We start from the raw sequence: 230686 nt of genomic DNA on the forward strand, positions 1-230686 counted from the left end.
TCGCTTTTATGCATTTAGCCCATTACAACCTATACAGAAACCTTTAAATCCTCATCAGTTTGATTACAATAAGTATTTAGAATTTCAGCAGGTTTACCATCAATTATATCTAGATTCTTCAAATACTTTACGACTCTCAAGTTCTAAACAAACTATTTACGGGTATGCTGATGCTTTAAGACTAAAAATAAACAACAAACTTATTACTGCCGGTTTTAAAGATGAAGCTTTAAGTATTATGAACGCACTTTTACTAGGGCAACGCAACACTATTGACAAAACAATATATTCTAATTATGTCAATTCTGGTACTATCCATATCTTGGCTGTTTCTGGTTTGCATGTTGGCATTATATTGTTAATACTTAATTTTATATTAAGTCCGCTACTCTATTTAAAATACGGACACTTTATAAGACCTTTTATTTTAATCCTAATACTCTGGAGCTTCGCTATTATTGCGGGCTTAAAACCTTCTGTTACTAGAGCTGTAATGATGTTTAGTATCATCAGTATTGCCTTGCACTTTAAGCGCCGTACTAACGTTTATAATACTTTAGTCATTTCTGCCTTTATCATTTTATTAGTTCAACCAACTTTCTTGTTTGCTGTAGGATTTCAAATGAGTTATTTAGCTGTGTTAGCGATTGTGAGTATCCAACCTATAATTTATAAATTATGGACACCAAAGCAATTTATACCTCGTAAATTATGGACCATATTTACAGTTACCTTGGCTGCTCAATTTGGTGTAGCACCAATTAGCTTATTTTATTTCCATCAATTCCCTGGTTTGTTTTTTATAGCGAATGTTGTAGTTATCCCTTTTTTAGGACTTATTTTAGGTATTGGAATGCTAATAATAGCATTAGCATTATTAAATCTACTACCAAAGTTTCTTGTTTTGATCTATAGTTACATCATCGATGCTCTAAATGATTTTATTGCTTGGGTAGCGCAGTTTGAAAACTTCTTACTGAAAGACATTCCGTTTACAATGCTTCAAGTTATTGTATGCTATTTAATCATTATAACTTTGCTGAAATTTAATAAGTATAAAAAATTTACTTGGGCAGCTGCATCCCTTGTTTTTATTATTGGGTTACAAGGAATTCAATTTTACAACAGGTATCACGATCAAAATGATGAATTTATTATTTTTAACAAGAGTAGACACTCTATAATAGGAATTAAGAATAACAAAAACCTCATTCTACATCATAATTTAGACACATTACAACGCCAAAGCAATTACGCTATAAAAAACTATAAAGTCGGAGAATCTATAATTAAGATTGCAGATGATAGCTTACAAAGCGTATATCAATATAAAGGTAAAACCATATTAGTAATAGATAGCTTATCTATTTACAAGAACCTCTCTTTTAGACCACACTACATATTATTGCGCAATTCTCCAAGACTTAATCTTAACCGACTTATTGATAGTTTAAATCCGGAACAAATAATAGCAGATGCTAGTAATTACAAATCCTATGTAAAACGCTGGACAGAAACATCGTATTCTAAAAAAATCCCTTTTCATTATACGAATGAAAAGGGAGCATTTATATTAAAATAATGATTTCTTATTCTTTAAACGACGGCTTAAAAGCCTCAAAGTATTCATTAAATTGCTCTTGAGAGGTCATATCTTTATGATCGTCACTTTTAAAAAGTTTTAAATACAGCTCTAACTGCTGCGGTTTTAAATATCCTGTAATTGGAGAAATAAATCCGCCTTCTTCATCAAAAAAGACCATAGTAGGATATGCTTGTACTTGCAAAAACCTTGAGAATTCGTGCGCACTGTTACGCTTGTTTTCTTTTGCGGGGTCATAATTAGGGTTTTTAAAAGTTTGCTCCTTATAAGTCACCGTAGAATTTCCTTCTGCATTAAACTTTACAGCATAATAATGCTCATTGATGTAAGCCGCAACATCTTCGTTATGAAATGTGTTTTTATCAAGCATAATACAAGGCCCACACCAATTGGTGTAAACGTCCATAAAGATCTTTTTAGGTTCTTTTTTTTGAAGCTCTAAAGCCTCATCTATCGTTAACCAATTAATTTCTTGTGCTACTGTTGTAAATGAAAAAGCAAAAATAGCAATTAGCCCTAAAGTTATTTTTTTTATCATATTTATTTCGTTGCAAAATTTGATCCGAACTTACAAAAAATGCTCCTAAGGCGGAGCATTTTATATATTTTTAACGGTTTATGTTAACGTACACCGTGCATTAATTTTTTTAACACAGGATTTAAAAAGAAAATTAACAATCCTGCAAGAACTGGTACAATAGTAAATATTAAAAAGAATGTTGATAAACTATATTCTTTAGTAATATTTTCAATTTGCCCTCCTAATACGGCTGCTAATTTATTACCAATAGCGATGGCCAAATACCACATACCAAACATCAGCGCTATCATTCGTCCTGGCACTAATTTACTAACATAAGACAAACCAACTGGTGATAAACAAAGTTCACCAAGAGTATGAAATAGGTAAGCTAGTATAAGCCAAATCATACTCACTTTTACACCGTCTACAATTCCTGCAGCACCAAAAGCAAGTAAACCAAACCCAAGCCCCATAATACTTAAACCAAGCGCATATTTAGTAGCTGCACTAGGGTTATATTTACTTTCCCACCACTTAGAAAAGAAAGATGCGAATACAATAATAAAAAACGAATTTAGAATACTAAACCATGATACCGTAATTTCAACCTCATTATCTCTTACTTTAGTAATCGTTGCTCCTACAATACCATTATCCCTATTTAATTCTTCAGCTTTTTGTTTTGTTGCCTCTAAACGCTCTCCATCTAAGAAACCAAATTGTGTAGCTTCATTATTTTTAGGTGCAATGTTTAATTTGTCTCCCACATTAAATGTAAGGGGTTCTGCTATAGAAGTAGTACGTTTTACAATTTTATGTGTAGCATCGGATTTTGTATTTTCTGATACAGGGATATATAAAAATTGCATTTTACCATCCTTATCTACTTTTTGTTCACCGTTATCATCTAAGTCTGGTTTTTCAAGAGCAGAATAAGTAACATCATAAGCAATAGTATTGTAATCTCTATTTAACATCCACCCTACAATTCCCCACATAAATAAGAAACAAATCACTAAAACAATATTAGAACCTGGTATCTTACTGAATGTTTTCTTCCATAAAATAAAAAGCACATATGAAATTATAATTAAAGGAATTACGGTAAGTAATGTGTTAATGATATTAAACATCGTTGCTGCTCCACCACTTAACATTCTATCTACATTATCTCTTGCAAAAATCACTAAAGAAGATGCACCTTGCTCAAAAGACATCCAGAAGAACACCGTAAAGAACGCAAAAATGATAAATGCTATCATTCTATCTCTTACCACTGAAGTGTAACGTAAAATACGACCAACAACTAAGATTAAGAATAATGCTAATGCAAAAAGAACCGCTGTATATTGACCTTCAAAATCTCCTACCTGTAAGAAAGAAAACATATCTACACCAGCTATTTTAGACATTGGATCATTAATTGCATAAGCAAGACCAATAACAGCAGATATTACAATTAATATTTTATCTAAAGTTGTAAAAGGATTAGGACGCTCTTCTAATTCAGTATCATCTTCACCAACTTCAACACTTTCTTCGTTTATATTCTGAGGTAATTCTACTTCATGCTCTTTAGATGGTTTAGCTCCTATTTTACCAAATAAAGGCCCCGATAACCAAAATTGAATTGTTCCAAGAAGCATAAAGATACCAGCTAATCCAAAACCATAAGACCAACCTACTTTCTCAGCTAAATATCCACAAAGCATCATTCCGAAAAAAGCTCCTGCATTTACACCCATGTAATATATTGTGTATGCACCATCTTTTTTCTCTGGATTTTTCTTGTACATATCCGAAATAATAGACGTCATCGTTGGTTTAAAGAAACCTGTACCAATTACTAATAAAAATAACCCAAAGTATAATGAAAACTCTGTTTCTATAGCCATCGAAGCATGACCTGCCGTCATGACTAATGAACCAATAATAACAGCTGTACGATAACCTGTGTATTTATCCGCAAGCCAACCACCAATAATCGGTGTGATATAAAGCAACATAGCATAAGTACCAAAAAGCGCCCCTGCATTTTCTACTGTCCACTCCCAACCTGGATTGTAACCAATGGCTGCCATAGTAAGAAAATTAACCAGTAATACACGCATTCCATAGAACGAAAAACGCTCCCACATTTCAGTAAAAAATAAAACAAAAAGTCCAGCAGGGTGACCTAGAACTTTGTCTTTAAACAGATTCTCTATATCAGTATTCATAAAATAATTAATTTAATAAGGGAACTAAAATCCTTATGTTAGTAATCTTACACAAGGGTAATAGCATTTAGTCGTTTAGCTCAGGGTTAGCAAGTTCATATTGCTCTTGTTCTAAAATTTCGTGTTCGTTATCTTCAGCTCCATGAGTTAATTTTTTCAATTTCTTCAAGAATAAAAGTAATAATAAACCAAATGCAACAGTAAATATCGTTAACCACATAAAGGTTGCATATTCTTGTTCACTTTGCTCTTCTTCTAAAACAAAGGAAACACCGTAATCTTTACCATCACCTTTGTTTTCTATAATTTGAGCTTTATCCTTATCTTTTTCAAATACAATTCTTGCATGATATGGATTAGATTCTGAAACGTTATTTTCTTTTAATGCTTCTAAAAGTTGGTGCGTATTTGAATCCTCTCCTTTAGATAATTCAAATAAACTATTTAAATCTTTACCTGTTTCAAAATCTTTAAATACCACCTGACCATTTTCTGGATATACGGTAGATTTAAAACTAAAGTTTTTATCTTCATTGATCGGGTAATCAAATACTTTAACGACTTTATTTTGCGAATTTTTAACTTTTATAGTGTCTTTAGATAGAAACGGTAAAACCTCTTGTTTACTCACTACCATTGTTCCACTAAACGATTCTAATTGAGAAGACTCTCCAATAGTACCAGCTAATTTGTTACCAAAACCAGTAGCTGCAAAATAAACCCCCATCATTATAGAAGCATATTTTAAAGGTGCTAATTTTGTAATGAAAGATAATGAAACTGGTGATGTACATAACTCACCAATAGTATGAAATAAATAGGCTAAGAAAATCCACATCATAGCTGCTTTACCAAAAGTTTCAGAACTTGCTTCTTGAGATGCAAACATCATAAACACATATCCTAGACCCATAATAATGGTACCGATTGCCATTTTGAAAAGTGAAGAAGATTCTCTTCCACTTTTTTTCCACCAAATCCAAAATCCACCAATAATGGTTCCGAAGATTATAATATAACCTGCATTTAAAGATTGAAATACTGCTGCAGGAATTTCTTGTAACCAGCTTAATCCTATATTTCTATCTACTTTGGCATCGGTATAAAGGTTCATCAATCCTCCAGCTTGCTCAAAAGCTCCCCAGAACACCACTACGATTAAGAAAGAGATCAATAAAACAACAACTCTATCTTTTTCAATTTTACTTAAAGGACGTTTTGAAGCTAAACGTTCTGCTTCTGTAGCTTCACTTCCACCTGTAAATTCACCAACACCTTTTAAGAATTTTTGTCCCCAAATAAATACAACCTGACCTAGTAACATGCCTATACCTGCTAAACCAAATCCATAATGCCATCCGTAATAATAAGCAACTAAACCAACAGTAATACTCGCTAAAAAGGCACCTACATTAATACCAATGTAAAAAATAGTAAATCCACTATCTCTTCTAATATCTCCTTCTTTATACAAACCACCGACCATTGTAGAAATATTTGGCTTAAGTCCACCAACTCCTAAAATGATTAAAGCTAAACCTGTAAAAAAGGCCCAACTTTGAGGAATTGCCAATACACCATGACCTATACAAAGTAGTAAACCACCAAACATTACGGTTTTCTTTTGCCCTAAAAATTTATCTGCAATCCATCCTCCTGGTATAGAAGCAACATATACTAACATTGTATACCAACCATATAGCCAAATAGCATCTTTATTAGACCAACCTAAACCTGGATCTATTGCTGTAGCCGAGGTTGCCATATACAACACTAAAATTCCACGCATTCCATAGTAAGAAAAGCGCTCCCACATTTCTGTAAAAAACAGTATAAATAAACCTATTGGGTGCCCTAATAATTCATTGTGATGCACTTCTTTAGTTGCTGTTGACATAATATTAATCTTAGTTAGTTATTTCGTTTAGTTATAAAAGAGAATTCTAATTTTTGGATACTTCCAACTTATCTCCTAAAGTCTTGTGGATAAAGTTAGTCATCTTTTTATATAAATGTAATCTTGTGTTTCCTCCGTAAATACCGTGATTTTTATCAGGGTAAATCATCCATTCAAACTGTTTGTCTGCCTGAACTAAAGCTTCTACCATACGCATTGTGTTTTGCACATGTACATTATCATCGCCAGAACCGTGAATTAATAGGAAATCGCCTTTCAATTGATCTACATGATTAATTGGTGAATTCTCATCATAACCACTTGGGTTTTCTTGAGGAGTAGTCATATAACGTTCTGTATAAATTGAATCGTAGAATCTCCAGCTTGTAACAGGTGCTACGGCAATGGCCATTTTAAAAACATCGTTACCTTTAAAAAGTGCATTACTACTCATAAAACCACCGTAACTCCAACCCCAGATTCCTATTCTAGAATTATCAATATAATCTAATTCTCCCAATTGTTTAGCTGCTGCTATTTGGTCTTCTACTTCGTATTTACCTAGTTCGTTTTGCGTCACCTTTTTAAAATCTGCACCTTTAAAACCCGTTCCTCTACCATCAATACAAACCACAATATAACCTTCTTGTGCTAACATTTGGTACCAATAATCATTAGAACCATTCCAACGGTTAGCGACTTGCTGAGAACCTGGACCAGAATATTGATACATAAATAATGGATATTCTTTATTAGCATCAAAATCCTTTGGTTTAATAGTCCACATATTTAAATCGTTCCCATTGATAGAAATGGTACTAAATTCTTTTTTAGACATTACATAACCATCTAATTGTTTTGTAAGACTTTTATTATCCTGAATATTCTTAATTAATTTACCAGATTTAGATTGGTGTAAAGTATATTCATATGGTGTTGTTGCACTTGAAAATGTATTAATAAAATAAGCGAAATCTGCACTAAATGATGCACTATTTGTTCCCGTTTTCTCGGTGAGACGTTTTTTACTTTTACCACTCAATTTTATAGAATATACATCTCTATTTATAGAACCATTCTCCGTAGATTGAAAATAAATAGTATTTGCTTTCTCATTAAAACCATAATAATCAGTTACTTCCCAATTACCTTTTGTTACTTGGTTAATTAACCTTCCGTCTTTGGCGTAATGATATATATGGTTAAAACCGTCTAATTCACTTGTCCAGATAAAACTATTATCATTTAAAAATGTTAAGTTGTCCGTTACATCAATATAAGCCTTATCTTTTTCTGCCAATACATTTTTTGAAGTCATTGTATTAGTATCAATCATCCAAAGATCTAATTCATTTTGATGACGATTCATAAACTGAACGCTTAGAACATTAGCGTCATTGGTCCATTCTAATCTTGGGATATAAAAATCTTTATAAACCTTATCAACTTTAAGTTCTTTTGCATTTTTAGAGCTTAAATCATATAAATGTAATGACACTTTAGAATTCGCTTCACCTGCTTTTGGATATTTAAAAACATGTTGCGTTTGGTATAAATCAGAACCATAAACATCCATTGAAAACTCAGGAACATCAGATTCATCAAAACGAATAAATGCAATTTGATTACTATCCGCATTCCAATCAAAAGCTCTTACAAAGGCAAATTCTTCTTCGTAAACCCAATCCGTAATACCGTTAATAATTTTATTTTTTTCACCATCTGTTGTAATCTGTTCAACATTTCCTGATTTTAGATCTTTAACAAATAAATTATTATTAAATCCATAAGCTATTTTAGCTCCATCTGGTGATAATGTAGGCTCTTGTACTAAGTCATCAGAAACTTTAGTTACTTTTTTTGAAGCGATATCATAAATATAATATTCACCTAATGTCGAATGCCTAAAAACAGGCTCTGATTTTGTTGTTAGAATTAATTTTGATTCATCCGCATTAAATTTATAATCAAAAAAACCTTGAATCTCTACTATATCAGCAGAAGAGATTAAGGTTTTTACTTTTTTTAAAGTGACGTAATCGTAAATATCTATGGTTGATGTTCCGCTATCTCTATCAAAATTTAAAACAGAATATTGGTTTCCATTCTCCATAGAATGTAAGGCTTGCATTCCTTCTGTTCTAAATTGACCTGTCCAGATATCTTGAAGTGTAATTTGTTTTTCTTGGCTAAAAACTAAAGAAGTTATTAAAAAGGCTAAAATAGCAGGAAGTTGTTTCAATTTCATCTGTTGTATAGTTGTTATTTTTTTAAGATCACATGCATTATACTAATGACAATCCTCTTCTTAGATAGGATTTTTGACATGCTAGTTTTATTAAATTTTAATTTCAATAAAGCAATGCCAAGTTTACTAAAAATAATGGAAAAAACCGCTATTATTAACAGTAAATCGGCTTTTGCAATTGATTATTAAAGCATTTTACACCAATCCTACTATCTTTGTTTTTTTTAAATACAAAACCAACATGGACAATACCATTTCTGGCTTTTCAAAGCTTTCAAAATCTGAAAAAATCGATTGGCTTTTAAATACATATTTCACAGACCAAGATAGCGCTAGAACACTTGTGCAACAGTATTGGAATTCAGACGATAAACTACAAAAGTTGCACGATGAGTTTATTGAAAATACCATTACCAATTATTATTTACCTTTAGGTGTTGCTCCAAATTTCCTTATAAACGATACACTTTATGCTATCCCCATGGCTATTGAAGAAAGTTCTGTGGTAGCTGCCGCTAGTAAAGCTGCTAAATTTTGGTTAGAGCGCGGTGGTTTTAAAGCTAAAGTAATTTCGACTGAAAAAATTGGTCAGGTACATTTTATATATAAAGGAGATATTGCAAAACTTCAAGCATTTTTTAAAGAGGTTAAATCTAAATTAATTGAAGATACTGCTTTCATCACTAAAAACATGGAACGTAGAGGTGGTGGTATTTTAGATATTGAATTACGAAATAAAACCGAAGATTTAACCAACTATTATCAACTTCATGCTACGTTTGAAACTTTAGATGCGATGGGAGCAAATTTCATCAACTCATGTTTAGAGCAATTTGCTGTAAGTTTTAAGACAGAAGCCTTACAATTTGAAGGATTTACTGAAGACGAAAAGAATATTACTATTGTAATGAGTATTCTTTCTAACTATGTGCCAGAATGTTTAGTACGTGCAGAGGTCTCTTGTGATATTGAGGATTTAAAAAGTAAAGACATACCGAATCCGCAACAATTTGCTCAAAAATTTAAACAAGCGGTTAGCATAGCAGAAATAGAACCTTACCGAGCTGTTACGCATAATAAAGGAATAATGAATGGGATTGATGCCGTTGTTTTAGCAACAGGTAATGATTTTAGAGCCGTTGAAGCAGGAGTGCATGCCTATGCTGCAAAAGACGGTAAATATTCAAGTTTAACACATTGCTCTATCGATAATGGTGTCTTTAAATTCTGGATTGAAATTCCATTAGCTTTAGGAACCGTTGGTGGTTTAACAAGTTTACATCCTTTAGTGAAATTTGCAATGGAAATGCTTCAAAAACCCAATGCGAAAGATTTAATGCAGATTGTTGCTGTTGCAGGATTAGCTCAGAATTTTGGTGCTGTAAAATCATTGACAACCACAGGAATTCAAGAAGGGCATATGAAAATGCATTTAATGAATATTCTAAATCAGTTTGAAGCTACTGAAGTAGAAAAAGTAAAATTAGTGGAGCATTTTAAAACACATACAGTAACGCATAGTGCCGTTGTAGATGCTATTGAAGCTTTGCGGAAATAGTTTTTTAAAGTAACAAAGGCTATAAGCTACATAGTTTCATAGTAAAATAAAATCATATATCTCATTCATTTTGAACTCTCACTCTCACACCTACCGAAGTAACGGAAAATTACTACTCACAGCAGAATACGCTGTATTAGATGGTGCCAAAGCTTTAGCTATACCAACAAAATATGGTCAGAGTTTAACGGTTGAAAACAACACTACAAACATCATCTATTGGAAAAGTTATAATGAGCTTAATGAGGTTTGGTTTGAAGATGAGTTTTTAATCGAAAATGATTCAGACATACTTTGCATAATAGCTAAAGTTAATAACGATGTAAGTGAGCGTTTAATTCAAATACTGAAAGCTATCAGAGATATGAATCCTGATTTTTTAGCTTCAGGAGAAGGTTATAATATTACAACACATCAAGATTTTAACAGGGCTTGGGGTTTAGGTACTTCCTCAACCTTAATTAATAATATGGCAGATTGGTCCAATGTAAATGCTTACCAATTATTACAAAAAACATTTGGCGGGAGTGGTTATGATATTGCCTGCGCACAAACTGATACGCCTATTACTTTTCAACTGAAATCTAAAGCAAACCCATTGGTTGATGTTGTAACGTTTCAACCAAAATTTATAAACCAGCTCTATTTTGTATATCTTAATCAGAAGCAAAATAGTAGAGATGGTATTTCGACTTATAAGAAACTAGGCAAAGTTAATAATGATATTCTAGAAGAGATTAATAGCATCACAGAAGCCATGATTTCTTGTACTTCACTTCATAAATTTGAACGCTTAATTGATAGTCATGAACTAATAATTTCTAAACTAATCCAACAAGAACCTATTAAATCTCGTTTATTTTCGGATTTTGAAGGCTCTATAAAGAGCTTAGGCGCTTGGGGTGGTGATTTCGTTTTAGCAGCATCAACATTTAACCCTACACGCTATTTTAATGCCCTTGGTTACGACATTGTGATTCCTTATCGAAATATGATATTATAAAACTCACTGAATCTAATTTCCCCTTTATATTTAATCTCATATTGATTTTCTCCAATCTCTTGCTCAAATCAACACTCAATACAGAGTTTTAAAACTATAAATTTAATTTATTGCCACAAAAAAAATGGCTTTACATTTATGTAAAGCCATTTTCATTATCGTATTATAATACGGTTAGTAAACCGTTTTTGCTCTATTGTCTTCAATTTCAGCAGCATCCTCTAAAGCTGTATACACTTTAGTTTGTGCTGAGTTTCTACGCTCAGAACTTAACCTGTTCATAATAGCTGTATAGTTATCTAATTTTGTTGCATCAGTTACTTTCTTCACTTCTATAACATAAACACCTTTTTGCCCATCAATAGGTTTAGATGTAGCCCCTTGAGCTAAACCAAATGCAGATCCTATAACTTTAGGCTCAGCACCAGCACCAGATAGCGTCGTGTTATTAATAGTAAGCGCTGCAGCTGTTCTTGCACTCTGACCTTGATTTTGAGCGATAGCATCTACAGATGTTCCACTTATTTTTTCACGAATTAATTTCGCTTTCTTCTCTTTTCTTATTTCTGGTAATGCTGTAATTGAAGCATCTTCAGTACTCATTAATCCAGCCTCTCTTTTCTCTACTACTTTTGCTACAATGTAACCAAAATTAGAAATTGTGAAATTTTTAAAATCTCCCACCTCTGTATCGCTATCAAAAGACCAACGTACTACTTCTCTCTGACTTCCTAAACCAGGAATTGTTTCATCTAAAGCTTTAAAAGTAATAGGTTTCACTACTAAATCACGTTCTTTGGCTAATGCGTTAAAATCACCATCCTTCGATGCAATTTCAAATTTAGACATTTTATTAAAGACATCTTGAAGTGTTTGATCTGATGGTTCAATTTTAGTAGAAACAGTTGCTAATTTAATTGCTTTATTAAAACTTTTTTGCTCTAAAATTTCAATAATATGGTATCCAAAAGAAGTTTGTACAACATCAATATCACCTTCTTTATTATCAAAAGCATACGCTTTAAACTCAGGTGCCATTCCTGCTAAATAATCAAATTCAATTTCACCATCTTTTTCATTACTTACTTTATCAGAAGATAATTCTAATAAATCCATAAATTTAGTTCCACCTTTAATAGCCGCAAAAATACTATCTGCTGTTGCTTTAGCTTGTTCTGGTGTTTTAGTTATAGATGCATCTGCTCTTTGTCCGCCAATGTGTGGAACTAAAATGTGACGTACTTTTACTGAATCTGGCAATTGCTTAGCTGCAATTAATTTAGATAATTTGTAGTATTCACCATCTTTATAAGGTCCGTAATAACCACCAACATTTAATTTCATTAAAGTGTCTTTAGCAATTGTTGGTAATTGACCTTCTCTTAAAAATGCATCATTGTATTTTGTAGCTGAGTTAGAATTTACAAACTCTTCTATATCTGTAGCAGAATCAAAACCAGGAATAGTTTCTGTGTTCTTGCTATTTTCGTTGTACTCTTCTCTATCAGATTTTAAAGCTATTAAATCTGCTTTTAATTTATCTTCATCAGCTTTAGAAGCTCCTTCTTTAAATTCTACATAAACAACTTCAGTTGTAGCATCTGACTTATAAGTATCCTCATGCTCCTTCATATAAGCAGTGATTTCACTTTTAGAAACTTCTACAGCGCTATCGTCGATAGTTGTGTAAGGTATCTGTACATATTTAATATCTACAGTTTTTGAATCTCCTAAATATTCTTCTTCAGCTTCTGAAATTGTAGCACCAACACCTGACTTTATTAAGTTATAATACGTTTGCTGTATTGCGTTAGCTGCTATTGTTTGTTCATTAGATGTCCAACTTTCATAGTTTACTAAGAAATTACCTAAAGGAGCAGTATCACCGTTTAAGTCTTTCAAGTTTGCAATAAATGCATTTAAACGATTAAAATCAAAATTTCCGTTTGCATCTTGAAATTCTGGATAAGATGAAAAACTAATTTTTAATAAATCTCTCATTTCGTCTTTTTCAACAGACAACCCTAATTCATCAAACTCTGATTGTTGAACGATTTTACGAACCTCTTGGTTGTAAATAGCATTCATAGACTGTGTAGAAGTTTGTCTTCCACCAGATCTATCTTGATAATTTTTTACTTTTTGTTGAAATTCAACTCTGTTAATATCAGTACCATTAATAGTAGCAATAACATCTTGTGAACTACCTGTTAAGGAATCCGAGTTTTTGAATAAATCTCCAATAACGAATGAAAATAACGCTAATGCAATTACTAATATTAATATCAGTGAGCGCTGTCTAATTTTATTTAAAACTGCCATAGTCTTTTTGTATAGTCTTTAATTTGGTGTAAATAAGTGTGCGAAAATAGTATATTCTAGCAAATAATAAAAGGAGAAGTTTAGTTTTTATAAGCCTTAAAAACTTTATTGATTCTTTTACTCTATTGCGCTAAAATATTGAAGCTCTTATGTATTGAAATACCGACATCTTTAAATGAATAATTATTTTAATTAAGCACGATTAAATGAACTAAAACACCTATTAGGCTAAAAAATCTAATCTACATCTAATACTTTTAAAATAACTTCATCAATTTTTGTTGAAGATACTTCTGTAACGGTAAACTTAAAGTTATCAATTAACACATCGTCTTTCTCTTCTGGAATTCCTTCTGTAGCATGTACGATTAAACCACCTAAGGTTTCATAATTTTCGCTTTTTGGAAGGTTCAGTTTATAAATTTCATTAACATAATTAACCTCTAGCCTCGCTGAAAATTTATACGTGTTTTCACTTAACTGCTCCTCTACTTTTTCTATAGTATCATGCTCATCTTCAATCTCACCAACTAATTCTTCAATAATATCTTCAACAGTCATTATGCCAGATGTACCTCCGTACTCATCAATTACTACCGCCATACTTCGACGTTTCTTAATTAAAATATTTAAAACATCTTTAACAAGAATTGTTTCTGGAACAAAACCGACAGGCATAACAATAGAACTTATTGTTTTAGGCTTTTTAAACAACTCAAATGAATGTACGTAGCCTAATATATCGTCAATATTATCTTTATATATAATAACTTTAGTTCTACCTGTTTCAATAAAAAGTTGTCTAAGATTCTCTATACTATCTGATACATCTACGCATGTAATTTCGGTACGAGGCACCATAACCTCTCTTGCTTTTACACCTGAAAATTCTAAAGCATTCTGAAATATTTGAATTTCACTATCTACGTCATCATCATCTTCAACAGATTCCATTTGCTCTGTAATATAATTACCAAGTTCTACTTTGGTCATTGCAAGCACCACATCTTCACCTTCTGCTCTAAATATATATTTTAAAACAGCTTCTGAAATCCAAATGATAAAATCTGAAACCCATGAAAATATAATATAGAAAATATAGGTAGGTAATGCTAAAACCTTCAATAAGGTATTGGCATAAATTTGAAAGAATACTTTTGGTAAGAATTCTGCTGTTACTAGAATAACTAGTGTTGAAATTACTGTTTGAGATAACAACTGCAGATCTACAAATAAATAACTTAAAATAGGACTATCTGAAGGTAGCATGGAATTGAACCAATTCACTAAGACCTCTCCCATTTTTAGCCCGTAAATAACCAATGCTATATTATTACCAATTAGCATGGTTGCAATATACTTGGAAGGTTTAGCTGTGAGCTTACCTAATATTTTTCCTAAAAAATCACCTTGCTTTTTCTCTAACTCAATATGGATTTTATTGGAAGAAATATAGGCTATTTCCATCCCTGAGAAAAAAGCAGATAATACAAGTGTAGTTACAATAATGACTAAGTCAGCAGTCATAAATTATTTATTGTTACGGTCTTCAATCTTTTTGCTAAAACGCTTTCTAAAGAAGAACATAAAGATTGCTAATGCCGCAAAAAATAATGACATATAAGCTTTGTTTCTATCGTCTGACCATTTTGTAATAGCATCATAAATAAAAAGTACTGCAAAAATGATATAAGCGTAATGAAAAATCTTTTGTATTTTCATGTGATTGTAAAATAATTTTTAGACAAAGATAGTTAATTCTCTACTTCAAAATCTCCACTAGATTCTAACACTTGTGGTTCTTTCAAATTTTTATCGGAATCAAAACCAATTCCCTTCAAATTACTTGTTAAACTCTTAAGTAAAAAAGGCTCATTAGTAAAAGCCCATTCTAACTTTTGATTGTAATAAAGTTGTTCCGTAAACAACGTATCTTTTTGGTGTGAAGCAATCTTTACATCTCCACGAAGGTCTATGATATCCGTGTCAGAATATACTATTGCATAATTAGAAGTAATTGTTGTTTTATAACCATTATCATCAAAGATAATCAACTCAACACCTTCTGGAAATTCAGAAAACGCAAAATTTCGATTAGAATAGTCCAACATTTTAGGACTTAATAAATTGGTGATTAATTTTACTGTATCTTCTTTAAACTCCGTATAATCGAGATCTAAATCTACAGCTTCACCAACAGGTCCGTTTTGTAATACACCAACCTTTTGAACTTCATCAAAGTTGTTGTTACAAGAAAAAAACAAAGTCACAACGATTGCTGTGACTATGTTTTTAATGCTATGTAATATATTTTTTTTCAATTAATTACTTGGTACAGTTACAGAACGTCCTATCCAACATCCAATACTTATAGTCTCACCAGCACAAGTACAGCTAAAAATCTCAGTCTTACTTGGCGCACTACCTCTATAGCTTGCTGCTGTTTGAGCTGCAATAGATTTTAACCTACCATCTACTCTACCAGCTTTTTCTGCCTCTAAAGCTGCCAACCAGAACACGGCTCTTTTATTAAAGTTTGTATCTCCACAACTATTTGCACTTTTCGCATACATTGCTGCAATAGATAAGTGAGGGGAACCATCTGAAGGGTTAAGTTTTAAAGCTTGCATATAATACTGTCTTGCTTTAGAATAACTACCTTTAGCTTTAGATTCTTGAGCTAATTTCTTATATAGTTTAGCTTTCTTTAACGGATCTGTTTCTAATTTTATAGTCTGATCAAAATACTTTTGCTCATCAGTAAGTAAGTATAAGTAAAATGCTGTATCAGCACTTGGCTCAATAGTATTTTTCTGTTGTACTAATTTTAAGAATAAAGGATCTGACTTACATTCTTTGGCATACATTCTATTCATGGCACGTTGTAACCACTCACCATTATTTTTGTTTGCTTCAAAATCTTTTTCATATAATGGCACTAAAACCTCACAATTAGCTCTCTGACCTAATTTAGAATCCATACTACCAATAATCTTAGTTTCAAAAACTTCGATATTAGACTCATAATTAGCCTTATATGACTCTTCTTTACGTGTTAACGCTGTCCCAGCCTCTTCTTTTTCAGCGTACTCATTTAATTTTACAGTGTAACCATCAATTAAGCCAACTATTATTTCATTAACATCATCATACTTGTCAAATAAATATTGTGCATCCTCTGGTGTTTTAGCTCCTGCATCATATAAATCAACACCAAGTGAAAAGTAAGTATAAAGACCTATTGCACTGTTAAAGTTCTTAGCATCTTTGGTATACGCTTCATCAAACATATTATAAAGCTCTTGGTCAGTTTTGTTAAGTTCTTTTCTGTACTTATAACTTAAATTAGCTTTGTCTGCTAAAATTTCACCAAGATCATATCTAGATTCAAAATTCTCTCTACTCTGATCATATAACAACATTAAATCATTAATATGTGCTATTTGTTCTTCTCCTGTCGAGTTTTCTATTTTATGCTTTAGAATTTTTTCACCATACACATAAATAGCTCTATTAAATTTAGGGCACTTTTCTCTAACTATTTTCCAAGGGCCATATGCTTCATCATATTTCTTATTTTTTGCATAATCATTAAAAATAGATAGATTATTCGTGCATTCTTCATCTTGCTGTGCAAATCCAAGATTAACACTCATAAAAAGTGCAAGAAATAGTATCGTTATTTTCGTTTTCATTTTAAGTTATATTAGTTAATTATACTTTCGTTGTTCAAACCATCTAGCGTTCAAAGATAAACTTACATTAAAGTTTACAAAATTCTCCTTGATTAAGTTTTGATTAGTTGTCCCTCTCTGTCCAAATTCTAGTCCTAGGTTAGCATTAGAAAATAAATTTCGGTTCCCAACTGGTAAACCTAAACCAAAAGATATGCCAAACTCATTAATCGACTCATCTTTTATTACCAAACCTGTATTTGCAAAGTTAAAACCAGCCCTGTAAACCACACGTTTTAAATAACTTGAAAAAGCATTATAATCAGGAATATAAAAACCACCAATAGCGTACTTTGATGAGTTTTCGAAAGATGAACTTAAGTTGGTGTAAAGAGGATTAGAGAAATCGCTTGAATTTTGATAAGTATATTCTGCACCTACAAACCAAGACTTAGGGGCACCAATACCAGCTCCTAAAGTAAAGGTTGAGGGCAATGTTAATTTTGTGTTTTCAAGACCGTTAGCGTCTAAGTCAGCTTCTATAATTTCTGCGATGCCTGTAACATCTAGTGTAGCCCCATCTACAACAACTGTTGAATAGGATCTTATATTATCAGAACTTAATTTAGTGCCTGGTGCAAACGTCGCTGTAGTAGATAATTCTAATTCTTCGTTTAGCATTGTTTTATAAGAAACACCAAAATTCATATTTAGACCACTTAAATCAGATCTCGTATACTCGTTGGTTTGATATTGAATAACACTACCATCAGTTCCATAGGCTACTTCAATAACATCATTCTGAATATTTCCAAAATTATAATTGAAATCAACTCCAATACTTAACTTATCTGAAACCTGATAACCCAAACCTGCAAAAACTTTATTTAAACCTCCTTCTCCCGAAAAACGATTTACAATATTTCCATCATCGTTGATATCATCTAATTGGTACCCAACAGAGGTATATGGAGTTAAACCGAAGCCAAAACCAAATCTCCCAACCGGAATTGAAATTGCCAAATAATCAAATATAGCGCTATTGGTTGTTGCTGAACCTGTGTTACTTTCTAAAGAAGAGTTAGACATAGAACCAGCAAATGCAAACTTAACAGGTCTACTCTCACCATTAAAAGGAAAAGACTTCACGTTACTTGTAGCATAGGATGCAGGGTTTCTTAAATTAACGTGTATACTATCTAAGTATACGCCAATACCACCCATACTACGGTTTTCTACCGTTCCCTTTGCCATAAGACTCCCAATACCGTAAAACGAATATGGTGACCCTGTACCTTGTTGTGCAAAAGCTGCAGAACTTATAATTGTAATACAAATTACAATGAATCTTTTTATCATTATTTTGAATTATATTCTAGAATGTAATTCAAACCCTCTAGAAGAAAATTTGAATTCGCAAATATGCTATTTTTTAATTGGTTTGACAAAAAATTGGTATCCCCTCCTGTTAAAATAACTGTTAAATCTGGGTATTGGTAGATATAATCTCCTATTACGCCGTCAATTTCTTTAATTGTGCCAAAAACTACACCTGAGTGAATTGATGATTTTGTAGAACCACCAATCATCTGATCTGGCATCTTAGTTTCTAATAACGGAAGATTTGCTGTTAAATTATTCAAAGCTTTATAACGTAATCTTAAACCAGGTGAAATTGCGCCACCAAGATAATCATTATCCTTGGAAATAAAGTCATAAGTAATACATGTTCCTGCATCTATTATTAAAACATTCTTATTGGGAAATTGATTTACAGAAGCACAAACTAGAGCAATACGATCTACACCTAATGTTTTTGGTGTCTCATATAAGTTTTGAAAAGGGAAATTTAAGTTTGAAGATAATTCTATAACTTTTAGATCATTTGAAAGCATCTCTATTTCTTCTTTAGACAAATACCCCACAGATGCAACTATCGCCTTTTTTAATTCTGGATAGTTTTCTTTGATCAATTTGTATTCTTTTTTTAACTCTTTTAGCTCAAAAGATGTTTTATATAAAATTTTTTTGAAATTAAAAACAGCAAACTTTACATACGTATTACCCACATCTACAATAAGATTCATACTCAAACTATATTTTTACAAAAATATAAAATCAAATTTTATTAAAATCTATTTGGAGATATAAAAAAAGCTCTTATATTTGCACCCGCTTAACAAAGCAATTGGTGCCTTAGCTCAGTTGGTAGAGCAAAGGACTGAAAATCCTTGTGTCCCTGGTTCGATTCCTGGAGGCACCACCACCAAAACCCGATTCAAATGAATCGGGTTTTTTGGTTTTATATCTTAAATTCTATTTTAGAACTCACTATAAAACTATTTAAAACAAAAAAATCAAGGCGTAAACACCTTGATTTTTTTATTCAATAAATATTCAAATAAGTTTTATTTCCAGAATCCTTCAATCTCTTCAAGAGACTTCCCTTTTGTTTCTGGTATAAATTTATAGGTTACAAATACAATGATTAAAATAAACGCTATAAAGATGTAATATGGCAATGAACCATTCCATGGTTCACTATTATTCATTTCGCTTCCCATAACGACTGGAAACGATTGAGAAACCACATAATTAGCCGCCCATTGTGCTGCAACAGCTACAGACATAGCAACACTTCTTATTTTATTAGGAAACATCTCAGCTAATAAAACCCAAACAACAGGCCCCATAGATAAAGCAAAAGATGCTATAAACATTAATACTCCAATTAATGACAATACACCGACATTTCCTTGTTGTAATGTTATACCTAGAAGCAAAAACCCAACAATCATACCTACAGACCCAATATACAATAAAGGTTTTCTACCAAATTTATCTACAGTAAACATTGCTACAAATGTGAATATTAAATTAACAAATGCTAATAGTATTTGTTGTGCAAGCACATCTTCTTTTCCAAAACCAAGTGCTTTTTCAAAAATATCAGCACCATAGTACAAAACAGCATTAATCCCTGTAAACTGTTGTAACATAGAAAGTACAGTACCAATAGCTATAATAACTAATATTCCCTTAGAAAAGTAACTTACTTTGATACCATCATTAGTTTCATTGAGAGATTTCTTAATCTGAAGCATTTCTTTTTCTGCTACATCATCTCCGTTTATTTGACGTAAAACAGCTAATGCTGCTTTTTCATCACCTTTTAAAGCCAGCCACCTTGGACTTTTAGGGACAATAAATAATAAGATTAAGAATAATAGACTCGGAATTAACTCTGACCAAAACATTCTTCTCCATCCAAATTCAATATTCTCTGCCACGGTTAAATCATTACCAATAAAATAGGTTGCTAAGAATACTACAAAGAAGCCAATAACAATAGCCAATTGATAATAAGTCACCATACGCCCTCTAATATCTGAAGGTGCAATTTCTGCGATATACATAGGTGCATTCATCGATGCCACACCAATACCTAAACCTCCAATAATTCTAAAAACCACCAACATACTTACTGTCTGAGGAAATAATTCTGGCAAACCAGATCCGTAAGCAGAAAGAGTAAAGAATATGGCGGAAATTATTAAAGACCATTTTCTTCCTATTTTTATACTCAATGGACCCGCAACAATAGCACCTACAAAACAACCTATTAGTGCACTACCTACAACCCAGCCCTTTAACGCATCACTTAAATCAAAATACTCTGTGAGATAAAATTGAGCACCATTAATAACTCCTGTATCATAACCGAAAAGCAAACCACCCAGAGCGGAAACTGCAGCTATTAATAGTAAGAAAACACCTTTTTTCATTTTAATTATATTTAATATTATTTTAGAGACTTCGTTTATTTAAAATTTACAACTGCAATTTAACTAAAATTGGTAAATCATCCATTAGATCTTTGATGTTCTATCACCGCTTAAAGCTATATTTTTAAGTACTTCAGTAGTGTTTTTTCAACATTAAAACCTATCTCTCTGACAACCGGTTTATTAAATAAAAAACCTTTTGAATACATCTTATAAGTCAAAGTTCAGTTTAGATATTTATTTTGAATCGCTTATCACTAAAAAACGAATAGCAAAATACAATAGAAATAAACACTTCATATTTTAAAATTTATTCGACATAGATAACCGCACTTTTTTCAGAAATTCCGTTTTCACTGTATGCTTCAATTGTGAAATAATAAGGCGTATCACGATCTAAACAACGCATAAAATGCTCATTTGCATCGTAAACTTGCCAAGACTGATATAATTTATCTTCTGCAATCCCCCAACGAATATTATAACCTTGAGCACCTTCTACTGCATTCCAAGAAAAAGACACATCTCTACGATCCTCCTCTCTTTTCACTTTAAATTCTGCAACATCTGCTGGTTTATCTTCGAGTCCTAATCCGAAGACTCTAAACTCTGACATCGCAAAGTTTGCTCCAGGCACTTTTACATTATTGTAACGCACATACTTTGCCTTTACGGCTTCATCTAATACAATGTATGCATTAGGCGTATCCTTTTCACTCATACTTCTATCTACAACGGTTTGCCATTTAACGCCATCTTCCGAAGTTTCAATAGTAAATTGATGTTTCAATCCTTCGGTACGTGTATAGATTCCTGATTCATGGTCATGGAAGTTTAACTGAAAAGCATTGATATTTCCTGGTTTTAGCATTTCAATCGTTAGCCATTGCTTATCATCATTAGCATCTGCAACCCAAAATGTTTTAGGATTCTCATCTGTTAATACTTTAGAGATTATTTGATCTTTATTATTTTTTTCTAAAGGTAATTCTGTGACTTCTACTGCATCGTCATCAGACGTAAATTTTTTAATTTGCATTAAAGAAGAAGAGACTGTAACACCTCCTTTATAAGACAATAACATCCAACCATTATGTTGTCCTGCTTTTGTAGGATGATTAGCTCCAAAACGCGGATAATCACCATATGATGTGTTGCTATGCATTAATCCATCATCATCAAAATAAGTAGGAAACATACACAAGCGACGTTCCCATTGCGAATTAGAAGCAAGTGCCATCGTTGCAAAGTGCCAATATTGCCCATTGGTTTGCTTCACCGTTATGCCGTGCCCTGCACCATTTGTAAATCCGCCTGGTTTAAAACTCATCGGGTTATTTTTCATGTATGTAAAAGGTCCTAATGGAGTCTCTCCAATATAAACTCCATCGGCATACACATTAAATTGCGTACCAGGTGCGGCGTATTGTAAATAATATTTTCCGTTGTGTTTGGTCATAGAAGCACCTTCCATATAACCTTCCTTTAAAGTTGGGTGAAAGTTATTTTCGCCAAAACGTTCCCAGCCATGTTCTTCTTCAACCAGATTAAACAAGGTTTTACGAACTCCTGTTTCTAAAAACCGATCGTCTTTATTCAACATTTTTACATGAAGCGGATTCACATTAGAAGAACCCCAATATAAATAGGTTTCCCCATCATCATCGATAAATAATTCTGAATCTTGAATGTCTGTAGATATAGAAGCTGTTGGGGTCCATTTTCCCCCTTTTGGATCGTCTGTGTAAAGTATACTACCGTAGCCTGCAGGATTACCCGCAAAATACACTAACGAATCCTTATAATTAAAAGCTGTAGGCGCGTTACTACCTTCAAAAAACCACTGTTCTGGTTTAATAAAATCCCAGTTGACTAAATCGGTAGAATGCCAATAGCCAAAAGAACGCGTTACAAACATGTAATACTCACCTTTAAATTCTATAACTGCCGGATCTGCACCTGAGCGGTAGGATTTATTTTGGGTTGAATTATAAACCATATAGGTATAATCTATATCTAATGGATTAATATACGTTTCAAACCCATCTTTTATCTCTGTTTTTTGCTTCTCTTTAGAAAGTGGGTTTCCATCAATATTATTTCCTTTTTTACAAGATTGAAACATCAAAAAAAATATGAATAACGTAGAAAGATATCTCATGGTTGTTTTATTTTAATTACTTTAGTTTGAATCACTTCGTTATTTAAAACTGTTTGATTTTTTTTTATCGAAATCTGCTGAAGTAATTCTAGCGATTTCATGACCTCTACCTTTAACAATATGGAAAAGAATAAAACCTCTCTAATTCTTGCAATTTAACTGCAACCAATTTAGAACCATCAAGCCTTAAATAACTAGCTTGTTTAGAACCAACCTCTTGAGAGCATGTTTCAATTTAACATAAAAAAAAGCCACACAAAACAATAAGAATAGGGATTAATACTTAAAATTTATATGTGGCATAAGGTTGCTATTAGTCAACTTTGGTAAACTTATTTTTGAAATTAATACGAAAACATAACATTATTATCTAATAATAATTACAATGCCTTATCTTAAAATCAATTCATTTTTATAGAACATTATATGTTCTCATTTTATTTAGTTAATTCAAATTCTTTCATCAGTTTAGTATCTGAATCTGTACCAACGAATACTTGAAACTGTCCAGGTTCTGCTACAAAATCTAATGCTGAATTATAGAATTTTAAATCTTCAACGGTTAACGTAAAGCTTACTGTTTTTGTTTCTCCTTTTTTAATTTCAACTTTTTGAAAACCTTTTAATTCCTTTACTGGTCTTGTAACCGAACCAACAAGATCTCTAATATAAAGTTGCACCACTTCTTTTCCGTCGTAATCACCAGAATTGGTAACATCTACAGAAATATCAATAGTTCCATTCATATTAATTGTAGCGGTATTAGTTGTGAAGTTAGAATAATCGAATTTTGTGTAACTTAAACCATAGCCAAAAGGATATAACGGTTCATTACGAACATCAATATAATTACTTTTAAATTTTTCGAATTTACCTTCTTCATTTCCTAAAGGTCGACCTGTATTTTTATGATTGTAAAAAATTGGAACCTGACCAACATTTCTTGGGAAAGTTGCTGTTAATTTCCCTGAAGGGTTAACATCACCAAATAATACATCTGAAATAGCCAAACCTGCTTCACTACCAGGAAACCAAACATTCAATATGGCAGGTACATTATCATTTTCTTCTACTAAAACTAAAGGTCTTCCTGTAAACAAGACTAAAACTACAGGCTTCCCTGTTTTTAATAAAGCATTTAACAAATCTTTTTGCACTTGTGGAATTCCTAGATCTGTTCTACTACTACTTTCTCCACTTAACTCTGCAGACTCTCCAATAGTTGCTACAATAACATCTGATTTTGCAGCTATTTGAAGTGCTTCATCTAACAATTGCTTATCTGTACGCCCATCTCTCGGAATATCTTTACCAAACATTGTAGCGCGCTTCTCGAGATCTAAATCATAATCAATATTACTTCCTTTTGCGTATAATAATGTTCCATTATCACCAACAACTTCTGTTAAACCATCGAAAACCGAATTCGATTTTTCCTGATCTGTAGCCACACTCCAGGTCCCAGCCATATTATTTGCTGCTTTTGCTAACGGCCCTATTAAAGCTATAGTACTAGACTTTTTTATAGGCAATAATTGTGCTTCGTTTTTAAGTAACACCATAGATTCTGCTGCAACTTTACGTGCAAATGCTTTATTTTCTGGTGTAAAAATTTCAGTTTTTGCTCTATCAACATCACAATATTTATATGGATCATCAAATAAACCTAACTGAAATTTAGCAGTTAACATGCGTCTTACTGCCGTATCAATATCATCCATAGACACCTTACCGTTCTCGTAAGATTCCTTTAGGGTTTTTACAAAAGCCGCAGGTATTGAAGGTGAATCTCCTGCCATGTCCATATCTACACCTGCTTTTAAAGCCTGCTCAGATACTTCGTATTTATTACCAACTCCATGTGCAGTCATTTCGTAAATTCCTGTATAATCTGTAACAACAAAACCATTAAATCCCCAATCATCACGTAGCAAATCTGTAAGCAACCATTTGTTTCCTGTAGCAGGCACTCCATCAATTTCATTAAATGATGCCATAACAGAACCAACGCCTGCATCGATAGCTGCTTTGTATGGTTCTAAGTATTCATTATACATTCTAATTCGGCTCATATCTACCGTATTATAATCTCTACCAGCTTCTGAAGCACCGTATAACGCAAAATGTTTTACACATGCCATTAAGGTATTATTTTCACTTAAGTCATCTTGCTGATATCCTTTTACCATTGCTTCTGCAATTCTGCTTCCTAAAAAAGGATCTTCACCATTTCCTTCAGAAACGCGTCCCCAACGTGGGTCTCTTGAGATATCTACCATTGGAGAAAACGTCCAATTTATCCCATCTGCACTCGCTTCTATAGCTGCAACTCTAGCCGTTTTTTCTATCATCTCCATATCCCAAGAACTTGATAAGCCTAAAGGAATTGGAAATGTAGTTTTGTAACCATGAATAACATCCATTCCAAAAATTAATGGAATACCTAATCGGCTTTGTTCTACAGCAATCTTTTGAACTTCATAAATCTTTTCTGCCGTTTTAATATTGAATAAACCACCTACTTTACCTTGTTTTATACGTTCTCCAACATCTGTACCTTTAGCGGCACCTGTAGTAATATCTCCTGAAGTCGGCAAATTAAGTTGTCCTATTTTTTCATCAATAGTCATCAATTCTAAAATTGAATCTACTTTTGATGCAAAAGGGTTTTCTGTATCTGATGTCGATTTAATCTCTGTAGTATTGTTAGAATTACAGCTTGCTAGGGTTATTGCCATAACGGCAATTGCGATAGTTTGTACGTTAATTAATCTCTTCATTATTATTATTTAGTATGTGAAAAAAGCCATTTTAAAAGTTCTGATTCTGCAAAAGCTGAATCCCAACTGTTGTGGTTAGCAAAATCGTATAAAGTAAGTTTAGGGAATCCGCCTGCCGTAATTATTGCAGATGCCATGCTTAATGATAATTTTGGATCTACAACATCATCTTTAGCACCATGAAAAATCCAAAGTGGAATGGTTTGAGCATAAGCTGTTACCGATTCTGGATCTCCACCTCCACAAATAGGAATTGCAGCTGCAAACATTTTGGGATTACGGTAGATAATTTCAAAAGTCCCCATACCTCCCATTGACAGTCCCATAGCGTAAACCTGGTCGGTTTTCACATACGGTTTAGCGACCATCTCTGTCATTAAATCTATTACTAAAGCCATCGCTTTAGTTGGTGCTTCATTGTATTTGTAGTTAAATGTAATTGGTTTTGTAGAGCGATCTGCATCTAGTTTAGACCAATAATCATTTTGAGGACATTGCGGAAATATTACTATTGCAGGAAATGAATCTCTTGTAATTTTTTTTAAAAACAATGCACTTCCATGCGTTAATTGTTTTTTATTATCGCTACCGCGCTCTCCAGCTCCATGAAGCAATAACACTAGTGGATATGTTTTAGATGTATCAAAATCTTTTGGCAAAAGCATCCTATAATTCAGCGTATCTCTATTTACAACATGATGTTCATAAGAGAACAAATCTTTAGGTGATTCGGTTTGTTGTGCGATTACATTATTTGAATTCAAAAATGTTACACTAAAAATAAAGATTAAAAATAAACTCCTCATGATTCTATTATTTAAAGTTTAATAAGAAAAACCTAGTGCATTTAAACCATTTTGAACATCTTCATTTTGCATAAAATAATTCCACAAAAGTCCAGTTCTATAGTTCTCTATCATAATAATTTCGGGTCCTTGATCTATTGCTAAATATCGCTCTGTAACCCAATCATTATATTGTGGACTAAAGGCATCATAAAATCCTGCTGGTCCTAGTAAAATATCCTTCTTACTATAAAAATAATGCAAAGCTGCAATTGATTTTTCTGGCGTATAAGGCATTGAACTAATGGCTGCCGTAGGTGAAATAACACCTAAGTCATTTTCGGGGCTGTGCGCAGAATATCCTGTAGATCCATCTAAATTTCTACTATAACTTGCTGTTAATCCCCAACAATCTTCACCATAATCTACATAATTATTTGGATTGTTAATACTGTGTTGGTAATTGATATTGGTATGATTGACGTTTAAATCCCAATAATCTGCATATTGATCTGTTAAGTTGGTTGGGTTTAATCCTAAGAATGAATAATGTGCCCAAAATAAAGGACCTGAGCCTGTACCTGCATGATCTAAAATTAACGGAATATTATATTGAGTTTCAGAAGACACAATACTTCCATTACTAGCCCAACCTTCATTATAAACCTCTGGTGTAATAGCGTATTCTGTTGATGCTGCTCCCAAAATAAAAGCAATTAATGTTTCGTTGTAACCTTTTAATTCTAGATTCATTGAAAATCCATTATTTGGACTCCAATGCCAATACAAAGCATTCTGATTTTGAGTATACCAATTCCATTCTACACCTTTCCATAACCCGTCTGCTTGAGTCGCTAAAACGGCTTCTTCCTCAGATCCATTTTTAAAATATTCTTTTACACAAATTAAACCTTGTGCAAAAAGTGCAGTTTCGACTAAATCACCACCATTATCTTGATCACCGAAAGGAATAATATTACCATTTACTCCATTAATCCAATGCGGCCAAGCTCCGTGGAAACGATCTGCATTTTCAAAGAAATTTAAAATCTGACTTAATCTATCGAAGCCTTCACTTCTTGAAATATAACCTCTTTCAATACCTACTAAAATCGCCATAAGACCAAAACCACTTCCTCCTGTAGTTACTACATTTTCACTATCTGAAGGATCGTTTGGATGGTAGCGCTCTCTGGCAGCACCTGAATTAGATTCGGCATAATCCCAAAAATATTTAAAAGTCGTTTCTTGGGTTAGGTCTAGTAATTCTTCGTCTGTTAACTCTTCAACCACCGGAGCATCATCATCATTTGGATTGTAAGGTTCTTGATATCCTGGACCACTATCTGAACCACAAGAAAAACACAATAAAATGACTACTAATAATTTTAAAATTTTTATGTTATTCATTTTTTATATTATAAATAGAAATGACTAAAATCTTCTTTTAACTAAAAAACCCATTAAAACTTAATTCGAGACATAAAAAAGTTAGCTACAGTTAATTTTTGCATTGTCTAATCACTGGAAACATTAAGTAAAAATAAGCGGCATTTTACAGATTAAAAATGCCGCTAAATAAAACAAAGGGGTAGTTTAGACTAAACTCATTGTTTAATTATTCAGGCTGCATAGCACTTATTTCTGCCTGAGATAAAGCTTTATTATATAGTTTTAATTCATCTATTAAACTTAAATCAGATAAATGGCCCCAATAGCTGAAAGTTTCCCCACCAGCACCAACTGTAATATCTGTACATCCTGTCCAATCGATACTAGAATCGAGAACAGTTGTATTTTTAAGATCACCATTTAAGTAAATTTTACTTTCTGTGGCAGAAACTGTGAAAGCTACATGAACCCAATCGCCAGCAGTAACATCAATCATCCCTCCATCATTCCAACTTTCTGCTGCTCCAACACCTATGTTTGCCTTAATTGTTTGCTCCGATTCATTACCTTCTCTAAACAATCTGAAACCTTGATTTCTGTTATCTGGAACATCATTTCCAACAACTAGAATCCCTGCGCGATCTGGTGTACTATTTACCTTATACCAAAATGTTGCACTAAAGGTATCTTCACCAAATAAACCATCAATCGGAAATGTTAAATAGGAATCTGCAGCTCCTTTATAAGTATTACCAGAATAACCACCAGAAACGATATCTGGTGTTCCAACCACTATAGGATCCGATTCACTAATTAGCTCAGTATACAACCCTTCAAAAAATGGCATATAAAACGTTTCTCCTTCAACACTAGGTAAATAAGTGTTATCTAGATTAAACGTTAAGCTATCTGATGCTGTTTTACCACTTGTATCCGTTACTTCTACAATAATTGTATGACTTCCTAATTGTAAGCTTTCATATTGAAATGAATCCATAAATATTCGATAATCTAAAAAACTATCAAAGGTTCTAATGGTATTACCATCTAAAATGACAGTTACATTATTAATTTCTATATCATCTTCTACTAAAACCTCGATATCTAAATCGACTTCTGTATCAGTAAATGGAATTAATACATTTCCATTTGGACTTATAAGCTCTGCTGTAGGATTTTCTAAATCTGGTCCTGCATCTACTTGAGTGATTGAGTCTATACCATCATCACAAGATGATATCATTATCATTGCTACCACACCCAATGCATATTTATAAATATTTTTCATGTTTTGATTGTTTTATTGGTTAAGAGGTAATAAATCTAACTGTGCTTGCGGATAAGGTAAGAGTTTGTCTTCTGCTGTAAATATTCGGCCTTCGTAACTTAATTCTTCAAATTTATTTAAACGAATCATATCAAAATAACGCACACCCCATTCCATTCCAAGCTCTGCAAATTTCTCATCCATAACGTCATCTGTTGTAACTCCAGTTAGTGAAGGCATTCCGACTCTTGCTCTAACTTCATTTACAGCCTGATCTGCTGAACCAGCAGAACCGTTAGCTCCTTGTGTTAAGGCTTCTGCATACATTAATAATATTTCAGAGTATCTAATAACTAAAAGGTTTTTCCCTGATCCATATCTTGTTCTTCCTGGAGTTAAATCTATAGACGGTAAATAATGTTTACCACTTGCAAACATGGCTCTAGAATAGTCGTTAAAAATATCACCATCTGGTGTTACATTAGAAATAAAACTAGGTAAGGTAGCATAAGCAGGATCTGATGTAATCTCATCTATGCCTCGTGGTGTAAAATTAACACTGGTAATCAACCTAGTCATTTCACCTCTGTCTAGCATAAATTTAATAAACTTTAAACTTGGCTCATAGAACCCCCAACCTTCAGATGCCCCCGTAACAACTGGAGTCCAATTTGAAGGACCAAATGGGCCATATTCATGAGAATTTTCGGCTCCCGATTCGGTACCGTAATCTGAGAATTGCAACTCAAATAGGCTTTCGTTACTAAGCTCTCCTTCTTTTTTAAACAAATCATAAAAATTTGGATAAAGATTGAATTTATTTGAATTAATTATTTCACCCGTAACATCCGCTACTGCTTGGTAATCTTCTAATTCTAATTGCGCTAAAGCTTTTATAGCCAGAGCTGTATACTTTGTAACACCACCTGAAACATCTTGTCTTTCATTAGGCCTAGCATCTGGTAAAAACGGAATAGCTTCATCCATTAAATCTGAGATGTATTGCATTACTTCAGCTTTAGTTTTTACACCATTATCTAGTTCTGCAGTAATATCTGAAGAACCAATAATAAAAATATCACCCCAAAGTCTTGACATCTGAAAATGTGTAAAACCACTTAACACTTTACACTCTGCCATATATTTATCAGCTTTATCTAAATCTGCATCGTCTATTGCAAAATCTTTATATAATTGGATAGTTTCGCGAGAACTTACAATTTTTACGATATCACCATAAAAATTCTCCCAGATTTGGTTGTACATCCAAAACCCATTATCGTAGATAAAAAGATCTGTATCTGCAAACTGAGGTTGATCTCCTAAGCCACCTGCATTAACATCATCTCCCCTAACACCAATAAGTAAAGGATCTTCCCAACCTCTAGAATATACTGCTGAATACGAACCGATAAGTGGTAAAATCATATCATCAGAATTGGTGAAATCGAGATCATCTGCAGCGAGTTGACCATCATTCTCTTCTAATTTATCTGTGCATGAGAAAACCACCGTACAGATTGCCAACATCAGTGTTAGCTGTTTTATTATTTGATTTATATTTTTCATAATAGCTTTTTTTAAATTTTAATATTTACACCAAATGTATACACTGCAGGCACTGCATAGGTTTCGCGATCAATACCATCACTAACTTCTGGGTTAAACCCATTATAACTAAATACAGTTATAGGACGCTCTGCTGTACATGTAAATCTTATCTCTGGCATATTCTCACCAAGAGATTTAGCAGGTATAGTGTATGCCAACTGAATATTTTGAACTCTAAAATACGCTCCATCTTCAACAAAAAAGCTACTCATTTTCTGGTTCCATGCTTTTCTTCTTCCTTCTGATGAAGGGTATGAATTTGAAGTCCCTTCTCCATGCCATCTATTTGTAGCAAAGTCAGCATCTATATTTGTGTCATTAGTAAAAATAACTTCACCTCTTTTACGGTTCAATATTTTATTTCCTGTTTGTCCTGAGACAGCTACTGATAAATCGAAATTCTTATATGAGACATTTAGATTTCCACCATAACTAAATGTTGGTAAATAAGACCCTAAAACCACCCTATCTTCTGCATCAATTTTACCATCATTATTTTGATCTTTATAAATTAAATCTCCAGGAATTAACTGGTTATTATTTGCGCTTGCTTCATTCTGCGCTGTTGGATCTGCAGCAACTTGATCTTCATTTTGATAAACACCTGCTACCTCCCAACCATAAAAAGCATTTACTGGCTCTCCAACAATAAGTCTCTGACGAAACTCAGCTTCACCTGTATCAAAATAACCTTGTTCACTATCAATTCTAGTTATTTCATTTTTAAGCGTTGCTATATTTCCACCAACAGAGAAACTCCAGTCATCATTAATACTTTGATTCCAGTTGGCTGCGATTTCTAAACCTTGATTTCGCATTTCGCCAATATTAGTATCCACAACTTCAGCGGTAATTGGTATATCCTTTGGAAGTACTAAATCTTTAGTATCACGGATGTAATAATCGATCTCTAAACTTAATTTATCGTTAAAAAAGCGCGAACTAATACCAAAATTTGTTTCTTCTAAAATCTCACGTTTTAAATTTTGAAAAGTATTTGTAGTCAATATACCATTCATTTGAGTATCACCTATATCTGCTGTTGTTGTAGATACGGTTCTTGTACCTGCACTTCCGCCTAAGAATCCATTAGCCAATTGTCCCCAACCTGCACGTAACTTCAAAAAATTAATTGTATTATTATCTTTCATGAAGTTCTCTTCTGAAACTACCCATCCTAAACCTACAGCTGGTGTAGTGACCCAAATTTCTCTAGGAAATCTTCCATCACCTTCACGTCTTATAGTTGCATTAAGCAAATACCTATCCTTAAAACTATACTCTAACCGACTAAAAAAGGCTATTGAATACTCGCGATCACCGGACTCTTTAACTTGCTCATTAAATGTCGTTGGATTTGCAAAATCTAAGTACCAAGAGCTTTCTAAATCGATCCCCTGTATCTCATTCCCTGTAGCTTCAAAAGAATTATCTTGATAATCTCTATATGAAGAACCAGCAAGAAGTGTTAAACTATGATCGCCAAAAGTATCATTGTAAGTTAATGTATTATCCCATATTTGCTTAGAATAGTTTAATTCTGCTCGTCTAATAGAAGATTGTGCCCTTTGTGATTGTGACGATATAAAATAAGGTAATCTTACATTTCTCTCTGAAATGGTAGAATAGTCATGGCTATAAGATGTTTTAAACTTTAATTTCTCTGGAACCAACTCATATTCTAAAAACATACTTGTTAAGACTTTTCTAATCTTAAGCTGATTGTTATTATACTCCATAGTAGGAAACGGGTTTTGTGTTCCACGGTAACCTAGTAAAGTCGCATCTGAATATGGTGTTGTTGTAGCTTCTGTATTTGTATTATCATAAATAGGCAGAATAGGTACAGCTGAATATGCTTGAAACCAAGCCCCATTTTCAGGATTGTACTGTGTTGCATTACTGAAAATGGCATTTGTTCCAATTTTGAATCGGTCAGATAATTTGATTTCAATATTAGACTGAATGTTGAAACGCTCATATTCGTTTTTCATATCTAAAATTCCTTCTTGAGAGAAATAATTAGCGTTTACACTATAAGTTGTTCTCTCTGTTCCTCCTGTAACCCCAATAGCATGACTAGAAATTGGCGCTACACGTAAAATTTCTTTATACCAATCTGTATTAACATTTGGAATATTAGGGTTTACTCTACTTCTACCAAAACGCTGAATGGCGTTATTCACAAAATCAATATCAGGCTGTGAATTAGATTCATAAGCCATGGTTACAAATTGTTCAGCATTTGCCATTTTAACCACATTTTGAGCATTTTGGTACCCAGAATAACCATTATATGTAAACACAGGCTTTTGTTCTATTCTTCCGTTTTTGGTTTCAATAATAATTACACCATTAACACCAGCTTGTCCAAATATAGAGATTGAAGATGCGTCTTTTAAAACAGAGATAGTTTCAATTTGATTACTATCTAAAAATTCAATAGTGTCATAAAACATGCCATCAACTACATACAATGGTGAATCACCACCTTTATAAGAATTGACACCTCTAATTCTAACTGATGGAGAACCTCCTGGCGTACCACTACTCACTACTTGAACACCAGCAACTTTACCTTGAATAGATTGCATAACATTACTACTTGGCGTTCTTGCTATATCCTCTGATTTTACAGTAGCTATTGACCCTGTTAAATCGGCTTTCTTCTGAGTTCCATAACCAACAACAACGACTTCGTTAAGTGAAGCCACATCATCTTTCAAGATAATATTTAATTGTTTTTCACCACCTACTGTAATCAACTGAGGCACAAAACCAACGTAGCTAAATTCAATTTGCTCACCTACTTCTGCCATAATGGTGTACTTCCCATCAAAATCAGTAGTGGCGCCCCTATTTGATCCTTTAATTATGACGCTCGCCCCTGGCAAAGGCATTCCATCACTCTCACTTGTTACAATTCCGTTAATTTCTACCTGTTGTGCAAAAGAACAGATTGAAAAAAACAACATCAACAATAGACTAATTTTTGTTTTCATATTAATTGTTTAATTTTTAATAATAGAGTTAGTTTATTCAATGCCGAAGTTATAACGTATTATTAAATGCTATTAAAATATATTTACATTTTAAATACGCCACACGTCATAAAGAAGGTTAACAACTGTTAATAAAACCCACTATGACGTACTATAAAGCCATAAAAAAAACGTTTTAGTAGCGAGAACATTCCTCAAGTGACGTAGTAATGACGTATACAATTATTAAGATAAATTGATTTATTACGTTTAATTTTTGATATTTAACAAATAATCGACTATTGAAATATCATTTTCTAAATCTAACTTCTTTTTTAATCGATATCGATGTGTTTCCACCCCTCTAACTGAGATATTCATAAGTGGAGCTATTTCTTTAGAGGAAAGATTCATTTTGATGTAGGCACAAATCTTTAAATCTTTAGGTGTAAGTATGGAGTGTTTTGATTTTAAAATCTCAAAGAACTCATCGTGAACTTGACTAAAATTATTTTCAAAAACTGCCCATTCATCTTTCAACACAATTGAATTATCAAGTTTCTTTACAATCTTTTTATAAGAATAGTAGTTATTAAATCCTTCTTTATTAACCATCAAATCTTTTTTGATCTCTTGAAGTGTTTCATTTTTCTTCACTAAAGCCATAGCATTATTAGCTAATTGTTTACTTTTTAACTTAATTTCATTTTGCAAGGATTCATTTTTAAGTTGAACAATTTGCTTTTCATTTTCTAAAGTTTGTTCTCTAAGTAGTTTCTGTTGCTCTTTTTGATACTTAATTTTAATTAGACGCTGTTCTTTAGCTATTTTTTTATTATGCAGTGTGTAAAACACAACTATAATAAGACAAACTAAAAAAGCATAAAATACATAACCTAAGGTTGCTCTATACCACGGAGGATAAACCTCTAAACGCAATGCTTGAATCGGTGATGCGTTACCAGCATTATCACTACTTCTAAATAAAATATTATAACGACCATCTATAAGATTTGACAATTCAACTTTATTACCTTCAATGGCATACCACAAACTATCAATTTCTTCTCCACTTGCGTCTGAAACATTATATTCAAAATGATGATTTAATGATTTGGCAGAAGATAATTCTATGGATAAATTTTCTTTAAAATCATAGCCAAAGTCTTCATTTTGAATATTACTTAAGGCAATAGAGTTGCCACCAATATTAATAGATTCAATAGTCGGTTTATATAATTCGATACTCGTATTTGATGTACTATTTATCATCATAAAACCATTATCTAAATTTAACGCGTATACAGAGTCATTGAGTTTAGACACATTCTCGTAGCCAACTATATACCTATTTTTAAGAAAAACATCATTTAGAAAAAACTCTTTATGTGTATTATCAAAAGATTTAAACTTTATAAAACCTCCTTTATTTTTAAGCGCAAACAAATCTGTGTTGTCATCAGAAATAATATAGCTGTTTTCATCGAGCATATCATTAAGTAGATCATAGGGGATAATTGAATCTAAAATAGGCTCATAGCGCTGCCAGCCTTCATTCGTTTTAAAACTGATATTGTTTCGTATATTATAAACACGGACATTATAATTAGAACTTATTCCTTTATTCTTATACTTCTTAACGGCAGTTACATTATCATAATTCTCATCAAAACTTATTTTTGACACCCCTTTTGTAGCATGTGCAATCCAAGCTGTGGTAGGGTTTTCAAAAACCAAGAATCTAGAAGGAATTGTAGTTTCCCCCAAATACTTTACTTCCCACTTACCTAAAACTTTTTCAAACTTCACCAAACCTGAATATGTTCCTTGTATATAAGTGTGTTCTTTTTCAGGTACTTTCTTAATCGTCCAACCACCCGTATAACTAGATATCAAGGTTAATTTATCGTTATCTACAATAAAAGTCCCATCATTATGACCACAAAATAAATCTCCTTCAACGATCTCTAAATCCCAAACTTGACCTTGAGATCCTTTTATAAAATTTAATTTTTCATCTTTATCTAACCTAAAAAGACCCGTGTTCGTGCCAACATAAATATCTCCCTTATACTTAACAACATCGTAGACTGCACCTAATTTACCTGATATATCATTAAAAAAATAATTAAGACTATTAAGTTCTATATTAGCAATACCATTGTCTAATCCCAACCAAAGATTACCGGTCTCATCTATACATTGCCCTAAAATAGTATTATTAAATAAGCCGTTTTCTTTACTAATATGATACTTAAGTATACCTTTCTTATCGGTTAAAAAAACCCCATCCTTTATAGTACCAAAAACCATATCTTGGTTTTTTAATATAGAGAATGTATTTAGTTGGTGTAGCTGAATCTGTTTATCAATATTAAAACGAGTTGGTGTTAATTTATTATTCTCTAAAAAATACCCTCCCTTTAACGAAGTCATCAACAATAATTTTCCTTCATACAAACTGATGGAGATAATTTTAGTATCTAATAATTCATCACTAAAATAATAGGGCTCTAACCCTTCATCTTTTAATAAAAAGACACCTTCATTTAAAGTACTGACATAAAGATTATCTTCAATAACATTAAATGAAATAACAACAGACTCAGTCTTCAATTGCTTAACGGTCTCAAAATCGTAGATGTAAATATTTGAAAAAGACCTAAAAATAATCTTATTGTCAAAACTTACAATTCCCCATATTTCTTCATTAGGCGAAATAACATCAAGTATAGTATCACTCAACGAATGGTATTTTAAACACCCAAATTCATCACGATTCCAATAACCAAACTCTTCATAAGATCCTGTATAGACAATATTATCTATAGATAACACGGATCGAACAATGGTTTTGTTTGGCAATTGACGAAATTTCCAAATTAACCCGTCATATTCTAATAAACCACTATTATTTGCAACATACACTTTGCCATCATCAGCTCTAGTAATATCCCAATTCTGGTTCCCAGCTTTGTACTCAGCTAAAGTATAATTATGTATACTCGGTGCAAACTGACTATAACATTGCAAGGAGAATGCAAAAAAAATAAAGAAAAAAGAAAAAAGTTTATTCATATTATCAAAATACCTAAAATTTATGACAGAGACTAAAAAAAGGTAAAATTAACAAAGCAAAATAATCTATTAACCATTACCCCAGTTACATCAAACACACAAATATAAATCATTACAGTCATTGACATTTCCTAGATTAAAATGTTTAAACTTTAAATTTAAGATAGAAAATTTTTATATCATAAAATAAATTCCGATCTTCGATAAGACATATGAAAAAACAAGTCATTAATATCATTTCTATTATTCGCATTGAGATTATTTCTCAAAGCCAAGGAATGCTATAAATGAATAAAACATAAATTTATTTTTAAGCCTTCCTTTAATTTGGAAGGCTTTTTTTGTACAAAAAAATTAAACATTTGAACATCATAATTATTCAACAATAAGAAACTGATAAACAATAAGTTAAACTAACCTTGCAATAATTGAATTTAGATGAATTATGAGAACTCTTTTACTGAAATAACACATATAAAGTAATTTAGATTCACTAAATCAATTTTGCCTTTAATAAAACTATGAGCGAATTAAATAAATACAGTAAAACCGTTACCCAAGATGCAACACAACCGGCTGCTCAAGCTATGTTGCACGCTATTGGATTAACGAAAGAAGATTTTTTTAAACCTATTGTCGGAATCGCTAGTACAGGTTACGAGGGTAACCCTTGTAATATGCACCTAAACGATTTAGCAAAACTTGTAAAAAAAGGAACTAAGAACAAAGATGTTATTGGATTAATATTTAACACCATTGGAGTTAGTGATGGTATTTCTATGGGAACACCAGGAATGCGTTACTCATTACCATCTAGAGATATTATTGCAGATTCTATGGAAACTGTAGTCCAAGCTATGAGTTACGACGGATTAGTTACAGTTGTAGGTTGTGATAAAAATATGCCAGGTGCATTAATGGCGATGATTCGTTTAGACCGACCAAGTATTTTGGTTTATGGAGGAACTATTGATTCTGGTTGCCATAATGGCAAAAAACTAGATGTCGTTTCTGCTTTTGAAGCATGGGGAAGTAAAGTTGCCGGAACCATGGACGAAACAGAATATCAAAATATTGTTGAAAAAGCTTGTCCAGGCGCTGGTGCTTGTGGTGGAATGTACACTGCAAACACAATGGCTTCTGCAATTGAAGCCTTAGGAATGACTTTGCCTTTTAACTCTTCTAACCCAGCATTAAGTGATGCTAAAAAAGAAGAATCTGTAAGAGCTGGTGAAGCCCTACGTTTATTATTAGAAAAAGATATTAAACCGTCTGATATAATTACTAGAAAATCTTTAGAAAACGCAGTAAGACTCGTTACAATATTAGGTGGTTCTACCAATGCTGTATTACACTTTTTAGCCATTGCAAGAGCTGCTCAAATTGATTTCACCTTAAAAGATTTTCAAGATATTAGTGACAATACACCATTTTTGGCCGACTTAAAACCAAGTGGAAAATATTTAATGGAAGACATACATGCCGTTGGTGGAATACCTGCAGTATTAAAATATTTACTTAAAAAAGGATTAATTCATGGTGACTGTTTAACTGTTACAGGAAAAACAATTGCAGAGAATTTATTAGATGTTCCTGACTTAAAAGAAGGTCAAGATGTTATACACCCTATTGAAAAACCTATTAAAATTTCAGGACATTTAAGAATGCTTTACGGAAATTTAGCTACAGAAGGAAGTGTTGCAAAAATCACAGGTAAAGAAGGTTTATGCTTTAGAGGAAAAGCTAAGGTTTTTGAAGGAGAATATGCAGCAAATGATGGCATTAGAGATGGAAAAGTAGAAAAAGGTGATGTTATTGTTATTAGATACGAAGGACCAAAAGGCGGACCAGGTATGCCAGAAATGTTAAAGCCTACAGCTGCTATTATGGGCGCTGGTTTAGGAAAAGATGTGGCTTTAATTACCGATGGAAGATTCTCTGGAGGAACACACGGTTTTGTTGTAGGACACATTACACCTGAAGCACAAGAAGGAGGAACTATTGCTGTTGTAAAAGATGGAGATATTATTACCATTGATGCTGAAACAAATTCTATATCACTTGAAGTCTCTGAAGTAGAACTTCAAAAAAGACGTCAAAAATGGAAAGCACCAGAATTAAAGTTTGAACGTGGTGTTTTATATAAATATGCAAAAACAGTATCATCCGCATCTAAAGGATGTGTAACGGATGAATTTTAAAAAGAAAGAGTCAAGAGAAAACGAATAAAACCATAATAGTTTTTAATCTATTCTCAATAATCCATTTTATACTATGGAAGTAAAAACAGAACAAAACAACCCAAAAAAGACATCAACTACAGAACGTATTTCTGGTAGTGAAGCTATAATAAAATGTTTATTAGCTGAAGGTGTCGACATACTTTACGGATATCCAGGTGGTGCAATTATGCCTGTTTATGATGAATTATACAAGTATCAAGATAAAATTCATCATGTTTTAACACGCCACGAACAAGGAGCAACGCATTCTGCACAAGGTTACGCTCGTATTTCGGGTAAAGTTGGTGTTTGTATTGCCACTTCAGGTCCTGGAGCTACCAATCTTGTTACAGGGATTGCAGATGCACAAATAGATTCTACACCAATGGTTTGTATTACGGGCCAGGTGGGATCTCATTTATTAGGAAGTGATGCCTTTCAGGAAACTGATATCGTAGGTATTTCTACACCAGTAACAAAATGGAATTGTCAAATCACTAAAGCTTCACAGATTCCTGAAATGTTAGCAAAAGCATTTTATATCGCAAAAAGCGGTAGACCAGGACCTGTATTAGTAGACATCACTAAAGATGCTCAATTTGAAGAATTTGATTTTGAATACAAAAAGTGTAAAGGTGTAAGAAGTTACAAACCGGTACCTGATACGGATGAAAATTCTCTTAAAGCAGCAGCAGAACTCATTAATAACGCAAAACAACCTTTAATCGTTTGGGGACAAGGTGTTATTTTAGGTAAAGCAGAAGAAGAATTTAAAGCCGTTATTGAAAAAGCAGGAATTCCTTCTGCTTGGACTATTTTAGGAGCTTCTGCAATACCAACTGCTCATCCTTTAAATGTAGGAATGGTTGGTATGCATGGTAATTACGCACCAAATGTTTTAACCAACCAATGCGATGTTTTAATTGCTATTGGTATGCGTTTTGACGATCGTGTTACAGGAAATTTAGAATCGTATGCAAAACAAGCGAAGGTGATTCATTTTGATATTGATCCTGCTGAAATTGATAAAAACGTAAAAACAGATGTTGCGGTTCTTGGAGATTCTAAAGTGAGTTTAAAAAACTTATTGCCGTTATTAAATCTAAATTCACATAAAGAGTGGCATAAAAAATTCAAAGACTTATATAAAATAGAGTACGAAAAAGTTATTAAAAATGATTTACATCCCACAAAAGAAGGGATAACAATGGCAGAAGTGTTGAAAGAAATCAACATACAAACCAAAGGTGATGCTGCTATTGTTAGTGATGTTGGCCAACATCAAATGATTGCATGTCGTTATGCTGAATTCAATAAATCAAAAAGTAATATTACCTCTGGAGGCTTAGGAACTATGGGTTTTGCATTACCTGCTGCTATTGGAGCTAAAATGGCTGCACCAGATAGAGAAGTTGTAATGATTGCAGGAGATGGAGGTTATCAAATGACGATTCAGGAATTAGGTACTATTTTTCAACAAAAAGTACCCGTAAAAATTGTGGTTTTAAATAACGAGTTCCTTGGGATGGTAAGGCAATGGCAACAACTATTTTTCGATAAACGTTATGCGTCAACAGAAATGACAAATCCCGATTTTGTAGCGATTGCAAAAGGTTATCATATTGAAGCTCAAAAAGTAACCGAAAGAAAAGATTTAAAAGCAGCTGTAAAAGAAATGATCGATTGTGAAGGTCCATATTTCTTGGAAGTTAGAGTAGAAAAGGAAGGTAATGTATTTCCTATGATACCTACAGGTGCAAGTGTTTCAGATATAAGATTAGAGTAATTATGGAAAACGAAAACAGACAATTTACCGTTTCTATTTATACGGAAAACAATATAGGATTGTTGAATAGGATTTCAGCAATATTCCAAAGAAGACATATGAATATTGAGAGTCTTAACACATCACCTTCAGAAATTGAAGGAGTTTCTAGATTCACAATTGTTGTAAATATTACAGAGGCTCAAATGAAAAAAATTCAAGGGCAGATAGAAAAACAAGTCGAAGTTATAAAAGCTTACTATCACACCGAAGATGAAATCATTTACCAAGAGTCTTGTTTATTCAAAATTAAATCTGAACTATTATTTGATGAACGTCAAATTCAAAATATCATCAGAGAAAGCAATGCCAGAATTGTAACGGTAAACAAAGAATTCTTCGTGTTAGAAAAATCAGGAAGAAAAGAAGAAATAGATTTATTATATAGAGAATTAAACATCTTTGGAATTATGCAATTTACACGTTCTGGTCGTGTTGCTGTAACCAAAGATAAAATGAAAATATCAACATTACTTGAAGCATTTCAAGATTAAAAAAATAAAGAAAAAAGGAACTATAAATTAAAATCCTGTTTCTCTTTTCTGAACTAAAAACAAAAAACAATGTCAAATTATTTCAACACATTAGCATTAAGAAATCAATTAGATCAATTAGGAAAATGTCGTTTTATGGATGCTTCAGAATTTGAAGATGGTGTAAACGCATTAAAAGGAAAGAAAATCGTTATTGTGGGATGTGGAGCGCAAGGTCTTAACCAAGGTTTAAACATGAGAGACTCTGGGTTAGACATTTCTTATACTTTACGTCAGGTTGCTATTGACCAAAAACGTGAATCTTATAAAAATGCAACTTCTAACGGATTTACTGTTGGGACTTATGATGAGTTAATTCCTACTGCTGATTTAGTGTTAAACTTAACACCGGACAAGCAACACACCAATGTTGTAAAAGCAATTATGCCTCTTATGAAGAAAGGGGCAACTTTAAGTTATTCTCATGGTTTTAATATTGTAGAAGAAGGTACTGTTGTTCGTGAAGATATTACTGTAATTATGGTGGCACCAAAATGCCCTGGTACAGAAGTAAGAGAAGAATATAAACGTGGTTTTGGTGTACCGACTTTAATTGCGGTACATCCAGAAAATGATCCAGAAGGAAAAGGTTGGGCGCAAGCCAAAGCTTATGCTGCTGCAACTGGTGGAGATAAAGCTGGTGTTTTACAATCGTCTTTTATTGCGGAAGTAAAATCTGATTTAATGGGAGAACAAACCATACTTTGTGGTTTATTACAAACAGGAGCTATTTTATCTTTTGATAAAATGGTTGAAGAAGGCATTGAACCAGGTTATGCTGCTAAATTAATTCAATATGGATGGGAAACTATCACAGAAGCTTTAAAACATGGTGGAATTACTAACATGATGGATCGTTTATCTAATCCTGCTAAAATAAAAGCTTTTCAATTATCTGAAGAATTAAAAGACATTATGCGTCCATTATTTGAAAAACATATGGATGATATTATCTCTGGTCATTTTTCTAAAACTATGATGGAAGATTGGGCAAATGATGATGTAAACTTATTAACTTGGAGAGCTGCAACTGGTGAAACTGCTTTTGAAAAAACTAAATTAACTTCAGATCATATTACAGAACAAGAATATTTTGATCATGGTGTATTATTAATTGCATTTGTGAAATCTGGTGTTGAACTCGCTTTTGAAACTATGGTAAGCGCAGGTATTATTGAAGATTCTGCTTATTATGAATCTTTACATGAATTACCATTAATAGCTAACACTATTGCTAGAAAGAAATTATTTGAAATGAACCGTGTCATTTCTGATACTGCAGAATATGGTTGTTATTTATTCGATCACGCATGTAAACCATTATTAACCGATTTCATGAAAACGGTAGATACTTCTATCATCGGAAAATCATTTTCTAATACAACAGGTGTTGATAATAAAGAATTAATTGCGGTTAACGATGCTATTAGAAATCACCCTATAGAATCTGTTGGTCAACGTTTACGTGCTGCTATGACGGCAATGAAAGTTATAAAAACTGAAGATGTAAAAGCTGAAGAATCTGTCTTAGCTTAACTATTATAATCCTGTCAGGTTTTAAAAATCTGATAGGTATTTTTTTAATTAAAGAGGTTCCTGCCTTCGCAGGAAACGAACATGGAAAAAACCACAACAAACATATACAAGCCTACACTTAAAGCTGTTGAAGCTGCTGCCGAAAGACTTAGAGGTATTGCTCACGTTACTCCACTAATAAAAAACGCACAATACTCAAAACTATTTGATGCTAATGTGTATTTTAAAAGAGAAGATTTACAAGAAGTTCGCTCTTATAAAATCCGTGGAGCTTATAATAAAATTTCATCTTTAAGCCCTATTCAAACTGAAAATGAAATTGTATGTGCAAGTGCCGGAAACCATGCACAAGGTGTTGCTATTTCATGTAAATTACTGAAGATAAAAGGCACCATTTTTATGCCTTCACCTACACCTAATCAAAAAATTGAACAGGTAAAAATGTTTGGTGAAGATTACGTCACCGTGGTTTTAGTTGGTGACACTTTTGATGACGCAAGTCATGCCGCCATGGAAGAATGCCAACGTTTAAACAAAACATTTATCCATCCTTTTAATGACGAAAAAGTTATTGAAGGTCAAGCAACGGTAGGTTTAGAAATTATAGACCAAGCCAAAGTGCACCCTATACATTATGTATTTGTACCCATTGGAGGCGGTGGATTATCTTCTGGATTATCTTCTGTTTTTAAAATTCTATCCCCACAAACAAAAATTATTGGTGTAGAACCTAAAGGAGCGCCCTCTATGCTTACTTCAATAAAAAACAACAAAAACACAGAATTAGAATCCATAGAAAATTTTGTAGATGGTGCAGCCGTAAAACGTGTTGGTGATTTAAATTTTGCTATTTGTAAAGAAAATTTATCTAATGTAATTACCGTTGATGAAGGAAAAATATGTCAAACCATCTTAGACCTTTACAATAAAGAAGCTATCGTAGTAGAGCCAGCTGGTGCCTTAAGCATTTCCGCATTAGAACAATATGCCGATGAAATTAAAGGTAAAAACGTCGTTTGTGTAATAAGTGGAAGTAATAATGATATTACACGAATGGCCGAAATAAAAGAACGTGCTTTAATCTATGCCAATCTTAAGCATTACTTTATTATAAAATTCCCACAACGTGCAGGAGCTTTACGAGATTTTGTAGTAGATATACTAGGTCCAACCGACGATATTACACATTTTGAATACACCAAAAAAGTGAATAGAGAAAATGATGTTGCTGTTGTTGGATTACAACTTAAATCACCATCAGACCTAGAACCTTTAATATCTAAAATGAAACTTCACAATTTCTTCGGAGATTACTTAAATGATAAACCCGACTTATTTCAATTCCTAGTATAGCTTAACATAGATTTAACCAAATTAGAAGTTACTTTTTCCGTACCTTTATTAGCATATTTAATAGTTAAAAATAGACGAATATGAAGTCAACATTTGAAGAAATTCCTGAACAATATAAAATCAATAATTTGGTTCACCAAAACACCTATTTGGTCGGTGGAAAATTAATACCCTGGGCTGGAGAAACTTCGGAAGTCTATTCCACAATTTCTTCAACAGAAGATTACAAGCCTACACTTTTAGGAACCATACCAACATTAGGAGAAAAAGAAGCTCTAAGTGCACTTGACGCCGCATGTTCAGCTTACAATAAAGGAAAAGGTTTATGGCCAACTATGAAAGTTGAAAACCGTATTGCTTGTATGGAGAAGTTTGTAGAGCAAATGAAAACCAAACGAGAAGAAATTGTTAAACTCTTAATGTGGGAGATTGGCAAAAGCTTACCTGATTCACAAAAGGAATTTGATAGAACTGTAGAATACATTTACGATACCATTGAAGATTACAAACAAATGGATCGTGATAGTGCTAAGTTTGAGAAAAACTCTGGTGTTAATGCACATATTAGAAGAGGTCCTTTAGGAGTTGTCCTTTGTTTAGGCCCTTATAACTATCCTTTAAACGAAACTTTTGCATTATTGATTCCTGCTATAATGATGGGAAACACAACTATTTTTAAACCTGCTAAACATGGTGTTTTATTAATCACACCTTTATTAGAAGCTTTTAGAAATAGTTTTCCAGAAGGAGTTGTAAATATTATATATGGCAGAGGAAGAACTGTCGCTGCACCAATTATGCAAGCTGGAAAAGTAGATGTACTAGCTTTAATAGGAAACAGTAAATCTGCAAACGCTTTACAAAATCAGCATCCAAAAAGTAATAGATTACGCCTAGTACTTGGCTTAGAAGCTAAAAACCCAGCAATTGTATTACCTGATGCCGATTTAGATTTGGCCATAGACGAATGTATTGCAGGCTCTACTTCTTTTAATGGACAACGTTGTACAGCACTGAAAGTATTATACGTACATGAAACAATTGTTGAAGAATTTAACAAACGCTTTTCAGCAAAAGTAGATGCTTTAAAATTTGGTAACCCTTGGGAGGATGGTTCTAAGTTAACACCATTACCTGAGCCTGAAAAACCTGCATACATTCAAGAATTAATTGATGATGCCACGATTAAAGGTGCTAAAGTAATTAATACCAAAGGAGGAGAAACCACAGAGAACTATATTTTTCCTGCCGTTTTGTTTCCTGTTTCAAAAGATATGCGTGTTTTTCAAGAAGAACAATTTGGACCCGTAATTCCAATTGTCCCATTTAGTGATATTGAAGAACCTTTAGATGACATGGCCGAATCTAATTACGGACAACAAGTAAGCCTTTTTGGTAAAGATGTAAAAACATTAGCACCATTAATTGATACACTTGTAAATTTAGTTTGTCGTGTAAACCTTAATAGCTCGTGTCAACGTGGTCCTGATGTCTATCCTTTTACAGGCCGAAAAGATTCTGCCGTTGCCACTTTAAGTGTGCATGATGCTTTACGTTCTTTTTCAATCAGAACCTTTGTTGCTTCAAAAGACAATGACTACAATAATGCGATACTGAAGGACTTAATGGATTCTAAAGCTTCAAATTTTGTAAGCACAGATTACATCCTTTAATTAAAAACTCTAATAATGAGATATTTATAATTTAAAAGTGATTTATTTAGAAATTCATAATTTTTTGATAAATCACTTTTTTATTAGTGGTTATAAGAAATATAATACCTATATTAGTCTTATGTTTACACTGACACACAAATATAGAGCACCCAGACCTACTGGTCTTGACTTAACAAAACGCCGTCGCTAATTCTCATAATTAGCAACAAATTCTATATTCATTTTTACTCTTTTTACTTGTGTACAACTCAAAATTCAACTTATATTCTCACTTTTTAACTATCGTATTAGATAGTCGTAGTGCCGTACGCCGCTTTTCTATTCGTCGCCCGTAAGGGTACGTTTCTATTTATAGAATTTAGGTGAGTCCGATTCTGCTTTCAAAAACAAAAATCAAAACATTTTATAATTTAAAATATCAATTACGATGGAAATTGTTATTGCAGATAAATCACATAGCATTTACGCAGAAATTATTTGTGAAACTATTGCCGATGCCGCTAAAGTAAGAGGTACTGGTATCGCTAAACGTGAGCCTGAATACATCATCACTAAACTAGAAAATGGTAATGCTGTTATTGCTTTAGAAGGAGATAAATTCGCTGGCTTCTGTTACATTGAACAATGGAGTCATGGCAAATTTGTAGCTAACTCAGGTTTAATTGTGCATCCAGATTTTAGAAACCTTGGATTAGCGAAACAAATTAAAAAAGTAGTTTTTGATCATTCAAGAACAAAATTTCCAGACGCTAAAATATTCAGTATTACTACTGGTCTAGCAGTTTTAAAAATGAATAGCGAACTGGGCTATAAACCCGTTACATTTTCAGAATTAACAGACGATCAATCCTTTTGGAAAGGTTGCCAAACCTGTAAAAACTTCGATGTTTTAACAAGAACGGAACAAAAAATGTGTCTGTGTACGGGTATGTTATATGACCCTAGCAAGGTAGAAGCACCAAAAACGGAAAGTCGTGATTATGATAAAAAGGTTTGGACACGATTAAAACTTATAAAACAAAACATGTTTTTAAAAAAAGACAAATAAGATGAGTAAAAAATTAGTTATAGCATATAGTGGCGGATTGGATACGTCTTACTGCGCGGTAAGTTTAAGTAAAGCAGGATATGATGTTCATGCAGTAAGTGTAAACACAGGTGGTTTTACTTCAGAAGAAATTAAAACGATTGAAAGTAACGCCTATAAAATGGGAGTTTCTACCTATAAAAATATTGATGCCATTGCATCATATTATGATAAAGTGATTAAGTTTTTAATCTTCGGAAACGTACTTAAAAACAATACATATCCTTTGTCTGTAAGTGCGGAACGTATCATTCAAGCTATTGAAATTGTTCAATATGCAAAAAGTATTGACGCAAAATATATTGCACACGGAAGTACTGGTGCTGGAAACGACCAAGTTCGTTTTGACATGATTTTTCAAACTTTAGCACCAGAAATTGAAATCATCACACCTATTAGAGATGGTAAATTAACAAGACAACAAGAAATTGATTACTTGGTTGACAACGGAATCGACATGTCTTGGAATAAAGCTAAATACTCTGTTAACAAAGGCCTTTGGGGAACAAGTGTTGGAGGAGAAGAAACGTTAACTTCAGAAAAACCTTTACCAGATTCTGCTTATCCTTCGCAATTAAAATATACCGATCCCGAAAACGTAGTATTAACATTTTCCAAAGGAGAATTAGTCGCTTTAAATGGCATTAAAAAGAATCCAGAAGCAAATATTGAGATTTTAAACAGATTAGCCTCTGGTTATGCAATAGGAAGAGATATTCATGTTGGAGATACTATTGTTGGAATTAAAGGTAGAGTTGGTTTTGAAGCCGCAGCTGCTTTAATCATCATAAAAGCACACCATTTATTAGAAAAGCACACCTTAACCAAATGGCAATTACAACATAAAGATTACTTGTCTAACTTCTACGGTATGCACTTACATGAAGGTCAATATCTAGATCCTGTAATGAGAAATATGGAAGCTTTTTTACAAAGTAGTCAAGAAAAAGTAACAGGCGATGTATTTGTAACTTTAAAACCTTATCATTTTTCACTAGATGGTATTGCTTCTAAGCACGATTTAATGAGTGCAAAGTTTGGAAGTTATGGCGAAGAAAACAAAGGCTGGACCGCTGATGAAGCTAAAGGGTTTATCAAAATTTTTGGTAATCAGAACAAAATCTACCAACAAGTAAATTCAGAATCATGATTAAAGCAGGAATCATTGGAGGTGCAGGTTATACTGCTAGCGAATTAATACGTTTATTAATTCAACACGCTCATGTAGAAATCAATTTTATTTTCAGCACCTCAAATGCTGGAAATAAAATAAGTAAAATACATCAAGATTTATTAGGAACCACAGATTTAGTGTTTACCGACACTATAAATCCAGATATTGATGTCTTATTTTTATGTTTAGGTCATGGAAATTCAAAAGCTTTTTTAGAAAAAAACACCTTTTCTGAAACGACTAAAATTATTGATTTAAGTAATGATTTTAGACTAGAAGCTGATGCTAATTTTAATGATAAAGCATTTATTTATGGATTACCTGAACTAAATAAAACAGCTATAAAAAAAGCGAATTACATTGCGAACCCCGGTTGTTTTGCTACTGCAATTCAGTTAGCATTATTACCGCTTGCTAAAGCGGGGGTTATAGCTAACGATATTCATATTAATGCCGTAACAGGTGCTACAGGTGCTGGAACTTCCTTATCAGCAACCACCCATTTTACGTGGAGAGCTAATAATTTCTCGCATTACAAAGCATTTACACATCAGCATTTAGGTGAGATCAATCAAACTGTAAACCTATTACAGTCTGATTTCAATTCAGAAATCAACTTTATGCCCAATCGCGGCGATTTTTCAAGAGGAATTTTCGCTACACTTTACACTAAGTTTAATGGAACTTTAGAAGATGCAAAAACATTGTATTCTGAATTTTATAAAGATGCTGCTTATACCTTTATTTCAGATGAAGACATTCATTTAAAACAAGTGGTTAACACTAATAAATGTATTCTTCATTTACATAAACATGAAAATAAATTATTAGTTACTAGCATTATAGACAACTTATTAAAAGGAGCTTCCGGACAAGCTGTTCAGAATATGAATCTAATGTATGGTTTTGAAGAAACTGAAGGTTTACAATTGAAAGCTAATTATTTTTAACAAACATATTAAGACCTTGCAGGTTTTATAAACCTAGTAGGTCTGAAACCAAATTGAAAATCGCCTAAACTGTCACCTTGAGCGCAGTCGAAAGGTTTAGATAAAATAAAGTTTAACTTAAAGAGATAACCGCTTTCGCGGTCATTAACATGAACCTAGCATTTTTTAATGCGAACACATTTTACGATTAAAAAACAATAGAAAATCAAAATGAAAATAGCAATCATAGGAACAGGAAATTTAGGAAAATCCATAGCCAAAGGATTAATCACTAATAATGCTATCACCACATTATATTTAACCAAACGAAACTTAGATGATATTCAAGATTTAGACGGTTATAAAAATGTGATCTTAACAACTGATAATATTGAAGCCGTAAAGCAATCTGATATTTTAATATTTGCTATACAACCCACTCATTTTGAAAAAATCTTAAATGACATAAAACCTCATTTAACAGAAAAACATGTTTTAATTTCAACTATAACAGGTTTTTTAATTCCAAAGATTGAAAGTATTGTCGGCGAAGATCAATTTATAATAAGAGCTATGCCAAATACAGCTATTGCTGTTGGAAAATCAATGACCTGTTTATGTAGTAATGAAAAAGGACAAAAGCGCATTAAAATTGCTGAAGCTATTTTTAATCGATTAGGACATTCATTAGCAATACCAGAATCTCAAATGCAAGCTGCAACAGTCGTTTGTGCAAGCGGAGTTGCTTTCTGGATGCGATTAATTAGAGCAACCACTCAAGCAGCTATTCAATTAGGTTTTGATGCCAAAGAAGCACAAGAATTAGCTATGTACACAAGCGAAGGTGCAGCGAGTTTATTAATTACTAACGGACATCATCCTGAAGAAGAAATAGACAGAGTAACAACACCAAAAGGCTGTACTATTGAAGGTTTAAACGAAATGGAGCACAAAGGTTTGAGTTCATCTTTAATACAAGGTATGATCGCTTCATACAATAAAATTAGCAACATTAAAAAAGAGCAAATATGAGTTTATTTAATGTATATCCATTATTCGACATCACACCTGTAAGCGCAAAAGACGTTTATGTTTATGATGATAAAAACGTGGAATATTTAGACCTTTACGGAGGACACGCTGTGATTTCTATTGGGCATTCACACCCAAAGTATGTATCTGCAATCACTAATCAAGTTGAAAAACTAGGTTTTTACAGTAATGCTATTCAAAATCCATTGCAAGTAGAATTAGCCGATAAACTTGAAGCCTTATCTAACTGTAAAGATTATCAGCTGTTTTTATGTAATTCTGGTGCTGAGGCCAATGAAAACGCTTTAAAACTAGCTTCTTTTCACAATGGAAAAAAGAAAATTTTAGCATTTAAAAATTCCTTTCACGGAAGAACATCTGCAGCAGTTGCAGCAACTGACAACCCCAAAATTGTTGCCCCAATAAACGCACAACAACAAGTCGATTTTGTTGAATTAGGAGATTTAGATGCCGTTGAAAATATTTTAAAACAAAATGAAACTTGTGCGGTTATTGTAGAGTTTATTCAAGGTGTTGGAGGATTAGACCAAAGCACTACTGAATTCTATCAAGGATTAGAAAAACTATGCAAACATTACAATACAACTTTAATCGCAGACGAAGTTCAATCTGGTTTTGGTAGAACTGGTGACTTTTTTGCCTTTCAGAAACATAATATCACACCAGATATTATTTCATTAGCTAAAGGGATGGGAAATGGATTTCCAATCGGAGGTATATTAATTCACCCTTCAATTAAAGCCTCTTTTGGTTTATTAGGAACCACTTTTGGTGGTAACCATTTGGCTTGTGCTGCTTCACTTTCTGTTTTAGAAGTGATAGAAGCACAGAATTTAATGCAAAATGCAAAAGAAATGGAAGCCTATTTCTTAGACAAAGCAAAAGCGCTTCCAAATTTAAAAACCATTAAAGGCCGTGGATTGATGCTTGGTTTAGAGTTCGATTTTCCAATTGCTGATTTACGAAAAAAGTTAATTTTCAATCATCACATATTTACAGGAAGTGCAAAAAACCCTAACCTAATTAGAATACTTCCACCGTTAACTATTCAGAAAAAACACATCGATGTCTTTTTTAAAGCCTTAGAAAAAGAATTAAAAGCATAACAAAACGCCTATTTTGATAGCTATCAAGATTTATTATACATGAGAAATTACACCAAAATTAAAGACATTCAAAACTTATCAGAAACAATAAAGGAAGCCATTTTATTAAAAATGAACCCTTTTGAATTTTCAGAATTAGGAAAAAATAAAACCTTGGTTATGCTATTTTTTAACTCGAGCTTAAGAACGCGATTAAGCACCGAAAAAGCAGCAAAAAACCTAGGTATGAATGTGACCATTTTAAATGTCAATGATGCTTGGAATTTAGAGTTTGAAGATGGAGTTGTCATGAATATGGACAAATCTGAACATGTTAAAGATGCTGCACAAGTCATTTCACAATATGCAGATGTTATTGCCGTAAGAGCTTTTCCGAGTTTAACAGATAAAGCAAAAGATGAATCTGAATTAATTCTGAATAGCTTCAAAAAACACGCAACGGTTCCTATTGTAAACATGGAAAGCGCTACAGCGCATCCTTTACAAGCCTTAGCAGATGCTATTACCATCACAGAATTGACAGAAAAAGCAAAACCAAAGGTCGTTATATCTTGGGCACCACACCCAAAAGCATTACCACAAGCCGTTGCAAATTCGTTTGTAGAAATGATGCAAGAAATGGAAGTTGATTTAACCATTACACATCCTGAAGGTTATGAATTAAATGACGAAATCACAAAAGACACACCTATAAATTACAATCAAGAAGAAGCATTAAAAGAGGCCGATTTTGTTTACGTAAAAAACTGGAGTAGCTATAAAGACTACGGAAAAGTACTTCATCAAGATGAAAATTGGATGATGACTAAAACTAATTTAGGTGATGCAAAATTTATGCATTGCTTACCTGTAAGACGAAATGTTGTGGTTGAAGATGCTGTTTTAGACAGCGACCAATCAGTAGTCATAAAACAAGCTAATAATAGAACCTATGCTGCGCAAGTCGTTTTGAAACAGATTTTAGAAAATTTATAAAAGTAAGCGAATGTCATTCTTAACATAGTGAAGAATCTCTTAATGTAAGATTCTTCGCTTCTATAAAAATGACAAAAACAACAAAATGGAAACACTAAAAGTTATAAAAATCGGAGGAAACATCATTGATAACGACGTTGCGTTATCGTCTTTTTTAAAAGAGTTCTCAAAATTAAAAGGCCCTAAAATCCTCGTTCATGGCGGTGGAAAATTAGCTTCAAAATTAGCTACACAAATGAATATCCCTGTAACTATGACTGAAGGCAGACGTGTTACGGATGATAAAACTTTAGATATTATCACCATGGTTTACGCCGGTAAGATCAATAAAAATATTGTAGCACAACTACAATCTCACAAGTGTAATTCAATTGGTTTTTCTGGTGCTGATGGCAATACTATTGTTTCAACAAAAAGATCCACAAAACCTATTGATTATGGCTTTGCAGGAGATGTAAAACAAGTCAATACTAAAACTCTAGAAATTCTTCTTCAAAATAACATCACACCCGTTTTTTGCGCCATAACCCACGATGAAAATGGTCAATTACTAAACACGAATGCAGATACTATTGCTTCAGAATTAGCCATAGGTTTTGCAACAAGTTATCACACAAAATTGTATTATTGTTTTGAGAAAAATGGGGTTTTAGAAAATGTAGAAAATGATGATTCTGTTATAGAAGACATTAATACTGAAACATACAAAACACTAATTGAAAACGGCATTATTTACGAAGGTATGTTACCTAAATTAAATAATTGTTTTTATGCCATTAATCATAACGTTGAAAAAGTTTGCATCGGAAAATCAGATATGCTTTTCCATACCAATACTAAACACACAACAATCACAAAATGATAGAAAGACTTACAACAGAAGCCATAGCGTTACTAAAACAACTTATAGAAACGCAATCATTTTCTTCCGAAGAAGACCAAACTGCTTTATTAATTGAAGATTGGTTTAAAACACAAAAAATTCCTTTTAACAGGAATCAAAACAATATTTGGGCGACCAATAAATATTTTGATGAGAGTAAACCAACACTATTATTAAACTCACATCACGATACCGTAAAACCAAACAACGGCTACACTAAAGATCCACTAAAAGCCATTGTAGAAGATGGTAAACTATACGGTTTAGGTAGTAATGATGCAGGTGGTTGCTTAGTATCTTTAATAGCTACTTTTACTTACTATTACAACAAGAAAAACCTCAACTATAACTTAGTTATTGTAGCTTCTGCAGAAGAAGAAAGCAGCGGTCCAAATGGACTAAATAGCATGCTATCTATTATTCCAAATATAGACGTTGCTATTGTAGGCGAACCAACATTAATGAATCTTGCTATTGCAGAAAAAGGATTAGTGGTTTTTGATGCTAAAGTAAAAGGTACTGCTGGACATGCCGCACACCCAAATGAAGACAATTCTATTTACAATACAATAGAGGTTTTAAAATGGTTTAAAGATTATGAGTTCACCAAAAAATCACCCACTTTAGGTGATGTAAAAATGACGGTAACACAAATCAATGCAGGCAAACAACACAATGCAATACCATCAGAAGTAGATTTAGTGATTGATGTTCGTGTAAATGATAAATATACCAACGAGCAAATTGCTGAAATCTTAAAAAGAAAATCACCTTGTACTAGCATCATACCAAGGAGCTTACGATTAAATTCTTCTTCAATCCCTATAAATCACGAATTAGTAGAAGCAGGAGTTGAACTAGACAGAGAAACTTATGGCTCACCTACCCTATCTGATCAAGCCGTATTAAGTTGCCCTTCTCTAAAATTAGGCCCTGGAGATAGCACACGTTCACATACCGCAGATGAATTTATTTACTTAGCTGAAATTGAAGAAGGCATTGATATTTATATTAAATTATTGGAGAAAGTATTATAAAAAAACGAAAATAGACACAAGAGACAAGAAACAAGACAAAGACGATTACGCATGTACAAGTAGTTCTTTTTCTTTATTGGTAGGAAAACAATAAAAAGAAAATAGAATAAAGATTCATGACCAAAATGCTCACATATGAGTGAGCAGTCTATTATCTAACAGCAAAGCGGTCTTGTATCTTGATTCTAAATTTTAAAAATTAAAATTTATATTATGAAACTTTGGGACAAAGGATTTTCAATCGATAAAAAAATAGAATTATTCACCGTTGGTAACGACCGAGAAATTGACATGCATATTGCAAAATATGATGTACAAGCTTCTTTAGCACATGCTATAATGTTAGAATCCATAGGAATTATAACTTCTGAAGAATTAACACAATTAAAATCAGGATTAAAAATATTAGCAACATCTATTGAAGAAGGTACATTTGTTATTGAAGATTCGTTTGAAGATGTACATTCTAAAATTGAACACGAACTTACCAAAACCTTAGGAGACGTTGGAAAAAAAATTCATACAGCACGTTCTAGAAACGATCAAGTTTTAGTAGCACTTCAACTCTATTACAAAGAGAATCTTGAAATTATTAATGATAAAACAAAAACGTTTTTCGATACACTTTTAAGCTTAGCCGACACCTACAAAACCAAGTTAATACCTGGTTACACACATTTACAAGTTGCAATGCCTTCCTCTTTTGGATTATGGTTCTCTGCTTATGCGGAATTATTAATCGATGATGTTTACGTTTTAAATGCGGTTTCAAAAATAGCAGATCAAAATCCATTAGGTTCAGCTGCCGGTTACGGAAGTTCATTTCCTATTGATAGAAATATCACCACCAAAGAACTTGGTTTTTCTACTTTAAAATATAACGTTGTTGCTGCACAATTGAGTAGAGGAAAAAGTGAACGTGCTATTGCAAGTGCTTTAGGCGGACTTTGTAACACGATGTCTCGTTTTGCTATGGATATTTGCCTGTATATGAGTCAGAATTTTGGTTTTGTAACGTTCCCTGATGAATTAACAACAGGAAGCAGTATTATGCCACACAAAAAGAATCCTGATGTATTTGAACTGATTAGAGGAAAGTGTAATAAAATTCAAGCTTTACATTCTGAAATGTTACTTATCACCAATAATTTACCAAGTGGTTATCACAGAGATTTTCAATTATTGAAAGAGAACATCATTAATGCTTTTGAAGATGTAAAAGATATTTTAGACATCTTTAATTATGCTATTCAACAAATTATTGTAAAAGACATTGATTTAAATGACGAAAAGTATCAATACTTATTTACAGTGGATAGTATTAATAATTTAGTGGTTGAAGGCATGAGTTTTAGAGAAGCTTATCAAAAAATTGGTGGACAGGTACAATCAGGAATTTATAAACCAGATTTAGGAAAAGAACATTCTCATATAGGAAGTATTCATAATTTATGTTTAGAAGACATTAAAGCTAAGTACCCAAAATAAATATAATTTGATTACAAAATAGTTTAAACAAAAAAAGCATCTGAAATCAGATGCTTTTTAGTTTCTACTCTATTAAAAGACTACCCCTAGATTTTATAGTAGCAGAAGTATTTTTAAAAGTAAACTTGATTATAAACCAATCAAATCTCCTCCTTCGTTTTTAGTTGATAAATCCGATTTTCCCATTAAGAAAATATCTACTTGACGCGCTGCTTCACGACCTTCGGAGATGGCCCAAACAATTAAAGATTGTCCACGGCGCATATCTCCAGCTGTAAATACTTTAGGAATATTGGTTTGATATTTTCCGTATTCAGCTTTATAATTAGACCTCACATCTCTGTGAATTCCTAATTGATCTGCTATTGTAGCTTCTGGACCAGTAAAACCAAGAGCAAGTAGAGCTAAATCACATTTCCAGGTTTTTTCAGTTCCAGGAACCTCAATTAATTTAGGTCTTTCTCCAGGAACCATTTCCCATTCTACATTTACGGTTTTTAATGCCGTAAGCTCGCCTTTACTATTAGTCACAAATTCTTTGGTATTAATCAACCAGTTTCTCTCCACACCTTCTTTATGAGATGTAGATGTTTTTAGCTGTAACGGCCAATATGGCCATGGTGTAGAAGGTGAACGATGTCCTGGTGGCTTTGGCATAATCTCAAAATTAACAACTGATTTAGCCCCTTGACGATTTGATGTACCAATACAATCTGAACCCGTATCACCACCTCCAATAACAATAACATTTTTTCCTGTTGCCAGTACTTGATCTTTTACTTTTTGACCAAATACAACTTTAGTTTGCTGCGTTAAGAAATCCATAGCCTGTACAACTCCATTGGCTTCAACTCCCGGTGTTGGTAAACTTCTACGTTCTGTTGATCCACCGCAAAGTACTACTGCATCAAACTTTTTCAATTCTTTTATATCGTAATTTACACCAACATTCACATTGGTTTTAAAGATAATTCCTTCTGCTTCTAAAATTGCTATACGACGATCAATAATGCCTTTTTCCATTTTAAAATTAGGAATTCCATAGCGTAATAAGCCACCAATAGCATCATCGCGCTCAAAAACAGTAACCATATGACCTGCTCTGTTTAATTGTTGAGCAGCAGCTAAGCCTGCAGGCCCAGAACCAACAACAGCAATTGTTTTTCCTGTTCTTACCTTTGGCGGTTGTGGCTTAATCCAACCTTCTTTAAAGGCGCGTTCGACAATATTTTTCTCAATATTCTCTATAGAAACCGGATCTTCAATAATACCTAAAACACATGCTTGTTCACATGGCGCAGGACATAAGCGACCTGTAAATTCAGGAAAATTATTTGTAGCATGTAATATCCAAGATGCTTTTTGCCACTCACCTTGGTGTACCATATGGTTAAAATCCGGGATTAAATTCCCTAACGGACAACCACTATGACAAAACGGAATACCGCAATCCATACAACGCGAACCTTGCTCCGTCATACCTTTATCACTTAAAGGCACTGTAAACTCATTATAATTTTTTACACGATCCTTTACTTGCTTATATGTTTCATCTTTTCTTTCGAATTCCTTAAAACCTGTTACTTTTCCCATTGTCCTATACTGTTTCTAATTCTTCAACCATTTGTTCTTCTGTCGCCAAACGCTTTAAAGCGCTCTTATATTCTGTTGGCATTACCCTAACAAAATGACGTAAACTCACTTCCCAATCTGCTAATAAATCAGCACCTCTTTGACTCTTTGTATATTTTACATGTTTCTCAATAATGGCTTTTAATTCAAGTCCATCTTTTTTGAGAATTTTTTCAAACTCTATCGTTTCAGTATTACATAAACCGTTTATAAATTTACTTTCAGGATCATAAACGTAAGCGATCCCTCCACTCATTCCGGCTGCAAAGTTCCTTCCTGTTTTACCAAGCACGATTACTTTACCACCTGTCATGTATTCACAACAATGATCTCCAACACCCTCCACAACTGCAATTGCACCTGAGTTTCTTACAGCAAAACGTTCCCCTGCAATTCCGTTAATATAAGCTTCACCTTCTACCGCTCCGAATAAACAAACATTACCTACAATAATATTGTCTGCAGCTATAAAATCTGCTTTTGCAGGCTTTTTAATAATAAGTTTTGCCCCCGACAAACCTTTACCTAAATAATCATTTGTATTTCCTTCTAAAGTAAATGTAAGTCCATGTGCACTAAATGCACCAAAACTTTGCCCTGCCGAACCTGTAAAATTGATATTTAAAGTATCTTCTGGCAATCCTAGATGACCATAAATCTTAGAAATCTCATTACTTACAATTGCTCCAACAGTTCTATTTGTATTTTTAATAGGGTACGCTAAAGCCATTTTCTCTTTTCGATATAAAGCACGATGCGAATCTTTTAGTATTTGAAAATCTAAGACATTATCTAAATTATGATCTTGTTTTTCTGTATTCTTAACCGTCATTTTACCGTAAGACTCTGGTCGATGTAAGATTGAAGATAAATCTAACCCTTTAGCTTTATAATGCTTAATTGCTTTATTTGCGTTTATTTTATGGGTCTGACCAACCATTTCAGCCATTGTTCTAAATCCTAATTCGGCCATAATTGCCCTTAACTCTTCAGCGATATAATAAAAGAAATTAATCACATGTTCTGGTGTTCCTTTAAAGTTTTTTCGCAACTCTTTATCTTGAGTCGCAATACCAACCGGACAAGTATTTAAATGACATTTACGCATCATTATACAACCTGAAGCAACTAAAGGCGCTGTGGCAAACCCAAATTCTTCAGCTCCTAACAATGCTGCAATTGCAACATCTCGTCCTGTTTTTAATTGACCATCGCACTCAACAACAATTCTACTTCTTAAATTATTAAGCACCAATGTTTGTTGCGCCTCTGCTAAACCAAGCTCCCAAGGTAACCCTGCATGTTTTAATGATGTTAAGGGAGAAGCTCCTGTACCACCGTCATAACCAGCAATAAGAACAACATCTGCTTTTGCTTTAGCAACACCTGCTGCAATAGTACCTACACCAACTTCAGAAACCAGTTTGACATTAATTCTAGCTTCCCGGTTTGCATTTTTTAAATCATAAATTAATTGTGCTAAATCTTCAATTGAATAAATATCGTGATGTGGTGGTGGCGAAATTAAACCAACAAAAGGTGTCGAATTTCTCGCTGCAGCAATCCATGGTAAAACTTTTTCACCGGGCAATTGACCACCTTCCCCAGGTTTTGCACCTTGAGCCATTTTTATTTGAATCTCTCTTGCATTCGCTAAATAATGAGATGTAACACCGAAACGACCTGATGCTACTTGCTTTATTGCAGAATTACGACTATCACCATTAACATCGGGCTGAAAACGTCTTCTATCCTCTCCTCCTTCACCAGAATTAGATTTCCCTCCAATCCTATTCATAGCAATAGCTAAATTTTCATGAGCTTCTCGAGAAATAGATCCGTAAGACATCGCTCCCGTTTTAAAACGCTTAACGATTTCTGTCCAAGGTTCTACTTCATCTAATGCAATTGGATCGATATTATTAAATTCGAATAAACCACGAATGGTCATTAAATTTTCGGACTGTTCATTAATCGTTTTTGCATAAACATCATAACTCGCCTGATCGCTTAATCTTACCGCTTGCTGTAATTTAGCAACCGTAGTTGGATTAAATAAATGCTTCTCGCCATTTCGTCTCCACCTATAGTCTCCTCCTATATTTAAACCTAAACGTGTATCTCCTAAATTATCTGGATACGCATATTTGTAACGTTGATCAATTTCTTTTTCAATTTCATATAAACCAATTCCTTCAATTCTTGATGCTGTATATGGGAAGTACTTTTCTACAAATTGAGAATTAAAACCAACAATTTCAAATATTTGAGAACCTCTGTACGAATGCAGTGTTGAGATTCCTATTTTATTCATCACTTTAAGAATTCCTTTTCCTATAGCTTGATTAAAATTATCTACAGCTTGTTGCTCATCCATCCCTGTAATAAACCCTTCTTTAACTTGTATTCTGATAATTTCATTTACCATATATGGATTTACAGCACTTGCTCCATAACCAAATAAAGTTGCAAAATGATGAGGTTCTCTTGGTTCTGCAGACTCTATAATAATATCAAAATAAGAACGCTTACGTAATCGGTTCATTTGATGATTTACATAAGAACAAGCTAATAACGATGGAATCGGTGCTAACTCTTTATTTACACCTCTATCTGATAAGATAATGATATTTGTTTTTCGCATTAGTGCTTTTTCTATCTGCACTATAATATTTTCCAAAGCATCTTCTAAACCATTCAATCCTTTATCTTTTTGATAAAGCATTTCAATCGTTTCTGCTTTAAAACCTTCAACTGTAATATTTCTTATTTTATCTAAATCATCGTTAGAAATTACAGGATTTTGAATTTTTAGTTTTCTGCATTGACGTTCTGTGATGTTAAAAATATTTCTATCCTCACCTAGAGACAAACTAATATCCGTTACAATTTCCTCTCTAATTCCATCTAAAGGCGGATTAGTTACCTGAGCAAATAATTGTTTGAAATAATTTGAAATAATTTGAGGTTTATTTGAAAGAACAGCTAATGGAGTATCAATTCCCATAGATCCTAACGCTTCTTTTCCCTTTTGAGCCATTGGAGTAATGACTTCTTGAATATCTTCGAACGTATAGTTAAATAGACGTTCTCTTGTCTTCATATCTATAGTTTCAATCGGACACGTTTGACCTGTATATGGGATATCCTTAAGATGTAATCTTGTTTTATCTAACCACTCTTGATAAGGTCGTTCTCTAACAATTTTACTTTTTATTTCTTCGTCATTTATGATACGACCTTGGTTCATATCTACAAGAAACATTTTTCCTGGCTCTAAACGACCATGACTTTCGACATCTTCTGGGGCAATATCAACCACTCCAATTTCTGAAGACATTATAAGCTTACCACTTTTAGTCACCGTATATCTTGACGGTCTTAATCCGTTTCTATCTAATAATGCACCAATATAATTTCCATCCGTAAAAGGCACAGAAGCAGGTCCATCCCAAGGTTCCATTATACAAGCATTATAATCGTAAAATGCTTTACGCTCTGGAGACATTGTTTTGTGTTTTTCCCAAGCTTCAGGGATCATCATCATCATTACTTCTGGTAAAGATCTTCCGGTATGTGTTAATAATTCGACCACCATATCCATAGAAGCAGAATCTGATTTTCCTGGTAAAATAATTGGAAATAATTTATCTATTTGTGGCCCAAAAACTTCACTTTTCATGATCTCTTCTCGCACACGCATTCTACTTACATTTCCACGAAGTGTATTGATCTCTCCATTTTGACACATAAATCGAAATGGTTGCGCCAATTCCCATGTAGGCATTGTATTTGTAGAAAAACGCTGATGCACTAACGCTAAGCGAGTTACCAAATCTGACTCTTGTAAATCTTTATAATAAGTCCCAATATCTTCGGGCATAATAATCCCTTTATAAATGAGCGTATTTACGGACAAACTAGAGACATAAAAGTAAGAGCTTTGAGACATTTTAGAACGCGAAATAGTATGTTCAGTTATCTTTCTAGCTGCGTATAATTTTGCTTTAAAAACTTCTTCAGAAACCTCATTGGATTTCCCAATAAACAGTTGTTCTATATTTGGCTCAGACGCCAAAGCAATTTGCCCTAATTGCGTAGAATCTACAGGTACTTCTCTCCATCCAATAACGGATAAACCTTGAGCGATTACTTCTTTTTCAAAAGTATCTTTACAAAATTTATATTGATTTCTATTTTTCGGTAAAAAAACCATTCCTATCGCATATTTTCCGCGAACAGGAATTTTAAACCCACAAACTCGCTTAAAGTAAGCATGAGGAATATCTATTAATAAGCCAGCTCCATCACCTGTTTTCCCATCAGAACTTACACCTCCTCTATGCTCTAATTTCACAAGTATCTCTAGAGCATCGTGTATGATTTGATTAGTCTTCTCTCCTTTGAGATTACATATAAAACCCGCACCGCAATTTTCATGTTCAAATTCCGGCAAATAAAGGCCTTGTTTCTTCAGCATATTTCAAAAAATTTTGAAGGTTTTAACACCTCATTACTCCTCTAATATATACGCAATAATTTTATTAAAAAAATAGTTGAAACACTTTTCCCAAATCGATAGTTTAGAGCACAGAAAATAAACATTTTTCAATATATATCAGTTTAGACTACTAATTAGTCAATATATAATGTTCAATAATATTCAAAAAATATTATTAAATCCACCTTTATTGGATTATAAAACTACAAATAACACACAAAATCACAGATTTTAACAAAAAATTACAATATTTCAATTATTGATATATCAAAAAAATTGCGAAAATAAATTTTAACCCTAAAATTTATACGGTATAAAATTACAAATTCATAAAAATAACTATTTAACCCCTCTTTTTTACAGGGTGTTAGCAAAGATTATATAGATTTGACAGACACTAACTATTTTAAATATATAATTATGAAAAAACTACTTTCTCTAACTTTACTACTAACATCGATAGTTTTAAGTGCACAAGACACCGAAGAAGCTACACCAGAAAAAACATTTACACTTAGCGGAAGTGTTGATGCTTACTACCAAACTAATTTAACATCAACAGATCAAGCTATTTTTGGAGATGATAATGATGCTTTCCAATCTTTTGGAACATCATTTGCTAACGAAACCGGTTTTGCACTAGGAATGGCTAACATCATAGCATCTTATGAGTCTGGAAAAGTTGGGGCAGTTGCTGATTTAGCATTTGGACCAAAAGGGGATGACGCTACAGGCGGCTACAACATTAACCAACTTTATGCCTACTGGAATGTATCTGAAGGAACAACACTTACAATGGGACGTTTTAATACCTACCTAGGCTACGAAGTAATTTCACCAACAGGAAACTTTAATTACAGTACATCTTATTTATTTTCTAGCGGACCTTTCTCACACGTAGGTATAAAGGCTGATTTTACTTTATCTGACGACTTCAGTTTAATGTTAGCAGTTATGAATCCAACGGATGTTAATAATAATCTTACCGGAGATTATGGTTTTGGCGCACAATTAGGATATGCAGGTCAGTATTTAAATTTCTATTATGACTCAGGTGTTGTTCTGGGCTATGAAATAGATTACACAGGTGGTTTTGATGTTTCTGATTCTTTTTTCTTAGGTATCAACGCTGCATACAACGATAATGATGGATCTGGATTTTATGGTGCTGCCCTATACCCACAATATGGCATTAACGAAGCATTATCAATTGGAGTTAGAGGAGAATATTACGGTTTACACTACGAAACAGGTGATGATGACACAGTATTAGGTGCTACACTTTCTGCCAATTATAAAGTAGACAACTTAACAATTATTCCTGAAGTTCGCTTGGATAGCTGGAATGAGGATACTTATTTTAATAATGATCTAGAACCTACAAAGAGCTTAGGTGTATTTACCTTAGCTGCAATCTACGCTTTTTAAAAAAACACAAAAACTAACATAAAGATTATGATAAACAATTTTTTAACATTTATTCCAAGTCTAACAATAACACAAGACGCTGCAACCCCTACAGAGATTGAGGCAGCTGTTAGCGCTATAAACGGAGACATGGGAATGCTTTGGATGCTGATTTCGGCAATTTTAGTATTTTTTATGCAAGCCGGATTTACATTGGTTGAAACCGGTATGACGCGCTCTAAGAATGCTGCCAACATTGCCATGAAAAATCTACTTGACATCTGTGTAGGATCACTAACCTACTGGTTTGTTGGTTACTCATTAATGTACGGTGACACTTCTAATGGATGGTTTTTCTGGAGTGGAATAATGCAAGGAGAAGGAGCTGACCTACTATTCCAAACAATGTTTGCTGCAACAGCTGCAACTATTGTATCAGGCGCTATTGCTGGTCGCACAAAATACTCTACTTATGCAATATTTTCAATTGTAATGACGGCATTAATCTACCCTATTGCTGGTGGATGGCAATGGCAAGGTTCTGGTTGGTTAACTGAATTAGGTTTCATTGACTTCGCTGGATCCTCAATTGTACACTCTGTTGGAGGATGGGCTGCATTAGTTGCCGCTTTTATGGTCGGACCAAGAATAGGCAAATATGTAGATGGAAAAGTAATGTCTATCCCTGGCCACAACCAAATTCTTGCAACATTAGGTGTATTTGTACTTTGGATGGGATGGTTCGGATTTAACGGAGGTTCTCAACTAGCTTGGGGAGGTGCCGACGCCATCGCCGCATCAAATGTTGTATTGGTAACAAACTTAGCAGCTGGCGCTGGTGGTTTAGGAGCTCTAATAACAACTTGGATATGGTACGGTAAACCAAACCTACCACAAACATTAAACGGTGTACTTGCAGGTCTAGTGAGTATTACTGCAGGATGTGGAAACATGTCACCCGTAGGAGCTGTAGTGGCTGGACTTATTGGAGGTATTATTGTTGTTTTCTCTATTGAATTTATTGAGAAAAAACTTAAAATTGACGATGCCATTGGTGCAGCATCTGTTCACGGTGTTGCCGGAGCATGGGGTACATTAGTAATTGGTCTTTGGGGAATTGATGGTGAGACAGGAATAGGATTATTTAATGGTGGAGGATTTTCACAGTTAGGTACTCAAGCCATTGGCGTTGTTGCTTACGCTGCTTGGTCGGTGACACTATCTTTCATAATTCTTAAAATTTTAAAATCTACTATGGGTCTTAGAGTTAGCGAAGAAGAAGAACTAGTTGGTCTAGATCTTTCTGAACACGGTGAAATTGCTTACCCAGGAAAAAGAGAAAGATAAATTTATTTCAAAAGTTTAATTGATAATTAATTTAGTTGTTAAAATAAAACCCTCGAGGATCATTCTTCGAGGGTTTATTATTTTCTATACCTATTCGCACTCAAATAACGCATTTATTAGTCACAAAAAAATCCTTAGAAGATCATTATCACTTCTAAGGATATTTAATTTTATAAGCTATTAATTTCTAAGCAGAATTACGACTAGCATTAATGTTACCAAATAAAGATCGGGTTACCATCTTTTCAAAGATTTTAATTTGCTCTTCATCTCTTACCTCAGCCTTTTCAAGCTCTTGAATTTTCTTTAAAGCATATTGCTGAATGGTTAATAAAGGCAACACAATAGACTCCCTAACAGCAATAGATACTTTACCAGAAGGCTCTTCTTGCATCAACTCTTTATAACCTGTAAGTTTTAAAATTAAACGTTTAGATGTTTCATACTCTTCATTGATAAGGTTCCAAAAATCACCGTATTCTTCATCTTCAGACATATAACGGGTTAAATCGAAAAACGATTTAGACAATGACATCATACTGTTTTCAATTAAAGTCTTAAAGAAATTCGAAGTCTTAAATAACTCTTGAACTTTTTCAAATTCACCAACGTCCTCATAATGCTTTAATGCTGTACCAACTCCATAAAAGCCCGGAACGTTCTGTTTTAATTGACTCCAAGACCCAACGAAAGGTATTGCTCGTAAATCTTCGAATATTAACCCTTCAGATTTACCACGCTTAGAAGGACGACTTCCAATATTCGTTTTAGCATAATACTTAAGTGTACTCATATGCTCTAAATAAGAAATAAACTTTGGATGCGCTTTAAAAGCAGCATATGTCTCATAACTACGCTCAGCCAAATCCGTCATTACTTTCCTGTTTTCAGGATGCATCGTTAAATCTACTTCGCTTAAGCTATTATCTATTCCTGAACTTATTAATTGTTCTAAGTTATATTGAGAAGAATCTAATGTTCCGAAATTAGAACTAATAGTTTGCCCCTGTATCGTTAACTGAACTTCTTTATCTTCAATAGTTGGTCCTAAAGACGCATAAAAATTATGAGTTTTTCCACCACCACGAGCAGGTGGTCCACCACGCCCGTCAAAAAATATTACAGTTATGCCATTCTCTCTTGAAACTCTAGTTAAATTTTCTTTTGCTTCAAAAATAGCCCAATTAGCCATTAAATAACCACCATCTTTAGTACCATCACTAAAACCAAGCATTATGGTTTGTTTATTACCTCTTGACTTTAAATGTGCCGCATACTCAGGATTTGCATACAATTCTGCCATAACCTTGGGTGCATTTTCTAAATCTGTAATAGTCTCAAACAATGGACCAACATCTACTGTTAATTCATCTTGAAATGCCACTAATTTTAGCATTGCAAACAACTGCATAACATGCAATGTACTTTGATTATTACTAATTATATAACGATTTGCTGCTTGCTCTCCATTAGTCTCTTGAATGGTCTTAATCGCCTTCATAGTTTCTAAGGCCATCAATGTTTCTTCATCCTTAATTAAAGATAAATCTATTGACCCTTCAACTTTAGATAGAATTTCAACTTGATTCGCCTCAGGCAAATCATGGTAGTTTTTAGGGAAAATAACACTACCGCTTTCGATTAATGCATTTACCATGTCATTAAAAAACTTTTCATGCTTACGACTATCCTGTCTAATATCTAAATTAGCAAAATGAAACCCGAACAAATGCGTTTTATTAATAAAGCTATTTAATTCATCTACATATAATGATTGATGCTTATCTATAATAATTTGCTTTACGGCTTTTAATTCTGAAACAAAAAAGTCTAATGTTAAATCCGATTTCTTATCTGTAACTAAATTATAAAGCTCTTGCTCTAAATATGCCATTCTATCCTCGACACCCTGAAACGTCAATTTACGCTTCAATTGTCTTAAATTTCTATAATAGCTTTTTATGATTGAATTTCTTAATCTATCTGCAACTTTTAAAGTAATTTCTGGTGTTACAAATGGATTTCCATCTCTATCTCCACCTGGCCAAAAACCAACATTGATAATATTATTATCGATATGCTCGCCATCAAAAATATTCTGCTGAATATAATCGTAAATACCTCCAAATGATTCATAAAACACATTTTGAAGATACCATATTAAACTTATTGCCTCATCGTAAGGCGTTGGTTTTTCATGCTTAAAGAAAGGTGTTTTTCCTAATTGCGCTAAAAGATCATTGATTTTAAGCAAATCATTTTCACGAATTGCCGCTGTTAAATCTGTAATAATCCCTAAAACAGAACCTGGATAAAACTGTGTAGGGTGAGCAGTTAAAACGATTCTAACTTTAAATTCTTCTAAATATTTCTTTAAAGTTTCTAATTTATTATCCGCTGTAGCTGTTTCTTTTAAACTTCTCAACGTACCGATACCATCCATATTGTTAACTACAGGAAATGCTGCATCTTCAATTGCATCGAACAAAACGACTTGTCGTTCTATATATTGAATAAATCGAAACAATAAGTTGATCTGACTTTCTGAAGAACGCCTCGCTTGATATTTATCAAAAAAAGAATCCACGATAGTTGTTGGATTCTCATGATTTTCAAAACCATTATGACATGTTTCATGAAATAAAGGTAAGAGCGCACCTGTTTTTGTAACCGTATCAAAAGGCAACGTCATAAATATACTGTTGTAAATTTGATACTTAGATAAAACGTTTTGATTAAAACGAGTTAATTTTGGCTGTGTAGACATTTTTATTTAAAAAATTAAATTATAGTGGATTGTCCTAAGTGAATGTTCTTAAAGTTGAGATTTGAATCTTTAGGATGATAAAGAAAATCCTCAATAAAGTCACCAACATTAGACGTTGTCACCGTATTTACTACCGAATTTATATCCGGAGTTGTTATGTTTAATTTTAATGATTTTTCTACAGCTAACCTAATTAATTCGGCTTCATTATGTAATTCAAAATGACTCAACAACATAGCGGCCGATAAAATTGAAGCGATAGGATTTGCAATTCCTTTATTTGCTCCTTGAGGATACGACCCATGAATAGGCTCGAACATTGCATACTTATCGCCTACTGATGCCGACGCTAACAAACCAATTGAACCACCAATAACACTAGCCTCGTCACTAATAATATCACCAAACATATTTTCAGTTAAAATAACATCAAACTGTTTTGGGTTTAAAATCATTTGCATAGCCGCATTATCTACAAATAAGAAATCAAGAGTTACGTCTGGATACTGCTCAGCAACTTCTTTAACTACCTTTCTCCAAAGCCTAGAAGACTCTAAAACATTTGCTTTATCAACTAAGGTTACTTTATGACTTCTATTTTCTGCTGCTACAAAAGCTAAATGTGCTATACGCTCAATTTCTTCACGAGAATAGCCGCACAAATCTGAAGCATAATTTCCATCTTCAGACAAATGTTTCTCACCAAAATAAATACCTCCAGTTAATTCTCTATAAATAGATATATCTGTCCCTTCAATGATATGTTTCTTTAAAGGTGATTTATCTAACAGCGTATCATATGCTTTTACTGGTCTAATATTAGCAAATAAGCCAAGTTCTTTACGTAGTTTAAGCAAGCCTTGTTCTGGACGAACTTTAGCAGTAGGGTCGTTATCATATTTTGGATCACCAATGGCACCAAATAAAATAGCATTACTATTTTTACATAATTCTAACGTTTCATCTGGCAAAGCATCATTATGCTTATCGATAGCAATAGCACCAACATCTGCCGTTGTAAACTTAAAATTATGATTAAATTCTGAAGCAATTGCTTTTAACGCCTTAATAGCCTGATTAGTTACTTCTGGACCAATACCATCTCCTGGTAAAACTGCTATATTTAATTTCATTTGTATGGACTAATATATTTTCTGAGCTTCAAAAGCTTCAATTAATTTTTTATTATTCACAAGGTAATCAATATCATCGTAACCATTGATCATACACGTCTTTTTATAGGCATCTATTTCAAATTTTTCTGATAAATCAAAATCTTTTACTGAAATGATCTGATTTTCTAAATCAACAAGTAACTCTGTCTCTGAATTAGACGCAATAATTTGAAGCAAGTCACTTAAAAACGCTTTAGAAACCTGAACTGGCAACAGTCCATTATTTAAGGCATTCCCTTTAAAAATATCTGCAAAAAAACTAGAAACGACCACTTTAAATCCAAAATCTGTAATTGCCCAAGCAGCATGTTCCCTACTTGATCCGCATCCAAAATTATCTCCAGCAACTAAAATTTTACCTGAATATTGAGCATCGTTAAGTATAAAATCTATATTAACGGAACCGTCTTTATGATATCTCCAGTCTCTAAATAAATTATCACCAAACCCTTTTCTGTCTGTTGCTTTTAAAAAACGCGCAGGTATAATTTGATCGGTATCGACATTCTCAATATTTAAAGGAATGGCTTTTGATTTTAAGGTTGTAAATTTTTCCATTAATTTAAATGCTTTGTTATATCTATAATTTTTCCTTCTACTGCTGTTGCCGCTGCAACTAATGGACTTGCTAAAATTGTTCTTGAACCTTGTCCTTGCCTACCCTCAAAATTTCTATTTGAAGTAGACACACAATATTCTCCTTGTGGAATTTTATCATCATTCATGGCTAAACATGCCGAACACCCCGGTTGACGCAATTCAAAACCAGCATCATCAAAAATAGTTTTCAAACCTTCTTCAATAATCTGATGTTCTACCTGCTTACTTCCAGGAACCAACCAAGCCGTTACATTATCTGCCTTTTTCTTTCCTTTTATATATTTAGCAGCAACCCTAAAATCTTCAATTCTAGAATTGGTACAACTTCCTATAAAAACAAAATTAATAGGTTTATTTATTAAACTTTCACCAGCTTCAAAATTCATATAAGCTAATGACTTTTTAAACGAAGGATTATCATTTACAGGAATCGTTTCTGAAATCTTAATTCCCATACCTGGATTTGTACCATAAGTAATCATTGGTTCAATATCCTCTGCATCAAAACTATATTCTTGATCAAAAACAGCATCTTCATCCGTAGGAAGGGTTTTCCAATAGGCTACTTTTTTATCAAAATCTTCACCTTTAGGTGCAAATTCTCTTCCTTTCACATAACTAAAAGTCGTTTCGTCTGGAGCAATCATTCCACCTCTTGCTCCCATCTCAATACTCATATTACAAACCGTCATACGGCCTTCCATACTCATATCTTCAAAAACATTTCCTGCATATTCACAGAAATAACCTGTACCAGAATTGGTTCCTAATTTTGAAATAATATAAAGAATAACATCTTTTGGCAATACGCCTTCTTTCAATTCCCCATTAACCGATACTCTTAAACTTTTAGGCTTAGTAAGCAACAAACATTGACTCGCAAAAACTTGCGCAACCTGACTTGTTCCTATACCAAAAGCAATGGCTCCAAACGCACCATGTGTTGAGGTATGACTATCACCGCAGACCATGGTTAAGCCTGGTTGAGTCACTCCCAACTCAGGAGCCATTACATGCACAATACCATTGTATTTATGACCTAATTGGTATAATGTGATATCATTTTTTTTACAATTTTTAGATAATTGTTCTAACTGCTTCCTAGAAAGCTCATCTTTTATCGGTTGATCTTGATTTAATGTTGGTGTATTATGATCTGCAGTAGCCACAATTTGATTGGGTCTATATACAGGAATTCCGCGTTCTTCCAATTCATTGAAAGCCTGCGGACTTGTTACCTCATGTATTAAATGTTTATCTATATAAAGTATCTGTGGTCCATTATCTATCGCATCTACCACATGCGCGTCCCAAACTTTATCGAATAGTGTTTTCCCCATGTATTTAAGCTGAAATTATTTGTTTATAGACACTACTTGTTTCTATAATTTGATGAATATCATTATCGTTGATTTCTTTTTTACGATCTGCAAAATTTAAAAAATTAGAATACACATCATCTAACTGAAGTTTCGTTAATTCATAACCTACATTTTTAGCTCTGTATGCCAAAGCAGCCCTTCCACTTCTTGCTGTTAAAACAATTGCAGACTCAGTAACACCAACATCTGCTGGATTAATAATCTCGTAAGTTTCTCTATTTTTTATCACACCATCTTGATGAATACCAGAACTGTGAGCAAAAGCATTTGCACCTACAATCGCTTTATTTGGTTGCGTATAAATCCCCATGCTATCACTAACAAGTTGACTCATTCCATATAACATTGACGTATTAATATTAGTATCTAAATTAAGATAAGGGTGCTGCTTTAATACCATAACCACTTCCTCTAATGCAGTATTACCCGCGCGCTCACCAATACCATTAATAGTACACTCTATTTGTCGCGCTCCACTAATAACACCTTCAATAGAATTTGCTGTAGCTAAACCTAGATCGTTATGACAGTGACAAGACAATATTGCCTTCTCAATTCCTTTTACATTTTCTTTAAGATATTTAATTTTTGCTCCATACTCACTTGGCAAACAGTAGCCAGTAGTATCAGGAATATTTAACACAGTAGCACCTGCTTTAATTGCAGCTTCGCAAACCCGTGCTAGATATTCGTTATCAGTTCTTCCTGCATCTTCTGCATAAAACTCAACATCCTCAACAAAAGACTTTGCATATTTAACGGCTTGAAAAGCACGCTCAATAATAGCTTCTTTGTTTGATTTAAATTTATGAATAATATGAGAATCTGACGTACCTATACCTGTATGTATTCTCGGTAATTTAGCATATTTTAAAGACTCAGCAGCAACTTTTATATCATTTTCAACAGCACGTGTTAAACCACAAACTGTTGCATTTTTTACAATTTTTGAAATTGCTTCGACAGACTTAAAGTCTCCTGGACTAGATACTGGAAACCCAGCTTCAATCACATCAACCCCTAACAGATCTAATTGCTTTGCAATGATTACTTTCTGTTCTGAGTTAAGCTTGCAACCTGGCACTTGTTCTCCATCTCGCAGTGTAGTATCGAATATTTGAATACGGTTATTAGACATTTATCAAAATATATTTTATAGTATTGTCTTACGAATATATATTTTGATTTTGCTTTAACATACCGATCTTAGTTTAACTTTACGATGTTCAGTCGTTAAAATATATTTTAAACAACTATAAAACAGACACATAAACCTATTTTTAATTGATAACTAAAGACCAAAAAGATAATTTATTCGCACTAGTTAAGTCTTTAACTAAATCTGAAAAACGTCAGTTTAAACTGTATGTAGGTCGACTTGGTGTGAATTCTGATTCTAAATTTTTGAATCTTTTTAATTTCTTAGACAAAGCTAAAGCCTATAATGAAGCTTTAATTTTAAAAAGCGGCATTGTAAAAAAACAGCAGCTTGCAAATGTAAAATCACACTTATACAAGCAAATCTTAATTAGCCTAAAACTAAACCCTTCTCACCAAAACATAAGATTACAAATTAGAGAACAACTAGATTTCGCTTCAATTTTATATCACAAAGGATTATATAAACAAAGTTTAAAAATCTTAGATAAAGCTAAGGAATTAGCGATTGTTAACGAAGAAAAAAACTCAGCTTTCGAGATTGTAGAACTCGAAAAAGTAATTGAATCACAATATATTACAAGAAGTATTAGCACACGCGCGGATGAGTTAGCTTTGCAAGCTAAAGAATTAAGCACACTTAACGTTATAGCTAGTAAACTATCTAATTTATCACTTCAACTCTATAGTAACATCCTAAAAACAGGCTATGTAAAAAATGAAGATGAAGCTAAAATGGTGATCAATTATTTCAATAAACAACTACCAAAAGTTAAAATTGAAGATTTAGGGTTTCGAGAAAAACTATGGCTATACAAAGCCAATTTATGGCAAAGTTTTTTACTTCAAGATTTCTTAAACTGCTTTAAGTATGCTTTAAAATGGGTGGATTTATTCTACCAAAACCCAAGCATGATTAGCCTTAACCCGGTATTTTTTTTAAAAGGAAATAATTATCTTCTAGAAGCTTTGGTTTTTATTGGCAATAAAGCAAAATTTGTAGAAAAATTTAACGAATTTGAAGCTACTGTTCAAAAATCTAGTTTTCCGGAAGACGAAAATGTAGCTTCTTTAGTTTTTCTATATACTAACTTTCACAAAATTAATCAACACTTTATTGATGGGAGTTTTGCAGAAGGACTAGATCTAATTCCGACAATAGAAAAAGAACTAATCCCTTTCGGAGAAAAGATCGATCCGCATCATAAAATGATTTTCTATTACAAATTTGCTAGTTTACATTTTGGAGCAGGAAACAACAAAGAATGCATTAAATATCTTGATAAAATCATCTCGAACAAGTCACTTTCTATGCGAGAAGATTTGCTTTGTTTTTCTAGAGTTTTAAATCTTGTTGCCCATTACGAAGCAGGCTTAGACTATCATTTAGAAACCTTACTAAGAAGCACTTATAAATTTCTAATTAAAATGAATGATCTTCATGAAGTGCAAAAGGAGATGATAAAATTCATTAGAGGTTTACAAGATATTTACCCACATGATCTTAAAAATGCGTTTAAAGCATTACACAAAACTTTAAAAACTTTTGAAGACCATCCGTACGAGCGTCGTGCCTTTTTATATCTTGATATTATTTCCTGGCTAGAAAGCAAAATTGAAAACAAACCTGTAGCAGAAATCATACACACTAAATATTTAGCAAAGAATAACTCATTTTAATAAGATTTTCATAAAAAAGTCACAAAACTGCCAAATTATTTGGATTTGTGCTTTTTGTATCGCAATATTTGTGCTCACAAAGTTCAAACACTTACTGAAATGTTATCAAGAAAGGTGGAGGGAATGACCCTATGAAGCCTTAGCAACCCTTAGATTCACTAAGAAGGTGCTAAATTCTACTTAATAATCCGATTCATTAATCGGAATATTGGATAGATAACTCAAGACTAATTACCCATCTGTAATTAGCATTTTCTTTATAATATTTTTCTATTAAGTATGCTTCACCCTTCAGCTCAGCTCAAGGAACAAATGAGGCTTATTTGGCTTTTGGTTTAATCTTTTATTAACTCAAAAACTTAGAAAAATGAGTACACAAAAATTCGCAACCAAAGCGTTGCACGCAGGACACGACGTTAGTCAAACTTCAGGGACAAGAGCTGTTCCTATTTACCAAACATCATCTTACGTCTTTAAAGATTCAGATGAAGCAGCAGGGAGATTTAATCTTTCGGTTCCTGGTTACATTTACACCCGTTTAAACAACCCAACCAACGACATTTTAGAACAGCGTTTAGCAGCTTTAGAAGGCGGAATTGGCGCAGTAGCAACAGCTTCTGGAACCTCAGCTATTTCTACAACATTACTAACATTATTAAGAGCTGGCGATCACATCGTAGCATCGAGTAGTTTATATGGAGGAACCTATAATTTATTAAGCGTTACACTACCTAGACATGGTATTACAACCACTTTTGTAGATCCTTCTGACCCCGAAGCATTCAAAAAAGCAACTCAAGAAAACACAAGAGCCTTTTTTGTAGAATCCTTAGGAAACCCAAAATTAGATGTTTTAGACTTAGAAGCTATTTCTAAAGAAGCAAAAGCTTTTAAGGTTCCATTAATCGTAGATAATACTGTAGCAACACCTTACTTACTTAGACCAATTGAGTACGGGGCAGACATTGTTATTCACTCTTTAACAAAATACATCACCGGAAATGGAACTTCATTAGGAGGTATTATAATTGATAGTGGCAATTTTGATTGGACTAATGGGAAATTCCCAGAATTCACAGAACCATCTGCTGGTTACCATGGTTTAGTTTATAGCGAAGCTATTGGAGCAGCTGCTTTTATTGCAAAAATTAGAGTTGAAGGCTTACGGGATTATGGTGGTGCTTTAAGTCCATTTAATGCCTTTCAAATCATTCAAGGTTTAGAAACTTTAGAATTACGTATTAAAAAGCATAGTGAAAATGCTTTAGAATTAGCAAAATGGCTACAAGAACAGCCGGAAGTCAATTGGGTAAACTACCCTGGTTTAGAAACTAGTAAATACAAAAAATTAGCAGACAAATACTTACCAAAAGGTCAGAGTGGGGTTGTTACTTTTGGCGTTGACGGAGGTTACGAAGCTGCCAAAACAATCTCTGACACTACAAAATTGTTCTCATTATTAGCAAATATTGGAGACACAAAATCTCTTATCATTCATCCTGCAAGCACAACACATCAGCAACTAAGCGATGAAGCGCAATTAACCTCTGGAGTTACCAAAGACTTAATTCGTTTATCTGTAGGAATTGAAAATATAGAAGATTTGAAAAATGATTTAAAAGAAGCTTTTGCAGTTGTAAAACAAAAAGCGCTTCAGCATTAATCAAAAAGTCACTATCACATTAAGCACAGTAAAAAACATAGCAAAATTAATTTTTCGCAGCTGTGCTTTACGTGATATTTTGATGACTTTACAATTTTAAATTAAAATATTTTCAAAATTAAAAAACAAAATGAGCGATATAAAATTTTCTGTAGCAGGAGCTAGTGCTTCACCTACAAAATTTATAGGAAAAACAAGACAATTTACTTTAGTCGTAGACGAACCTTCTGATTTAGGAGGTACAGATACGGATGCAAATCCGGTAGAATATATTTTAGCTGGTTTTGCGGGCTGTGCTAATGTTATTGGGCATATAGTAGCCAAAGAGTTAGGTTTCACTATAAAAAATTTAAAAATAGAAGTCTCTGGCGAATTAAATCCAAATCGGTTTTTAGGTAACTCCAACAAAGAACGTGCTGGATTTAAATCTATAAGTTTAAATCTTATTCCTGAAACGGACGCAAGTATTGAAACCTTATCTAAATGGCTTCAATTAGTTGAAGAACGATGCCCTGTAAAAGACAATCTTCAAAATAAAACACCTTTAAAAATATCCGTAGTAAAAGAATTTGCGGTTTAAAAAAAACTAGCGATGATAAATCTAAAACATATTACAATTGCTAACTATGCAACCGAAAGTGGTAAGACAACTTCACTAAACTTGTCTTACCAAACTTTTGGTAAACCCTTACATACAGCACCTATTATTTTAGTGAATCATGCGCTAACTGGAAACTCTAATGTTATCGGAGAAAATGGTTGGTGGAATGATATTATCGGAGAAAATAAATGTATCGACACTAATGAATACACAATTTTATCTTTTAATATTCTTGGTAATGGCTACGATAATAAAGCTGAAAACATCATAGAAAATTATAAAGATTTCACAGCAAGAGATATTGCAAAACTCTTTGCCTTAGCAATAGAAGAATTAAAAATTCAACATTTATTTGCTGTCATCGGAGGTTCTGTTGGAGGTGGAATTGCATGGGAATTAGCCGCATTAAAACCGCGTTTAATTGAACATTTAATTCCTATTGCAACTGACTGGAAATCTACAGACTGGGTTATTGCTAATTGCCATATTCAAGATGCGCTATTAAATAACTCTTCTCAACCATTGGTAGATGCCAGAATGCATGCCATGACGTTATACCGAACACCAGAATCTTTAACACAAAAATTTGATCGTACTAAGAAAGACGAATCCTTTTTTAACATTGAATCCTGGCTTAGTTATCACGGTAATGCTCTAAATGATCGTTTTCAGGTTGCTGCATACAAATTAATGAATCAGGTTCTAAGAACCATAGATATTACTAGAGATCGAAATGATTTTTTAGATGTCGCGTCTAAAATTGAAAGTGACATTCATATCATCACTATCAATTCTGATTTATTTTTTAAAGCTGATGAAAACTGGAACACCTTTGTTGAACTAAAAGGCAAGAAAGAAAATGTCAACATTCATGAAATAAAATCTATACACGGACACGATGCTTTTTTAATTGAATTTGATCAATTAGCACGTTTTTTGAAACCTATTTTTAAAGCTGAAGTGAGTACTTCTAAAAAAAAACTTGAACAGCAAGTTGCATAAAGCTTACATATAATATTTAAAAGAGCCGAACTTACAAGTTTGGCTCTTTTACTTTTAATAATCTACAGAACATTATAACTAAGCGAAATCTCTTATCTTTTCATCAATATTAAGTAATGAATTAAATTACAGAACTATATTAGTTATTAATAGTTTTAGTTAATTTTTAACTCTAGAGCGTTAATATTATTAGCAATAACGACAATTATAATACTTTTGACCGTATATATTTGACTGTTGAATAATACCGAAAATACACCACCCCAAATCCCAACAAAACGAAAATTCCGTTGGCTTCGCAGAACGCTACGTATTCTGCTAGGAATTCTTGTGTTTTTATTTTTAGTTATCCTTTTTATTAGAAGCCCTTGGGGACAGAATATTATCGTTACAAAAGCCGTTAATTATATTTCAAGTAAAACAAATACTAAAGTTGAAATAGAAAAACTATTTATCACTTTTGATGGAGACGTTCAACTCGATGGTCTTTATCTCGAAGACATCAAAGGAGACACTTTAGTCTATTCAAAATCATTAGAAGCTAACGTTCCTCTTTTTAAAATGATAAGAGGCGAAGCTATTGGTGTAGATGCTTTAGATTGGGAAGGTTTACGGGCTAATGTGATTAGAAAAGATAGTATTGAAGGTTATAATTTTCAATTTTTAATAGATGCTTTTGCTACAACCGATACAACAATAGTTGCAACCGACACCACTTCTACCCCACTCAATTTAGTACTTAGCAATTTAAAATTTAAGAATTTAGATATTGTATTTGATGATGCCGTTGCCGGAATTGACTCTAGGTTTAAAATTGGTGAGCTGAATGCTGACATGGAAACGACAAATCTAGAAGCCATGATTTTTGAAGCTTCAGATATTGAGCTGAATAACTCTAATATTAAATTTATTCAAAAACCTGTAGCGATAGACACCACAACAACCGACAGCCCTTTACCAAAGTTATCTTTCGATAAAATTGCTCTAAACAATGTTGTTGCTTATTACGAATCGCAACCTGATCGTCTCATTGCTGATGTAAATATTTCAGAATTCTCAACAGAAGATCCTATTATAAATCTAGCAGATAACGATTTTAATCTTAAAGAAATTACACTTAAAAATTCTAGAATAAGCTTAAACATAGAAGCAAAAATTGATGGCCTACCTGATTTAACAGAAGACATAAAAGTAGAAACAGAACCAACCACTTTTGAATGGCCACAAATTAAAATTAATATTGCATCTATAGATTTTGAAAACAATCAAATCGACTATAAAGTAGGTGATGCCATAGCTCAAAAAGATCTTTTTAATGCGAATGCTATTTCATTAAACAACTTTACTTTACAAGCTAAAGACATTACTTTAAAATATAGAAATGCAGGGCTTCAATTAAAAACACTACATTTTAATGAATTTTCAGGATTGAATTTAAACCAATTGGGTTTCAACCTTAAAATTTCAGACCAAAACTTAAATTTAGAAGATTTAGATTTTAGGTTAAATAACAATTCAGTTTCAGGTTATGCAGATTTAAATTACAATTCACTTTCTTCATTATTAGAAAACCCTAAAAGTACAACGGTTAATTTAGACCTGCCTTCAATCAACTTATCTTTATCTGAAATTATAAAATTTCAACCTGACTTAAAAAATAACGAATACATCAATACTTTAAGTAAAAATCAACTTAAAGGAATCTTGAAAGCTTCCGGAAGTTTAGCTTCAATTAATTTAACAACCATGAAGCTTAATTGGGGAAATTCCACCAAAATTTCTGCCAACGGAACACTTCAAAATATTACAAACCCTGAAACACTTCAATTTAACATTCCTAATTTTTCTGCGCAAACAACACGTACAGATATCGTAAAATTTGTTAATGAAGCAGATTTAGGCATTAGTTTACCTAAAGACATTAAACTTATTGGGCAAGCAAATGGTAATCCTGAAGCGATTTCTACTAAAGCAAAATTAAATACCACACAAGGAATTGCAACCGTTGATGGTAACTTTAAAAATGCAGATACTATTGCTTTTGAAGCCAAAGTAACGATTGAAGATTATAAGGTTAACGAACTATTAAACGATGCACAATTTGGGGCATTAAGCCTTAACATCGATTCTAAAGGAAGCGGAACAAACCTAAATAATCTAAACGCAAGTTTAGAGGCGACAGTTTCAAAATTTGAGCTAAATAATTACGCTATTACCGATCTTAATCTTAATGGAAATATTGTAAATGGTGAAGGAAATTTAAGTTCAAAATATAAAGACGACAACTTAAATGCAACGTTAGATGTGTTTATGATTTTAGATTCTGTAGCACCAGAAGCAAAAATAAAATTAGATGTAATTGGCGCCAACTTACAATCTTTAGGCTTAATGAGCCGAAATGTTAAAACAGCACTATCGCTCGATGCTAACTTTAAAGGCAATAGTGAATTTTACGATGCTTCTGCAACCATAGAAAACGGAGTCATTGTTTATGATAATAAAACATATCTTTTAGGGGAGTTAAACGCTTTAGCCTACGTAAATAAAGACACCACTTCGGTTTCTATATCTAATAAAATGCTAGATTTCAATCTAAAATCTAATGCCAATCCACAAACTTTTAGCAAATCGCTACAACGCCATATATTAAGCTATTTTTATAGAGATGAACAAGTATCAGATACTATTACCGATTTTGTAAAGTTAGATCTTAAAGGCAAAATTTCTCAATCCCCATTACTTAACGATGTCTTTTTGGTCAACGTACAAGATTTAGACACCATTGCTATTTCTATGAATTTCAATGAAAAAGCAAGAATTTTAAAAGCGAAAATAGATGCACCTCATATTAATTATAGTGGAAACACTTTAGATAATTTGACCTTTGCTATGAATACTGACAAAACGGACTTCAATTTTAATTTTGGCTTTGATAACATTACTGCAGGTCCTATAAATATGCCTAAAACAATAATTACAGGCCAGCAAACTAATAATGAATTAGCATTAAATTTCTCTGGTTATCATGACGATAAGAAAATTATGAATGTTAATACTAACATTACTGGTAACCGAGAAAAACTAACTTTTACCGTACAACCAGATAGCCTTTTACTTAATAGTCAACAATGGACAATACCATCAAACAATGAAGCTATTTTAAGTGATAATAAACTCGCTTTTAATGAATTTAAGATTTCTAAAAACAATCAATCTATAGCTTTAACAGATAAACTCTCAGAAATCACAAAAGAGCACATAGCCGTAATCTTTGAAAATTTTGATATCGATGAGTTTTTTAATTACCTAAATCCTGAAACTGAAATTGCTAATGGGCAACTTAATGGAGATTTTATACTCGAGGATCCGTTTACAAACGCAGGGATTATTGCTGATTTAAGTATTTCTAAATTCGAAATGCTAGAAACCGACTTAGGAACCTTTAGTTTAAAAGGAAATTCATTAGACAATAACAGTTATGCTTTTAACGCCGGACTTAAAGATGGTGATATTGATTTTGACCTTAAAGGCGATTATACCGTGTCTAATAATGACGCTAATTTAGATCTTAACTTAAATATTAATTCATTTCAAATGAAAGCGCTTAATACGCTATCATTAGGAGAAGTTAAAGATACTGAAGGAAGTTTTTCTGGTGCTTTTAAAGTTACAGGCACAACATCTAATCCGCAATATAGTGGCTCTATAACGTTTAACAACGCAGGCTTTAACGCCACTAAACTGAATACAAAGTTTACGATGGCTAACGAAACTCTAAATGTGAATAATGATGGACTTTCCATGAAAAACTTCACCATACGAGATGAAAACAATAATAATTTAGTCATTTCTGGATCTGTTGGAACGGAAAGTTTTATTAACCCAACGTTTAATTTAGATGTTAAAGCCACTAATTTTCAAGTATTAAACGCCACAAAAGAAGATAATGAAGCTTTTTACGGCAAAGTAACTTTTGATGCTAATGCTAAACTTACTGGAGATTTACAAATTCCTAAACTAAACGCTAAACTTACTTTAGGATCAGACACAGATCTTAAATATGTAATGCCTGCTTCTGTAGCAAATATTGAAGAGCGAGACGGTGTGGTAACCTTCGTTAATCGTGAAAATCCCGATGCTATTTTAACCCAAACAGAAAAACAAACGGCTACTATTAAAGGCTTTGATATTTCAACGCAAATTAAGGTTGGCAAAAAAGCTTCGGTTACCGTAATTCTCGATGAAGAAACAGGCGACAATTTTAAAGCTGCAGGTGAAGGCGATTTTATTTTCACCATGGTTCCTAATGGTCGAATAACACTTTCTGGTGCTTACGAAATTACTGATGGTCATTATGAACTTAACCTTTATAATTTAGTCAATAGAAAATTCTTAATCGCACCAGGCAGTCGTGTTACTTGGTCTGGAGATCCATTAGATGCCCAACTAGATGTTAGAGCTATTTACAATTTAGAAACCTCAGCGTCCTCACTTATGGCTTCTCAAATTTCGGGTGCAGATCCTTCCGTACAAAGCAAGTATAGACAAGTATTACCTTTTAATGTTTACCTTAATATTGAAGGCGAATTATTACAACCTCAAATCTCATTTGGTTTAGATATGCCCGAAGAAGATCAAGGCGCTATTGGAGGTCAAGTTTACACCAGAGTACAACAAGTCAATGAGCAAGAAAGCGAATTAAACAAGCAAGTGTTTTCTTTATTAGTCTTAAATCGTTTTTACCCAGAATCAGGTAGTGATGGTAGTGATGGCGGATTTGCAACTATTGCTAGAGATAACTTAAATGATGCCGTCTCTGAACAATTAAATGCATTTTCTGATAAAATAATGGGCAACACAGGTGTAGAATTAGATTTTGGACTAGACAGTTATACCGATTACCAAGGAGACTCACCAGCAGACAGAACTCAATTAGATATCGCTGCTCAAAAGAAACTTTTTAACGATCGTTTAACAGTAAGAGTTGGTAGTGAAGTTGATCTACAAGGCAGTAGTGCTTCAGGCGAAGAAACACCAATTATTGGTAACGTAAGTTTAGAATACACTCTATCTGAAGATGGTAGATATCGATTAAAAGGCTTTAGAAAAAGCGAATTTGAAAACGTTATTGACGGACAAACTATTGTTAGTGGAATTGGGTTAATTTTCACAGAAGAATTTAATCAGTTTAGTGAACTTTGGGATTCTATTTTTAAAGAAAAACAAAAAAATGACGCTAAACTAGAAGCAGAACAAAAAGCTAAAGAGGAAGAACAGAAAGCAAATGAAGAAGTAAATGATAAAGCTGTTGAAACAAAAAAGAATTAGACTTTGAATCATAAATTAAAACATATAATCGCATTTTTCTTCTTTGGAATCTTTGTCTATTCTTGTAGTATAACAAAACACATTCCGGAAGGAGACCGTTTGTACACAGGTGCTAAAATAGAAATTGAATCAGACAGTAATGTAGATAATTTAGCAGAATTAAAAACGGAATTAAACAGTGTTTTACGTCCAGAGCCTAATTCCAAATTCTTAGGAATGCATCCTGGGTTATTTTTTCATTACAAAATGCAAAAAGAAAAGCCTGGTTTTATTAACCGCTGGCTTTATAAACAAATAGGAGAAAAACCCGTTTATCAATCTAATGTTTCAACTTTTGAAGTTGAAGACATTTTAGAAAACCGCCTAGAGAACAAAGGCTTTTTTTATAGTAGCGCAAGTTCTTCATTTGAAGAAAAGAAAACAGAAGCTTCCGTAACTTATAACTTAAAAGTTACAACACCTTACACCATGGAGAATTTTCAGGTAGACTCTATGCCTTCAACCATCTATAAAGATGTAAAAAAAGTTGCTGACAAATCCCCGTTTAAAAAATCTTCACGTTTCGATTTATCTAATATGAAATTAGAAAGACAACGTATAGATGCAGCATTAAAACAGAAAGGATATTATAATCTTAATCCAGAATTTTTCGTTTTTGAAGCAGACACCAATCAATATGACAATAAAAAGTTTGATTTATTTCTTAAACTAAAGGCTGAAGTTCCAAAAAAATCAACCGTTCCTTATTATATAAAGAGTGTCAATATTTATCCTAATTACAAAATCACGGATTCAACTCAAATTCCTGTAGAACGCGTAAATGGTAAAAATTATTTTCAAGATTCTTTATTTTTCGACCCAAAACGACTCGATAAATTTATCACCATAAAAGAAGGAGAATTATACAATCCTAATACTTCTAAAAACACCTCTAGACGACTTTCAAGTATTGGTGCTTATAAATTTGTAAACATTCAATATAAAGAAATCGACAGTTCTTTAACCGATAGCTTAGCAGCGCTTGAAGCCAACATATACCTATCGCCATTAACAAAAAGAGCTGTACGTGCAGAACTGCAAGCGGTTACCAAATCTAACAATTTTACAGGTCCAAACTTAGCGTTAACTTACAGCAATAGAAATTTATTTAAAGGAGGAGAAACGCTTAATCTTAGCACTAATCTTGGTTATGAAACGCAATTTGGAAGCGGAGACAATGCAGGCTTAAATAGTATTGAATTAGGTCTTAAAGCAGAACTTATATTTCCACGTGTCATATTCCCTATTCAATTCAATGAAGATTTCTTTGAATATTCTGTTCCAAAAACTAAAACAAGCCTTGGTTTAAGTTACTTAAGTCGTAGTGAGTTATACACCTTAATATCAGGAAATGGCCTTTTTGGTTACTCATGGAATGCTAATAAATATATTACATATGAGTTTAATCCAATATCTGTAAACTATACACAACTCGCCAAAACCTCAACGGAGTTTGAGGAAATATTAGATGAAAATCCTTTTTTACAACTAAGCTTCGATCAGCAATTTATTTCAGGAATGACATTTTCATTTACCTATAATGAAATGATAGACAGCAACGACCCTCATCAATTTTATTTAAATACCACTTTAGATGTTGCGGGGAATTCCATTAGCCTTTTAGGCCAGTCTGGAGAATCTGGAGAATCAGATACTTTTTTAGGTTTACAATATGCGCAGTACGCAAAGGCTGATGTAGATTTTAGATTTCATCTTAACTTCGGAAAAAATAGGGAGCAAACCATCGCTACACGGTTTTTTGCAGGTTATGGCTTGCCCTATGGAAACTCTGAAGTTATCCCTTACGTAAAACAATATTTCTCAGGCGGACCTTACAGTGTAAGAGCTTTTAGCATTCGTTCATTAGGACCAGGAACTTATAACGGAGAATCAGACGATGACAGTAGCAGCAGTTATTTTGACCAAACCGGAAACATTAGATTAGAAGCTAACGCCGAATACCGCTTTCCTTTATTTTCTTTCTTTAAAGGAGCCATTTTTGCAGATGCCGGAAACGTATGGAACTCTAAAGAGAATCCTACTTTTGATGGTGAAGATAAATTCACTTCTAACTTTATAAATGAATTAGGAATGGGAACCGGAATTGGTCTTAGAATAGACGTACAAGGTTTTGTAATACGTTTTGATTTAGCAGCACCATTTCATGATCCTTCTGTAGAAGAAGGAAAACGATGGGACTTTAAAGTTGATGAGCCTGCTTTAAATTTTGCAATTGGTTATTCATTTTAACCCTTCTATTCATCAAATTCTTTCATTTATAAATACCTAGTATCTTTGACATCTATATTTTTTTGAAGCATTAGTTTCAATAAACAGATACAATGAGATATGACAGATAAAGAACAATTTATGAAAGAAGCTGTAAATGCAGCTTTAAAAGGAATGAATAACAATGAAGGCGGACCTTTTGGCTGCGTTGTTGTTAAGGATGGAAAAATTGTAGGACGCGGAAATAATAAAGTGACCTCTACAAATGACCCAACAGCACATGCCGAAGTTACAGCTATTAGAGATGCTTGCAAAAACTTAGATTCTTTTCAATTAGAAGGTTGCGAAATTTATACCTCTTGCGAACCTTGCCCAATGTGTTTAGGTGCTATTTATTGGGCCAGACCAGATAAAGTTTACTACGGAAGTAACCAAGTAGATGCTGCAAATATTGGTTTTGATGATGAATTTATATATAAAGAAATCCCGCTTCCTTACGAAAAAAGAAGTATTCCTTTTCAGCAATTAGCTCGCGAAATAGCCTTAGAACCATTTCAAGAATGGACTAAAAAAATAGACAAAACAGAATACTAAAATGAGTTCTCTTCATAAATTTCTGTAATTTTTACAATTTAACTTCGACATAATACAGTATATTGATTGTTCTAAATCAAAAAAATATTATGTCAAAACCATATTACGATGCTGCGGATTTACGCAAATTCGGAAAAATCACAGAATGGAATGAAGAACTAGGAACTAAATTCTTCGATTATTACGGTAAGGTATTTGAAGAAGGCGCACTAACAGCGCGCGAAAAATCATTAATTGCCTTAGCTGTAGCACACACAGAACAATGTCCATATTGCATTGATGCTTACACAAAAGACACATTACAACGTGGTATTACCAAAGAACAAATGATGGAAGCCATACATGTTGGTGCAGCAATAAAAAGTGGCGCAACTTTAGTACATGGAGTACAAATGATGAATAAAGTGAATAAATTAGACGGTTAAGCATAAAACCTTAACCTCTTTTTTTTCGTAAGAATTACAACTAAGAGCAACAATTAATGGCAACAAAGTCCCTAAAAAAACTCGGAAACGATTTATCGCAAAGCAATAAGCAATTAGAAATCCTCTCTAATGGCATTTTTAAAAATGGTGAATTACCAACCTTTAAAGATAAGATTTCAGAAACGAGTCAATTTCCTATAAAAGCAAAAAAATTAGAAATTTTACAAATCAATGTGGGCTACATGTGCAACCAAGTTTGCGACCATTGCCATGTTGATGCTGGTCCGGACCGAAAAGAGATAATGACCAGAGACACCATGAGACAATGTCTTGAAGTGATCAAAAACTCTGGCGCACACACACTAGATTTAACTGGTGGAGCACCAGAAATGAATCCGGATTTTAGATGGTTTGTAGAAGAAGCTGCTAAAGTTGGTATTACAGATTTCATTGTACGTTCTAACCTAACCATTATTAGAGCTAACAAAAAATACTACGATTTACCAGAATTCTTTAAAAAACACAATGTACATGTCGTGAGTTCTATGCCACACTGGACACGTGGAAAAACAGATAAACAACGTGGTGATGGTGTTTTTGATAAATCTATAAAAGCATTACAAGAATTAAATGCTGTTGGCTACGGAATGCCAGGTAGCGACTTAAGATTAGATTTGGTTTACAATCCTTCAGGTGCATTTTTACCAGGAGACCAAGCGGCTATGGAAAAAGATTTCAAAAAGGCATTGATGGACGATTTTGGAATTGAATTTCACAATTTATTTGCCATTACAAATTTACCAATTGCTAGATTTTTAGATTATTTAATCGCTTCCGAAAACTATGAAGATTACATGTACTCTTTAGTAGAAGCTTATAATCCTACTGCTGTTGAAAACGTAATGTGTACTAATACACTATCTATTAGTTGGGATGGGTATTTATTTGATTGTGATTTTAATCAGATGTTAGAATTACCCGTAAATAGTAAGTCTAGGCATATTTCAGAATTTAACGAAGAATTATTAGAAGGAAGAAACATCGTTATTTCTCAACATTGCTATGGTTGTACTGCTGGAGCAGGAAGTAGTTGCCAAGGTGTTGTAGCATAAACAAATTCAGATAAAAGTAGAAATATCACAATAGAAACAAAATTACATTCTTGCCTGAGCAGGAATAACCAATGAATAACAAAACCGCCATATTAATCTTTGCAAATTCTGCAGAAAAACAATTGACGTCAAAATCAGTTGCTTCTTCTGACTTCTTTAATTTGCTTGATTCTGATACTGTAAAAACAGTAAAAAAAGCGGGTTTACCTTATTTTCATATTTCTGAAAAAGCGCAAAAAGGAGATTCATTTGGCGAACGTTTTACCAATGCTATTGAAACCGTTTTTAATAAAGGGTTTCAAAATGTTATAACACTTGGTAATGACATTCCCAACCTTACTGCGAATCTTATAGTAAAAGCTAAAGATAAATTAGAGAATTCAGATTATGTTTTAGGACCTTCAACCGATGGTGGCTTCTATTTAATGGGTTTCAAAAAAGCACATTTTAGTAAAACAGACATCCAGAATTTACCTTGGCAAACTTCAAAATTAAGACGTTGTTTACATCATGAATTACAACAACAAAACGAAAGTATTTCTTACTTAGAAACGCTAACAGATATTGATGACACTTCAGATATAGAACTGATCTTAAAAAGTTTTAAGTCTTTAGATTTCAACATTAGAAAACTGCTTTTAAAAATTCTAAAAACAGTAAAAACAATTGTAATAGTAGCCTCTGTTTTTCATGGTAAAACAGTTTTCAAAAAACAATACAATAAAGGCTCACCTATTTTACTTCATATTTAAAATTGGGTTTTAATTTCATTAATTCCTAAGGATTTTTTCTTTCAAATAATCTAATATTTTAAAAAACCGCCACACTTTGTGGTCTACATATGAAGCACATTTACTTATGCTTACTGCTATGCTTTTGCTTTTTCAGTAATGCCCAAATTACAATTACCGGAACAGTTACCGAAGCTAGTTCAAAAACACCTTTGCCCTTTGTTAATATCACATCTAATTCAGGACAAGGAACGACCTCAAGCGATGATGGCACCTACACAATACTAGTTGACTCAACTACAAACAAACTTACCTTCTCATTTTTAGGCTTTAAAACACAAACTATTGAAGTAGGAAATCAAACTATTATCAATATTGAATTACAAGAAGATTCTGCTGCGTTAGACGAAGTTGTAATTACTGCTTTAGGTCTTGAGCGAGACACCCGAGAATTAGGTTATGCTGTGCAAGCCATTTCATCTAAAAAACTAACAGAAGTCAAAACGGTAAACTTTCTAGATAATTTACAAGGAAAATTAGCAGGAGTAACGGTTACACAAGGCGCAACAGGTGTTGGATCTTCATCTAAAATCACGATTAGAGGCGAAGCTTCCTTTTCTAACAACAACCCTTTATTTGTGGTTGATGGTGTGCCAATAAACAACGAAACCGTTTTTAACTTCACCAATGAAGCTGCTGCTGGATTTCAAGAAATTGATTTTGGTAACGGTGGCATGGAGGTCAATCCGGATGATATTGGATCCGTGACGGTTTTAAAAGGTCCGAGTGCTGCTGCATTATATGGCACAAGAGCTTCTAATGGTGTTATTGTTATTGAAACCAAAAACGGAAAAAACAAAAGGGGGTTAGGCGTTAGTTTTAATTCGTCTCTTTTTGTTGAATCTGCTTTTAAATTGCCCGATTTCCAAAATTCATATGGCCAAGGTAATTCTGGAGAATTTGAATATGTAGACGGTTTAGGCGGTGGTATAAATGACAACATCACTTATTCTTGGGGACCACGATTAGACACTGGTTTGTTAATTCCTCAGTTTGATAGTCCTGTACAATTGGTAAATGGTTCTTTTGTTCGTGGTGGAGACACAGCATTATATGATGGATTAGCAATAACAGCAACACCTTTTACATCAAACCCAGATAACTTAAAGGATTTTTATCAAACAGGAGTTACTACGATTAATAACATATCGATTTCTAATGGGTTTGATACCGGAAATTATAGATTATCGTTCACCGATTTAGGAAGTGAATCGATTATTCCTGGTGTTAATTTAGATAGACAAACCATTTCTACAAAACTGAATTTTAACCCGAGTGACAAAACAAAAATTAACGCTTCCATAAGTTATATTAATTCTAGTAGTGACAACAGACCGTCTAATGGTTATGGTAGCGAAAATGCAAATTATTCACTTGTTGCTTGGGGACCACGCTCTTTAAATATTCAAAATTTAAAAAATTATTGGCAACCTGGATTAGAAGGCACGCAACAATACTCGTTTAACTATACTTTTTTTGATAATCCGTATTTCACATTAAATGAAAACACCAATTCCTTTAATCGCGACCGTATTTTTGGAAATCTATCCATTAAACAAGAGCTGACTAAAAATTTAAGTGTTTCTCTTAGAACAGGAATGGATTACAGCACCGAAACTAGACAATTACGAAGAGCTTACAGTAGCAACCGTTTTAGTAATGGTGCATACGCAGAACACGATGTCATGTTTAGAGAAGTGAATACGGATTTTTTAATCAACTATAAAAATCAGTTTAATAATATTTCTGTAGATGTGTTTTTAGGTGGAAATAGATTGAATCAAATCGCAACCACTAAACAATCACAAACGGTTAGTTTGGCACAGCCAGGAATCTTTAATTTAAATAATGCAGCTTCACCTATTGAAACGTTTCAGTTTGAAAGTGAAAAGCGAATTAATTCATTTTACGGTATTACAAAACTGGGCTATAAAGACTTTTTATTCTTAGATATTACAGGACGGAATGATTGGTCTAGTGGATTAGCCACCCCTTTTTCGGTAGATGGCACTTCGTTTTTCTACCCTTCTGTCTCTTCGAGTTTTATTTTATCTAATGTTGTAGAATTACCAAATGCTGTATCGTTCGCAAAACTGAGAGCGAGTGTGGCACAAGTAGGAAACGACACACGTGCTTACCAAACTTCTGGTGCTTTTGTATCACAAACACCATACAATAGCGAACCTACGTTTAGCGACCAAGATTTTATTCCCAATGCCAATTTAAAACCAGAACGCACCACTTCTTATGAGTTTGGTACAGATTTACGATTTTTAGATAATAAATTACGTTTAGATTTCACCTATTACAACGCTAATACAGAAGACCAGATTATCTCATTACCTGTTGCTATTTCCTCGGGTTATAACCAACAAGTAGTTAATGGCGGAAATGTAAACACACAAGGTGTAGAAATTGTTTTAGGGATTACACCAATTCAAACGGATAACTTCAATTGGAATAGCACGTTTAACTTTGCCACTAATCGTTCTGTAATTAAAAATTTACCACAGTCCGACGGAAGGTTAACACTTGCTTACAGTAGAATTTATGATAGCGCCAACCAAACGGTTTGGTTTCAGGTGGAAGAAGGAGGACGTGTTGGAGATTTCTATGGAACTGGTTATCTAAAAAATGAAAATGATGAATTTTTAATTGATGATAATGGTAACTACATTGCCGATGACAACTTAAAAAAAATAGGAAATTACAATCCAGATTTCACATTAGGATGGAGTAACAATTTCAATTATAAAAATTGGAATATGAGCTTTTTATTCGATTGGCGACAAGGAGGCGAAATTGTTTCGAGAACACGTGCCTTAGGAAATGTTGGTGGCCAACTAGCCGAAACGAGTTACCGACCAGATGCCGGAATTGTTGCACAAGGTGTCAATGTAAATACTGGACAAGCAAATACCGTTGCGATTACTGCAGAAAGTTATTACCGACAATTTTACGATAGAAATCATGAAGAGAATAACGTTTATGACGCTTCTTTTTTAAAGTTACGTCAATTCGCTATTGGCTATACTTTTGATATAAAAGATGGATTTTTAGGTTTGAAAGAAGGTGCTGACATTAGTCTTTCCTTAGTTGGAAACAACTTATTTGCCATAACCGAAAATCCACATTTTGACCCGGAACAATTAGCCGTTCAAGGTAATGGATTTGTAAGCGGTGTTGAAGACATGAGTTATGCTACAACACGAAGTATTGGTTTTAAAGCCGGATTTAATTTTTAAAAAAGCAACATGAAAAATTTCACATATATACTTTCGGTTTTATTTATTGCAACAATAATGAGTTGTACCAAAGATTTTGAAGACATCAATACCAATCCAAACCAACCAAGTTCAGTCCAACCGAGTTTGTTGCTAAGACAGGTTATTTACGATTTTGGAGAAAACATGAGTTACGAAGGCTTTGTTGCTGGTGATTTATTAGCACAACATAGAACCGCTTTAGATTTCAATTTATTTGATAGACATGCTTTAAAATCACCACAATTAGGAGGTAATCCTTGGCCTATTTTTTATACCAATTTGAGAGATAATGAAATTATCCTAAATCAAGCTAGAACAACAGAAACCTTTGCTGTTTACGAAGGTCCTGCATTAATTTTAAAAGCCTATATGGCTGCTGGTTTAACTGATTTATTTGGAGACGTTCCCTATTTTGAAGCGTTCAATGGTGTTGAAGGCACCGTAACACCATCATACGATTCACAAGAAGACATCTATCTTAATGAAAACGGTATATTAGATAATTTAGATAAAGGTATTGCTGCAATTGAAGCCTATTCTGATGTGATTCCATTGGAAGGCGATATTTTATTTGATGGCAATTTAACCGCTTGGATAAAATTTGCGAATGCCTTAAAAATTAAACATTTGGTTCGTATTTCGGATAAAATAGATGTTTCTAGTGATTTACAACCCCTTTTTGATGAAGGCAATTATATCACTTCAAACAGTGAAAATGCTATTTTCAATTTTACAAACACAGACCCAAACAGTTTTAGATTGGCACAATTACGAATTGGAGATTTTAACAATTTTGTATTGTCCGAAACTATGGAAGATATTTTAATTGGCTTGAATGACACGAGACTTTCAAGTTTATTTCGTCCGTTTTCAAATTCAAGCACTAATGAATTTAATGGTTTATTAAATGGTATTGATGCATCTTCGACCTCTATTGCTTTAGCAGATTATTCTTTAGCAAGCACAGCTTTCAGAGAAGATACGTCAACTTTAGATGCTAATTTTATAACCGCTTGGGAAGTACAATTTGCCTTAGCCGAAGCGGCTGCCAAAGGTTTTATCAATGCAGATGCACAGATGTTATACAACGCTGGAGTTACTTTAGCGTTTGAGTATTGGCACACGGAATTACCTACTGATTACCTTTCTGGCCCTGCCGCTTATAATGCTTTTGGGTCAAACCCAATAGAACAAATCTTAACACAGAAATGGATTGCAAATGTGATTAATGGCTATGAAGGTTGGATAGAGTACCGAAGAACTGGTTTCCCTGAATTACAAACAATTTCGGCTAGTTTAAACGACGATTTAATTCCGATAAGAATGCCTTATCCTGCAGAAGAAGCCGCTTTAAATTTCGAAAATTACAGTGTTGCAGCCAACGCAACCGACAACAATAGTATAAACGTGCCAGTTTGGTGGAACGAATAAACATACATGGATATAATTAACTGGCAATGGCTATTGATAATTGCATCGAGTGTTATACTCTTTATATTATCACCATTAGCAAAAACTACAGACGATTTTTTTAAGGCGGTTCATAAAAAGAAAGCACCAAACGCTTTTGTGCTTACTGGCAGCCTAATTATCTCTTGGATTTTCGCCAAGAGTATTACTAATGCGGCCAATTTAGGTTTAGACTTTGGTATTGTTGGTGGTGTTGCGTATGCTGGTTATTATTTATCATTTGCTGTGGCTGGTTTACTAATTTACAAAATGCGCGTTGTTGGCGGATTTAAAAGTATCCATCAATTTTTAACTAGCAAATTCGGAAAAGGAGCTATGGCTTTGTTTTCGATTTTAATTGCGATTCGTTTATTTAATGAAGTTTGGAGTAATACCATGGTAATTGGCAGTTATTTTGGCGAAACAGGTAGTTCTAACTACTATAAAGCCATAATTGTTTTCACCATATTGACATTAGCTTATGCTATAAAAGGAGGTTTGAGTAGTTCTATTTTTACTGATGTGATTCAGATGGTATTATTCAGTATTCTACTTATAGTAATTCTGTGGAATATATTTTCTATTGAAAACTTTAGTGTTACTGATGTTGCCACTTCTGGAACATGGAGTTTTGAATTAGGTTTAAATCTTTTCTTCGCTGCCATTATTCAATCGTTTAGTTACCCGTTTCACGATCCTGTTTTAACAGATAGAGCCTTTATCAGTTCGCCTAAAGTGACACGAAAAAGTTTTTTATGGGCCAGTTTATTGGGTGCCATTTGCATTATACTATTTAGCGTCATTGGTGTTTATGCGCAAACCCAAGGTTTTAAAGGACAAGCAGCCGTAGAAGTCGGAAAAGCCTTTGGTGTCGTCATCTTATTAGTCATTAATTTTATTATGATAACCTCAGCAGCATCAACATTAGATTCTACATTCTCTTCATTTTCAAAATTATTAGCCATTGATTTAGGCATGGTAAATGATATAACTTTCGGGCGTGCATCCATGGCAGCAATTGCTATTTTAGGAACTCTACCCGTTTTTTTAAATGCTGAAGTATTATCTGCCACTACCATATCTGGAACCATGGTTATAGGATTAACACCGGTTTTTATATTCTGGAATATTAAAGTTCCCAAAATCAGTTTTTATCTAAGTGTAATTTCTGGTTTAACATTTGGGTTTTTACTCATTTTTGATCTGTTTCCGGAAGCTTTAATTTTTACAGAAGGAAAATATGCCGACTTGCTTTGGGTTAATATTTGGGGAATTTTGAGTTGTACTATTTTATATTTTATTCCGAAATACTTACCATCGAAAACAACGTATTAAAGGCAAATTCTGTTTCATAAATAACATAAGAAATAAATTTTCACTTTAACGTGAAATACTATGAATAAAAAAATAACAAACATCGGAACCTTAACGGGTAAAGCACTACTCTTTGGTGGAGTTTACAGCAACCTTCAGGCGCTTAAAGCCTTAATTGCCATAGCTGAATCTGAAGGTATTTCACCAGGAAATTGCATTTGCACAGGAGATATTATTGGTTATTGTGCCCAACCAGAAGAAACCATGCAAACCTTTATGAATTGGAATGCAAGGAGTATTGTTGGTAATGTAGAAATACAGTTACGAGATGATGAAGCCGATTGCGGCTGTGATTTTACAAAGGGTTCTCGTTGTGATGGGTTTTCACAACAATGGTATCCGTATGCTAAGAGCAAACTATCAAAATCGTCTTTAGATTATTTACATACGCTTCCAGATCATATAACATTCAACTATGGGAATCAAAAGGTTTCGGTAGTACATGGTTCTTATTTTAATGTTTCTGAATTCATATTTAAATCGACGGATTGGTCAACTAAACTTCAAAATTTTACAGCATTACAAAGTGATATTATTATTGCAGGACATTCAGGCTTACCGTTTATAGAGGAACAAAAAGACAAACTTTGGATAAATCCGGGAGTGATTGGTATGCCCGCAAATGATGGTAGTCCTGATGTTTGGTTTACAATTTTAGACGATACTACAAAACCTATACTTGCAAATTTCCGTAAGTTAGAATACAACCATATGCTCACCAACAAATTAATGTTAAACGGATTGCTACCTCAATCTTACGCAAAAACAATTGTAACTGGAATTTGGGACAATATGGAAATTTTGCCTGAAGCAGAGAAACTATTAAAAGGAAAAACAATACTATTGTAAGGTTAAACTAATTATTTATACTAAAGCAAAATGCAAAAACTCTTTATATTATCTTTTTTATTCATTTGCACTCTTGGATATAGCCAGGATACGCTGGTAAAGCTATTAAAAAAGTATAATAAAGAGGCGATTCCTTATGTTTCCACACAAGAATTAGCAGTTCAAATTACAGATGCTAAAGTATTAGATGCTAGAGAACTTAATGAATATAATGTAAGCCACATAAAAAACGCATTATATGCTGGTTATAAAAATTTCGATATAAATACAGTTAAAAAATCACTTCCAGATTCTTTACAAACCATTATTGTTTACTGCTCTATTGGTGTCCGTTCAGAAGACATTGGCGAGAAGCTCAAAGAAGCAGGCTACACCAATGTTTATAATTTATTTGGTGGTGTTTTTGAATGGAAGAACAATAATTTTCCTGTATTTAATTCCGAAGAAAAAGAAACAGAAAACGTACATGCTTATTCCATAGAATGGGGTAAATGGTTACAAAAAGGTATTAAAATCTATGAATAAATCTCTCGTAATTGTTTTTGTAAAAAACATAAAATTAGGAACTGTAAAAACAAGACTTGCTAAAACTATTGGTGACTACGGCGCTTTTGATGTTTATACCGAATTAGTTAAAATCACAGAAAAAGCAACTGAAGCATTAGATTTTGATAAACGCATTTATTTTTCTAATGCTGTTGTAGATACGCAATGGAAAAATGAAATTAAAATGGTTCAGAGCGGAGCAGATTTAGGTGAGCGTATGCTCAATGCTTTTAAGGAGGGCTTTGCAGATGGTTATGAGAAAATAGTACTTATTGGTTCTGATTTACCTGACATTAATTCCACTCACATTACAAAAGGAATAAACGCTTTAAATACAAGTGAAGTTGTTTTTGGACCTGCTGAAGATGGTGGTTATTATCTAATAGGAATGTCTAAATTAAACACTTCTATTTTCACTAATAAACCATGGAGTCAACCTAATTTATTAAAAGGTACGTTACAAGAGTTACATAAAAATAACGTTACAGTTAGTACCTTAGATATTTTAAACGATATTGATACTTATGAAGACCTAATTGCTTCAGCATTTTATAAATCAAACATCAAATTACAAGAAAAAATACAACAGCTCAATGATTAAACTAATAACAGAAACCACCGAATATTTACAAAATAAAGGTTTTGACCAACCCGAAATTGGAATCATTTTAGGTACAGGTTTAGGACAGTTAGTTAATGAGATTGAAATTCTTGCCGAGGCGAGCTACAATCACATTCCTAATTTCCCGACTGCCACCGTAGAGTTTCATAAAGGCAAACTTATTTATGGCCTTTTAGAAGGTAAAAAGGTGGTTGTTATGCAAGGTCGTTTTCATGTGTATGAAGGCTACACACTGCAAGATGTAACATTTCCTGTGAGAATTATGGAGAAGCTTGGTATTAAAACGCTATTAGTTTCTAATGCTGCTGGCGCCGTAAACTTAGATTTCAAAAAAGGGGAATTAATGCTTATTGATGATCATATCAATCTACAAGGAAGTTCACCGCTCGCTTTTAAAGGTGTATCAGAATTAGGAGAACGTTTTACAGATATGAGCGCACCTTATGACGCAGATATCAATTCTAAATTTGAAAGTATCGCAGAAGAAAATAACATTACATTACATAAAGGTGTTTATGCTAGTGTTGTTGGACCACAATTAGAAACACGTGCAGAATATAGAATGCTTAAAATTATAGGAGCAGATGCTGTTGGAATGAGTACAGTTCCTGAAATTATTGTAGCAAATCATCTTAACTTAAAAGTGGCTGCTGTTTCTGTTTTAACTGACGAGTGTGATCCAGAACATTTAAAACCCGTCGATATCTCTGAAATTATTGCCATGGCCGGTAAAGCAGAACCCAACATGATTAGATTGTTTAAAAAATTAATAAAAACTTTGTAAGCTTAAACAGATTTTAACAACAAAAGAGTAAAGAATTAAAAGCCTCTTTTTTTAGACCTGAATGGAAAAATACCTAGACATATTTACAAAATCTTATTCCGATTATTGGAATTACCTCAAATATGAGCTAATTGATATTTACCATTGGGATAACTTTTTTTATGGTCTAATTCTTATTTCTGTCTTGGTATGGATTTTAGAAATTGCTTTTCCTTGGAGAAAGGAACAAGCCCTTTTTAGAAACGATTTTTGGTTAGATACATTTTACATGTTTTTCAATTTCTTTTTGTTAAACCTTATTGTCTTAATCTCTTTAACTAATACGGTTTCAGAACTATTTAATGATGTTTTAGGACTGGCAGGATTATCCGTTTCTAGCTTTCAATTATTTGATGTAGACGAATTACCAAGGTGGCTAGGTCTCTTTATCTTTTTTATAGTTTCAGATTTTGTACAATGGAATACACATCGTTTATTACATCGTTTTGAATGGCTCTGGAATTTCCACAAAGTACATCACAGCATAAAAGAGATGGGATTTGCTGGACATTTACGTTACCACTGGATAGAACCTATAATGTACAAATCAATACTATACATCCCCATTGCTATTATTGGTGGTTTTGATGCTCAAGATGTTGCTATTGTCCATTTCTTTAGTATTGCTGTTGGCCATCTTAATCATGCCAATTTAGGTTGGGATTACGGGATTTTAAAATATGTATTTAACAATCCTAAAATGCATATTTGGCATCATGTAAAAGAATTACCAGAAGGAGAACGTTTTGGAGTTAACTTTGGTATTACACTCAGTATTTGGGATTATCTTTTTAAAACAGATTACATTCCGCATGACGGAAGAGATATAGAATTAGGATTTGAAGATGACGATATTTTCCCTAAAGACTTCATTAGACAATCCGTTTATCCTGCATTTTCAAAGAAACGAAAATCCAAAGCTTTATAATAGCTTTCTTATACCATTAAACACATTTATATATGAAATATTTTCCTGCTTTAATAGTTAGTATCCTTCTTGCTTCATCTTGCTTTGGAGCACAAAACATTAGTCAAAAAAATTCTGTCGAAATCAATTTAGACGAAAATGGAATCATAAGTAATAATGGATTTACTAAAAACACAGAAATCACTCATTATAAAACCTTTGACCATTCAACTTTTAATGATTTACTTCAGAAATTTGTTTCAGCTGACGGAAATGTCGATTACAAAGGTCTAAAGAGTAACTATAAAACACTTCAAAGTTATATTGAACTATTAAAAACCAATCAGCCTAAGGACGATTGGACTAAGAATGATAAACTAGCTTATTGGATTAATGCTTACAACGCTTTAACAATAGATTTAATCTTAAAAAATTATCCTATAAAAAGCATAAAGGACATTAAGGACCCTTGGGATCAGCGCCTTTGGAAACTCGGAACTACTTGGCAAAATCTAAATGATATAGAGCACAAAATACTTAGAAGCATGAACGAACCAAGAATTCATTTTGCTATTGTGTGTGCTTCAATATCATGTCCTAAATTACAAAATACAGCTTTTACAGCTTCAAAATTAGAAGATCAATTAACTAATGCCACCAAAGAGTTTTTAGCCGACACTACAAAAAATGAACTTTCCGAAGAACAGATAAAAATCTCTAGAATCTTTAAATGGTTTAAAAAGGATTTTGAAACTAATGGAAGTTTAATTGATTTTCTTAATCAATATTCTGATGTGAAAATTTCAAATTCAGCTAAAAAAAGTTTTAAAGATTACGATTGGAATTTAAATGAATAAAACTATTTCTATTTGTTTTACGTAAGTAGATATATGATAAGTATAATTATTCCGGTATTTAACGAGGCACAGACCATAGGCTTATTATTACAACACCTTACAACTAACTCAACAGCTACAAATATTGTTGACATAACAATTGTTGATGGAGGAAGCACAGATGGTACTGAAGATATTATTACTAAATTTATTAGTTCTAAAAGTGCGAAACCCAAGGTGATTCCGCTTGATACCGATTTCATAAAAAAAAACTTCTCTCAAACTGGGATAAATTTAATTCGTTCAGAAAAAGGAAGAGCTAAGCAAATGAATTCTGGCGCAAAACGTGCTAAAGGAGATATTTTATATTTTCTACATGCAGATTCTTATCCACCTCAAAATTTTGATCAACTTATAATTAACGAAGTTAAAAAAGGGAATGAAGCAGGTTGTTTTAGAATGCAATTCGACAGCAATCATTGGTGGCTTAGGTTAGCGAGTTGGCTAACACAGTTTAATTGGCGCGTTAGCAGAGGAGGTGACCAAAGTCAGTTTATAACCGTAGCACTATTTAATAAAATTGGAGGTTATAATGAAAGCTATATTATTTACGAAGATAACATATTGATTAATGAATTGTACGCTCGTAATCAATTTACAGTGATCAATAAAAAACTAACAACCTCAGCAAGACTTTACCGTAAACATGGTATTTGGAAAGTGCAATATCACTTTTGGACCATTTATGTAAAGAAATGGTTTGGTGCTTCTGCCGATGATCTAGTAACTTATTATAAGAAAAACATCTGCTAAGCACAATTCACTTTTTCCGATTTCGTCCTAATTCATGAGGGTACAAATCCATAACTTTATCACTTTGAAAAATCGCTTTGGTTTCAATATTGATTGCAGATAATTTCCCTTTAAAAGTTGCTCCTGTATCTACATTCCAGATATTAGCACAATTCATAGGTTTATCTTCGTCGAAATTAGTTGTTGGTGTGTGACCAATATAAATTTCTTTATAATGTTTTAAGCGATTAGGATAAAGTACTGAATCCTTATTTAGATTCTTATCTAAAGTTAATGCCATTTCCCATAATGTTCTGTCAAAATAGAAGTTTTCGGTGTGCAATTCATGCTCTACACCTTTCATTGAAGAAAAACCTGCATGAAGAAATAATCGATTTTCAGAATCTATATGATATAATTTTAATGCTTCAAAAAAATGAAGATGCATCTCTTTTTCACCATCAGAAAAATCTTGATAACTTTCAATGGTTTCTTTTCCACCATTTTTAAACCAAATATCATTCACCTCATCTGAAGCTAACCATTTTTCACACCAAACATCATGGTTTCCTTTAATAAAAACACATTTATTTGTTTTAGACAAATCAATTAAACAGGTAATTACCTGTGCCGCTTCGCTCCAGCCATCCACGTAATCTCCAAGAAAAATTAACGTATCTTCAGGTGTTATATTCGCTCTTTCTAAGAGTTGAGTTAATCCTTTCAATCCACCATGTATATCACCAACTGCTAACGTTCTCATACTCTTCTATTTTTTTTCAAAGCTAAAGTTAAATTTATACATAAAGGTTGTCTTATAATTAATTCTCTATTTATCTTTAGTCACACCAGAACGCCTCAACAAATATGATCCTGATTTTTGGAAAGGCTCCAATATTATAGAACCTAATAAAGCCATCAAAGATTTTAAAGCACTTGAAAGTGATGATTAAGATCATTTAATATAGCGTAAGCTCAATTTATATTAATTGAACTTACGCTCATAATGCGATCTTATAATAGCTTCTACAGGTTTATTTTGAGGTGTAAACTGATTGTTTTCTATACCACCTACTTCATCATGGTTAATAAACCATTTCCATAAATAGCCACCAGCAAACCAATCTTCATCCCAAACCGCATCAAATAATGCTTTCGTAGCATTATTTTGGGCATCAAGATTTACCGACGTCATAGAACGATCGTAACGCCAAGGTTCCTTCCCTGTATAATCTACACTTCTGTAACCATATTCTGTAAACAAAATTTGTCTATCGAGTTTTTTAGAAAACTCTTTTAAGCCTTCTTTATGTTTCTCCCACCCTTTAATACAGTCTTCAATACTTGGGGTTTGCATATCACTCACCGGAAAATAAGCATCAACACCAACATAATCTAATTCGGGCCAAAAAGGTGTTGTCCAAAACTCATCCCAATTAGCAGCATATGTTAGCTTACCTGTATAAATCGTTCTAATTTCTTTAATAAGCTGATGCCAGTATTCAGGTCTATTTTTTATAAATTCTTCAAGCTCTGTTCCTATACAGAACACTTCAACATTTAACTCTTCCGCTAATGCAGCATATTTTAAAATAAAATCAGAATATGAAACTTCTAGCAATTCCCAATCCGTTTCAGTATCTGCTTTTAAAAATCCGGTAAAGTCTCCATGAGAAATCCACAATTGTGGTTTCACCATCACTCGGATATTTTCTTGATGAAGCGCTTCAATATATTGTTTTGCTCCAGAACGGGTTTCTCCATACCATTGACGTTTGGTATTATGAGTAACCTCTGGATGATTTTGATCTCTTATAAACCCAAAAGGCATAACAGCGGCAGCATTAGCATTTATCTGCACTAAAGGTTTTACATGTGAAGAATCTACAACACCTCGAGAGGCTACAAAGCTAACTCCATTAATTTTAGCCGATTGAAACGGAATCGCAGCACAGCCAAAAAGTAAAAAAAGAAAAAGGCAGTAAAAAAAATATCGCATATTATTAAAAATTATGCCTAAATTTAAAGAAATCTCACTTATTGATTAAGGTTTTAACAAAACCTTCGACCTATATATTTTATCACTAACCTAAATCTTACCGAATTTTCGGACAATACCCATGGAACATATCGTTATTATTGGCAACGGCATCTCTGGAGTTACACTCGCTAGACATGTTAGAAAACTTTCAGATAAAAGAATTACAATTATTTCGGGTGAGACCGATTTTTTCTTCTCGCGTACTGCTTTAATGTACATTTATATGGGACATATGAAGTTTGAACACACACAACCTTATGAAAATTGGTTTTGGGAAAAGAACAGGATTGAACTTAAAAAAGGTTTTGTAAGCAAAGTTGAAACAGAGACAAAAACCCTACATTTTAAAGAAGGAGATACACTTCAGTACGATAAATTAATTATCGCAACAGGAAGTAAACCTAATAAATTTGGGTGGCCAGGTCAAGATTTAGAAGGCACATTAGGTATGTATCACAAACAAGATTTAGAAAAGCTTGAAAAATATGCCCCAAATAAAGATGTTTGTAAACGTGCTGTAATTGTTGGAGGAGGATTAATAGGTATTGAATTGGCTGAAATGCTAAATAGCCGAAGTATTCCTGTAACATTTTTAGTACGAGAAGATAGCTTTTGGAATGGCGTTTTACCACAAGGTGAAAGCGAAATGATTAATAGACATATTAAAAATCATCACATAGATTTACGACTTTCAACAAACCTTAGAGCCATTAATTCTGACGAAAACGGGAAGGTAAAATCAGTAATTATTGAAGAAACAGGAGAAGAACTAGAATGTAACGTCGTTGGCTTAACTGCCGGAGTTGCACCAAATATTGACTTTCTAAAAGATTCTGGTATTGAAATAGGACGTGGTGTAAAAGTGAATCGTTTTTTAGAAACAAATATCCCTGATATTTATAGTATTGGTGATTGTGCAGAACAACACGAAGCTATTGGAAACCGAAGACCTATTGAAGCCGTTTGGTACACAGGTCGTATGATGGGTGAAACTTTAGCGCAAACTATTTGTGGCAACCGAATAGCATACAAACCAGGCCATTGGTTTAACTCCGCAAAATTTTTAGATATTGAATATCAAACATACGGTTGGGTATTTGCAGAGCGTGGAAGACCGGAACATGAAGTCCATTTTCATTGGAAACATGAAGACGACACTAAATGTATCACCATTGCTTATGATAAAAACACAAATGAATTTTTAGGAATTAATAATTTTGGAATTCGAATGCGCCATGAAGTTTTTGACCGATGGCTCACCGAAAAACGTGATTTAGATTACGTAATAAATCATTTACCTGAAGCTAATTTTGATCCTGAATTTTATTCAAAATTTGAAAAAGATATTTTAAAAGCCTACAATAACCAATTACAAACTGTATAAAAATGAGCAATAAATTAAATCATAGTATGTCATTGGCTAAACCTGATGCCTTAGATATTACAACAAAACAAAAAGTAGCGCTTGCTATAGGTGTCATTGGGTTATTTATATTCACATTAGCTCTTTTTAATACTAACTTTCCTAATAAAGGGTTATTTCTAACACTTTCATTAGGATCTATAATCGGTGGTATTATTATATATTCTAGAGAAGCTTACCTTACCAAACTAGAAGGTATAAAAAATGATGGTGTTTGGTTTAAATCCATATCATCACGTGGAATTCTAGGATGGATTCTAGGAGTAATTTTAACTTCATTTTATATAGTGCTTTATTTCTTTCCAAAATATCTAGGGTTGGGGACTGATGGAGAAGCAAACACGGGTTTAATTAGTCTTTTTGATCCTTTAAGTCATTTATTAAGTGGAAGAGATGCCAGTCAATGGTTTGTCTACGGAACACTTTACACCGTTGCAATATTAGCTTTTGGTTATAAATTTATTCTAAAATATAGACATAATCGCTACCAACAATTACGTACCGTTTCAGTGATGTTTTTTCAATTGGGTTTTGCCTTTTTGATTCCTGAATTCATGTATGTTATGAATAACGATTTACCATACTACGATCTTAAAAGTATTTGGCCCCTTAATTATTACATTTTTGATGAGTGGTCTGTAAATGGCTTTCTCTCTAATGGAAACATTGGTATTGCATTATTGTTATTTGGTATTATATCGATCTTTGTAATCACACCAATCTTAACCTATAAATATGGTAAACGTTGGTATTGTTCTTGGGTTTGTGGCTGTGGAGGATTAGCTGAAACTGCTGGTGACTCCTTTAGACAATTATCTTCCAAAAAGATGTCTGCCTGGAAATTAGAACGTTGGTTAATCCATACCGTTTTAGTATTTTCTATTGTAATGACCGTAGCCATGATCTATACGTATTTAGGTTATGACAAAAATGATTTCTGGCTAACAAGAGATGTTTTTATCGTTTCAGTTATCGGATTTTTAACTTTAGTCTTTGCGACTGTAATGATCTTTAAAAGACATGAACTAGGTAAAGATGCTAAATACGGAGCTATTGGTTACTTTATCGTTATTATACTTTTACTTGTAATGCATTTTACAGGAACAACAGATCACCTTTTTTATATTAAAGCTGGTGCCTTAAGATCTGCTTATGGTATTTATATCGGATCTATTTTTTCTGGAGTTATAGGAACAGGGTTCTACCCTATTTTAGGAAACCGCTCTTGGTGTCGTTTTGGTTGTCCTATGGCTGCTATTCTTGGTTTTCAACAACGTTTGTTTTCTAAATTTAGAATAACAACTAATGGCGGACAATGTATTTCTTGCGGTAACTGTTCTAACAGTTGTGAAATGGGAATCGACGTAAGAGCTTATGCTCAAAAAGGTGAAAACATTGTACGATCTAGTTGTGTAGGTTGTGGTGTTTGTTCTGCTGTTTGCCCAAGAGGAGTTTTAAAATTAGAAAATGATTCAATGGAAGGACGTATTAATCCAACAGAAATTCTTTTAGGAAACGATGTTGATTTAATGGATTTCGTTAATCAGAAATAATTTGGTTCTAAACTCATTTCAATATTAATACATAATTAAAACGTTCAAAATAATTTTGAACGTTTTAATTTAAATATTGCATCAAGACTTACTGTATTTCATTTCACAAATTGTAACCTTAGTATATTCCACATTTAATAGTTTACAATTAGCTTAGTGTAAATTTTTAGACAAAAAAATTTTCAAAACCGTATTTTAGCGCTCATAAATAGATTAAATGCCCAATATAAAAGTTATTATTCCTGCTTATAACGAAGAAGCGTCGATTCCTCTTGTTATTAAAGATATTCCATCTATCGTTGATGAAATTATTGTAATAAGCAATAAATCAACAGATAACACTGAAATTAATGCAAAAAACGCAGGAGCCACTGTTTTAATTGAAAATCAAAAAGGTTACGGTTATGCCTGTTTAAAGGGCCTAAATTATATTTATCAACAAAAAAATAAACCAGATATTATTGTTTTTTTAGATGGAGATTACAGTGATTATCCTGAAGAATTAACTAAAATAATTCAACCAATTTTAGAAGAAAATAGCGACTTCGTTGTTGGTTCTCGTGTCAAAGAATTACGAGAAGAAGGCTCAATGACAACCCCTCAAATTTTTGGTAATTGGCTCGCAACAAGCTTAATGAAATTATTTTTCCGTTCTACCTTTACAGACCTAGGTCCCTTTAGAGCTATTAAATATGATAAGCTTTTAGGCCTAAAAATGGAAGACAAAACTTATGGCTGGACAGTAGAAATGCAACTTAAAGTTTTAAAGCAAAAACTAAGCTACAAAGAAGTCCCTGTGAATTATAGAAACAGAATAGGTGTCTCAAAAGTTTCAGGAACGATAAAAGGTGCTATCTTTGCAGGCATAAAAATCTTGACATGGATTTTTAAATACAGTTTTAAGTGATTTACCTTCAATACACCATCATCGTTATTTACACTGTTGCTATAGTGCTCATATTTATGTATGCCTTAGCACAGTTAAATTTACTCTACAATTATCTTTCTTCAAAAAAGAAAAGACAAACTTGTGACAAGTTTAACTTTTCAAATTCTGAAGAGATTCCGTTAGTTACCATTCAACTTCCTGTGTACAATGAAATGTATGTTATGGAACGTTTGTTAGATAACATTGCTCTTTTGGAATACCCAAAAGACAAACTAGAAATTCAAGTTTTAGATGATTCTACGGATGAAACTGTTGCAACTACAAAAGCACATATAGAGCAGTTGGCTAAAACTGGTTTAGACATCACACACATAACAAGAACAGATAGAAGTGGCTTTAAAGCAGGTGCCCTTAAAGAAGGTTTAGAAATAGCAAAAGGTGAATACATTGCTATTTTTGATGCTGACTTTTTACCTCAACCCAATTGGTTAAAACGTACTATTCCTTATTTTAAGAATGAAAAAATTGGTGTTGTTCAAACACGTTGGGGACATATTAATAGAAACTATTCTTTACTAACAAAGATCCAAGCTTTTGCTTTAGATGCCCATTTTACTTTAGAGCAAGTGGGACGAAATAGTAAAGGTCACTTTATAAACTTTAATGGTACTGCTGGTGTTTGGCGTAAAACGTGTATCATCGATGCCGGAAATTGGGAAGGTGATACGCTTACCGAAGATTTAGACTTAAGTTATAGAGCACAATTAAAAAATTGGGAATTCAAATATTTAGAAGATGTTGAAACTCCCGCTGAATTACCTGTAGTTATCAGTGCTGCACGTTCGCAACAATTCCGTTGGAATAAAGGTGGCGCAGAAAACTTTAGAAAAATGCGTTGGCGTGTTTTAAAGTCTGATAATATTTCTTCTAAAACCAAAGTACATGGTTTACTTCACCTCTTAAATAGTACAATGTTTTTAAGCATTTTTACGGTTGCTATTTTAAGTATTCCGATGTTGTATATTAAAAATGAATATGCTCACCTAAGAAACTACTTTTATGTAATGAGTTTCTTTGTTATGAGTACCATTATCTTTTTTGTTTGCTATTGGTTTATGTATAAGAATATTTATGGTAGTGGGTTTAAAAAATTCTTCAGCTATATTGGTATGTTCTTTACTTTTTTCTCAATAGCTATGGGCTTTTCGCTTCATAATTCTATTGCAGTAATTGAAGGTCATATTGGTAAACGAAGTGAATTTGTACGTACACCAAAATTTAACATTAGTACACTAAAAGACTCTTGGAAAGGCAATAAATACTTAATAAAAAAAGTATCTCCTCATGTTATTATTGAAGGCTTATTGATGCTTTATTTTGCATTCGGGATGTATAGTGCCTTTATTGTTGGAGATCAAGGTGGTGATTTTGGATTGTTTCCTTTTCACTTAATGCTTTTCATCGGTTTTGGTTATGTATTCTTTAAATCATTATCGTCTAAAGTTTAAATAACATCTAAGCGTAAATAGCCGTAAAGTCTTTAATTATATTATAAAGATTTTTACGGCTATTTTTTTGCTCTAACTTAGCGCTATATTACTCTAAATATTTATTTAGTAGGTAGTGCAACTTTGTTTAAGGTAAATTCCATTTCAGAAATATCTCCTGAAATTTCGTTAATCCTAGAGTTTGTAAAATACAGTTCGTTATTATATATACTAAACGTATCTGCCCATTTTACTTTATCACCTTCTACTAGAGTAGAAATACTTCCATCAGCTTGTCTATATTGTATTTTATTATGCTCTAAATCCGCATAATATAAATTACCATTAGCATCTAAAATCATACCATCTGGTGCAGATGTTTTTGCTATAAACTTAACTTGACTTTCTATTTGAGTTTCATCTTCAAGATCAAAAGCACTTGTAGCAATAGCATATAAACTATAACCCGTAAGTGCATGGTAATACAATGTATCATTGTCTGCATCTAAAGCAATACCATCAGAGTTAATTGCTCTTTCCCATTTTTTATCACCAAAAGTTAAATAAGAAGCTTCGGCACTAGTAGATTTATGATTATCTAAAACTCTTTTAGATACTTCAGAATTCATATCTAAAATTACTAATCCGGCATGACCAGAATCTGTAAAATAGATTTTCTTCTTTTTCTTATCTACACGAAGATCATTTATATAAGAATCCGGATGGTAACTCCCCTCAGAAAGCTTATAAACTTTACTTAAAGTATTATCAACTAAATTAAATACAAAGACACGTGGTGCATCTAATACATTTTGAAACAACTGACTTCTTGTATCTAAAACATACAACTTATCTTCAAAAGCGACAACAGATTGCACGCCTACAAACTTATCTTCAACGACTTCATCTCCAATTTTCCACGAATTCCATTCTGTATTAGGAAAACTTATCTCTTCTTTATTCTTATTAACTTCAACTACAGAATTTTTAACTCCTTCTCTCCATCTTGGGAAATTCACAAAAACACGACCATTATTAGCAACCGAGACTCCTGTAACCTGTTGCCCTTTAAAACTAATAACTTCATTTATTTGTAATGTTGTTGTTGTTGTTGTTGTTGTTGTAGTATCTTTTTGTGTATTCACAACTGTTTCTACTTTTGATTGACGAGCATCTTTACATGAACTCAGTACCATTAAAAAAGCAGCGAAATAAAATATTTTCTTCATAAAATATGTGATTTTTAGTTATTCAAAAGTAGTAAAGAATACTTTATTACGCTGAGATTTTCAACACGAAGAACTATCGTCTAAAAGTATATTTATAAAAACAGTCTAGTAAGTGTAAGCTCTGCATTAAAAAAGAGTCTTAAAACATCTATCTATAAATTTAGCAATTAACTAAACCCCATAAATAATATTTATATTTGATTTATGCTAAACAACACCTTATTTTCAAAGCTAAAAAAGCCCTCTATTTTATTAGTTGTTACAAGCATAATCTTCTATTTTATTTTCGCTTATTACACGACAAGAACAGAATATTACAAAATAGTCGCCCTGTATGCTGCTCTATTTTTTCTGTTTTACAAATTAGTAGATTACAATAAAACAAACCTTAAACTATTAACGTATACAGCATTTATATTACGCCTAATTTTTATTTTTTCGACCCCAAATCTATCACAAGATTTTTATCGTTTTATTTGGGATGGACGGATGATCTTTCAAGGTTTTAACCCTTATTTATACACCCCAGATTCGTTTATTAATAACGGCATATTTCCTATTAACCAAGCGCAAGAATTATATGATGGAATGGGAGAATTAAGCTCTTCTCATTACACCAATTATCCACCTATTAATCAGCTGTGCTTTACTATTGCAGCTTTATTTTCTAGCCATAGTGTTTTAGGCTCCATCATATCAATGCGGCTTATAATTATTGCGGCAGATATTGGTACTCTTTATTTTGGAAAGAAACTCTTAAAACGTTTAAAACTACCTTCAAATAGAATTTTCTGGTATGTTTTAAATCCTTTTATCATTATCGAGTTAACTGGAAATTTACATTTTGAAGGTGTCATGATTTTCTTTCTCATTTGGGCATTCTACTTATTATACTCAGATAAATGGAAACAGGCTGCTGTGATTTTTGCATGTTCAATTTCTGTGAAGTTAATTCCATTAATGTTATTACCGTTATTTTTTAAATTCTTTAAATCAACAATAACCTTAAAAATTTCTTACCGTAAATTAATAACATTTTATACCATCATTGGCTTAACTATACTCCTTCTTTTTCTTCCTTTTTTCTCCATGGAATTTGTAAATAATTACTCAAAGACTGTGGGGCTTTGGTTTGGTAATTTTGAATTTAACGCAAGTATTTATTACTTAATAAGAACTATAGGTTATAGCATAACGGGCTATAATGAAATTGCTATTATTGGTAAAATTCTACCTGTAATATCAGTACTCATCATTCTTGGGCTTTCATTATTTAAACAAAATAACAGCTTACCTAAATTAATTACTTCAATGTTATTAGCCTTTACTTGCTATTTATTTTTAAGTACAACGGTACACCCTTGGTATATTGCAACACTCGTAATTTTTTGTATATTTTCTAATTACAAATTTCCTTTAGTTTGGTCTTTTGTAATTATTTTAAGTTATTTAGCCTACTCTAATACCGCTAATTCTGAGAACTTATGGATTATTGGTTTAGAATATCTCATTGTATTTTTGGTATTTATTTGGGAAGTTTTCTTAAAAAAAAGACTGCCAGTTTCCTAGCAGTCTTTAATTCTTAATTTTTAGCAATACCTATTTAAATTACAACTTCTTAAGCTTAATAATTTTATAGCTTTCGTAGATCTCAGTATAACCATTTTCATCTATTTCTTCATACTCTGTAACTTCGTATGTAATTTCAAAACGTTTACCCATTAAATCTTTAGACTTTAGATTCGTCATTTTTAAAACAGAAGCATCAACCTCAGCGAAATAAACAGTTGCCTCGGTATCTTCATCTTTTTCGTCCTCTCTAATTAAAAAGGCATAACCATCATCCATATCATAACCGTCATAAATCCCTTGAGAAGTTACGGTTGTTATATCTTGAGATTTATCCTTTGTCATTGAAATTGCATTTACGCTTAAAACCATTACCATAAGCACAAATACTGTCATTATTTTTGTATTCATTGTACTAAATTTTATACTGAAATTATTCAGCATTAATTAATATAAGATGTGGTTTTTGGGAATTTGCCACTTCAAGCCCAAATGCTTTTAGAATACAACCTCATGGTTATAATTACTGTGGCTATTTTTCAAATATTTCTTTCTGAAGTTTCGTTGTGCTAGATTAAAAAATAAAGATCCTAAACAATTAATATATTGTTAGACCTATTAAGCTAATTTTTTAGCTTAGATAAAAGGATTAATCTGTAAACTAAAAACTCAGCATCAACTTTTTTTTGTAGATAAAAGTTAAGCTGAGTTTCTATAGTCAATTACAAAATGCTTTTGATATGATAATCTTTATTAAGAAAAATCTTCATCTTCTGCCCCAGGTTCTAATTCTGGATCAACAACTGCATCTGGATCATCATCTTCAAAATCTTCATAATCGTCTTCGTCGTAATTTTCCATCGTCTGTTCTAACTTCGTACTTACCTTAACCAAATATTTGGTATCTTCAGTAGTCACTTCAACAGCTTCGACTTTTTCATTTTTTGCATTTTTAAAAGAAATTACATTTTCATCATCATATCCATCAGGATATTTCTCTACTAAAAGTGATAAGATTTCTGGTGTTAATTTTTTAAAGTCAACTATAACTCGTTTTAAATGTGCGTCTTTTGGTTTCATTCTTTAATATTATTTCTAAAGCTAATTTTTTTTAAATATAATACTTATTTACTTACTCGAATAACATCGTAAATATCTTTTCTCCGATCTTTTAAATTTTTTACTGCCCCAAACGAATGCAATTCTCTAAGCAACCCTAAGTCTACATCTGCAACTAAAATCATCTCTGTATTTGGTGTCGTTTCTGCTTTTATACCATTACTTGGAAAAGCAAAATCACATGGTGTAAATACGGCTGACTGCGCATATTGGATGTCCATATTACTCACATTAGGCAAGTTACCGACACTACCTGCAATGGCTACATAACATTCATTTTCTATGGCACGTGCCTGTGCACAAAGCCTCACACGTGAGTATCCATTTTGGGTATCGGTTAAAAATGGTACAAATAAAATATCCATACCTTCATCTGCCAACAACCGTGATAATTCAGGAAATTCAGAATCATAACAAATTAGAATTCCAATTTTACCAGCATCTGTTTCAAACGTTTTTAGTTCACTTCCACGTTGCATACCCCAAACTTTAGCTTCATCTGGCGTGACATGAATTTTTTCATAGCGTTCTAAACTTCCATCTCTTCGACATAAATACCCCACATTATAAAGCACATCACCAACCAATTCTGGCATACTCCCTGTAATAATATTTATATTGTATGAAATTGATAATTGCTGCATTTTCTCTACAATCGTCTGCGTATAACCTGCTAACTCTCTAATAGCTTGCGGCTCGTGCATGTGATTGTATTTTGCCATTAACGGCGCATTAAAAAACTCTGGAAACACTGCAAAATCAGAACGGTAAGCAGAAACACTATCTACAAAATACTCCACTTGTTGCATTAAATCGTCTAATCCATTATAAGGACGCATTTGCCATTGAATCAACCCTAAACGCACTACTGTTTTTACGCTGCTCGCTTTTTTATTTGGTTTGGTATAATAAATATTATCCCATTCCATTAAAACCGCATATTCACTAGACGCTGTATCTCCTTCTAAATACCCTTTAATAATTCTTAATGGGTGAAAATCATTAGACGTTTGAAAGTTTAAAACCGGATCATGTATTTCCTTACTTTTAACTTTCTGAATGTATTCCTTTGGCGAATATTGATCTTTATATTTATGATAATTAGGCATTCTACCCCCAAAAACAATACCTTTTAAGTTTAGGTTTTCGCACAATTCTTTACGGTAATCATATAAACGACGTCCTAATCTTAACCCTCTAAATTCTGGTTTTATAAAAACATCTATGCCATATAAAACATCTCCATCAGGATCATGATTTTTAAATTTATCTCCCTCAATAATATCGGCATAGGTATGATTATCATCAATCTTATCGTAATCTACAATTAAAGATAACGCACAACCTGCTAACTGACCATCAATTCTAATAACCACCTGACCTTCTGAAAAAATAGAGGTCAAACGCGCAATGTGATCCTTTTTCCAATAGGAATTTAAAACACCACCATAAGCTTCTAACGTTGCTGATTTTAATTCCTCAAAATCACCAACCGTTAAAAAGCTTAATTCTATATTATTAATTTTATGATCTTCCATAATTACATATCTAAAAGATAAGCAAAGATTAAAGGTGCAACAATAGTAGCGTCACTTTCAATGATGAATTTAGGTGTATCAATATCTAATTTACCCCAAGTTATTTTCTCATTTGGAACAGCTCCAGAATACGAACCATAACTCGTTGTACTATCGCTAATTTGACAGAAATAGCTCCAGAATGGTGTTTCTGGACGTTCCATATCTTGATACAACATTGGCACTACACAAATAGGAAAATCGCCAGCAATACCTCCACCGATCTGGAAGAAACCAATACCGTTTTCAGAATTATCGGTGTACCAATCTGCTAAAAACGTCATGTATTCTATACCAGATTTCATAGTACTAGCCTTTAACTCTCCTTTAAGTACGTAGCTTGCAAAGATGTTACCCATAGTACTATCTTCCCAACCTGGACAAACAATAGGTAGGTTTTTTTCGGCTGCAGCATACATCCATGAATCCTTTAAATCTATTTCGTAATGCTCTTCTAAAACACCAGATAATAATAATTTGTACATATATTCATGTGGTAAATAACGTTCACCTTTAGCTTCTGCATCTTTCCAAATTTTAACAATATGTTCTTGAATTCTTCTAAAAGCTTCCTCTTCTGGAATACAAGTATCCGTGACACGATTTAATCCTTTTTCAAGTAAATCCCATTCGTCTTGTGGTGTTAAATCTCTATAATTTGGTACGCGTTTGTAATGCGAATGCGCCACTAAATTCATAATATCTTCTTCTAAATTCGCACCAGTACAAGACACAATTTGCACTTTATCTTTACGAATCATTTCAGCAAAAATCTTACCCAATTCTGCGGTACTCATTGCACCCGCTAAAGACACTAACATCTTTGCACCAGAATTTAATTGTGCTTCGTACCCCTTTGCAGCGTCTACTAAAGCCGCTGAGTTAAAGTGTAAATAATATTTTTCTATAAATTTCGAAATTTCCCCTTTGCTAGTATTCATCTTCTGTATTGAATTTAGATTTTTTATTTCCTTCTTTGTTTGAATCGTTAAAGTTGCTTTCAAAACCATCTTCTATATTTTGATTTTGAAATTTGTAACTCAACATTTTGTAATATAATTTGGCAGCTAAGAAGTCTGAAGATTTATCAGCTTCATTAGGACATAATTCTACAATATCGAAACCAACCACATTCTTCTCGTCAAAAACTTGTTTTAAGAACTCTAGCGTTTCGTAATACAATAATCCTCCCGGCTCAGGTGTTCCTGTGCTTGGCATAATTGAAGGATCAAATGCATCCAAGTCGAATGTAATAAATACGTTATCTGTCATCTGATCAATAGCAGCATCCATCCAACTATCATCTATAGCCATTTGGTGAGCGAAATACGTTTTTTCTTCGTCCATTACCGTTTTCTCGATAATATCCATAGAACGGATTCCAACCTGAATTAAGTTGGTTGTCTGGCTCGCTTCGTAAACAGCACAAGCGTGATTACATGTAGAACCTTCGTAGCTTTCGCGTAAATCTGCGTGTGCATCGATATGAAGTACCGTAAGATCTTCAAACATTTCGTTGAAAGCTCTAATCGTCCCTATTGACACTGAATGTTCACCACCAAAAACAGTTACAAATTTGTTCTTCTTAATATATTTTTTTGTCGCTTGGTGTACGGCTTCTACCATAGCTTCTGGTGATGCATTTTCTGCAACAGCGTCTGCTAGAAATACACCTTGTTGGTAAACTTCAGAATCGGTTTCAATATCATAAAGTTCCATATTAGCCGAAGCATCTAAAAATGCATCAGGACCTTTATCTGCACCTTTTTGCCATGTACTTGTACCATCATAAGGTACAGGAATTAATACAATTTTAGCCGTTTCTAATTTTGCTAAATCTTCTGGAATACCAGCGTAAGTTTTTGTTTTCATTTTATATCATTTTCCGCTAAAACGGAAGTATTTTATTATTCAATAATTTTATTAATACTGTTTACTTAACCTCCTCTTAAGAGTCATACCCTAAAATACCGAGTAAGTTTTCACTTTTTTGCTGTTCTGCAAAAACGCTAGTCTTTAAGTTTCCATCCGCATCTTTTTGAATTAAAACATGCTTTGGTGTTGGTATTAAACAGTGTTGCAAACCGCCAAAACCACCTATAGTTTCTTGGTAAGCACCGGTGTTAAAAAAACCAATATATAAGGGTTTATCTTTATTATATTTTGGTAAATAAATAGCATTAGTGTGTTGCTCACTGTTATAATAATCATCACTATCGCATGTTAAACCGCCTAAAAGCACACGTTCGTAACTATCGTTCCAACGGTTGATTGGCAACATTATAAAACGTTTATTAATAGCCCAAGTATCTGGTAATGTTGTTATAAAAGATGAATTAATCATGTTCCATTTTTCACGATCATTTTGTTGTTTCTGATATAATATTTTATAAAGTGCGCCTCCACTTTCTCCTACGGTAAAACTGCCGAATTCTGTAAAAATATTGGGTACCGCTACCTCTTCTTCTTCACAAACTAGGTTTATTTGATTTACAATTTCATCTACCATATAGGCATAATCAAAATCGAAAGCCAATGAGTTTTTTATAGGAAAACCACCACCAATGTTTAAACTATCTAAAGTTGGGCATATTTTTTTTAAAGCTGTGTATACCTTTAAACACTTATGTAATTCGTTCCAGTAGTAAGCATTGTCTCTTATCCCTGTGTTAATAAAAAAGTGAAGCATCTTTAACTCTACTTTTTTATTATCTTGAATTTGACTTTTATAAAAAGGTACAATGTTTTTGTAGCCAATTCCTAAACGTGAGGTGTAAAATTCAAACTTTGGTTCTTCCTCAGAAGCGATTCTAATTCCAACCTTAAATTTCCCGTTAATCTCTTCAGATAATAAATCAATTTCTTCGTAATTATCTATAATAGGGATACAGTTTTTATGACCGTCATTAATAAGACTTGCTATATTCTCAATGTATTGATCACGTTTAAAACCATTACTTAGCACATAGGTTTCGTCAGTAATTTTACCTTCTTTTTTAAGTGCTTTAACAATATCTATGTCAAAAGCCGAAGAGGTTTCAATATGGATATCATTACTAAGTGCCTCATCTAAAACATGTTTAAAATGAGAGCTTTTAGTGCAATAGCAATAATTGTATTGTCCCTTGTAGTTATACTTTTCAAAAGCATCAGCAAACCATTTTTTAGCACGCTGTATGTTATTAGAAATTTGTGGTAAATATGTAAATTTTAAAGGTGCTCCGTATGCTTCAACCAATTTCATTAGGTCTATATCGTGAAAATGCAAAGCTTTGTCTTCAAGTTTAAATTCGTCTTGAGGAAAGTGAAAGGATTGATCGATGAGATCAATATATTTATTGTTCATGTTGTGGATTAAAAATTCAAGTATAAGATAAAAAATATATGCGTAAACAATGTTAAGGATACGTTATATCATACCTGAATTTGGCTTTGTGTAGTAGGTACAAAACCGTAAATATGCTGACTAGCAGCAATCGATGATGCGGAAGTTAGCTCTAAAATTCGGTTACTTAATCTATAAGCTGCTCTTGAATATGACTTCCTAATTTTCAAGAACCCGAACATATAAACATGTTTCAATTGTTCAGCTAAAATTGGTTTTAAAACCTTGTTAGGTAGGCACCAATTTCGAAGCAAATGTATATTATTTTCTAATACGTTGTTATTTTTTTTATTTTTTTTAAATATTTTATTAGAACACTTACTACTAAAGGAATACAAACTTTATTAGCCCCTATAATTAGAAAAACAAAGACCTAATTATATCTCAATATTTGGAGAGAAAGTATATATTTATTGTTTCAGTTGTATAATAAATTAGCTAATGTTAATAGAAGAATTTATATAAGAACGATAACAAATCAATATTTTGTAATTGAGGAATTATTTATCGACTGTGGATAAATACGTCATAAAATATTACACTCCACACCATAACTAAACTGCAACATTATAAAAAATAATTATCTATTTAATAAAATAGGACGATAATAGAAACCTTCTTTTTATTTATATATTTTGTGATCTTTAAGTGTTATAAACAAAATAAACTAGAGTATTCCCCTCTATGAAAAGAATACGACCTTCTCTTAAATCATCGTATTCTATATTACCAACAAAAAACTCTAATTTATCCATTCTATATTATTTACTAACTTACATCCTGATTTAAAAAATAAAAGATTTGATATAACTTAAATAGAAATTAATCTTATAACCTCAACTATGAAACACAAAGCCAAATACCTTATTTTTTTTATTGCATTAATTGTATTCAGTTTTAAAGTTAATGCGCAAGATGACGGAGACATTGACATGCCTTTTTCAATTCCTACAGAATATAACACACTTAATATACCAACAAGGTATAATGATGCCGTTATTGAACTAAATTTAAGAAATAGCAATTTGAAGTCGTTACCAGATACAATTTCAATTTATAAAAATTTAAAATATCTATACGTTTCCAATAATTCGTTGCAAGAAATCCCTGAAAACATCGGCGATTGTAAAAAATTAAGTATAATTTCTATTGCTAATAATAACCTAAAAAAATTACCAAATTCCATAACTGAATTAGAGCATTTACTAACACTATTTTTGCCAAAAAATAATCTTATAGAACTACCAAAAAATTTAGAAAATTTAAGCCGCTTGCTTCAACTCAACCTTGAGGATAATAACTTAAAATCATTGCCCCGTAATATGGAAGGCTTAAAAGAGTTGTTTGAATTAAACTTGAATAACAACGAACTTACTTCATTACCAAAAACGATAACTAAAGTTACCAAATTAAAAAATTTACTATTAGCAAATAATAATCTCAAAGCGCTTCCTAAAGATATTGGTGATTTACAAAACTTAGAAGGATTAGACTTAAGGAATAATAATATAAAATCAGTTCCTAAAAGCATGAAAAACCTTACAAGTTTAAAGTATGTTATTTTAACAGGAAATCCGATTGCCGAAAAAAGTGAATTAGAATTGAGAGCTCTTTTTCCTCATTGCAAAATTGTAATTGAAGATCTATAAATCAGTTGACAACTAATAATAAGCTTTTATTTTTTTAAAGGATTTTATAACGACAGTCCGCATATTTGATAACATATTTAAATTAAAGATGAGGATCATTATGACTTATAAAATCTATAAGTAGGCTAAAAGACAGAATAGCAAAATGAGGAATACTAGTTTATTTTTTATTTAGAATTGTATCTTCCTAAAACCTGTAATTTCATCGCTAAAAATTTAATATAACGAAAATCCGTAATAAAATTCAAGTTTTACGACTTATAGCTTCAACATACTTTAGGTTTATAAATATGAATCAAACTTAAAGCAGCACAATCGATTTTATTAAATGAACACTTCTTACTTAAATAAAAGCATAACAAAAATCAACAATTACCTTTTTTTAGGTCTTTTATTTTTATGCTCTATTTCTACAAATGCACAAAATACATCTCAAAAATTAGATTTAATTATTGATGCTGACACTGCAAATGAAGTTGATGATTTATATGCGATTGTAAGGGCTATTTTAGAACCTAGTTTTAATTTAATAGCGATAACATCTGCTCAGTTTCATACCTCTCCACTAGCCTCAGACAATACCGTTAGCGAGAGTCAAAAAATTAATGAAGACATTATTAGCCTAATGAATGCTAAAGGTATTTCACTCCCTTTAGGAAGTAACACACCTTTAACTGAATACGGTAAACCTGTTTCTTCTGAAGCTTCTCAGTTTATTATTGAAACGGCGCATAAAATGAAAGGTCATCAAAAACTAAATATTGTTGTTTTAGGTTCATGTACCAATATCTCCTCTGCTATTTTAGAAGATCCTTCAATAATTCCTAAAATTAAAGTCCATTACCTTGGTTTTTGGCATACACCAGAGACCAATATTTATAATAAAAAAGAATTCAATTCAGGAAACGACCCTATTGCTGTAGAAGTTTTACTTAATACAAAAACACTTGATCTTGATGTAATGACCGCGACTACAAGTCAGCACTTAATATTTTCAAAACAAGAAGTCGATTTTCATTTAAAAAACAAAAGAGGTATTTCGAATTATTTAATAAATAGATGGGAAACCTACGAACGCTGGTGGACAAAAGAAGATCCTGAAAAGGAAAAATGGACGATGTGGGATGTTGCCATTATTGAAGCTTTAGCAAAACCAGAATTATCTACCGTAGAAAACCATGTAACACCTCCAGAAAACACACAACGTAATATTGGTATACATACCAAAATAGACGTTGACCAAATGACAACTGATTTTTGGAATGCTTTAAAAAAATTATAACCTACCCTTTTTATGTTTATAGACCAACAAACACCTAGAGAAGACATTAAAAATCTCTTACAAAAAATTGATTTTTTTAATAATGCCAATGAGACCATCACTCACGTTACAAAACCAGGTGAAGGCAACATGAATGTGGTATTACGTATTGAAACTAATTTGCGGTCATTTATTTTAAAACAATCACGTCCATTTGTTCAAAAATATAAGGATATACAAGCACCAATAGAACGTATTGATGTGGAATTTCAATTTTATTCTTCCATTGAAAACAATATTTTAGTTAGTAACCATTTCCCTAAAGTTTTAAAATACAACTCCGAACATCATTTATTAATTTTAGAAGATTTAGGCAAATGTGAAGATATGACCAGTTTATATGATACTCATATAATTGACTTAAGCCAATTAGAATTACTGGTTAATATTGCAGCAAACATTCACAACTCTAAAGCACCTGAAAATTATCCCGAAAACAAAGAGTTGCGACTACTAAATCACCAACATATTTTTGAACTTCCTTTTATAGAAAATAATGGTTTTTGCTTAGATGATATACAACCAGGATTAGAAGCACTTTCTATACCATATAAAAAAGACCTCTTACTAAAAGAGAAAATTAAAGACATAGGACATCAGTATTTATCTGAAGGAACAACGTTATTGCATGGTGATTATTACCCTGCAAGTTGGATGACAAATAAAGATTCACTTTATATTATTGATCCCGAGTTTAGTTTCTTAGGTTTCCCAGAGTTTGATCTTGGTGTACTTGCCGCACATTCGATTATAATAACAAAAGACGAAACATTAATTTCTAACATTGAAGACTATTACCCAAATGAAATAGATAAAAACCTTTTAGCACAAATAACGGGTATTGAAATTATGCGTCGTTTAATAGGGTTAGCACAACTACCAATTTCGACTTCTATAAAAGAAAAAGAAGCACTCTTACAATTAGCTTACAAATTAATTATGAATTAATGTTGCTTCTTAAAACCTGAAGGACTAACACCAACATATTGTTTAAAAAATCTTGAAAAACTACTCATAGAACTAAAACCTAAATCAAAAGCTAACTCTTTTGTTGAAATTTCACTTTTAATCAATCTACGCTTGGCCTCGGTTATTTGGCGTTGTTGAATAATTTGTTTGGCCGTAAGATTTAATTTTTCTTTTAAAATCTGATTCAATCGTTTGGTACTCATCCCAATTTCTTCAGCATAAAAATGAGTATTTGTTTCGTTTAAAAAATTAGCTTCCATCAATTCTAAAAATTGAAAAACTCTTTTTTGGTGAAGATCTTGCTTTAAAAAATCATCTTTCTGAGAACGTATTAAATGAAGTAACAAAACTTTAAGTAAGGTTTTCAGCATTATATAAGATGCTAATTCACTATAAAATTCATCTTTAATGAGGTTAATGATTTGTCGAAGTAAAACAACCTCTTTAGCATCTTTAATTTCTAATTCTGGATACTTATTAAAAAGAAACATCACATCTAAAGCATACTCAATATCATCCTCGTCAATAAGTTCACGTTCAAAATTTAATAATACACCGTGATTCGAATTAAAAATGGTCGTATCAAAAACCTCGTTTAAAGGTTTAAAATGAACAATAACTTTATTTTCTTCAATAAATTTGAAATAAACACCCATAGAATTAACTGAAAGTGAAGCTGTATCACTTTCAAAATCATCTACTATCTGAATTTTATTTTTCCAGTGCTCTTTACTCATTCTCTTTTTCAAGTGAACTCCAAAAATAAGAAGAAATTACCCAAATTTATTGTTTAGATAATTTCTGAAACATTACAAACATTGCAATACCAATGATTAAAGCTAGTGCTGCCGCTGTTCCAAAAATCGCTTCATAATCATTAGAAATGTAATTAATAAACGTAGATAAAAATTGACCACCAAACACTCCCATAGAAAACAAACCTAAGTTTTTCCCTTGGTCATGTACCGTACTTGCCTCAACCATCATGTGGTTAAGTAACGGAATGGTAAAACCAAAACCAACACCTATAAACAATACCGTTAACACTAAAAATGGTGCAGATGTAGCAGTTGCAAGCACCAAATACCCTAACATAAAAAACAGAAAACCAAATGAGACCGTTTTTCCATCTCCAAAAGTTTTTACCATTTTAGGCATCTGACTTGCTGTTACAATAGCAATAAGTGAAATAAAAGCCATTAGGTATCCGGTGTGCGATTCGCTAAATCCAAACGATTCTGGCAAGTATAGAGGTAAGGTTACAAAACCTATAAAAAAGAGCATCATAGCTAATAAAGATGCTGTAAAAATTAGCCTAACTTTAAATTTCTGTTTCTGATTAGATGTCGTATTATCTTGTTCTTCAATTTTTTCAACTTTAGGCTTAGGTAATGTTTTAGCGACTAAAACCAAACATAATAGAGCAATTAAGTAAATATAAAATGGGTATTGCCAATTTAATTCCCCTAAAACTCCTCCGATAGCAAGAAAAACAACACCGCCTAACTCAATAGACATCCCTTGCCAAGCCATCATTTTCATTCTTGCTTCACCTGTAAAAAAATCTGCAATATAAGACGTTACAGAAACCTGAACGGCGACTGTAGCTCCACCTAATAAAAACCGATCTAAAACTAGTAAATAATCATTAGTTATAAAAGCACCTATAACTCCCAAAACTGCATAAGGAATAAGTCCTAAACTTAATAATTTTAGCGTTCCTAACTTATTTAAAAGCCGACCAACTAAAGGTGCAAAAATTACAACACCTAAAGAAGGCAGTGTAATTAACCAACTTGGTGAAAAACTAAGATTTTTATGTTCTACAATTCCTGAAAGTGAGGGTGCTATAACCGTACCCACCATTATGGTTAAACTACTTACGAAAAGCAGTGTAAAAATTCCGAAGTTTGATATTTGTTTCATAACGCAAAATTCAAACTATTATAACGAAACTACTTTACCTGTTTTCTAAATAAGTAAACCGAAATAGACATTGCTATAATGGGAATCACAATTTTACTTTTTTAAAGCCTTTTTACTTAAAATAAGATAACAAATCAGATTTCTTAGAAGCAGAAACCATAATCTCTTTACCGCTACTCAACACAACACTTCCTCCTTTACCTTTTACGTATTTTACAATTTCATTGACGTTTACCAAATAACTTTTGTGTACTCTAGCAAAGTTGGCGTCCTTAAGACTTTCTTCAATATATTTTAAAGTTTTACTAACCAATTTCTTTTTTTTGTTATTTAGATAAATCTCGGTATAGTTATCATCTGCTTTGCAATACATAATATCTGCAGTTTCTATAACTTCAAAACCATCTTGCTGCGGTAGTGTTATTTTTCCACTCACAGCATTTGTTTTTGGTACTAAAACTTGATCTTGAAGCGCATCTTCCTTCGTTCTAATTTCAGTAACATAATCTACAGCCTTAATCAATTCATCTATAGAAATTGGCTTCATTAAATAATAAGAAGCATGTGCATTTAAAGCTTCAATTGCATAGTGATTATAGGCCGTAACAAATATGGTTTCAAAATTAACATCACCAACTTTATCTAGCAAATCAAAAGCATTTCCATAAGGCATTTCTACATCTAAAAACACGACATCTAAATCATGATTTCTAATTAACACCAAAGCTTCTTCAACATTAGCCGCCTCACCTAAAATGGAAATATTAGGGCAATATTTAGTCAAATAATTTCTTAAAATAAGTCGACTCTGCGCTTCGTCTTCAACTATAATGGCATTCAATTTCATACTTAATCCTTTTTTAAGGTTACAACCACTTTTGTTCCGGCATCTTCTAGTTCTTGAAAATCGCTAATTGTAACATCTACTTTATCTTTATACATTTCATTAAGAATAGCAACACGTTTTTTAATATTGTTCATTCCTTTTGAGTTTTGCTTTTTTTGATGCTCTGTTTTTAAAGCTTTAGATCGCAAACGACCAATACCATCATCTACAATGGTTATTGTTATTTCGTCTTTAGATTTTGGTTGAATTTCAATCTTTAAATGTCCCTTTTCTGTTTTGTAACGTAAGCCGTGCCAAACCGCATTTTCAATATAAGGCTGCAATAACATTGGTGGAATCTGAAATTCGTCTACATCAATTGCTGGATCTACCTCTATGGCGTAATCAAATTTATCTTGAAACCTAAAATGTTCTAGTTTAGTATATAAATTTAGCAATTCAATTTCTTTTTTTAGCGGAATAAAATCTTCTTCACTATTTTCTAAAACGGCACGCATTAATTGAGAAAAATCCGTTAAATATTTATTAGCTGTGCGTTCATCGTTAGTAGCAATAAACGTGTTTACAGAGTTTAAAGCATTAAAAATAAAGTGCGGATTCATTTGACTTCGCAACGATTTTAAAGCCAATAAATTATTTGCTAAACGCTGTTGTTTTATGTATTTAAACATTAAATACCCTGTGATTAAAAGTAGAACTAAGCCACCAATTAATGAATAGATAATGAGTTCTTGACGTTTGTTTCGTTCTTGAGTTAATTCATATTTACTTTTAGATAAAGCCCGATCACTTTCTAAAGTTGTTATTCTATTTTGCTGCTCTGCAATGTTTCGGCTAAAACGAGCGGCTTGAGAAATTTCTTGTATTTTTTTTGCATATAATTCGTCGACAACATTTTTATATTCGTTGTTATAAGCAATGGTTTTTTCTGTATTACCTAATCGAGCATTCACTTCAGAGAGCTTACGTGTTGCATCTAGTTTTACATCTAAATCTCCTCTTTCACCAGCCACTTCTCTACTCTTCTCTAAATACGGAATAGCGTTTGTAAAATCATTACTAAGCAAATAAGCATTACCAATTTTATAATTTTGTTTTTGAGATGTAATTGGGCTATCGTTACTAATTATCGAATCGACTTCAATATCCCTAATACCCTGAATAGCGGCTTTTCTAAGTACAATTTCACTCTCATAATCAGCATTTATACTATTAAATTCTGCAACTTTAATTTGTTCCTCAACCGCGCGTTTTTTGTTTTCGCTTTTTGCTAAACTTAACGAATTTGAAAAATAGCTTTTAGCTTTACTCGTCTGCCCTTTCTTGCTATATACCTCTGCTATTTTAGAATTTAAGTCTGTGATTTTTGGTGCAATTAAATGTTTTTGAGCCACCTTTAATCCATCTTGATAAGCAGTTATGGCTTTTTCAAAATTCTTAGCTTTTAAATTTGCATCACCAGTACCTTCAAACCAGATTGCTTTCTCGTAATTCGTTAAGATCTTTTCATCTATTTGCTGATAAGATGAAAGGCTAGTTTTAAAATCTCCATTGTTAAGGTAAGCTTTTGCTAATTTAAGTTCTACAGAAGCTATTTTTGAATTCTGAATACTCACTTTATAGGCAGATATTGCCAAATCAAATTGTTTCCAATAAACATAAACATCGCCTAGCAACTCATGCGCTTCTGCACTTTGATTGGTGTTGACGTTTACATCTAAGGCATCTCCTATAAACTTTATACTTTTTTCTGCATCTCTTTTAAGATAGATATCAGCAGAATCTATCATGTTGTTAAATCTTGTAAAATCTCCTTTACTTCTACTATTATATTTAGATTGTTTTGATTCTATAACTTCTATCGAGATGCGTTCATTAGATTTTACAGTGTAATAAATAGTTTCAAAATCGGGGTGTTTAATAATTAATTCATCACCAATCTTTGCTTTAATATCAAAAGAACCATTAAAATCAGTGGTAACATAACGCCCTCCATTAATTAATACTTCTACATTTTTATAAGGATTTCTAGTCTCTTTTTCATATACAGAACCTCTAATTGTAAATGAAGTATTATGCTCATCAGCGCTCTCTAATTCTCGATTCTGCCCAATGGCTAAAAACCCAATTAGAAAAAGCAGGACTGTTATATAATATGTTTTGGAAATTCTCACTTAATTATTTATTAGTTGGACTAAGCTACATACTTTATTTGGTTTCAAAAAATGAGCATTGGGTAATTAGATGTCTTTTACTTAAAAAATAACGGCTTCTACTAAATTTATAATGCCACTCACTCATTGAGACCACCACTTTACTCATTCTGACTTTTACACTCTCTTTTTTCGACTGAGCTTTACACTATAAATCAAAAAACAGATCCACATGAAAAAAAATAGTTCAATCCTCCTACTACTATTATTTAGCATTACTACCCTTTTAGCTCAGCATAAAGGGAATTATAATGAAATCACTCAAGATATCTCGAGACAGAATATATTAACCTCCGGGAATGCTCAAATCTACAATCCTGCAGTACAAAAACAAATACATCAAAATTTACAACCAAGTAATGTTTTAACTATAGATGTAAAAGCGCTTCAAAATGTAAGTGCAACAACATATACGGCCATTTTTAATGTTTCTCAAATTGGGCTAACGGCAGAGAAAACAAATCAGTTACTAAAAAAACGAATAGATAGTATTAAACAGCGATTAAAAACTAAAGGCATCGCTGAAAACAATATTGCAATTGATGTTATTTCATTTGTTCCTATTTATGAAGTTGAAGTAACTAAAAAACTATTTAGTAAAACCTATACAGAAGTTCCTAAAGGATTTGAATTGCAGCAAAATATTCATATTCAATTTACAAAAACCAATCAATTTGAAGCCATCTTAGAAGCTTGTGCAAAAAGTGAAATCTACAATTTGGTTAAAGTGGATTATTATATTGAAAACATACAAGAAGTCTATAAAAATTTACAAAATCAATTATTGAAACTTATTGAAGAGAAAAAAGCCTATTACAAAGTTTTAGGTTTTGATATGGCAACTTATGACGTAGCTATTGCAGACGATAAATACTGTTATTTCCCTAAAGATTTTTACCAAAGTTACCAAGCTTATAATAGTATTTCTATTGAAGCTTTAGATAAAAGTAAAGGAATTACAACAGCCAAAAAGCAAACCTCTTATTACTACCAACCCTTAACGTATGAAAATTATGATGTGGTTATCAATCCTTCAATTTTAGAACCCGTTGTTCAAATTGGTATGAATATAAAATTACACTTTACACCAAAACCTAAAGAAAAAAAAGAAGCTCCTATTGTAGAAACAAAAATAGATCATAAATACTATGTAATATCTCCAAATGGAACCATTGATGTTAAAGAATTAAATACAAAAAATTAGAACTTATGAAAACACCTTTTAGAACCTTAATATTTGCATTCAGCTTAATATCACTTACTGCTTGCAATGCAAATTCAAAAAACAAACCTCAAGATTTAGCCGTCACAGAAACGGTAATTAAAACAACATCGAAATCTGATAATCCTGAAATTAAAGTAGCATTACTTTTAGATACCAGCAACAGTATGGATGGTTTAATTGACCAAGCAAAGGCACAACTCTGGAAAATAGTTAATGAACTCTCTTATGCTAAATGTGAAGATAAAAGTCCTAATCTTAAAATTGCTCTTTACGAATATGGAAATGATAATCTCAATGCTGATGAAGGTTACTTAAGACAAGTTCTTTCCTTTAGTGATGATTTAGATGAAATTTCGAAATCGCTATTTTCATTAACAACTAATGGCGGTAATGAATACTGTGGCAAAGTTATTAAAACGGCTTTAAACCAACTAGATTGGGGAAATAACACAGAAGACTTAAAACTTATATTTATTGCAGGAAACGAGCCTTACTCACAAGGTGATGTTAGTTATAAAGAGGCTTCAAAATTAGCTCATAAAAACGATGTAACCGTAAATACTATTTTCTGTGGTGATTATAATCAAGGTATAGCAACAAAATGGAAAGACGGAGCCGATTTAACACACGGAAATTATATGGCAATTAATCATAATGAAGCTACCGTTCATATTGCTTCACCATACGATGACAAAATATTAGAACTCAATAAAAAATTAAACACAACCTATATCGCTTATGGATCTGCTGGTAGAAAGAAAATGGAAATGCAAGCTGAACAAGATGCTAATGCCATGAGTTATAATAAATCGAATGCGGTGAGTAGAACAGTAAGTAAAAGCTCAAGATTATATAAAAATAGCTCTTGGGATTTGGTTGATGCCGAACAAGAATCTGATTTTTCTTATGATGAGTTAAAAGAGAGCGAATTACCAGAAGAATTAAAAGGGAAGTCTAAAGCTGAAATTAAAACTTATGTTGAACAGAAAAGTGAAACTCGTAAAAGTCTACAAAATCAAATAGCCACCTTAAATTTAAAACGACGTGAATATATTGCCAAGCAAGACAAAGGCAATTCTAGCAGTTTAGAATCAGCAATGCTTAAAGCCTTAAAAACGCAAGCAGAAAAGAAAAACTATAAGTGGGAATAATCATGATAAAAAAAAGAGGCTCAATGAAAATTGAGCCTCTTTTTTTATATTATTTGTTCCGTCTTAGTTAATAGCAGGACAATTACACTCATACTTCTCTCTTCTACAATTGAAGTTAAATCCTAATGTTAATTGATGAAAACCACCATTATTAAAATTAACTGTATTTGCTTGGTAAGAATACGTATATGCAAAAACAAAATTATTATAATCAACCCCTACAAATGGAGTCACGTATTGTAATTTTTGACTGCTAACACCAGAGCCATCCTGAAATGAAGCTCCATCTAAACTACGTCTGTAAGACAATCCACCCCAAACTTTACCAAAGTCCATTTCTTTATAAACCTTAGCGTTAATATCTATAGAAGATTCTGCCGTAGCATCTCTATACATATACATAATTGAAGGTTCGTAGCTCCATTCACTACCAAATTGGCTAAAAGTATAACCTGTAGAAACCAAATAAGTTCTTAAGTTATCAAATTCAAAACCATCAATACCATTCCAGTTAATACCTTCATTGTTTAAAATATTCTTTGCTGTGAAGTGAGCATAGAAATCTACAAAATGATAAGAAAAACCAAAATCAATATTAAAGTTTGTTGCACTTTGTTCTATCCCAGCAACAGCTTGATCAAATTCCCCTGGAGCTAACCAAGATGATTCATCTAATTTATATTGAATAAACCCTGCACTCAAACCAAATGAAAGCATGTTTAAATCAATTTCATTACGAGAAAACATTAAATGATATGCAAAAGTAGCATAACCACCTGTTGTAGAATGGTACCCGTTAGAATCATTGAAAACAACACCACCAAGGGCAACAGGAGAATCACCTAATCTTCCATTTATACTTAAAGTTTGTAAGCTAGGTGCGTCATCTACCCCAAACCATTGTTGTCTTGCCGTTAATCTTACTTTGGTACAATTTGCAACACCTGCCATAGACGGATGAATTAGATAATAATTATCCGTTAAATAATCCGAATAAACAGGCATCCCTTCTTGTGCAAAACTAAAATTTGCAAAAAAAGCTATAAATGCAATTAAACAATACTTTTTAAATTTCATATTTTTTTATCGTTTGAGGGTAAAATGAGCTTTAAATTCTTTTCGTTCACCTGTACTTGGTTCATCGTATTCTACTGTAAACCAGTAACCATCCGTTGGCATCGCTTCTCCATTAAATTGACCGTCCCAACCATCTCCATCTGGACTTAACTGCTTTAGTAACTTGCCGTATCGGTCAAATATATAAATTTTTGCACTACTTCCAACACCTTCAATGTTCCAAGTTTCATTATTCCCAACACCATTAGGCGTGAAAAACAATGGATAATCTATAACAAATTTTGAGCTCGATCTTAATCCACATCCATTTTTGTCTCTTGCCGTAATTCTCTTGCCGTAATATTTAACGCGAAATTTAAACAAATTATATCGATTGTATAAGTATTACTGTTATAAAACATCCCCCAAAGGATGAATGTTTCATCTTCAGATTTCATACTTTTGTAAAAAAAAGATGTCAAAGACCAAAATATCCATAGTTGCAACTTCGAACGATACAATTAAGAAGTTTGAAGCTGATCGTTTTTTAACAAACCATAATAGTTTCGAATTCAACAATATAGATGATGCTAAAAACTCACCATTAGCACAACAGCTTTTCTATCTTCCCTTTGTAAAGAAGGTTTATATTGCGTCAAACTTTATAGCCATTGAGCGTTTTAATATTGTTGAATGGAAAGATGTAGAAAACGAAGTAGCACTTCAAATTGAAGAATATCTATCTAAAAATGATGTTGTAGTTAAAGAAGATGCCTCTAAACCTAAAGCTGCAGTTACTATTTATGCGGAAAGCACTCCCAATCCCGGTGTACTAAAATTTGTATGTAACAAGGTATTAGTTCCTAATTTATATGAATTTAAATCTATTGAAGAAGCAAAACCCTCTCCATTAGCAACAGCCTTATTTCAATTTCCTTTTGTTAAAAACATTTATATGGAAAAGAATTTTGTTTCAATAACAAAATTTGATATTGTTGAATGGGAAGAAGTCACTCTACAATTACGAGAATTTTTAAAATCTTATGTTGAAGATGGAAAAACAATCTTAAATGATGATGCTCCTAAAAAATTAGAAAGAACCGAAGAGGCTATTGAACAAAAATTTGAAGCTTTAGATGATATTTCTAAAAACATTATAAACATCCTTGAAGAATATATTAAACCTGCTGTTGAAAGTGATGGAGGAAATATTGAATTTATATCTTATGATGATGCTTCTAAAAAAGTAGAGGTTCTATTACAAGGTGCTTGCAGTGGTTGTCCATCATCTACCTTTACTTTAAAAAATGGTATAGAAAACATGTTAAAGGAAATGTTGAAAGACAATTCTATAACTGTTAATGCTATAAATGGATAATAGTTATTGCCTTTAAGTGACTTTTTAAAACTTTTAGGGTCTTAATAATATTACCTAGAAAATCAAAAATATTAACATATAACTCAGACTAAAATTAGTCTAGTTTTCTATTAAAAAAAAGAGAAAATCAACATGGAAACACAAAAATGGATTGACGCTGGTTATAATTTAATTATTCAGTATGGCCCAAAATTAATATTAGCTATTATAATATGGATCATTGGATCTTGGGTGGTTAAAGTGCTAGTTAAGGGATCTCAAAAAGCTATGACTAAAGCTAATTATGATGAAAGTCTTAAAAAATTCTTATTAAATTTAGTCAATTGGATTTTAAAAATTATACTAATTATAGTTGTGTTAGGAACATTAGGTATTGAAACAACATCTTTTGCTGCTATTATTGCTGCCGCTGGTTTAGCTATTGGTTTAGCGCTTCAGGGCTCTCTTGGTAATTTTGCAGGAGGTGTTTTAATTATGATCTTTAAACCTTTTAAAATAGGAGACTATATACAGGCTCAAGGCGAATCTGGAACGGTTAAAGAAATTGAAATTTTCACAACTAAATTAACAACGCCAGATAATAAAGAAGTTATAATTCCAAATGGAAGTTTATCTAATGGAAATATTGTAAACTTTTCTACAGAAGCAACACGTCGTGTAGATTTTACTTTTGGAGTCGGTTATGACTCAGATATTAAGTTAACCAAAGAAACAATTTTAAGTGTTATTAATAAGCACGACTTAATTCTTAAAGATCCAGCACCAGCGATTAATGTTTCTGAGCTAGGAGATAGTTCTATTAATTTCTTTACAAGAGTCTGGGTTAACAAGGCCGATTATTGGGCTGTTAACTTTGATGTAATTGAACAAACTAAAGAAGCTCTTGATGCTGCTGGTATTGACATTCCTTACCCACATCAGGTAGAAATACACAAACAAGGTTAAGCCTTCTTTTTTAAAGCTACAAAATCCTTTAAATAATAGGGTTCAAAATAAGCGACATCTTCGGTGTCGCTTTTTTTATGCTTCATTTCTGACAAAAACGACATCTCATTTGCAGAAGGTAATTTCCCGTCTATAAAGATTGCATTAGGATGTTGAATTAAGCTTTTTGTCTTTTCTACACCATTACCTATAAAATAAACTTTATTGTTTTCTAAAAGCGTGCTAAAACTTTCTTCTGTAAGTATTTCAGCTTCTATCGCTCTATGCAATGCTAATTTTGAAGTGTAAATAGCAGAATAGACCTCCATACGTCTAGCATCTAACATCGGTACAATAAAACCTTCTTCTATCTTAACCTGATGTGCTAAACTTTCTAAAGTAGAAATAGAAATTAAAGGCTTATCTAAAGCAAAACATAATCCTTTTGCCGATGACACTCCAATGCGTAAACCGGTATAAGACCCAGGTCCTTTACTTACTGCTACGGCATCAATTTGGGAGGGTTCTAATTTTGAAGTTTTAAAAAGTTCATCAATAAAGGTGTGTAACGTTTCTGCATGAGAATACCCTAAGCTGTTATCTTCCTTTAAAACTAAAGTCTCCCCATCCTTAGACAGAGAGACTGAACAATTTGTAGTTGCTGTTTCAATATTTAGCACTAATGCCATATGCGGTTGTTGTTTTTTGCAAAACTACAATATATTAATCAAAGATGATATGCTTTTGACTTTAAGACTTTATTCTGATTGCTCTTCAGTCTTTTTATTGGGTACTAAAATTAAATCACCTGGATTTAAATTTTTAGATACCATACTGTAAGGTCCTGTTATGATTTCATCATCCTTTGTTAAGCCTGAAACAATTTCGATATTGGTATCATCTTGTATACCTGTTTTAACAACTCTTAATTTTGCTTTACCATTATCATTAACAAAAACACATTCAAATTTTTGTTCTTCTTCACTTGAATTATTGTCAGCTAATTCTGAAGTTTTAGTATAAGGTTTCTTAGTAGAACTTGTATCTGTCTTGATTACAATTGCACTAATCGGTACAGAGATTGCATCTTTTCTCGTTTTAGTTATAATATCTACGGTAGCGGTCATACCTGGTCTAAATGGCGAATAGGTTTCGGGTTTACCTTCTGTTAAATCTTTATAAGATTCCTCTATAATTCTTACCTTGACCTTAAAATTGGTTACCTGATCTGCTGTTAAATCACCAGCTGCAGAATTTGCAATAGCAGTAACAACACCTTTAAATTGTTTCTTTAAATACGCATCAACTTCAACAATTGTAGAGTCACCTATGCCTACTTTTACAATATCATTTTCATTAACATCAACCTCAACTTCCATATTCTTCAAGTTAGCAACTCGTAGAATTTCTGTTCCTGCCATTTGTTGTGTTCCTACTACACGCTCACCAAGTTCTACACTTAAAAGTGAAATAGTCCCTGTCATAGGGGCATATATTGTAGTTCGGTTTAGATTATCTTTAGCTTCATTAACTGTTGCCGCTGCACTTTGAACATTATAATATGCTGAGTTTGTTCCTGCAGTTGCTGTTTCATAAGCAGCAATAGAACTGTCCCAATCTGACTTAGAGATTACCCCTCTATCAAAAAGTGTTTTATTTCTATCGTAATCTGCCTTTGCTTGTTTTAAGCTAGCTTCAGCTTGCGCTAAACCGGCTCTTACGTTTTGGTAAGAAGCTTGACTTCTACTTACCGCAGACTGAATTAAATCTGGGTTTACTTTTACTAATAAATCCCCTTTATTAACTTCTTGTCCTTCTTTAAATGGCAATTCTAAAATTTCACCTGAAACTTCTGAAGAGATCTTCACCTCAACTTCTGGTTGAATCTTACCTGTAGCAGATACGGTTTCTACAATATCTTTTAAAGTGACTTCTTTTAAGATAACCTCTTTAAAATCGCCTTTTTCACCAAACCATCCCATTTTAGAACCTACCACGACAATTACTAATACTAAAATGACAATTCCGATAATTATTTTTACTGTTTTGCTCATAATTAAAACTTTAATTCTGTTGCTGGAATTCCGAAGTATAACTCAAGAACTTTCAACTTAAATATGTAATCGTATTTTGATCTATTTAATTCAATCTTACTGTTATCGTATCTCACTTTTGATTGACTAAAATCGAAAGCATTTGTTAAACCAACATCGTAACGTTCTTTGGCATAATCATAAGCTAATTCTTGTGACTCTAATGCTAATTCTGCTGCTTCGTAAGATTTTAATGCCCCTTTAGCATCAACATAAGCTTGGTATACTGTAGATTCTAAATCTAATTCTGCTTGTTCTAATTGATACTTTGAGCGTTCTAAACTAATTCTACTTCTTTGAATGTTTCCTTTAGTAGTAAAACCATTTAAAATTGGAATATTTAATTGTAGACCATAACCAATACCATCATTTAAATATAATTGATCTACAAATGGGTCTGCACCTACTTCAGTTACTAACGTATTAGAAAATTCACCTATAACAGCCTGACCTGTGCCTTGAACTGTACCTATTTGTTGCGTGATAGTAGGATTATCTGGATCTACTTCTGAAATAAAAGATTGAGTATCTGTATATCTTGTATTATAACCAAAGAATGCTGATAGTGTTGGGTAATTTACTCCTTTAGCGATCTTTAAATCTACCTCTGCTAATTCTACAGTTTGTTCAGCTATTTTAATTTCTGATCTTGTTTGCCTAGCTGACGCAATAATTTCTGAAACATTTTTATCTGCAATTCCTGAATCTACAATATCATAACCTTCTTCTTCAACATCAAAATTTTCATAATCTTTAATTAAGAGAAGTTGCGCTAAACTAATTAATGAAATTTGAATATTATTTTGGGCCTGAATAATTGATTGTTGCTCACTTGCATCAGTAGCTTTAATTTCTAATAAATCACCTCTAGGTAATGAGCCTGCCTCTACTAATTGTTCTGTTCGCTCTATCTGTTCTTTGGTGACTAAATTTTGAGACAACAATACTTTTAAATTCTCTTTATTAAGAATTACAGTAAGATAGCCGTTAGCTACAAATAAAGAAATATCATCCTTCATTTTATCTAAACTATACTGACTGGATAGCTTAGAAATATCTGCACGCTGCAACTGTCTAAAATTTCTTAATCCATCAAACAAAGTGTAACCTACATTTATGTTTCCGGATGCTGATAAAAATGTAGTTGTTTGTGCATTATTAGTAACGGGATTAAAACTAAGTCCTGTGTTTTCCGAAACTCCTGCACCTGCGCTAAGACTAGGTATAAAATTACCTACAGCTGTTAATTTTTCGATATCTGCAAGTTGCATATCGAGTTCGCTTTGCTTAACAGAGATATTATTCTCTAGCGCATACTCAACACACTCCTTGAGTGTCCATTTTTTATTCTGTGATTGTGCTATTACTCCAAAGAGAAGTAATACTACTAGGATTGATTTTTTCATGATGTCTATTGGTCTATGTAAAACTTAAAATGTTACACTTAATTTAAATATATTACTGCGCATAATCTGGAACACCTTGTAATTGATTCCAAACTTTTATTTTATCGGTTTTAGAAATACCACTTTTAACTTCAACAAAAATACCATCGCTAATACCTAATTCTAAATCTTTTCTTTCAAATTTTTGATCACCAATCGCAACTTCAACAAATGGTTTTTTAGTTTCCTCATCATATTGAACTAAAGCCTCTTTAATAGCTAAAACTTTCTCTGCTTTATTTAAAATAATTGAAGCATTTGCACTTAAACCCGCTCTAATAAATGTTGAGTCTATTTTTTTTAGAGTTCCTTTTATTTCAAATTGAACAGCTCCATTTTCTGCAACACCTTTTGGTGCTATATAATCTAAAACTGCTTCAAATTGCTTATTTTCTATGGCACCAACTGTAATTTCTAGTGGTAAACCTTCTTTTATTTTTCCGACTTCACTTTCATCTACTTTACCTTCAAAAATCATTTGCTTTACATCAGCGATAGATGCTATTGATGTTCCTTTATTAAAATTTGAACGATTGTTACACCATCAAATTAATAATATCAAATAAAAATTAAATTACACCTATAAATTGTATATAGATGTGAATGAAATGATTAGTTATACATAAGACGTATATCTTTTAATAATGTTACAGATATTAATCTATCTTTTCTGAATTATCTGTCTTATTATATTTTCGATAAATAATAAAGCCAATTGTTGCTACCAAAATGTAAGGTACTGCCATTAAAAAAACGATACCATCATTTATACCTTCTGCTGCAGATTGATCTTCTCCACTCTCTAAAACAGCTCTGCACATAGCGCATTGTGCATTTGTAGCGATAAAGAAAAAGAATGCAATAAGTGATAAACCGATTTTACGTTTCATAATTAAATGTAATAAGGTGAAATCATAAGATACACAATAACACCCGTTACTGCAACATACAACCACATTGGAAAAGTTATTTTTGCTATTTTTCGATGACGCGCTCTATCATTCGTGATCCCTCTTACATAAGTAATTAATACAAATGGAATAATAACAACAGATAAAATGATGTGGGTAATTAGAATGAAGTAATAAATGTATTTTAAAACACCCTCACCTCCATACTTTGTAGAATCACTAGTCATGTGATAAATGACATACATCACAAGAAAGACTACGGAAGTCCAAACAGCAGTACTCATTAAATTTTCATGGAGTACTATGTTTTTTTTTCTAATGGCAACAAAAGCAGCGATTAAAAGTAATGCTGTAAACCCATTAATTGTTGCATATATTGGTGGTAAAAAGGTTAATGGCTGAACATCAAACCCTAAGTCTTGTAGTTTAACTCGCGATAAAATAGCTACTACAGCAGGAATGATTATAGATAGTACAACAATCCACTTATTATATTTTTTAGCTTTTTTAGTATCAATGGTATCCATAACTATAGGTATTGTAGCCTCTACAGCTTGTTTAAATAATAAGTGCGTATTACTCTTTTAATAATTTTGCTATATCTTCTTTTAGAATAGTGATTTCTTGTGGAATTCCATCCTCATCGACACCTATAGCTTCTGCAATTAGTCCATTATAGAAAATTTTAGGATTTCCAAAATCATCTGTTCTAGATCGGATAAACCCTTCTTTATCAATTAATGCAAAATTTCCTGAATGTTCAAACCCACCTTCTGCGGTATCATCTTTAGCAGTATAAAGATTAAAACCTTCATTTGCCAACTTATAAATAACAGTTTCATCACCTGTCATAAAGTGCCAATTTGGGTTTGTAACACCATATTTTTCAGCGTAAGCTTTTAAAACTTCTGGTGTATCTATTTCTGGTGAAATTGTAAAAGAAGCCACACCAAAATTTTCGAATTCTTTAAAATCTTCTTGAACTTCTACTAAGTTTCTGTTCATTATAGGACAAATTGTAGGACAGGTTGTAAAGAAAAATTCTACAACATAAACTTTGCCTAAATAATCTTCGTTTGTAATTATTTTACCATCTTGATTTGTAAAACTAAATGAAGGCACTTTTTTAGATTCTCCATTAATTTCTAAATACGCTAAATCACTTTTATGTTGTTTCCCATTATTGGCATGAGGTTTCGAGACCTCTTCACTTCTACTCTCATCCCTTGTGATATCACCATCATTTACACGGTCTACAATTTTCGGAATAAAAATGATTCCAAATAATAAAATAATAAATGTAATTCCGATATACGAATAGTTTGCTTTTTTACTCATTACTCTTATTTATTTCGTTTGCTCTTCTAGTATTAGAATCATCGAATTCCCCTGTTCTTTTCTGACGGTATTCTGTAAAAAGAATTCTTACATCATCACTCATCATATTTTTTATTTCAGCCACCTGGATTGCATCATAAGAATAAACACTGAAAGCTGGTTTGTTTTCTTCAATCTCTCTTTCATCTCTACCGTCAATTCTACCGCGTTGATTAAGATCTTTATCTATAATAAATACATTACTTACAGATAAATCATTTTCTAAACTAACATTTGACTTTAAAGAGTTGTAAAGCATTTTTATTTCGCCTTCTGTACCAAAAGCATAATGCCAATACTTTAGATCTTCATAAGTATTAATCTCTTTTTTAAGCGCTTCAATTTCTTTCTCTGACCCTTCGGGAACAATAATGACTATTTGAAAATTCTTAAAGCCTTTAAACTTATCATAGACCAACTCTTTTAGATTAGATGCAGCGATCATATGTTCTAAAGGTGATTTACCTAGAAACCCTAAAACAGTTATACGGTCTTTTAATGAAAGTTTCTCAACTCTATCTGAATGAAAAGATTGAATTTCAGAAACGTTTTCATTTACGATATTTAAAGGATCGTAATTATGTTTTGCTGGATATAGCATTAACAAGAATGCTACTGGTAGAAAGAATAATATACCAAGAACGATATAGCGTTTTACTTTTACTATTTTCATCTTTTTGAGAACTATAGCCCTTAATTTTAATGGCTTTATAATCTATAATCTATCTTAGAATATAGAAATGCAAAAATAAAAAAGGTGGTTTATATAAACCACCTTTTAATTGTATTTAACACTTTGTTTGTACTTAGTGCTGATATGTTGTTTTTACTTAAAAATCTTTCTTGATTAAAGCATGTTCACCATTGTAAACACTAAATACATAGCCACCCTCTTGTAGTAAAATAAACACTAGGTAACAGATTAAGAAAACCCCTGTCCAAACTATCATTTTTCTAAAACTACCAGTTTCATCTCTTAAGTGCATAAAATCCCATGCAATATAATAAGCTTTTACAACTGTTAAAAGAATGAATATTAAGTTTAATGGTTTCATATATACAATAGGTGATAAAATTAAGTTTCCTATTGTAGCAAAGAAGCCTCCTTCTAATGGATCTAACCAAGTATGCATTAATATATCTGGTTTATAAATACCTAATACAACTTCTACCGCTGTTATTAACGATAAGAAGATTAAAACACCCCAGATCTTCTCAATGTTAGATTTAAATTTCCAACGTCCTCTAAATATTTCTAATTTATGTTCTTGTGCCATAATATATTTTAATTTCTTATTATACTAAATAGAAGAATGTGAATACAAATACCCATACTAAATCGACAAAGTGCCAGTATAATCCCACTTTTTCAACCATCTCATAACTTCCTCTTCTTTCGTAAGTACCTACTACAACATTAAAGAAAATAATGATATTAAGTATAACACCTGAAAGAACGTGAAATCCGTGAAAACCTGTTATAAAGAAAAAGAAATCTGCAAATAGCGATGTTCCATATTCATTAACCTGAAGGTTAGCTCCTTTAACGACAAGCTTTCCGTGTTCTTTAATTTGTTTTAAAGATTCTGCCCTAGATAATATGGTCTTATGACCGTTTTCGTCTAGAAACTGGTTTCTTACTAAAACATTTTCGTTTGCTGCTAAACCAGCATAGATTTCATCCACAGTGTAAGGTGGCAAAGTACCTTCATCTGTAAACCATATTCCGTTTTTACGTTCGTGATCTATACGATCACTTTTTTGAGCAATAGCAATATCGTCAATTGAAACGCGTTTAAATGTTTCTTTACCATCAACAGTAATATATTCACCAAATTGTAAAATATTACCCCCTTTAGTTTGAACGGCACCGTAATCGCCTTTAATAAACGTTCCCCATTCCCAAGCTTGTGAACCTAAAAATATAGCTCCACCAATTATGGTTAAGAACATATATATGGTCACTTTAGACTTGTTCATGTGGTGACCTGCATCTACGGCCAAAACCATAGTTACAGAAGACATAATTAAAATAAACGTCATTACCGCAACATAAATCATTGGCAATTCCTGACCATGTAAAAACGGTACGTGTGTAAACACTTCGTCCGCAATTGGCCATTCGTTTATAAACTTAAATCTTGAAAAACCATAAGCGGCTAAAAAGCCTGAAAATGTTAATGCATCAGATACAATGAAGAACCACATCATCATCTTTCCGTAACTTGCTTTTAGTGGATTATTACCACCTCCCCAAGTTTTTTCTTCTGTACCAGTACTAACTACCGTAGAATCCATAGAATTATTTAAATTTTTTAGATTGGACAAAAATAATCAAATTATATACTTAAAAAAATATAAAAACAAAAAGAGCACAACCCAAAGCACATCTATGAAATGCCAAAAATTAGATGCTAGTTCAAATCCTAACATATTGTTGGAGTTATACTTTTGTTTAAAATGATTATAAATTACAACAATCAAACATATTAGCCCAGCAATGACGTGTGCTATATGCAATATCGCTATTACATAAATGTAAGACATTGTAATATTACTCGTTGGTCCGGTGAAGTAATAACCGTCAGAAATAATTTCACCAAATCCCTTAAATTGACTAAAAATAAATGCAATACCTAAAGCTAAAGTTACCAATAAATACATTGACACTAGTTGCATTTTGTTTTTTTCTAATGCGCGCTTTGCTAAAATAAAGGTTAAGCTACTTATTAAAATAAGTATTAAACTAATAAAAAAAGACCTTGGTAATTGAAAATCTACCAACCAGTCTTCATTAAGTCGTTGTTTACTGCTTACTATAAACGCACTTAATAAACCAGCAAAAGACATAATTAGAGATCCTATAGCGAACCATATCATCATTTTTTTAGATCTTGCGACTTTCTCCGCACTTGTTCCTTGTGTTAAATCCATTTATCTTAAAAATTTATCTGCAACATATATTATTTGTAGCATCGTTATATAAAACACACTAGATAGCATCAGCTGTTTTGCTGTTTGTACTGTACGATCTTTAAATAACTTAAAGGCATAAAACAACATTACCAAACCTAGTATAAAAACTAAAACAGCACCAACAATAGACAATTTTAAATCACCAGACAACCCAAATACTGGAATTATAGAGGCAAGTATTGTCCAAACGCTATACATAATAATTTGTACTGCAGTCCCTTTATCGGGTTTCCCTGTTGGCAACATATGGAAACCTCCTTTTTTATAATCTTCATGTAAAAACCACCCTATAGACCAAAAATGTGGAAATTGCCAAAAAAATTGAATAGCAAATAAAGTTCCTGGCTCTATACCAAATTCGTTACGTGCAGCTACCCAACCTAACATAAAAGGAATTGCGCCTGGTAAAGCACCAACAAAAACAGATAATGAAGTTTTCGTTTTTAGAGGCGTATATACACTTGTATAAAGAAATATTGAAATAGCCCCATACATTGCTGTTTTAGGGTTAATTATATATAAGGTGATTAAACCCAGTATAGTAAATGAAATTGCTATGACAAATGCTGTATTTACAGACATACGCCCTGCAGGAATAGGTCTGTTTTTAGTTCTATCCATGAGCACATCTAAATCGCGCTCAATAATTTGATTATATGCGTTAGAAGCACCAACCATAAAATAACCACCAAAAGCCAATAATGTAAGCGTTGCAAAACTTATAGTTTCAGCACCTAAAAAATATCCCGCTATTGATGAAAACACCACACTTAAGGATAATCCCATCTTGGTAATTTCCTTAAAATCAGTTACCACAGAAACTGTTGATAGTGAAGATTTTGTACTGCTCAAATTATATGAAATTTATTATTCTAAAAACGACTGCGAAGATAACCTGAAAATTAATTCTAACCAACGTTAAACTTTAGTTTTAACAATAGACTTAGAGACCAAAAAAATCAAATTAGATTTTAATTTACCAGATATCTAATATTTAAACTCATTCATAGCCGATTAGATCTATAAACGTTACCGTAACAAGAAGATCAGATGGCATTTATATAGCTACATATCGTTGTACCAATTAAATAAATCTGTCCGAACACCTACACTAAACCAAAGCGTATTTGAGTCTTGAGTTGAAGCAGTTATTGCTTCAGGGTTAAAATCCCGATATATAATATTAGTAAATACTTTTAAATTTGTCGCCGGATTTAATAAATAACCTGCTTGTATTTCTGTCATAAAACTATTTGTTTTATTTCCTTGACCAATTTTTATACCCGTATCTGCATTACGATCATTATAATCCCTGTAAATATCCCCTCCGTAAGAAAAACTATCTTCATCGGTATTAAAATCAAAACCACGTTGCCCTATAATAAATTTAGCATCACCAAACCATCGTTTATAATTATAACGACCAATTAATACCAATTCCTTAAAATTCGCACCCCAAAGATGTGCCATTGGTTGATTAAAATTAGCATAATTAAGAATCTGTGTATTGTGCGAATAAACGTATGGTCTTACACGATTATATTCTGCCTGAAGCAATAGATTATCGACATTAAATGCATTAAAATATTTAGCTCCTAATTGAAAGCCAAACTTATTCTTCCAGCTCTTTTCCCCTGCTTTAACATCACCTAATGAAAATTCATCTAAAACAAACTGCCCATAAAGATTTACCTTATTGTTCCATTTGTATTTAGAAGACAATCCTAAAATAGCATTTCCGGCACCTTGACCCGTTTGAAATTCTATCGCTCTAAAGAATATGATAGGATTTAGATAATTGACATCAAAACCTCTTCCATTAGTATCGGCCCAAATTACAGACTCAAAAAGACCAATATTTAATCGTTTAGAGACGTTCCAACTTAAATAATGATTCGCCATATACTTAGTCAAAAAAGCTTTATCCTCAACAACCTCATCTCTTACATCTTTTAACCACATCCATGTACTTGTATATTTTATTTTCCAAAATGTCGTATTTAATTTTAAGAATGGATAAGGACTAGAAACATCACTCTGAAATAAAGAACGATAACCATCTCCTATAAAATTTTTACCATGACCAAACTGTACATTTAAAAAATCGGCAGGTGTATATGAGACATAAGCTTCTGCTACAGGATAATCGTAAGCATCCTCTTTAAAACGCTTTGCAATACCACGACCAGGAATAACTGCAGGGTCTGGACCAAAAGCTTTTAGACTTTCTGCATATTGATTAAAATAATCCGCAAATCTACCTTGACTTTCATAAATGGACGTTGTTAAATTAAACCGCTTCGCTAAACCTGCCTGAATGTAAACTCCACGAGTATTATTCCAAGTGGTGTTAAAATCTGCCTCTGTATCTTTACCGATCTGCAGATCTAAAATTGGATCTACGGTAAACCAATAGTCTTTACCTTGAACCTCCACGAGGTGCTCATTAAATAATTTTCTACCGAGCCATGAATCAACGTCTTTAGCTAAACTTTCTTTCTCTCCTTTAATATCGTAATATCTTGCTACATCATTATATACAAATGGCTTTGCTGCTGTATGGCTATTGGTACCAACGGCATTCATTTCATCATCAAATCTCGCATAATACGAATGCGTAAATGGTACATTTAATTCGCTGCTATATTCTAAATTTTCAAAAGCAATTTTTTCTTTTCTAATAGCATCAAACTCATCAGATAAAGTTGCATTAAGATTTTCTTTATTAGTTAATACAACCTCATCTCCCGCTTTCACTAAAAATTTTTCAACAGGTTCGGTTAATGGAAGTGCAATCGTAATACTATATTGAACAAAGGTTGGATTCCCATTATAAGTTGCTGGCTCCACTTTTGGTAGTGCATCAAAAACACGTTTTGTTTCTATTTTTAGTTCATCGTAAATAGCATCTGTATACAAGGTTTTAAATTCACCTGTACTATTCACTTCAAATAAAACTTTGACATTACCGACATAAGATTCATCAATCACTACTTGCGGTGTTTTAAAATTTTTATAGATGAAAGTATTCAGTGTATAATTAAAACAAGATTTTAATTGATCAACATCAACAGAATTACACTCCTTAAATACAGGAGATTTCTCATATGATAATAAAGTTTGAGTGTAACCAAAAGTGGTTGTTAAAAGAATAGCAAATAACACAATGCGCTTCATAAAAGACTAATATTAGATGGGCGAAAGATACTTATTTTTTTTAGTAACCTTGAATACTATTTAAGCACAAAAAAACCGTTATTCTGAGAATAACGGCTTACCTATTATTAATCTGTATTACTATTAATTATGAATTTGGTATGAGATTGGAAGCGTATAAATAACACCAACAGGAACGTTGCCTTGTATACCTGGCTCCATTTTTGGAATTTTGTTAATAACACGATTGGCCTCATTTTCTAGCGCAGGATGTGGGCCTCTAATTTTAACATCAGTCACATTCCCTTCTTTATCTATAGTAAATTGTGTATAAATTTTTTGCTTACCAGATAGACCATAATTAGAACCGATATCTACATTAAACTTTTTACCGATTAATTTAGTAATCTTATCTGACATACATTTTTTACGATCTATATTAGCATTATACTTCTCGCAACCTGGATAAACAGGAACTTTTTCTACAGCTACAAAATCTACAATAAGAGGTTCTATTGGTTTCTCAATATCTGGAATTCCCTCTACTGAAAGTGGCATGTTCACTTTTGGTTTATGGTCCTCTGTTAGATCTATTACCTTTTGAATAATTGGATCATCGTTTTCAATTACTTTAAGAACATCCTTTACCTCACTGCTTGGTAATTTTTCAATTTGTTTTGGTTGGATGACCTCTACTATATAAGGAGGGACGTAATCTATTGTAAGCTTATCGACCTGCGCTTCGTCCTTCACAATATTAATGTTGTTTTCTTGAAACTGCATTTCAAAAAGTGCATAAGTACCCAATAAACAAAGTATCAAGCCTATCTGAAAATAAAGGGATGAATTTTTTTGTAAATTTGCATCATGCTTACGCGATTTGTTCACTTCAATAGTGCTCTGACCAGCAATATTGATGTCTTTTTTAGAATTTTTCATAATATTATGATTTAAACGTTAATGTTATGATAAAATCACAATAAGCATACCAAAAACGAAAATCCCGCTCAATAAATTTGAACGGGATTTTTATTTAAGAAAAAATTCTATTTACACTTAGTCTTGTACTTGAAATACAATAGGAATAGAGAACGGCATAACTACAGCCTTTCCCCTTTGTTTACCTGGCTTCATTTTAGGTAAATCTCCAATAACACGTTTTGCTTCTTTCTCTAATCCAGGGTGTGGACCACGAGCTACAATATTTGTAATGTTACCAGATTTATCTACTTTAAACTGAACAAAAATTCTTTTTCTTCCAGGAGGTAAACCTAAATCACCAGCTAAATCTGTATTAAATTTTCTACCGATAAACTTATTCACTTTATCGTTCATACATTTCTTTTTAGCAGCATTTCCTTTTTCTTTTTCACATCCAGGAAAAACAGCTACATTTTCAATAACTGAAAATGGCACTTCTAAATCTTCTTCTACTTCTGCTACTTCTACCTCTTCAACTTCAACAATTTCTGCTTCCATTTCAGTTTCTGTAGATTCTATAACCGTTTCTTCAATCTCCTCTTCATCTTCTACAACTTCAATAATTTCTGGCGCTGCAGGTGGCGGCGGTGGCGGTGGTGGTGGTGTAACAATTTGTTCTGTAATTGGCACTTCTTCGTCTAATTCATCATCTAGATTTAACGAATCTGCAACAACATCAGTTTTATCATAAGTTTTATAATTGATAGCCATGTAGGTAATCCCTAACATTAAGGCAAGACCAACAGCAAAGTACAGCGAACTGTTTCTACTTACATCCGATTTCGGACTTTTTTTAGGTTCCATAGTATTCTTTTTAAATATAACATCGCTAATTTAACTAATAAAAAGTAAAAAAAACAAAGCTTTAGGTTAATTTTATTTTAGATCTATTGATCTGACTTGCAATTAACGTACCAAAAATGGCACCAATACCATTGGCAATCAAATCATAAGTATCATAAGTTCTATTAGAATTAACAAAATATTGCAATAGCTCTAATATAAACCCGAGTATAATAGCTACTACACAAACTATAAAAAGTAAGCGTATAGACTTTGAGTAGTTAACAAAAAGTCCCCAGACTAACGTTAAGCAAAAGTAAGCGACAACATGGTAAATTTTATCATCAAACGACGATCCTAAACTAGGAACACCATTTAATGTAATTAAACTCGCTACAACCAATGACAAAGTATAAAATATTGCCATTAGCAAGAGCCCTTTTTTAACCACCAATATGTGCTTTATACGCTTCTGCAGATAATAAATCATCTAATTGAGATGCATCTGAGAATTTTAATTTAATCATCCAACCTTTTCCGTAAGGATCAGTGTTTACATTTTCAGGCTCATCTTCTAAACCTTCATTAAATTCAACAATCTCACCAGACACAGGTAATATTAAGTCTGAAACTGTTTTTACAGCTTCAACAGTACCAAATACTTCGTCTGCATCTAAGCTTTCATCTAGAGTATCTACTTCTACATAAACAATGTCTCCAAGCTCACCTTGTGCAAAATCTGTAATTCCAACGATAGCTAAATCGCCTTCGACCTTAACCCACTCGTGATCTTTAGTATATTTTAATTCTGATGGTATATTCATTTTTTATAGGATAAAATAGTTATAATTTAGATGCAAATGTAATTTTTTAATGGTTTGAATTCAAGCTTAATTTCCAAAATTATATCTCAGTGTAATTCCTGATCTTATAGAGGTTTGTGGAAATGATGTTGAAATGGCGAATTCTGAGAAGGTATAATCGAAGTAAAAGATAGCCATAAGGTTTTTGCTAAAAGCATAATCTGCATTGTATTGAAGCCCCCAAATGGTTTGCCCTGCAGTGATCTGGTTATTCTCTAAGTCTAAATATCTAATAATCGTTTTATTGTCTCTCACCGAAACGTCTAAACTCATATTTAAATCACTTACAATAATTTGCTTCGGACCTGCAAGTTGCGATCTTATTCTTAAATCTTTAAAACGGTATCCTAAACCTACTGTATATTCTTTACCTTGAATTTCTGTCATTAAATTATTATCAAAACTAAGAGAAAGCAATCTGTCTGTTTTCATTTCGGCTAAGATCTTAACTGAATTTTTCATTTCAAAATCTAAACGAACTAAAGGACTAAACTGTTCTTCTAGGTTAATATTACTAAATAGAGTCCTATTTTTTAAATTCCCGTTTAAATCTTGATTATCAGTATTAATTGAGCCCACACCTGTGTTTGTATCAACAATCAAATTGTCTACCGAAGTATCATAATCTAAATTAGTTACAAACTGGTTTATTGTATAGTTAGATCGGTAACCATGTTGTACAGAAAAACGCTTAAAGTTTTTCTTAAACCATGGAAGTTTCATTAGACCTGTATATTTTAAATTCCAATTAGGTATCGGTACATCTCTAAATGCGTTAGTGCTAACTTTTTCTGGATCTGTTCCCTGATAAGCCGATAAAAATGCAGGTAATAATACACGCTGACTACTTTTACCAAAACCTTCTGGGTAACCATCTGCATCGGTACTGTAAGGTGTATTTCCGTAAAATTCTTTGGCCAACCTATTAGCTATAATTAACCTATTGGCTCTAAAATCATCGAAAGTTGCTGATTGATTCTCGTCACTTGGATTAAAAGCCGTTTTTATTAATGCCGTTGAAATACTAAAATTACCGTAAGAATTAGTGATTAAATCATTATATATATCACTTAAACCATCTCCATTATTATCTGATGTATTAAAACTTTCAGTTGTAGTTTCTGCATATATTCTACTTCCTGTTAAATCTATTTTAAGGTCTGTTAGTGGTTCAATATTCACAGAATAGTCTAAAGTTTTATTCGTTACCTCTGTATATTGTTCGTTAAAATTCTCGTAGGTAGTTAACCAACCATTACTAGCCGCTATACTTCTTACGTCTTTTTGACTACCAAAAGTATATCCTACAGTTGGTCTTAAAGTCCCTATAAACCCAGGGGTTGGCAAATAACCTGGTAAATACGTACCATTATTCTCTGCATAATTAAACTGCATACGTTTTACCATGGTAATCACGTTAATAAATGTGTTATACGCTTTTTCGCTTGTACTTGGTTTATTTTCATCAGCAGCATTAGCATTTTTATCATCTGAACCTGGTTTAGGCGCACGTCTACTTGCAACAGTAGTTCTTGTTCTACCTCTACTCTTCTGCTTTCCTTTCTTCACTAGACCTAACGTTTTATATAAGGTCTCCATGTTTAATGTAGAATTAAGTGTATGTGTATTCGAATTCTGAATAGAGTTTCCTAAGTTATAAGTTTCATAAAGTCCTGTATCGGGATCCTCAACCTCGATTTCTGTAGTTACATCAGAACCTTTTTGCCACTGAAAAGCCCCACTATAAGCATAAGTAGATCTCAAGAAACTAAGCGCTGGTATTTTATATAGCGGTAATTCATAATTAATTTGAATCTGCTGTGTCTGATAATTAGGATCACCAAACTCGAAGAAATCATCCCAAACATCTAATTCAGGATCTTGTAACCCATCTAATTGATCATCAATAAAATAATTACGAACAATATTAGTATTCGCAGCTGAGAAGTTAACGCTTAATGCATCTGTAAGATTATAATTGATGGCGTACTGAAAATCATAAGTATAATATCTTCTAAATAATTCTTCAATTCCAATATTATCATCTGTTAATTCTACTTCTCTATATTTTTGTTTATTAAACTGTCTGTTAAAATCGGAATTAATGGAAAAACTAGATGGTAATAAATTAACATTGAAATCTTTTAAAATTTTCCAATGCTTACTCGTAAATAAAGAATCGTTCTTTTTAAAAGGTTCATATTTTATAGGCTCAAACGCATATACATAATTAGCACCTACTCTTACAGTTTGATCCAGAGAATTTTCAATTTCAAAATCGCGATGCTCTACCTTATTGTAAGAATAATTTAGAGTTAAATTTTCTACATCGTAAAAATGCTTTTTAGCATCTGCTGCCTTTTGCTTTCTTACACCAATAAAGTTTACGCTTTGGCGTTTGGTATAATCTTCTGATTGTTCACTAATACGATCAGCTTCTTCACTGGTAGATGCTGCATCTATTCTGGATTGCAATGTAAGGTCATTATAATATTGATCGTATTTAGGAGTAACCAATTCTTCACTTTGCGAATAATTAAAAGGAAGTTGAACTCCCCATTTTTTTGGTAATAATTGTCCTAATTGTATGTTTGTAACAACATCGTATTGCTGTACATCCTCTAAACTTCTTTCATTTGGACCTTGTTCAATACTACCAAAACCAGTTGTACTTTTACTTCCTACAGCACTAATATTAGCAAAATCTGCAATTTTAGTATCCAAGCTTACAATTGTTGCCCAGCCCCCGTCGTTATCCATATCAGACATGCGAAGCTCATTAAACCATACCTCACTACACGAACTCATGCTTGTTGAACCCGAGTTTTTCACTCCCACCATTAACACCCTAATATCTCCATAGTTTGGATTTCCTTTAATGGCAATACGTTGTTGCTTCTGTGTACCTACAATATTATCGTACGGTACATTTTGATTAGCCAAAGGTGTTTCGTTTAATTCTCCATCTACAACATTATAAAATGTAGCATCTTCATCACTTAAAGTCCCTCCTGAAATACCTAATGATTTTATTTTCTGCAAGAATTCAAGAGGCATTTCAATTTCATTTTGTTCTGGCCAAGCTTGTTCTCTTAAACTACCTTCAGCATCAGAAGATGGTAATAAAGGCACCTCTATTTGATAATAATTTTCAGTAAAATCGTTACCCATTCTAATAAAACCGATCATTTCTCCAGGTTCTAAAAGGTTTCCATCTTGTGCTTCAGCATGAATAAACATTCTTAGCTTTTTATACTGTCGCATGTCTATATCAATATTTTTATAAACCCCTTTAGAATCCGTAGGGTCTAAATCGCAGGCCTGAAGCACTAACGATTGCTCATTTTGATCAATTATCGTATTGTTGTTATTTAATTGTTCTTGTTCTACACCTGGTGGCAATAAATAGCCCGGGTTATCTTGTACACCTGCAACACCAACATTAAATTCTACATTGGGACTATTATTATTGGTATCGCTATCTAAATCTAACGTATAACGTCTCCAATCACTTCTTACCAAATCGAAAGTTGCAAAACGTAAAACCGTGTTCTGAGTAAAATTAGACATATATAAACGCGCAAAACGTATAGAACGTATATCTGAAATACCACCAACAGCCTCACGGACATCACTTTCTGCAATAGGAACCCGGAATTGGTACCATTTAACCTCTCTTGAATCTCCATTAGGTAACGTTACTGTTTCCGTTTTAGTATCATTAACTATAGGATTGGTAAGACTTAGGGAAGCACTAGTAATATCAATTTCATACTCATAATAACTATCAATAGTATTCATTGTGTTATCTCTATTGATATCTTCTACATCTGGTACTGTAGTAGAACCTCTATTGGTATCTGTAAAAGTTTCGGGTGAATTACCTTCCGTACCGTTATATTTTTTATAACGTTCAAAAATATTCCCATCTGTATTTAAATAATAATTGTAATTATCATTTGAAGGATCTTCACCAAACTCAGCACCAAATTCTAAAATTTCTTCTGAATCATTAAAACCATCAAATCCGACATCTTGATTGGTTCGCTCTGCTCCTGTTGTTCCAAACGTATAAACAAGCGATTGATTTTCTGGCACAATACTTCCAAAGTCAGTTCTTCCTAACAACGAAATATCTCCATCTTCTGGCAGCCCATTCTCGTATTGTTTTTGACCATCCTTTAAAATATCTTCTGAGATATTACCAAGGTTTACAAATAATTTACCACCAGTATTAGATGGATTATCTAAAAATGGATCTTGAACCCAAAACTCAATATACTCTACATTAGCTTGTTCAAAATCAGTTGTTGTAATTGCTCTTGAAATACCTGCCCAACTATTAGAAGGTGTTAATGGCGCTTCATTTGTTGCTGCTGGATGAAAATTATAAGGCCCGCGTTCTGTAGGATAGTAAGCTAAATCTAAAGTGTTAATTACAGATGTTTGTCCTTGTACAATATCTTGATCAAAAATCTCTTCTATAAAAACACGACGTGTGTATAAGTCTGAAATATCATCATCTGTAATACCGCTTGGTCTTTGAGTGGAATAAAATATTGGGTCTACCGTGTACCAGTTTAAAAGCGCTCTACCATATCCATTTTCAATTCCATTACCATCTATTCCTGGAACGTTATTAGGTAAATTTAATGGACGACTAGAAAGCGTCCATGAAAGCGGACTTAATAAACTTATAGATCCTTGAGTTCCTTCAAAATCATCAATATAAGCAGTAGCTTCATCATCAAATTCTGAACCACTTGAAGAACCAGGTAATAAATAGGCAAACTCCCCCCTTAATGAAAGACTAGAAGGTACGTCTGTATCAATATTTGGCAACTTATTTACCATTCTGGTTAAAAACGGAACTTCTGTTGAATAGTTTCCGTTAAATCCAAATATAGTATTATTAATAGGCTCTGAACTATAATTTGATTTTTGAGTAATTGGTCGTTCATTAAGATTTAATAATGTAGCCCCCAAAACAAAATTCTCATCAAATTGATGCTCTACATTAACCCCTGTAAATCGCTTTGTTTGCTGACCAAAAACGGCATTATTTTCTACAGAAATATTAATTGGTGTATCTGATGCAATTAATGATTCATCTAAAATTTCTACACGACCTAATGTATAATTCACTGTATAATCTACTCCTTCTACAAGCGTACGGCCACCTGCTGTTACGGTAACAGAACCTCTAGGCACATTAAATGCTCCGATAGGTATTCCGCTATCTCCACCGCTACTGGTATAACGACCTTTTATTTGGAATTTGTTTTTTTCGGCCTCATCTAAAGCTGCTGTCTTGGTCGATTTATACAAAATATCATAAACATATTTCTTCTGATTTTCGTTAAAACCACTTTGTGTATCTCCAACATCTTCATAATCGATATCATTATTGCTTGGGTTTTCATCATCATCTAAAACATCAAATAAATATCGCCCAAACGGTTCTGCCTTAGTAAAAATAATTTTTCCGTTTTGAGATAATATGGTAACACCTTCAACATAATCAAAAAAACCATCACCTTGTGCCTGAGCATCACCATTAAAATTTAACTTATCTAAATGAAAAAGTCTGATTAAAGGGGTTTCACTTATTTGAGAATCATCACTTGTATTATTCGGACTATTATTATCAAAGGTTGGAAAAGGAATCTCTACACCTCCAACTGACACAGGTGTAATGTAGTTTAGTGCCGAAGATTCTGTGTAAAAAATATTTAATGTAAAATCTTCTTTATCTAATTGATAGGCACCAGTATCATAGATATTTTTCATCATTAAATCCCAAATAGGTTGCTCTACAGAAGTTACAGCACTTTTTAGCATTTTCAAAACTAAACTTTGATTACTAATCACATTAGTTCCAGAAGTATCATCTACAGAAGTAGCGTCTACCCCTCCATTAGCAAATTCACCAACCTGAAAAACCTGGCCCCCTAACGTATATTGAAATGCGACCGCTAAAACTTCATCGTTGAGTAAACGTTGACTTAGAGAAATATACCCTAAATCTTCATTTAACACGTAATCTTGTCCTTCTACTAATTTTCTAGCTGATTCCAGTTTACCATAATCAAAACCTTCTTGAATGGCTGTATTTACACCTGCCTGAATATTTGTTATGTTTCTTACAGATTCTGTTAATAGTGAACCTGCGCCACCAATGTTCGTTGGATCAAAATCATTATTTTCGTTATTTGGTTTTGCGTTTGGGTTATTAATAAAACCACCAGGCAATGGATCTAAACCTATGTTACCACCCGACGATTCTCCTAAATCTTGAAATGCAACAATATTTCTTACATTATCTGTTTGGTTAGTTCTATTAGTCACCCAAACTTCTGCTCTTGTAATCTGAAGTCCTTGATTATCTATAAATGGATATTGTAATAAGGCTTTGTCATAAGTCTCTCTAAAATACTGTGCTAAAAAGAAGTGTCTATTTTCATCGTAATCTTGTGCATAAAACTCAAATTCCTCTACTGTTCCTCCGCCTTCTGCGACAACGGATGTAGATTGCGATTGTTGTTCTGAAAACACAGCTGTAACACTAGTCTTACCAAACTGTAATTCTGTTTTTACACCAAAAAGACTTTGAGCACCAGTAATTAAAGAACTGTTTAAGGGCATGCTAACATTACCAACTTCTATTTTACGAATAATATCATCTTCCGTTGGTGTGTATTCTAATTTTACAACTTGTTGAAAATCGAAAGTTGCTTCAGTATCATAATTTGCCGTAACCTGAAGTTTAGTCCCTACTTTCCCTAATAAATTTAAGCTAATTCTCTGATCAAAATCAAAGGTGAAATTCGACCTGTTTTGTGGTGAAAGTGATGGGTTATCTTGTTTTGAGTAGAGAATACCCAAATCTACTTCTACCGAACCTTGCGGGATAATATTTATGGTATTTCCACCAAAAATGGTTTCAAACAAGCCAGAATTCACATAAAACTCTGGTAATAAATTTTTCTGATCTTCTTCTGAACCTTCCTTTTGGCCAGCTGCAGCATCAGCCATTTTTTTATAATAATTCTTTAGTTTCTCTTCTAATACTAATTTCTGAAATTCATCTGGAGTAAGAATTAAGGGGTAATTAATATTGAAGTTTCCGATTTTTTCAGAATATACATAACGATCTAAAATAGGATCATAAGTATATTTAGAAATAATACTTTCTGGATTTGGCATATTTAATTTACCAAATGCAAATGTCGTTTTTGTAGAATCTTGTTCCGTTTCTTCTTCTTGAGCAAAGGCAACATTACCAATTAGCAACAAAAAGGCTAATATAAAGTAGTACCTAGAAGAAAAACTTAGCTTATGGTTGGTTGTATTCAATTGCATTATAAGTTTTTTAGAGCTTCTTTAATTATTTGCTCTACTTGGGCGTCTGGTTGGGCTTTCAATATCTTATCAACAACTTTTTCTGATTGCTTTTTGTTAAAGCCTAAGACATCTAAAGCTGATAACGCTTCTTCTTTGTCAGTATTGTTCAGGGCTAGAGAAAGTTCGTCCATATCAAAGACTTTTAACACTTTATCTTTTAAGTCAATAATTACACGCTGTGCTGTCTTAATACCAATACCTTTTACACTTTGAATTAAAGCCACGTCTCCACTCGCAATTCCTTCTTTAACTTGATCTGTAGAAAGTGATGACAACATAGTACGTGCTGTATTTGCACCAATACCACTTACGGATATAAGTAATTTAAAAATTTCGCGTTCTGCTTTTGAAGCAAAACCATAAAGACTCTGAGAATCCTCACGTACAAGTAAATAAGTATATAATCTTAATTTTTCCTTATCTGGAATTTGAGAATATGTATGTAAAGATATATTGATAAAATAGCCAACACCATTGCAATCTATAACAACGTCTGTTGGATTTTTTTCTACGAGTTTGCCTTCTATATGTGTAATCATTGATAAAGAAAAGTTAAAAAACCAAATGTAATAAAATTATTTTCATTAAAATGAATACCGATCGAGTATGAATGCGAGAACTTTATTAATTAAGTTTAAAAATAAAAAGCCCACTTAAAGTGGGCTTTTTATTTTTAAAACTCTGTATTGTAATATGATTAACTCCACTATTACAGTTCTTTCTCTTGTCTTTTTTCACGTTCTTGTGCATCAACAACCGAAATGGCCGCCATGTTTACAATTTCGTCTACACTAGCACCTAATTGCAAAATATGAACAGGTTTACACATCCCCATCATAATAGGCCCAATGGATTCTGACTTATTCAGTTCTTTTAGTAATTTGTAAGTAATATTTGCAGCATCCAAGTTTGGAAAAACAAGGGTATTGACCTTACGCCCTGCTAATTTAGAAAATGGAAAAATATCTTGAAGCATTTTTGCATTCAGTGCAAAATCAGTTTGCAATTCACCATCAACTATCATTTCTGGATAAGCTTTATGCAAATACGCTACGGCTTCTTTCACTTTTTCTGCTCTTGGATTTTCTGAAGATCCAAAATTAGAATAAGATATCATTGCGGTGACAGGTTCTATGCCAAACATTTTGGTGACCTGAGAAGTCATTCTAGCAATTTTAGCCAAATCTAGAGCTGTAGGGTCAATATTTATTGATGTATCACTTAAAAACATCGGACCACGTTCCGTCATCATTAAATTAGTAGTTGCAACTCTAGAAACGCCGTCTGCCATACCAATTAATTCTAACATTGGTTTTACAACAGAAGGATAATTACGAGAATATCCGGTAATCAATGCATCTGCATCACCAACATTAACCATCATAGCTGCAAAATAATTACGTTCTCGCATCTTCTTTTCTGCTGAATAAATCGTAACACCTTGGCGCTTTCTTTTCTCCCAATATACTTTAGCATATCTATTTTTACGATCCGTTTCTTCGTCCGATTTCGGATCTACAATGGGAACGTCAGCATCAAACTCAATTTCTGCCATTAACTCAAGGATCGTTTCTTTTCGTCCTAATAAAATAGGATGTGCAATGCCTTCTTCATAAACTATTTGTGCGGCTTTTAAAACATCTAACTGATCTGCTTCTGCAAAAACAACCCGTTTCGGATTTGTTTTAGCTCTCCCTAATAGCATCCGCACCAATTTATTATCAGAACCTAAACGTTCTAACAATGAATTTTCGTAACGTGCCCAATCTTCAATTGGTTCTTTAGCCACTCCACTTTCCATTGCGGCTTTTGCAACAGCAGGAGGAACTACTGCTATTAATCTAGGATCAAATGGTTTTGGAATAATATAATCTTTACCAAAAGTTAAGCGTGTTTCTGAATAAGCAATATTGACTTGCTCTGGTACTGGTTCCTTTGCTAATTTAGATAAAGCTTTAACAGCCGCCATTTTCATAGCTTCGTTAATTTTTGTTGCTCTAACATCTAAAGCTCCTCTAAAAATAAAAGGGAAACCAAGAACATTATTAACTTGATTAGGATGGTCACTACGACCTGTTGCCATAATAATATCGTCTCTTGTATCTATTGCTAATTGATAGTTAATCTCTGCAACAGGATTAGCCATTGCAAATACAATAGGATTAGTAGCCATAGATAATAACATCTCTGGAGTAACAATATTTGGTTGCGATAAACCAATAAATACATCAGCATCTTGCATTGCTTCTGTTAATGTATCAATTTTACGATGCGTAGCAAATTCTGCTTTTTGAGAGGTTAAATTATCTCTATCGTCTCTAATAACCCCTTTACTGTCTAACATTACAATATTTTCGCGTTTTGCACCAAAAGCTTGGTATAAACGCGTACAAGAAATTGCAGCTGCACCAGCTCCGCTGACTACAATTTTTACCTCTTCAATCTTTTTTTCTGAGATTTCTAAAGCATTTATTAAAGCTGCTGCTGAAATAATTGCTGTTCCATGCTGATCGTCATGCATTACGGGAATATCTAACTCTTCCTTTAAGCGACGTTCAATTTCAAAAGCTTCAGGTGCTTTTATATCTTCAAGATTAATACCACCAAAAGTAGGTGCTATATTTTTTACTGTTTCTATAAAGGCATCAACATCTTCAGTATTTACTTCAATATCGAAAACATCTATATCAGCGAAAATTTTAAAAAGTAAACCTTTACCTTCCATTACTGGTTTAGAAGCTTCAGGACCAATATTACCTAATCCTAAAACAGCAGTTCCGTTAGAAATTACTGCAACCAAATTTCCCTTGGCTGTATATTTATAGACATTTTCTACATCTTTTGCAATTTCTAAACAGGGCTCAGCCACACCTGGTGAATAAGCTAAAGATAAATCGCGTTGTGATGCATATTTTTTAGTCGGTACTACTTTTATTTTTCCAGGAGTTGGTTTAGCATGATATACTAAGGCTTCTCTTCGTTTGCTTTGTTTGCTCATAATCTAATTGGATTAAGCTACAAATATAAGGATTTGAATGTTTGCTATGGAAGGCAATATTTTTAAAACAGAACACCACTATATAATTCAAATTAATCACGTTTTAAGGTTAACCTTAAAGCTCTTAGATAAAGTCTAATCTTTAAAAAAACCAATATTCCGTTCCAAACCAGAAAACTTGGTCCGTTTCACTGCTGATTTTTGAAACACTTTTTTAAAGGTATCTTCCGTAATTTCTTCCCAATCTTTTTTAGTCATATCCAATAATTCAGGATGTGGATTGAATAAAGGTTCTTTATGTGGTTTTGAAAAGCGATTCCAAGGACACACATCTTGGCAGATATCGCAACCAAACATCCAATCGTTAAATTTGCCTTTAAATTCAGATGGAAGATTTTCTTTCAACTCTATCGTGAAGTAAGAAATACATTTACTTCCATCTACCACATAAGGATCTGTAATGGCTTCCGTTGGGCAAGCATCAATACAAGCCGTACATGAGCCACAATGGTCAGTTACTGGTGTATCGTAGTCTAATTCTAAGTCTATAATCAATTCTGCAATAAAATAGAAAGACCCTACTTTTTGAGTTAAAAGGTTTGAATGTTTCCCTATCCAACCTAAACCAGATTTTGCTGCCCAAGCCTTATCTAAAACAGGTGCTGAATCTACAAAAGCACGTCCGCCAACTTCACCAATTTCATCTTGAATAAAATATAAAAGTGATTTTAACTTGTGTTTTATAACATGATGGTAATCGTTACCATAAGCGTATTTTGAAATCTTGTAAGAATCATCGGTTTGAATTTCTTCAGGATAATAATTCAATAATAAGGAGACAACACTTTTTGAACCTTCCACAAGTAAAGTTGGGTCTAAACGTTTATCGAAATGATTTTCCATGTAACGCATTTCACCATTCATATTCTTATTTAAATATGCTTCTAGTCGTGGTGCTTCTTCTTCTAAAAATCCTGCTTGGCTTATACCACAAGATAAAAAACCGAGACGTTTAGCTTCGGTTTTAATCATTTCACTGTATTTTATTTTATTGTTTAATATCAATGTCTCGCTTCAAACTTTAAAAATGCATTTTTAGGCTTTAAAGTAATCAATGGTGTAATATTAATGCTTTCGAAATTTGGAATCATTTTATAGTTGGAAACTAATTCAGAAACGGCAATAATCATTTCGAACATTGCAAAATTATTACCTATACATTTTCTAGGACCAGCACCAAAGGGAAAATATTGTGATGAGAATTTACGAGATCCTTCATTGAAACGTTCTGGTAAAAATTCATTTGGTTGATCCCATAATTTAGGATGACGATGCATTTCGTAAACGGAGAATAAAAGATTACATCCGGCTTCAAAATCCAAACCATTAAAAGCGTCTGCTTCCTTATTCACACGATCTATAAAATAAACCGGTGGGTATAATCGCATACCTTCTTCAATGACTTGTTGACCAACCTTAGATTTAGTTACCAAATCCATTAAATCATCACTTTCGGAAAGAATAGTATTTCGTTCTACTAAAATTCGTTCTTGCCATTCCGGATGCAATGCTAGAAGTTGTGTTATAAAAGTGAGCGCATTAGATGTAGTTTCGTGACCTGCTGTAAACAGAATTAAAATCTCATCGATAAGTTGCTCTTCTTCCATCGGATTACCATCCTCATATCTGGCATCTAACAACATATCTAACAAATCATTTTCTTTAACTTTTGAAGTTCGTCGTTCGTTAACAATACGTTTTAGAATTTCTCTAGCTTCACCAGTTAAATCAACGTGTTTTTTAATTTCACCGCTTACATTAAACCACCAACCTAAATAGGGTTGACGCAACTCTTTTACCAACATTTTTTGAGCTGCTTCCGTTATGTACTGAAGTCTATTAATATCTTCTTGATTGGCTGCACTACTAAAAAGGGATTTTACTACCGCTTGAAATGCCAAATCATTTAGAATCGGGAATATGTCAATCACCTCATTAGGCACAATCTTAATATATTCTGAAACTATAGCACCTTTAATACTATCTAATAGATTTGCTAATTGTTTTTTATGAAACGCGGGTTGAATTAATTTTCGTTGTTTTTTCCAATGTTCACCTTCAGCTGTTAACAAACCTGTTCCGACATATTTAACTAAGTCTACAGTCTGAATCTTAGACTTGGTATAGTTCTTTTGATTCTTTTGAAGGACATATTCTGCTAAACTAGCATCTCTAACAAATACCACACTATTTTTAAGTCCTATTTTCAATCTGAAAACGTCCCCTTGTTCTTCAAAATTTTGATGATGAAATGGTAAGGGATTCTTCAAAATTTCTAGTGAATGTTTGAAAAACCGACTTAACGGAACTGTTGGTATGTTGTTTTCTGATTTCAAAATATGGCTATTCGTAATTAAATTAGGATTTAAACATTATTTTAAAACTAGCAATCGAATTAATTAAAACAATCCACCTTGCGTTGCCCCTTTAATCTTTCCTAAATGTTTATAAGCTTGTTCTGTAACTTCACGTCCACGAGGAGTCCTCATAATGAATCCTTGCTGAATTAAGAACGGTTCGTATACCTCTTCAATAGTTTCAGTACTTTCACTAACAGCTGTGGCAATAGTACTAATTCCTACAGGTCCGCCTTTAAATTTATCGATAATAGTCATTAAGATCTTATTATCCATTTCATCTAAACCATAAGCATCTACATTAAGTGCTTTTAAAGCAAACTTAGCAATTGCAATATCTATTTTACCATTACCCTTTATTTGGGCAAAATCTCTAACACGTCTTAATAGTGCATTTGCAATACGAGGTGTTCCTCTACTTCTACCCGCAATTTCAATAGCAGCTTCCATAGAAATTGGCATATTTAAAATGGATGCACTACGCTGAACAATCGTAGTGAGTAATTCTGTTTTATAGTATTGTAAACGACTTTGAATACCAAAACGTGCACGCATAGGCGCTGTAAGTAATCCTGATCGCGTCGTTGCACCAATTAAGGTGAATGGATTTAAGTTTAATTGAACGGTTCTTGCATTAGGACCAGATTCAATCATAATATCAATCTTATAATCTTCCATTGCAGAATATAAATACTCTTCTACAATTGGACTTAAACGGTGTATTTCATCAATAAAAAGCACATCTCGTTCATCAAGATTAGTTAATAATCCTGCTAAATCTCCTGGTTTATCTAAAACAGGACCTGAAGTTACTTTTATACCAACATCTAACTCATTAGCTAAAATGTGAGCTAAGGTCGTTTTTCCTAAACCTGGAGGGCCATGAAACAGGGTGTGATCTAACGCTTCTTCACGAAGATTAGCAGCTTGAACAAACACCAATAGATTTTCGAGCACCTGATCTTGACCTGTAAAGTCTTCAAAAGATAAGGGTCTTAATTTCTTTTCGACATCTAGTTCTTCTGAACTAAAATTATCACTATTTGGGTTTAAGTTTTCGTTCATAGTACTTCCCGTGAAAACGGAAATCTTATTAAGTTACACTTCTGTTGGGAATATAGATTCTTAGATTAAATCTGAATGACAACAAAGTCAAAACAAATATAAAGAAAAAGACCTTTGGAAACTATAAGCTGTCCAAAGGTCTTTTTTATCTATTATGAAGTTCCTTTTATCAAAGGAAATAATTTAGTGTTGTAATTCTTCTTCACCTTCCATTAAAGGAATATTCTGAGGAACAAAATCTACATCATGTCCTGGCTTACTATAATCATAAGACCAACGGTATACGTGAGGTATTGCACCTGGCCAGTTACCATGAACATGTTCTACTGGTGTAGTCCATTCTAATGTTGTAGATCTCCATGGATTCTGTTCTGCTTTTTTACCGTAAAATATACTTACAAAGAAGTTATATAAATAAATGATTTGAGCAATTCCACCGATAATAGCAAAAATTGTAATAACAACGTTTGTATTTGTTAAATCATCGAATAAAGGAAATGACGAATTAGTATAATAACGTCTAGGTAAACCTGCCATTCCAATAAAGTGCATTGGGAAGAATACTCCGTAGGCACATATTGCTGTTATCCAAAAGTGAATATAACCTAAGTTCTTGTTCATCATACGACCAAACATTTTTGGATACCAATGATAAATACCTGCAAACATCCCATATAATGCTGATATACCCATTACTAAGTGGAAGTGAGCAATAACAAAATAGGTATCATGAACGTTAATATCTAATGCACTATCACCAAGAATAATCCCTGTTAAACCACCTGTTATGAAAGTAGATACAAAACCGATTGAAAATAACATGGCCGGATTCATCTGGAGGTTTCCCTTCCATAATGTAGTTATCCAGTTAAACGCTTTTACTGCCGACGGTATTGCAATCAATAATGTCGTAAATGTAAATACAGAACCTAAGAAAGGATTCATACCTGATACAAACATATGGTGACCCCAAACAATTGTTGATAAAAAGGCTATCGCTAAAATTGAAGCAATCATAGCACGATAACCAAAAATTGGTTTACGCGAGTTAGTCGCCATAATTTCTGACACTAATCCCATTGCTGGTAAAATAACAATATATACTTCTGGATGACCTAAGAACCAAAACAAGTGTTCGAATAATACTGGTGATCCTCCTTGGTAATGTAATACTTCACCTTGAATAAATATATCTGATAAGAAGAATGATGTCCCAAAACTTCTATCCATTATTAATAATAATGCTGCAGATAATAATACAGGAAATGACACAACACCAATAACTGCTGTTACGAAGAAAGCCCAAATTGTAAGCGGTAATCTAGTCATAGACATACCTTTAGTACGCATATTGATTACTGTAACAATATAATTTAAAGCCCCTATTAAAGATGAAGCAATAAAAATAGCCATGGACACTAACCATAATGTCATCCCTAAACCAGAACCACCTGATGCCATCGGCAATGCAGATAACGGAGGATAAATTGTCCATCCTGCAGCAGCCGGACCAGCTTCTACAAATAATGAACCAACCATAATAACACAAGATATAAAGAACAACCAATAAGATACCATATTTAGGAATCCAGAAGCCATATCTCTAGCACCAATTTGTAATGGAATTAATAAGTTACTAAACGTACCACTTAGTCCTGCTGTTAATACGAAAAAGACCATTATAGTACCATGGATAGTAACAAGCGCGAGATAAACATCTGCACTCATAACACCATCTGGTGCCCATTTACCTAATAAAGCTTCGAACAATACATTTGGCTCTGATGGCCAAGCAATTTGCATACGAAACATAATAGACATTAAAATACCGATAATCCCCATTAGCGTACCTGTAATTAAGTACTGCTTAGCAATCATCTTATGATCTAAACTAAATATATATTTAGTTATAAACGTCTCTTTATGATGATGTTCTGCGTGATCCTCGTGATCGTGCGTTTCTATAGTTGCTGACATAAGTTTATTATCTTTTTCTTAAAAACCTTAATTAATTTAATGAATTAGGAAACGTCTTTTGTTCTTTCATCCACGCATCAAATTCTTCTTGTGTCTCTACAATGATCTTCATCTGCATATTGTAGTGAGACGTACCACAAATTTTATTACATAAAAGTAAGTAATCAAATTCGTATATTAAATCTTGTCCTGATTCTTCAATCGCTGCTGCACGTTCTCTTCTAAGTTCATTGATACCTTTAACCTTATCAACCATCTCAGGAGTTTCACGCATTTCTGAAGTAGTTACAGTTGGTGTGAAACCAAATTGAGTTACCATACCAGGAACACAATTCATTTGAGCTCTAAAGTGAGGCATATAAGCTGAGTGTAATACATCTTGAGATCTCATTTTAAAAACTACAGGTTTACCTACTGGTAAATGTAATTCAGTTACTATAACATCATCAACAGCATTAGGATCTTCTTCATCAACACCCAAAATATTAGAACGATCGATATCAATTAATCTTACATTAGCTTTACCTAATACATTATCTTCACCACTATAGCGCGCTTTCCAGTTAAACTGCTGAGCATATAATTCAATAACCATTGGATCTTCATCTTCATCAATATTCATGATGTCGTTCCATGTAAATAAACCATAGATAATTAATCCTGCTAAAACAATAACAGGGATAATTGTCCAAATAAATTCTAAAGTATTGTTATCTGCGTAGAAAAAAGCTTTCTTGCCTTTTTCACCTTTATACTTAAAAGCAAAATAATGCAATAAAAACTGTGTTATAGTTTGAACTATAAATATAACAACCATAGAAATAACCATAAGATTGTCGACTTCAGAACCATGTTCTGAAGCTGCATTTGATAATAAAGGTAAATCACCTATAAACCAAAAGCATAAAATAGTCATCACATAGATGAAAACTAAAAATCCCATCATTAAATAACCATTGATCTTGTTATCTTGATCGTCTGCTATTTGTGAGTCTGTTGTACCAACCTGAGCAAGATCAAAGATCTTAACCATCTGCCATAAGGCCACTGCTACAAAAAGTACAATTATAATCGTAAATAATGCCGTCATTATCGTTTCTTTTCTTGTTTAATATTAATAATGGAAATGTTCACTTTCCTTAATGAAAGGGTTACCTTTTGCTAGTAATGGATGTTTACCTAGAGATGTAAATACTATAAAAATAAACAATCCTGCAAAGAATAACATCGATCCTATTTCAGGAATTCCAATAAACCATCTATCACCAACTGTTGCAGGCATAATCATATTGAAAATATCCAAATAGTGACCAAATAAGATAACTACACCTGCCATTACTACAAACCAAGGAATACGTTTATAATCACTATTCATTAATAGTAATAACGGGAATAAGAAATTTAAAGCAACCATACCAAAAAATGGTAAGTTATAATCTTCAATACGTGTTACGAAATAGGTTACTTCTTCAGGTATATTAGCATACCATATTAACATAAATTGAGAGAACCATAAGTATGTCCAGAAAATACTAATACCAAACATAAATTTAGCTAAATCATGAATATGACTGTCATTTACAAATTCTAATAGCCCTTTAGATTTAAGGTAAATTGTAACTAAGGCTATTACCGTAATACCACTTACAAACATACTTGCAAATACGTACCATCCAAATAATGTACTAAACCAGTGAGGATCCACACTCATAATCCAATCCCAAGACATCATTGATTCTGTGTAAATATAGAATACTAAGAATGCAGCTGATATTCTGAAATTCTTTTTAAAATTGCTATTATCATTGATATCAGCAAGATCTTGTGCTACAGAAAATTTTCTTGAAAAATGACGGTAAGTTGACCAACCACCTAAGAAGATTAATCCTCTAATCATAAACCAAGTTTTATTTAACCAACTTGATTTGTTTTGTATTAATGCATCATGTGCTACTACGTTTTCATCCATCCAAATGAAGATATGACTGTCTGCAACTAAAACGATAAGTAATACAATTAAACCACCAGGCAAAACATAAGATGTAATCCCTTCCATAACTCTAAAAAGAACTGGTGACCAACCTGCTTGAGCCGCATATTGAATAGCGTAAAATGCTAATACACCTAATGAAATCATAAAGAAAAAGAATGCCGCTACGTATAACGCTGCATAAGGTCTATTGTGTAATTGATGTAACACGTGTTCTTCATGACTTAACTCATGACCTTCCACTTCTGCCTCAGCTCCATGACCATGATCTTTTTCAATATCATCTGTCGATTCGCCATGTACTTCTTCCACGCCCTGCGCTTCAGTAGCGTGTTCACCATCATGATGACTTTCGTTTGCTAAAAACTCTACAATGTTATCTTCGTTTACACTGTGTGAATCTATAAAACCATAACCCACACCTAATGCTCCTAAGATCATTAATATGATAGCTCCTGTTCTTAATCGATTTGAAATTTTATATTCCATTATATAATCTTTATCTAAATCTTACTTTTCTAAATCTGCCTTAAGCTTCTCAACATAAGCAACAACTTGCCAACGTTCTTGTTCATTCAACTGGTTCGCATAAGAACCCATAGTATTTTTACCGTAATAAAGTACATGGTAAATACTACCAGTTGTAATAGCTCTACCTACATCATCGTAACGAGGTACACCTAAGATCTTTTCACGCTCAACCAACTTACCCTTACCATCACCCTTATTACCATGGCAAATACCACAATAAATAGCGTATAAAGGTCCACCTTTATCATAATCTACTTGAGTAGAATCTAACGGACTTTTTAAGTTTTCTTTAGCAAATAAATAACCGTCATTAGTATTCTCTATTTCAAACGGCATAAAATCACCTCTTGGAATAGTTCCTTCTGCAGGTAATTGCGCTTCTACGCCATTAGTGAAAACATCCGACTCTTGGTATGTTTCATAACCAACAGATTCATACATGTTAGGCATGTATTGGTAATTTCTACTAGAGTTATTTTGGCAAGATACAAGACCTACCAACATCCCTAATACTGCGATATATTTTGTAACTATCTTCATATTAATGTGCATCTTCATCTTTCTCAACAATATTTATCTCAACAGCACCTGTTGTTTTCAACAAGTTAGTTAATGATTCTTCGTTATTATGAACCGCAATTTCCATTAAGAAATGGTCATCTGTAGTTCTTGGATCTGGATTCTCAGCTGTTTTAAATGGCCATATTCTACTTCTCATGTAAAAAGTGATAACCATTAAATGGGCAGCAAAAAACACTGTAAGTTCAAACATAATAGGAACAAACGCAGGTAAGTTTTCTAAAAAACTAAAACTTGGTTTACCACCAATATCTTGTGGCCAATCTTGAATCATTATATAGTTCATCATTGCTGATGCAAAAACTAAACCAATACAACCATACAAAAATGCTGTAATTGCCAAACGTGTTGGAGCTAATCCCATTGCCTTGTCTAGTCCGTGAACTGGAAAAGGTGTGAATACATCTTCAATGTGATATTTCTCTGCTCTAACTGTTTTTACAGCTGACATTAATACATCATCATCGGTATAAATAGCATGAATTACTTTTGAAGCTTCCATATATACTATACTAGTTGTTTAATAAGGTTTTTGCTTGTCCTGACCAATCATCACGTTCTGCTCTTCCTGGGAAAGAACCTGTAATTTCGTCTAACAAATCATATTCTCTTTTTGTCATTTTACTTACTTGTAAATAAGTAAAGATACCTATGCCATTAAGTACTTCTTCCATTTTTGGACCAACACCACTAATAACTTTTAAATCATCAACAGTTTCAGATGAAGCATCAAATGTACCAATACCTTTCAATAATTCCTCTAATTGTTTTGAAGTATCTTCGGTAGATTTTGGCGTTATTGCTTTTTCTTCAGTAATCTTTATATGAGATGTTCTAACATCAGCACCAGTACCTGATAATGAATCACCATTTTCTCTTATACGTTTATAACGTTCACCTGAAGACTTTAAAATTGTTTTCACCTCTGCCTGTGCAATTACAGGGAATGTACGTGAGTACAATAAAAATAGCACAAAGAAGAATCCAATTGTTCCTATAAAAATCCCAATATCTACGAAAGTAGGAGAGAACATTGTCCATGATGATGGTAAGTAATCTCTATGTAATGATGTTACGATAATTACAAAACGTTCAAACCACATACCAATATTTACAACAATAGAAATAAAGAATGAGAACATAATACTTGTTCTAAGTTTTTTGAACCACATAAATTGTGGAGAGAATACGTTAAAACTCATCATACACCAGTACGCCCACCAATAAGGACCTGTTGCTCTATTTAAGAATGCAAATTGTTCGTATTCTACCCCAGAATACCAAGCAATAAATAACTCTGTAATATATGCCACACCAACAATAGAACCTGTAAGCATAATTACAATATTCATTAATTCGATGTGCTGTACTGTAATATAATCTTCAAGATTACACACTTTTCTCATAATAATAAGAAGTGTATTTACCATTGCGAATCCTGAGAAGATTGCACCTGCAACGAAGTAAGGAGGGAAAATTGTAGTATGCCATCCTGGAACAATTGAAGTAGCAAAATCGAAAGATACAATAGTGTGTACGGAAAGTACTAAAGGTGTTGCTAAACCAGCAAGTACTAAAGATACTTCTTCAAAACGCTGCCAATCTTTAGCTCTACCTGACCAACCGAAACTTACTAAAGCATAAATTTTCTTTTGGAAAGGACGTACAGCTCTGTCTCTTAACATTGCAAAATCTGGTAATAAACCTGTCCACCAGAATACTAATGATACAGATAAATACGTAGAAATTGCAAATACATCCCAAAGTAAAGGCGAGTTAAAGTTTACCCATAACGAACCAAATTGGTTTGGTATTGGTAATACCCAATAAGCTAACCATGGACGACCCATGTGTATAATTGGGAATAAACCTGCTTGGAATACGGCAAAGATAGTCATGGCCTCCGCTGAACGGTTAATTGCCATTCTCCATTTTTGACGGAATAATAATAGTACCGCTGAAATCAATGTTCCTGCGTGACCAATACCAACCCACCAAACGAAGTTAGTAATATCCCATGCCCAGTTTACAGTCTTGTTAAGACCCCAAACTCCAATACCCGTTGTTACGGTATAAATAATACAACCTATTCCCCAAAGGAATGCGACCAAAGCAATGCTGAATACAATCCACCACGCTTTATTGGCCTTGCCTTCAACTGGTCTTGCGACATCAACAGTAACATCGTGAAACGATTTTTCTCCTGTTATTAAAGGTCTTCTAATAGGTGCTTCGTAATGAGACGCCATAATTATATAATTGTTTCTTTAATTTATTTACGCTTTTGATGTATTTCTCACTTTTGTATGATAAAATACGTTAGGTTTTGTTCCAACATATTCTAACAAGTGATACATACGATCATCTTCTTTTAACTCTGCAATTTTACTGTCTTTATCGTTGATATCACCAAATACCATAGCACCGTTTCCACATGCTGCAGAACAAGCTGTTTGGAATTCTCCATCTTTAACAGGACGTCCATCACGTTTAGCATCAAGAATTGTTTTTTGTGTTTTTTGAATACACATAGAACATTTTTCCATAACACCACGAGATCTTACTACAACATCTGGGTTTAATACCATACGTCCTAAATCGTCATTCATATAGTAATCGAATTCGTCATTCTTATTATATAAGAACCAGTTAAAACGACGTACTTTATAAGGACAGTTGTTAGCACAGTAACGTGTACCTACACAACGGTTATAAGCCATGTGGTTTTGACCTTGACGACCATGAGCTGTTGCCGCAACAGGACAAACTGTTTCACAAGGTGCATGGTTACAATGTTGACACATTACAGGTTGGAATACCACCTGAGGACTCTCAGCTGGATTTTCCAATTCACCAAATTCACTTAATGAACTGCTTAGTCCTGAAATATTGTTTTTCTTATCTAAATCATCTTTAAATGTATCTTCTGAAGAATAATATCGGTCAATACGCAACCAGTGCATATCTCTACTACGTCTCATTTCAGATTTACCTACAACAGGTACATTGTTTTCTGCGTGACAAGCAATTACACATGCACCACAACCTGTACAAGCATTTAAATCGATAGATAGATTAAAATGATGTCCTATAGAACGATCAAACTCATCCCATAAATCAACATCTGGAGATGTTACCGGTGTCTCTATATGGTTTAGAGATACTTCAGGCATTGCATTCCAATGTTTCTTATCTTTAGTATTAAAAATCTCAAGGTTAGTTTCCTTGATAATATCACCACGTCCCATTAAAGTATTATGCAACTGTACACAAGCAAATTCATGCTCTCCAGTAACTTTCTCAATAGTAACGTTTTGTATTGTATTAAAATTTTGATATAATGAATAGGCATTAACACCCGTTTTCATTTCTTCTTTTAAAGCGTTCGATGATCTACCATAACCAAATGATAAACCTGCAGAGCCCTTAGCTTGACCTGGTTGAATAAGTACTGGTACTGTAATTGCTTCAGCTCCTGAAACAGAAACTTTTGCATAACTACCATTTAAACCACCATTTGCAACATTCCAATTCTCTAATCCCAATTTCTCAGCATCGGCTTGAGAAACCGTTAAGTAATTATCCCAAGAAGTTCTTGTTATTGGATCAGGAAATTCTTGCAACCATGGATTATTAGCCTGTTGACCATCACCCATACCTGTTTTGGTATAAAGAGTTAATTCTAATCCATTTTCTTTAACTGAAGCTGCTAATGCTCTCGCTGCTGCTCCACCAGACAATACAGTCCCTAAATTATCATTTCCTATTGTGGTAGAAGTAGAATTGGTAACGTAATCGTCTTTATCTTCATCTTTGATACCAACACCTACGGCAACGTCATGAATGACACCGCCTAAAAATGTTCTATCTTTTTCATCTTTTAACTCTGAAGTAGTTGTTGTAGCCGTAGTTGATGTCCCATTAGAACCAAAACCAACTGAACTACTTACAAAAACACCATCTTGAATTGCTTTATTAAATGAAGCGCCATTTAAAATACTTTGTGTCCAAACAGATTTTAAATAATCTCTGTAAGTACCTGTAGCATTTGTCCAAGTCATTAATACTTCTTGGAACTGCTTTGTATCAAATAATGGACGAATTGTTGGTTGCATCATCGAATAATGACCCGTTTTCATTTCAATATCACCCCAAGACTCTAAATAATGTGGAGCTGCTGCGATATACTGACAATTAGAAGACGTTTCATCTTGCTTCATTGAAAAAGCAATGGATAATTCCGTTTTAGAAAGTCCAGCTTTAAAATCAGCAGCGTTAGGCAAAGTATATAATGGATTTACTCCATTCATAATAATAGCCCCAACTTTCCCAGCTTTCATATCAGCTACTAACTTGGTAACTGCCTTATCGTTACCTTGTCTTGTTTTAATCGCTGTTTTAGAATCAAAAGCTTTACTTCTTAAGTGCTCATTAATATCTAAAACTGTAGTTTGTGCATTAACATCTTGAATTCCTGTTAAAACAACCCCATTACTACCCGCTTTCTTTAACTCAGAAGCTGCTGCTTTAACTGCGGCATCTAAAGCTTGTGGTAAAGCGCCCGGCAAGGCAATACCGGTAACATAACTATACAATTTAGCTAATGCTAGTTTTTGTTGACTAGGTGTTATTGGAATACGCTTGTCTGCATTAGCACCAGCAAGAGACATGTTAGACTCAAACTGAATATGTCTAGACATTTTACCATTTGCAGGCACACGCTTTTTGGCATAAGCAGATTCAAATCCACCACCTTGCCAATCTCCTAAGAAATCTGCACCGATAGAAACAATAGTCATAGCCTTAGAGAAATCGTAATTGGCCATTCCTCTAGTACCATACTTTGCTTGATAAGCATCTAATGTTGCAGATTCTGAAATAGCATCATAGGTCACATGACTTACATTACCATACTTTGATTTAAAATCTGCAATTAATTTATTTGTTGAGGGACTTGGCATTGATTGCGTTAACAATACAATTGCTTTACCATTAAGTCCTTTTAACTTCGAAGTTGTTTCAGACATAAAAGTGTCCCAAGAAATTTCTGACTCACCTTTCATTGGTGATTTAACCCTTAGGCTATCATACAATCCTAAAACAGAAGCATTAACTCTTGCGTTCGCTGTACCATTAGTAGCAGCATCAGTGTTGTTCTCAATCTTAATTGGTCTCCCTTCTCTAGTCTTAACTAAAACACTAGCAAAATCAAAACCATCTGCAATTGTAGTAGCATAATAATTAGCAACACCTGGAATAATTTCTGTTGGTTGAACTATATAAGGTATTGACTTAATCACCGGTCCTTCACAGGCTGCTAAAGAAGCTGCCGCTGTACTGAAACCAACATATTTTAAGAAATCACGACGCGAAGTAGATGAAGACTCTAAAGACTCTTTATCTCCTAAAAATTCGTCTGTAGGAATCTCTTCCACAAATTCATTTTGTTGAAGCGCCTCAACAATAGAGCTATTTTCGTTTAGCTCTTCAACACTTTTCCAGTATTTCTTGTTTGATGACATAGTGTTTATTTATAATTTTCGATTTATGAATTAAGATTTTCAGCTTTGAAAATCGTCATTCATTTCATCTAAATATTTAATTTTATTATTTTATTATCAATTCTCTAACCCTTATAAGCCACTCTCATTATAGCAAGAGATTACTTAAAGATTCTTTAGTAATGGCATTTACCACATTCTAAACCACCCATTTGCGCAACCGTTAACTGATCAACACCATATTTTTTAGATAATTCATCGTGAATTTTAGTATAATACTCGTTATCCTTAACCTTAACATTTGTCTCTCTATGACAGTTAATACACCATCCCATAGTTAAAGGAGCATGTTGATACATGATTTCCATTTCTTCAACAGGACCATGACAAGTCTGACATTCTATACCACCAACTTCTACGTGTTGTGAGTGATTGAAATATGCAAAATCAGGTAAATTGTGAATACGTATCCATTTTACAGGTTTAGAATCTCCAGTATAACCCGTTCCGTCCCATCCTACAGCATCATATAATTTTTGAATTTCAGAATTATAATCTACACCAAACTCAGTACCTTCTGCTAATGTTTCTGGTGCAACTTCTGAAATTGATTTATGACAATTCATACAAACATTTAAAGAAGGAATCCCTGATGTTTTACTCACTCTTGCAGAAGAGTGACAGTACTTACAATCAATACCATTGTCGCCAGCATGTATTCTGTGAGAATAATGAATTGGTTGAACCGGCTCGTAACCCTGATCTACACCTACCTGCATAAAGAAACCATAAACAAAATATCCACTAGCAAGTAAAAATATAACTGTAGTTACTAACACTAAGAATTGATTCTGAGCAAAAGCTTTCCATAATGGTGTTTTCTTTTCTTGTTCTGTAATCAGCTCAATATCTTTTGCCTCAGCAAAACGATTTAATGTACGATTAACTAAAACTAAAGCCATCGCTAATAAAGCAAACAATAATGCTAGAGCTCCAAGAATTAAATCATTAGAGATACCGCCTTGTTGTGTCGCTTCTCCACCACCAGTATTCTCAACAACAACGGGCTCTGGTTTAGGAGCCGCTGTGTAAGCTAAAATATCTGAAATATCTTGATCACTTAATTGCGGGAATGGAGTCATTTGAGTTCCATTATGATCGTTATAAACCTTGTTAGCGTAAGCATCACCAGATTTGATTAACGATGAACTATTTCTAATCCATGCCGACAACCATTCTCTATCTAAACCTTCATCATCTGCAAGTCTTGCTTCAACATTTCTTAAAGCTGGACCCGTCATTGGTGCATCTAACTTGTGACATGCTGCACAATTTGAATTAAAAAGTGACTTCCCATTTACTGGATCACCATCTTGGGCGATAAGAGCGGTTGAAAACGTAAGTAATAGAAAAAGGCAAAGACGAGACATCTTTGCGGTTAAACTACAGTAAATCACCTGTTTCATATTATAATTTGGATTATCTTCTAAACTTTGGTACGATTTTTTCATTCAAAATGAAAAAAGTTATTTGTAAAAAACTCTCGCAAAAGTAACATTTAATGTGGGTTTTAAAAATCTTAGATATGGGTTAATAGATAATTTATACCAATTCTAAATAGTAAGGTTTGAAATTTAATATTAGAATATTCGTTCATTATATATCGATCGCTTGTAGTACAATTAATTACACTTTAAATGTGAATAAAAAATTTGTTTTTGTTAATTTGAATACTATACCTTTGCCTAATAATTTAACTTATGAAATTAAAAAATAAATATTTTGCCGTTGTAATTACTGGTTTAAGCCTTTGCTTCTCAATAAATGCACAAGAAGGAAAAGTAACCGTGAGTCAAGATAGTGATATTGACAAATTACTAGAATTTAAGAAGGATGTTAAAACATCTAAAGTCTATAGAATCCAAGTCTACCAAAATGTAGATATTGATAAGGCACAACGTGAAAAATCGAATTTCTTAAATCAATACAACGAATGGCCTGTAGAAATTGTTTGGAATACGCCTAATTATAAAGTTTGGGTAGGTAACTTCTCTAAACGTTTGGAAGCTGACCGCGCATGGGCTAAAATTAAAGAAAAATACATGTATGCAATCATCTTTCAACCTAAGACTGATGATTAAATAATCATTCATTTTATTCCATAAAAAAACCGACAATTACTTGTCGGTTTTTTTGTTTTATATGAATTCTATTACTTCAACTTCTTTTTCACTTGTACTTCTTGGAATGCTTCTATTACATCACCTTCTGCGATGTCGTTATAGCCTTTAATCTGCATACCACAGTCATAACCTTTAGATACTTCTCTAACATCATCTTTAAATCGTTTTAAAGCTTCTAATGAACCTGTATGAACAACGACTCCATCTCTAATAATTCTGATACCAGAATTTCTAAATATTTTACCATTCATTACCATACAACCTGCAATGTTTCCAACTTTAGATACTTTAAATATTTCTCTAATTTCAGCAGTACCTGTAACCTCTTCCTTAACTTCTGGAGATAACATACCTTCCATTGCATCTTTAAGATCGTTAATCGCTGCATAGATAATAGAATAAGTTCTGATATCGATTTCTTCTTTATCAGCAATCATTCTTGCATTTCCTACTGGACGTACATTAAACCCAACAATAATAGCATCTGAAGCCGTTGCTAATAACACATCACTTTCTGTAATGGCACCAACACCTTTATGTATAATATTAACTTGAATTTCTTCAGTAGATAATTTCTGGAATGAATCTGTTAATGCTTCAACAGAACCATCAACATCACCTTTAAGAATGATATTCAATTCTTGGAAATCACCAAGAGCAATACGTCTTCCAATTTCATCAAGTGTTATATGTCGTTGAGTTCTTACAGACTGTTCACGTTGTAATTGTGCACGTTTTGTTGCAATTTGTTTCGCTTCACGTTCATCTGCAAAGACATTAAACTTATCACCTGCTTGAGGTGCTCCATCTAAACCTAATATAGATACAGGGGTTGCGGGACCAGCTTCTTTGACATCTTGTCCTCGCTCATCTTGCATAGCTTTTACTTTACCACTGTTCTTACCTGCTAAAACGTAATCACCAACTTTTAATGTACCTGCTTGTACTAAAATTGTAGATACATAACCTCTACCTTTATCTAAGTAAGCTTCAACTACTGTTCCGCTTGCTGCTTTATTAGGGTTGGCTTTTAATTCTAAAAGTTCTGCTTCTAATAATACTTTTTCAAGCAAATCTTTAACACCTGTTCCTTTTTTAGCAGAGATATCATGAGATTGAATTTTACCACCCCAATCTTCTACTAATAAATTCATTTGTGCCAATTGCTCTTTTACCTTTTCAGGGTTAGCATCTGGCTTATCAATTTTGTTAATTGCAAATACGATTGGTACTCCTGCAGCTTGTGCATGAGAAATTGCTTCTTTTGTTTGAGGCATAATAGCATCATCCGCAGCAACAACAATAATTGCAATATCTGTAACTTGAGCACCACGAGCACGCATCGCTGTAAAGGCTTCGTGACCTGGTGTATCTAAAAATGCTATTTTCTGACCGTTCTCTAGTTCTACACCATAAGCACCAATGTGCTGTGTGATCCCTCCAGATTCTCCTGCAATAACATTTTCTTTACGTATATAATCTAATAAAGATGTTTTACCATGATCTACGTGACCCATTACGGTTACAATAGGAGCTCTTTCGATTAAATCTTTTGGATCGTCTTCTACAACCACAATTGATTCTTCGATATCTGCTTTGATAAATTCTACATCAAAACCAAATTCTTCAGCAACAATAGTTAACGTTTCTGCATCTAATCTTTGGTTCATGGTAACCATCATACCTAAAGACATACATGCCGAAATAACTTGTGTTACACCAACTTCCATCATCGTAGCCATCTCACTTACTGTAACAAATTCAGTAACCTTAATGGTTTTACTTTCTGCAGCAGCTATTTCTTGATCAATTTCCGTTTGTTGACGGTGATGATCTCTTTTATCTCTACGATATTTTGCTCCTTTACCTTTATTAGATTTACCTTGAAGTTTTTCTAAAGTTTCACGGATTTGCTTTTGAACATCCTCTTCTGTCGGCTCTGTTTTAACCACTTTTGGTCTTGCAGCGTTACCTCCTCTTCCTTTAGGTGCCCCTCTTCTATTATCAAAGTTTGGCTTATTACTAGTATCTCCTGTTTTACTAATTCTACGTCTTTTACGTTTGTTAGCATCTCCAGGTTTTGCTGTTTCTACTTTTTTCTTCTTAGGCTTATTAAATTGAGATAAATCAATTTTTTTACCCGTTGTTGTTGGTCCAGAGAGTTTCTGATACTTCGTCTTTAACGTTTCCTCTACTGGTTCAGCTGGAGCTTCAGGTTTTTCTTCCTTTTTTGCAACAACCCTAGGTTCTGGTCGTGCTGCCTTAGCAACTTTATCGAAGTTAGTTATTTTAGGTTCTACCTTAGCAACTTCTACTTTTTCTTTTTTCTCAACCTTTGGTTCAACCTTTTCAACCTTATCGACTTTTGGAGTCTCTTTAGGTTTTTCCGGTTCCTTAACTTCTACCTTAGGCTCCTCTATTTTAACATCAGGAACTTCTGGTTTAGGAGTTTCTTTAACTTCTGGAGTTTTAGGGGCTTCTTCCTTTTCAGCTTTAGGCTTACTATCTAAGTCTATTTTACCAACTTGTTTTGGACCACTTAACTCAGCTTTAGCTTTGACTACTGCTTCCCTTTCAGCCTTTTGCTTTTGCTTTTCTTCAATTTCACGCTCTCTCTGTTCGCGAAGCTCTTCTTTTTCCTTAAGTTTTGCTTCACTCACTTCTTGGGCTTTTTCACGTTTGGATGCATCTGTCTGAAATTCACCAGATAACGTATTATAAACCTCTTGCGAAATTTTAGTATTAGGACTTTTCTCAATCTCTACACCTTTGGATTCTAAAAAATCCACTGCGCGATCTATTGAGATGTTCAGTTCCCTTAATACTTTATTTAATCTTGTTGTTTGAGCCATAAATTGCCTGTAAAATACTTAAATATATTATATACTAACTATATTAAAACGTTTGATAAATAAATTTCCTATACTTATTTCTACAATACAATAAATTATAACGTTACGCTATGCTTTATTATTTTGATTGGTATAAAGATAAAAAATCATCATTTTATTCAAAATCAATTTTAAATAAAATTAGTATTGTACCAATGTAACTATAAAATGTATTGACTAAAATCATTTTATAATTATACGGATATTATTCTTCAAATTCTTCTCTTAGAATCCTAATGACATCTAAGATTGTTTCTTCTTCTAAATCTGTACGCTTCACTAAATCTTTAACATCTTGTTCTAAGATACTTTTTGCAGTATCTAAACCAGCTTTACTAAATTCAGAAATTACCCATCCTTCTATTTCGTCTGAGAATTCTTTTAATTCCACATCTTCTTCTGCACCTTCTCTAAAGACGTCAATTTCGTAACCCGTTAATTGACCTGCTAAACGAATGTTGTGACCACCTCTACCAATTGCTTTAGAAACCTCTTCTGGTTTCAATAAAACCTCAGCTCTCATGTTTTCTTCATCTAATTTAAGAGAGGTTACTCTTGCTGGGCTTAATGCTCTTGTTACAAAAAGTTGTACATTAGTTGTGTAATTAATAACATCGATATTTTCGTTTCCTAATTCGCGTACAATACCGTGAATTCTAGAACCTTTCATACCTACACAAGCTCCAACTGGGTCAATTCTGTCGTCATAAGAATCTACCGCAACTTTCGCTTTTTCACCAGGAATACGTACTACTTTTTTAACGGTAATTAAACCATCAAAAACTTCTGGTATTTCCTGTTCAAATAATTTTTCTAAAAACAATGGTGATGTTCTAGACATCACAATTGCAGGTTTACTTCCTTTTAACTCAACACTTTCAATAATCCCTCTTACGTTTTCTCCTTTTCTGAAGAAATCTGAAGGAATTTGTTTGTCTTTTGGAAGTATAATTTCATTACCCTCATCATCTAACAAAATAATTGCTCTATGACGAATGTGATGTACTTCTGCTGTATATATTTCGCCTTCTAATTCCTTAAATTGCTTATATATGTTTGTGTTATCATGCTCATGAATCTTAGAAATTAAGTTTTGTCTTAATGCTAAGATAGAACGTCTACCGAGATCAATTAACTTAACTTCTTCAGCAACATCCTCACCAACTTCGAAATCTGGTTCTATTTTTTGAGCTTCTGATAATTCAATTTCTTGATTAGGCTCTTCAACTTCTCCATCCGAAACAACAATACGGTTTCTCCATATCTCTAAATCCCCTTTATCTGGATTTATAATAATATCAAAATTATCGTCATCACCATACTTCTTCTTCAATGCATTACGTAATACATCTTCAAGAATTGCCATTAGCGTAACTCTATCTATTGATTTGTCGTCTTTAAATTCTGAAAATGAATCAATTAACGCTATATTCTCCATGATTGATATGAATTAAAATTTTATTTTAACTTTTGCTTCTCTAATATTGTCGAAGGTAACGGTCGCTGTTTTAATGACTGTTACTTTTCCTTTTCCGACAGGTTTTGGCTCTCTTGTTTTCCAACTTAGAACCACATCTTTTTCATTCACCTCTGTAAGTTCACCTTCAAGACTTTGATTATCTTTCGTCTTAATCTCTAAATTTCTGCCAACATGCTTATCATATTGTCTTGGCAAAATTAAAGGTGATGCAGCTCCTGAAGAAAGAACTTCTAAAGAAAAATCGTGTTCTTCTCTATCTATATTGTTCTCAATAGCTCTGCTAATGAACATACAATCTTCAACTAAAACGCCATTATCGCCGTCAATTATAATTTTAACAGCATTCTCTCCTGACAAAGAAAAGTCAATTAAAAACAAATCTGTCCTCTCGTCTAATGCCGTCTGTAATAAGTCTTCTAGTATTTTCTTTAACATTTCTTAATATAAAAAGAGAGGACTTTTCGTCCTCTCGCTTATTTATTTTTACTAAATAACGGTGCAAATATACGTTATTATATCCAAATTGCCAAGCGATACAATGTTGATTTATTTCCTTAACTTTAAAGAGACTCAATTAATTAATAAAGATAACTGCTATGAATAGAATATTAGTTCCAACGGATTTTTCAGACCATGCCGAAAACGCACTAAAAGTTGCCGCAATGATTGCCAAAAAATATAATGCAGAAATTTACCTTTTGCATATGATGGAAATCCCTATGCGTCAAACAGATCAAGGACAAACAGAAAGCATTATTCCAGAAACTTTATTTTTTATGAATTTAGCTCGTAAAAAATTTGAAACTCTAATGGCTCAAGATTATCTAAAAGACATTACAGTCCATGAAACAGTAAAGGAAGACATTACATTTAATGAAATAAAAGATTCTTGTCTAGAATTTAATATAGATTTAATTATAATGGGCTCTCATGGAGCAACAGGACTTAAAGACATGTTTATAGGCTCTAATGCCGAAAAGGTAGTTCGCTCTTCCGAAGTACCAGTGTTAGTTATTAAAAATGAACATCTTGATTTTAAAATATCAAATTTTGTTTTTGCTTCAGACTTTAAATACGACAATAAAGACACCTATAGACAAGCTGTGAAATTTGCCAAAGCATTTGGATCGAAAATCCACCTACTCTTAGTCATTACATCTAACGATTTTATGACTTCTTATGAAGCTCAATCTAGAATTAAAGATTTTATTTCTGGTCAAAGTTTTGAAAATTACACCATTAACATCCATAATGACTACACCATTGAACAAGGCATTCTCAATGTATCCAAAGATATAGATGCTGACTTAATTGGTATTAGCACACATGGAAGACAAGGTATTGCACATTTTTTTAATGGAAGTATAAGTGAAGATTTAGTTAACCATGCAAATAGACCAGTCATCACATTTAAAATCTAAAATAAAAGCCCTTATAAAACGAAAAAAATCCTAATCATTTCTGACTAGGATTTCTTCTTATGGTTGGCCCACTAGGTTTCGAACCTAGACTCTTCTGTACCAAAAACAGATGTGTTGCCAGTTACACCATGGGCCAATCTCTTATTTGAGGGTGCAAATTTAAAACAAACTTTTAGTTTGACAAAACAAAATATGATTTTTTTTAAAAAAACTTAACGTTAACTTAAAAACCTAGGCGTTTACCTAATAATTAGTAAATTCGCCAGCATTATTAAGCAAGGTTTTTCATGACAGATTTTAACTTTAAAAAGTGGAACAACATCTTAGGATGGTTTGTTTTTACCGTAGCATGCGTCGTTTATGCACTTACCATAGAACCAACCGTTAGTTTTTGGGATGCTGGTGAGTATATTTTAACATCTTCTAAATTACAGGTAGGACACCCACCGGGAGCTCCATTGTTTCAAATGTTTGGAGCATTTTTCTCTACGTTTGCATTAGAACCTTCACAAATTGGGATGATAATGAATATGATGAGTGGTGTTGCAAGTGCATTTACCATTCTTTTTATGTTTTGGACCATCACTATATTGTTGGTAAAACTAACAAAGTATAATGATGATAAAAACACAGGTAAAGCTTACGCTATTTTAGGAAGTGCTTTAGTTGGTAGTTTAGCATTTACCTTTACAGATTCCTTTTGGTTTAATGCCGTAGAGACCGAAGTTTATGCCATGGCTACCTTAATAATGTCTGTTTTATTCTACTTAGGTCTGCGTTGGGAACAAGACATGAATCAACCTCGTGGAAATCGTTGGCTTATTTTAATCGCCTTTGTTATCGGTTTGTCGTTTGGTGTACACTTTATGGGATTATTAACGATTCCTGCTATTGGTCTACTTTATTATTTTAAGAATTACAAAACCATTACAGTCAAAAATTTTATTATTGCAAATATTGCTTCTGCAGCTATTTTGCTTTTTATATTTAAGTTATTACTGCCATCTACACTAGAACTTTTTGGTAATTTAGAGGTGTTTTTTGTGAACTCTATTGGATTACCATTTAATTCAGGTACAATCATTTCTGGTATAATGGTTATAGCCTTGTTTTATTTTGGCCTAAATTATACCAGAAATAAAGGTTTTAAACATGCCAATACATTAGTACTTTGTTTGATGTTTATTTTTATTGGGTTTTCATCTTGGATGATGTTACCTATACGTGCCAATGCTAATGTGGTTATTAACGAGAATAATCCTTCAGATGCTAGAGAGTTATTAGCCTATTATAATTTAGAGCAATATCCAGAAACGCACTTGTTCTACGGTCCCTTTTTTACAGAGATATATTCTGGCGCAGATGAAAACGAACCATTCATTGATGATAAAAAGAATTACGAGCGTGATGACGAAGCTGGTAAATATGTAATTATAAACGATTGGGAGAAAAGTAAACAAAATTACAACCATGAGCATGCTTCTATTCTACCAAGAATGTGGAGTTCAGAACATGCTGAAAACTACATGATGTTTACTGGCTTAATTGATTTTAAGGTAGATCCTGCTTTGCAAACACGTGCATACAATGAAGCTATGAACGCTGGCTTAACAGAAGAACAAGCAAGTCAATATGCTTTGGGTGAAAAACAGAAATTTGACCAAGTAGTTAATGATTTTAAAATGCGTGTTGCTAATGGAGATATTGATTACGAAGGTTATAATCAGTTTTTAAAACGTTATGGTCAACAGTATTTAATTATAGAGAAACCAACTTTTATGGATAACATCTTTTACATGTTTCAATATCAGTTTGGCTATATGTATTGGCGTTATTTTATGTGGAATTTTACTGGACGTCAAGATGATATTCAAGGAAGATACACGTACAAAAATGGAAACTGGATATCAGGCATTTCTTTTATTGATGAAATACATTTAGGTTTATCTCAAGATAATCTGCCAACAGATGTTCTAGATAATAAATCTAGAAACACGTATTATTTCTTGCCTTTATTATTAGGTTTAGCAGGTTTCTTTTTCTTAATGTATTCAGACCTAAAACGTTTTTGGGTTTTATTGGTGTTTTTCTTACTGACAGGTATAGCCATTCAGTTTTACACCAATGTAAGACCTTTTGAACCAAGAGAACGCGATTATTCGGTTGTCGGTTCATTTTACGTATTTGCAATTTGGATTGGGTTTGGTGTTTATGCTATATACGATCTTCTAAGAAAAAGTTTGCAAACGAAACTACTAGCCCCTGCTATCACCTTAGTTTGTCTCGTTATTGTACCAGGTATTTTAGCTGCTAACAATTGGGATGATCACGATCGTTCTGGTAAATACACAACAAATTCTATGGCTCGTAAATATTTAGAATCTTGCGCACCGAACGCTATTCTTTTTACTATTGGAGATAATGATACGTTCCCGCTATGGTATTTACAAGAAATTGAAGGTGTAAGAACAGATGTGCGTGTTGTTAATACAAGTTTATTTCAAACAGATTGGTATATCGATCAAATGAAACGTAAAGCTTACGATAGTGATCCAATACCTTCTCAATTAACACACAACCAGTACCGCGGTGAAGCTAGGGATGTTGTCGCTTATAAAGAGATCAGTGCTAGAATTGCAAACGACACCTTAGACATTAGACAGTTTATGGACTTTGTGGCGAGTGAAAAACCGAACACTAAAGTTAAGTTTGCTGTTGAAACTCAAGGAGACGACCCAAGTCGCTATCCGAAGCATTTATTGAATTCTAATTATTACCCAACACGTAATATTAGTATTCCTGTAAACAAAGAAACGGTTTTGAAAAACGGCACAGTTCAACCTAAAGATGCTGATAAAATTGTAGATAATCTATATACACAAATTAGTGGTGGTTACATTTATAAAAATCGACTTTTAATGTTAGATATATTAGCTAACAATAATTGGGAACGCCCTATCTATTTTACAGGAGGTGCTTTTGGTGCTGAAGATTACGTTTGGTTAAAAGATTATTTACAGCTTGACGGTATGTGCTATAAATTAGTACCTATTAAAACACCTGTTGACAGAGCAAACCCTTATGATATGGGCCGTGTTGATCCTAGCCTTATGTACAATATGGTTAAAGATTGGAAATGGGGTGGCAGTGGAGAAGATATTTACTACGATATTGAAACTCGAAGAAATGGTATTACTTATAGAGGTAATTTAGCGCGACTTATAGAAGAGTTAATTAATGAAGACCAACTAGATAAAGCAGAAGAAGTAGCAGATATTGCCATGGAAAAAATGCCTGTTGATAAATTTGGTTTTTACTCATTACTTGAACCTTATGTAAGTGCTTATTATGAAATTGGTAATGTAGAGAAGGGACGAGCACTATATAAAGATGTAGCTAAAAAATATCAAGAAAACTTAGTTTATTACAGTGGTCTTTCAATAGAAAATCAAGACCGTTTAGTTGGTGATGACATTTATATGGACATACAACGCTACAGATCTTTAATTGATATTCTAGTGATCTATAACGATAAAGAATTTGCTTTACAAGAAACTAAAACGTTCAATAGTTATTTAAGTTTATTTGATGAGTTAATGAATCGTTACAATGCAGATGGTTCACCTGAAGTTCCAGAGGTAACAAATGATATTGACATTCAAAATGCGATTAAAGATACTATTGAAAAAATCGCACCTGAGAATTAGAATGGCATGAAGATTATTCCAGCTAAAACGCCCAACTTTGTAAAAACATTGTTTCCAAATTTTATCTGGAATATCAACACGCCTCATAAAGAACTCTATTTAACTTTTGATGACGGTCCGACTCCCGAAATCACTAATTGGGTTCTTACAACATTAAAAGCGTATAATGCAAAAGCAACATTTTTTTGTATCGGAAATAATATTGAAAAGCATCCACTTATTTTTCAGAAGCTTATAAAAGAAGGCCACACCATTGGAAACCACACCTATAATCATTTAAAAGGTTGGAAAAGCAGAACTGAGGAGTATATTGAAGATATAAATAAAACACAGTTTTTAATAAACACTAGTAAACCTTATATTACTAATAGTGATTTAGAATCTGAAAATCTAAAATTATTTAGACCGCCTTATGGGAAGTTTAAAGGAAAGCAAAGTAAAAGGATACGAGAATTAGGTTATAAGATTGTTTTATGGGACGTTTTACCCTTTGATTGGGATGAATCAGTTTCTAAAGAGATCTGCCTTAAAAATATAATCTCAACAGCAAAAGGAGGTAGCATAATTGTTCTACATGATAGCGTAAAGGCTTCACGAAATTTAAAATACGTTCTTCCCAAGATCCTACAGCACTACAGTGAAAAAGGTTTTGTTTTTAAAGCCATTACATCTTAGAATCAGCTTGGTTTACACATAGTGTTGTATAATATCAATAATATAGTTTGCTTCTTGTGCGCCACTATGCCTCCATTTCATTTCACCGCTTTTATAAATAATTAACGTAGGCAAACTCTTAACACGTAATGCTTCTGCAAGCTCTATATTTTTATTAATATCTATTTTAATAACTTTAACTTTATCTCCTAATGCAGCGGCAACATCTTTAAGTATAGGGTGCATAGCCGTAGATTCAACATTTCCCTCCGTATAAAAGTCTAAAAGAACAGGGACTTGACCATCTATTAATTCTCCAAATTTTGACATACATTATGGTTTTAGTTAAATTAATACTTCAAACTCGTAGCAATAAGCAACTGTAAGTGAAGCATGCATTATATAAAAATAAACAATTCTTTACAATTAAGCACTTTTCGAACCTTTTTTGAGCTCAATCACGGTGATTTCTGGCCAAATACCAACACGTCCAGGATATCCTAAATACCCAAATCCTCGATTAACATTAATATGCTGGTTGAGTTCTGTATAAATACCTCCCCAATGTTTATAGCGCCATTTTGCAGGACTCCATTTAATCCAACCCGGAATTTCTATTCCAAATTGCATACCATGTGTATGGCCACTCAACGTTAGATGATAATGATAAGGGTCATTGAGTACTTTAGCTTCCCAATGACTTGGATCGTGACTCATTAATATCTTAAAATCATCAGACTTTATTTGCGCTGCAGCTTTAGTTAAATCACCTGCTTTCTTAAAACCGCCTTTACCCCAATTCTCAACACCAACTAAGGCCAATCGTTGACCATCTTTTTCAAGATATCGACTTTCATTCAACAATAAATCAAAACCAATTTCTTTTTGAATTATTTTTAAATCTTCAAGATTCTGATGCTTTTCTTCAGGCGAATTCCAATCGACATAATCACCGTAATCGTGATTTCCTAAAACTGAAAATTTACCATCTTTAGCCTTCAATCTTCCAAAGGTATCTTTCCATGGCAGCATTTCAGAGGCTTTATTATTCACCATATCACCTGTAAACAATAGCACATCAGATTCTTGCTCATTTATAAGGTCTACGGCATATTCAATCTTACTTTTATCATCAAAACTTCCTGAATGTATATCACTAATCTGAGTAATCCTATACCCATCAAAGGCTTCAGGCAAATCTTCAAAATGCAACGTATAGTTTAATACTCTAAAGTTATATTTCCCTTTATACATACCGTATAAAAGAGAACTAAAAGGTATCGCTGCTAGACCTAAAGCCACTTGGCTTACAAATTTACGGCGCGATGGTAAATGGAATTCATCTTTTCTCACCACCACCTTATCGTAAAGTCCTATGATTCCTCTAATGATATCTTCACCAAATAAAAATGGCACAAGTACTAAATTAAAGGCCATAAATGTCAGCAAATATCCGAATGCAAAACTTTTAGACGGGGTTAATACGCGACCTTCATTAGTTCCCGTAAACTGAAAGATAAAATTACCAACCACTACAATGGCTACTACAAAAAACAGATAGTAAACCCATGTTTGTTTAGTTACTGTTCTTATGGCTTGAAAACCGTAAGCAGTAAGTATGATAAATAAAATAGCAAAAAGTATCCAACGAATCATCTCATTAATTTGAACGTACAAAATTAAGCATCTGAGAAATGACTTATCTTATGAAAGTGTTAAAAGGTTTACGCACTATACCTCAGGTATTTGAATGAATTATGAAGCTTTATTCTCAAAAAAAACTATTATTGGGATTTAGTTATATGATGTTTCTATACAGGAAAAATGAGATAAATTTAAAAACAAATCTTATTTTCACTTCCATTTTAACTTTAAACCTCTAACCATTTAACCAATAAATAATAAAATGAGTAGTAATCAAAATAATAAATCGGCCTTAGCGACCTTATGTACGGTTTTCTTTTTCTGGGGATTTATAGCGGCATCAAACAGCGTATTTATCCCTTTTTGTAAAACTTATTTTAATATTGATCAGTTTCAATCGCAGTTAGTAGACTTCGCATTCTATGGTGCTTATTATATCGGTGCACTCTCTCTGTTTGTCATATCTAGTGCTGTAAAAAGAGATATATTGAATAATTGGGGGTATAAAAATGGTATTGTTTACGGGTTACTTCTCTCTGCAATCGGTGCTTTTGTTATGTTCCCGGTTACCGCAGGAGCAGAACAAGGACAAACTGGAGTCTTTTATTTGGTACTTATCGCATTTTTTATAGTCGCCCTTGGTTTCTCACTACAACAAACCGCTGCTAATCCTTTTACTGTAGCACTTGGAGATCCCAAAACAGGATCACATCGTTTAAACTTAACAGGTGGCATTAACTCTTTTGGTACAACTATTGGACCGATTGTGGTTAGTTTGGCTATTTTCGGTACGGCATCTTGGTCTACAGATCAATTGGCAGAGAAGATTAATTCTAATGAAATTACACTAGTAACTGTTCAGATATTATACATGTGTGTTGGTGCCTTATTTTTAATCGCTGCCGCATTATTTCATTTTTCAAAAAAACTACCCGCTCTAAAATCTGATACGGCATTTGAACCTGCCAATAAAGCTCGAAACCTTCTAATTTTATTAACCTTAATCATTATAGGTTGCTTTGGTTATATTTTCAGTACCTATTCAGGTGAAGCGGTCGCTACCGAAGACCTAGAACATACACGATTAATTATTCTATTTATTGCGCTTTTTGCTGTTATTGCTACTGTTTTTATAGCCAATACGAGTGCGGCTAAAAAACCTGAAGGTTGGGGTGCTATGAAATACCCGCAACTTGTTTTGGGGATGCTCGCAATATTTACTTATGTGGGCGTTGAAGTTACTATAGGAAGTAATCTTGGTGAACTTTTAAAACAAAGTATTGAAGGCACAAGTCTAAATTCATTAGGGTTACCAGTCTTAAATGACTCGGAGTTAGGGAAATACATTTCCCTTTATTGGGGTGGTCTTATGATTGGACGATGGGTTGGTGCAATTACCGTTTTTAACCCCAGTAAAGGCTTAAAGAAAGTTCTTTTAATCATTGTGCCATATATTGCTTTTGGCGTTATCATTTTAGCCAATTTAGTTAAATACAGTTTTACAATTAATGAAATTCTCTTTTTCGGAATTTGTATTGCCGTGCAAATTGGCGGCTTTTTATTCGCTAAAGACAACCCTGTTAAGACTTTAAAAACATTTAGCTCACTAGGCATATTAGCCATGCTAATTGGTTTATTTTCTTCTGGAAATATTGCTTTATTCGCTTTCTTATCTGGTGGATTGTGTTGTTCCATAATGTGGCCTTGTATTTTTACCTTAAGTATTGCTGGTTTAGGAAAATACACCTCTCAAGGTTCTGCCTTTTTAATTATGATGATTTTAGGAGGAGCAATTATTCCACCTGTTCAAGGAAAGTTAGCAGATGTTTTTAGTATTCAATCTTCTTATTGGATGGCTGTGGCTTGTTTTACTTATTTATTGTTTTATGCTTTTAGAACTAAAACAGTTTTAGACAAGCAAGGTGTAACATATTAGTCTGTTTTAATTCTAAGAAAACAACAGAAGTAAAAAATTGCGCTATACATAAGTATGGATAGCGCAATTTTAATCTCATTTTATTACAAAGCTTTACTTAAAACCACTTAATTGTTAATTGTGCCAATTTCTCCTTAAATCCAGTATAAGGGGGAAACAATAACTCTGTTACTCCAAATGTATGCTGACTCATTACTGAACGTTCATTACTAAAGGATTTAAACCCATAAAACCCATTACTTTTACCGATACCACTGTTATTAACACCCCCAAAAGGCAAATTATGGTTAACATAATGTAGCACACTATTATTAATACAGGTACCACCTGCTCTTGTATTAGTTATAATTTTATTGGTATTTGCTTTACTTTTACTGTAAATATAAAGTGCCAATGGCCTTGGTTTTGAGTTTACGTAAGCAACAGCCATATCTAAACTCTCATAGGCTACAATTGGTAAGATTGGTCCAAAAATTTCTTCCTCTAGCAATTTAGCTTCAGGTTTTAAATCTGAAATTAAAGTCGGCGCTATATATCTTGAAGTACCATCCGTTTCACCTCCAATTTCAAACTTAGCATTTAATGCTTTTGCATTTTCAAGATAAAAGTTTAAACGTTCAAAGTGCTTATCAGTAACTATTTTTCCATAAGATTCTGATGCTTGTGGATTGTCGTGATAAAACGTTTGAATCCATTTTTTACAAGCCGTGATAAATTGAGGTTTTATACATTTATCTATTAAAACATAATCTGGAGAAACACATATTTGACCCGTATTTAAAAATTTAGCCCACATTATTTTTTTTGCAGCTTTATCTATGTTAGCAGTTTTATCAACTATGGTTGGCGACTTACCGCCCAATTCTAAAGTTACTGAGGCTAAATGCTGAGATGCAGCTTTCATCACTATTTTACCAACGTTAGGAGAACCTGTAAAGAAAATATGATTAAACGGTAGTTTTAACAATTCCGTTGAAACCTCTACTTCACCTTGTACCAATGCCACCTCATCTTCACTAAAAATAGTATTTACAATTTTAGACATTAACTCAGATGAGTTAGGTGTCATTTCAGAAGGCTTTATAATAACGGTATTACCTGCTGCAATTGCAGAAACCAAAGGACCGAATGTAAGATTAAACGGAAAGTTCCATGGAGATATAATTAAACAAACCCCTTTTGGCTCGTACTTTATATAAGAGCTAGAACCTATTAGAGCTATCGGCGTACCTACACTTTGTTTTCGCATCCATTGATGTAAATGTTTTTTGGCGTACTTAATATCTCCTACAATCGCATAGATTTCTGTAAGCTCAGTTTCTAAAACAGGTTTCCCTAAATCTTTAAGCAAGGCTTTTTGAATTTCTACTCTGTAAGTAACCTCAATGGCCCACTGAAGTTTATTTAAGGTTTTTATGCGGTCTTTATAACTGCGGTTTCCTATAGCATATTGATTTTCATGCTGTTTAAAAAATAATTCAAAATAAGGATTACTATTAAAATCTTTCATACTTAATGACTGTTATGGGCTTCAAACTTAATTTATGCATTTTATCGACATAACCTATTCAAAAGTGTATTTTACCTCGAAAATGATTGTGTTAAACTTAAAAACTAACGGTTTTTAAGAGATACAAGCACAAATCACGTATTTCAACGAGTTTTTTTACGAGTAACTTCCTTTTAACCGTTTATCGATTGTTTTCATCTAAAAATTTCAACTACACTCTAAATGTTGTGTTTCTTTGAGTTGAAGTTAAAACAAATATAACTTCTTACTATTATGAAAAACGGTTTAATCATCTTATTCTTTTTAACAATGACTTTTGCAGGGTTTGCTCAGCAAGACGAATTAGTTAACAATGAAATTGAAGTTGTTGAAACCACTAAAACCGCAAAATCTGAAACTTCTGAAGCAAGAAATATTACTATTTCTGCTGAAATGAAAGCTAAGGTTTTAAGAATAAATCGTAAAAAAAGTAACGAAATCATCAGTATAAAAGCTTACAGAAGAAGTCTTCAAATTAAAATGAAGACAGTAAAACTTTGTTAAGTTATCAAATAATACGCATTATATAATATTTAAAAAAAAGCCGAAACTTAAGTTTCTGCTTTTTTTGTATCAAGCTAAATACTCATAAAAACTATTTTTATATTTTAAATAAAAAAATCTACTAACAAAAACAATTAGACACTACAAAACACTACTAACAAACCACCTTCCTTCCTAGTAAAACCGACTCTAAGTTTTAAAAAACGAACCACCCAAAAGACATATTTCATCTGATAACTTTTTTGTAGCTTTGATCTCCTTACAAAAACAATCCAATGTCAGACCAAAAACGCCTATTCCTAGTTGATGCTTACGCTTTAATTTTTCGTGGCTACTACGCTTTTATAAAAAACCCAAGAATCAATTCTAAAGGAGAAGATACCTCAGCCATCATGGGCTTTATGAATTCGCTTTTAGATGTGATTAAACGCGAACGACCAGATCATTTAGCTGTTTGTTTTGACAAAGGAGGTAGTGTAGACCGCGTGGAAATGTTCGAAGCTTACAAAGCCAACAGAGACGCAACACCAGAAGGCATTAAAACGGCCATTCCGCATATTTGTAATATTCTTGAAGCCATGCACATTCCAATCATGGTAAAAGAAGGATACGAGGCTGATGATGTCATTGGTACTTTAGCAAAAAAAGCCGAAAAGGAAGGCTACAAAACTTTTATGGTGACTCCAGATAAGGATTTTGCGCAATTGGTTTCTGAAAACATATTTATGTACCGACCTGTTTTTGGAGGCGGATACGAAACTTGGGGCATTCCAGAAGTACAAAAGAAATTTGAAGTTACCGATCCTTTACAAGTCATTGACTTTTTAGGGATGATGGGAGATGCCTCTGATAATATTCCTGGATTACCTGGTGTTGGTGAAAAAACAGCCAAGAAGTTTTTAGCGGCTTATGGCAGTATGGAAAACCTATTTGCGAATTCACATGAGCTTAAAGGTAAGATGAAAGAGAAGATTGAAGCCAATCAAGAACTCGGGCTATTATCTAAAAAATTAGCCACCATTATGCTCGATGTTCCTGTTGATTTTAATGCTGAGGATTTTGAAATGTCAGAACCTGATATTCCAAAAGTGACCGAGATTTTTCAAGAGTTAGAATTTAGACGTCTCATTGATAATTTTAATAAAACCTTTGCTGCTGAAGCCATGCAGTCCGCCGGAACTTCTACTCCAACTTCAGATAAAAAGGAAGCACCGAAAACCACTCCTACGGAAGAAAAATCAGCAGGAGCTGGTCAATTCTCTTTATTTGGAGGTGGCGAACCATCAGCAACTGAAACTATTTCAGAAAACACTAGAAAAACCTCAGCAACCTATTCTCATTTTTACCAAAGCGTTGCGCCTGGTATGGCAACCAAATTGTTTATCAAAAACCTAATGAGTCAAACGTCTGTGTGCTTTGACACCGAAACCACAGGCTTAAATCCATTAACCGCAGAATTGGTTGGGATTGCATTTTCTTGGGAAGTCGGTAAAGGGTTTTACATACCTTTTCCAGAAGATAAAACAGAAGCACAAGAGCTTATAGAAACCTTTAGACCATTTTTTGAAAGCGAAACCATCGAGAAAATTGGTCAGAATTTAAAATACGATATCAAAGTATTAGCCAAATACAATGTTGAGGTAAAAGGTAAATTATTCGATACCATGTTAGCGCATTATTTAATTAATGCAGACATGCGTCACAACATGGATGTTCTTGCTGAAACGTATTTGAACTACACTCCAATTTCTATTACCGAATTGATTGGTAAAAAAGGAAAGAATCAGTTAACCATGCGCGATGTACCTTTAGAAAAACAAACGGAATATGCGGTTGAAGATTCAGACATCACCTTACAACTAAAAGAACATTTCACTACCGAATTAGGCGAAGCCAATACCCAAAAATTATTCGATGAGATTGAAATTCCGCTTTTGCGTGTGTTAGCGGCTATGGAATTAGAAGGTATCAATCTCGATACAAAATTTTTAGATTCCTTATCCGAAGCACTAAATAATGACATTGCAACCCTCGAACAAGAAATTTATGCCACGGCAGGTGAAGAATTCAATATTGCATCTCCAAAACAGTTAGGTATTGTATTGTTTGAAAAAATGAAACTGGTAGATAAACCAAAGAAAACCAAAACCGGACAGTATAAAACAGGTGAAGATATCTTATCCTATTTAGCAAAAGACCATGAGATTATTCAGAAGATTTTAGACTTTAGAGGCCTTTCAAAATTAAAAAGTACCTACGTAGATGCCTTGCCTTTACAAGTAGAACCGTCTACAGGTCGCGTGCATACCGATTACATGCAAACCGTTGCCGCAACTGGGCGTTTAAGTAGTAACAATCCTAATTTACAGAATATCCCAATTCGTACCGAACGTGGTCGCCAAGTACGAAAAGCCTTTGTACCAAGAAACAAAGAGTACACCTTACTAGCTGCCGATTATTCGCAAATAGAATTACGAATCATTGCCGCTTTAAGTGAAGAAGAAACCATGATTGAAGCCTTTAAAAATGGCGAAGATATTCATGCTTCAACCGCATCTAAAGTATTTGGTGTGCCACTAGAAGAAGTTACCAGAGAACAACGTAGCAATGCCAAAACCGTGAATTTCGGAATCATCTATGGTGTGTCTGCCTTTGGATTAAGCAACCAAACTGATTTATCACGTGGTGAAGCCAAAGAACTCATTGACACCTATTACGAAACCTATCCAAAATTAAAAGCCTACATGAGTAAGCAAGTCGATTTTGCTAGAGATCATGGCTATGTCTCTACCGTTTTAGGTCGTCGTCGTTATTTAAAAGACATCAACTCACGTAACGCTGTGGTGAGAGGTGCCGCAGAACGAAATGCCGTAAACGCTCCCATACAAGGAAGCGCTGCCGATATCATTAAAATCGCGATGATTAATATTTATAACAAGCTAGAAGCTGGTAATTATAAATCGAAGATGCTCTTACAAGTGCATGATGAATTGGTCTTCGATATCTACAAACCAGAACTCGAAGAACTCACCACATTAATTAAAACCGAAATGGAAAGTGCATTTATTATGGATGTGCCTTTAGATGTTGAGGTGGATACTGGACTGAATTGGTTGGAGGCGCATTAGGTAGTTTTAATATCTCAAAAATGAACGAATATAACACGATACAAACAGAATACCTAAGAGCTTCTAGAACGATAGAAACAGTATTAGTTTCAAATAAACACTTGAGTGACCTTTTCTTTATTTACAATTATGAAGGAATTTCATTTAGGGTGTTTAAAACTCATCTCGATTTGATAAACTTTTTTTTAAATAAATCAGAAAGTGATTATCATTTTGACACAGGGGATGCGGTTGATGATTTCTTAGCTGAAGTCAAATTAACTGCATAGATTATGAAAATAATTCCAGTCACTTGCGCTATCATTCTATTTGACAAAAAAGTTTTAGCTGTTCAAAGAAGCGAAGCAATGAAACTTCCTTTAAAATGGGAATTTGCAGGAGGAAAAATTGAATCCGGTGAATCTGAAATTGATTGTATTAAAAGGGAAATATTTGAAGAATTAAATATTCAAATTGAAGTAAAAGAAAGGTTGACTCCTGTTATTCATCAATATCCAGATTTTAAAATTAAGTTAATCCCCTTTACTGCTGAATATGTTTCAGGGGATTTGAAGCTTAAAGAACATTCTAATTTTGTTTTAGCAAATAAACAAGAATTGTTTAATTTAGATTGGGCTGAAGCTGATTTACCTATTTTAAAAGAATTTATTAAACTATGAATCAAGGAATATATGAGCAGTTAGTAACACAACTAGTATCTGAAAAATTAAAAGAACTTGATAAAGATAAATTCTTTCTAAAGAAAAACTTAATTGATAAAGAAGAAGCATCTAGCGTTCTTTCCAAGCATTTATCAAAAATACTAAAGCAAGCATTTGATATTATTGGAAAAAACAAAGTTGAACAACAAATTCAAATTGCCAATAAAATAATAAGGCTTTTAAAACAAGAAATAGGCAAACAAGACTTTGATGACGATATAGTAAAAATTGAAGGTGAAATTCTAAAAGCTGTTTTCTCAAAAACAGATGCTCATTTTTCAAATTTAGATTTACATCTAAAAGAAATAACACCTTATACAACTTTAACTCAAAGTGAATTATTTACTGGTGGAAATGGTGGATTATCATTAGAAAGTGAATTAAAGAAAGAAATCCTTTCTTCTGACAAAATTAATTTATTAGTCTCTTTTATAAAGTTTAAAGGAATAATAATTCTTGCAAAAGAATTAAGAGAATTCACAGAACGTGGCGGAAAACTAAACGTAATTACGACAACTTATATTGGAGCGACGGATTATAAAGCCATACAATTACTTTCAAAACTTCCAAATACCGAAGTTAAAATATCCTACAACACAAGCAACGAAAGGTTACACGCAAAAGCTTATCTATTTTATAGAAACTCAGGTTTTCATACTGCATATATTGGTTCTTCAAACTTTTCTAGGTCAGCTCTAACAGATGGACTAGAATGGAATTTAAAAGTTACTACTAAAGAAGTAAGCCACATTATAGACAAATTTCAAAAGACATTTGATGCCTATTGGCAAAGTGAGGACTTCGAGTTATTTGATGATTCTATTCATAAAGAAAAACTACAAGATGCACTAAAACAAAGTAAGTTCAGTAAGCCTTTCGAAAACACAACTGTTCATTTTGACATCAAGCCCTTTCCATATCAAAATGAGGTTTTAGAAAAATTAGAAGTCGAAAGAAGTATACACAATAGATTTAGAAATCTTGTTGTGGCAGCAACAGGAACTGGAAAAACAGTAATTTCGGCTTTCGATTACAAACGTTTTAGAAAGAATAATAAATCATCAAAATTACTTTTTCTGGCACATAGAAAAGAGATTCTGCAAAAATCACTTTCAACTTTTCAAGGTGTTTTAAAAAATAATAACATTGGCGAATTATGGGTTGATGGTTTGGTGCCTGATAACTTTGAGCATGTATTTGCTTCTGTTCAAACTGTAAATAATCAACTTGAAATAGAAAATATTTCAGCAGACTATTATGATTATATAATTATTGATGAATGCCATCACCAAAAAGCAAAAAGTTATAGATCAATCCTAAATTATTTTAAACCAAAAGTACTTCTTGGTCTAACAGCAACACCAGAAAGAATGGATGGTGGAGATATTTTAGAAGATTTTGACAACAAAATTGCAGCAGAAATTAGACTGCCTGAAGCAATGAATAGAAAGTTACTTTGTCCTTTTCAATACTTTGGAATTACTGATAGTATTGATTTATCAAATGTTAAATGGATTAAAGGACGATATGTTGCAAGTGAACTAACAGATATTTATACTGAAAGTGATAGAAGGGTTGGAGAAATAATAACTGCTTTAGACAAATACATAAAAGACATCAACGATGTTAGAGCATTAGGCTACTGTGTTTCTATGGAACACGCAAAATACATGGCTGAAAAATTTACTTTGACAGGATTGAAGGCAGATTATTTAACAAGTAATAATAGTAAAGACAGAGTTCACATTCGTCAAAAATTAGAAAAAAAAGAAATCAACTATTTATTTGTTGTTGATATTTTTAATGAAGGTATTGACATACCTGAAATTGATACTCTATTATTTTTAAGGCCAACAGAGAGTCTAACTATATTTTTGCAACAATTGGGTAGAGGCTTAAGATTATATGAAGAAAAAGATTGCTTAACCGTTTTAGATTTCGTTGGAAACTCTAGACCAGAATATAATTTTGAAAATAAATTCAGAGCCTTAATAGGCAAAACCAATACGACAGTAGTAAAAGAAGTTGAGGACAATTTTCCTCACTTACCTTTAGGTTGTTCAATAATTCTAGAAAAAAAGACGAAAGAAACAATTCTGAAAAATATTTCTGCAGCAACATCATTAAATAAAAGCAAGCTAATTCAAAGAATACAACAATTTCAACACGATACAAATTTACCATTGACTATTGGTAATTTTAGTAAGTTTTATAACATTCCGTTACACTCAATTTATAAAAGAGGAAGTTGGAAAAGACTATGTCAACTTGCAGGTAGGATAAATCAATTTGATTCTGAATATGAAAAAGCAATTGTTTCAGCAATTTCAAACAAGTGGCTTTCAACAAATTCTTTGAGCTATTTTACTTTCATTTTAAAAATTGCAAAACTAAATTTCAACATAAATATTTCTGAGTTTAATACAAATGAAAAAACAATGCTTTTAATGCTACATTACGATGTTTGGCAAAAAGAAGCTGGATTTGAATCTATAGAGAAAAGCATATGGGCTATTGGCTCAAATAGTGTTTTAGTTGAAGAAATAAAAGAAGTTCTTGAGGTGTTAATTGAGAACATAGACTTTAAAGAATTACCTATTGAACTTCCTTATGAGCAACCATTGAAGTTACATAGTCGTTACACTAGAGATCAAATTTTAGCTGCTTTTAAGTTTAGTAGTTTTGAAAAAAAATCATCTAACAGAGAAGGAACAGCTGAAAACAAAGTTTTAAACACCGAAATATTATTTATCAACCTTATTAAATCTGAAGAAAACTTCTCACCAACAACCATGTATGATGATTATGCTGTAAATGAATTATTGTTTCATTGGCAAACTCAAAACTCAGCAAGACCAGATTTAGGCAAAGGACAATCTTACGTTAAACATAAAAAAAACGAAAAGCGAATATTACTATTTATTAGAGAGAAAGCTAAAAACGAGTTTGGCAATAGTTTGGGTTATGTTTTTATTGGAGAAGGAACTTTAAAAGACCATTATGGCTCTAAACCTATGAGTATTAATTGGAAACTTAGCGAACCTATGCCTCATTATTTATGGAAAGATGCAGCTAAACTTTCAATTGGATAAAAAAACCATCAAACAAAAAAAAGCCTCAATTATAAAAGAATCAAGGCCATTTAAATAAGATTTACTTAACGCTATTTTTTCAAAAGCTTATCTGTATGTGTTTTACCATCTCTAGTAACAATAGTTAACATATAAACACCACCAGAAAGACGACTAACATCTAATGCATCTACAGAACCACGTTCCATTAATTTTTGTCCATTCAAATTATAAATAGACACCTGTGCAATCTGTTCGTTCTGAATGCCTGTAATTTTTAATTCATCAGCAACCGGATTTGGATAAATGCGAAACGCTGAGGCATCTGCAACATCATCAACACCTAAGGTGCCGCTCTCAAAACTAAAATTATCGTAAAACGCATCACCGCCATAATTGTTATGCAACATATTAAAACCTACAATATCAACAGACGTGAAATTGCTACGCGTATGTGCTAATACATCATTTAAGTAATACTTAAGTTCAGTTGCCGTTACTTCAATTTTAATATTTACCCAGGTGTTTGGAGTCCATGTCGCATCCTCGATATAAGCAGCTGTATAATTAATATTATCAATCGTATAAATTAACCCTTGATATTCCATAGCAATACCTGCTACAGGAACAAAATTATCATCTGCATCAATACCAAAAAGCGTCATTTCAAAATCTGCTCCATTACTTTCGGTTACCATAACATCGTAAGAGAATGTAAAATCCTCAAATGATTTTGGAGTATCAAAACTTTTTACAGCACCAAAAATTGGTAACCATTGAGGTTCAAAACCCGACTCATAAGAATTTTTAAAAGCATAAGCACCATCTGAAGATTGCTCATTAGAAACAACCTGATTCTGAAGAAAAGCGCCATCGCTATCTTCTGTAACTTCCCAACCATTTTGATTGTTTAGTGTTCCTAAAGTATAAGATTCACTGGTTTCAAAGGAAATTGTTTCCTGACTAAATACACCTCCTGTAAGTAATAACATGAAGGCAATTGTGTAGTTTTTTATCATATTTATTTATTGTTTAGAGCAATAAAATTAATATAAACACAATGGAAAAACGAAATAATTAACAATTGAAAAAACCACAATTCAGTAGTCAATTGATTCCCTGATTGCTATAAATATTTAAACTTGCTTTATAAATTATTTATTAAAATTAATCTATAAAGCAGTATAACTTATCCTTAACGTCGCTTCTTAGCCTTACTGCGTTTCTTACCCTTAAACCTCACCTTATCCTCAGGTTTACGTTGATTAAAAGGAACGGCATCATTAAAGGTGTTTTTAGCATCACCTTTGGGTTTATTCTTCTGCCACTTTTCGGTTTTCTCTGGAAGTAGAACGCTTAGTAAATCCTCACGGCCTAATTTGTTTAAGGTCTTCTTAATCCACGCTTTGTTTTCATCCTTGTACCAGAAGAAAAAACGGTGTTGCTCGTCCTTTTCCTTTTTAGTAATAGGCGTGTTGACTTTCTTTAAAGTGTAAGGATGGTAACCACTATAATAAATAACCGTAGCAACCGTCATTGGTGTTGGCGTAAAACCTTGTACTTGCTCTAACTGGAAACCCATATCTTTAGTTTCAGCAGCTAGATTAGCCATATCTTCCACTTCACAAGCGGGGTGATTCGATATAAAATACGGAATCAACTGAAGCTTTAAACCTTTCTTAATATTAATCTTATCAAAACGTTCTTTAAACTTATGAAAGTACTTAAACGACGGCTTACGCATTAACTTTAAAACTGGATCACTCGTATGTTCTGGTGCTACTTTAAGGCGGCCAGAAACATGCTTCGTCATCACTTCTTCCGTATAATCATCTAACTCTTTAGGATCGGCATTTTTATTAAATTCTGGCACCAACATATCATGTCTAATCCCCGAACCGATAAATGATTTCTTCACTTTTGGATGCTTATCTACCGCTTGGTACAATTCCGTTAACGGCTTATGAGAGGTATCTAAATTACTACAAATCACTGGCGAAATACAACTCGGCGCCACACACTTGTCGCAAATAGATTGCACTTTCCCTTTCATCTGATACATATTGGCACTTGGTCCACCAATATCAGACAAATACCCTTTAAAATCAGGCATATTAGCCACTGTATCTACTTCTTTTAAAATAGACTCTTGACTACGAGACGCAATAAATTTCCCTTGGTGTGCCGAAATGGTACAAAAGCTACACCCACCAAAACACCCACGGTGAATATTGATGGAAAACTTAATCATTTCAAACGCAGGGATCGGTCCACGCTTATTATATTTAGGATGTGGTAATCGTGTATATGGATAATCAAAAGACGCATCAATTTCGGCTTCCGTCATGGTTGGGTACGGCGGATTAATCATCAAGGTCTTATCCCCTATTTTCTGAAAAATTCGTCTTGCAGCCAACTTATTAGATTCCTGCTCAATCACCTTAAAATTAGAAGCGTATTTCTTCTTGTCTTTTAGACAAACTTCATGCGAAGAGATTTCAATATCTTCCCAATTACTATTCTTAGGTATTTTTTCGTCTTCTTTTAAAAGTACTGCTGTCTGTAAAACCGTATTTATACTATTAAAAGGCACTCCTCTTTCTAGTAAACGCACTACTTCACGCAAAGGTTGCTCGCCCATTCCGTACACTAACATATCTGCTTTAGACGTTTCTAAAATAGAAGGCATTAGCTTATCACTCCAAAAATCGTAATGTGTAACACGACGTAATGATGCTTCAATACCACCAATTAAAACCGGTGTATCTGGCCATTTTTCTTTTAAAATATTAGTATAAACGCTTGTTGCATAATCGGGTCTAAACCCAATATCTCCATTAGGCGTATATGCATCCTTATCTCTACGTTTTTTATTTGCGTTATAATTGCTAATCATAGGATCCATACAGCCACCTGTAACACCAAAAAATAGTTTTGGTTTCCCCATTTTCACAAAATCCTGAAGATTATCTTTCACATTAGGTTGCGGCACAATAGCGACGCGTAACCCAAAACTCTCTAACATACGTCCTATAACAGCAGGACCAAACGTTGGATGATCTACATAAGCATCTCCGCTAAACAGAATAACATCGAGTGCTTCCCATCCGCGAATTTTCACCTCTTTGTTTGTGGTAGGTAACCAATCTGAAAGTTGTAATTCGTTCTTCACGTTGCAAAAGTAGTTAAAATATTGCCGCTTAGGCAGTACAAAAAGTTAAGGTATTTTATTTGGGCGTTACCCAGGGGTCGTGCTTTCGGCAGTCGCTTTTTTGTATTGCATAAGTGCAACAATACAAAAAGAGCTTCAACAAATGCCTCCATCACTAACGCGGGCGCATCTGCTAAGACCTATGTTTTAGTCTAAAATTCTGCTGAATTTATAAGTTAAGCGCTTTTATACTTTCAATTTTATTACGCTCTAAATAGGCGTCAATTGTTTCAAAATGCTCAATAACACGTTTTTCTTTAAACTCAAAGACTTTTTTAGATAAGCCTTGTAGAAAATCACGATCGTGAGAAACTAAAATTAAAGTCCCATCAAAATTCTGAAGTGCTTCCTTTAAAACATCTTTAGATTTTAAATCTAAGTGATTTGTAGGCTCATCGAGAATTAATAAGTTCACAGGTTCTAATAATAACTTTACCATAGCTAATCTGGTTTTTTCACCACCAGAAAGTACACTTACTTTTTTATCAATATCATCGCCCTTAAACATAAAACCACCCAAGATACTTTTAATCTGAGTTCTTACATCGCCTTTTGCTACATCATCAACCGTCTGAAAAATAGTTAAATCTTCATCTAACAAAGCCGCTTGGTTCTGCGCAAAATAGCCAACTTTCACATTATGACCTAAACTACAAGTTCCATCTACATCAATCTCTCCTAGGATAGCTTTAATCATCGTCGACTTTCCTTCACCATTTCGACCTACAAAACAGACTTTCTCACCTCTAGCGATAGACATATTAGCATCATTAAACACTATATGATTATCATAAGATTTAGAAACCTCTTTAACCGTTACTGGGTAATCACCCGAACGCTGCGTCGCTGGGAAACGTAATTTTAATGCTGAGGTATCTACATCATCAATCTCAATGATCTGTAATTTTTCAAGCATACGCTCACGAGACGTTACTTGATTTGTTTTAGAATATGTTCCTTTAAAACGTTCTATAAATTGCATATTATCTGCAATAAATTTCTGCTGTTCTTGGTAAGCCTTTACTTGGTGCACACGTCTATCTTCTCGTAATTGAAGATAATGTGTATAGTTTGCTTTATAATCGTAAATACGTCCCATAGTTACTTCAATAGTTCTATTGGTAATGTTATCTACAAACGCTCTATCGTGAGAAATAACCACAACGGCATTAGCTTTATTCAGTAAAAAATCTTCTAACCAAATTACCGATTCTATATCAATATGGTTGGTAGGCTCATCTAATAAAATTAAATCTGGTTTTTGTAATAAAATTTTAGCCAGTTCAATTCGCATACGGAAACCACCAGAAAACTCACTCGTAAGTCTTGTAAAGTCTTCCTGTTTAAATCCTAAACCTTTTAAGGCTTTTTCTACTTCAGCATCATAATTTACATCTTCTAAAGCGTAATACTTCTCACCTAAATCAGAAACACGCTCAATGATTTTCATGTACTCATCAGACTCGTAATCGGTTCTTGTCTCCAATTGCTTGTTAAGCCCTTCCATTTCGTCACGCATTTCGTACACATGCTTAAAAGCTTTAGACGCTTCATCAAAAACCGTAGTATCATCTTCCGTTAATAAATGTTGTGGCAAATAAGCAATCACAGCATCTTTAGGACATCTTACATTACCACGCGTAGCACTTTGCACACCAGCAATAATTTTCATCATGGTAGACTTACCCGCTCCATTTTTACCCATTAAGGCAATTTTATCATTGGCATTAATAGTAAAAGACACGTCACTAAAAAGCGTGTGTCCACTAAATTCTACCGCTAAATTATCTACTGAAATCATGTTCTGAATTTTGAATTTGCAAAACTACTAAATGGAAAGACACCATCTAGAATTTGTTTACTAAATAATACCACGATAACAACAGCTATTATTTATAGCGCCTAAATTTGACCTATTAGATTTTAATTAGCTGATTAAAACCTAATTATAATTAATAATAATAACCCCATTAGCACCTCTAAAACCATAAGATGCAGCTAAACCATCTTTAAGAATAGTAACATTTTTTATACTCGAAGGAACAATATCTGAAATGGCACTAGTGGGTGAGCCATTAACGATAAATAAAGGTTCACTTGATCCATTAAAACTCGTATCATAACCTCTTACTCTAATTTGATTGTCACTACTTATTTTGAGCATAGGTTGTTTCACTCTGAGATAATCAAAAATATTAGTAAAATACTGTTCTTCCTTTTTTCTTGTTTTTTTCTTACCCTCCATAGCGAGTAATTCAAGATACTTCCCTTTGATTAAACTATTACTATTAAATGTAATTACAACATCCTCAGAAACATTAAACTCCGTGGTTTGAAAACCTTCTTTTTCTGAATAAGCAGAAATATTAATTGGATATTCTGATGCTTTTATTTTCAACAAACCTTTTCTATTAGTCGTTTTTCTATTTTTATCATCATCCAAAAAAATTATCGCATCAGACACAGCATTTCCTAATGAATCTTTTACCATAACAGTAATAGCGACTTTTTTTGTCTTTTTTTGTGTAAAACCAATTAATGAAAATGTAAAAGCAGCTAAGAATAAAGTGTATTTTAATTTCATAATCTATAAATTTAATTCATAATATACTGCTTTTTTTATAATATATCTTAAAAATAAAAAACTAACTTACAAACACATTAAAACGAATCGAGCCTAAATTTGTATAGAAATAAATATTATAATGAACTAATATTGTAATCTGAAACCAAAATATGAGTATTATTTCAAAAGACATATCAAAAGCTATCGCATTATTAAATACGGAAGACATTGTAGCGATACCAACAGAAACTGTTTATGGTTTAGCGGGAAACATATACAGTGAAAAAGCCATAAAATCTATTTTTGAAACGAAGAAGCGTCCGTTTTTTAATCCGCTTATTGTTCATATACCTTCTATAGACCAGTTACCAAATATTGTTGCTTACATCCCTAAAAAAGCACAATTGTTAGCCGAAGCTTTTTGGCCAGGGCCAATCACTTTGGTTTTAAAGAAACAAGATACAATTCCTGATTTAATTACTGGCGGCAAAGATACCGTTGCCGTACGCGTACCAAATCACCCAACGATATTAGAATTATTAAATCAATTAGATTTTCCGTTAGCAGCACCATCAGCCAACCCTTTTAGTAGTATTAGTCCAACCACAGCAGCACACGTGGAAACTTATTTTAAGGATAGCATTAAGATGGTTTTAGATGGCGGACATTGTACAAGTGGTATAGAATCTACTATTATAGGTTTTGAAAATGACGAACCTATTATATATAGATTAGGTTCTACAGCACTAGAAGATATTGAAGCTGTAGTTGGAAAAATAGAAATAAAAAACACCGTTAAGAGTCAGATAGCAGATATCCCAAATGCTCCAGGAATGTTAGCACGTCATTATGCACCAAAGACAAAAACCATCTTAACAAATAACGTTTTTGAAGCTGTAAAACTTCAAAAAGAGAAACGTATTGGCGTCTTAGTTTTTAAAACTAAAATTGAATCACCCAATATTTCTTCACAAATTATACTTTCAGAAAAAGGTGAGATGCCAGAAGCGGCATCACATCTCTACGATGCATTACACCAATTAGACAAGCAAGATTTAGACATCATTATTACTGAAGAATTCCCAGATTTTGGTTTAGGTAAATCTATAAATGACAGACTAACAAGAGCGACAAAAAACTAATATATATGGTTGTTTTTTAAACCGTCTGATTTTCAGCATAAAAAAACATTTCATTAAGATTTGGTTTATCCATTCTTTATCGTAAATTTGCAAACTCTTTTTTGAAGAGGAATGTTTAATCAATTGCGTCATTTAAGGCGCGATTATAAATCAAATTAGTGTGGACACATTAAGCTACAAAACAGTTTCAGCAAACAAAGCTACCGTTAATAAGGAGTGGGTTTTAGTTGACGCTGAAGGACAAACTTTAGGTCGCCTAGCTTCAAGAGTAGCAATACTTTTAAGAGGTAAGCACAAGCCTAATTTTACGCCACACGTTGATTGCGGTGATAACGTAATAGTTATCAATGCTGAAAAAATCAACTTAACGGGTAACAAATGGACGGAAAAAAGTTATATCCGTCATACAGGTTATCCAGGTGGTCAAAGAAGTCTGACAGCTACTGAATTGTTTGAGAAAGACCCAAACAGATTAGTAGAAAAGTCAGTAAAAGGAATGTTACCTAAAAACAAATTAGGAGCAGCTCTTTTTAGAAATTTAACAGTTGTTACAGGAACTGCTCATTCTCACGAAGCGCAAAAACCTAAAACAATGAATTTAAAAGAAATTAACTAAATGGAAGTAATTCACAAAATTGGCCGTAGAAAGACGGCTGTTGCTCGTGTGTACCTTGCTGAAGGAAGTGGCAAAATCACGGTAAACAAAAAAGACATGGCGGATTATTTTACTACTGCAACTTTGCAGTATAAAGTAAACCAACCTTTAGCCTTGACTAACAATGATGGCAACTTTGATATTACTGTTAACGTATATGGAGGTGGTATCACCGGCCAGGCAGAAGCAATACGTTTAGGTTTATCTCGTATTATGTGCGAAATTGATCCTGAAAACAGATTAGTATTAAAGCCAGAAGGTCTATTAACGAGAGATCCAAGAATGGTAGAAAGAAAGAAATTCGGACAGAAAAAAGCCCGAAAGAAATTCCAATTCTCAAAACGTTAATATCCAAACAACACTTAATTCAGAACTTGATTTCTCAGGTTCTGAATTATTTTATTTTATTAAATTAATTCTGAAATTGTTTCAGATTTTAAAGTTTAGCATCTAAATGATTAAGGCGAGCACAAGCGACCACTTAATCATTGCTAATTTAACAGAACGTAAACTATTACAAAATGGAAAAAGTAGAAGTAAAAGAATTACTTGAAGCAGGTGTACACTTCGGTCACCTTACTCGTAAGTGGAATCCAAACATGGCTCCTTACATCTATATGGAGCGTAACGGCATCCATATTATCAATCTTTACAAAACAGCAGCAAAAATTCAAGAGACTTCTGAAGCATTAGCTAAAATAGCTGCATCAGGAAAGAAGATATTATTTGTTGCTACAAAAAAACAAGCTAAAGACATCGTTGCTGCAAAAGCAGGAGCAGTAAACCAACCATACATTACAGAACGTTGGCCTGGTGGAATGTTAACTAACTTTGTTACTATTAGAAAAGCAGTTAAAAAAATGGCTACTATTGATAGAATGAAGAAAGATGGTACATTCAACTCTTTATCTAAAAAAGAACGTTTACAAGTAGATCGTTTACGTGCAAAATTAGAAAAGAATTTAGGTTCTATTTCTGATATGACACGTTTACCAGGTGCTTTATTTGTTGTAGATATTATGCGTGAGCATATTGCAATTAAAGAAGCTCAAAAATTAAACATTCCAATTTTCGCAATGGTAGATACCAACTCTGACCCTCGTGAAGTTGATTATTTAATTCCTGCAAATGACGATGCTTCTAAATCTATCGACAAAGTTTTATCTATCGTAACTTCTGCAGTAGCAGATGGTCTAAACGAAAGAAAAGCTGAACGTGCTGAAAAAGACGCAAAATCTCAAAAAGGAGAAGCAAAAGCTGCACCTGCTAAACCAGCAGAAAAAACAGCAGTTGCTGATCAAGAAGAAGAATAATAACATTTAGAATATATTCAAAAGTCGTTTAATTCTTTTCTTGCAAGAAAAATAATTATTCGACTTTTTTTTAATTTAGAAACTATGGAAAACACTGTAAAAGTTACTGCAGCAGAAGTAAATAAGCTTAGACAAGCTACTGGTGCTGGTATGATGGATTGTAAAAAAGCTTTAGTTGAAGCTGGTGGCGATTTTGATAAAGCCATTGAAGTTTTACGTAAAAAAGGACAAAAAGTTGCAGAAAAAAGAGCTGACAGAGATTCTTCTGAAGGTGCTGCAATCGCAAAAATTAATGCAGATAACACTTCTGGTGTTGCTATTGTGTTAGGTTGTGAAACTGACTTTGTTGGTAAAAATGAAAATTTCGTAGCATTAGCTAATCAATTAGCTGATATCGCTTTAAACCAAGATACAAAAGAAGCTTTTTTAGCTGCTGATTTTGAAGGAATGACTGTTGCTGAAAAATTAGTTGAACAAACTGGTGTTATCGGTGAAAAATTAGACATTACTTCTTTCGAAAAATTAGAAGCGCCTTATGTTGGACAATATGTTCACATTAACAAAATTGCTGCTTTAGTAGGTTTATCTGCAAAAGTAGACAACGTAGAAACTTTAGTTAAAGATGTTGCAATGCAAGTTGCTTCTATGGGAGCATCTTCTTTATCTTACAAAGATTTCGATCCTGCATTTGTTGCCTCAGAAACTGAAGCACGAATCGCTGTTATTGAAAAAGATAACATTGAATTAGGACGTTTAGGTAAAACCTTAAAGAATGTACCAAGTTACATCTCTATGGCACAATTAACTCCTGAGGTTATTGCTGAAGCTGAAGAAACTGCTAAAGCTGAATTAAAAGCTGAAGGTAAACCAGAACAAATTTGGGATAGAATTTTACCAGGTAAAATGGAGCGTTTCATTTCTGATAATACATCTTTAGATCAAGAGCAATGTTTATTAGATCAGAAGTTTATTAAAGACGAAAAGCAAACTGTTGCTGATTACGTTAAAACTTATGGTGACGTTTCTGTTACAGGTTTCAAACGTTCTTCAGTAGGATAATCTTATTCTTATTTAATAGAATTTATATATTTAAAGCCACTATTTTTATAGAATAGTGGCTTTTTTATAGAATAGTGGCTTTTTTATAGAATAGTGGCTTTTTTATTTCTTAAAAGACACTATAACAAATAAACTATAGGTCTCATTAGAGTTTAAAATAAAATATTCTTTTGCATTTTTTTCACTTTTACAGATGCTAATAATTGCTTAGCTTTGCTCAACTTTTAAATCACTTAATTAAATAAGCTATAAAACACCTATACTTATTTTAAAAACATGTTATCTAGCACATAACATTAGCCTTTAAAATTGCAATAGAAACGATCTAATGAAATATAAAAGAATACTACTTAAATTATCTGGTGAAGCCTTAATGGGAAATCGTCAATACGGAATAGACCCAGAACGTTTATCTGAATACGCAAAAGATATTAAAGAAATCACGGAACTAGGTGTTGAAGTAGCAATAGTTATTGGTGGTGGAAATATTTTTAGAGGTGTTGCAGGCGCAATGCATGGTATGGATCGAGTACAAGGCGACCATATGGGTATGTTAGCAACTGTAATAAACGGGTTAGCATTGCAAAACGCGTTGGAAGACGCAGATATTAAAACACGTTTGCAAACTGCAATTAAAATAAATGAAGTTGCCGAACCGTTTATAAGACGAAAAGCAATGAGTCATCTAAGAAAAGGTCGTGTTGTTATATTTGGTGGAGGCACAGGAAATCCTTATTTCACAACAGATTCTGCAGCAGTGTTAAGAGCTATAGAAATAGAAGCAGACGTTATATTAAAAGGAACACGTGTAGACGGTATTTATAATGCAGATCCTGAGATAGATAGTACAGCTATAAAGTTTGATCATATTACTTTTGATGATGTTTTAAGAAAAGGTTTAAAAGTAATGGATACCACTGCATTTACTTTAAGTCAAGAAAACAAATTGCCAATTATTGTTTTTGATATGAATAAAAAAGGAAACTTATTAAAAGTTGTTTCTGGAGAAAATATAGGAACTAAAGTTAACTTATAGATTTTTACTTAAATTTTGATCATTAATAATTAAGATTTTTAACTATGGACGAAGACATTAAATTTATAATAGATAGTACGAAAGAATCAATGGATGCTGCATTAAAGCATCTTGAGAAACAGTTTTCAAATATTAGAGCAGGTAAAGCTAGTCCTGCAATGCTAGGAAGTGTAATGGTAGATTATTATGGTTCTCAGACTCCACTAAGTCAGGTTGCCAATGTTAACACACCAGATGGTAGAACCATCACTGTACAACCTTGGGAAAAAAATATGCTTCAAGAAATTGAACGCGGTATAATGATTGCGAATTTAGGTTTCAACCCGATGAATAATGGTGATCTTATTATTATTAATGTGCCACCTTTAACGGAAGAACGCCGTAGAGATTTAGCAAAACAAGCCAAATCTGAGTCTGAAGATGCCAAAATTGGTATTAGAAATGCTCGTAAAGATGCTAACCATGAAATAAAAGACACAGATATCTCTGAAGATTCGCAGAAAGATGCGGAAGGCGACATTCAGAAATTAACTGATATCTATGTTAAAAAAATAGAATCACTCTTAGAAGTGAAAGAAAAAGAGATTATGACTGTATAATCTTTATATCATTACATAGGCATCCCAAAACTATACTTTGGGATGCTTTTTTCAACTCATAAATTAAATATCATAAATGCTAAAGCACCTGTTTGTCGTTTTCTTTATAACGCTTGCAACCAACAGTTATGCACAGCAATTACCTTCTAGTAAATCAGATTCTACAAAAATCACACAAGACTCTATAAAAAAAACTGAGTTCTTAAAACACATAGGCAACGGTTACCTTCCTTTTCACTATTTCAATTTAGATTTAAGATATCTTATTAAATTTAATCAATATGAAGGATTAAGAAGTGGATTGGGTGGAGTTACAAATGATCGTTTTTCTGAACATTACCGTATTGATGGTTATACTGTTTATGGTTTTAAAGACAAAGCTTTCAAATATAAAATAGGGGGTGGTTTTAGAATTAATCAAGGAACAGACACTTGGGTTAATTTAGCTTATGTTGACGATTTACAAGAAACTGGTAGTTCAAAATTTTTAACAGACAAACGGTTTTTTACTTTTTTTGAGCCACGCTTATTGAATATAGACTTGTTTCACCGTCATATAACCAAATCTGTTTCTATACAACATAAGATATCTAATCACTTACTTTCTGAAACACAATTTGCTGTTTCTAAAATAGACCCAACTTATAATTATACTTATTTATTAGATAATAAAAGCTATACTACTTTTGATTTAAGTACAGCAAAAATGAGTTTACAATGGAGTCCCTTTAGCACATATAAAATTATTAATGAAGATGTTAAAGAAATAAAAAGTGGTTATCCAAAATTTACATTGCAGTTAACCCAAGGGTTCAAATCTGTATTTGGTAGTGACTTTAATTTTTCAAAAATAGACTTTAGAACGATACAACAATTTAATTACAAAAATGGTTCTAGTACAAATATTACATTAGTCGCAGGGACTGTAGGAGGTGATGCACCCATAACTCACTTATATCATGCTTACCCAAATAATATTACTAAAGAAACCATATTACAACGTTTTTCTGTTGCTGGCTTAAATAGTTTTGAAACAATGTATTTTAATGAATTTTTCAGTGATAAATTTTCAACATTACAACTAAAGCATTCCTTTAAACCATTTAATATTTCTGACCATTTTAAACCACAACTTGTTTTAATTTCGCGTTATGCTGTTGGAGATATGAATAGTATTAGCAGACATCAAGGCATAGAGTTTAACACTTTAGACAAGCTCTATTCAGAATCTGGGTTTGAAATCAACAAATTACTCTTTGGGTTTGGACTAAGTTTCGCCTATAGATATGGTGGTTATCACTTGCCAAAACTAGAAGATAACATTGCCTTTAAGTTTACCTTTAACATTTCGCTTTAAACCAAATTATATTACTGTTAATTAACCAACAATTCCTTAGGTTTTTTCTACCTTTGCCGCTCATTTCTCTCTAAACGAGATTTATGAATTGTGATGATTTCATCAAAATAATAAAGTTTATTTTTAATCAATATCTTATGAGCTTGCTCAAAGGAAGTTATTAATTCATGTTCAAAATTTTAACCACAGGATTCTGGGAAGCCATCGCAAGACTTATTCTTCGTAATAAAATCTTCATACTTATAGCGATTATTTTGGCGACTATATTTTTTAGTACGCAATGGAAATACATGCAATTTTCATCTACAGAAGCTAACCTATTGCCAGACGACCACGAAGTGAACCTAACGTACAATAATTTTTTAAAGATTTTTGGAGAAGAAGGAAACCTAGTTGTTTTAGGAGTAAAAGATTCGACAATATTTACTGTAAAACAGCTTAATGCTTGGAATAATTTAGCCGATTCATTTAAAGATTATGATGAAGTAGATGCTGTTTTATCTATTAAGGATCTTAAGAAATTAGTCAAAAATACCGAAGAGGTAAAATTTGATCTTGAGCCATTTATTCAAGATTCTATTTCTAGTATGGAAGAGATTCTTAAACTGGAAGACGATCTTTTTAAAAAATATCCTTTTTACGACAACTTCTTATTTAATGCTGAAACAAAAACCTTAAGAACGGCACTCTATCTAAAGAAAGATTTTATAAACACACCTGCTAGAAAAGTATTTATTTTAAATGTTCTTCAAGAAAAAGTAGATGCCTTTGAAGAACAAACAGGACTTGATGTTAGGGTTTCAGGGATGCCCTATATTCGTACTTTAAGTTCCCAGAGTATTATAGACGAAATCCCTATTTTTATTGGCGGTGCACTATTTGTAACCTCATTAATATTTTTCTTATTCTTTAGGTCTTTTAGAGCAACATTTATTTCACTTATTGTAGTTTGTATTGGTGTCATGTGGACCTTCGGTATCTTAGGTTTATTAGGTTACGAAATCACGGTACTGACAGCGTTAATACCTCCATTAATTATTGTTATTGGTATTCCTAATTGTGTTTTCTTAATCAACAAATATCAGCAAGAAGTAAAATCTCATGGAAATAAAGTAAAATCATTGCAGCGTGTAATTACCAAGGTTGGTAACGCTACATTGATGACTAATGTTACTACAGCTTCAGGGTTTGCTACTTTTATCTTTACAGAAAGCACCTTACTCAAAGAGTTTGGTATTGTGGCCTCTTTAAGTATTCTAGCTATATTTTTATTATGCTTACTTGTTATTCCTATTATGTATACGTTCTTACCTTACCCGAAAGAGCGTCACTTAGAGCATTTAAACAAACGTTGGATTGGACGTTTTGTTGGATGGATGGAATCTATGGTAAAGAACAAAAAAATAACCATTTACATTACCACGCTTATTTTAATAGTTACAAGTATCATTGGTATTTATCAAATTAAAATTTCAGGAAGTCTTATAGAAGACATGCCACAGAATACAGAGTTTTTTAGGGACATCCGATTTTTTGAATCTGAGTTTAATGGTATTATGCCTTTAGAAATACTTATTGATACCAAACGCAAAAAAGGAGTTATGAAATTATCGACTCTAAAACGTATGGATGAGCTTGAAGAATTAATTCACCATATACCAGAATTATCAAGACCTATCTCTGTAGTTAGCCTAGTAAAATATAGTAAACAAGCCTATTATAATGGTAATCCTAAGTATTACCAATTACCAACAAGTCAAGAGAACAGTTTCATCTTATCTTATGCTAAAAACTCTACTTCTAACACCGATATGCTGAGTGATTTTGTAGATAGCACTGGGCAATATGCGCGTATTACTACCTTTATGAAAGATATTGGTACAGACAAAATGGAACGCATAGAAGAAGATCTCCAAGATGAAATAGACAAATTATTTCCTAAAGAACGTTATGAAGTTACCATTACGGGTAAAGCATTAGTTTTTCAAAAAGGAACAAAATATTTAGTCAAAAATCTAATGATATCATTAACACTTGCAATTATACTAATTGCTTTGTTTATGGCATATTTGTTCCGTTCATTTAAAATGATTGTGGTTTCATTAATACCAAATTTATTACCTCTATTAATTACTGCAGGGATTATGGGATATATTGGTGTACCTATTAAACCTTCAACAATTTTAGTTTTTAGTATTGCCTTTGGTATTTCAGTAGATGATACGATTCACTTTTTGGCAAAATACAGACAAGAACTGCAAGCTAATAACTGGAAAATACGAAAATCCGTCTATGGAGCTTTAAGAGAAACAGGTGTTAGTATGATTTATACGTCTATTGTATTATTCTTTGGCTTCTCTGTATTCACAATTTCAAGCTTTGGTGGCACAGTGGCTCTAGGTGCTTTAGTATCTATAACTCTTTTGTTTGCCATGCTATCTAACCTACTATTATTACCTTCGCTTCTATTATCTTTAGAACGTAATATTGCGAATAAAGAAGTCTTAAGAAAGCCTTCAATTGATATTATTCCACCTGAAGATGATGTGGAGAATAATGATTTCAAAGAAAATAAAGATTAACAATTAGCATTCAAAATAATTTAAAAATGACTTCAAAAACTGTAGCTGAACTACTATCTCAAGAAGTAACTTTACAAGATGTTACCGTAAAAGGATGGGTTAGAACTTTTAGAGCAAACCGATTTATCGCCTTAAACGATGGTTCAACAATAAATAATATCCAATGTGTCGTTGATTTTGAAAATTTTGACGAAGCCACCTTAAAACGTGTTACCACAGGTGCTGCTATTCATATTACAGGTGAGTTAGTAGAAAGTCAAGGAAAAGGACAATCTGTAGAAATTGTCGTAAAAACATTAGAAATCTTAGGTGATTCTGACCCTGAAACCTACCCTATTCAACCAAAAAAGCACTCTTTTGAGTTTTTAAGAGAAAATGCACATCTACGCACAAGAACAAATACATTCAGTGCTGTAATGCGCTTACGTTCGTCTTTATCTTTTGCTGTTCATAAATATTTTAACGAGAATGGTTTTAACTATATGCACACACCAATTATAACTGGTAGTGATGCTGAAGGTGCAGGTGAAATGTTTAAAGTCTCTAATTTAGATGCAAAAACACCACCATTAAAAGAAGATGGTTCTATAAATTATAAAGAAGATTTCTTCGGGAAAGAAACGAACTTAACCGTTTCTGGTCAGTTGGAAGCTGAAACTTATGCCATGTCTTTAGGTAAAGTTTATACTTTTGGACCAACATTTAGAGCTGAAAATTCTAATACTACACGTCACTTAGCTGAATTCTGGATGATTGAACCAGAAGTTGCTTTCATGGACTTGGATGGAAACATGGATTTAGCTGAAGATTTTATGAAATCTGTATTAAGCTATGTCTTAGAACATAACAAAGCAGATTTAGAGTTTTTAGATAAACGTCTTTTAGACGAAGAAAAAACAAAACCTCAAGCAGAGCGCAGTGAAATGAGCTTAATTGAGAAAATTAACTTCGTTGTAGAAAATAACTTTAAGCGTGTAAGTTATACCGAAGCAATAGATATTTTAAAGAACTGTAAGCCAAATAAGAAAAAGAAATTCAACTATATTATTGAAGAATGGGGAGCAGATTTACAATCTGAACACGAGCGTTTCTTAGTTGAAAAACATTTTAAATGTCCGGTAATTTTATTTGATTATCCAGCGAACATTAAAGCATTCTATATGCGTTTAAATGAAGATGGTAAAACGGTCAGAGCAATGGATATTCTTTTTCCAGGTATTGGAGAAATGGTTGGAGGGTCTCAACGTGAAGAACGTTTAGATGTTTTAAAAGAAAAAATGAAAGCATTAGACATTTCTGAAGAAGAATTATGGTGGTATTTAGATTTACGTAAATATGGATCTGCTGTTCATTCTGGATTTGGATTAGGCTTTGAACGCTTAGTAATGTTCGCAACAGGAATGGGTAATATAAGAGATGTTATTCCTTTTCCTAGAACACCTCAAAATGCTGAGTTTTAATCACTATATTTAAACCTGTCAGGTTCTAAAAAATCTGATGGGTTTTTTCTTATTTTTATAATCCATTAGAAATAATATGTCTCTAAAGCAGTTTTTACAATTTAAGCTATCTCAGAAGCTTTCACCACAGCAGATTCAACTTATGAAGTTGATACAACTGCCTACACAAGCTTTTGAGCAACGTTTAAAGCAAGAATTAGAAGAAAACCCAGCTTTAGATACTGGAAAAGAATCTGATGAAGCAGCTGAGGATAATTTTGATGAGTTTGACAACTCAGAAACGGAATATGAAGACAATGATACCATTGAAACTGATGATATTAATATTGATGAATATCTAAGCGATGATGAAGTACCAGAATACCGTACACAAGCCAATAATTACAGCGCAGATGACGAGGACAAGACAATGCCTTATGCTGCAGGCACCTCTTTTACACAACATTTAATAAATCAATTAAACACTTTTAGACTCACAGAAAATGAAGAAGAAATTGCGTACTTCTTAGTAGGTAGTGTTGATGAAAGTGGTTACATACGTCGCTCTTTAGCAGATATAACAGATGATTTAGCTTTTACTCAAAATATTTATACAACTGAGCAAGAGGTTGAAAAAGTATTAAAAATAGTACATCAATTAGATCCCGCAGGTGTTGGTGCACGTAATTTGCAAGAATGCTTAAGTATACAATTACATCGAAAAGAACAAAATCTTAACATTGAGTTAGCCACTACCATTATTGATAAGGGTTTTGAGCAATTCACAAAGAAGCATTATAAAAAATTAATGCAAAAATTTAACATCGATGAGGAAGAACTTAAAGATGCTATTGAAGAAGTTGAAAGACTAAACCCTAAACCAGGCGGATCTTACGCAGGAAATAACAAAATTGTAGAACATATTGTACCCGATTTTGCCATTAAAATTATAGATGGTGAATTAGAGTTAACGCTTAACGGGAGAAATGCACCTGAGCTTCACGTATCTCGTGAATATAACAACATGCTTAAAGGCTATAAGGAAACTAAAGAAAAGTCCAAAGCACAAAAGGATGCCGTGATGTTTATTAAACAAAAATTAGATGCTGCAAAGTGGTTTATAGAAGCTGTAAGACAACGACAACAGACTTTATTTGTTACCATGAGTTCTATAATGCATTATCAAAAAGAATATTTTTTAAGTGGTGATGAGCGTAATTTACGTCCTATGATTTTAAAAGATATTGCAGATGAAATTGAAATGGATGTTTCTACAATATCGCGTGTTGCCAACAGTAAATATGTTGATACTCCTTACGGTACTAAATTGATAAAAGAGTTTTTCTCGGAATCTATGACTAACGATCAAGGAGAAGAAGTTTCTACTAGGGAAATTAAAAAAATTCTTGAAACTGTCATCGAAGAAGAGAGCAAAAAGAAACCTTTAACAGATGAAGCTCTTTCTAAGATATTAAAAGAAAAAGGGTACCCAATTGCAAGACGAACAGTCGCGAAATACAGAGAGCAACTCGATATTCCTGTCGCGCGTTTAAGAAAAGAATTATAAGAAGACTTCCGCAATGAAACATTTTATTCTAAAAGGAGTGTCCTTCGTTTTTCATCCTTTAATAATGCCGTTATTAGGAGTACTGTTCTACTTTTCAAAAACACCTAGGTACATTCCGCTACCTGTAATGAAAGCTAAGATATTTTCGATTGTAATACTCACCATCATCTTACCAATACTTTTATTCTTTCTATTAAAGACCATCAACAAAGTTAATAGTATCTATTTAAAGAGCACCAGAGAACGCTTAATCCCTTTATTTATAAATTGCATTATTCTAGTGCTGATTTTAATAAGAGTGTTAACAGCCGACGAAATAATAGAATTATATTACTTCTTTTTAGGTATATTATTTTCTACATTAATGTGTTTTATACTAGCTGTATTTCGATTAAAAGCCAGTATACATATGATAGCAGCATCAGGGTTTTTAATGTTTGCAATAGCATTAAGTTTGCATTATCAAATTAACATAACAGGCACTATTGCACTAATGATGATTATAATGGGAGCCATAGCAACTTCTCGTTTGCATCTTAAAGCACATACGAATCAAGAGCTCATATTAGGAGTTTTTACTGGCCTAATACCACAACTTATACTTTTGAATTATTGGTTATAAAATATAAAATATTAAACCAATTTTTAAGGACTTCATATCCATACTTTCACCGCTAAGTTCAGAATTATCATCAAACATTGTGTTTAAACCATAATACACATGAAAATTCCAAGTACTATAACCCGCACTCATAGTTAACCCATATTGAAGCTTATTAAAGCTATCATTATTAGATACATTTACATTGCCTAAACTACTGCGAAATTTAGCAGTACTATGTAATAAATATCCTAACTTAAAACCCGTGTAAATACGCCAAAAATTATAATTGTTAGCTGTCGATGTTCTCCACCTAATTTCAAAAGGAACTTCAACTAGATAAGTTGCAATCTTATTTTTAGACACATCATAATCACTTTCATCTATAATTGCAAATGAAAGATCATTATCTGTTTCTTCAATTAATAGATTTTTTAAATGATAAGCATTAGTGGAAATCCCCAGACCTAACCCCAAAGAAACGTTACGTTTCTCGTTAATAGGCATATCTCTAATAAAACCTACCTGAAAACCTGATGAAAAACCATTTTGGGATACCCCTGACGGTTTATTGTTGAGTAAATTATAGGTAATTGAAGCATAAAATTGATCCTCTCTATAATCCTTATAAAGCTCTGAATTATTAGTATCATCTCTTTGAGCATAACCTATTAATCCTATCAAACTTATTAAGACTAAAACATAACTTTTCATACTTATAAAATTACTAAATATTTAATCGCTTTTAAACAAAAAAACGTCCCGATTTCTCAGGACGTTTCTTATATAAAATTAAGAAATTTTACACTTATTGTTCAAGTTTTGTATTAGCAATATACATTACTTTTAATGCATTTGCTTTACGTAACTCTTGTTTAATATCAGATACTAAACCTGCATTCGTATTTTTATCTACTTTAAGGCCTACTACAACTTTACTTTGCAGTTCTTCATTCATTTCACTGATTCCTTGGTAAATTGAAGGCTGAACGTCTTCAACTGTTATAAAAGCATCATTAAACTGAATTCTTGGCTCTTCTCCAAATTGCTTGTATTGACTACTAGGTTTACCTGCATAGATAAAAATAGTTCTGTCTTTTTTAAGCTGTTCTACTTGATCTGCACTTGGTAGTGCATTTTCAATCATCAAAGAACTGTCTCGCATTACAGTCGCAACCATAAAAAAGAAAAGCAACATAAATACAATATCAGGAAGAGATGCCGTTGAAATCGCTGGCATTTCACCTTTTTCTTTTTTTCTAAATTTAGACATATTAGTTTCTTTTAGTTTTTATCTGGTTCTGCTTCAGACAATTTCATAGGGAATAATTTCTTAACGGTTTCTATACGCTCATTAAGCACTTCATCCTTACTATATTGATTCTTCTCTTTCTCTTCTAACATTGCTGTAAAAACTTTGTCAGAGTTCGGATAATACTTTTTGTATAATCTCGCTGCTTCACGTTCACGTAAGTAGTTATAGGCTGCAACCAACTCATTCTGTACTTCCATGTACTTCTCATAAGTGGTTTCCCTGTCATGCTTCATTGAGATAATTGCTTTATCAGGATGATCCGATGACTCGGATGAACCTTCTCCTTTACAATAATCACAAGATTGACCTGCTGGGTTTGTACCCCCACCATTATCTAAAAAATCGATTGCTGCTTGTCTCAACTCTGTTATAGGAAGTTCTTCTTCCTCTACTAAAAGTTGATTGTTTCTGTTAATATTAACAGTAAATAGATTCTTTTGTTTAATAACTGGCGGCTCTACTTCAGTGTCATCAATAGGTGGCAAACTTCTTAATAATCCTTTATCTTTTTCAATAGTAGTTGTTACTAAGAAAAAAATAAGTAATAAGAATGCAATGTCAGCCATTGATCCTGCATTTACTTCGGGTGCTGATCTTTTTGCCATAATATATTATTTGCTAATTATTCTTTTTGCTCCTGCAAAAATCATCGCTCCTGCAGCAATTGCTAATAGTAAATAAAAAGACACTAGTCCAGCTCCTACAAGTTGTGATGTGCTTTCAGTTGCATATCCTCCTTCTTGAAGCGTATAAGACATAGCATCACCACCAGAGATTACATATGCTATAATTAAGACAACAGCAAATGATCCAACTCCTATTAAAGTGTTTTTAAGGCCTTCAGTATTTGTAAATAAGTTTTTTAATACAAAAAACAATACAAAAACTAATACTAAAGCCAAAATAACATACGCTACATAAGCCATTGGGTCAACTAAACCGTCTTCACCGCCTGTTTTAATAGCTTCATCTCCTACGGCTAAAATACGCACTAAGAAAATAATACCTAAAAAACCAAGTATAGCTACAAGTATTTTTGATATAGTTTTAAAATTCATAATTACTTTTTATTTTTTATGTCTTACTAATAAATCCATCAAAGTGATTGATGCATCTTCCATATCGTTTACAATACTATCAATTTTAGCAATGATATAATTATAAAAGATTTGAAGTATAATAGCTACGATAAGTCCGAAAACTGTTGTTAAAAGTGCTACTTTAATACCACCTGCTACTAATGAAGGGTTCATGTCACCTGCAGCTTCAATTTTATCGAAAGCAGAAATCATACCTATTACAGTACCCATGAAACCAAGCATTGGTGCTAAAGCGATAAATAAAGAGATCCAAGAAACATTCTTTTCTAATTGACCCATTTGAACACCACCATAAGCTACTACAGCTTTTTCAGCAGCATCAGTACCTTCATCAACTCTATCTAAACCTTGATAGAATATAGAGGCCACTGGTCCTTTTGTATTTCTACAAACTTCTTTAGCTGCTTCAACACCACCTGAGTTAAGTGCATCTTCTACATTTTGAGTTAATTTTTTAGTGTTTGTTGTTGAAAGGTTTAAATAAATAATTCTTTCAATTGCAATTGCTAATCCTAGGATTAAACATAATAATACAACTCCCATAAAGCCTGCACCACCTTCGATAAAACGCTTTTTTAATTCTTGATGGAAACTCAAATCTTCAGAAACTGGTTCCTCTTGAGCTACAGTTGTAATAGTTGCTGTTGTAGTAGCGAATGTTGTTGCGTTCGCATTAACAGTTCCGATAGCCATTAAACATGTTATGGCAAGGATAGAAAATAATCTTTTCATTGTCTAAATCTTAATTTTATTAGTTAAAGTGTTAAAGATAAAAAAAAATATGCAATTACAACATAAATATCAGCAGAGAGGAAGGGATTCGAACCCTCGATACCCTTTTGGGGTATACACACTTTCCAGGCGTGCGCCTTCGACCACTCGGCCACCTCTCTCTAAAATTTATTTCAAAATTACAATGTGCCAAATAACAAAAAAATACGCAAACCCTAAAATTTATAATGTTATTTTTAAGACATTTCTCCTCTAAGAGATGTTTCAAAAATAGTTTTAAAATCTTTTTGTTCTATATTTTCTCCTAAAAGATACATTAATTTAGCAATGGCTGCTTCTGTAGTGATGTCTCTTCCAGATATTACGCCTAATAATCTGAGTTGTGAACTAGTTTCATATTGCCCCATATTCACACTTCCACCAGCACATTGGGTTACATTTACAACATGTAGTCCCTTTCTTATAGCATTTTCAATTAATTCTAAAAACCAAGGTTCTGTTGTGGCATTTCCTGCCCCATAAGTTTCAATAATTAATCCTTTTATTAAATTACTTGTAAGAACAGCTTCACAAATTGGTCTTGAAATTCCTGGAAATAATTTCAGTACTCCAATATTTGTATCCATTGCGGTTCGTAAAATCAGTTCTTTATTGGCTTTTGGCTTCCATAGAGATTCTGAATTTACATTTAAATGCACTCCCGATTCTGCTAAATTAGGATAATTAAATGACTCAAAAGCCTCAAAATGTTCCGCATTTAGTTTTGTTGTTCTGTTACCCCTGTATAATTTGTATTCAAAATACAAACCGACCTCTCTAATAACGGGTAATCCTTCAATATTTAAAGAGGCCATCTGTATAGATGTAATAAGGTTTTCCTTAGCATCCGTACGTAAATCTCCGATTGGTAATTGTGAGCCTGTTAATATTACAGGTTTTGCTAAATTTTCGAGCATAAAGCTTAGTGCTGATGCTGTATAACTCATTGTATCACTACCATGTAAGACAACAAAACCATCAAACTTTAAATAGTTTTCACCAATAATAGTAGCGATATCAGCCCAATACTTAGGCTGCATATTTGATGAATCTATAGGTTCTTCAAAAGAAATGGTTTCTATTGAACAATCTAAAAGGTGCAATTCAGGAATTTTAATAAGTAGACTATCAAAGTCAAACGCTTTTAACGAACCTGTATAAACATCTTTGATCATACCAATGGTTCCACCTGTATATATTAATAGGATGTGCGGTTGTTTTGTCATTTAGATTCCGAATATAGCTTTTGAATTTTCTGTTGTTACATCTGCAACTTCATCTTCAGTAACATTGTATATTTCAGCTAATTTTTCTACTACTTTATTAATATAAGCACTCTCATTACGTTTACCTCGAAATGGTTTTGGGGCTAAATACGGCGAGTCTGTTTCTAAAACAATATACTTAAGGTCTATTTGGTTTAAAAACTGATCTATCTTACCGTTTTTAAAAGTTACGACTCCTCCTATACCCAATTTCATATTATAAGAAATAGCTTTTTTAGCTTGTTCTAAAGTCCCTGTAAAACAGTGAAAAATACCGAATAAATCGGGTCCTTTTTCTGATTCTAAAACTTCAAAAACCTCATCAAAAGCATCTCTACAATGAATTACTATTGGTAACTTATATTTCTTTGCTAACCTTATTTGTTGTGTAAAGGCATCAACCTGAATACCTAATGTAGATGTATCCCAATAGAGGTCAATCCCTATTTCACCAATGGCAAAAAATGATCTTGAAGCCAATTGTGCTTCTACATGCCCTAATTCTTCTTTGTAATTATCTTTTACAGATGTAGGGTGTAAACCCATCATTAAAAACACATGCTCAGGAAAATCTTTTTCTAATTGAAGCATCGATTCTGTATATGCCGAATCTATTGCAGGAATAAAGAACCGAGTAACACCTGCCTCAATAGCACGTTGAATCATCTCTGACCTATCCGCATCAAAAGCATCACTATATAAATGTGTATGTGTATCTGTAATTATCATTTTGCAAAAATAAAAAAGTCATCTTGGTTTTGATGACTTTCTTTTTAGAATTTCTTGCAAAGTAAAGCAGATAAAATAGAGTTTCGTTAATGCTTTATTAAAATATTGAAATTTTATAATTAATCGAGTTGATTTAGCAACTCTTGAGCCACTTTATAATGCTCAGAATTTTGAGATATTGTTTTTAAAGTTTCTACTACAGCTGTTATGTTTTCTTGTTTAAGATAACTTAAAGCCAAAATCCACTTCGCATTATCTTGGTAAGCAGAGTTTCCTTGAGACAGTTTAAGAAGCAACTCATCGGCTTCTTGGAACTGATTAGTTTCTACCAACGCTATACTCTTATAAAGTTGAATTTCTAAATTAGAATAATCGTTTTCTAATATCTCATTAAAAGCTATGATTGCTTCTTTATAATCCTTAGAGTTAAAGCTATGCTCTGCTTTAGTCATTGCTTCATTTTCACCACTTCTAACAGTTAAACTAATTGTATTAAAACTATTGTAATCCTCATAAGTTGGATCACTAAACTGGTTGAATACAAAAAATCCAATTAAAATGATTACCGAAGCTGCAATGCCATATTTATAAAAATTAAATTTATGAGAAGGCTGTTCTATCGTTTTATCCTTTTCTAATTTATTGAAATACATATTAGAAATCACATCTAGGTTAGCCTTAAAATCAGAATTTTCTTGTTCATTCTCAATTTCATGTTTTAAATGTGAAGACATATCTTTATAAATTTCAAATGCTTGTTTAAATGAAACATCGGTTTTTAATTTTTCTTCAAAAACAATGGATTCATCTTTAGACAAATCACCTAACAGATAACTTTCAAACTGTATATAATCTTGCTCTTCCATAACTTTAATTCTTCAGTTGGTTAAATTTTGGTGATGCCTGCACTAATTTAGTTAATTGCCCAATACACAGTGATTTTTTCTTCCGTGCATAAGCATAAGTAATTTTAAGACTTTTAGCAACTTCTTCCATTGACTTAATTTTAAAAGTAGCGTTTAGTAAATCTCTGCATGCTTCACCAAGTTCTAAAAACGCTTCTTTAAATAAAGCTTCCTTATTTTCAAAAACAGAACTTTCAAAGGATAACATTGGGGCATCATCATCCTCAGATAAAACTTCTTCATTAATTGTTACCTCTTTACCTCCAATTTTTTTTAATTGATTTAACCATTTTCGTTTACACAATAAAAAAAAGTAGGCATCAAAAGGGCAAGTAAGCTCTAGCTTATTTTGTTTCGCTTGGTTATAGATTGTTATAATAGTTTCTTGGATTACATCTTGTGCATCATAAGCATCCCCACTATTCTTCTTTATATAGTTAATCACTTTAGGTGCAAACTTATCATAGATAGTTTGAATGATAAAGGTATTGTTTGCCGCTAGTCCGTCAACATACTTTTGATCTTCGTGTATTTTTTTTGCGCTCATGAACCCTTTATTTTCAACGAATTTAAAAAATCTTTCTAAAATGAGGGTAACAATTCTAAACAGCTTTTGATTTAAGGGTGTAACAATAAAAAACGGAACATATAAAAAGACAACTATTTAGTCATCTTAATTATTTATATAAGTACGAATAACATTTAAAAGCCAATATTATGAAAACTAAAAACCATCTCTTTTGTAAACCTAGTACAGAACCTATTTTTATTAAAAAACTATGCAGCCTTTTTGCCCTAATCACAGTAACCGTATTATTAACTACGAGTTGCAATCCAGAAGATGACAACCAAAGTGAAACACCTAATATTGCATCACCTACAGCTCAAGAATTTGATAACATTAGAGCTATTGCATTAGAGAATCACACACAAATGTTTACGTTTAACACAGAAGACACTTACATTTCTTTAACCTCAGCAAATGGTGTTCAAATTAACATTAACGCCAATTGTCTTACCGCTAATGGCAATCCTGTTACCGGAGATATTACTTTAGAATATATTGAGCTTTTTGAAAAAGGAAGTATGTTAACCACTAATAAACCTACAATGGGCGTGTTACCAGGAGGAGGTAAAGCTTTATTAATTTCTGGAGGTGAATTCTTTATAGAAGCAACACAAAATGGAACTGTTTTAGATACGACTTGTAGTTTTCAGTTAATAATCCCTTCTAGCCTGACAGGTAGTTCTGACCCTGATATGACGCTATGGAATGGAGAAATTGACGCCGATGGAAACTTAGCTTGGGAAGAAGCTGATAATGAAAATGGAGAAGAAGAAGGAGAAGTTTTCTTAGAAGGCGAAAATTATTATACTAATATTGAAGGATTTGGTTGGACTAACGTAGATCGTTTTTACAGTGATCCAAGACCAAAAACAACACTTCAAGTACAAGCACCAGAGGGTTACGACAATCAAAACAGTGCTATTTATTTATCTTACGATGGTGAAGCACCCGCCTTAGCTTACTTAGATACTTTTGATGAAGACTTAAATATTTTTAGTGAGCATTACGGACAAATTCCAATTGGCTTAGCTTGCCATGTAATTTTTATAACAGAATCTGATGGGATATGGAGATACGCTATTAAGCCAATGATTATTGCGGAAAACGATATAATAACATTTAATTTAGGGGAGACTATAGTTGGTACTGAAGCTTCATTAACAGCTTTAATGAATGATTTGCCTTAAATCAGAAGTACCTACTTAGTCATCAAGTCAGAAATTAATTTTTCTGACTTTTTGTGCATTCTTCAATCTGCTTAAATTATAATTGTTAAATTTAGTCGCTATAAATACCTATAAATGAAATCAATCCACTTTTTTTGTCTAGCTTTTAGTTTCTCTATTTTCAGTTTTGCACAGCAAGAAATAGAGAAAGATACTACACGCGGAACAGCTACTATTATTCATAAAAACTTAGGGAACGCTGTTGAGTTTAATGCAGATGCCCCAGTACTCAACCAAATTGCGGGAGCACCAAAAGCATTTTACACTAATTTTTGGGAATTTGGAGATGGTACTTTTAGTAAAGAAGAAAATCCTAAAAAAACATATAAGAAAAACGGAGAGTATACCGTAAGATTATGGGCAACCAACAACTATGACACCGGGAAACCACCTGTAACACGTCCTAAAAAAATTAATGTTAGCAATGCAAATGATAATTTTGAAGAGGAAGCGTCCATGGACTCTGCTTTAAGCCTTCAACGTAATAGAGAACCTATACCTAACGAAGAAATAGTTGTTGTTTTCAGCTACAAGAACACTAAAACCTACACAATAAACGGTAAATTCTTACTCTTCTATAATGAAGCAAAATATGATACCGATAACTTTAACCTCATTGAAACAAGACCCTATCACAAAGAAAAAGAAATCACCGATGATATCGTTTATGCTTCAAAATTTGATTCTGATGTTTATTATGCATCCGCAGAAGATGATATAATGTCTTTAAAAGCAAAACCACAAGACACTACAGTGAGAAGAAATCTTCCTCTAACCTTAGAAGAAGCTAAATTTGCTTATAGAAACTCAAGTCAATTACGTTTTGAAAATATGGAACCAAACGAAGAACGTCACGTATTTTACAGTTTAAAAACCACTAAAGAAATGCTAAAAGATACCTCTGCGATAATTTCAGTAAGAGGTGTTTATGTTCCTGATGATAGTTATGACAACCACCACGTAAAAGATATGGAAATGGAAATCGTAACCTCGCATGACCCTAATAAAATGTCATCTAATTCTACATTTCTTAATTACAGATTGGTAAGATATAAACGACCAAAATTTAAAATCAGATTTCAAAATAATGGCGAAGGTCCTGCATCAACCATTCGTTTAGAAACCGATGTGCCAGATATGTTTGATAAAACTTCGATTGAAGTTTTAGATATGTATCCCAAAGTAAAAATTTGTCCTAAATACGATGTTGCTTATAGTTGCCTTGACACTACTTATACCGACAAACAAGCCATTTTTACTTTCAAAAATATTTATCTACCTGGAAGTGAACAAAAAAATGTAAAAGTTTACGATTCTACTAAAGGTTTTGTGCAATACCGTGTAAAGTTTTCTAAAGACTTCCATAAAGAAAAAACAAAATCTAGAACTGCAATTATCTTTGATAAAAACGAACCGATAATTACCAATTATTCTACAACGCGTTTTTTACCAGGAATTTCTATTGGTGCCAAAGCGGGTTATAATTCATTTTCAGATCTTAAAAATTCTGAAAGTTATTTTATTGGTGCCACAATTTCGCCCTACAAATCGTATCGTTGGTATTGGCAAGTAGAACTTTTAAACAGTTTTCATAAATTTAAAAATAACACCGAAATCAAAGAAGAAATTGTAGATGATGGCGCTATTGGTTTTCCATACACAGAACGCACCACCACCAATAAAAGTTATAATAATATAGATTGGGAAATTCCGGTATTGGTAAGATATAATGTAAATAACTATATCGGCTTAGGTGCTGGCATTATAGGTGCTTTTTCTGTAAATGAAAAGCAAGAACAATCTATTTTAATAGAGCAATTTGAAGGACAAGGTGCTGATTTATTTCTTTTTGATAGCAGTACTACCAATGCAGAAGTTTCAGAATCTTTCACCAATTTTAGAAAAGGTTTTTTAGTTGAAGCTACAGCTGGTTTTGCTCGCATAGGACCAAGTCTTGGTGCTCGTTATGTATTTAACTTAGAAGAGGATTACAATTATCTACAACTATATGCTATTTGGAAATTCTAACATGATTAAAAAGGGGGTTGTTATATTTTTAATTTTGCTATCGGCAATATGTTATGCTCAAGATTTAGAAGAATCTATTTATGTAGCCACAGAAACATTTCATCAAAATCAAACAAATGAGGGTTTAGAGCAATTAAACATCAAAAGTCTTCAATTTGAAAAACAACTCAATAAAGAAGATGATTATTATGCCTTTATTAATCTATTAGTTAATAAAGCCTATTTTCTTAATAAAATAAATCGTTCAAAAGAAGCGATTTCTGCCTACGAAAAAGCACACGAAATCTACATTCATCAACACATCAATTCTTATGATATTGTAGAATATTGCCTTATTCCTTTAGGTATTCTCTACCACAAAACTAACGCTTACTTAAAAGCCGAACAGATTATTACCCTTTATATAAATCTGGCGCAAAAACAGAACAACAATCAACAGCAAATTACTGGGTTTATCAATTTAGCCAAGCTTTATCAATCCTTAAGCAAGCATCAACAAGTAATGGCTATTGTAGCTAAAGGACTTAAAATTGAAGGTATAAAAAACCGACAAAAACGGAATCTAAATTATATTAAAAGAAAAAGCGAATTACTTATAGAAAGCAATCAAAAGCGTTTATCGTTAGACAATGATGTTATTGGCCCAAGATTTAATCCTAAAAACGCAGAAACCTATCAGCTTAATTACGAAACGGCTTTAGAAAATGAAGATTATGAAACTGCATATACTAATTTAAATCTATTAAAAAATTTAAAAATCAATAAACTAACATCAGCAAGAAGTAGAGCTAAATTTAATTTTCAAGAAGCACAATTACATTATTTAAGAGATGAAAATGATAAAGCTTTAGCTAAATTAAGAACTTGCTTAGCCATTTTACTTCCTAATTTTGATAAAACTCAACGTCCTAAACCAAAAGATTTATATCCTGAAAATACCTTTATGGATATTTTTGACTTATGGGCAGCATTAGAAACCGATCCTGAAAAAAAATTACAGTATTATGATTTAAGTTTTTATATATCAGAATCGCTTACACAAGAAAACACCAACCAAGAAAGCTACATTCTTAGCGCCAATACCAATAAAGACCGTAGTGAAAAATGTATCCGTATTTTATATGATTTATTTCAAATTAAAGGGGAAAGCAGTTACATAAAACGTGCATTTCAATATGCTGAACGCAATAAAGCTTTAGGCTTAAAATGGTACACTAATAAACGTACATTTTTAAAACAACACCCAAAAGACAGTCTTCTATTAGCAGAACAGCAGCTACTAAAACAGCAGCAACATTTTTCTAATAAATTATTAAACAGACCCATTAACAAAACTCAACTTTTAGAACGCGATACTCTGCAATTACAACTCATTACCACAAGTACACAACTAAAAAAATTGCAAGATTCTATTACCAAAACCTACAACAAATCTTCATTATACAATTTAAATATTGAAGTTTTAAAGTCGAAATTAAAAACAGATGAAGCTTGTTTGGTTGAATATTTTTCTGGAAATAATGACATCTACCAATTTATTTTCTCGCCAAATCATATCGCTTTTAACCGTATTGAAAATACTGTTTCAAATCGAAATAGTATTTCTAAATTTATTAGTTATTTCGAAAATGCATCAGTTATAAATAATGATGTTTTACAATTTACGGAAGATGCTTTTCAACTTTATACCGTATTAAATTTAAAAGACATCGCTACGTATCAAAATGTAGTAATTATTGCAGATGGACTTTTAAATTTTATTCCTTTTGAAAGTTTACTCACCAACGCAACTACAACGTCTAATTATTCCGACATGCCTTTTATGGTAAAAAAGCATCGTATTGCCTACCAAACTAGCGCTTCCTTTTATAACGACACAAAACCTTATGCATTTAAAAACTCAGCATTAGGTGTTTTTCCTGTTTTTGACAATAGCAATATTAAACTCACCTATTCTATTGATGAAGCAGAACGCTTAGATGATGCCATTAAAACAGAATTTTTAATGTACAACGCTGCAACTAAAAAAGATGTTTTAAAACAAATTAACGATTACAGTATTTTACATCTTTCTACACATGCCAATAGTGGTGATTTTACAACGGCAGCAAATATAGATTTTATAGATTCTAAACTATCCCTACAAGAATTGTACAACCTAGATTTAAAGAGTGACTTGGTGGTTTTAAGTGCTTGTGAAACCGGTGTAGGAATGCTTCAAAAGGGAGAAGGCAGCATGAATTTAGCACGTGGCTTTAAATACGCAGGCATCTCTAATATGGTTGTTTCCCTGTGGAAAATTAATGATTTATCCACCTCAAAAATTATGTCTCATTTTTATAATGATCTTAGGCAAACTGAATCTGCTTTTTCCGCTAATCAAAGTTCTAAATTAGCATACCTAAATTCTGATACTATTTCTAATGCTAAAAAATCACCTTATTATTGGAGTGCTTTTATTTATTCTGGAGATGTAACGCCAGCAAAATCTTTCAATTATATAAATATGATTATTTATAGTATTATCGGCTTGATAATTGCTAGTTTAATTCTGTTATTAATTTATAAAAGACAACTATGGAAACGTTAAAAGACTTCCTTACAAATAAAGGCTATTCTAAAGTTAAATTGAAGTTCACAAAAACCAATCATTTTGAAATAAAAGCAACTATTAATGGCGTAAAAGGTCGATTTATTTTAGATACTGGTGCTTCAAATAGCTGTGTCGGTTTTGAAGCCATTGAACGTTTTAATCTTAAAGTTAAAGATTCGGAAATAAAAGCAGTTGGTGCTGGGGCTTCTGACATGCTGACACAAATTTCTAATTCAAATTCCGTTAAGCTCGGAAAATGGAAAAAGAGTCGTGTTGCGCTTATTTTATTTAATCTTTCTCATGTTAACAACGGACTTATTAATCATGATGCAGACCCTGTAGATGGTATACTTGGTGCGGATATCTTAAAAAAAGGAAAGGCTGTTATCGATTATGAAAAGAAATATTTATACCTCAAGTTATAAGAAAGCTGACAATGTTATTATTCACAAAACCATTAAATAAACAGAAGATTCTTTCTATCTTTAAAAATCATAGCTGAATGAATAACAAAATGAACCCTACCATTATTATTGCTGATGACCATCCTTTGGTCTTAAAAGGCTTACACGATTTTTTAATTGAAAAAGAATTTAATGTTTTAGCAAGTGCCAAAAACGGAAAAGAAGCCTTAACTTTAGTAAAAGCTCATAGGCCAGACATTGCTATATTAGATATAAAAATGCCCTTCTTTACAGGTTTACAGATTGCCGAAAAATGTAAAGTAGATAATATTCCTACAAAAATTGTACTTATTACTTTTGAGAAAGATGAGAAAACATACTATGATGCTAAAGCTCTGGATATTTATGGTTATGTATTAAAAGAATTTGCATTAGTAGAAATTGAAAACTGCATCGCTTCTGTCATAAACAACAAACCTTATTTTAGTCCTGAGTTATTAAATTTTTTAGAAATACATAAGTTACCTGAAAATTTTGATTCCCTTACAAATCATGAAAAAGGCATTGTTAAATTAATATCGCAAAACAAAACAGGTGTAGAGATAGCCGACTTACTTTTAATCTCACCTAGAACCGTAGAAAAGCATAAAAGTAATATTATAAAAAAATTAAAATTAGATAAAAAGCAAAATAGCTTATTGATTTGGGCTAAAGAAAATTCTACCTTTTTTGACACTTAAACTGTATTAATTTTGAAAATACGTAAAGTTACGTATAGTTTAGTATTAGTTTTTTTGTGACCTTTACATCATGCTACAAATGTAGGGGTTGTAGTATACAATTTTGTTATTAGTTAACTCTCAAAACAGGGAATAATTAATTCTTAGGGACTATTAAGGCCTTGAACATAAGTTCAAGGCCTTATTTTTTATAAAAACTCTAAATTTACGTAAAGTTACGTATAGTATTGTCTTATAATAAGTTGCAACTTTACACCAGTTATTAATTCATTCCTCAATAAAACAGTTAAGACCTATGGACACAATGAAAAAAAATTCATCAAATACAAGGGACAAAATTTTTATAATATTATTAGTCGTTAGTTCAGTAATTGTAATTTCGGCTAATATTGTTGTTAATTTCTTTCATTAATTTTAGTTAGTTTTTTTTAATAAGGGTAAAAAAAAAGCGCAATCTCAATGAGATTGCGCTTTTTAATTATAAATATTTTAGACTTTATAGTTCTAAAGCTTTCTTTATATCGTTATCCATTAATAACTCTTCAGGACTTTCTAACGCTTCTTTTATAGCGACTAAGAATCCTACAGACTCTTTTCCATCAATGATTCTATGGTCATAAGATAAAGCGACATACATCATTGGATGAATTTCAACTTTACCTGCTACAGCAATAGGACGTTCAATGATATTATGCATTCCTAAAATTCCACTTTGAGGAGGATTAATAATAGGTGTAGATAACATACTTCCAAAGACACCACCATTTGTAATAGTAAATGTACCACCTGTCATTTCATCTACAGTTATTTGTCCATCTCTAGCTCTTAGTGCTAAACGTTTTACTTCAGATTCAATACCTCTAAATGATAAATTCTCAGCATTTCTAATTACTGGCACCATTAATCCTTTTGGACCTGAAACAGCAATACTAATATCTACAAAATCATAAGTTAACATTTCCTTTCCATCGATCATAGAGTTAACCGCAGGATACATTTTTAATGCTCTTACAACTGCCAAAGAAAAGAAACTCATAAATCCAAGACCTACACCATGCTTTGCTTTAAACGCTTCTTTGTACTGCTTACGCAATTCGAAAATCGGTGTCATATTAACCTCATTAAATGTAGTTAACATCGCTGTTGTGTTTTTCACTTCCACTAAACGTTCTGCAACCTTACGACGCAACATAGACATTTTACTATGAGTTGTACCTCGGCTTCCCCCTGTTGGAGTTCCCATTGATGGTACAGCCTTTACAGCATCATCTTGAGTAATTCTTCCATCTTTACCTGAACCAGCAACAGCACTTGCGTCCATTCCTTTTTCAGCTAATACTTTTTTAGCTGCTGGACTTGCAACTCCTGAAGCATAAGTGTTTTTAGCAGGATTTGAAGCTTTTTCACCTGTATTTGCAGTTTGATCTTGTTCTTTCTTCAATTCGTCCGCAACATTTGTGTCACCACCGCCTTCATCACCACCTTTGTAAGTCTCAGAAGCATCTCCTCCATCTTCTGGTTTTGCTGCACTTGTATCTATTAAACACACCACAGCACCAACAGCAACAGCATCACCTTCTTCTGCTTTAAGTGTAATTATTCCGCTAGCTTCCGCTGGCAACTCTAATGTTGCTTTGTCACTATCTACCTCAGCAATGGCTTGATCTTTTTCTACATAATCTCCGTCTTGCACTAACCATTCTGCAATTTCCACCTCAGTAATTGACTCGCCTGGTGAAGGCACTTTCATTTCTAAAATCATATTGTAATTTTTATAACCTATGGTTTTACTTTGTACTTGTTTATTGGTATCAGTATTAATGATACGATAGATTTATTATCTCTGATTATTTTTTGATTTATCAAAAACGAAATCAATAACTTCCTTATGCCTTTTCTTAGAACGCACAGAACTTCCTGCTGCAGGAGCACCATAAGGCCTTCTACTTGCAACTCTAAACTGTTTAGTTTCGTCAAAATTCATTAACATATGGCTGTAAGCTCCCATGTTTCTTGGTTCTTCTTGAGCCCAAACAATATCATCTGCATTTTTATATTTCTCAAGTATTACTCTCATATCTTGAGCTGGCAAAGGGAACAATTGCTCAATTCTCACTAAAGCAATATCTTCTCTTTCAAGATGCTCTTGTTCCTCTAATAAATCATAATAAAACTTACCAGTTACAAAAACAAGTGTTTTTATCTTATCTACCTTAGCAGTAGCATCATCAATTAACATTTGAAAACTTCCATTTGCAAATTCATCTACAGTAGAAACTACTTTTGGATGACGTAATAAACTTTTTGGAGTAAATACAATTAAAGGTTTTCTGTAACCTGCTTTTACTTGTCTACGTAACAAATGAAACATATTTGCAGGTGTTGTACAATCGGCAACAAACATATTATCCTTTGCGCAAAGTTGTAAGTAACGCTCCATACGACCCGATGAATGTTCTGCTCCCTGACCTTCATAGCCATGAGGTAATAACATAACCAATCCGTTTTGTAACTTCCACTTATCTTCTGCTGCAGAAATGTATTGGTCTAGCATTATTTGCGCTCCATTACTGAAATCACCAAATTGCGCTTCCCAAATAGTTAATGTTTCTGGACTTGCCATCGCATAACCGTAATCAAAACCTACGACACCATATTCTGATAATAATGAGTTATATATAAAGAATCTTCCTTGTTTATCACTTAATTGATTATGAAGAACAATCTCTTCTTCACTATCTTCAACTTTTACAACAGCATGACGATGAGAAAACGTCCCGCGCTCTACATCTTGCCCAGAAATGCGAATATCATTCCCCTCTAATAATATGGAGCCATAAGCTAAATGCTCTGCCATTGCCCAATCTAATCGATTCTCATCAAACATTGTTTGTCTCGATTCTATTAAACGTTGAATTTTTCTTATAAATTTTTTATCTTCAGGTAAAGTAGATATAACTTTTGCAATTTTCTCGAGCGCTTCTTTAGGATATGTAGTATCTACAGTCTCCATCATTCTATTCTCTTCTGCAGAAGTAAAGTTCATCCATTCGTTTTGCATAAATGGTGTGATCTCTGTTTTCTTAACCTTACGAGAATCTTCAAGCTTTTCCTCAAGTTTATCTTTATATTCTTTTTCTATTTTAGCAACAAAGTCGTTATTAATAACCCCTTCTGCTAATAAACGAGCTGCATAAATATCTCTCGGGTTATTGTGTTTTGCTATAGCTTTGTATAATAAAGGTTGTGTAAATTTAGGCTCATCACCTTCATTATGCCCATATTTTCTATAACCTAACATATCTAGAAAGACATCGCGCTTAAACTTCATTCTAAAGTGCAAAGCAAATAACGTGGCATGTACTACGGCTTCAACATCATCTGCATTAACATGTAATACAGGAGAAAGTGTCACTTTACCAACATCTGTACAGTACGTACTAGAACGTGCGTCTAAATAATTGGTCGTAAAACCAATTTGGTTATTAACAACGATATGTATTGTTCCGTTTGTTTTATAACCGTCTAATTGTGCCATCTGCACCAGCTCGTATACTAAACCTTGACCTGCAATAGCAGCATCACCATGAACAATTATTGGTAGTACTTGTGACGGATTATCTGAATATTTATCGTCTTGCTTTGCTCTAACGATCCCCTCCACAACAGCTCCAACGGTTTCTAAATGCGATGGATTTGGTGCAATATTTAAATTTATTTTTTTGCCAGCATCACTAACACGATCACTTGTCCAACCTAAATGGTATTTTACATCTCCATCAAATACGGTTTGCTCGTAATCTTTACCATCAAACTCGCTAAAAATATCTTTTGCAGATTTACCAAAGATGTTTGTTAAAGTACTAAGACGACCACGATGGGCCATTCCCATAACAAATTCTTTTACATCATAGCCAGAAGCATGTTCAATTAAAGCATCTAAAGCTGGTATTAACGCTTCACCTCCTTCTAAAGAAAATCGTTTTTGACCTACATATTTGGTATGAAGGAAATTTTCAAATGAAACAGCTTCATTTAATTTTCTTAAAATTGTTTTCTTCTGATCAGGAGAAAACTGCGGATGATTATCATTGATATTAAGTTTCTGCTGAATCCACTTAATTTCTTCAGGTTTTCTGATGTACATATATTCTACACCAATAGATTCGCAATACACTTTTTCTAAATGATCAATGATAACTTGTAAAGTCGCTGAAGATCCTAAACCTAATACTTCTCCTGCGGAGAAAACAGTTTGTAAATCACTTTGTGACAATCCAAAATTTTCAACCTCTAGGGTTGGTGCATACTTACGTCTTGCTCGTACAGGATTTGTTTTAGTAAACAAATGGCCTCTACTTCTATAGCCTTCTATAAGTTTTAATACTTGAAATTCTTTTTGAATTT

The 230686-nt window shown here is 32.9% G+C and carries 172 protein-coding genes, 3 tRNA genes, 1 pseudogene and 1 riboswitch (2 of these 177 cut by a window edge); of the genes and pseudogenes, 80 read left to right on the forward strand and 96 right to left on the reverse strand.

Annotation, left to right across the window (positions count from 1 at the left end; all coding sequences use genetic code 11):
* On the forward strand, positions 1-1582 hold the 3' portion of the coding sequence (locus HM985_RS01875; RefSeq protein WP_179374603.1) for a ComEC/Rec2 family competence protein. Its footprint begins 449 nt before the window's first position; only the last 1582 of its 2031 coding nucleotides appear in the window; its start codon lies beyond the left edge, outside the window; its stop codon occupies positions 1580-1582.
* 7 nt (positions 1583-1589) lie between these two features.
* On the opposite strand, the gene HM985_RS01880 is transcribed toward HM985_RS01875, so the two are convergent.
* From HM985_RS01880 to HM985_RS01895, 4 genes are all read right to left on the reverse strand, one after another.
* A complete protein-coding gene (locus HM985_RS01880) occupies positions 1590-2141 on the reverse strand; it encodes a thioredoxin family protein (protein WP_179374604.1) in 552 nt (183 codons plus the stop codon).
* A gap of 83 nt (positions 2142-2224) precedes the next feature.
* Entirely contained in the window at positions 2225-4345 is a 2121-nt protein-coding gene (locus HM985_RS01885) for a peptide MFS transporter (protein ID WP_179374605.1), read from the reverse strand.
* Between the two features lie 67 nt (positions 4346-4412).
* Positions 4413-6242: a peptide MFS transporter gene (locus tag HM985_RS01890; protein ID WP_179374606.1), complete on the reverse strand. Its 1830-nt coding sequence runs from the start codon at positions 6240-6242 to the stop codon at positions 4413-4415.
* A gap of 46 nt (positions 6243-6288) precedes the next feature.
* On the reverse strand, positions 6289-8490 hold the full coding sequence (locus HM985_RS01895; RefSeq protein WP_179374607.1) for a S9 family peptidase: 2202 nt from the start codon (positions 8488-8490) through the stop codon (positions 6289-6291).
* 241 nt (positions 8491-8731) lie between these two features.
* On the opposite strand from HM985_RS01895, the gene HM985_RS01900 reads away from it, so the two are divergent.
* Positions 8732-10048, forward strand: a complete 1317-nt coding sequence (locus tag HM985_RS01900) for a hydroxymethylglutaryl-CoA reductase, degradative (protein ID WP_179374608.1) — start codon at positions 8732-8734, stop codon at positions 10046-10048.
* 70 nt (positions 10049-10118) lie between these two features.
* On the forward strand, positions 10119-11051 hold the full coding sequence (locus tag HM985_RS01905) for a GYDIA family GHMP kinase (protein WP_179374609.1): 933 nt from the start codon (positions 10119-10121) through the stop codon (positions 11049-11051).
* 174 nt (positions 11052-11225) lie between these two features.
* Here HM985_RS01905 and HM985_RS01910 read toward each other — a convergent pair whose 3' ends face one another.
* The 7 genes from HM985_RS01910 to HM985_RS01940 all read right to left on the reverse strand — a co-directional run bounded on the left by HM985_RS01910 (position 11226) and on the right by HM985_RS01940 (position 19134).
* Complete coding sequence (locus HM985_RS01910; RefSeq protein ID WP_179374610.1) at positions 11226-13373, reverse strand: peptidylprolyl isomerase; 2148 nt, start codon at positions 13371-13373, stop codon at positions 11226-11228.
* 237 nt (positions 13374-13610) lie between these two features.
* Entirely contained in the window at positions 13611-14900 is a 1290-nt protein-coding gene (locus tag HM985_RS01915; RefSeq protein ID WP_179374611.1) for a hemolysin family protein, read from the reverse strand.
* Positions 14901-14903: 3 nt separating this feature from the next.
* Complete coding sequence (locus tag HM985_RS01920) at positions 14904-15095, reverse strand: hypothetical protein (protein ID WP_179374612.1); 192 nt, start codon at positions 15093-15095, stop codon at positions 14904-14906.
* A 32-nt stretch (positions 15096-15127) separates the two neighbouring features.
* Positions 15128-15694 carry an LPS export ABC transporter periplasmic protein LptC gene (gene lptC / locus HM985_RS01925; RefSeq protein ID WP_179374613.1) on the reverse strand — a complete coding sequence of 189 codons (567 nt, stop codon included), beginning with the start codon at positions 15692-15694 and terminating at the stop codon, positions 15128-15130.
* Entirely contained in the window at positions 15695-17068 is a 1374-nt protein-coding gene (locus HM985_RS01930; protein WP_179374614.1) for a hypothetical protein, read from the reverse strand.
* A gap of 15 nt (positions 17069-17083) precedes the next feature.
* Positions 17084-18406: a hypothetical protein gene (locus HM985_RS01935; RefSeq protein WP_179374615.1), complete on the reverse strand. Its 1323-nt coding sequence runs from the start codon at positions 18404-18406 to the stop codon at positions 17084-17086.
* On the reverse strand, positions 18406-19134 hold the full coding sequence (locus tag HM985_RS01940) for a type III pantothenate kinase (RefSeq protein WP_179374616.1): 729 nt from the start codon (positions 19132-19134) through the stop codon (positions 18406-18408). The genes HM985_RS01935 and HM985_RS01940 overlap by 1 nt, the downstream gene beginning before the upstream one ends.
* A gap of 103 nt (positions 19135-19237) precedes the next feature.
* On the opposite strand from HM985_RS01940, the gene HM985_RS01945 reads away from it, so the two are divergent.
* Positions 19238-19313: transfer RNA gene (locus HM985_RS01945), tRNA-Phe, on the forward strand.
* 142 nt (positions 19314-19455) lie between these two features.
* Here HM985_RS01945 and HM985_RS01950 read toward each other — a convergent pair.
* The 9 genes from HM985_RS01950 to HM985_RS01990 form a co-directional block, all read right to left on the reverse strand.
* The gene (locus HM985_RS01950) at positions 19456-20832 is read right to left on the reverse strand and encodes a sugar porter family MFS transporter (RefSeq protein WP_179374617.1); all 1377 of its coding nucleotides are present in this window, start codon (positions 20830-20832) and stop codon (positions 19456-19458) included.
* A 310-nt stretch (positions 20833-21142) separates the two neighbouring features.
* Positions 21143-22993 (reverse strand): family 43 glycosylhydrolase, encoded by a 1851-nt coding sequence (locus HM985_RS01955; RefSeq protein WP_246284909.1) that lies wholly within the window; start codon positions 22991-22993, stop codon positions 21143-21145.
* A gap of 437 nt (positions 22994-23430) precedes the next feature.
* Positions 23431-25773, reverse strand: coding sequence for a beta-glucosidase BglX (gene bglX, locus HM985_RS01960; protein WP_179374618.1), 2343 nt, complete (start codon positions 25771-25773; stop codon positions 23431-23433).
* Between the two features lie 5 nt (positions 25774-25778).
* The gene (locus tag HM985_RS01965; RefSeq protein ID WP_179374619.1) at positions 25779-26579 is read right to left on the reverse strand and encodes a carboxylesterase family protein; all 801 of its coding nucleotides are present in this window, start codon (positions 26577-26579) and stop codon (positions 25779-25781) included.
* Positions 26580-26597: 18 nt separating this feature from the next.
* On the reverse strand, positions 26598-27968 hold the full coding sequence (locus tag HM985_RS01970; RefSeq protein ID WP_179374620.1) for a glucoamylase family protein: 1371 nt from the start codon (positions 27966-27968) through the stop codon (positions 26598-26600).
* A gap of 208 nt (positions 27969-28176) precedes the next feature.
* On the reverse strand, positions 28177-29238 hold the full coding sequence (locus tag HM985_RS01975; RefSeq protein ID WP_179374621.1) for a LamG domain-containing protein: 1062 nt from the start codon (positions 29236-29238) through the stop codon (positions 28177-28179).
* 12 nt (positions 29239-29250) lie between these two features.
* Positions 29251-30786, reverse strand: a complete 1536-nt coding sequence (locus HM985_RS01980) for a RagB/SusD family nutrient uptake outer membrane protein (protein WP_179374622.1) — start codon at positions 30784-30786, stop codon at positions 29251-29253.
* Positions 30787-30797: 11 nt separating this feature from the next.
* On the reverse strand, positions 30798-33830 hold the full coding sequence (locus HM985_RS01985; protein WP_179374623.1) for a SusC/RagA family TonB-linked outer membrane protein: 3033 nt from the start codon (positions 33828-33830) through the stop codon (positions 30798-30800).
* Between the two features lie 249 nt (positions 33831-34079).
* On the reverse strand, positions 34080-36887 hold the full coding sequence (locus HM985_RS01990) for a helix-turn-helix and ligand-binding sensor domain-containing protein (protein WP_179374624.1): 2808 nt from the start codon (positions 36885-36887) through the stop codon (positions 34080-34082).
* 521 nt (positions 36888-37408) lie between these two features.
* Between HM985_RS01990 and ilvD the strand changes: the two genes are divergently transcribed.
* The 15 genes from ilvD to argH all read left to right on the forward strand — a co-directional run bounded on the left by ilvD (position 37409) and on the right by argH (position 55764).
* Positions 37409-39088 (forward strand): dihydroxy-acid dehydratase, encoded by a 1680-nt coding sequence (gene ilvD / locus HM985_RS01995; RefSeq protein WP_179374625.1) that lies wholly within the window; start codon positions 37409-37411, stop codon positions 39086-39088.
* Between the two features lie 73 nt (positions 39089-39161).
* Entirely contained in the window at positions 39162-40895 is a 1734-nt protein-coding gene (gene ilvB, locus HM985_RS02000) for a biosynthetic-type acetolactate synthase large subunit (protein WP_179374626.1), read from the forward strand.
* 2 nt (positions 40896-40897) lie between these two features.
* Positions 40898-41428, forward strand: a complete 531-nt coding sequence (gene ilvN / locus HM985_RS02005; RefSeq protein ID WP_179374627.1) for an acetolactate synthase small subunit — start codon at positions 40898-40900, stop codon at positions 41426-41428.
* Between the two features lie 69 nt (positions 41429-41497).
* Positions 41498-43003, forward strand: a complete 1506-nt coding sequence (gene ilvC / locus HM985_RS02010; protein ID WP_179374628.1) for a ketol-acid reductoisomerase — start codon at positions 41498-41500, stop codon at positions 43001-43003.
* Positions 43004-43084: 81 nt separating this feature from the next.
* The gene (gene ilvA / locus HM985_RS02015) at positions 43085-44356 is read left to right on the forward strand and encodes a threonine ammonia-lyase IlvA (protein ID WP_179374629.1); all 1272 of its coding nucleotides are present in this window, start codon (positions 43085-43087) and stop codon (positions 44354-44356) included.
* Positions 44357-44436: 80 nt separating this feature from the next.
* Positions 44437-46029 (forward strand): NADP-dependent glyceraldehyde-3-phosphate dehydrogenase, encoded by a 1593-nt coding sequence (locus HM985_RS02020; RefSeq protein WP_179374630.1) that lies wholly within the window; start codon positions 44437-44439, stop codon positions 46027-46029.
* Positions 46030-46459: 430 nt separating this feature from the next.
* Entirely contained in the window at positions 46460-47080 is a 621-nt protein-coding gene (locus tag HM985_RS02025; RefSeq protein WP_179374631.1) for a GNAT family N-acetyltransferase, read from the forward strand.
* A gap of 1 nt (position 47081) precedes the next feature.
* Positions 47082-48269 carry an argininosuccinate synthase gene (locus HM985_RS02030; RefSeq protein ID WP_179374632.1) on the forward strand — a complete coding sequence of 396 codons (1188 nt, stop codon included), beginning with the start codon at positions 47082-47084 and terminating at the stop codon, positions 48267-48269.
* Positions 48266-49243: an N-acetyl-gamma-glutamyl-phosphate reductase gene (argC, locus tag HM985_RS02035; RefSeq protein ID WP_179374633.1), complete on the forward strand. Its 978-nt coding sequence runs from the start codon at positions 48266-48268 to the stop codon at positions 49241-49243. The genes HM985_RS02030 and argC overlap by 4 nt, the downstream gene beginning before the upstream one ends.
* Before the next feature lie 210 nt (positions 49244-49453).
* Entirely contained in the window at positions 49454-50254 is an 801-nt protein-coding gene (gene proC, locus HM985_RS02040) for a pyrroline-5-carboxylate reductase (RefSeq protein ID WP_179374634.1), read from the forward strand.
* Positions 50251-51381 carry an aspartate aminotransferase family protein gene (locus HM985_RS02045; protein ID WP_179313420.1) on the forward strand — a complete coding sequence of 377 codons (1131 nt, stop codon included), beginning with the start codon at positions 50251-50253 and terminating at the stop codon, positions 51379-51381. Before proC ends, HM985_RS02045 begins: the two co-directional genes overlap by 4 nt.
* 39 nt (positions 51382-51420) lie before the next feature.
* Positions 51421-52356: a Rossmann-fold NAD(P)-binding domain-containing protein gene (locus tag HM985_RS02050; RefSeq protein ID WP_179374635.1), complete on the forward strand. Its 936-nt coding sequence runs from the start codon at positions 51421-51423 to the stop codon at positions 52354-52356.
* Positions 52357-52441: 85 nt separating this feature from the next.
* A complete protein-coding gene (gene argB / locus HM985_RS02055; RefSeq protein ID WP_179374636.1) occupies positions 52442-53218 on the forward strand; it encodes an acetylglutamate kinase in 777 nt (258 codons plus the stop codon).
* Positions 53215-54276 (forward strand): M20 family metallo-hydrolase, encoded by a 1062-nt coding sequence (locus HM985_RS02060; RefSeq protein WP_179374637.1) that lies wholly within the window; start codon positions 53215-53217, stop codon positions 54274-54276. Before argB ends, HM985_RS02060 begins: the two co-directional genes overlap by 4 nt.
* A 213-nt stretch (positions 54277-54489) precedes the next feature.
* Positions 54490-55764 carry an argininosuccinate lyase gene (argH, locus tag HM985_RS02065; RefSeq protein ID WP_179374638.1) on the forward strand — a complete coding sequence of 425 codons (1275 nt, stop codon included), beginning with the start codon at positions 54490-54492 and terminating at the stop codon, positions 55762-55764.
* 129 nt (positions 55765-55893) lie between these two features.
* Here argH and HM985_RS02070 read toward each other — a convergent pair whose 3' ends face one another.
* On the reverse strand, positions 55894-57357 hold the full coding sequence (locus HM985_RS02070) for a glutamate synthase subunit beta (RefSeq protein WP_179374639.1): 1464 nt from the start codon (positions 57355-57357) through the stop codon (positions 55894-55896).
* A 4-nt stretch (positions 57358-57361) separates the two neighbouring features.
* Positions 57362-61876: a glutamate synthase large subunit gene (gltB, locus tag HM985_RS02075; protein ID WP_246284918.1), complete on the reverse strand. Its 4515-nt coding sequence runs from the start codon at positions 61874-61876 to the stop codon at positions 57362-57364.
* 441 nt (positions 61877-62317) lie between these two features.
* Here gltB and HM985_RS02080 point away from each other — a divergent pair, with 441 nt between their 5' ends.
* Together HM985_RS02080 and HM985_RS02085 are read left to right on the forward strand one after the other, a co-directional pair.
* A complete protein-coding gene (locus tag HM985_RS02080) occupies positions 62318-63325 on the forward strand; it encodes an outer membrane beta-barrel protein (protein WP_179374640.1) in 1008 nt (335 codons plus the stop codon).
* A gap of 27 nt (positions 63326-63352) precedes the next feature.
* Positions 63353-64651 (forward strand): ammonium transporter, encoded by a 1299-nt coding sequence (locus HM985_RS02085; protein ID WP_179374641.1) that lies wholly within the window; start codon positions 63353-63355, stop codon positions 64649-64651.
* A 187-nt stretch (positions 64652-64838) separates the two neighbouring features.
* On the opposite strand, the gene HM985_RS02090 is transcribed toward HM985_RS02085, so the two are convergent.
* Genes HM985_RS02090 through HM985_RS02110 form a run of 5 tightly spaced genes read right to left on the reverse strand, consistent with a single transcriptional unit; the run spans position 64839 to position 71713 of the window.
* Positions 64839-67418, reverse strand: a complete 2580-nt coding sequence (locus tag HM985_RS02090) for a phosphoenolpyruvate carboxylase (protein WP_179374642.1) — start codon at positions 67416-67418, stop codon at positions 64839-64841.
* Between the two features lie 14 nt (positions 67419-67432).
* Positions 67433-68551, reverse strand: coding sequence for a 3-isopropylmalate dehydrogenase (gene leuB / locus HM985_RS02095; RefSeq protein ID WP_179374643.1), 1119 nt, complete (start codon positions 68549-68551; stop codon positions 67433-67435).
* Between the two features lie 9 nt (positions 68552-68560).
* Positions 68561-69151 (reverse strand): 3-isopropylmalate dehydratase small subunit, encoded by a 591-nt coding sequence (gene leuD / locus HM985_RS02100; RefSeq protein WP_179316073.1) that lies wholly within the window; start codon positions 69149-69151, stop codon positions 68561-68563.
* Positions 69151-70533, reverse strand: coding sequence for a 3-isopropylmalate dehydratase large subunit (gene leuC, locus HM985_RS02105; RefSeq protein ID WP_179374644.1), 1383 nt, complete (start codon positions 70531-70533; stop codon positions 69151-69153). Before leuC ends, leuD begins: the two co-directional genes overlap by 1 nt.
* 4 nt (positions 70534-70537) lie before the next feature.
* A complete protein-coding gene (locus HM985_RS02110; RefSeq protein WP_179374645.1) occupies positions 70538-71713 on the reverse strand; it encodes a 2-isopropylmalate synthase in 1176 nt (391 codons plus the stop codon).
* Positions 71714-71862: 149 nt separating this feature from the next.
* Between HM985_RS02110 and HM985_RS02115 the strand changes: the two genes are divergently transcribed.
* From HM985_RS02115 to HM985_RS02210, 20 genes are all read left to right on the forward strand, one after another.
* Complete coding sequence (locus HM985_RS02115; protein WP_179374944.1) at positions 71863-73413, forward strand: hypothetical protein; 1551 nt, start codon at positions 71863-71865, stop codon at positions 73411-73413.
* Between the two features lie 99 nt (positions 73414-73512).
* Positions 73513-73636: riboswitch (SAM riboswitch) on the forward strand.
* A gap of 144 nt (positions 73637-73780) precedes the next feature.
* Positions 73781-75076: an O-acetylhomoserine aminocarboxypropyltransferase/cysteine synthase family protein gene (locus HM985_RS02120; RefSeq protein WP_179374646.1), complete on the forward strand. Its 1296-nt coding sequence runs from the start codon at positions 73781-73783 to the stop codon at positions 75074-75076.
* Between the two features lie 130 nt (positions 75077-75206).
* On the forward strand, positions 75207-75656 hold the full coding sequence (locus HM985_RS02125; protein ID WP_173586399.1) for an OsmC family protein: 450 nt from the start codon (positions 75207-75209) through the stop codon (positions 75654-75656).
* A 12-nt stretch (positions 75657-75668) separates the two neighbouring features.
* Complete coding sequence (locus tag HM985_RS02130) at positions 75669-76679, forward strand: alpha/beta fold hydrolase (RefSeq protein WP_179374647.1); 1011 nt, start codon at positions 75669-75671, stop codon at positions 76677-76679.
* A gap of 237 nt (positions 76680-76916) precedes the next feature.
* The gene (locus HM985_RS02135; RefSeq protein WP_179374648.1) at positions 76917-82007 is read left to right on the forward strand and encodes a translocation/assembly module TamB domain-containing protein; all 5091 of its coding nucleotides are present in this window, start codon (positions 76917-76919) and stop codon (positions 82005-82007) included.
* 3 nt (positions 82008-82010) lie between these two features.
* Positions 82011-84296: a translocation and assembly module lipoprotein TamL gene (tamL, locus tag HM985_RS02140; protein WP_179374649.1), complete on the forward strand. Its 2286-nt coding sequence runs from the start codon at positions 82011-82013 to the stop codon at positions 84294-84296.
* 99 nt (positions 84297-84395) lie between these two features.
* On the forward strand, positions 84396-84869 hold the full coding sequence (locus tag HM985_RS02145; protein ID WP_173586395.1) for a nucleoside deaminase: 474 nt from the start codon (positions 84396-84398) through the stop codon (positions 84867-84869).
* An 89-nt stretch (positions 84870-84958) separates the two neighbouring features.
* Complete coding sequence (locus HM985_RS02150; protein ID WP_179374650.1) at positions 84959-85294, forward strand: arsenosugar biosynthesis-associated peroxidase-like protein; 336 nt, start codon at positions 84959-84961, stop codon at positions 85292-85294.
* Between the two features lie 56 nt (positions 85295-85350).
* The gene (gene arsS, locus HM985_RS02155) at positions 85351-86406 is read left to right on the forward strand and encodes an arsenosugar biosynthesis radical SAM (seleno)protein ArsS (RefSeq protein WP_179374651.1); all 1056 of its coding nucleotides are present in this window, start codon (positions 85351-85353) and stop codon (positions 86404-86406) included.
* Positions 86407-86477: 71 nt separating this feature from the next.
* On the forward strand, positions 86478-87158 hold the full coding sequence (locus tag HM985_RS02160) for a TIGR04282 family arsenosugar biosynthesis glycosyltransferase (protein WP_179374652.1): 681 nt from the start codon (positions 86478-86480) through the stop codon (positions 87156-87158).
* 89 nt (positions 87159-87247) lie between these two features.
* A complete protein-coding gene (locus HM985_RS02165; RefSeq protein WP_179374653.1) occupies positions 87248-90442 on the forward strand; it encodes a SusC/RagA family TonB-linked outer membrane protein in 3195 nt (1064 codons plus the stop codon).
* Between the two features lie 9 nt (positions 90443-90451).
* A complete protein-coding gene (locus HM985_RS02170; protein WP_179374654.1) occupies positions 90452-91894 on the forward strand; it encodes a SusD/RagB family nutrient-binding outer membrane lipoprotein in 1443 nt (480 codons plus the stop codon).
* A gap of 6 nt (positions 91895-91900) precedes the next feature.
* Complete coding sequence (locus tag HM985_RS02175; protein ID WP_179374655.1) at positions 91901-93247, forward strand: sodium:solute symporter family transporter; 1347 nt, start codon at positions 91901-91903, stop codon at positions 93245-93247.
* Between the two features lie 60 nt (positions 93248-93307).
* Entirely contained in the window at positions 93308-94135 is an 828-nt protein-coding gene (locus tag HM985_RS02180) for a metallophosphoesterase family protein (RefSeq protein ID WP_179374656.1), read from the forward strand.
* A 30-nt stretch (positions 94136-94165) separates the two neighbouring features.
* The gene (locus HM985_RS02185; RefSeq protein ID WP_179374657.1) at positions 94166-94660 is read left to right on the forward strand and encodes a rhodanese-like domain-containing protein; all 495 of its coding nucleotides are present in this window, start codon (positions 94166-94168) and stop codon (positions 94658-94660) included.
* Entirely contained in the window at positions 94653-95282 is a 630-nt protein-coding gene (locus HM985_RS02190) for a TIGR04282 family arsenosugar biosynthesis glycosyltransferase (RefSeq protein ID WP_179374658.1), read from the forward strand. Before HM985_RS02185 ends, HM985_RS02190 begins: the two co-directional genes overlap by 8 nt.
* Positions 95275-96087 carry a purine-nucleoside phosphorylase gene (locus tag HM985_RS02195; RefSeq protein WP_179374659.1) on the forward strand — a complete coding sequence of 271 codons (813 nt, stop codon included), beginning with the start codon at positions 95275-95277 and terminating at the stop codon, positions 96085-96087. The genes HM985_RS02190 and HM985_RS02195 overlap by 8 nt, the downstream gene beginning before the upstream one ends.
* 61 nt (positions 96088-96148) lie before the next feature.
* Positions 96149-97054 (forward strand): sterol desaturase family protein, encoded by a 906-nt coding sequence (locus HM985_RS02200; protein ID WP_179374660.1) that lies wholly within the window; start codon positions 96149-96151, stop codon positions 97052-97054.
* Between the two features lie 32 nt (positions 97055-97086).
* Complete coding sequence (locus HM985_RS02205) at positions 97087-97890, forward strand: DUF547 domain-containing protein (protein ID WP_179374661.1); 804 nt, start codon at positions 97087-97089, stop codon at positions 97888-97890.
* A gap of 33 nt (positions 97891-97923) precedes the next feature.
* On the forward strand, positions 97924-98682 hold the full coding sequence (locus HM985_RS02210) for a TIGR04283 family arsenosugar biosynthesis glycosyltransferase (RefSeq protein WP_179374662.1): 759 nt from the start codon (positions 97924-97926) through the stop codon (positions 98680-98682).
* A 7-nt stretch (positions 98683-98689) separates the two neighbouring features.
* Here the strand turns inward: HM985_RS02210 and HM985_RS02215 are convergent, their stop codons facing one another.
* Positions 98690-99424: a metallophosphoesterase family protein gene (locus HM985_RS02215; RefSeq protein WP_179374663.1), complete on the reverse strand. Its 735-nt coding sequence runs from the start codon at positions 99422-99424 to the stop codon at positions 98690-98692.
* A 222-nt stretch (positions 99425-99646) separates the two neighbouring features.
* Positions 99647-100660, reverse strand: coding sequence for a glycoside hydrolase family 113 (locus HM985_RS02220; protein WP_179374664.1), 1014 nt, complete (start codon positions 100658-100660; stop codon positions 99647-99649).
* A 121-nt stretch (positions 100661-100781) separates the two neighbouring features.
* Here HM985_RS02220 and HM985_RS02225 point away from each other — a divergent pair, with 121 nt between their 5' ends.
* The 4 genes from HM985_RS02225 (at position 100782) to HM985_RS02240 (ending at position 106075) form a co-directional block, all read left to right on the forward strand.
* Positions 100782-102086 (forward strand): NAD(P)/FAD-dependent oxidoreductase, encoded by a 1305-nt coding sequence (locus tag HM985_RS02225; protein ID WP_179374665.1) that lies wholly within the window; start codon positions 100782-100784, stop codon positions 102084-102086.
* Positions 102087-102088: 2 nt separating this feature from the next.
* Positions 102089-103678 carry a 4Fe-4S binding protein gene (locus tag HM985_RS02230; protein ID WP_179374666.1) on the forward strand — a complete coding sequence of 530 codons (1590 nt, stop codon included), beginning with the start codon at positions 102089-102091 and terminating at the stop codon, positions 103676-103678.
* A gap of 217 nt (positions 103679-103895) precedes the next feature.
* Positions 103896-104585 carry a glycosyltransferase family 2 protein gene (locus HM985_RS02235; RefSeq protein WP_179374667.1) on the forward strand — a complete coding sequence of 230 codons (690 nt, stop codon included), beginning with the start codon at positions 103896-103898 and terminating at the stop codon, positions 104583-104585.
* Positions 104585-106075 carry a cellulose synthase family protein gene (locus HM985_RS02240; RefSeq protein WP_179374945.1) on the forward strand — a complete coding sequence of 497 codons (1491 nt, stop codon included), beginning with the start codon at positions 104585-104587 and terminating at the stop codon, positions 106073-106075. Before HM985_RS02235 ends, HM985_RS02240 begins: the two co-directional genes overlap by 1 nt.
* A 101-nt stretch (positions 106076-106176) precedes the next feature.
* Here HM985_RS02240 and HM985_RS02245 read toward each other — a convergent pair whose 3' ends face one another.
* Entirely contained in the window at positions 106177-107283 is a 1107-nt protein-coding gene (locus HM985_RS02245) for an SMP-30/gluconolactonase/LRE family protein (RefSeq protein ID WP_246284926.1), read from the reverse strand.
* 204 nt (positions 107284-107487) lie between these two features.
* On the opposite strand from HM985_RS02245, the gene HM985_RS02250 reads away from it, so the two are divergent.
* Positions 107488-108852 carry a mannosyltransferase gene (locus HM985_RS02250; RefSeq protein WP_179374668.1) on the forward strand — a complete coding sequence of 455 codons (1365 nt, stop codon included), beginning with the start codon at positions 107488-107490 and terminating at the stop codon, positions 108850-108852.
* A gap of 39 nt (positions 108853-108891) precedes the next feature.
* Here the strand turns inward: HM985_RS02250 and HM985_RS02255 are convergent, their stop codons facing one another.
* From HM985_RS02255 to HM985_RS02280, 6 genes are all read right to left on the reverse strand, one after another.
* Positions 108892-109263, reverse strand: coding sequence for a hypothetical protein (locus tag HM985_RS02255; protein WP_179374669.1), 372 nt, complete (start codon positions 109261-109263; stop codon positions 108892-108894).
* Between the two features lie 342 nt (positions 109264-109605).
* Positions 109606-109932 carry a hypothetical protein gene (locus HM985_RS02260; protein ID WP_179374670.1) on the reverse strand — a complete coding sequence of 109 codons (327 nt, stop codon included), beginning with the start codon at positions 109930-109932 and terminating at the stop codon, positions 109606-109608.
* A 44-nt stretch (positions 109933-109976) separates the two neighbouring features.
* Positions 109977-111509 carry a carbon-nitrogen hydrolase family protein gene (locus tag HM985_RS02265; RefSeq protein ID WP_179374671.1) on the reverse strand — a complete coding sequence of 511 codons (1533 nt, stop codon included), beginning with the start codon at positions 111507-111509 and terminating at the stop codon, positions 109977-109979.
* Between the two features lie 2 nt (positions 111510-111511).
* Positions 111512-112489, reverse strand: a complete 978-nt coding sequence (locus HM985_RS02270; RefSeq protein WP_179374672.1) for a deoxyhypusine synthase family protein — start codon at positions 112487-112489, stop codon at positions 111512-111514.
* Entirely contained in the window at positions 112479-113420 is a 942-nt protein-coding gene (gene speB / locus HM985_RS02275) for an agmatinase (protein WP_179374673.1), read from the reverse strand. The genes HM985_RS02270 and speB overlap by 11 nt, the downstream gene beginning before the upstream one ends.
* 76 nt (positions 113421-113496) lie before the next feature.
* Positions 113497-114894, reverse strand: a complete 1398-nt coding sequence (locus tag HM985_RS02280) for an arginine decarboxylase (protein ID WP_179374674.1) — start codon at positions 114892-114894, stop codon at positions 113497-113499.
* 881 nt (positions 114895-115775) lie between these two features.
* Here HM985_RS02280 and HM985_RS02285 point away from each other — a divergent pair.
* The 3 genes from HM985_RS02285 to HM985_RS02295 all read left to right on the forward strand — a co-directional run bounded on the left by HM985_RS02285 (position 115776) and on the right by HM985_RS02295 (position 118851).
* Positions 115776-116582, forward strand: coding sequence for a leucine-rich repeat domain-containing protein (locus HM985_RS02285; RefSeq protein ID WP_179374675.1), 807 nt, complete (start codon positions 115776-115778; stop codon positions 116580-116582).
* A 328-nt stretch (positions 116583-116910) separates the two neighbouring features.
* Positions 116911-117864: a nucleoside hydrolase gene (locus HM985_RS02290; RefSeq protein WP_179374676.1), complete on the forward strand. Its 954-nt coding sequence runs from the start codon at positions 116911-116913 to the stop codon at positions 117862-117864.
* A 12-nt stretch (positions 117865-117876) separates the two neighbouring features.
* Positions 117877-118851 carry a phosphotransferase gene (locus tag HM985_RS02295; protein WP_179374677.1) on the forward strand — a complete coding sequence of 325 codons (975 nt, stop codon included), beginning with the start codon at positions 117877-117879 and terminating at the stop codon, positions 118849-118851.
* Here the strand turns inward: HM985_RS02295 and HM985_RS02300 are convergent.
* The 4 genes from HM985_RS02300 to HM985_RS02315 form a co-directional block, all read right to left on the reverse strand.
* Entirely contained in the window at positions 118848-119609 is a 762-nt protein-coding gene (locus tag HM985_RS02300) for a helix-turn-helix domain-containing protein (protein WP_179374678.1), read from the reverse strand. The genes HM985_RS02295 and HM985_RS02300 overlap by 4 nt on opposite strands.
* A gap of 46 nt (positions 119610-119655) precedes the next feature.
* Positions 119656-120798 carry an MFS transporter gene (locus HM985_RS02305; protein ID WP_179374679.1) on the reverse strand — a complete coding sequence of 381 codons (1143 nt, stop codon included), beginning with the start codon at positions 120796-120798 and terminating at the stop codon, positions 119656-119658.
* 112 nt (positions 120799-120910) lie between these two features.
* A complete protein-coding gene (locus tag HM985_RS02310) occupies positions 120911-121645 on the reverse strand; it encodes a LytR/AlgR family response regulator transcription factor (protein WP_179374680.1) in 735 nt (244 codons plus the stop codon).
* Positions 121646-121647: 2 nt separating this feature from the next.
* Positions 121648-123819, reverse strand: coding sequence for a tetratricopeptide repeat-containing sensor histidine kinase (locus tag HM985_RS02315; protein ID WP_179374681.1), 2172 nt, complete (start codon positions 123817-123819; stop codon positions 121648-121650).
* A gap of 211 nt (positions 123820-124030) precedes the next feature.
* On the opposite strand from HM985_RS02315, the gene HM985_RS02320 reads away from it, so the two are divergent.
* A complete protein-coding gene (locus HM985_RS02320) occupies positions 124031-125062 on the forward strand; it encodes an SIMPL domain-containing protein (protein ID WP_179374682.1) in 1032 nt (343 codons plus the stop codon).
* 5 nt (positions 125063-125067) lie between these two features.
* The gene (locus HM985_RS02325; protein WP_179374683.1) at positions 125068-126234 is read left to right on the forward strand and encodes a vWA domain-containing protein; all 1167 of its coding nucleotides are present in this window, start codon (positions 125068-125070) and stop codon (positions 126232-126234) included.
* Between the two features lie 63 nt (positions 126235-126297).
* On the opposite strand, the gene HM985_RS02330 is transcribed toward HM985_RS02325, so the two are convergent.
* A complete protein-coding gene (locus HM985_RS02330; RefSeq protein ID WP_179374684.1) occupies positions 126298-127311 on the reverse strand; it encodes a PorP/SprF family type IX secretion system membrane protein in 1014 nt (337 codons plus the stop codon).
* 6 nt (positions 127312-127317) lie between these two features.
* On the reverse strand, positions 127318-127674 hold the full coding sequence (locus tag HM985_RS02335) for a T9SS type B sorting domain-containing protein (protein WP_179374685.1): 357 nt from the start codon (positions 127672-127674) through the stop codon (positions 127318-127320).
* A gap of 91 nt (positions 127675-127765) precedes the next feature.
* Between HM985_RS02335 and HM985_RS02340 the strand changes: the two genes are divergently transcribed.
* Both HM985_RS02340 and HM985_RS02345 read left to right on the forward strand, forming a co-directional pair.
* On the forward strand, positions 127766-128668 hold the full coding sequence (locus HM985_RS02340; protein WP_179374686.1) for a NifU family protein: 903 nt from the start codon (positions 127766-127768) through the stop codon (positions 128666-128668).
* A 132-nt stretch (positions 128669-128800) separates the two neighbouring features.
* A complete protein-coding gene (locus tag HM985_RS02345; RefSeq protein WP_179374687.1) occupies positions 128801-129613 on the forward strand; it encodes a mechanosensitive ion channel family protein in 813 nt (270 codons plus the stop codon).
* Here the strand turns inward: HM985_RS02345 and tsaB are convergent.
* The 31 genes and pseudogenes from tsaB to HM985_RS02500 form a co-directional block, all read right to left on the reverse strand.
* Complete coding sequence (gene tsaB / locus HM985_RS02350) at positions 129610-130281, reverse strand: tRNA (adenosine(37)-N6)-threonylcarbamoyltransferase complex dimerization subunit type 1 TsaB (RefSeq protein ID WP_179374688.1); 672 nt, start codon at positions 130279-130281, stop codon at positions 129610-129612. The genes HM985_RS02345 and tsaB overlap by 4 nt on opposite strands.
* A 69-nt stretch (positions 130282-130350) precedes the next feature.
* A complete protein-coding gene (locus HM985_RS02355) occupies positions 130351-131646 on the reverse strand; it encodes an efflux RND transporter periplasmic adaptor subunit (protein WP_179374689.1) in 1296 nt (431 codons plus the stop codon).
* 2 nt (positions 131647-131648) lie between these two features.
* Positions 131649-133091 carry a TolC family protein gene (locus HM985_RS02360; RefSeq protein ID WP_179374690.1) on the reverse strand — a complete coding sequence of 481 codons (1443 nt, stop codon included), beginning with the start codon at positions 133089-133091 and terminating at the stop codon, positions 131649-131651.
* A gap of 52 nt (positions 133092-133143) precedes the next feature.
* Positions 133144-133659: pseudogene (locus HM985_RS02365) on the reverse strand (efflux RND transporter periplasmic adaptor subunit); the annotation flags it as partial.
* A gap of 127 nt (positions 133660-133786) precedes the next feature.
* A complete protein-coding gene (locus HM985_RS02370) occupies positions 133787-134020 on the reverse strand; it encodes a hypothetical protein (protein WP_179374692.1) in 234 nt (77 codons plus the stop codon).
* A gap of 2 nt (positions 134021-134022) precedes the next feature.
* Complete coding sequence (locus HM985_RS02375; RefSeq protein ID WP_179374693.1) at positions 134023-134568, reverse strand: DUF420 domain-containing protein; 546 nt, start codon at positions 134566-134568, stop codon at positions 134023-134025.
* A 49-nt stretch (positions 134569-134617) separates the two neighbouring features.
* Positions 134618-135379, reverse strand: coding sequence for an SCO family protein (locus tag HM985_RS02380; protein ID WP_179374694.1), 762 nt, complete (start codon positions 135377-135379; stop codon positions 134618-134620).
* Entirely contained in the window at positions 135372-136091 is a 720-nt protein-coding gene (locus tag HM985_RS02385) for a hypothetical protein (protein WP_179374695.1), read from the reverse strand. The genes HM985_RS02380 and HM985_RS02385 overlap by 8 nt, the downstream gene beginning before the upstream one ends.
* A 157-nt stretch (positions 136092-136248) precedes the next feature.
* A complete protein-coding gene (locus HM985_RS02390) occupies positions 136249-136695 on the reverse strand; it encodes a cytochrome C oxidase subunit IV family protein (protein ID WP_179374696.1) in 447 nt (148 codons plus the stop codon).
* Between the two features lie 19 nt (positions 136696-136714).
* Positions 136715-137716, reverse strand: coding sequence for a cytochrome c oxidase subunit 3 (locus HM985_RS02395; RefSeq protein ID WP_179374697.1), 1002 nt, complete (start codon positions 137714-137716; stop codon positions 136715-136717).
* A gap of 36 nt (positions 137717-137752) precedes the next feature.
* A complete protein-coding gene (locus HM985_RS02400) occupies positions 137753-138352 on the reverse strand; it encodes a cytochrome c oxidase subunit 3 (RefSeq protein WP_179374698.1) in 600 nt (199 codons plus the stop codon).
* Entirely contained in the window at positions 138353-139246 is an 894-nt protein-coding gene (cyoE, locus tag HM985_RS02405) for a heme o synthase (RefSeq protein ID WP_179374699.1), read from the reverse strand.
* A 213-nt stretch (positions 139247-139459) separates the two neighbouring features.
* The gene (locus HM985_RS02410; protein ID WP_179374700.1) at positions 139460-141571 is read right to left on the reverse strand and encodes a gliding motility protein RemB; all 2112 of its coding nucleotides are present in this window, start codon (positions 141569-141571) and stop codon (positions 139460-139462) included.
* Between the two features lie 123 nt (positions 141572-141694).
* Positions 141695-142489: an energy transducer TonB gene (locus tag HM985_RS02415; protein WP_179374701.1), complete on the reverse strand. Its 795-nt coding sequence runs from the start codon at positions 142487-142489 to the stop codon at positions 141695-141697.
* Positions 142490-142606: 117 nt separating this feature from the next.
* Positions 142607-143335 (reverse strand): energy transducer TonB, encoded by a 729-nt coding sequence (locus HM985_RS02420; protein ID WP_179374702.1) that lies wholly within the window; start codon positions 143333-143335, stop codon positions 142607-142609.
* 61 nt (positions 143336-143396) lie between these two features.
* Positions 143397-143741: a VanZ family protein gene (locus HM985_RS02425; RefSeq protein WP_179374703.1), complete on the reverse strand. Its 345-nt coding sequence runs from the start codon at positions 143739-143741 to the stop codon at positions 143397-143399.
* A 16-nt stretch (positions 143742-143757) separates the two neighbouring features.
* Complete coding sequence (gene gcvH, locus HM985_RS02430; protein ID WP_179374704.1) at positions 143758-144138, reverse strand: glycine cleavage system protein GcvH; 381 nt, start codon at positions 144136-144138, stop codon at positions 143758-143760.
* A gap of 66 nt (positions 144139-144204) precedes the next feature.
* The gene (gene sov / locus HM985_RS02435; RefSeq protein WP_449489490.1) at positions 144205-151533 is read right to left on the reverse strand and encodes a T9SS outer membrane translocon Sov/SprA; all 7329 of its coding nucleotides are present in this window, start codon (positions 151531-151533) and stop codon (positions 144205-144207) included.
* 5 nt (positions 151534-151538) lie between these two features.
* Positions 151539-152120 (reverse strand): Holliday junction branch migration protein RuvA, encoded by a 582-nt coding sequence (gene ruvA / locus HM985_RS02440; RefSeq protein ID WP_179374706.1) that lies wholly within the window; start codon positions 152118-152120, stop codon positions 151539-151541.
* 170 nt (positions 152121-152290) lie between these two features.
* Positions 152291-154579 (reverse strand): NADP-dependent malic enzyme, encoded by a 2289-nt coding sequence (locus HM985_RS02445; protein WP_179374707.1) that lies wholly within the window; start codon positions 154577-154579, stop codon positions 152291-152293.
* 135 nt (positions 154580-154714) lie between these two features.
* Positions 154715-155641, reverse strand: coding sequence for a tRNA epoxyqueuosine(34) reductase QueG (queG, locus tag HM985_RS02450; protein WP_179374947.1), 927 nt, complete (start codon positions 155639-155641; stop codon positions 154715-154717).
* Positions 155641-156975 carry a cytochrome P450 gene (locus tag HM985_RS02455; protein ID WP_179374708.1) on the reverse strand — a complete coding sequence of 445 codons (1335 nt, stop codon included), beginning with the start codon at positions 156973-156975 and terminating at the stop codon, positions 155641-155643. Before HM985_RS02455 ends, queG begins: the two co-directional genes overlap by 1 nt.
* 63 nt (positions 156976-157038) lie before the next feature.
* Positions 157039-158061 (reverse strand): Holliday junction branch migration DNA helicase RuvB, encoded by a 1023-nt coding sequence (gene ruvB / locus HM985_RS02460; protein WP_179374709.1) that lies wholly within the window; start codon positions 158059-158061, stop codon positions 157039-157041.
* A 183-nt stretch (positions 158062-158244) separates the two neighbouring features.
* A complete protein-coding gene (locus HM985_RS02465) occupies positions 158245-160038 on the reverse strand; it encodes a cytochrome c oxidase subunit I (RefSeq protein ID WP_179374710.1) in 1794 nt (597 codons plus the stop codon).
* Between the two features lie 31 nt (positions 160039-160069).
* Entirely contained in the window at positions 160070-161128 is a 1059-nt protein-coding gene (locus tag HM985_RS02470; protein ID WP_179374711.1) for a cytochrome c oxidase subunit II, read from the reverse strand.
* Positions 161129-161152: 24 nt separating this feature from the next.
* Positions 161153-162517: a quinol:cytochrome C oxidoreductase gene (locus HM985_RS02475; protein WP_179374712.1), complete on the reverse strand. Its 1365-nt coding sequence runs from the start codon at positions 162515-162517 to the stop codon at positions 161153-161155.
* 21 nt (positions 162518-162538) lie between these two features.
* Positions 162539-163099, reverse strand: coding sequence for a c-type cytochrome (locus HM985_RS02480; protein WP_179374713.1), 561 nt, complete (start codon positions 163097-163099; stop codon positions 162539-162541).
* Position 163100: 1 nt separating this feature from the next.
* Positions 163101-163640 (reverse strand): DUF3341 domain-containing protein, encoded by a 540-nt coding sequence (locus tag HM985_RS02485; protein ID WP_179374714.1) that lies wholly within the window; start codon positions 163638-163640, stop codon positions 163101-163103.
* A gap of 10 nt (positions 163641-163650) precedes the next feature.
* A complete protein-coding gene (gene nrfD, locus HM985_RS02490; protein WP_179374715.1) occupies positions 163651-165387 on the reverse strand; it encodes an NrfD/PsrC family molybdoenzyme membrane anchor subunit in 1737 nt (578 codons plus the stop codon).
* A 27-nt stretch (positions 165388-165414) separates the two neighbouring features.
* Positions 165415-168660: a TAT-variant-translocated molybdopterin oxidoreductase gene (locus HM985_RS02495; RefSeq protein ID WP_179374716.1), complete on the reverse strand. Its 3246-nt coding sequence runs from the start codon at positions 168658-168660 to the stop codon at positions 165415-165417.
* A 155-nt stretch (positions 168661-168815) separates the two neighbouring features.
* Complete coding sequence (locus tag HM985_RS02500) at positions 168816-170105, reverse strand: c-type cytochrome (protein WP_179374948.1); 1290 nt, start codon at positions 170103-170105, stop codon at positions 168816-168818.
* Positions 170106-170399: 294 nt separating this feature from the next.
* Between HM985_RS02500 and HM985_RS02505 the strand changes: the two genes are divergently transcribed.
* Positions 170400-170780, forward strand: coding sequence for an SPOR domain-containing protein (locus HM985_RS02505; RefSeq protein ID WP_179374717.1), 381 nt, complete (start codon positions 170400-170402; stop codon positions 170778-170780).
* Positions 170781-170851: 71 nt separating this feature from the next.
* On the opposite strand, the gene infB is transcribed toward HM985_RS02505, so the two are convergent.
* The 3 genes from infB to rimP all read right to left on the reverse strand — a co-directional run bounded on the left by infB (position 170852) and on the right by rimP (position 175628).
* On the reverse strand, positions 170852-173674 hold the full coding sequence (gene infB / locus HM985_RS02510; RefSeq protein ID WP_179374718.1) for a translation initiation factor IF-2: 2823 nt from the start codon (positions 173672-173674) through the stop codon (positions 170852-170854).
* A gap of 244 nt (positions 173675-173918) precedes the next feature.
* Positions 173919-175151: a transcription termination factor NusA gene (nusA, locus tag HM985_RS02515; protein WP_179374719.1), complete on the reverse strand. Its 1233-nt coding sequence runs from the start codon at positions 175149-175151 to the stop codon at positions 173919-173921.
* A 12-nt stretch (positions 175152-175163) separates the two neighbouring features.
* The gene (gene rimP, locus HM985_RS02520) at positions 175164-175628 is read right to left on the reverse strand and encodes a ribosome assembly cofactor RimP (protein WP_179374720.1); all 465 of its coding nucleotides are present in this window, start codon (positions 175626-175628) and stop codon (positions 175164-175166) included.
* Between the two features lie 161 nt (positions 175629-175789).
* On the opposite strand from rimP, the gene HM985_RS02525 reads away from it, so the two are divergent.
* Positions 175790-176614, forward strand: a complete 825-nt coding sequence (locus HM985_RS02525; protein ID WP_179374721.1) for a universal stress protein — start codon at positions 175790-175792, stop codon at positions 176612-176614.
* Between the two features lie 60 nt (positions 176615-176674).
* Here HM985_RS02525 and HM985_RS02530 read toward each other — a convergent pair.
* A tRNA-Gln gene (locus tag HM985_RS02530) sits at positions 176675-176750 on the reverse strand.
* Between the two features lie 151 nt (positions 176751-176901).
* Between HM985_RS02530 and HM985_RS02535 the strand changes: the two genes are divergently transcribed.
* Together HM985_RS02535 and HM985_RS02540 are read left to right on the forward strand one after the other, a co-directional pair.
* Complete coding sequence (locus tag HM985_RS02535) at positions 176902-180321, forward strand: protein O-mannosyl-transferase family (RefSeq protein WP_179374722.1); 3420 nt, start codon at positions 176902-176904, stop codon at positions 180319-180321.
* Positions 180322-180327: 6 nt separating this feature from the next.
* On the forward strand, positions 180328-180996 hold the full coding sequence (locus tag HM985_RS02540; protein WP_179374723.1) for a polysaccharide deacetylase family protein: 669 nt from the start codon (positions 180328-180330) through the stop codon (positions 180994-180996).
* 12 nt (positions 180997-181008) lie between these two features.
* On the opposite strand, the gene HM985_RS02545 is transcribed toward HM985_RS02540, so the two are convergent.
* Complete coding sequence (locus HM985_RS02545) at positions 181009-181305, reverse strand: thioredoxin family protein (RefSeq protein ID WP_179374724.1); 297 nt, start codon at positions 181303-181305, stop codon at positions 181009-181011.
* A gap of 96 nt (positions 181306-181401) precedes the next feature.
* Positions 181402-182631 carry a metallophosphoesterase gene (locus HM985_RS02550; protein WP_179374725.1) on the reverse strand — a complete coding sequence of 410 codons (1230 nt, stop codon included), beginning with the start codon at positions 182629-182631 and terminating at the stop codon, positions 181402-181404.
* A gap of 250 nt (positions 182632-182881) precedes the next feature.
* On the opposite strand from HM985_RS02550, the gene HM985_RS02555 reads away from it, so the two are divergent.
* Positions 182882-184555: an MFS transporter gene (locus HM985_RS02555; protein ID WP_179374726.1), complete on the forward strand. Its 1674-nt coding sequence runs from the start codon at positions 182882-182884 to the stop codon at positions 184553-184555.
* Positions 184556-184652: 97 nt separating this feature from the next.
* Here the strand turns inward: HM985_RS02555 and HM985_RS02560 are convergent, their stop codons facing one another.
* Positions 184653-186065 (reverse strand): aldehyde dehydrogenase family protein, encoded by a 1413-nt coding sequence (locus HM985_RS02560; RefSeq protein ID WP_179374727.1) that lies wholly within the window; start codon positions 186063-186065, stop codon positions 184653-184655.
* A 273-nt stretch (positions 186066-186338) separates the two neighbouring features.
* Between HM985_RS02560 and HM985_RS02565 the strand changes: the two genes are divergently transcribed.
* From HM985_RS02565 to HM985_RS02585, 5 genes are all read left to right on the forward strand, one after another.
* Positions 186339-186608, forward strand: coding sequence for a hypothetical protein (locus tag HM985_RS02565; RefSeq protein WP_179374728.1), 270 nt, complete (start codon positions 186339-186341; stop codon positions 186606-186608).
* 275 nt (positions 186609-186883) lie between these two features.
* The gene (gene polA, locus HM985_RS02570; protein WP_179374729.1) at positions 186884-189736 is read left to right on the forward strand and encodes a DNA polymerase I; all 2853 of its coding nucleotides are present in this window, start codon (positions 186884-186886) and stop codon (positions 189734-189736) included.
* A gap of 20 nt (positions 189737-189756) precedes the next feature.
* Positions 189757-190005 (forward strand): hypothetical protein, encoded by a 249-nt coding sequence (locus HM985_RS02575; RefSeq protein WP_179374730.1) that lies wholly within the window; start codon positions 189757-189759, stop codon positions 190003-190005.
* A 3-nt stretch (positions 190006-190008) separates the two neighbouring features.
* The gene (locus tag HM985_RS02580; protein WP_218843355.1) at positions 190009-190395 is read left to right on the forward strand and encodes a (deoxy)nucleoside triphosphate pyrophosphohydrolase; all 387 of its coding nucleotides are present in this window, start codon (positions 190009-190011) and stop codon (positions 190393-190395) included.
* On the forward strand, positions 190392-193529 hold the full coding sequence (locus HM985_RS02585) for a DUF3427 domain-containing protein (RefSeq protein WP_179374731.1): 3138 nt from the start codon (positions 190392-190394) through the stop codon (positions 193527-193529). Before HM985_RS02580 ends, HM985_RS02585 begins: the two co-directional genes overlap by 4 nt.
* A 71-nt stretch (positions 193530-193600) precedes the next feature.
* Here the strand turns inward: HM985_RS02585 and HM985_RS02590 are convergent, their stop codons facing one another.
* The 4 genes from HM985_RS02590 to HM985_RS02605 all read right to left on the reverse strand — a co-directional run bounded on the left by HM985_RS02590 (position 193601) and on the right by HM985_RS02605 (position 199303).
* A complete protein-coding gene (locus tag HM985_RS02590) occupies positions 193601-194527 on the reverse strand; it encodes a T9SS type A sorting domain-containing protein (RefSeq protein WP_179374732.1) in 927 nt (308 codons plus the stop codon).
* Positions 194528-194703: 176 nt separating this feature from the next.
* Positions 194704-196680 carry a YgiQ family radical SAM protein gene (locus tag HM985_RS02595; RefSeq protein ID WP_173588387.1) on the reverse strand — a complete coding sequence of 659 codons (1977 nt, stop codon included), beginning with the start codon at positions 196678-196680 and terminating at the stop codon, positions 194704-194706.
* A gap of 208 nt (positions 196681-196888) precedes the next feature.
* Positions 196889-198520 (reverse strand): ABC-F family ATP-binding cassette domain-containing protein, encoded by a 1632-nt coding sequence (locus HM985_RS02600; protein ID WP_179374733.1) that lies wholly within the window; start codon positions 198518-198520, stop codon positions 196889-196891.
* A gap of 141 nt (positions 198521-198661) precedes the next feature.
* Positions 198662-199303 carry a TonB-dependent receptor plug domain-containing protein gene (locus HM985_RS02605; protein WP_179374734.1) on the reverse strand — a complete coding sequence of 214 codons (642 nt, stop codon included), beginning with the start codon at positions 199301-199303 and terminating at the stop codon, positions 198662-198664.
* Positions 199304-199455: 152 nt separating this feature from the next.
* On the opposite strand from HM985_RS02605, the gene HM985_RS02610 reads away from it, so the two are divergent.
* The 12 genes from HM985_RS02610 (at position 199456) to HM985_RS02665 (ending at position 212656) form a co-directional block, all read left to right on the forward strand.
* Positions 199456-200427 carry an L-threonylcarbamoyladenylate synthase gene (locus HM985_RS02610; protein WP_179374735.1) on the forward strand — a complete coding sequence of 324 codons (972 nt, stop codon included), beginning with the start codon at positions 199456-199458 and terminating at the stop codon, positions 200425-200427.
* A gap of 160 nt (positions 200428-200587) precedes the next feature.
* Positions 200588-201043 (forward strand): 50S ribosomal protein L13, encoded by a 456-nt coding sequence (gene rplM, locus HM985_RS02615; protein ID WP_179374736.1) that lies wholly within the window; start codon positions 200588-200590, stop codon positions 201041-201043.
* Positions 201044-201430 (forward strand): 30S ribosomal protein S9, encoded by a 387-nt coding sequence (rpsI, locus tag HM985_RS02620; RefSeq protein WP_092465616.1) that lies wholly within the window; start codon positions 201044-201046, stop codon positions 201428-201430. It abuts the gene before it with no gap.
* A 173-nt stretch (positions 201431-201603) separates the two neighbouring features.
* Positions 201604-202395 (forward strand): 30S ribosomal protein S2, encoded by a 792-nt coding sequence (gene rpsB / locus HM985_RS02625; protein ID WP_179374737.1) that lies wholly within the window; start codon positions 201604-201606, stop codon positions 202393-202395.
* Between the two features lie 84 nt (positions 202396-202479).
* Positions 202480-203454: a translation elongation factor Ts gene (tsf, locus tag HM985_RS02630; RefSeq protein ID WP_179374738.1), complete on the forward strand. Its 975-nt coding sequence runs from the start codon at positions 202480-202482 to the stop codon at positions 203452-203454.
* A 328-nt stretch (positions 203455-203782) separates the two neighbouring features.
* Positions 203783-204490, forward strand: coding sequence for a UMP kinase (gene pyrH / locus HM985_RS02635; RefSeq protein WP_179374739.1), 708 nt, complete (start codon positions 203783-203785; stop codon positions 204488-204490).
* 44 nt (positions 204491-204534) lie between these two features.
* The gene (frr, locus tag HM985_RS02640; protein ID WP_179374740.1) at positions 204535-205089 is read left to right on the forward strand and encodes a ribosome recycling factor; all 555 of its coding nucleotides are present in this window, start codon (positions 204535-204537) and stop codon (positions 205087-205089) included.
* 76 nt (positions 205090-205165) lie between these two features.
* Positions 205166-206446 (forward strand): DUF5686 family protein, encoded by a 1281-nt coding sequence (locus HM985_RS02645; protein WP_179374741.1) that lies wholly within the window; start codon positions 205166-205168, stop codon positions 206444-206446.
* Positions 206447-206613: 167 nt separating this feature from the next.
* The gene (locus HM985_RS02650; RefSeq protein ID WP_179374742.1) at positions 206614-209028 is read left to right on the forward strand and encodes an efflux RND transporter permease subunit; all 2415 of its coding nucleotides are present in this window, start codon (positions 206614-206616) and stop codon (positions 209026-209028) included.
* Between the two features lie 26 nt (positions 209029-209054).
* Positions 209055-210488, forward strand: a complete 1434-nt coding sequence (asnS, locus tag HM985_RS02655) for an asparagine--tRNA ligase (protein WP_179374743.1) — start codon at positions 209055-209057, stop codon at positions 210486-210488.
* 76 nt (positions 210489-210564) lie between these two features.
* Positions 210565-212034 (forward strand): RNA polymerase factor sigma-54, encoded by a 1470-nt coding sequence (rpoN, locus tag HM985_RS02660; RefSeq protein WP_179374744.1) that lies wholly within the window; start codon positions 210565-210567, stop codon positions 212032-212034.
* A 13-nt stretch (positions 212035-212047) separates the two neighbouring features.
* On the forward strand, positions 212048-212656 hold the full coding sequence (locus HM985_RS02665) for a hypothetical protein (RefSeq protein ID WP_179374745.1): 609 nt from the start codon (positions 212048-212050) through the stop codon (positions 212654-212656).
* On the opposite strand, the gene HM985_RS02670 is transcribed toward HM985_RS02665, so the two are convergent.
* From HM985_RS02670 to HM985_RS02715, 10 genes are all read right to left on the reverse strand, one after another.
* Positions 212651-213349, reverse strand: a complete 699-nt coding sequence (locus HM985_RS02670) for a porin family protein (RefSeq protein WP_179374746.1) — start codon at positions 213347-213349, stop codon at positions 212651-212653. The two genes, HM985_RS02665 and HM985_RS02670, sit on opposite strands and share 6 nt — an antisense overlap.
* A 94-nt stretch (positions 213350-213443) precedes the next feature.
* The gene (locus HM985_RS02675; RefSeq protein ID WP_179374747.1) at positions 213444-213908 is read right to left on the reverse strand and encodes an ExbD/TolR family protein; all 465 of its coding nucleotides are present in this window, start codon (positions 213906-213908) and stop codon (positions 213444-213446) included.
* 11 nt (positions 213909-213919) lie between these two features.
* The gene (locus HM985_RS02680; protein ID WP_179374748.1) at positions 213920-214555 is read right to left on the reverse strand and encodes an ExbD/TolR family protein; all 636 of its coding nucleotides are present in this window, start codon (positions 214553-214555) and stop codon (positions 213920-213922) included.
* Between the two features lie 6 nt (positions 214556-214561).
* Complete coding sequence (locus HM985_RS02685; protein WP_179374749.1) at positions 214562-215008, reverse strand: hypothetical protein; 447 nt, start codon at positions 215006-215008, stop codon at positions 214562-214564.
* 9 nt (positions 215009-215017) lie between these two features.
* Positions 215018-215782 carry a MotA/TolQ/ExbB proton channel family protein gene (locus tag HM985_RS02690; protein WP_179374750.1) on the reverse strand — a complete coding sequence of 255 codons (765 nt, stop codon included), beginning with the start codon at positions 215780-215782 and terminating at the stop codon, positions 215018-215020.
* Between the two features lie 73 nt (positions 215783-215855).
* Positions 215856-215943: transfer RNA gene (locus tag HM985_RS02695), tRNA-Ser, on the reverse strand.
* 75 nt (positions 215944-216018) lie between these two features.
* A complete protein-coding gene (locus tag HM985_RS02700) occupies positions 216019-217047 on the reverse strand; it encodes an asparaginase (RefSeq protein ID WP_179374751.1) in 1029 nt (342 codons plus the stop codon).
* The gene (locus tag HM985_RS02705) at positions 217048-217815 is read right to left on the reverse strand and encodes a TatD family hydrolase (RefSeq protein WP_179374752.1); all 768 of its coding nucleotides are present in this window, start codon (positions 217813-217815) and stop codon (positions 217048-217050) included.
* 119 nt (positions 217816-217934) lie between these two features.
* On the reverse strand, positions 217935-218681 hold the full coding sequence (locus tag HM985_RS02710; protein WP_179374753.1) for a tetratricopeptide repeat protein: 747 nt from the start codon (positions 218679-218681) through the stop codon (positions 217935-217937).
* A gap of 4 nt (positions 218682-218685) precedes the next feature.
* Complete coding sequence (locus tag HM985_RS02715) at positions 218686-219267, reverse strand: RNA polymerase sigma factor (protein WP_179374754.1); 582 nt, start codon at positions 219265-219267, stop codon at positions 218686-218688.
* Positions 219268-219437: 170 nt separating this feature from the next.
* On the opposite strand from HM985_RS02715, the gene HM985_RS02720 reads away from it, so the two are divergent.
* From HM985_RS02720 to HM985_RS02740, 5 genes are all read left to right on the forward strand, one after another.
* Positions 219438-220475 carry a hypothetical protein gene (locus HM985_RS02720; RefSeq protein WP_218843356.1) on the forward strand — a complete coding sequence of 346 codons (1038 nt, stop codon included), beginning with the start codon at positions 219438-219440 and terminating at the stop codon, positions 220473-220475.
* Positions 220476-220589: 114 nt separating this feature from the next.
* Positions 220590-222542 carry a PKD domain-containing protein gene (locus HM985_RS02725; RefSeq protein ID WP_179374755.1) on the forward strand — a complete coding sequence of 651 codons (1953 nt, stop codon included), beginning with the start codon at positions 220590-220592 and terminating at the stop codon, positions 222540-222542.
* Positions 222523-225132 carry a CHAT domain-containing protein gene (locus HM985_RS02730; protein WP_179374756.1) on the forward strand — a complete coding sequence of 870 codons (2610 nt, stop codon included), beginning with the start codon at positions 222523-222525 and terminating at the stop codon, positions 225130-225132. The genes HM985_RS02725 and HM985_RS02730 overlap by 20 nt, the downstream gene beginning before the upstream one ends.
* The gene (locus tag HM985_RS02735; protein ID WP_179374757.1) at positions 225120-225560 is read left to right on the forward strand and encodes a retropepsin-like aspartic protease; all 441 of its coding nucleotides are present in this window, start codon (positions 225120-225122) and stop codon (positions 225558-225560) included. The genes HM985_RS02730 and HM985_RS02735 overlap by 13 nt, the downstream gene beginning before the upstream one ends.
* A 77-nt stretch (positions 225561-225637) precedes the next feature.
* The gene (locus tag HM985_RS02740; RefSeq protein ID WP_246284935.1) at positions 225638-226279 is read left to right on the forward strand and encodes a response regulator transcription factor; all 642 of its coding nucleotides are present in this window, start codon (positions 225638-225640) and stop codon (positions 226277-226279) included.
* Between the two features lie 496 nt (positions 226280-226775).
* Here the strand turns inward: HM985_RS02740 and odhB are convergent, their stop codons facing one another.
* Both odhB and HM985_RS02750 read right to left on the reverse strand, forming a co-directional pair.
* Entirely contained in the window at positions 226776-228041 is a 1266-nt protein-coding gene (gene odhB, locus HM985_RS02745; protein ID WP_179374758.1) for a 2-oxoglutarate dehydrogenase complex dihydrolipoyllysine-residue succinyltransferase, read from the reverse strand.
* A 75-nt stretch (positions 228042-228116) separates the two neighbouring features.
* Positions 228117-230686, reverse strand: partial view of a 2-oxoglutarate dehydrogenase E1 component gene (locus HM985_RS02750; protein ID WP_179374759.1) — the 3' portion only. The gene runs 190 nt beyond the window's last position; the window shows 2570 of its 2760 coding nt (coding positions 191-2760); its start codon lies beyond the right edge, outside the window — the gene reads right to left on this strand; its stop codon occupies positions 228117-228119.

It is taken from the genome of Winogradskyella wichelsiae (assembly GCF_013403925.1).
GTDB classification, from domain to species: domain Bacteria; phylum Bacteroidota; class Bacteroidia; order Flavobacteriales; family Flavobacteriaceae; genus Winogradskyella; species Winogradskyella wichelsiae.

Bases quoted from the DNA above. Each gene is read 5' to 3' on its own strand.
- HM985_RS02185 (WP_179374657.1), top strand. From the start codon at position 94,166: ATGCAAAAACTCTTTATATTATCTTTTTTATTCATTTGCACTCTTGGA.
- HM985_RS02535 (WP_179374722.1), top strand. From the start codon at position 176,902: ATGACAGATTTTAACTTTAAAAAGTGGAACAACATCTTAGGATGGTTT.
- HM985_RS02560 (WP_179374727.1), bottom strand. From the start codon at position 186,065: ATGAAAGATTTTAATAGTAATCCTTATTTTGAATTATTTTTTAAACAG.
- leuD (WP_179316073.1), bottom strand. From the start codon at position 69,151: ATGGAAAAATTTACAACCTTAAAATCAAAAGCCATTCCTTTAAATATT.
- HM985_RS02045 (WP_179313420.1), top strand. From the start codon at position 50,251: ATGAGTTTATTTAATGTATATCCATTATTCGACATCACACCTGTAAGC.
- HM985_RS02160 (WP_179374652.1), top strand. From the start codon at position 86,478: ATGAATAACAAAACCGCCATATTAATCTTTGCAAATTCTGCAGAAAAA.
- HM985_RS01935 (WP_179374615.1), bottom strand. From the start codon at position 18,406: ATGATAAAAAGATTCATTGTAATTTGTATTACAATTATAAGTTCTGCA.
- HM985_RS02345 (WP_179374687.1), top strand. From the start codon at position 128,801: ATGGAAACACAAAAATGGATTGACGCTGGTTATAATTTAATTATTCAG.
- HM985_RS02420 (WP_179374702.1), bottom strand. From the start codon at position 143,335: ATGGAACCTAAAAAAAGTCCGAAATCGGATGTAAGTAGAAACAGTTCG.
- HM985_RS02085 (WP_179374641.1), top strand. From the start codon at position 63,353: ATGATAAACAATTTTTTAACATTTATTCCAAGTCTAACAATAACACAA.
- HM985_RS02285 (WP_179374675.1), top strand. From the start codon at position 115,776: ATGAAACACAAAGCCAAATACCTTATTTTTTTTATTGCATTAATTGTA.
- HM985_RS01970 (WP_179374620.1), bottom strand. From the start codon at position 27,968: ATGAATAACATAAAAATTTTAAAATTATTAGTAGTCATTTTATTGTGT.
- HM985_RS02480 (WP_179374713.1), bottom strand. From the start codon at position 163,099: ATGAAGATAGTTACAAAATATATCGCAGTATTAGGGATGTTGGTAGGT.
- HM985_RS02180 (WP_179374656.1), top strand. From the start codon at position 93,308: ATGAATAAAAAAATAACAAACATCGGAACCTTAACGGGTAAAGCACTA.
- frr (WP_179374740.1), top strand. From the start codon at position 204,535: ATGGACGAAGACATTAAATTTATAATAGATAGTACGAAAGAATCAATG.
- HM985_RS02700 (WP_179374751.1), bottom strand. From the start codon at position 217,047: ATGACAAAACAACCGCACATCCTATTAATATATACAGGTGGAACCATT.
- HM985_RS02725 (WP_179374755.1), top strand. From the start codon at position 220,590: ATGAAATCAATCCACTTTTTTTGTCTAGCTTTTAGTTTCTCTATTTTC.
- HM985_RS02320 (WP_179374682.1), top strand. From the start codon at position 124,031: ATGAAAAAAAATAGTTCAATCCTCCTACTACTATTATTTAGCATTACT.
- bglX (WP_179374618.1), bottom strand. From the start codon at position 25,773: ATGAAGAGATTAATTAACGTACAAACTATCGCAATTGCCGTTATGGCA.
- HM985_RS02720 (WP_218843356.1), top strand. From the start codon at position 219,438: ATGAAAACTAAAAACCATCTCTTTTGTAAACCTAGTACAGAACCTATT.
- HM985_RS02545 (WP_179374724.1), bottom strand. From the start codon at position 181,305: ATGTCAAAATTTGGAGAATTAATAGATGGTCAAGTCCCTGTTCTTTTA.
- HM985_RS02145 (WP_173586395.1), top strand. From the start codon at position 84,396: ATGACAGATAAAGAACAATTTATGAAAGAAGCTGTAAATGCAGCTTTA.
- HM985_RS02415 (WP_179374701.1), bottom strand. From the start codon at position 142,489: ATGAAAAATTCTAAAAAAGACATCAATATTGCTGGTCAGAGCACTATT.
- HM985_RS02675 (WP_179374747.1), bottom strand. From the start codon at position 213,908: ATGTCTAAATTTAGAAAAAAAGAAAAAGGTGAAATGCCAGCGATTTCA.
- HM985_RS02495 (WP_179374716.1), bottom strand. From the start codon at position 168,660: ATGTCATCAAACAAGAAATACTGGAAAAGTGTTGAAGAGCTAAACGAA.
- leuB (WP_179374643.1), bottom strand. From the start codon at position 68,551: ATGAAATTAAATATAGCAGTTTTACCAGGAGATGGTATTGGTCCAGAA.
- HM985_RS02610 (WP_179374735.1), top strand. From the start codon at position 199,456: ATGAGTATTATTTCAAAAGACATATCAAAAGCTATCGCATTATTAAAT.
- HM985_RS02360 (WP_179374690.1), bottom strand. From the start codon at position 133,091: ATGAAAAAATCAATCCTAGTAGTATTACTTCTCTTTGGAGTAATAGCA.
- HM985_RS01965 (WP_179374619.1), bottom strand. From the start codon at position 26,579: ATGAGGAGTTTATTTTTAATCTTTATTTTTAGTGTAACATTTTTGAAT.
- HM985_RS01915 (WP_179374611.1), bottom strand. From the start codon at position 14,900: ATGACTGCTGACTTAGTCATTATTGTAACTACACTTGTATTATCTGCT.
- HM985_RS01930 (WP_179374614.1), bottom strand. From the start codon at position 17,068: ATGAAAACGAAAATAACGATACTATTTCTTGCACTTTTTATGAGTGTT.
- HM985_RS02215 (WP_179374663.1), bottom strand. From the start codon at position 99,424: ATGAGAACGTTAGCAGTTGGTGATATACATGGTGGATTGAAAGGATTA.
- HM985_RS02580 (WP_218843355.1), top strand. From the start codon at position 190,009: ATGAAAATAATTCCAGTCACTTGCGCTATCATTCTATTTGACAAAAAA.
- argH (WP_179374638.1), top strand. From the start codon at position 54,490: ATGAAACTTTGGGACAAAGGATTTTCAATCGATAAAAAAATAGAATTA.
- HM985_RS02080 (WP_179374640.1), top strand. From the start codon at position 62,318: ATGAAAAAACTACTTTCTCTAACTTTACTACTAACATCGATAGTTTTA.
- HM985_RS01900 (WP_179374608.1), top strand. From the start codon at position 8,732: ATGGACAATACCATTTCTGGCTTTTCAAAGCTTTCAAAATCTGAAAAA.
- HM985_RS02325 (WP_179374683.1), top strand. From the start codon at position 125,068: ATGAAAACACCTTTTAGAACCTTAATATTTGCATTCAGCTTAATATCA.
- HM985_RS02245 (WP_246284926.1), bottom strand. From the start codon at position 107,283: ATGAAGAAAATATTTTATTTCGCTGCTTTTTTAATGGTACTGAGTTCA.
- HM985_RS02235 (WP_179374667.1), top strand. From the start codon at position 103,896: ATGCCCAATATAAAAGTTATTATTCCTGCTTATAACGAAGAAGCGTCG.
- HM985_RS01910 (WP_179374610.1), bottom strand. From the start codon at position 13,373: ATGGCAGTTTTAAATAAAATTAGACAGCGCTCACTGATATTAATATTA.
- HM985_RS02425 (WP_179374703.1), bottom strand. From the start codon at position 143,741: ATGGCAATATTTTATACTTTGTCATTGGTTGTAGCGAGTTTAATTACA.
- HM985_RS02505 (WP_179374717.1), top strand. From the start codon at position 170,400: ATGAAATTAAAAAATAAATATTTTGCCGTTGTAATTACTGGTTTAAGC.
- HM985_RS01880 (WP_179374604.1), bottom strand. From the start codon at position 2,141: ATGATAAAAAAAATAACTTTAGGGCTAATTGCTATTTTTGCTTTTTCA.
- polA (WP_179374729.1), top strand. From the start codon at position 186,884: ATGTCAGACCAAAAACGCCTATTCCTAGTTGATGCTTACGCTTTAATT.
- HM985_RS02475 (WP_179374712.1), bottom strand. From the start codon at position 162,517: ATGGAATATAAAATTTCAAATCGATTAAGAACAGGAGCTATCATATTA.
- HM985_RS02730 (WP_179374756.1), top strand. From the start codon at position 222,523: ATGCTATTTGGAAATTCTAACATGATTAAAAAGGGGGTTGTTATATTT.
- HM985_RS02295 (WP_179374677.1), top strand. From the start codon at position 117,877: ATGTTTATAGACCAACAAACACCTAGAGAAGACATTAAAAATCTCTTA.
- HM985_RS02605 (WP_179374734.1), bottom strand. From the start codon at position 199,303: ATGAAATTAAAATACACTTTATTCTTAGCTGCTTTTACATTTTCATTA.
- HM985_RS02670 (WP_179374746.1), bottom strand. From the start codon at position 213,349: ATGAAAAGTTATGTTTTAGTCTTAATAAGTTTGATAGGATTAATAGGT.
- HM985_RS02690 (WP_179374750.1), bottom strand. From the start codon at position 215,782: ATGAAAAGATTATTTTCTATCCTTGCCATAACATGTTTAATGGCTATC.
- infB (WP_179374718.1), bottom strand. From the start codon at position 173,674: ATGGCTCAAACAACAAGATTAAATAAAGTATTAAGGGAACTGAACATC.
- rpoN (WP_179374744.1), top strand. From the start codon at position 210,565: ATGTCTCTAAAGCAGTTTTTACAATTTAAGCTATCTCAGAAGCTTTCA.
- HM985_RS02050 (WP_179374635.1), top strand. From the start codon at position 51,421: ATGAGAAATTACACCAAAATTAAAGACATTCAAAACTTATCAGAAACA.
- HM985_RS02385 (WP_179374695.1), bottom strand. From the start codon at position 136,091: ATGAAAATAGTAAAAGTAAAACGCTATATCGTTCTTGGTATATTATTC.
- HM985_RS02130 (WP_179374647.1), top strand. From the start codon at position 75,669: ATGATAAATCTAAAACATATTACAATTGCTAACTATGCAACCGAAAGT.
- HM985_RS01885 (WP_179374605.1), bottom strand. From the start codon at position 4,345: ATGAATACTGATATAGAGAATCTGTTTAAAGACAAAGTTCTAGGTCAC.
- HM985_RS01895 (WP_179374607.1), bottom strand. From the start codon at position 8,490: ATGAAATTGAAACAACTTCCTGCTATTTTAGCCTTTTTAATAACTTCT.
- HM985_RS02645 (WP_179374741.1), top strand. From the start codon at position 205,166: ATGCTAAAGCACCTGTTTGTCGTTTTCTTTATAACGCTTGCAACCAAC.
- HM985_RS02200 (WP_179374660.1), top strand. From the start codon at position 96,149: ATGGAAAAATACCTAGACATATTTACAAAATCTTATTCCGATTATTGG.
- ruvA (WP_179374706.1), bottom strand. From the start codon at position 152,120: ATGATTACACATATAGAAGGCAAACTCGTAGAAAAAAATCCAACAGAC.
- rpsI (WP_092465616.1), top strand. From the start codon at position 201,044: ATGGAAGTAATTCACAAAATTGGCCGTAGAAAGACGGCTGTTGCTCGT.
- HM985_RS02485 (WP_179374714.1), bottom strand. From the start codon at position 163,640: ATGGAAGCTTCAAAAGTAATTCATGCTATTTATACCGATGATGATGTA.
- arsS (WP_179374651.1), top strand. From the start codon at position 85,351: ATGGCAACAAAGTCCCTAAAAAAACTCGGAAACGATTTATCGCAAAGC.
- HM985_RS02380 (WP_179374694.1), bottom strand. From the start codon at position 135,379: ATGAGTAAAAAAGCAAACTATTCGTATATCGGAATTACATTTATTATT.
- gcvH (WP_179374704.1), bottom strand. From the start codon at position 144,138: ATGAATATACCATCAGAATTAAAATATACTAAAGATCACGAGTGGGTT.
- odhB (WP_179374758.1), bottom strand. From the start codon at position 228,041: ATGATTTTAGAAATGAAAGTGCCTTCACCAGGCGAGTCAATTACTGAG.
- HM985_RS02445 (WP_179374707.1), bottom strand. From the start codon at position 154,579: ATGAGCAAACAAAGCAAACGAAGAGAAGCCTTAGTATATCATGCTAAA.
- HM985_RS02170 (WP_179374654.1), top strand. From the start codon at position 90,452: ATGAAAAATTTCACATATATACTTTCGGTTTTATTTATTGCAACAATA.
- HM985_RS02175 (WP_179374655.1), top strand. From the start codon at position 91,901: ATGGATATAATTAACTGGCAATGGCTATTGATAATTGCATCGAGTGTT.
- HM985_RS02710 (WP_179374753.1), bottom strand. From the start codon at position 218,681: ATGGAAGAGCAAGATTATATACAGTTTGAAAGTTATCTGTTAGGTGAT.
- HM985_RS02600 (WP_179374733.1), bottom strand. From the start codon at position 198,520: ATGATTTCAGTAGATAATTTAGCGGTAGAATTTAGTGGACACACGCTT.
- HM985_RS02090 (WP_179374642.1), bottom strand. From the start codon at position 67,418: ATGTCTACACAGCCAAAATTAACTCGTTTTAATCAAAACGTTTTATCT.
- nusA (WP_179374719.1), bottom strand. From the start codon at position 175,151: ATGGAGAATATAGCGTTAATTGATTCATTTTCAGAATTTAAAGACGAC.
- rimP (WP_179374720.1), bottom strand. From the start codon at position 175,628: ATGTTAAAGAAAATACTAGAAGACTTATTACAGACGGCATTAGACGAG.
- ilvN (WP_179374627.1), top strand. From the start codon at position 40,898: ATGGAAAACGAAAACAGACAATTTACCGTTTCTATTTATACGGAAAAC.
- HM985_RS02020 (WP_179374630.1), top strand. From the start codon at position 44,437: ATGAAGTCAACATTTGAAGAAATTCCTGAACAATATAAAATCAATAAT.
- HM985_RS02395 (WP_179374697.1), bottom strand. From the start codon at position 137,716: ATGGATTCTACGGTAGTTAGTACTGGTACAGAAGAAAAAACTTGGGGA.
- HM985_RS01985 (WP_179374623.1), bottom strand. From the start codon at position 33,830: ATGAAAACAAAAATTAGTCTATTGTTGATGTTGTTTTTTTCAATCTGT.
- ilvC (WP_179374628.1), top strand. From the start codon at position 41,498: ATGTCAAATTATTTCAACACATTAGCATTAAGAAATCAATTAGATCAA.
- HM985_RS02220 (WP_179374664.1), bottom strand. From the start codon at position 100,660: ATGCGATATTTTTTTTACTGCCTTTTTCTTTTTTTACTTTTTGGCTGT.
- HM985_RS01950 (WP_179374617.1), bottom strand. From the start codon at position 20,832: ATGAAAAAAGGTGTTTTCTTACTATTAATAGCTGCAGTTTCCGCTCTG.
- HM985_RS02555 (WP_179374726.1), top strand. From the start codon at position 182,882: ATGAGTAGTAATCAAAATAATAAATCGGCCTTAGCGACCTTATGTACG.
- HM985_RS02685 (WP_179374749.1), bottom strand. From the start codon at position 215,008: ATGAATTTTAAAACTATATCAAAAATACTTGTAGCTATACTTGGTTTT.
- HM985_RS02280 (WP_179374674.1), bottom strand. From the start codon at position 114,894: ATGAACAATAAATATATTGATCTCATCGATCAATCCTTTCACTTTCCT.
- proC (WP_179374634.1), top strand. From the start codon at position 49,454: ATGAAAATAGCAATCATAGGAACAGGAAATTTAGGAAAATCCATAGCC.
- HM985_RS02250 (WP_179374668.1), top strand. From the start codon at position 107,488: ATGCTAAACAACACCTTATTTTCAAAGCTAAAAAAGCCCTCTATTTTA.
- HM985_RS02705 (WP_179374752.1), bottom strand. From the start codon at position 217,815: ATGATAATTACAGATACACATACACATTTATATAGTGATGCTTTTGAT.
- HM985_RS02665 (WP_179374745.1), top strand. From the start codon at position 212,048: ATGAAACATTTTATTCTAAAAGGAGTGTCCTTCGTTTTTCATCCTTTA.
- HM985_RS02525 (WP_179374721.1), top strand. From the start codon at position 175,790: ATGAATAGAATATTAGTTCCAACGGATTTTTCAGACCATGCCGAAAAC.
- HM985_RS02195 (WP_179374659.1), top strand. From the start codon at position 95,275: ATGATTAAACTAATAACAGAAACCACCGAATATTTACAAAATAAAGGT.
- HM985_RS02150 (WP_179374650.1), top strand. From the start codon at position 84,959: ATGTCAAAACCATATTACGATGCTGCGGATTTACGCAAATTCGGAAAA.
- HM985_RS02565 (WP_179374728.1), top strand. From the start codon at position 186,339: ATGAAAAACGGTTTAATCATCTTATTCTTTTTAACAATGACTTTTGCA.
- HM985_RS02375 (WP_179374693.1), bottom strand. From the start codon at position 134,568: ATGGATACCATTGATACTAAAAAAGCTAAAAAATATAATAAGTGGATT.
- HM985_RS02400 (WP_179374698.1), bottom strand. From the start codon at position 138,352: ATGGATTTAACACAAGGAACAAGTGCGGAGAAAGTCGCAAGATCTAAA.
- HM985_RS02230 (WP_179374666.1), top strand. From the start codon at position 102,089: ATGAGCAATAAATTAAATCATAGTATGTCATTGGCTAAACCTGATGCC.
- HM985_RS02120 (WP_179374646.1), top strand. From the start codon at position 73,781: ATGAGTACACAAAAATTCGCAACCAAAGCGTTGCACGCAGGACACGAC.
- tsf (WP_179374738.1), top strand. From the start codon at position 202,480: ATGGAAAACACTGTAAAAGTTACTGCAGCAGAAGTAAATAAGCTTAGA.
- HM985_RS02305 (WP_179374679.1), bottom strand. From the start codon at position 120,798: ATGAAACAAATATCAAACTTCGGAATTTTTACACTGCTTTTCGTAAGT.
- HM985_RS01940 (WP_179374616.1), bottom strand. From the start codon at position 19,134: ATGAATCTTATTGTAGATGTGGGTAATACGTATGTAAAGTTTGCTGTT.
- HM985_RS02260 (WP_179374670.1), bottom strand. From the start codon at position 109,932: ATGAAACCAAAAGACGCACATTTAAAACGAGTTATAGTTGACTTTAAA.
- HM985_RS02575 (WP_179374730.1), top strand. From the start codon at position 189,757: ATGAACGAATATAACACGATACAAACAGAATACCTAAGAGCTTCTAGA.
- HM985_RS02650 (WP_179374742.1), top strand. From the start codon at position 206,614: ATGTTCAAAATTTTAACCACAGGATTCTGGGAAGCCATCGCAAGACTT.
- leuC (WP_179374644.1), bottom strand. From the start codon at position 70,533: ATGGGGAAAACACTATTCGATAAAGTTTGGGACGCGCATGTGGTAGAT.
- HM985_RS02540 (WP_179374723.1), top strand. From the start codon at position 180,328: ATGAAGATTATTCCAGCTAAAACGCCCAACTTTGTAAAAACATTGTTT.
- ilvD (WP_179374625.1), top strand. From the start codon at position 37,409: ATGAGCGAATTAAATAAATACAGTAAAACCGTTACCCAAGATGCAACA.
- HM985_RS02370 (WP_179374692.1), bottom strand. From the start codon at position 134,020: ATGAAACGTAAAATCGGTTTATCACTTATTGCATTCTTTTTCTTTATC.
- HM985_RS02550 (WP_179374725.1), bottom strand. From the start codon at position 182,631: ATGATTCGTTGGATACTTTTTGCTATTTTATTTATCATACTTACTGCT.
- HM985_RS02300 (WP_179374678.1), bottom strand. From the start codon at position 119,609: ATGAGTAAAGAGCACTGGAAAAATAAAATTCAGATAGTAGATGATTTT.
- HM985_RS02470 (WP_179374711.1), bottom strand. From the start codon at position 161,128: ATGACGGCATTATTTACGATTATAATTGTACTTTTTGTAGCAGTGGCC.
- HM985_RS02255 (WP_179374669.1), bottom strand. From the start codon at position 109,263: ATGAATACAAAAATAATGACAGTATTTGTGCTTATGGTAATGGTTTTA.
- ruvB (WP_179374709.1), bottom strand. From the start codon at position 158,061: ATGAACGAAAACTTAAACCCAAATAGTGATAATTTTAGTTCAGAAGAA.
- HM985_RS02225 (WP_179374665.1), top strand. From the start codon at position 100,782: ATGGAACATATCGTTATTATTGGCAACGGCATCTCTGGAGTTACACTC.
- nrfD (WP_179374715.1), bottom strand. From the start codon at position 165,387: ATGGCGTCTCATTACGAAGCACCTATTAGAAGACCTTTAATAACAGGA.
- HM985_RS02715 (WP_179374754.1), bottom strand. From the start codon at position 219,267: ATGAGCGCAAAAAAAATACACGAAGATCAAAAGTATGTTGACGGACTA.
- HM985_RS02205 (WP_179374661.1), top strand. From the start codon at position 97,087: ATGAAATATTTTCCTGCTTTAATAGTTAGTATCCTTCTTGCTTCATCT.
- HM985_RS02680 (WP_179374748.1), bottom strand. From the start codon at position 214,555: ATGGCAAAAAGATCAGCACCCGAAGTAAATGCAGGATCAATGGCTGAC.
- HM985_RS02290 (WP_179374676.1), top strand. From the start codon at position 116,911: ATGAACACTTCTTACTTAAATAAAAGCATAACAAAAATCAACAATTAC.
- HM985_RS02270 (WP_179374672.1), bottom strand. From the start codon at position 112,489: ATGAATACTAGCAAAGGGGAAATTTCGAAATTTATAGAAAAATATTAT.
- HM985_RS02310 (WP_179374680.1), bottom strand. From the start codon at position 121,645: ATGAAATTGAATGCCATTATAGTTGAAGACGAAGCGCAGAGTCGACTT.
- HM985_RS02330 (WP_179374684.1), bottom strand. From the start codon at position 127,311: ATGAAATTTAAAAAGTATTGTTTAATTGCATTTATAGCTTTTTTTGCA.
- HM985_RS02030 (WP_179374632.1), top strand. From the start codon at position 47,082: ATGAGTAAAAAATTAGTTATAGCATATAGTGGCGGATTGGATACGTCT.
- HM985_RS02500 (WP_179374948.1), bottom strand. From the start codon at position 170,105: ATGAAACAGGTGATTTACTGTAGTTTAACCGCAAAGATGTCTCGTCTT.
- rpsB (WP_179374737.1), top strand. From the start codon at position 201,604: ATGGAAAAAGTAGAAGTAAAAGAATTACTTGAAGCAGGTGTACACTTC.
- HM985_RS02265 (WP_179374671.1), bottom strand. From the start codon at position 111,509: ATGGAAGATCATAAAATTAATAATATAGAATTAAGCTTTTTAACGGTT.
- HM985_RS02355 (WP_179374689.1), bottom strand. From the start codon at position 131,646: ATGAGCAAAACAGTAAAAATAATTATCGGAATTGTCATTTTAGTATTA.
- HM985_RS02465 (WP_179374710.1), bottom strand. From the start codon at position 160,038: ATGTCAGCAACTATAGAAACGCACGATCACGAGGATCACGCAGAACAT.
- HM985_RS02585 (WP_179374731.1), top strand. From the start codon at position 190,392: ATGAATCAAGGAATATATGAGCAGTTAGTAACACAACTAGTATCTGAA.
- speB (WP_179374673.1), bottom strand. From the start codon at position 113,420: ATGAAAACAAAAACTTACGCTGGTATTCCAGAAGATTTAGCAAAATTA.
- HM985_RS01955 (WP_246284909.1), bottom strand. From the start codon at position 22,993: ATGAGATATCTTTCTACGTTATTCATATTTTTTTTGATGTTTCAATCT.
- HM985_RS01975 (WP_179374621.1), bottom strand. From the start codon at position 29,238: ATGAAAAATATTTATAAATATGCATTGGGTGTGGTAGCAATGATAATG.
- tsaB (WP_179374688.1), bottom strand. From the start codon at position 130,281: ATGGCATTAGTGCTAAATATTGAAACAGCAACTACAAATTGTTCAGTC.
- HM985_RS01890 (WP_179374606.1), bottom strand. From the start codon at position 6,242: ATGTCAACAGCAACTAAAGAAGTGCATCACAATGAATTATTAGGGCAC.
- argC (WP_179374633.1), top strand. From the start codon at position 48,266: ATGATTAAAGCAGGAATCATTGGAGGTGCAGGTTATACTGCTAGCGAA.
- HM985_RS02110 (WP_179374645.1), bottom strand. From the start codon at position 71,713: ATGTCTAATAACCGTATTCAAATATTCGATACTACACTGCGAGATGGA.
- HM985_RS02190 (WP_179374658.1), top strand. From the start codon at position 94,653: ATGAATAAATCTCTCGTAATTGTTTTTGTAAAAAACATAAAATTAGGA.
- HM985_RS02210 (WP_179374662.1), top strand. From the start codon at position 97,924: ATGATAAGTATAATTATTCCGGTATTTAACGAGGCACAGACCATAGGC.
- asnS (WP_179374743.1), top strand. From the start codon at position 209,055: ATGACTTCAAAAACTGTAGCTGAACTACTATCTCAAGAAGTAACTTTA.
- gltB (WP_246284918.1), bottom strand. From the start codon at position 61,876: ATGCTGAAGAAACAAGGCCTTTATTTGCCGGAATTTGAACATGAAAAT.
- argB (WP_179374636.1), top strand. From the start codon at position 52,442: ATGGAAACACTAAAAGTTATAAAAATCGGAGGAAACATCATTGATAAC.
- HM985_RS02070 (WP_179374639.1), bottom strand. From the start codon at position 57,357: ATGGGAAAAGTAACAGGTTTTAAGGAATTCGAAAGAAAAGATGAAACA.
- HM985_RS02410 (WP_179374700.1), bottom strand. From the start codon at position 141,571: ATGAAGCGCATTGTGTTATTTGCTATTCTTTTAACAACCACTTTTGGT.
- HM985_RS02390 (WP_179374696.1), bottom strand. From the start codon at position 136,695: ATGGCACAAGAACATAAATTAGAAATATTTAGAGGACGTTGGAAATTT.
- HM985_RS02060 (WP_179374637.1), top strand. From the start codon at position 53,215: ATGATAGAAAGACTTACAACAGAAGCCATAGCGTTACTAAAACAACTT.
- ilvB (WP_179374626.1), top strand. From the start codon at position 39,162: ATGGAAGTAAAAACAGAACAAAACAACCCAAAAAAGACATCAACTACA.
- ilvA (WP_179374629.1), top strand. From the start codon at position 43,085: ATGGAAAAAACCACAACAAACATATACAAGCCTACACTTAAAGCTGTT.
- HM985_RS02025 (WP_179374631.1), top strand. From the start codon at position 46,460: ATGGAAATTGTTATTGCAGATAAATCACATAGCATTTACGCAGAAATT.
- HM985_RS01980 (WP_179374622.1), bottom strand. From the start codon at position 30,786: ATGAAAAATATAAATCAAATAATAAAACAGCTAACACTGATGTTGGCA.
- HM985_RS02590 (WP_179374732.1), bottom strand. From the start codon at position 194,527: ATGATAAAAAACTACACAATTGCCTTCATGTTATTACTTACAGGAGGT.
- HM985_RS02165 (WP_179374653.1), top strand. From the start codon at position 87,248: ATGAAGCACATTTACTTATGCTTACTGCTATGCTTTTGCTTTTTCAGT.
- HM985_RS02340 (WP_179374686.1), top strand. From the start codon at position 127,766: ATGTCAAAGACCAAAATATCCATAGTTGCAACTTCGAACGATACAATT.
- HM985_RS01920 (WP_179374612.1), bottom strand. From the start codon at position 15,095: ATGAAAATACAAAAGATTTTTCATTACGCTTATATCATTTTTGCAGTA.
- HM985_RS02740 (WP_246284935.1), top strand. From the start codon at position 225,638: ATGAATAACAAAATGAACCCTACCATTATTATTGCTGATGACCATCCT.
- HM985_RS01990 (WP_179374624.1), bottom strand. From the start codon at position 36,887: ATGAATAAACTTTTTTCTTTTTTCTTTATTTTTTTTGCATTCTCCTTG.
- pyrH (WP_179374739.1), top strand. From the start codon at position 203,783: ATGAAATATAAAAGAATACTACTTAAATTATCTGGTGAAGCCTTAATG.
- HM985_RS02735 (WP_179374757.1), top strand. From the start codon at position 225,120: ATGGAAACGTTAAAAGACTTCCTTACAAATAAAGGCTATTCTAAAGTT.
- HM985_RS02125 (WP_173586399.1), top strand. From the start codon at position 75,207: ATGAGCGATATAAAATTTTCTGTAGCAGGAGCTAGTGCTTCACCTACA.